Annotated in this window: 210 protein-coding genes, 3 tRNA genes and 5 pseudogenes (2 of these 218 cut by a window edge); 133 read left to right on the top strand and 85 right to left on the bottom strand. The window is 65.2% G+C overall.

Going from position 1 to position 227,435, the window contains the following annotated elements:
• A protein-coding gene (locus VH326_RS02910; protein WP_329630296.1) for a putative bifunctional diguanylate cyclase/phosphodiesterase crosses the window boundary here: on the bottom strand, positions 1–1,136 show its 5' portion. Its footprint begins 472 nt before the window's first position; 1,136 of the gene's 1,608 nt are visible here — the first part of the coding sequence; the start codon lies at positions 1,134–1,136; its stop codon lies beyond the left edge, outside the window.
• A gap of 312 nt (positions 1,137–1,448) precedes the next feature.
• On the opposite strand from VH326_RS02910, the gene ffh reads away from it, so the two are divergent.
• The 3 genes and pseudogenes from ffh to rimM all read left to right on the top strand — a co-directional run bounded on the left by ffh (position 1,449) and on the right by rimM (position 4,234).
• Positions 1,449–2,987, top strand: a complete 1,539-nt coding sequence (ffh, locus tag VH326_RS02915; protein ID WP_329630297.1) for a signal recognition particle protein — start codon at positions 1,449–1,451, stop codon at positions 2,985–2,987.
• Positions 2,988–3,017: 30 nt separating this feature from the next.
• Positions 3,018–3,485, top strand: a pseudogene (gene rpsP, locus VH326_RS02920) (30S ribosomal protein S16); the annotation flags it as partial.
• A gap of 269 nt (positions 3,486–3,754) precedes the next feature.
• Positions 3,755–4,234, top strand: a complete 480-nt coding sequence (rimM, locus tag VH326_RS02925; RefSeq protein WP_329630298.1) for a ribosome maturation factor RimM — start codon at positions 3,755–3,757, stop codon at positions 4,232–4,234.
• Here the strand turns inward: rimM and VH326_RS02930 are convergent.
• Entirely contained in the window at positions 4,224–5,129 is a 906-nt protein-coding gene (locus VH326_RS02930) for an NAD(P)/FAD-dependent oxidoreductase (RefSeq protein ID WP_329630299.1), read from the bottom strand. The genes rimM and VH326_RS02930 overlap by 11 nt on opposite strands.
• 88 nt (positions 5,130–5,217) lie before the next feature.
• Here VH326_RS02930 and VH326_RS02935 point away from each other — a divergent pair, with 88 nt between their 5' ends.
• From VH326_RS02935 to VH326_RS02970, 8 genes are all read left to right on the top strand, one after another.
• The gene (locus VH326_RS02935; protein WP_329630300.1) at positions 5,218–5,490 is read left to right on the top strand and encodes an AbrB/MazE/SpoVT family DNA-binding domain-containing protein; all 273 of its coding nucleotides are present in this window, start codon (positions 5,218–5,220) and stop codon (positions 5,488–5,490) included.
• Entirely contained in the window at positions 5,483–5,866 is a 384-nt protein-coding gene (locus VH326_RS02940) for a type II toxin-antitoxin system VapC family toxin (RefSeq protein WP_329630301.1), read from the top strand. Before VH326_RS02935 ends, VH326_RS02940 begins: the two co-directional genes overlap by 8 nt.
• On the top strand, positions 5,863–6,594 hold the full coding sequence (gene trmD / locus VH326_RS02945) for a tRNA (guanosine(37)-N1)-methyltransferase TrmD (RefSeq protein ID WP_329630302.1): 732 nt from the start codon (positions 5,863–5,865) through the stop codon (positions 6,592–6,594). Before VH326_RS02940 ends, trmD begins: the two co-directional genes overlap by 4 nt.
• A 1-nt stretch (position 6,595) precedes the next feature.
• Positions 6,596–6,988, top strand: coding sequence for a 50S ribosomal protein L19 (gene rplS / locus VH326_RS02950; protein WP_329630303.1), 393 nt, complete (start codon positions 6,596–6,598; stop codon positions 6,986–6,988).
• A 147-nt stretch (positions 6,989–7,135) separates the two neighbouring features.
• On the top strand, positions 7,136–7,849 hold the full coding sequence (locus VH326_RS02955; RefSeq protein WP_329630304.1) for a hypothetical protein: 714 nt from the start codon (positions 7,136–7,138) through the stop codon (positions 7,847–7,849).
• Positions 7,850–7,914: 65 nt separating this feature from the next.
• Entirely contained in the window at positions 7,915–8,442 is a 528-nt protein-coding gene (locus VH326_RS02960) for a YybH family protein (RefSeq protein ID WP_329630305.1), read from the top strand.
• A gap of 106 nt (positions 8,443–8,548) precedes the next feature.
• A complete protein-coding gene (locus VH326_RS02965; RefSeq protein ID WP_329630306.1) occupies positions 8,549–9,607 on the top strand; it encodes a WD40 repeat domain-containing protein in 1,059 nt (352 codons plus the stop codon).
• A gap of 83 nt (positions 9,608–9,690) precedes the next feature.
• Positions 9,691–11,919, top strand: coding sequence for a S9 family peptidase (locus VH326_RS02970; RefSeq protein ID WP_414714242.1), 2,229 nt, complete (start codon positions 9,691–9,693; stop codon positions 11,917–11,919).
• A 1-nt stretch (position 11,920) separates the two neighbouring features.
• Here the strand turns inward: VH326_RS02970 and VH326_RS02975 are convergent, their stop codons facing one another.
• Complete coding sequence (locus tag VH326_RS02975; protein ID WP_329630307.1) at positions 11,921–13,135, bottom strand: cysteine desulfurase-like protein; 1,215 nt, start codon at positions 13,133–13,135, stop codon at positions 11,921–11,923.
• 103 nt (positions 13,136–13,238) lie between these two features.
• Here VH326_RS02975 and VH326_RS02980 point away from each other — a divergent pair, with 103 nt between their 5' ends.
• Genes VH326_RS02980 through VH326_RS02990 form a run of 3 tightly spaced genes read left to right on the top strand, consistent with a single transcriptional unit; the run spans position 13,239 to position 15,350 of the window.
• On the top strand, positions 13,239–14,267 hold the full coding sequence (locus tag VH326_RS02980) for an aspartate-semialdehyde dehydrogenase (RefSeq protein WP_329630308.1): 1,029 nt from the start codon (positions 13,239–13,241) through the stop codon (positions 14,265–14,267).
• A gap of 1 nt (position 14,268) precedes the next feature.
• The gene (locus VH326_RS02985) at positions 14,269–14,919 is read left to right on the top strand and encodes a 2-hydroxychromene-2-carboxylate isomerase (RefSeq protein WP_329630309.1); all 651 of its coding nucleotides are present in this window, start codon (positions 14,269–14,271) and stop codon (positions 14,917–14,919) included.
• Complete coding sequence (locus tag VH326_RS02990) at positions 14,916–15,350, top strand: GFA family protein (protein WP_329630310.1); 435 nt, start codon at positions 14,916–14,918, stop codon at positions 15,348–15,350. The genes VH326_RS02985 and VH326_RS02990 overlap by 4 nt, the downstream gene beginning before the upstream one ends.
• 6 nt (positions 15,351–15,356) lie before the next feature.
• Here VH326_RS02990 and VH326_RS02995 read toward each other — a convergent pair whose 3' ends face one another.
• The 3 genes from VH326_RS02995 to VH326_RS03005 are packed head-to-tail and all read right to left on the bottom strand — an operon-like array spanning position 15,357 to position 18,451.
• Positions 15,357–16,925 carry a DHA2 family efflux MFS transporter permease subunit gene (locus tag VH326_RS02995; protein ID WP_329630311.1) on the bottom strand — a complete coding sequence of 523 codons (1,569 nt, stop codon included), beginning with the start codon at positions 16,923–16,925 and terminating at the stop codon, positions 15,357–15,359.
• Positions 16,918–18,006 (bottom strand): HlyD family secretion protein, encoded by a 1,089-nt coding sequence (locus VH326_RS03000; RefSeq protein ID WP_329630312.1) that lies wholly within the window; start codon positions 18,004–18,006, stop codon positions 16,918–16,920. Before VH326_RS03000 ends, VH326_RS02995 begins: the two co-directional genes overlap by 8 nt.
• Positions 17,999–18,451 carry a MarR family winged helix-turn-helix transcriptional regulator gene (locus VH326_RS03005; protein ID WP_329630313.1) on the bottom strand — a complete coding sequence of 151 codons (453 nt, stop codon included), beginning with the start codon at positions 18,449–18,451 and terminating at the stop codon, positions 17,999–18,001. Before VH326_RS03005 ends, VH326_RS03000 begins: the two co-directional genes overlap by 8 nt.
• Positions 18,452–18,531: 80 nt before the next feature.
• Here VH326_RS03005 and VH326_RS03010 point away from each other — a divergent pair, with 80 nt between their 5' ends.
• On the top strand, positions 18,532–19,311 hold the full coding sequence (locus tag VH326_RS03010) for an alpha/beta fold hydrolase (RefSeq protein ID WP_329630314.1): 780 nt from the start codon (positions 18,532–18,534) through the stop codon (positions 19,309–19,311).
• Positions 19,312–19,361: 50 nt separating this feature from the next.
• On the opposite strand, the gene VH326_RS03015 is transcribed toward VH326_RS03010, so the two are convergent.
• From VH326_RS03015 to VH326_RS03030, 4 genes are all read right to left on the bottom strand, one after another.
• Positions 19,362–19,817, bottom strand: coding sequence for a hypothetical protein (locus tag VH326_RS03015; protein WP_329630315.1), 456 nt, complete (start codon positions 19,815–19,817; stop codon positions 19,362–19,364).
• Between the two features lie 90 nt (positions 19,818–19,907).
• Complete coding sequence (locus tag VH326_RS03020; RefSeq protein WP_329630316.1) at positions 19,908–21,359, bottom strand: AMP nucleosidase; 1,452 nt, start codon at positions 21,357–21,359, stop codon at positions 19,908–19,910.
• A 45-nt stretch (positions 21,360–21,404) separates the two neighbouring features.
• Positions 21,405–21,818, bottom strand: coding sequence for a hypothetical protein (locus VH326_RS03025; protein ID WP_329630317.1), 414 nt, complete (start codon positions 21,816–21,818; stop codon positions 21,405–21,407).
• A gap of 81 nt (positions 21,819–21,899) precedes the next feature.
• Positions 21,900–22,382 carry a peroxiredoxin gene (locus tag VH326_RS03030; protein WP_329630318.1) on the bottom strand — a complete coding sequence of 161 codons (483 nt, stop codon included), beginning with the start codon at positions 22,380–22,382 and terminating at the stop codon, positions 21,900–21,902.
• A 98-nt stretch (positions 22,383–22,480) separates the two neighbouring features.
• Here VH326_RS03030 and VH326_RS03035 point away from each other — a divergent pair, with 98 nt between their 5' ends.
• Entirely contained in the window at positions 22,481–23,041 is a 561-nt protein-coding gene (locus tag VH326_RS03035) for a YqgE/AlgH family protein (RefSeq protein WP_329630319.1), read from the top strand.
• 19 nt (positions 23,042–23,060) lie between these two features.
• On the opposite strand, the gene VH326_RS03040 is transcribed toward VH326_RS03035, so the two are convergent.
• Positions 23,061–23,408 (bottom strand): hypothetical protein, encoded by a 348-nt coding sequence (locus tag VH326_RS03040; RefSeq protein WP_329630320.1) that lies wholly within the window; start codon positions 23,406–23,408, stop codon positions 23,061–23,063.
• A gap of 92 nt (positions 23,409–23,500) precedes the next feature.
• On the opposite strand from VH326_RS03040, the gene VH326_RS03045 reads away from it, so the two are divergent.
• The 4 genes from VH326_RS03045 to VH326_RS03060 all read left to right on the top strand — a co-directional run bounded on the left by VH326_RS03045 (position 23,501) and on the right by VH326_RS03060 (position 29,109).
• Positions 23,501–23,854: a hypothetical protein gene (locus tag VH326_RS03045; RefSeq protein ID WP_329630321.1), complete on the top strand. Its 354-nt coding sequence runs from the start codon at positions 23,501–23,503 to the stop codon at positions 23,852–23,854.
• Positions 23,833–24,183 carry a GNAT family N-acetyltransferase gene (locus tag VH326_RS03050; RefSeq protein WP_329630322.1) on the top strand — a complete coding sequence of 117 codons (351 nt, stop codon included), beginning with the start codon at positions 23,833–23,835 and terminating at the stop codon, positions 24,181–24,183. Before VH326_RS03045 ends, VH326_RS03050 begins: the two co-directional genes overlap by 22 nt.
• A gap of 83 nt (positions 24,184–24,266) precedes the next feature.
• A complete protein-coding gene (gene ahcY, locus VH326_RS03055; RefSeq protein ID WP_329630323.1) occupies positions 24,267–25,673 on the top strand; it encodes an adenosylhomocysteinase in 1,407 nt (468 codons plus the stop codon).
• A gap of 190 nt (positions 25,674–25,863) precedes the next feature.
• Entirely contained in the window at positions 25,864–29,109 is a 3,246-nt protein-coding gene (locus tag VH326_RS03060; RefSeq protein ID WP_329630324.1) for a TonB-dependent receptor domain-containing protein, read from the top strand.
• A gap of 81 nt (positions 29,110–29,190) precedes the next feature.
• On the opposite strand, the gene VH326_RS03065 is transcribed toward VH326_RS03060, so the two are convergent.
• Genes VH326_RS03065 through VH326_RS03075 form a run of 3 tightly spaced genes read right to left on the bottom strand, consistent with a single transcriptional unit; the run spans position 29,191 to position 32,389 of the window.
• The gene (locus tag VH326_RS03065; RefSeq protein WP_329630325.1) at positions 29,191–29,913 is read right to left on the bottom strand and encodes a hypothetical protein; all 723 of its coding nucleotides are present in this window, start codon (positions 29,911–29,913) and stop codon (positions 29,191–29,193) included.
• On the bottom strand, positions 29,913–30,497 hold the full coding sequence (locus VH326_RS03070) for a TadE/TadG family type IV pilus assembly protein (RefSeq protein ID WP_329630326.1): 585 nt from the start codon (positions 30,495–30,497) through the stop codon (positions 29,913–29,915). The genes VH326_RS03065 and VH326_RS03070 overlap by 1 nt, the downstream gene beginning before the upstream one ends.
• Positions 30,497–32,389: a TadE/TadG family type IV pilus assembly protein gene (locus tag VH326_RS03075; protein ID WP_329630327.1), complete on the bottom strand. Its 1,893-nt coding sequence runs from the start codon at positions 32,387–32,389 to the stop codon at positions 30,497–30,499. Before VH326_RS03075 ends, VH326_RS03070 begins: the two co-directional genes overlap by 1 nt.
• Positions 32,390–32,464: 75 nt before the next feature.
• On the opposite strand from VH326_RS03075, the gene VH326_RS03080 reads away from it, so the two are divergent.
• Both VH326_RS03080 and VH326_RS03085 read left to right on the top strand, forming a co-directional pair.
• Positions 32,465–33,124: a squalene/phytoene synthase family protein gene (locus tag VH326_RS03080; RefSeq protein WP_329630328.1), complete on the top strand. Its 660-nt coding sequence runs from the start codon at positions 32,465–32,467 to the stop codon at positions 33,122–33,124.
• A gap of 58 nt (positions 33,125–33,182) precedes the next feature.
• On the top strand, positions 33,183–33,665 hold the full coding sequence (locus VH326_RS03085) for an EF-hand domain-containing protein (protein WP_329630329.1): 483 nt from the start codon (positions 33,183–33,185) through the stop codon (positions 33,663–33,665).
• Here the strand turns inward: VH326_RS03085 and trmFO are convergent.
• A complete protein-coding gene (gene trmFO, locus VH326_RS03090) occupies positions 33,662–34,978 on the bottom strand; it encodes a methylenetetrahydrofolate--tRNA-(uracil(54)-C(5))-methyltransferase (FADH(2)-oxidizing) TrmFO (protein WP_329630330.1) in 1,317 nt (438 codons plus the stop codon). The genes VH326_RS03085 and trmFO overlap by 4 nt on opposite strands.
• Positions 34,979–35,058: 80 nt before the next feature.
• Here trmFO and VH326_RS03095 point away from each other — a divergent pair, with 80 nt between their 5' ends.
• Positions 35,059–35,745: a lysoplasmalogenase gene (locus tag VH326_RS03095; protein WP_329630331.1), complete on the top strand. Its 687-nt coding sequence runs from the start codon at positions 35,059–35,061 to the stop codon at positions 35,743–35,745.
• Complete coding sequence (locus VH326_RS03100; RefSeq protein ID WP_329630332.1) at positions 35,720–36,151, top strand: DUF488 domain-containing protein; 432 nt, start codon at positions 35,720–35,722, stop codon at positions 36,149–36,151. The genes VH326_RS03095 and VH326_RS03100 overlap by 26 nt, the downstream gene beginning before the upstream one ends.
• Before the next feature lie 12 nt (positions 36,152–36,163).
• On the opposite strand, the gene VH326_RS03105 is transcribed toward VH326_RS03100, so the two are convergent.
• Both VH326_RS03105 and gyrA read right to left on the bottom strand, forming a co-directional pair.
• Positions 36,164–36,526 (bottom strand): DUF952 domain-containing protein, encoded by a 363-nt coding sequence (locus VH326_RS03105; protein WP_329630333.1) that lies wholly within the window; start codon positions 36,524–36,526, stop codon positions 36,164–36,166.
• Complete coding sequence (gene gyrA, locus VH326_RS03110; RefSeq protein WP_329630334.1) at positions 36,523–39,279, bottom strand: DNA gyrase subunit A; 2,757 nt, start codon at positions 39,277–39,279, stop codon at positions 36,523–36,525. Before gyrA ends, VH326_RS03105 begins: the two co-directional genes overlap by 4 nt.
• A 233-nt stretch (positions 39,280–39,512) precedes the next feature.
• On the opposite strand from gyrA, the gene VH326_RS03115 reads away from it, so the two are divergent.
• On the top strand, positions 39,513–40,796 hold the full coding sequence (locus VH326_RS03115) for a hypothetical protein (protein ID WP_329630335.1): 1,284 nt from the start codon (positions 39,513–39,515) through the stop codon (positions 40,794–40,796).
• 103 nt (positions 40,797–40,899) lie between these two features.
• Here VH326_RS03115 and VH326_RS03120 read toward each other — a convergent pair whose 3' ends face one another.
• A complete protein-coding gene (locus VH326_RS03120; protein WP_329630336.1) occupies positions 40,900–41,367 on the bottom strand; it encodes an Lrp/AsnC family transcriptional regulator in 468 nt (155 codons plus the stop codon).
• Between the two features lie 178 nt (positions 41,368–41,545).
• On the opposite strand from VH326_RS03120, the gene VH326_RS03125 reads away from it, so the two are divergent.
• The 4 genes from VH326_RS03125 to VH326_RS03140 all read left to right on the top strand — a co-directional run bounded on the left by VH326_RS03125 (position 41,546) and on the right by VH326_RS03140 (position 44,585).
• Positions 41,546–43,159 carry a histidine kinase dimerization/phospho-acceptor domain-containing protein gene (locus VH326_RS03125; RefSeq protein WP_329630337.1) on the top strand — a complete coding sequence of 538 codons (1,614 nt, stop codon included), beginning with the start codon at positions 41,546–41,548 and terminating at the stop codon, positions 43,157–43,159.
• Positions 43,160–43,199: 40 nt separating this feature from the next.
• The gene (locus VH326_RS03130; protein ID WP_329630338.1) at positions 43,200–44,162 is read left to right on the top strand and encodes a WalW protein; all 963 of its coding nucleotides are present in this window, start codon (positions 43,200–43,202) and stop codon (positions 44,160–44,162) included.
• Positions 44,163–44,200: 38 nt separating this feature from the next.
• Positions 44,201–44,277 (top strand) — tRNA-Ile (locus VH326_RS03135).
• Between the two features lie 231 nt (positions 44,278–44,508).
• Positions 44,509–44,585, top strand: a tRNA-Pro gene (locus tag VH326_RS03140).
• A 50-nt stretch (positions 44,586–44,635) separates the two neighbouring features.
• Here the strand turns inward: VH326_RS03140 and VH326_RS03145 are convergent.
• Together VH326_RS03145 and VH326_RS03150 are read right to left on the bottom strand one after the other, a co-directional pair.
• A complete protein-coding gene (locus VH326_RS03145; RefSeq protein WP_329630339.1) occupies positions 44,636–44,890 on the bottom strand; it encodes a hypothetical protein in 255 nt (84 codons plus the stop codon).
• Positions 44,891–44,963: 73 nt separating this feature from the next.
• Positions 44,964–46,361, bottom strand: a complete 1,398-nt coding sequence (locus VH326_RS03150; protein ID WP_329630340.1) for a M20/M25/M40 family metallo-hydrolase — start codon at positions 46,359–46,361, stop codon at positions 44,964–44,966.
• Positions 46,362–46,553: 192 nt separating this feature from the next.
• Here VH326_RS03150 and ettA point away from each other — a divergent pair, with 192 nt between their 5' ends.
• From ettA to VH326_RS03165, 4 genes are all read left to right on the top strand, one after another.
• A complete protein-coding gene (gene ettA, locus VH326_RS03155) occupies positions 46,554–48,233 on the top strand; it encodes an energy-dependent translational throttle protein EttA (RefSeq protein ID WP_329630341.1) in 1,680 nt (559 codons plus the stop codon).
• A gap of 67 nt (positions 48,234–48,300) precedes the next feature.
• Positions 48,301–48,507, top strand: coding sequence for a DUF2188 domain-containing protein (locus VH326_RS16020; RefSeq protein WP_414714243.1), 207 nt, complete (start codon positions 48,301–48,303; stop codon positions 48,505–48,507).
• A 2-nt stretch (positions 48,508–48,509) separates the two neighbouring features.
• Entirely contained in the window at positions 48,510–49,139 is a 630-nt protein-coding gene (locus tag VH326_RS03160) for a hypothetical protein (protein ID WP_329630342.1), read from the top strand.
• Between the two features lie 262 nt (positions 49,140–49,401).
• Positions 49,402–50,148 (top strand): methyltransferase, encoded by a 747-nt coding sequence (locus tag VH326_RS03165; protein ID WP_329630343.1) that lies wholly within the window; start codon positions 49,402–49,404, stop codon positions 50,146–50,148.
• A gap of 6 nt (positions 50,149–50,154) precedes the next feature.
• Here the strand turns inward: VH326_RS03165 and VH326_RS03170 are convergent, their stop codons facing one another.
• The 3 genes from VH326_RS03170 to VH326_RS03180 form a co-directional block, all read right to left on the bottom strand.
• On the bottom strand, positions 50,155–50,721 hold the full coding sequence (locus VH326_RS03170; protein WP_329630344.1) for a Uma2 family endonuclease: 567 nt from the start codon (positions 50,719–50,721) through the stop codon (positions 50,155–50,157).
• A 134-nt stretch (positions 50,722–50,855) separates the two neighbouring features.
• On the bottom strand, positions 50,856–51,428 hold the full coding sequence (locus tag VH326_RS03175) for a Uma2 family endonuclease (protein ID WP_329630345.1): 573 nt from the start codon (positions 51,426–51,428) through the stop codon (positions 50,856–50,858).
• 45 nt (positions 51,429–51,473) lie between these two features.
• Positions 51,474–51,743 carry an acylphosphatase gene (locus tag VH326_RS03180; protein ID WP_329630346.1) on the bottom strand — a complete coding sequence of 90 codons (270 nt, stop codon included), beginning with the start codon at positions 51,741–51,743 and terminating at the stop codon, positions 51,474–51,476.
• A gap of 264 nt (positions 51,744–52,007) precedes the next feature.
• On the opposite strand from VH326_RS03180, the gene VH326_RS03185 reads away from it, so the two are divergent.
• Positions 52,008–52,967 carry a DUF2268 domain-containing putative Zn-dependent protease gene (locus VH326_RS03185; protein WP_329630347.1) on the top strand — a complete coding sequence of 320 codons (960 nt, stop codon included), beginning with the start codon at positions 52,008–52,010 and terminating at the stop codon, positions 52,965–52,967.
• On the opposite strand, the gene VH326_RS03190 is transcribed toward VH326_RS03185, so the two are convergent.
• From VH326_RS03190 to VH326_RS03210, 5 genes are all read right to left on the bottom strand, one after another.
• Positions 52,951–53,685 (bottom strand): NYN domain-containing protein, encoded by a 735-nt coding sequence (locus VH326_RS03190; RefSeq protein ID WP_329630348.1) that lies wholly within the window; start codon positions 53,683–53,685, stop codon positions 52,951–52,953. The two genes, VH326_RS03185 and VH326_RS03190, sit on opposite strands and share 17 nt — an antisense overlap.
• A complete protein-coding gene (locus VH326_RS03195) occupies positions 53,682–54,071 on the bottom strand; it encodes a DoxX family protein (protein WP_329630349.1) in 390 nt (129 codons plus the stop codon). The genes VH326_RS03190 and VH326_RS03195 overlap by 4 nt, the downstream gene beginning before the upstream one ends.
• A 93-nt stretch (positions 54,072–54,164) precedes the next feature.
• A complete protein-coding gene (locus VH326_RS03200; RefSeq protein ID WP_329630350.1) occupies positions 54,165–54,407 on the bottom strand; it encodes a hypothetical protein in 243 nt (80 codons plus the stop codon).
• Positions 54,408–54,455: 48 nt separating this feature from the next.
• Complete coding sequence (greB, locus tag VH326_RS03205; protein ID WP_329630782.1) at positions 54,456–54,941, bottom strand: transcription elongation factor GreB; 486 nt, start codon at positions 54,939–54,941, stop codon at positions 54,456–54,458.
• A gap of 4 nt (positions 54,942–54,945) precedes the next feature.
• Entirely contained in the window at positions 54,946–56,928 is a 1,983-nt protein-coding gene (locus tag VH326_RS03210; RefSeq protein WP_329630351.1) for a lytic transglycosylase domain-containing protein, read from the bottom strand.
• Positions 56,929–57,006: 78 nt separating this feature from the next.
• Here VH326_RS03210 and dapA point away from each other — a divergent pair, with 78 nt between their 5' ends.
• The 7 genes from dapA (at position 57,007) to VH326_RS03245 (ending at position 66,180) form a co-directional block, all read left to right on the top strand.
• Complete coding sequence (dapA, locus tag VH326_RS03215; RefSeq protein ID WP_329630352.1) at positions 57,007–57,894, top strand: 4-hydroxy-tetrahydrodipicolinate synthase; 888 nt, start codon at positions 57,007–57,009, stop codon at positions 57,892–57,894.
• A complete protein-coding gene (locus tag VH326_RS03220) occupies positions 57,891–58,511 on the top strand; it encodes a DUF805 domain-containing protein (protein ID WP_329630353.1) in 621 nt (206 codons plus the stop codon). The genes dapA and VH326_RS03220 overlap by 4 nt, the downstream gene beginning before the upstream one ends.
• A 42-nt stretch (positions 58,512–58,553) precedes the next feature.
• Positions 58,554–59,039 carry an SsrA-binding protein SmpB gene (smpB, locus tag VH326_RS03225; protein ID WP_329630354.1) on the top strand — a complete coding sequence of 162 codons (486 nt, stop codon included), beginning with the start codon at positions 58,554–58,556 and terminating at the stop codon, positions 59,037–59,039.
• 145 nt (positions 59,040–59,184) lie between these two features.
• On the top strand, positions 59,185–61,212 hold the full coding sequence (locus VH326_RS03230) for a M13 family metallopeptidase (RefSeq protein WP_329630355.1): 2,028 nt from the start codon (positions 59,185–59,187) through the stop codon (positions 61,210–61,212).
• A gap of 29 nt (positions 61,213–61,241) precedes the next feature.
• Complete coding sequence (locus VH326_RS03235) at positions 61,242–63,266, top strand: M13 family metallopeptidase (protein WP_329630356.1); 2,025 nt, start codon at positions 61,242–61,244, stop codon at positions 63,264–63,266.
• 153 nt (positions 63,267–63,419) lie between these two features.
• The gene (locus tag VH326_RS03240) at positions 63,420–65,819 is read left to right on the top strand and encodes a hybrid sensor histidine kinase/response regulator (protein WP_329630357.1); all 2,400 of its coding nucleotides are present in this window, start codon (positions 63,420–63,422) and stop codon (positions 65,817–65,819) included.
• A 13-nt stretch (positions 65,820–65,832) separates the two neighbouring features.
• Entirely contained in the window at positions 65,833–66,180 is a 348-nt protein-coding gene (locus VH326_RS03245; protein ID WP_329630358.1) for a response regulator, read from the top strand.
• Between the two features lie 31 nt (positions 66,181–66,211).
• Here VH326_RS03245 and VH326_RS03250 read toward each other — a convergent pair whose 3' ends face one another.
• Positions 66,212–66,727 (bottom strand): phosphoribosyltransferase, encoded by a 516-nt coding sequence (locus VH326_RS03250; RefSeq protein ID WP_329630359.1) that lies wholly within the window; start codon positions 66,725–66,727, stop codon positions 66,212–66,214.
• On the bottom strand, positions 66,727–67,743 hold the full coding sequence (locus tag VH326_RS03255) for an adenosine deaminase (protein WP_329630360.1): 1,017 nt from the start codon (positions 67,741–67,743) through the stop codon (positions 66,727–66,729). The genes VH326_RS03250 and VH326_RS03255 overlap by 1 nt, the downstream gene beginning before the upstream one ends.
• A 135-nt stretch (positions 67,744–67,878) precedes the next feature.
• Here VH326_RS03255 and recA point away from each other — a divergent pair, with 135 nt between their 5' ends.
• The 3 genes from recA (at position 67,879) to VH326_RS03270 (ending at position 70,646) form a co-directional block, all read left to right on the top strand.
• The gene (gene recA, locus VH326_RS03260) at positions 67,879–68,964 is read left to right on the top strand and encodes a recombinase RecA (protein WP_329630361.1); all 1,086 of its coding nucleotides are present in this window, start codon (positions 67,879–67,881) and stop codon (positions 68,962–68,964) included.
• Between the two features lie 228 nt (positions 68,965–69,192).
• Complete coding sequence (locus VH326_RS03265) at positions 69,193–70,023, top strand: class I SAM-dependent methyltransferase (protein WP_329630362.1); 831 nt, start codon at positions 69,193–69,195, stop codon at positions 70,021–70,023.
• Positions 70,020–70,646: a glutathione S-transferase gene (locus VH326_RS03270; protein ID WP_329630363.1), complete on the top strand. Its 627-nt coding sequence runs from the start codon at positions 70,020–70,022 to the stop codon at positions 70,644–70,646. Before VH326_RS03265 ends, VH326_RS03270 begins: the two co-directional genes overlap by 4 nt.
• Here VH326_RS03270 and VH326_RS03275 read toward each other — a convergent pair.
• Complete coding sequence (locus VH326_RS03275) at positions 70,637–71,974, bottom strand: dicarboxylate/amino acid:cation symporter (RefSeq protein WP_329630364.1); 1,338 nt, start codon at positions 71,972–71,974, stop codon at positions 70,637–70,639. The two genes, VH326_RS03270 and VH326_RS03275, sit on opposite strands and share 10 nt — an antisense overlap.
• A 75-nt stretch (positions 71,975–72,049) precedes the next feature.
• Here VH326_RS03275 and VH326_RS03280 point away from each other — a divergent pair, with 75 nt between their 5' ends.
• Positions 72,050–73,315: a Xaa-Pro peptidase family protein gene (locus tag VH326_RS03280; protein WP_329630365.1), complete on the top strand. Its 1,266-nt coding sequence runs from the start codon at positions 72,050–72,052 to the stop codon at positions 73,313–73,315.
• Here VH326_RS03280 and VH326_RS03285 read toward each other — a convergent pair whose 3' ends face one another.
• Complete coding sequence (locus VH326_RS03285; RefSeq protein ID WP_329630366.1) at positions 73,316–74,986, bottom strand: hypothetical protein; 1,671 nt, start codon at positions 74,984–74,986, stop codon at positions 73,316–73,318.
• A 105-nt stretch (positions 74,987–75,091) separates the two neighbouring features.
• On the opposite strand from VH326_RS03285, the gene alaS reads away from it, so the two are divergent.
• Positions 75,092–77,737, top strand: coding sequence for an alanine--tRNA ligase (gene alaS / locus VH326_RS03290; RefSeq protein WP_329630367.1), 2,646 nt, complete (start codon positions 75,092–75,094; stop codon positions 77,735–77,737).
• On the opposite strand, the gene VH326_RS03295 is transcribed toward alaS, so the two are convergent.
• Positions 77,734–79,485, bottom strand: a complete 1,752-nt coding sequence (locus VH326_RS03295; protein WP_329630368.1) for a cation:proton antiporter — start codon at positions 79,483–79,485, stop codon at positions 77,734–77,736. The two genes, alaS and VH326_RS03295, sit on opposite strands and share 4 nt — an antisense overlap.
• A 38-nt stretch (positions 79,486–79,523) precedes the next feature.
• On the opposite strand from VH326_RS03295, the gene VH326_RS03300 reads away from it, so the two are divergent.
• Positions 79,524–80,708, top strand: a complete 1,185-nt coding sequence (locus VH326_RS03300) for an FAD-dependent oxidoreductase (RefSeq protein ID WP_329630369.1) — start codon at positions 79,524–79,526, stop codon at positions 80,706–80,708.
• A 163-nt stretch (positions 80,709–80,871) separates the two neighbouring features.
• Here VH326_RS03300 and VH326_RS03305 read toward each other — a convergent pair whose 3' ends face one another.
• Positions 80,872–81,669: a Crp/Fnr family transcriptional regulator gene (locus VH326_RS03305; protein ID WP_329630370.1), complete on the bottom strand. Its 798-nt coding sequence runs from the start codon at positions 81,667–81,669 to the stop codon at positions 80,872–80,874.
• 132 nt (positions 81,670–81,801) lie between these two features.
• On the opposite strand from VH326_RS03305, the gene VH326_RS03310 reads away from it, so the two are divergent.
• The gene (locus tag VH326_RS03310; RefSeq protein WP_329630371.1) at positions 81,802–82,044 is read left to right on the top strand and encodes a DUF6582 domain-containing protein; all 243 of its coding nucleotides are present in this window, start codon (positions 81,802–81,804) and stop codon (positions 82,042–82,044) included.
• Positions 82,045–82,531: 487 nt separating this feature from the next.
• Here the strand turns inward: VH326_RS03310 and VH326_RS03315 are convergent, their stop codons facing one another.
• The 5 genes from VH326_RS03315 to VH326_RS03335 all read right to left on the bottom strand — a co-directional run bounded on the left by VH326_RS03315 (position 82,532) and on the right by VH326_RS03335 (position 90,069).
• Positions 82,532–84,847, bottom strand: a complete 2,316-nt coding sequence (locus VH326_RS03315) for a hypothetical protein (protein ID WP_329630372.1) — start codon at positions 84,845–84,847, stop codon at positions 82,532–82,534.
• A 13-nt stretch (positions 84,848–84,860) separates the two neighbouring features.
• A complete protein-coding gene (locus tag VH326_RS03320; protein WP_329630373.1) occupies positions 84,861–86,012 on the bottom strand; it encodes a hypothetical protein in 1,152 nt (383 codons plus the stop codon).
• Between the two features lie 322 nt (positions 86,013–86,334).
• Complete coding sequence (locus VH326_RS03325; protein ID WP_329630374.1) at positions 86,335–87,129, bottom strand: hypothetical protein; 795 nt, start codon at positions 87,127–87,129, stop codon at positions 86,335–86,337.
• Positions 87,130–87,268: 139 nt separating this feature from the next.
• Positions 87,269–89,131 carry a hypothetical protein gene (locus VH326_RS03330; protein WP_329630375.1) on the bottom strand — a complete coding sequence of 621 codons (1,863 nt, stop codon included), beginning with the start codon at positions 89,129–89,131 and terminating at the stop codon, positions 87,269–87,271.
• Positions 89,128–90,069: a phosphoribosyltransferase-like protein gene (locus VH326_RS03335; RefSeq protein ID WP_329630376.1), complete on the bottom strand. Its 942-nt coding sequence runs from the start codon at positions 90,067–90,069 to the stop codon at positions 89,128–89,130. The genes VH326_RS03330 and VH326_RS03335 overlap by 4 nt, the downstream gene beginning before the upstream one ends.
• A 153-nt stretch (positions 90,070–90,222) precedes the next feature.
• Here VH326_RS03335 and VH326_RS03340 point away from each other — a divergent pair, with 153 nt between their 5' ends.
• From VH326_RS03340 to VH326_RS03360, 5 genes are all read left to right on the top strand, one after another.
• Positions 90,223–91,398 carry an N-6 DNA methylase gene (locus tag VH326_RS03340; RefSeq protein WP_329630377.1) on the top strand — a complete coding sequence of 392 codons (1,176 nt, stop codon included), beginning with the start codon at positions 90,223–90,225 and terminating at the stop codon, positions 91,396–91,398.
• Positions 91,399–91,679: 281 nt separating this feature from the next.
• Positions 91,680–91,913, top strand: coding sequence for a hypothetical protein (locus tag VH326_RS03345; RefSeq protein WP_329630378.1), 234 nt, complete (start codon positions 91,680–91,682; stop codon positions 91,911–91,913).
• Between the two features lie 123 nt (positions 91,914–92,036).
• Positions 92,037–92,522 carry a hypothetical protein gene (locus tag VH326_RS03350; RefSeq protein WP_329630379.1) on the top strand — a complete coding sequence of 162 codons (486 nt, stop codon included), beginning with the start codon at positions 92,037–92,039 and terminating at the stop codon, positions 92,520–92,522.
• Positions 92,523–92,733: 211 nt separating this feature from the next.
• The gene (locus VH326_RS03355; protein ID WP_329630380.1) at positions 92,734–94,017 is read left to right on the top strand and encodes a hypothetical protein; all 1,284 of its coding nucleotides are present in this window, start codon (positions 92,734–92,736) and stop codon (positions 94,015–94,017) included.
• A gap of 290 nt (positions 94,018–94,307) precedes the next feature.
• Positions 94,308–94,817, top strand: a complete 510-nt coding sequence (locus tag VH326_RS03360; protein WP_329630381.1) for a hypothetical protein — start codon at positions 94,308–94,310, stop codon at positions 94,815–94,817.
• 13 nt (positions 94,818–94,830) lie between these two features.
• Here VH326_RS03360 and VH326_RS03365 read toward each other — a convergent pair whose 3' ends face one another.
• Positions 94,831–100,881, bottom strand: a complete 6,051-nt coding sequence (locus VH326_RS03365; RefSeq protein ID WP_329630382.1) for a hypothetical protein — start codon at positions 100,879–100,881, stop codon at positions 94,831–94,833.
• Between the two features lie 86 nt (positions 100,882–100,967).
• Between VH326_RS03365 and VH326_RS03370 the strand changes: the two genes are divergently transcribed.
• The 3 genes and pseudogenes from VH326_RS03370 to VH326_RS03390 all read left to right on the top strand — a co-directional run bounded on the left by VH326_RS03370 (position 100,968) and on the right by VH326_RS03390 (position 103,551).
• A complete protein-coding gene (locus VH326_RS03370) occupies positions 100,968–101,150 on the top strand; it encodes a hypothetical protein (protein WP_329630383.1) in 183 nt (60 codons plus the stop codon).
• 261 nt (positions 101,151–101,411) lie between these two features.
• Positions 101,412–102,144 (top strand): annotated as a pseudogene (locus VH326_RS16065) (IS6 family transposase); the annotation flags it as partial.
• A gap of 216 nt (positions 102,145–102,360) precedes the next feature.
• On the top strand, positions 102,361–103,551 hold the full coding sequence (locus VH326_RS03390) for a hypothetical protein (RefSeq protein ID WP_329630386.1): 1,191 nt from the start codon (positions 102,361–102,363) through the stop codon (positions 103,549–103,551).
• On the opposite strand, the gene VH326_RS03395 is transcribed toward VH326_RS03390, so the two are convergent.
• The gene (locus VH326_RS03395; protein WP_329630387.1) at positions 103,529–105,133 is read right to left on the bottom strand and encodes a pentapeptide repeat-containing protein; all 1,605 of its coding nucleotides are present in this window, start codon (positions 105,131–105,133) and stop codon (positions 103,529–103,531) included. The two genes, VH326_RS03390 and VH326_RS03395, sit on opposite strands and share 23 nt — an antisense overlap.
• Before the next feature lie 76 nt (positions 105,134–105,209).
• Positions 105,210–106,094: a tyrosine-type recombinase/integrase gene (locus VH326_RS03400; RefSeq protein ID WP_329630388.1), complete on the bottom strand. Its 885-nt coding sequence runs from the start codon at positions 106,092–106,094 to the stop codon at positions 105,210–105,212.
• A gap of 145 nt (positions 106,095–106,239) precedes the next feature.
• On the opposite strand from VH326_RS03400, the gene VH326_RS03405 reads away from it, so the two are divergent.
• Complete coding sequence (locus VH326_RS03405; RefSeq protein ID WP_329630389.1) at positions 106,240–107,292, top strand: hypothetical protein; 1,053 nt, start codon at positions 106,240–106,242, stop codon at positions 107,290–107,292.
• On the opposite strand, the gene VH326_RS03410 is transcribed toward VH326_RS03405, so the two are convergent.
• On the bottom strand, positions 107,279–108,934 hold the full coding sequence (locus VH326_RS03410; protein ID WP_329630390.1) for a hypothetical protein: 1,656 nt from the start codon (positions 108,932–108,934) through the stop codon (positions 107,279–107,281). The two genes, VH326_RS03405 and VH326_RS03410, sit on opposite strands and share 14 nt — an antisense overlap.
• Before the next feature lie 385 nt (positions 108,935–109,319).
• On the opposite strand from VH326_RS03410, the gene VH326_RS03415 reads away from it, so the two are divergent.
• The 4 genes from VH326_RS03415 to VH326_RS03430 all read left to right on the top strand — a co-directional run bounded on the left by VH326_RS03415 (position 109,320) and on the right by VH326_RS03430 (position 112,230).
• Positions 109,320–109,505 carry a hypothetical protein gene (locus VH326_RS03415; RefSeq protein ID WP_329630391.1) on the top strand — a complete coding sequence of 62 codons (186 nt, stop codon included), beginning with the start codon at positions 109,320–109,322 and terminating at the stop codon, positions 109,503–109,505.
• An 85-nt stretch (positions 109,506–109,590) separates the two neighbouring features.
• Positions 109,591–110,574: an iron-containing redox enzyme family protein gene (locus tag VH326_RS03420; RefSeq protein WP_329630392.1), complete on the top strand. Its 984-nt coding sequence runs from the start codon at positions 109,591–109,593 to the stop codon at positions 110,572–110,574.
• Entirely contained in the window at positions 110,574–111,305 is a 732-nt protein-coding gene (locus tag VH326_RS03425; protein ID WP_329630393.1) for a methyltransferase domain-containing protein, read from the top strand. Before VH326_RS03420 ends, VH326_RS03425 begins: the two co-directional genes overlap by 1 nt.
• Positions 111,306–111,315: 10 nt before the next feature.
• Positions 111,316–112,230 (top strand): class I SAM-dependent methyltransferase, encoded by a 915-nt coding sequence (locus VH326_RS03430; RefSeq protein WP_329630394.1) that lies wholly within the window; start codon positions 111,316–111,318, stop codon positions 112,228–112,230.
• Positions 112,231–112,260: 30 nt separating this feature from the next.
• Here the strand turns inward: VH326_RS03430 and VH326_RS03435 are convergent, their stop codons facing one another.
• Positions 112,261–112,593: a DHCW motif cupin fold protein gene (locus tag VH326_RS03435; RefSeq protein WP_329630395.1), complete on the bottom strand. Its 333-nt coding sequence runs from the start codon at positions 112,591–112,593 to the stop codon at positions 112,261–112,263.
• A gap of 643 nt (positions 112,594–113,236) precedes the next feature.
• On the opposite strand from VH326_RS03435, the gene VH326_RS03440 reads away from it, so the two are divergent.
• The 4 genes from VH326_RS03440 to VH326_RS03455 are packed head-to-tail and all read left to right on the top strand — an operon-like array spanning position 113,237 to position 118,369.
• Positions 113,237–114,163: a DUF692 domain-containing protein gene (locus VH326_RS03440; RefSeq protein ID WP_329630396.1), complete on the top strand. Its 927-nt coding sequence runs from the start codon at positions 113,237–113,239 to the stop codon at positions 114,161–114,163.
• Positions 114,160–115,056: a hypothetical protein gene (locus VH326_RS03445; protein ID WP_329630397.1), complete on the top strand. Its 897-nt coding sequence runs from the start codon at positions 114,160–114,162 to the stop codon at positions 115,054–115,056. Before VH326_RS03440 ends, VH326_RS03445 begins: the two co-directional genes overlap by 4 nt.
• Positions 115,053–116,849 carry a class I SAM-dependent methyltransferase gene (locus VH326_RS03450; RefSeq protein ID WP_329630398.1) on the top strand — a complete coding sequence of 599 codons (1,797 nt, stop codon included), beginning with the start codon at positions 115,053–115,055 and terminating at the stop codon, positions 116,847–116,849. Before VH326_RS03445 ends, VH326_RS03450 begins: the two co-directional genes overlap by 4 nt.
• Positions 116,846–118,369, top strand: coding sequence for a coproporphyrinogen-III oxidase family protein (locus VH326_RS03455; RefSeq protein ID WP_329630399.1), 1,524 nt, complete (start codon positions 116,846–116,848; stop codon positions 118,367–118,369). Before VH326_RS03450 ends, VH326_RS03455 begins: the two co-directional genes overlap by 4 nt.
• Positions 118,370–118,543: 174 nt before the next feature.
• Here the strand turns inward: VH326_RS03455 and VH326_RS16010 are convergent, their stop codons facing one another.
• Positions 118,544–118,858, bottom strand: coding sequence for a DUF3761 domain-containing protein (locus VH326_RS16010; protein ID WP_349256069.1), 315 nt, complete (start codon positions 118,856–118,858; stop codon positions 118,544–118,546).
• Between the two features lie 210 nt (positions 118,859–119,068).
• Here VH326_RS16010 and VH326_RS03460 point away from each other — a divergent pair.
• From VH326_RS03460 to VH326_RS03505, 10 genes and pseudogenes are all read left to right on the top strand, one after another.
• Positions 119,069–119,657: pseudogene (locus VH326_RS03460) on the top strand (transposase); the annotation flags it as partial.
• 192 nt (positions 119,658–119,849) lie between these two features.
• Positions 119,850–120,158, top strand: coding sequence for a DUF5818 domain-containing protein (locus VH326_RS03465; RefSeq protein WP_329630400.1), 309 nt, complete (start codon positions 119,850–119,852; stop codon positions 120,156–120,158).
• A gap of 296 nt (positions 120,159–120,454) precedes the next feature.
• Entirely contained in the window at positions 120,455–120,988 is a 534-nt protein-coding gene (locus tag VH326_RS03470) for a helix-turn-helix transcriptional regulator (RefSeq protein ID WP_329630401.1), read from the top strand.
• Between the two features lie 28 nt (positions 120,989–121,016).
• Positions 121,017–121,349 carry a hypothetical protein gene (locus VH326_RS03475; RefSeq protein WP_329630402.1) on the top strand — a complete coding sequence of 111 codons (333 nt, stop codon included), beginning with the start codon at positions 121,017–121,019 and terminating at the stop codon, positions 121,347–121,349.
• A 44-nt stretch (positions 121,350–121,393) separates the two neighbouring features.
• Positions 121,394–121,825 (top strand): hypothetical protein, encoded by a 432-nt coding sequence (locus VH326_RS03480; RefSeq protein WP_329630403.1) that lies wholly within the window; start codon positions 121,394–121,396, stop codon positions 121,823–121,825.
• A gap of 5 nt (positions 121,826–121,830) precedes the next feature.
• Positions 121,831–122,400: a JAB domain-containing protein gene (locus VH326_RS03485; protein WP_329630404.1), complete on the top strand. Its 570-nt coding sequence runs from the start codon at positions 121,831–121,833 to the stop codon at positions 122,398–122,400.
• A gap of 1,045 nt (positions 122,401–123,445) precedes the next feature.
• Positions 123,446–124,006: a sigma-70 family RNA polymerase sigma factor gene (locus tag VH326_RS03490; RefSeq protein WP_329630783.1), complete on the top strand. Its 561-nt coding sequence runs from the start codon at positions 123,446–123,448 to the stop codon at positions 124,004–124,006.
• Positions 124,006–125,007 carry a FecR family protein gene (locus VH326_RS03495; RefSeq protein WP_329630405.1) on the top strand — a complete coding sequence of 334 codons (1,002 nt, stop codon included), beginning with the start codon at positions 124,006–124,008 and terminating at the stop codon, positions 125,005–125,007. Before VH326_RS03490 ends, VH326_RS03495 begins: the two co-directional genes overlap by 1 nt.
• 81 nt (positions 125,008–125,088) lie before the next feature.
• Positions 125,089–127,647: a TonB-dependent receptor gene (locus VH326_RS03500; RefSeq protein WP_329630406.1), complete on the top strand. Its 2,559-nt coding sequence runs from the start codon at positions 125,089–125,091 to the stop codon at positions 127,645–127,647.
• Positions 127,648–127,649: 2 nt separating this feature from the next.
• The gene (locus tag VH326_RS03505; RefSeq protein WP_329630407.1) at positions 127,650–129,773 is read left to right on the top strand and encodes an Atxe2 family lasso peptide isopeptidase; all 2,124 of its coding nucleotides are present in this window, start codon (positions 127,650–127,652) and stop codon (positions 129,771–129,773) included.
• On the opposite strand, the gene VH326_RS03510 is transcribed toward VH326_RS03505, so the two are convergent.
• From VH326_RS03510 to VH326_RS03545, 8 genes are all read right to left on the bottom strand, one after another.
• Positions 129,770–131,512, bottom strand: coding sequence for an asparagine synthase-related protein (locus tag VH326_RS03510; protein ID WP_329630408.1), 1,743 nt, complete (start codon positions 131,510–131,512; stop codon positions 129,770–129,772). The genes VH326_RS03505 and VH326_RS03510 overlap by 4 nt on opposite strands.
• The gene (locus tag VH326_RS03515) at positions 131,512–132,162 is read right to left on the bottom strand and encodes a lasso peptide biosynthesis B2 protein (protein ID WP_329630409.1); all 651 of its coding nucleotides are present in this window, start codon (positions 132,160–132,162) and stop codon (positions 131,512–131,514) included. The genes VH326_RS03510 and VH326_RS03515 overlap by 1 nt, the downstream gene beginning before the upstream one ends.
• Positions 132,163–132,208: 46 nt before the next feature.
• Positions 132,209–132,325: a benenodin family lasso peptide gene (locus tag VH326_RS03520; protein WP_329630410.1), complete on the bottom strand. Its 117-nt coding sequence runs from the start codon at positions 132,323–132,325 to the stop codon at positions 132,209–132,211.
• A gap of 143 nt (positions 132,326–132,468) precedes the next feature.
• Entirely contained in the window at positions 132,469–132,585 is a 117-nt protein-coding gene (locus tag VH326_RS03525; protein WP_329630411.1) for a benenodin family lasso peptide, read from the bottom strand.
• A gap of 98 nt (positions 132,586–132,683) precedes the next feature.
• Positions 132,684–133,292 carry a GntR family transcriptional regulator gene (locus VH326_RS03530; RefSeq protein WP_329630412.1) on the bottom strand — a complete coding sequence of 203 codons (609 nt, stop codon included), beginning with the start codon at positions 133,290–133,292 and terminating at the stop codon, positions 132,684–132,686.
• Complete coding sequence (locus tag VH326_RS03535; RefSeq protein ID WP_329630413.1) at positions 133,289–134,155, bottom strand: phytanoyl-CoA dioxygenase family protein; 867 nt, start codon at positions 134,153–134,155, stop codon at positions 133,289–133,291. Before VH326_RS03535 ends, VH326_RS03530 begins: the two co-directional genes overlap by 4 nt.
• 15 nt (positions 134,156–134,170) lie before the next feature.
• Entirely contained in the window at positions 134,171–134,782 is a 612-nt protein-coding gene (locus VH326_RS03540; RefSeq protein WP_329630414.1) for an acyl-homoserine-lactone synthase, read from the bottom strand.
• Positions 134,783–134,857: 75 nt separating this feature from the next.
• Positions 134,858–135,601, bottom strand: a complete 744-nt coding sequence (locus VH326_RS03545) for a LuxR family transcriptional regulator (RefSeq protein ID WP_329630415.1) — start codon at positions 135,599–135,601, stop codon at positions 134,858–134,860.
• Between the two features lie 356 nt (positions 135,602–135,957).
• On the opposite strand from VH326_RS03545, the pseudogene VH326_RS16025 reads away from it, so the two are divergent.
• Positions 135,958–136,020, top strand: a pseudogene (locus tag VH326_RS16025) (hypothetical protein); the annotation flags it as partial.
• 33 nt (positions 136,021–136,053) lie between these two features.
• On the opposite strand, the gene VH326_RS03550 reads toward VH326_RS16025, so the two are convergent.
• Positions 136,054–136,308, bottom strand: coding sequence for a hypothetical protein (locus tag VH326_RS03550; RefSeq protein ID WP_329630416.1), 255 nt, complete (start codon positions 136,306–136,308; stop codon positions 136,054–136,056).
• Between VH326_RS03550 and VH326_RS03555 the strand changes: the two genes are divergently transcribed.
• From VH326_RS03555 to VH326_RS03575, 5 genes are all read left to right on the top strand, one after another.
• Positions 136,307–136,654, top strand: a complete 348-nt coding sequence (locus VH326_RS03555) for a DNA -binding domain-containing protein (protein WP_329630417.1) — start codon at positions 136,307–136,309, stop codon at positions 136,652–136,654. The genes VH326_RS03550 and VH326_RS03555 overlap by 2 nt on opposite strands.
• Before the next feature lie 665 nt (positions 136,655–137,319).
• Positions 137,320–138,465 (top strand): ArdC family protein, encoded by a 1,146-nt coding sequence (locus tag VH326_RS03560; protein ID WP_329630418.1) that lies wholly within the window; start codon positions 137,320–137,322, stop codon positions 138,463–138,465.
• Positions 138,462–138,734: a hypothetical protein gene (locus tag VH326_RS03565; RefSeq protein WP_329630419.1), complete on the top strand. Its 273-nt coding sequence runs from the start codon at positions 138,462–138,464 to the stop codon at positions 138,732–138,734. Before VH326_RS03560 ends, VH326_RS03565 begins: the two co-directional genes overlap by 4 nt.
• Positions 138,735–138,736: 2 nt before the next feature.
• A complete protein-coding gene (locus tag VH326_RS03570) occupies positions 138,737–139,201 on the top strand; it encodes a DUF2958 domain-containing protein (protein ID WP_329630420.1) in 465 nt (154 codons plus the stop codon).
• A 124-nt stretch (positions 139,202–139,325) separates the two neighbouring features.
• Positions 139,326–141,182, top strand: a complete 1,857-nt coding sequence (locus VH326_RS03575; protein ID WP_329630421.1) for a ParB/RepB/Spo0J family partition protein — start codon at positions 139,326–139,328, stop codon at positions 141,180–141,182.
• 331 nt (positions 141,183–141,513) lie between these two features.
• Here VH326_RS03575 and VH326_RS03580 read toward each other — a convergent pair whose 3' ends face one another.
• Complete coding sequence (locus tag VH326_RS03580; protein ID WP_329630422.1) at positions 141,514–141,726, bottom strand: hypothetical protein; 213 nt, start codon at positions 141,724–141,726, stop codon at positions 141,514–141,516.
• On the bottom strand, positions 141,723–142,175 hold the full coding sequence (locus VH326_RS03585) for a thermonuclease family protein (protein WP_329630423.1): 453 nt from the start codon (positions 142,173–142,175) through the stop codon (positions 141,723–141,725). Before VH326_RS03585 ends, VH326_RS03580 begins: the two co-directional genes overlap by 4 nt.
• Before the next feature lie 436 nt (positions 142,176–142,611).
• On the opposite strand from VH326_RS03585, the gene VH326_RS03590 reads away from it, so the two are divergent.
• The 4 genes from VH326_RS03590 to VH326_RS03605 all read left to right on the top strand — a co-directional run bounded on the left by VH326_RS03590 (position 142,612) and on the right by VH326_RS03605 (position 144,508).
• Positions 142,612–142,932, top strand: a complete 321-nt coding sequence (locus VH326_RS03590) for a DUF736 domain-containing protein (protein ID WP_329630424.1) — start codon at positions 142,612–142,614, stop codon at positions 142,930–142,932.
• 157 nt (positions 142,933–143,089) lie between these two features.
• Positions 143,090–143,314 (top strand): helix-turn-helix domain-containing protein, encoded by a 225-nt coding sequence (locus VH326_RS03595; RefSeq protein WP_329630425.1) that lies wholly within the window; start codon positions 143,090–143,092, stop codon positions 143,312–143,314.
• Positions 143,295–143,888 carry a S26 family signal peptidase gene (locus tag VH326_RS03600; RefSeq protein WP_329630426.1) on the top strand — a complete coding sequence of 198 codons (594 nt, stop codon included), beginning with the start codon at positions 143,295–143,297 and terminating at the stop codon, positions 143,886–143,888. Before VH326_RS03595 ends, VH326_RS03600 begins: the two co-directional genes overlap by 20 nt.
• Positions 143,876–144,508, top strand: coding sequence for a lytic transglycosylase domain-containing protein (locus tag VH326_RS03605; RefSeq protein ID WP_329630427.1), 633 nt, complete (start codon positions 143,876–143,878; stop codon positions 144,506–144,508). The genes VH326_RS03600 and VH326_RS03605 overlap by 13 nt, the downstream gene beginning before the upstream one ends.
• 38 nt (positions 144,509–144,546) lie before the next feature.
• Here VH326_RS03605 and VH326_RS03610 read toward each other — a convergent pair whose 3' ends face one another.
• On the bottom strand, positions 144,547–145,893 hold the full coding sequence (locus VH326_RS03610) for a patatin-like phospholipase family protein (protein WP_329630428.1): 1,347 nt from the start codon (positions 145,891–145,893) through the stop codon (positions 144,547–144,549).
• 93 nt (positions 145,894–145,986) lie between these two features.
• Positions 145,987–147,663 carry a hypothetical protein gene (locus VH326_RS03615; protein ID WP_329630429.1) on the bottom strand — a complete coding sequence of 559 codons (1,677 nt, stop codon included), beginning with the start codon at positions 147,661–147,663 and terminating at the stop codon, positions 145,987–145,989.
• Positions 147,664–148,115: 452 nt separating this feature from the next.
• On the opposite strand from VH326_RS03615, the gene VH326_RS03620 reads away from it, so the two are divergent.
• The 3 genes from VH326_RS03620 to rlxS all read left to right on the top strand — a co-directional run bounded on the left by VH326_RS03620 (position 148,116) and on the right by rlxS (position 152,270).
• On the top strand, positions 148,116–148,475 hold the full coding sequence (locus tag VH326_RS03620; protein WP_329630430.1) for a hypothetical protein: 360 nt from the start codon (positions 148,116–148,118) through the stop codon (positions 148,473–148,475).
• A gap of 212 nt (positions 148,476–148,687) precedes the next feature.
• Positions 148,688–149,776 carry an IS110 family transposase gene (locus VH326_RS03625; protein ID WP_329630431.1) on the top strand — a complete coding sequence of 363 codons (1,089 nt, stop codon included), beginning with the start codon at positions 148,688–148,690 and terminating at the stop codon, positions 149,774–149,776.
• 505 nt (positions 149,777–150,281) lie between these two features.
• Entirely contained in the window at positions 150,282–152,270 is a 1,989-nt protein-coding gene (gene rlxS / locus VH326_RS03630) for a relaxase/mobilization nuclease RlxS (RefSeq protein WP_329630432.1), read from the top strand.
• Between the two features lie 24 nt (positions 152,271–152,294).
• Here the strand turns inward: rlxS and VH326_RS03635 are convergent, their stop codons facing one another.
• Together VH326_RS03635 and VH326_RS03640 are read right to left on the bottom strand one after the other, a co-directional pair.
• Positions 152,295–153,227: a nucleotidyl transferase AbiEii/AbiGii toxin family protein gene (locus tag VH326_RS03635; protein ID WP_329630433.1), complete on the bottom strand. Its 933-nt coding sequence runs from the start codon at positions 153,225–153,227 to the stop codon at positions 152,295–152,297.
• 11 nt (positions 153,228–153,238) lie between these two features.
• A complete protein-coding gene (locus VH326_RS03640; protein WP_329630434.1) occupies positions 153,239–153,823 on the bottom strand; it encodes a hypothetical protein in 585 nt (194 codons plus the stop codon).
• A 213-nt stretch (positions 153,824–154,036) separates the two neighbouring features.
• On the opposite strand from VH326_RS03640, the gene VH326_RS03645 reads away from it, so the two are divergent.
• The 5 genes from VH326_RS03645 to VH326_RS03665 all read left to right on the top strand — a co-directional run bounded on the left by VH326_RS03645 (position 154,037) and on the right by VH326_RS03665 (position 161,005).
• Positions 154,037–154,768 (top strand): damage-inducible mutagenesis protein, encoded by a 732-nt coding sequence (locus VH326_RS03645; RefSeq protein WP_329630435.1) that lies wholly within the window; start codon positions 154,037–154,039, stop codon positions 154,766–154,768.
• Positions 154,689–156,245, top strand: a complete 1,557-nt coding sequence (locus VH326_RS03650; RefSeq protein WP_329630436.1) for a DUF6504 family protein — start codon at positions 154,689–154,691, stop codon at positions 156,243–156,245. The genes VH326_RS03645 and VH326_RS03650 overlap by 80 nt, the downstream gene beginning before the upstream one ends.
• Positions 156,242–159,577 (top strand): error-prone DNA polymerase, encoded by a 3,336-nt coding sequence (locus tag VH326_RS03655; protein ID WP_329630437.1) that lies wholly within the window; start codon positions 156,242–156,244, stop codon positions 159,575–159,577. Before VH326_RS03650 ends, VH326_RS03655 begins: the two co-directional genes overlap by 4 nt.
• A 73-nt stretch (positions 159,578–159,650) precedes the next feature.
• On the top strand, positions 159,651–160,310 hold the full coding sequence (locus tag VH326_RS03660) for an SOS response-associated peptidase family protein (protein WP_329630438.1): 660 nt from the start codon (positions 159,651–159,653) through the stop codon (positions 160,308–160,310).
• A gap of 38 nt (positions 160,311–160,348) precedes the next feature.
• Positions 160,349–161,005, top strand: a complete 657-nt coding sequence (locus VH326_RS03665) for an SOS response-associated peptidase (protein ID WP_329630439.1) — start codon at positions 160,349–160,351, stop codon at positions 161,003–161,005.
• 183 nt (positions 161,006–161,188) lie between these two features.
• Here VH326_RS03665 and VH326_RS03670 read toward each other — a convergent pair whose 3' ends face one another.
• Positions 161,189–161,380, bottom strand: a complete 192-nt coding sequence (locus tag VH326_RS03670; protein ID WP_329630440.1) for a DUF6961 family protein — start codon at positions 161,378–161,380, stop codon at positions 161,189–161,191.
• Between the two features lie 435 nt (positions 161,381–161,815).
• Between VH326_RS03670 and VH326_RS03675 the strand changes: the two genes are divergently transcribed.
• The 4 genes from VH326_RS03675 to VH326_RS03690 are packed head-to-tail and all read left to right on the top strand — an operon-like array spanning position 161,816 to position 165,549.
• A complete protein-coding gene (locus tag VH326_RS03675) occupies positions 161,816–162,385 on the top strand; it encodes a hypothetical protein (RefSeq protein ID WP_329630441.1) in 570 nt (189 codons plus the stop codon).
• A complete protein-coding gene (locus VH326_RS03680) occupies positions 162,382–163,773 on the top strand; it encodes a 7-cyano-7-deazaguanine synthase (RefSeq protein ID WP_329630442.1) in 1,392 nt (463 codons plus the stop codon). Before VH326_RS03675 ends, VH326_RS03680 begins: the two co-directional genes overlap by 4 nt.
• The gene (locus VH326_RS03685; RefSeq protein WP_329630443.1) at positions 163,761–164,942 is read left to right on the top strand and encodes an XRE family transcriptional regulator; all 1,182 of its coding nucleotides are present in this window, start codon (positions 163,761–163,763) and stop codon (positions 164,940–164,942) included. The genes VH326_RS03680 and VH326_RS03685 overlap by 13 nt, the downstream gene beginning before the upstream one ends.
• Positions 164,917–165,549 carry a hypothetical protein gene (locus tag VH326_RS03690; RefSeq protein ID WP_329630444.1) on the top strand — a complete coding sequence of 211 codons (633 nt, stop codon included), beginning with the start codon at positions 164,917–164,919 and terminating at the stop codon, positions 165,547–165,549. The genes VH326_RS03685 and VH326_RS03690 overlap by 26 nt, the downstream gene beginning before the upstream one ends.
• A gap of 103 nt (positions 165,550–165,652) precedes the next feature.
• On the opposite strand, the gene VH326_RS03695 is transcribed toward VH326_RS03690, so the two are convergent.
• The 6 genes from VH326_RS03695 to VH326_RS03720 form a co-directional block, all read right to left on the bottom strand.
• Positions 165,653–166,282, bottom strand: coding sequence for a hypothetical protein (locus VH326_RS03695; protein WP_329630445.1), 630 nt, complete (start codon positions 166,280–166,282; stop codon positions 165,653–165,655).
• Positions 166,283–166,388: 106 nt separating this feature from the next.
• Entirely contained in the window at positions 166,389–167,510 is a 1,122-nt protein-coding gene (locus tag VH326_RS03700) for a DUF3800 domain-containing protein (protein WP_329630446.1), read from the bottom strand.
• A complete protein-coding gene (locus tag VH326_RS03705; protein WP_329630447.1) occupies positions 167,507–170,320 on the bottom strand; it encodes an SEC-C metal-binding domain-containing protein in 2,814 nt (937 codons plus the stop codon). Before VH326_RS03705 ends, VH326_RS03700 begins: the two co-directional genes overlap by 4 nt.
• A gap of 556 nt (positions 170,321–170,876) precedes the next feature.
• Positions 170,877–172,115, bottom strand: a complete 1,239-nt coding sequence (locus VH326_RS03710; protein WP_329630448.1) for a DNA cytosine methyltransferase — start codon at positions 172,113–172,115, stop codon at positions 170,877–170,879.
• Entirely contained in the window at positions 172,115–173,320 is a 1,206-nt protein-coding gene (locus VH326_RS03715; RefSeq protein ID WP_329630449.1) for a hypothetical protein, read from the bottom strand. Before VH326_RS03715 ends, VH326_RS03710 begins: the two co-directional genes overlap by 1 nt.
• A 27-nt stretch (positions 173,321–173,347) precedes the next feature.
• A complete protein-coding gene (locus VH326_RS03720; protein ID WP_329630450.1) occupies positions 173,348–175,030 on the bottom strand; it encodes a DUF262 domain-containing protein in 1,683 nt (560 codons plus the stop codon).
• Positions 175,031–175,665: 635 nt separating this feature from the next.
• Here VH326_RS03720 and VH326_RS03725 point away from each other — a divergent pair.
• The 16 genes and pseudogenes from VH326_RS03725 to VH326_RS03795 all read left to right on the top strand — a co-directional run bounded on the left by VH326_RS03725 (position 175,666) and on the right by VH326_RS03795 (position 189,845).
• A complete protein-coding gene (locus VH326_RS03725; RefSeq protein WP_329630451.1) occupies positions 175,666–176,166 on the top strand; it encodes a nucleotidyltransferase domain-containing protein in 501 nt (166 codons plus the stop codon).
• A gap of 45 nt (positions 176,167–176,211) precedes the next feature.
• Positions 176,212–176,586 (top strand): HEPN domain-containing protein, encoded by a 375-nt coding sequence (locus VH326_RS03730; protein WP_329630452.1) that lies wholly within the window; start codon positions 176,212–176,214, stop codon positions 176,584–176,586.
• 116 nt (positions 176,587–176,702) lie between these two features.
• Complete coding sequence (locus VH326_RS03735) at positions 176,703–178,733, top strand: conjugal transfer protein TraG (protein ID WP_329630453.1); 2,031 nt, start codon at positions 176,703–176,705, stop codon at positions 178,731–178,733.
• A complete protein-coding gene (locus VH326_RS03740; RefSeq protein ID WP_329630454.1) occupies positions 178,730–179,134 on the top strand; it encodes a CopG family transcriptional regulator in 405 nt (134 codons plus the stop codon). Before VH326_RS03735 ends, VH326_RS03740 begins: the two co-directional genes overlap by 4 nt.
• A 44-nt stretch (positions 179,135–179,178) precedes the next feature.
• Positions 179,179–180,132 carry a P-type conjugative transfer ATPase TrbB gene (trbB, locus tag VH326_RS03745; RefSeq protein ID WP_329630784.1) on the top strand — a complete coding sequence of 318 codons (954 nt, stop codon included), beginning with the start codon at positions 179,179–179,181 and terminating at the stop codon, positions 180,130–180,132.
• A gap of 2 nt (positions 180,133–180,134) precedes the next feature.
• Positions 180,135–180,467, top strand: coding sequence for a TrbC/VirB2 family protein (locus VH326_RS03750; protein WP_329630455.1), 333 nt, complete (start codon positions 180,135–180,137; stop codon positions 180,465–180,467).
• Positions 180,467–180,745: a VirB3 family type IV secretion system protein gene (locus VH326_RS03755; RefSeq protein WP_329630456.1), complete on the top strand. Its 279-nt coding sequence runs from the start codon at positions 180,467–180,469 to the stop codon at positions 180,743–180,745. The genes VH326_RS03750 and VH326_RS03755 overlap by 1 nt, the downstream gene beginning before the upstream one ends.
• Positions 180,739–183,174, top strand: a complete 2,436-nt coding sequence (gene trbE / locus VH326_RS03760; RefSeq protein WP_329630457.1) for a conjugal transfer protein TrbE — start codon at positions 180,739–180,741, stop codon at positions 183,172–183,174. Before VH326_RS03755 ends, trbE begins: the two co-directional genes overlap by 7 nt.
• A 25-nt stretch (positions 183,175–183,199) precedes the next feature.
• Entirely contained in the window at positions 183,200–183,955 is a 756-nt protein-coding gene (trbJ, locus tag VH326_RS03765; protein WP_329630458.1) for a P-type conjugative transfer protein TrbJ, read from the top strand.
• A gap of 132 nt (positions 183,956–184,087) precedes the next feature.
• The gene (gene trbL, locus VH326_RS03770) at positions 184,088–185,398 is read left to right on the top strand and encodes a P-type conjugative transfer protein TrbL (RefSeq protein ID WP_329630459.1); all 1,311 of its coding nucleotides are present in this window, start codon (positions 184,088–184,090) and stop codon (positions 185,396–185,398) included.
• 4 nt (positions 185,399–185,402) lie between these two features.
• Entirely contained in the window at positions 185,403–186,215 is an 813-nt protein-coding gene (trbF, locus tag VH326_RS03775) for a conjugal transfer protein TrbF (RefSeq protein WP_329630460.1), read from the top strand.
• A complete protein-coding gene (trbG, locus tag VH326_RS03780) occupies positions 186,212–187,078 on the top strand; it encodes a P-type conjugative transfer protein TrbG (RefSeq protein WP_329630461.1) in 867 nt (288 codons plus the stop codon). Before trbF ends, trbG begins: the two co-directional genes overlap by 4 nt.
• Positions 187,075–188,298: a TrbI/VirB10 family protein gene (locus VH326_RS03785; protein ID WP_329630462.1), complete on the top strand. Its 1,224-nt coding sequence runs from the start codon at positions 187,075–187,077 to the stop codon at positions 188,296–188,298. Before trbG ends, VH326_RS03785 begins: the two co-directional genes overlap by 4 nt.
• Before the next feature lie 2 nt (positions 188,299–188,300).
• Positions 188,301–188,531: a DUF2274 domain-containing protein gene (locus tag VH326_RS03790; RefSeq protein ID WP_329630463.1), complete on the top strand. Its 231-nt coding sequence runs from the start codon at positions 188,301–188,303 to the stop codon at positions 188,529–188,531.
• A gap of 1 nt (position 188,532) precedes the next feature.
• A pseudogene (locus tag VH326_RS16030) lies at positions 188,533–188,667 on the top strand (helix-turn-helix domain-containing protein); the annotation flags it as partial.
• A 77-nt stretch (positions 188,668–188,744) separates the two neighbouring features.
• On the top strand, positions 188,745–189,845 hold the full coding sequence (locus VH326_RS03795) for a site-specific integrase (RefSeq protein WP_329630464.1): 1,101 nt from the start codon (positions 188,745–188,747) through the stop codon (positions 189,843–189,845).
• Positions 189,846–189,862: 17 nt separating this feature from the next.
• Here VH326_RS03795 and VH326_RS03800 read toward each other — a convergent pair.
• The 6 genes from VH326_RS03800 to VH326_RS03825 all read right to left on the bottom strand — a co-directional run bounded on the left by VH326_RS03800 (position 189,863) and on the right by VH326_RS03825 (position 195,697).
• A tRNA-Lys gene (locus tag VH326_RS03800) sits at positions 189,863–189,938 on the bottom strand.
• 84 nt (positions 189,939–190,022) lie between these two features.
• Positions 190,023–191,150, bottom strand: coding sequence for a rod shape-determining protein RodA (gene rodA / locus VH326_RS03805; protein ID WP_329630465.1), 1,128 nt, complete (start codon positions 191,148–191,150; stop codon positions 190,023–190,025).
• Positions 191,147–193,219 (bottom strand): penicillin-binding protein 2, encoded by a 2,073-nt coding sequence (gene mrdA / locus VH326_RS03810; protein ID WP_329630466.1) that lies wholly within the window; start codon positions 193,217–193,219, stop codon positions 191,147–191,149. Before mrdA ends, rodA begins: the two co-directional genes overlap by 4 nt.
• Entirely contained in the window at positions 193,216–193,725 is a 510-nt protein-coding gene (gene mreD / locus VH326_RS03815) for a rod shape-determining protein MreD (protein ID WP_329630467.1), read from the bottom strand. Before mreD ends, mrdA begins: the two co-directional genes overlap by 4 nt.
• Complete coding sequence (mreC, locus tag VH326_RS03820; protein ID WP_329630468.1) at positions 193,722–194,597, bottom strand: rod shape-determining protein MreC; 876 nt, start codon at positions 194,595–194,597, stop codon at positions 193,722–193,724. The genes mreD and mreC overlap by 4 nt, the downstream gene beginning before the upstream one ends.
• A 56-nt stretch (positions 194,598–194,653) precedes the next feature.
• On the bottom strand, positions 194,654–195,697 hold the full coding sequence (locus tag VH326_RS03825; protein WP_329630785.1) for a rod shape-determining protein: 1,044 nt from the start codon (positions 195,695–195,697) through the stop codon (positions 194,654–194,656).
• Between the two features lie 139 nt (positions 195,698–195,836).
• Here VH326_RS03825 and mutL point away from each other — a divergent pair, with 139 nt between their 5' ends.
• Complete coding sequence (gene mutL / locus VH326_RS03830; protein ID WP_329630469.1) at positions 195,837–197,624, top strand: DNA mismatch repair endonuclease MutL; 1,788 nt, start codon at positions 195,837–195,839, stop codon at positions 197,622–197,624.
• Positions 197,625–197,938: 314 nt separating this feature from the next.
• Here mutL and rplI read toward each other — a convergent pair whose 3' ends face one another.
• The 5 genes from rplI to VH326_RS03855 all read right to left on the bottom strand — a co-directional run bounded on the left by rplI (position 197,939) and on the right by VH326_RS03855 (position 200,360).
• Positions 197,939–198,556: a 50S ribosomal protein L9 gene (gene rplI / locus VH326_RS03835; protein WP_329630470.1), complete on the bottom strand. Its 618-nt coding sequence runs from the start codon at positions 198,554–198,556 to the stop codon at positions 197,939–197,941.
• A 12-nt stretch (positions 198,557–198,568) separates the two neighbouring features.
• Positions 198,569–198,793 carry a 30S ribosomal protein S18 gene (rpsR, locus tag VH326_RS03840; RefSeq protein ID WP_066583513.1) on the bottom strand — a complete coding sequence of 75 codons (225 nt, stop codon included), beginning with the start codon at positions 198,791–198,793 and terminating at the stop codon, positions 198,569–198,571.
• 12 nt (positions 198,794–198,805) lie between these two features.
• Positions 198,806–199,210, bottom strand: coding sequence for a 30S ribosomal protein S6 (gene rpsF / locus VH326_RS03845; protein ID WP_329630471.1), 405 nt, complete (start codon positions 199,208–199,210; stop codon positions 198,806–198,808).
• Positions 199,211–199,383: 173 nt separating this feature from the next.
• Positions 199,384–199,860 carry a DUF4142 domain-containing protein gene (locus tag VH326_RS03850; protein WP_329630472.1) on the bottom strand — a complete coding sequence of 159 codons (477 nt, stop codon included), beginning with the start codon at positions 199,858–199,860 and terminating at the stop codon, positions 199,384–199,386.
• A 131-nt stretch (positions 199,861–199,991) separates the two neighbouring features.
• The gene (locus tag VH326_RS03855) at positions 199,992–200,360 is read right to left on the bottom strand and encodes an RcnB family protein (protein WP_329630473.1); all 369 of its coding nucleotides are present in this window, start codon (positions 200,358–200,360) and stop codon (positions 199,992–199,994) included.
• Positions 200,361–200,584: 224 nt separating this feature from the next.
• Here VH326_RS03855 and fabD point away from each other — a divergent pair, with 224 nt between their 5' ends.
• From fabD to mltG, 8 genes are all read left to right on the top strand, one after another.
• Entirely contained in the window at positions 200,585–201,520 is a 936-nt protein-coding gene (gene fabD / locus VH326_RS03860) for an ACP S-malonyltransferase (protein ID WP_329630474.1), read from the top strand.
• Entirely contained in the window at positions 201,521–202,462 is a 942-nt protein-coding gene (locus VH326_RS03865; protein WP_329630475.1) for a hypothetical protein, read from the top strand.
• 14 nt (positions 202,463–202,476) lie between these two features.
• Positions 202,477–203,217 (top strand): 3-oxoacyl-[acyl-carrier-protein] reductase, encoded by a 741-nt coding sequence (fabG, locus tag VH326_RS03870; RefSeq protein ID WP_329630476.1) that lies wholly within the window; start codon positions 202,477–202,479, stop codon positions 203,215–203,217.
• 62 nt (positions 203,218–203,279) lie between these two features.
• Positions 203,280–203,885 (top strand): hypothetical protein, encoded by a 606-nt coding sequence (locus tag VH326_RS03875; RefSeq protein ID WP_329630477.1) that lies wholly within the window; start codon positions 203,280–203,282, stop codon positions 203,883–203,885.
• A 128-nt stretch (positions 203,886–204,013) separates the two neighbouring features.
• Positions 204,014–204,427 (top strand): hypothetical protein, encoded by a 414-nt coding sequence (locus VH326_RS03880; protein WP_329630478.1) that lies wholly within the window; start codon positions 204,014–204,016, stop codon positions 204,425–204,427.
• An 87-nt stretch (positions 204,428–204,514) separates the two neighbouring features.
• Positions 204,515–204,751 carry an acyl carrier protein gene (locus VH326_RS03885; protein WP_329630479.1) on the top strand — a complete coding sequence of 79 codons (237 nt, stop codon included), beginning with the start codon at positions 204,515–204,517 and terminating at the stop codon, positions 204,749–204,751.
• 108 nt (positions 204,752–204,859) lie between these two features.
• Positions 204,860–206,119: a beta-ketoacyl-ACP synthase II gene (gene fabF, locus VH326_RS03890; RefSeq protein ID WP_329630480.1), complete on the top strand. Its 1,260-nt coding sequence runs from the start codon at positions 204,860–204,862 to the stop codon at positions 206,117–206,119.
• Between the two features lie 6 nt (positions 206,120–206,125).
• Positions 206,126–207,094, top strand: a complete 969-nt coding sequence (gene mltG / locus VH326_RS03895; protein WP_329630481.1) for an endolytic transglycosylase MltG — start codon at positions 206,126–206,128, stop codon at positions 207,092–207,094.
• A 3-nt stretch (positions 207,095–207,097) separates the two neighbouring features.
• Here mltG and glk read toward each other — a convergent pair whose 3' ends face one another.
• The 6 genes from glk to VH326_RS03925 all read right to left on the bottom strand — a co-directional run bounded on the left by glk (position 207,098) and on the right by VH326_RS03925 (position 211,937).
• A complete protein-coding gene (gene glk / locus VH326_RS03900) occupies positions 207,098–208,072 on the bottom strand; it encodes a glucokinase (RefSeq protein WP_329630482.1) in 975 nt (324 codons plus the stop codon).
• Positions 208,073–208,077: 5 nt separating this feature from the next.
• Positions 208,078–208,785, bottom strand: coding sequence for a 6-phosphogluconolactonase (gene pgl / locus VH326_RS03905; protein ID WP_329630786.1), 708 nt, complete (start codon positions 208,783–208,785; stop codon positions 208,078–208,080).
• A 98-nt stretch (positions 208,786–208,883) separates the two neighbouring features.
• On the bottom strand, positions 208,884–210,350 hold the full coding sequence (gene zwf, locus VH326_RS03910) for a glucose-6-phosphate dehydrogenase (RefSeq protein ID WP_329630483.1): 1,467 nt from the start codon (positions 210,348–210,350) through the stop codon (positions 208,884–208,886).
• A gap of 30 nt (positions 210,351–210,380) precedes the next feature.
• Positions 210,381–211,310: an N-acetyl-gamma-glutamyl-phosphate reductase gene (gene argC / locus VH326_RS03915; protein WP_329630484.1), complete on the bottom strand. Its 930-nt coding sequence runs from the start codon at positions 211,308–211,310 to the stop codon at positions 210,381–210,383.
• Positions 211,307–211,681 carry an SH3 domain-containing protein gene (locus VH326_RS03920; RefSeq protein WP_329630485.1) on the bottom strand — a complete coding sequence of 125 codons (375 nt, stop codon included), beginning with the start codon at positions 211,679–211,681 and terminating at the stop codon, positions 211,307–211,309. The genes argC and VH326_RS03920 overlap by 4 nt, the downstream gene beginning before the upstream one ends.
• Entirely contained in the window at positions 211,617–211,937 is a 321-nt protein-coding gene (locus VH326_RS03925) for a MarR family transcriptional regulator (RefSeq protein WP_329630787.1), read from the bottom strand. The genes VH326_RS03920 and VH326_RS03925 overlap by 65 nt, the downstream gene beginning before the upstream one ends.
• Before the next feature lie 251 nt (positions 211,938–212,188).
• On the opposite strand from VH326_RS03925, the gene secG reads away from it, so the two are divergent.
• The 3 genes from secG to VH326_RS03940 all read left to right on the top strand — a co-directional run bounded on the left by secG (position 212,189) and on the right by VH326_RS03940 (position 214,871).
• Entirely contained in the window at positions 212,189–212,623 is a 435-nt protein-coding gene (gene secG / locus VH326_RS03930) for a preprotein translocase subunit SecG (RefSeq protein WP_329630788.1), read from the top strand.
• A gap of 97 nt (positions 212,624–212,720) precedes the next feature.
• Positions 212,721–214,355, top strand: coding sequence for a CTP synthase (locus VH326_RS03935; RefSeq protein ID WP_329630486.1), 1,635 nt, complete (start codon positions 212,721–212,723; stop codon positions 214,353–214,355).
• 6 nt (positions 214,356–214,361) lie between these two features.
• Positions 214,362–214,871 carry a hypothetical protein gene (locus tag VH326_RS03940; protein WP_329630487.1) on the top strand — a complete coding sequence of 170 codons (510 nt, stop codon included), beginning with the start codon at positions 214,362–214,364 and terminating at the stop codon, positions 214,869–214,871.
• Between the two features lie 78 nt (positions 214,872–214,949).
• On the opposite strand, the gene VH326_RS03945 is transcribed toward VH326_RS03940, so the two are convergent.
• Positions 214,950–215,426 carry an Hsp20 family protein gene (locus VH326_RS03945; protein WP_329630488.1) on the bottom strand — a complete coding sequence of 159 codons (477 nt, stop codon included), beginning with the start codon at positions 215,424–215,426 and terminating at the stop codon, positions 214,950–214,952.
• 229 nt (positions 215,427–215,655) lie between these two features.
• On the opposite strand from VH326_RS03945, the gene VH326_RS03950 reads away from it, so the two are divergent.
• The 8 genes from VH326_RS03950 to rutB form a co-directional block, all read left to right on the top strand.
• Positions 215,656–218,109, top strand: coding sequence for a TonB-dependent receptor (locus VH326_RS03950; RefSeq protein ID WP_329630489.1), 2,454 nt, complete (start codon positions 215,656–215,658; stop codon positions 218,107–218,109).
• A gap of 427 nt (positions 218,110–218,536) precedes the next feature.
• A complete protein-coding gene (locus VH326_RS03955) occupies positions 218,537–219,790 on the top strand; it encodes a lipoprotein-releasing ABC transporter permease subunit (RefSeq protein WP_329630789.1) in 1,254 nt (417 codons plus the stop codon).
• On the top strand, positions 219,783–220,457 hold the full coding sequence (locus VH326_RS03960; protein WP_329630490.1) for an ABC transporter ATP-binding protein: 675 nt from the start codon (positions 219,783–219,785) through the stop codon (positions 220,455–220,457). The genes VH326_RS03955 and VH326_RS03960 overlap by 8 nt, the downstream gene beginning before the upstream one ends.
• A gap of 13 nt (positions 220,458–220,470) precedes the next feature.
• Entirely contained in the window at positions 220,471–220,959 is a 489-nt protein-coding gene (locus tag VH326_RS03965) for a glutathione peroxidase (RefSeq protein WP_329630491.1), read from the top strand.
• Position 220,960: 1 nt separating this feature from the next.
• A complete protein-coding gene (locus tag VH326_RS03970) occupies positions 220,961–221,623 on the top strand; it encodes a TMEM175 family protein (protein WP_329630492.1) in 663 nt (220 codons plus the stop codon).
• A gap of 39 nt (positions 221,624–221,662) precedes the next feature.
• Positions 221,663–225,157: a DNA polymerase III subunit alpha gene (gene dnaE, locus VH326_RS03975; RefSeq protein WP_329630493.1), complete on the top strand. Its 3,495-nt coding sequence runs from the start codon at positions 221,663–221,665 to the stop codon at positions 225,155–225,157.
• 39 nt (positions 225,158–225,196) lie between these two features.
• Positions 225,197–226,795, top strand: coding sequence for a long-chain fatty acid--CoA ligase (locus tag VH326_RS03980; RefSeq protein ID WP_329630494.1), 1,599 nt, complete (start codon positions 225,197–225,199; stop codon positions 226,793–226,795).
• Between the two features lie 37 nt (positions 226,796–226,832).
• Positions 226,833–227,435, top strand: partial view of a pyrimidine utilization protein B gene (gene rutB, locus VH326_RS03985; RefSeq protein ID WP_329630495.1) — the 5' portion only. The gene runs 114 nt beyond the window's last position; 603 of the gene's 717 nt are visible here — the first part of the coding sequence; its start codon is at positions 226,833–226,835; its stop codon lies off the right edge, out of view.

Consider the following 227,435-nt stretch of genomic DNA (forward strand, 5'->3'; position numbering starts at 1 on the left):
GGGAAGCCCGTTTCGGTCAGCAGCTTGATGATCTTCTGCGCCAGCCAGGAGTCCTTGAACTGGCACGGGGACACGTTGACCGCGAGCGTCAACGCCGGATGCCAGTCGCGCGCCGCGACGAACGCCTGACGCATCACAGCCATCGACAGATCGGCGATCATGCCGGTCTCTTCGGCTATCGGCACGAAATGCTCGGCGTCGATCAGCCCGCGTTGCGGGTGCTCCCAGCGCGCCAGCACTTCGAAGCCCGTCAATCGGCCCGTCGTCAAGTCGATCTGCTGGTCGAAATAAGGAACGATCTCGCCGCGCGGGACCGCGACGCGGAGCGATCCTTCGAGCTCGTTGCGCGCCTGCATCTCGCGCTCCATCGAAACGTCGAACCATGCGTGGCGATTACGGCCGGCATTCTTGGCGGCGTAGAGCGCGATATCCGCCGCGCGCAGCAAGGCGTCGATCGTCGCGCAATCATCGTCGCTGCGCGCGATCCCGACCGAGGCGGTAATGTTGAGATGGAGCCCGTCGACGTGGAACGGCTGGCTCATCCGCGACACCAGCCGCTCGGCAACGCGTTCGACGCTATCGGGATTGCCGGGATCGAACAGCATCGCGCAGGCGAATTCGTCGCCGCCGAATCGCGCGGCCAGAGCCGATTCGGGCAGCACGACCGCCATTTCGTGCGCGACGGCGCGGAGCAAAGCGTCGCCGACCGAATGGCCGTGCATGTCGTTGACCGTCTTGAAATGGTCGAGATCGAGCATCATCAGCGCCATTGCCTTATGGCGGCGGTCGGCGCGGACGACCATCGCCGCGCCTTCCTCGGCGAGGCTGCGACGGTTGAGGAACCCGGTTAGCGGATCTTTGGAGGCGAGGATGTTGGCGCGCTCTTCGGCCGCCGCGCGCTCCGATACTTCGCGCGCGAGATCGCGGTGCCGCCGCCAACCGAACAGGATCAGTGCGACGTTGAGCAGCATCGCGATGATCAGCGTCTGGTCGTTGGCGCCGTTGCCCTTGCCCGTGACATAGTTCGACACGATCATCGACAGCGCTGCGCTGCCGGTGCCGACGAACATGACGATCGCCGAGACGGTGATGGCACCGCTCATCAGGTCGCGCCGGGCACCCGACGGTTCGCTCATGCCCAAATCCCTCTGCCCACGCGACCGCGCATACGGTCCGTTCGGCGGATGATCGCATTGGTCAGGTCAAGAATGGGTTAAGCCGGACCGAACTGTTGCGTTTTTCGTCGAACTCGCTTAGGAGCCCCGCCGACCGTTCCCTTTGCGAACGCGAGACACGCGCACCATGTGGTGACGCCGGCCGACGAGGTTTCGTCCGCCGGCGTGTTTTGCGTTTGATCCTTCTTGCGTCACCCCGGCGAGGCCGGGGTCGCCGGAAAGGGAATGGCAACGTAGCGATGCCGGCCTCCGCCGGCATGACGGAGTGATTTGATGTTCGACAGCCTGAGCGATCGTCTTGGCGGTGTGTTCGACCGGTTGCGTGGCCGTGGCGCGCTGACCGAGGCGGACGTGCGCGCGGCGATGCGCGAAGTGCGGATCGCGCTGCTCGAGGCCGACGTCGCGCTGCCCGTCGCGCGCGATTTCGTCGAGAAGATCACCGAGCAAGCGGTCGGGCAGCAAGTGCTGCGTTCGGTCACGCCGGGGCAGCAGGTTGTCAAGATTGTCAACGATGCGCTGGTCGAAATGCTCGGCGCGGACGAAAGCGAACTCAACCTGGGCGTTACGCCGCCCGCAGTGGTGATGATGGTCGGGCTGCAAGGCTCGGGCAAGACCACGACGACGGCGAAGATCGCCAAGCGGCTGAGCAGCGGGCAGGGCGGGCGCGACCGCAAGAAGGTGCTGATGGCGTCGCTCGACGTCAATCGACCCAACGCGCAGGAACAGCTCGCGGTGCTCGGCGAGCAGACCGAGGTCGCGACGCTGCCGGTGGTGGCGGGGCAGCAGCCGGTCGACATCGCGCGGCGCGCGCTCCAAGCAGCGAAGCTGCAGGGCTATGACGTCTTGATGCTCGACACCGCCGGTCGTCTTCATGTCGATCAAGGGCTGATGGATGAAATGAAGGCGGTCGCCGACATCGCGCGTCCACAGGAAATCCTGCTCGTCGTCGACAGCTTGACCGGGCAGGATGCGGTCAACGTCGCCAGCGCCTTTTCGGAGCAAGTGCCGCTGACTGGCGTCGTGCTGACCCGGATGGACGGCGATGCGCGCGGCGGCGCGGCGCTGTCGATGCGTGCGGTTACGGGCAAGCCGATCAAGTTCGCCGGCACCGGCGAAAAGCTCGATGCGCTCGAAGGCTTCCATCCGAGCCGGGTCGCCGGGCGGATCCTCGGCATGGGCGACGTCGTGTCGCTGGTCGAGCGCGCTGCGGAGTCGATCCAGCAGGAAGACGCCGAGCGCATGGCGCGGCGGATGGAGAAGGGGCAGTTCGACCTCAACGACCTGCGCGCCCAGCTCCAGCAAATGCGCAAGATGGGCGGCGTCGGTGCTCTTGCGGGCATGCTGCCCGGCATGAAGAAGGCGCAGGCCGCGGTCGATCAGGCCGGCGGCGACAAGATATTGTTCCGGATGGACGCCGTCATCACGTCGATGACGCCGAAGGAGCGGGCGAAGCCCGAACTGCTCAACGCAAAGCGCAAGATCCGTGTCGCGAAGGGGTCCGGGACTACCGTGCAGGACGTCAACAAGCTGCTCAAGATGCACCAGGAAATGGCCACCGCGATGAAGCGCCTCAAGAAGATGGGTGGCCTCAAGGGCATGATGGCGATGCTCGGCAAAGGCGGCGGTGGCATGGGGGGTATGGGCGGCATGGGTGGTCCCGGCGGTGCGGGCGGCGCTGGAGGCGCTGGCAGTCCCGGCGGTTTCGATCTCAGCGACGCGGTGAACCAGATGGGCGGACTGCCCGGCCTGCCCGGCACCGGCGCGAAGATGCCGCCGGGCTTTCAGAATTTCATGAACGTCAAAAAGAAATAACGTCAATTTCAACAAGGAAGTAGAGTTACAATGGCAATCAGCATTCGTCTTTCGCGTGGTGGCTCGAAGAAGCGCCCGTATTACCGCATCGTCGTCGCCGATGCGCGCAGCCCGCGCGATGGCAAGTTCATCGAGAAGATCGGTAACTACAATCCGCTTCTCGCCAAGGACAACGACCAGCGCATCCAGCTCGACGCCGCGCGCGCCAAGCATTGGCTGAGCGTCGGCGCGCAGCCGACCGACCGCGTCGCTCGCTTCCTCGACGCTGCCGGCGTTCGTGAGCGCGCCGCGAAGAATAACCCGACCAAGGGCGAGCCGGGCGAGAAGGCCAAGGAGCGCACCGAGGAGCGTGAGACGAAGGCCGCCGCAGCCGCCGCTGCTGCCGAAGAGGCGAAGAACGCGCCCGCGCCTGAGCCTGAGCCCGTCGCGGAGGAAGCAGCCGCTGAGGAAGTGACCGCGGAAGCGCCCGCCGAGGGTTCCAACGAGGAAGCCGAAGCGGTCGTCGCCGCCGAGGTCGAAGCCGCGACCGAAGAGCCCACGCCGGAAGCCGACGCGGTTGTCGAAGCAGTGGCCGAGCAGACGCCGCCGACCGAAGGTGCTGCCGAAGAAGCTGCCGCCGCCGAGGAAGCGCCGGCCGCCGAAGAGGCTCCTGCCGCCGAAGAGGCTCCTGCCGCCGAGGTCAACGAATCGACCCCCGACAGCGACGCTGGCGACGCCGCGGCGCCCGAGGGTGAATCCGCCCAGGCTCCGGCCGAGGGCTGAGCCCAATGCCGAACGACGCCCCCGTCACCCTCGCCGCCGTCGTTGGCGCGCACGGCGTGGCGGGGGAGGTTCGGTTGAAGGTGTTCGCCGATGATCTGTCGGCGTTCACCAGTTTCAACGGGGGTAAGCTGACCCTCAAGTCGCTGCGCCCGACCCCGCAAGGCGCGATCGCGCGCTTTGCCGAAATCCCCGATCGCAACGCCGCCGAGGCGCTGCGCGGCACCGCGCTCGCCGTACCGCGCAGCGAGCTGCCGCCGCTCGGCAAGGATGAATATTACCATGCCGATCTGATCGGGCTTGCTGCCGTATCCGAAACGGATGAGCAGCTCGGCACGGTCGTCGCGGTCGAGAATTTCGGCGCAGGCGACGTGATCGAGATCGAGCGCCCCGACGGCAAGACCTTCATGGTGCCGATGCGCCCCGAGGCCGTGCCCGAATGGAACGCGGAGCGGATCGTCGTGGCTGCCGCCTTCGCTAGCGCCTGATCGGCGTCTCTTCGTTCAACGCGTTGCGGATCGCCGTCGCCGCGACCCCGGCTTCGCCCATGGCGTGGCTGATCTGGTCGAGCCCCTTCACGACATCCCCCGCCGCGAATAGCCCGGGCACCGAGGTCCGCTGGTGCGCATCCACTTCGAGGCAGCCGTCGTCGCTCGCTCGCGCACCGGCTGCCACGGCAAGCTCCGAGCGAATCGTCGAGCCAAGCGCCGGATAGAGCGTGTCGAAGGCACGTACGCCGTCCGCCGTCGCGACCCGGATGGTGTCGCCGTCGATCGCGATCAGCGTGCAGGCACCGTCGATAGGCTCGATGCCCGCTTCGTTCAGCGCCCGGCGGCAGTCGGCATCGAGATCGTGCGCCGCGCCCGGCGCGACCAGGGTCACGTCCTTGGAATATCCCCGCAGGAACAATGCCTCGCGCATACCGTGTTCGCCGGTGCCGACCACGCCGATGCGCCGATCGGTGACTTCGTACCCGTCGCAGATCGGGCAATAGCGGATCAGCCCGCGCCTGACCGCGGCGTCGTGAAGGTCTTTCGGCATGTCGGGCTGGTTATTGACGATGCCCGTCGCCAGCAGAACGGTGCGCGCCCGCGCCGCGCGATCCCCGATCCGCAAGGTGAAGCCACGCTCGCCCGGCTCGATGGCATCAACATGGACCTCCTCCCGCACGGCGCCGAACCGCTCTGCCTGTCGCCGCATCAGCCGCAGCAGCTCGAGCCCTGGGATACCGTCCGGGTAACCGGCATGATTGTTGGTGCGCGGGATCGACGCGGCGCGGCTCGACCCGTTGTCGAACAGCCGGATCTTGAGGTGGAAGCGCGCGAGATAGATCGCCGCCGTCAGTCCAGCCGGTCCCGCCCCGATGATGATGCAGTCGTCCATCTGCGCGCCAACGATATCCGGATCGAATACGTTCCTTGCGCAGATGTACCGAAATGTATATACATCCCGTATATACCGGAGAGGAATCGTGAGCGAGGAATATCGCGCCAAGGTGTTCAAGTCGGGCAATTCGGTCGCGTTGCGGCTGCCCAAGGCGCTCGGCCTGAAGGACGGCGACGAGATGATCTTGCGCGAGGACAGAGGTAGATATGCGTTCGAGCCAGTGCCGGCAGAGGGCAAGAAAATAGATCTGACCGGAATTTATGGATCGTGTCCTGGCCTCAAACCCCTGACGCGGGAAGAGCGTATGATGGAACCGCGAGAGCTTGATTGGGAAGGAAAGCTCCTCAAGCGTGACTGAGCCTCGCTATCTGCTCGACAGCAATATCTGCATCTACCTGCTCGAAGGATTGTCCGAGGCCGCGCGCCGCCGCGTCGAGCAACACCAGCCGGGGGAACTCGTCACGTCGGCGATCGCTTATGCGGAAGTAGTCCGGGGCCTCGATCTTGCCAACGCCGCCGCGGCGAATCTGGTCGAGGCGTTGTTCAGGGTCGTACTCATCCAGCCTTTCGACCGGGCCGCCGCCAATGCTTATCGCACGATCCCATTCAAGCGAGGCCGGTTCGATCGGTTGATCGGTGCGCATGCGCTGGCACTCGATCTCACCATGGTAACCAACAATGAGGACGATTTTCGCGACATCCCCGGCCTTCGCCTAGAGAATTGGACGCGATGACCTTCGCTGTCACCGTACTGACGCTCTATCCCGAGATGTTTCCCGGTCCGCTCGGCGTATCGCTCGCCGGACGCGCGTCGAGCGAAGGTCGATGGTCGCTCGACGCGGTCAACATCCGCGATTTCGCGGCCGACAAGCATCGGACGGTCGACGACACGCCTGCCGGGGGCGGGGCGGGGATGGTGTTGCGCGCGGATGTGCTGGCGGCGGCGATCGACGGCGTCGCGGACGGCCGCCCGATCCTGGCGATGACGCCGCGTGGCGCGCCGCTTACCCAGGCCCGCATTCGCGATCTCGCAAGCGGCCCCGGCGCAATCGTCATGTGCGGGCGTTTTGAGGGGTTTGACGAGCGAATATTCGAGGCTCGCGCCATCGAGCAAGTGTCGATCGGCGACTATGTCCTGTCGGGCGGGGAGATGGGCGCGCTGGTGCTGCTCGACGCTTGCATTCGGCTGCTTCCCGGCGTAATGGGCGCGCCTTCCAGCGGCGTGGACGAGAGCTTCGAAACCGGGCTGCTCGAATACCCGCATTATACCCGACCCTCGACATGGGAAGGACGCACGATCCCCGAAGTGCTGCGATCGGGGGATCATGCGAAGATCGCGGCCTGGCGAAAGTCGATGGCCGAGGCAGATACACGGTCACGGAGGCCGGATCTTTGGGAGCGCCACGAGGGCGCTCGGGTCCAACCTCCCTCTGGCGCGCGGCGACGTAAGAAGGACGAATGAGATGAACCTCATCCAGACGATCGAGGCGGAGAACATCGCCAAGTTTAACGAGACCAAGAAGATTCCGGAATTCCGCCCCGGCGACACGCTTAAGGTCGGCGTGAAGGTGGTCGAAGGCGAGCGCACCCGCGTGCAGAATTACGAGGGCGTGTGCATCGCGCGCTCAAACAAGGGCATGGGGTCGAACTTCACCGTGCGCAAGATTTCCTTCGGTGAGGGCGTCGAGCGCGTCTTCCCGCTCTATTCGCCAAACATCGACAGCATCGAAGTCGTCCGCAAGGGCGCCGTACGTCGTGCCAAGCTCTATTACCTGCGCGGCCGCACCGGCAAGTCGGCGCGTATCGCCGAACGCCGCGACACGCGTCCGGCCAAGGGCGAAGCGGCCGCCGAGTAATCGCTCGAGGCCTTTCGCAAGAATTGAGGGCGTCGGCGCGATCCGGCGCCCTTTTTCATTCGCGCCGGCGCGCGCGACCACGCGAAAGCGCGGTTGCGTTCGGCCGCGCAGCATTGGATGATCGACGTCGCAATTGGGGGGCGATCGTTGGAGATTCATAAACCGAAACCGGTTCACGGCTGGGGCGGCTTTCTGGGCGAAGTCGGGATCATCGTGCTGGGTGTGCTGATCGCGCTCGGCGCCGAGCAGGTCGTGCGGTCGATCGAGTGGAGCCACAAGATCCATGCCGCCGAGGAAGCGATGCTAACCGAGCTCAGCACCGACGACGGGCCGCAAGCCTATGCTCGCCGCGGGATGGATGCCTGCGTGCACAAGGCGCTCGACGGCATCCAGCAAGCGGTGGAACGCGGTGCTCCGCGCGCCGAAGTGGTCGCGAACATCGAGCGGTATGCGGTCCCATTCTGGACGTGGGACGAATTCGCCTATCGCGCGATGATCGCGTCGGACCTGACCGCGCACATTCCACACGACCGGCTCAACCAATGGACGATGGCCTATGCGACCGTGCCTGCGCTCGACCGGCTCAACGGCAAGGAGTTCGACGACAGCGCCAATCTCACGGCGCTGCGGCGCAATGGCGGGCCATTGTCCGACGCGGAGCGCGACCGCTTGCTGCTCGCGGTCGAAGTGGCGCGCCACGACGAAGCCGCGATCATGGCCAGCTTGCGAGTCATGATTCCGGCGATGGAAAAGACCGGCGCGCGGCTGAATCCGGAAGGCGAGGCGATCGTGCGCAAGTACATCACGCTCAATCCCGGATGCTCCGCGACCCCGGCGAAGGCCGCCTCGGCATCCGGCTGAGACTGGGCGCGCTTGACGCGCGGGCGCAGCAGGCGCAGCCCTTTGCCGAAACCGGGGAGGGAAAAATGGACCGATCGACAATTGCTCGCGCGACGCTTGCCGGGCTCGCGATGATGACGGTGACCGGGTGTCACCATAAGTGGGGCGGCGAGCATCACGCCGATGCGGCGAAGACCGCCGACGAAGCCAAGGCGGTTATCGCCGCAGTCTCCGCCACCTACAACGCGCACGATGCGGCCAAGGCGGCGAGCTATGACGCGTCGGACTATGTCAGCATGTTCCACGGCCAGCCGAACGGGGTTGGCCCAGCCGCCGACGAAGCGGCGATGAAGCAGCAGTTCACCGACCCCGCCACGCGGTTCGACCTGAGCGTCCAGAACGTCGATGTCGCGCGGTCGGGCGAGATCGCGGTGGTGCGGACGACCTATCGCTACAGCTACACCGATCCCAAGACCAAGGCAGCCGCCAGCGAGACCGGCAATTGGGTGGCCGGGTTGAAGCGCCAGCCCGATGGTTCGATGAAGCTCGCCTGGTCGATCGGGGCGGGCACGCCGGCGGCACCGGCGGCACCCGCGCCCACCGCGACGCCCTGATTTAAGAGCGGAGGCCGTGGTCAAGGCGATCCCCGGTCAATAACCGCCAACGGCTTGCGCAGGACCGATCTTGGTGTATTATATTGATAATACACAAGAGGTGACGATGCGTAAATTGATATGGGCGTTCGGGGGGATCGCGTTGGTATTGGTCGCGGCACGGCTCGTCCTGGGGGCCGAGCCGATGCAGCCGGTGCCGGCAGCCAGTGGACCACGGATCGAAGCGCGCTTCGTCCGGATGATAGCCAAATCGCCCAAACCCGTTCGCGCGGTGTCGTTCGATGCGGCGGGCTCGACGCTCGCCGTCACCGGCGTCGATGGTCGTATTCGGCTGTTGTCGGTCCCGGGCGGGCAGGCGATCCGCGAATTCGCGCATCCCGGCGGCGCGACCGCGATCGATCGCTCGCCCGACGGACGGTCGATCGCGACGGTCGGCTACGACGGCACGCTTCGGCTATGGGACCTCGCGAGCGGCGCGGGGCGCGTGGTGAAGGTCTCGGCGCAACCGCTCTGGGCGCTGCGCTTCAGCCCCGACGGCAAATCGCTCGCCGTCGCCGGTGAGGACAAGCTGATCCATCTGATGACCGCCGACGGCACCCCGTTGCGCACGCTAACGGGCCACCAGCGCAACGTCTGGGATCTCGCGTTCAGCTCGGACGGGCAGACGCTGGCGAGCGGCAGCTTCGACCACACGCTCAAGATCTGGGACGTCGCCTCGGGTCGGCTGGTCCGCGCCGTGGGGCATCACGACCAAGCGATCGTCGGGGTGGACGTCCGGCGCGGCGACGGCATGATCGCGACCGGCGGGGACGACGCCACGCTTCGCCTATGGCGATCGAACGGCGATCCGGTGCGGACGCTTGCCGCGGGGCAGTTCGTCGATGCGGTCGCGTTCAGCGCCGATGGCCAATGGCTGGCGAGCGGCGGACGCGAGAGCCACGGGATCGATGCCGCGATCAAGGCGGTGATCGGACGCCACCCGTTCGGTGGATCGAACCCGACCGCGCGGATCTGGCGAGTCGCCGATGGCGCGCTGGTCGCGGCGCTCGACCGCCAGCCCGACGATGTTGTCGCGGTCGGGTTTAGTCCCGACGGTTGCTGGCTGGCCACGGGCAGCGAAGACGGCTCGGTCGCGCTGTGGAGGCTACAGCCGGTCGCGCGCTGATCCGCCCTTTACGCGCGCGCAACGCCTCGCGATAAGCCGCGCAACGCCCGCGTTTCGCCGGGCGATCAGCGGAGTCGCGAAGGATGCGGAAATGGATGATCGGGCTGGCTGTGGCGGTGGCGCCGATGGCGGTGTTGGGCGGCGCTGCAATGGCAGCTGACGATAGTTCGCAGCCGCTGACGCTCGAGCGGCTGTTCGCGAGCCCCGATCTGTCGGGGTCGCAGCCGCGCGCGGTGAAACTGTCGCCCGACGGCCGGCTGCTCACGCTGCTCAAGAACCGGCCCGACGAAAAGGACCGCTACGACCTCTGGGCGCTCGACACCGCGACCGGGCAGGAGCGGATGCTGGTCGATTCGAAGAAGGTCGGCAGCGGCGCCGACCTGACCGAAGCCGAGAAGATGCAGCGCGAGCGCGCGCGGATCGCCGGGCAGAAGGGCATCGTCGCCTACGACTGGGCGCCCGACGGCAAGTCGATCCTGGTGCCGATCGACGGCGATCTCTATCTCGCGACGCTCGACGGCAAGGTCACGCGGCTGACCAATACGCCCGGCGGCGAATTGAACCCGATCATCAGCCCGGCGGGCGGCTATGTCAGCTTCGTTCGCGACCAGAATTTGTTCGTCCAGCCGCTCGACGGCGGCGATGCGCGCGCGCTCACGACCGACGGCGCCGGTACGGTACATTGGGGTGAGGCCGAATTCGTCGCCCAAGAGGAAATGGACCGTCGCACCGGTTACTGGTGGTCGCCCAACGACCGGCTGGTTGCGGTCGAGCGGTTCGACGAGAGGCCGGTCGGGGTCGTCACGCGCGCCGCGATCGGCGCTGAAGGAACCAAGGTCTACGATCAGCGCTACCCGGCTGCCGGCACGCCCAACGTCCGCGTTGAATTGTGGGTGATCGACCCCGCCAGCGGCGCCAAGGTCAAGGTCGACCTGGGCAGCGATCCCGACATCTATCTCGCGCGCGTGAACTGGACGCCCGACGGCAAGACGCTGCTCGTTCAGCGCGAGAACCGTGCCCAGACCGAGCTCGACATGCTCGCGATCGATCCGACGACGGGCAAGGCCAGGACCTGGTTCGTCGAGAAATCGGGGCCGAAGAGCTGGGTCAACCTCAACGACGATTACCGCGTGCTCAAGGACGGCAGCCTGATCTGGAAGTCCGAACGCGACGGTTATGGCCATCTCTACCATTTCGCCAACGGCAAGTGGGTCCAGCTGACCAAGGGGCCATGGGTGGTGACCGACCTGGTCGGCGTCGACGAAGCGCGCGGGCGGCTCTACTTCCTCGGCAACAAGGACGATGTGCTCGAGCAGCAGCTCTACACCGTCGATATCGCGCATCCGGGGCAGATCAACCGGCTGACCGAGCGCGGCTGGTGGAATTCGGCGGCGATGGACAAGGCGGCGTCGCGGCTGATCATCACGCGATCGAACCCGAACCAGCCGCCGCAGACGTTCCTCGCCGACACGGTGGGTAAGCGCATCGCGTGGATCAACGAGAATGCGCTGGAGCCGGGGCATCCCTATTACCCCTATCTCGGCGAGCACAAGCAGCGCACCTTCGGGACGATCAAGGCCGCCGACGGTACGACGCTCTATTGGGAAATGATCACCCCCAAACTCGAGCCCGGCAAGCGCTATCCGGTGTTCTTCCAGCATTATGGCGGGCCGCACAGCCAGACCGTGACTCGCGGCTGGGAGAGCCCGATGGAGCAATATGTCGTCGACCGCGGGTACATCTTCTTCCAGATCGACAATCGCGGATCGGCCAATCGCGGCACCGCGTATGAAGACCAGATCTATCGCGCGATGGGCAGCGTAGAGGTCGCCGACCAGTTGGCGGGCGCGAAGTGGCTCAAGGCGCAGCCCTACGTCGATCCCGACCGGGTCGGCATCTATGGCTGGTCGTACGGCGGGTACATGACCCTGAAGATGCTCGAGGCCAGTCCGGGCGTCTATGCGGCCGGCGTCGCGGGCGCGCCGGTGACCAAGTGGGAATTGTACGACACCAGCTACACCGAGCGTTACATGGGTACCGAGCCGCAGGGCGCCGACACCCGGGCCTATGCGACCGCCGACGCCCTGGGCGATGCGATGCGCATTTCCGACCCGCTGATGCTGATCCATGGCATGTCTGACGACAATGTCGTGTTCGAGAACTCAACCTTGTTCGCGGCAAAGATGCAGGCGGCCAATCGCCCGTTCGAAATGATGTTCTATCCCGGTAAGACGCATGCGGCGGGACGCGACATCCACGTCTGGACGACGATCTTCGACTTCTTCGACCGGACGGTGAAGAACCGGCGCTAGCTTAGAGCGTACGCAACGCGCCGAGGAGGCGGTCAACTTCCTCGGCGGTGTTGTAGTGGCACAGTCCGACGCGGAGCAGGCCGCCTTTGTCGACAAGCGCGAGGCGGTCGAGCGCTTCGACCGCGTAGAAGTGCCCCGCCCAGGCGAAGATGTTGCGATCGGCGAGGTGCTTGGCGATGGAGTGCGGACCGTACCCGTCGATCGTGAAGGAAAAGGTCGGGACTCTGGCGTCCATCGTCGGCGGGCCCCACAGCCTGAGGCCGGGGATCGTCGCCAGCCCGGCGATCAAGCGGTCGCCGAGATCCCGCTCATACACCGTGGCGGCGGTCATCGCGGCGATCAGGCGCGCGCGGCGGCTGTTGGCGGTGGGATCGACCTGCTCGCCGAGCCATTCGAGGTAGCCGATCGTGCCGAGTACGCCGGCCTGGCCTTCAAACGATGGCGTGCCGGTTTCGAAGCGGTGCGCGGCTTCGTCGCCCGCCGGACGGACCTTATAGGCGCGCGGCGATAGGCCGCTGCGCATCCACAGCACGCCCTGGCGCGGGCCGAAGAATTTGTACGGCGAGCAAGCGAGGAAGTCGCAGCCGATCGCGGCGACGTCAGTGATGACGTGCGGGACCGACTGCACCGCGTCGACGTAAGTCAGGGCTTCGCTGTTGGCGCGGACCAGTGCGCACGCCTCCGCGATCGGGTTGAGCGTGCCGAGCGCATTGCTCGCGGCGCCAAGCGCCACGAGCTTCGTTTTCGATCCGAGCAGCGCCTCCAGGTCGTCGAGCGACCAACGCCCTGTGGCGGGATCGAAATCGAGCCAGCGGACGGTCATGCCGCGATCCTCCGCGACCTGCAGCCACGGCGCTACGTTGGCGTCGTGGTCGAGCCGCGTGACGGCCAACTCGTCCCCCGCGTCCCATTCCCGCGCAAGTGCGCGCGACACGGCGAAGGTCAGCGAGGTCATGTTGGGGCCGAACGCGATCTCTTCGGGCCGCGCGCCGAGCAGATCCGCCATCGCCGCATGCGCGTCGGCCGAAAGGCGATCTGTCTCGACCGAGGTCGCGAACGGACCGCCTGCATTGGCCGTGCCGCGCGTCAGGTGATCGGTCATCGCCGCGATCGCCGCGTCGCACGCCTGCGTCCCGCCCGGCGCGTCGAAGAACACAGCGTCGCGGGAGAGCGCCGGAAAGCGGGCGCGGACGGCGGCAATCGGAAAATCGGGCATCAGACGAACCTTAGAGAGCGCTCCATGAAAGCGCGCTTCCATTTTGCCGCCTGCGCCCTAAGTAGCAAGCGCTGCCGGATGGGCGGCGATCAAGGAAGATGCGATGGGTTATCGGGTGGTGGTGGCCGGCGCCACCGGCAGTGTCGGGCGCGAGATGCTCAACATCCTGGCGGAGCGCGAGTTTCCGGCGGACGAGATCGCCGTCGTCGCGTCCTCCCGCTCGACCGGCGACATGGTCGACTATGGCGAGACCGGCAAGCAGTTCAGGGTCCAGAACATCGAGCATTTCGATCCCGAAGGGTGGGACATCGCGCTGTTCGCGATCGGCTCCGAAGGCTCGAAGCTTCATGCGCCGCGCTTCGCCGCCGCCGGCTGCACGGTGATCGACAATTCTTCGCTGTATCGCATGGACCCCGACGTGCCGTTGATCGTGCCCGAGGTGAACCCCGAAGCGATCGCGGGCTATCGCGCGAAGAACATCATCGCCAACCCCAATTGCTCGACCGCGCAGATGGTCGTCGCGCTCAAGCCGCTCCACGACGCGGCGACGATCAAGCGCGTGGTCGTCGCGACCTATCAATCGGTGTCCGGCGCCGGCAAGGCGGGGATGGACGAGCTGTTCGAGCAGAGCCGCAACATCTTCGTCGGCGATCCCGCGACCCCGAGCAAGTTCACCAAGCAGATCGCGTTCAACGTGATCCCGCACATCGACAGCTTCCTCGACGACGGATCGACCAAGGAAGAGTGGAAGATGGTGGTCGAGACCAAGAAGATCCTCGGCGCCAGGATCAAGGTCCACGCGACGTGCGTGCGCGTGCCGGTGTTCGTCGGCCATTCCGAAGCGATCAACATCGAGTTCGGGGACGAAATCTCCGCCGCCGAGGCCAAGCGAATCCTGCGCGAGGCCCCCGGGGTAATGCTCGTCGACAAGCATGAGGACGGCGGATACGTGACGCCCGTCGAGTGCGTCGGCGAATATGCGACCTTCGTCAGCCGCGTCCGCGAGGACCCGACGGTCGACAACGGGCTGAGCCTATGGTGCGTGTCGGACAACCTCCGCAAGGGCGCGGCGCTCAACGCGGTGCAGATTGCCGAATTGTTCGGGCGGCGGCATTTGCAGAAGGCGGCTTGAAGTGACGCTGCGGGCCGATCTCTATTTCTCGTTCCGCAGCCCGTATTCGTACCTCGCTCTGCCCAAATGGCGGTTGATCGTGCGCGATTACGATCTGACGATCGATCTCAAGCCGGTCTATCCGCTCGCGATTCGCCAGCCGGATTTCTTCGAGCGCAACCATCCCAATTGGCTGGGCTACACGATCCGCGACGTGATGCGCGTGGCGCAGCATGACGGCATCGCGTTCGGCCCGCCCTGGCCCGATCCGATCGTTCAGAACATCGCGACGCGGGAGATCGCCGCCGAGCAGCCATATATCCGCCGTCTCGTCCGCACGGGCCAGGCAGCGGCGCGGCGGGGCAGGGGGTTCGCGTACGCCGACGAAGTCGCGCAATTGGTATGGGGCGGGGCGGTCGACTGGCATCTCGGGGATCATTTGGCGGGCGCTGCGGGTCGCGCGGGGCTCGACATGGCCGAGCTCGACGCCGAGGCCGAGCGCGATGCGGATGCGCTCGACGTCGATGTCGCCGCCAATCAGGCCGCGCTAGAGGCGGCCGGGCATTGGGGCGTTCCGACGCTCGTCTTCAACGGCGAGCCATTCTTCGGCCAGGATCGCATCGACCTGGCGCTGTGGCGGATGAAGCAGGCCGGACTGGAGCGCAGAGCGTGACGGTCACCGGGCAATGCCGCTGCGGCGCGTGCCGCTATGAAATCGCGGTCGACGCGCTGCCCCCGGTCTATGCCTGTCATTGCCATATTTGCCAACGTGTGTCGGGCAGCGCGTTTAGCGTCCAGGCGCTGGTGCCCGAGGGGGCAGTCACCGTCAGCGGGCCGATCGTCACCCGCGAAATCACCACCGACGACCGCACGTCGGTCCAGCGCTTCTGCGGCGAATGCCTAGCGCGCATCTACAACACCAACACCCGAGGCCCAGGCATCGCCGTGGTGCGTGCCGGTACGCTCGACCGATCGGAGGAACTGGTGTGCAAGGCGCATATCTTCACCGCGTACAAGCAAGCGTGGGTCGATCTGCCCGAGGGCGTTCCGCAATGGCCCGAAATGGCGCCGACGGAGCAATTCGTCGCCGCGCTGCGGGGCTGAACGCGCCTATTCGGCGTGCACCACTTCGATCTTGCCCTTGGGCTTCTTGAGCAGCAGCACCAGCGGCAGCACGATGATCGAAATCCACGCCATCAGGTAGAAATCGTCGATATACGCGATCATCGCCGCCTGTTGATTGACCATCCCGTCGATCATCCCGAACACGGCATCGGACGCGACGCCGAACTGGGACAGCTGGTTGATGGCCATGCCCGGAACCAGCTTATCGGTAATATGCTGGGCGAGGTCGGCATGGCTGACCTGAATGTTGCGCGCAAGGAACACGGTGACCATCGAAATGCCCGCGGACTGGCCGATTGAGCGCATCAGGTTGAGCAAGCTTGCGCCGTCGGTACGATATTGTTGATCGAGCGTCGCGAAGGCGAGGCTGTTGAGCGGCATGAACACCAGCCCCATGCCCAGGCCCTGGACGAAGCCCGAGACGATCACTGGCCACGCATCCATTTCGAGCGACCAGCCCGCCATCGTCCTCAACGACCAGGCGAACAGGACGAGCCCCACCGCGATCACGATGCGCGTATCGACTCGCCCGATCAGTTGTCCCGCGAGCCACATCGTGAACAACACGCCGACGCCGCGCGGCGCCATCATCATGCCGGTCTGCACCACCGAATAGCCGAACAATTGCTGGAGCATCGGCGGCAGAAGCGCCATCGGCGCCATTGTCGAAATGCCGATGACGATCATGAACAGCATCGACGTCACCAGGTTGCGGTTCCTGAACAGGTGACGATCGAACAGCGGCTTCTTCGCGGTGGCGAGATGGATCGTCGCGACCCACACCGCGGCCGCCGCGATCAACCCTTCGATGATGATCTCCCAGCTCGAGAACCAGTCCTGGTTCTGCCCGCGATCGAGCATCAACTGGAACGACGAAACCGCGATTCCGATGAACGCGAAGCCGGTAAAGTCGAAGCTGCGCTTGGCCTTGGGCCGCGATGGCAACAGGAACCACAGGATCGCGAAGGTGAGCGCGCCGACCGGCAGATTGACGTAGAACACCCAGCGCCAGTTGAAATTGTCGGTCAGATAGCCGCCGATCACCGGTCCAAGGATCGGCCCGACCATCACGCCCATTCCCCACACCGACATCGCCTGCGCCTGGCGCTCCTTGGGATTGATGTCGATCATCGCGGTTTGCGACAGCGGATTGATGAATGCGGCGAACATACCCTGGAGGATTCGGAATCCGACCATCTCGCTGAGGTTGACCGCGGTGCCGCACAGCATCGACGAGACGATGAAGCCGCCCACCGCGATCAGAAACAGATTGCGGCTGCCGAGCCGATCGCTCAGCCAGCCGGTCGCGGGCAGCGCGATCGCGGTCGCGATGATGTAGCTGGTCAGCACCCATGTGATCGTGTCGGCCGTCGCGCCGAGCGACGTGGTCATGTGCGGCAGCGCGACGTTGGCGATCGTGGTGTCGAGGATCTGCATCACCATCGCGCCCATCACGCCGACGGTGAGGAGCGCGCGGTTCGAGGTTTCGAGCAGCGGCTTGCTAAGCACGGGCGCCGCCGCTTGCGGGCGTCCGGCAGCGGCGGTGCTAGCCATTGGGTTTGGTATCGACGGTGACGTCGGTCGACAGGCCGGTGATCAGCGGACGGTCGGCCTTGCAGGTGATAGTGATGCGGACCGGTACGCGCTGAGTCACCTTGACCCAGTTGCCGTTGGCGTTCTGCGCCGGAAGGATCGATGCGGACGACCCGGTGCCGGCGCCGATGCTCTCGACCTTGCCGCACAATTTCATGCCGGGATAGGCGTCGAACTTGAGCTCGGCGGGCTGGCCGACCCGCATGTTGCCGAGCTGAGTTTCCTTGAAGTTCGCCGTCACCCAGGGCGAGGTCACCACCAGGCTGAGCGCGGGAACGCCCGAGGGCGTGATGTTGCCTACCTGGAGCCGGCTGGTTTGGGTGATGATGCCGTCATGCGGCGCGCGCACCACGGTGCGGCTGAGGTTCATCATCGCCTTGTCGCGATCGGCCATCGCGGCCTGGACCGCGGCGGGTACGCCCGATCCCGCGACTCCGCTGCCGAGCTGGACCTGCGCCTTTTGCGCGGCGGCACGCGCAGTCGCGAGACGCGCCTTTGCGGCGAGCACTTCGTGCTGGGCGGCGTCGAGCGCGGCCTTGGTCGTGAAGCCCTTCTTCCACAATGCGTTCTGCCGAGCATAGGTCGCCTGTGCCAGCGAGATATCGGCGTTGGCGCTTTCGATATCGGCGGCCGCGCTGCCGGTGTCGGTCGCCTTGGTCGAGACGTCGACGCGCGCACTCGCGATCGCTGCGTTCGCCTGCTCGAGCGCGATGCGGTAGGGCTCGGGGTCGATCTCGAACAGCACGTCGCCCGCCTTGACTCGCTGGTTCTCCTCGACGTTCACCTTGACGATGCGGCCCGACACGTCGGGGCTGATCGAGACGGTATCCTGTTCGACATAGGCGTTGTCGGTGGTCTGATAGCGCCCGCCGGTCAGGTAGAAATAGCCGGCAACCAGTACGATCAACAGCGGCACCGCGGCCATCAGCGCAATCCGGCCCCAGCGGCGCTGCTTCACGGCGGGCGCCTCGACGGCTTCGATGACGTTCGCGGCGGCCACCTGGGGCGTCTTGGTCTCGATCTTGGGGTCGGCGTCAGCCATGGGCGGTCTCGGATGTACGGGGGGAGGGGGAAGCGAGCAGGTTGGCGCGCATCAGCTCGAGCGATCGGCCGAGCAGAACGCGCTCATGCGCGTCGATCCCGGAGAGCACTTGCTCGATCAATTCGTCGCCCATGTCCTTGAGGTCGGCGAGCATCGGCTTTGACTTGCCGGTGAGGAACAATTGCCAAGCGCGGCGGTCGGCGGGGTCGCGGCGGCGCTCGACCAGCCCCGATTCCTCGAGGCGGTCGATCATCCGACACAGGGTGATGGGCTCGACTTCGAGCAGATCGGCCAACGCGCCCTGGTTGAGGCCTTCGTTGCGGCTGAGCGTGACGAGGGTGCGCCATTGTGCGCGCGTGGCGCCGACCTGACGCGCACGCTCGTCGAAACGGCGGCGCATCAGCCGCGAAACGTCGCTAAGCAGGAAACCGAGTGAGTCGCTCATGGGCTCGCATATAATAAGCGTGCTTATAAAATCCAGTTACCGCCGAAAATTATTTTTGCAGTGCAGCAATGAGGAACAGGATGATCCCGAACAGCTCCGCGATCGAACCGCAATTCTTCCCCAGTTTCGACGGCGCACGGCTGGCATGGCGCGAAGTCGGACCGGACGGGGGTAACGCTCGGGCGGTAGTCCTGATCCATGGCTATTTCTCCGATGCCGAGACCAACTGGATCAAATACGGCCACGCCGCGGCGATCGCCGCCAGGGGCTTCCGCGTGATCATGCCGGACCTGCGCGCGCACGGATCGAGCGACAAGCCGCACGACGCGAGTGCTTACCCGCCCGATGCTCTGGCGCGCGACGGGCATGCGTTGATCGAGCATCTGGGGCTGACCGATTACGATCTGGGCGGCTATTCGCTGGGTGCGCGCACGACGTGCCGAATGCTTGCGACCGGCGCCCACCCGCGCCGCGTGGTGTTTTCCGGGATGGGACTCGACGGGCTGACCGACACCAACCGCCGCGCGGGGCATTTCCGGCATGTCCTGACCAATCTCGGCAAGCACAAGCATGGCAGCCCCGAATGGTTCGCCGAAGCGTTCCTCAAGACCACCGGCGGCGATCCTGTCGCGTTGCTTGGCGTGCTCGACACGTTCGTCGACACGCCGCTGTCGGTGATCGAAGGATTTGAATGGCCGGCATTGTGCGTCAACGGCGTCGACGACGACGATAACGGCAGCGCCGCCGCGCTCGCCGATGCGCTACCCGATGCGAGTTATGTCGACGTGCCGGGGAACCACATGAGCGCCGTGATCAAAAGCGAGCTAGGGGAGGCGATCGCCGACTTCCTCGCCGCTTGACCTGACGCAAGCCACCTCGGGTTTCCCCAGAAGACCCGTGTGGGGGCGTCTTACCCACCAAACAACCTGGCGAAGAAACCGCGGCGCTGAGGCGGTTGTTGGGGCGCGGGAGCCGGGGTTGGAGCGGGCGTGCTCGCCGCGGCGGGCTGGGCCGCTTCGGGTTTTCCGGGCGGCTTGGCCTTCGGCGGCGCCTTTGGCTTCGCGGCGGTTTTCGGCTTGGCAGGGGCCTTGGGCTTTGCTGACGCTTTGGGCGTTGCCGGAGCTTTCTTGGCCGCCGGTTTGGTCTCGGCCGCGGGTTTAGTGGCCGATGATTTCGCCGCCGCAGGAGCGCGCTTGGCTCCAGGGGTGGTGGCGCCGGCAGCGCCTGCGGTTTTCGCGACGGGCTTGGTAGCCTTGGGCTTGGCCGGTGTCTTCGGCTTGGCGGCGGCCTTAGGTGCGGCCCCGGCGGACGCCGCCTTCGGCGCGGCCTTGGGCTTGGCGGTCGTCTTCTTCGGAGTCGTGGCCATCGCTAATTCCCCTGTTCTGCGGCTCGCTATGGCGAACGCATAACAGATCGTTTCGTTGCCGTGATAGCCCTAATGACCGCGCCGACCCGATCAGCGGAATGGCGGCTCGTTGAAAGCGCGCAGCTTGCGGCTGTGGAGCTTGACCCCCTCGAGCCGCAATTCCTCGCAGGTCTGGATGCCGATCCGCATATGCTCGGCGATCGCGCGTTCGTAGAAGCGGTTGGCCTGGCCGGGCAGCTTGAGTTCGCCGTGCAAAGGTTTGTCCGACACGCACAAGAGCGTCCCATAGGGCACGCGGAAGCGATAGCCTTGCGCGGCGATGGTGGCCGACTCCATGTCGATCCCGACCGCGCGGCTGAGCGAGAAACGCAGCGCCGACTGGGTATAGCGCAGCTCCCAGTTGCGGTCGTCGGTGGTGACAATCGTACCGGTGCGCAGGCGGCGCTTGAGCTCTTCGCCCGACTGGCCGCTGATGATCTCCGCCGCGCGTGCCATCGCGACCTGGATCTCGGCGATCGCAGGGACCGGGATTTCGGGCGGCAGAACGTCGTCGAGGATATGATCGTCGCGTAGATAAGCGTGCGCGAGGACGTAATCGCCGATCCGTTGGCTCGGCCGCAGACCGCCGCAATGCCCGATCATCAGCCACGCTTCGGGCCTCAGCACCGCGAGGTGATCGCAGATCGTCTTCGCGTTCGACGGTCCGACGCCGATATTGACGAGGGTGATCCCGGTGCGGTCGTCGGCCATCAAGTGATAGGCCGGCATCTGGTGCCGCCGCCACGCGCTGGTGTCGGCCAATGCCGCCTCGGCGTCATCGCCGGCGCGGATCATCACGCCGCCCGCGCCCGAGACGCCGGTGAAGCGGCTGGCCTTGCCGTCGGCGTCGGGGCCGAGTTGCCCGCACGCCCAGCGTACGAATTCGTCGACATAGCGGTGATAGTTGGTGAACAGCACGTAGCGCTGGACGTGCTCGGGCGGGGTGCCGGTGTAATGCCGCAGCCGTGCGAGGCTGAAGTCGGTGCGCAGCGCATCGAACAGCGCGAGCGGCCGCGCTTCGTTGGGCGTTGGCAAGCCGTCGGCGATCTCGTCGCCGATATGCGCGAGCTCGGTGGCTGGGAACCAGCGCGCCAGCTCGATCGCCGACACTTCGTCAAGGCTCAGCGCGTGGCCGGGGTCGAGCACGTAGGGAAAGGGGATTTCCTGCCGCCCCGGCACCGCCTCGACGGTAACGTCGTAATCCTCGATCAGCAGCGTCAATTGCTCGGTGAGGTAATCGGCGACCATCGCCGGCTTGGTCACGCTGATGCGGTAATCGCCCGGCTCGCTCAGCCGCCCGAACGAGCGGAGCGGGGTGGGGCGGTTGTTGTTTCCGCTAAAAGTAAGCCGGATCTCGGGATAGGCGAACGAGCCGTCGGTGCGGGAAACAGGATCGGGCGTGGTGCCGTCGGCGAGGTAGGCGGTGAGCGCTTGCTGGAGGCGGCGGACCGCGCTGGTGTAGAGCCGGTCGAGTTCGGCGACGATATCGGAAGCTTGCGTCATCCGGAGCAGCTAAAGCACCCGGATGACGCTGGCAAGTCGGGGACGTTACGACCCGCTCTTCTTGGGGGCGGCTTTGCGGGTCGTGGTCTTGCGCGCGGTGGACGAGTTCGAACCGCTCGCGGGCTTGGAGTTGGTGCCGCCCGATTTGCCGCCCGACCTTTTCTTGCTCGCAGCATAGGCGCCGCCCGCGATCGTCGCCGCGGCGCCGACCGCGATGCCCGCCGCGACCTTGGGGTTGTTCTTCGCCGCGGTCACCGCGCCGCCCAGCGCTTCTTGCGCCCTGGCGAACAAGGCGGAGATATCCTCCTGTGCCTTGGCCAGCAGCGACAGCGCTTCCTGCCGCGTGCTGTCGACCAGATTGGTGGTGTCGCCCGCGGATCCGGTTGCGGAGCCCGAACCCGTGCTGCCGCCAGTCCCGGCGTTTCCGCCACCGCTCGAATTGTTGTTCACGTCGGCCATTTCAATTCTCCCTGCGAAACGATGCTGGCACGACAACGCGATGGCCGCGCCAGCGTTCCGCATGATGTGCGTTAGGAGCGATTACAGCTGTTCGAGCAGGTGCTCGGCCGAGCTTACCTTGAACTCGCCGGGCACCTCGACGTTGAGCTCGGTGACGACGCCGTCGTCGACGATCATCGAATAACGCTGGCTGCGCTCGCCCAAGCCAAACTTGCTGCCGTCCATCGTCAGCCCGATCGCACGCGCGAACTCGCCATTGCCGTCGGCGAGCATCGTCACCTTGTCGCCCGCGTCGTTGGCCTTGCCCCAGGCGCCCATGACGAACGCGTCGTTGACCGAAGTGACGGCGATCTCGTCGACGCCCCTGGCCTTGATCTCGTCGGCCTTGTCGAGGAACCCGGGCAAGTGGCGCGCCGAACAGGTGGGGGTAAAGGCACCGGGCACCGCAACCAGCGCGACCTTGCGGCCGGCGAAGAATTCGTCCGAACTGACCGCCTCCGGACCGTTTTCGGTCGCCTTGACGATGGTGGTCGAGGGCAATTTGTCGCCGACGGAAACGGTCATGTCATAATCTCCCAGGGTGTCTGAGCTGCGCAATTGGCGCTCGCGGCGGCAAATTCAAGCGGTGACGCGGGAGGCAGGTCGGGGCTACAGTCCAAGTCATGGAGTCGCCACGCTTTCTGGTCGGACAATTTCTTCTCGCAATGCCGGGGATCGGCGATCCGCGCTTCGAGCAGGCGGTGATCGCGATGTGCGGGCATGACGATGACGGCGCGATCGGAATCGGGATCGGCGCCACGATCGACGGGCTGGGGCTGCACGACGTGCTCGATCAATTCGACATCGCGCACGGCGAGGCGCCCAACGCGCCGGTTCATTTCGGCGGCCCGGTGGAGCCGCGCCGCGGGTTCGTGATCCATTCGACCGGCTGGAGCGGGCAGGACACGATCGATGTCGCGGCACGCTGGGCGTTGTCGGGCACCATCGACGTGTTGCGCGCGATCGCGCAAGGCAAAGGGCCGACCCGCTGGATCGTCGCGCTCGGCTATGCCGGCTGGGGAGCCGGGCAACTCGACGGCGAGATGCTGCGTCACGGCTGGTTCAACGTCGCCGGCGACGAAGCGCTGATCTACGACACGCCCGCCGCGGAACGCTGGGCGGCAGGTTTCGCCAGCGCCGGGATCGATCCACGGCTGCTCGTGCCGGAGACCGGCACCGCGTAAACCGAGCCGTCGGCGATACTTAAGGGCACTTCGACATCGGCGCCTTGTCCCAGGTCGCCTCGCCACCGGCTGCTTCGGTCTTGGTCAGGCGCAGCGTCGTGCCCTCGCTTTCGTAGGTGTCGGTGACGGTACCGCGATCCTTGGTGTCGTACGCGACCTTGAGCTCGTTTCCGCTCAGCGTCGCCGACTTGATCGAATAGTCGGCATTGTCGGGGAAGACGTGGACGGTGCTGCCGTCGAACTTGACGAACGGCGATGAACAATCCGCGCCCCAGGTGCCCGCGAACTGATCGGGCACGCCCGCGCCCGATCCGCCGCACGCGCCGAGCGCCAGGGCAAGGCCGGCCGCAACCCATCGGATGTCCATCTATTTTCCCCTCTCGTTTCCCGACTGTGGAGACTGACAGACAAAGCGACGCTCGACTTGGAGAAAACCGCCAGTTCTCCTACCGGTGTGGGGTGCAGCATCTCCTCGACCGCCCCGTCTGGAACGCGCTTGGGACGGACTGGGCGCATCTTGCCGAAGGCGACGACCAGGCGCGCCGGCTCGACCGGGAGCATGGCGTGTTCGGCGCGGCAGCGGACCGATCCGCGGCGAAGCAGACAGCGCTTGCCGCCCTCGTTCCCGGTGGCGGCGAGCTGTGGCTGATCGAGCGCGAGGTATGGCCGACGCCGCCCGGCACGCGAAAAGCGCGCAGCGCGGAGATAGTCCAGATGGTGGCCGAAGCGCTCGCACCCGGTCATGGCCCTGATTTTGCTTTTGTCGAACTGAGCGACAACGACGCCCGGCGATGTACGATCTCGCGGTATTGACGCGGCCGGGGCCATACGTCTCTCGCACCAACCAGCTAGGCGACTTTATCGGCGTGAAACTCGATGGACGCCTCGTCGCAATGGCCGGCGAGCGGATGGCGATGCCAGGACTGCGTGAGGTCAGCGGCGTCTGCACGCATCCCGATTTTCGCGGGCGCGGTTATGCCGCAGGGCTGATGCGCATTGTCGCCGCGCGCATGCATGCGCGCGGAGAGGTGCCGTTCCTCCACGCTTACGCCAGCAACACCGGCGCGATCGGACTTTATGAAAGCCTCGGCTTTCGCCATCGCGCGACAATGATCGCCACGGTGCTGGTCAACGACATATAAAGAAATCTTTATATCGCGATTGCAATGACGCCGGGGAGCGCGTAGGGCGACGCGCATCAACCCGATTCTACGGAGAATTTGACGTGGCCACCGTGCTCGACCGCCCGACCGATTATGTCGTCAAGGATCTCTCGCTCGCCGATTTCGGCCGCGCCGAGATCAACATCGCCGAGACCGAAATGCCCGGCCTGATGGCGTTGCGCGAAGAATTCGGTAAGTCGCAGCCGCTCAAGGGTGCGCGCATCACCGGTTCGCTGCACATGACGATCCAGACCGCGGTGTTGATCGAGACGCTTACCACGCTCGGCGCGAATGTCCGTTGGGCGACCTGCAACATCTACTCGACCCAGGACCACGCCGCCGCCGCGATCGCCGCGACCGGCGTGCCGGTGTTCGCGATCAAGGGCGAGAGCCTCGCCGAATATTGGGACTATGTCGGCTCGATCTTCGATTGGGGCGACGAGACCTGCAACATGATCCTCGACGACGGCGGGGACGCCACCGCGTTCGCGCTGTGGGGCGCCAAGCTCGAGGCTGGTCATTCGTTCGCTGAGCCTGAGAACGAGGAAGAGATCGAGATGCAGCGCGCGGTGAAGGAATTCATCAAGCGCAAGCCCGGTTATCTCACCGAGACGGTCAAGAACATCAAGGGCGTGTCGGAAGAGACCACCACCGGCGTCCACCGCTTGTACGCGATCGCCAAGAAGGGCGAGCTGCCGTTCCCGGCGATCAACGTCAACGACAGCGTCACCAAGTCGAAGTTCGACAACCTTTATGGCTGCAAGGAATCGCTCGTCGACGCCATCCGTCGCGGCACCGACGTGATGCTCGCCGGTAAGGTCGCCTGCGTCGCCGGCTTCGGGGACGTCGGCAAGGGCTCGGCGGCGTCGCTACGCAATGGTGGTGCTCGCGTGCTGGTGACCGAGGTCGATCCGATCTGCGCACTGCAGGCGGCGATGGAAGGCTATGAAGTCGTGACGATGGAAGAAGCGGTGCAGCGCGCCGACATCTTCTGCACCGCGACCGGCAATGCCGACGTGATCACCGCCGAGCACATGAAGGGCATGAAGAACATGGCCATCGTCTGCAACATCGGTCACTTCGACAGCGAGATCCAGATCGCGGCCCTGTCGAACTACAAGTGGACCGAAGTGAAGCCGCAGGTCGATTTGGTCGAGTTCCCCGACGGCAAGCAGATCATCATCCTGTCCAAGGGCCGCCTGGTGAACCTCGGCAACGCGACCGGTCACCCGAGCTTCGTGATGTCGTCGAGCTTCACCAACCAGACGCTGGCGCAGATCGAGCTGTGGACCAAGTCGGAGCAGTACAAGAACGACGTCTATGTCCTGCCCAAGCATCTCGACGAGAAGGTCGCCGAACTGCACCTCGAGAAGCTGGGCGTGAAGCTGACCAAGCTCAGCCAGAAGCAGGCGGACTATATCGGCGTACCGGTCGAGGGGCCGTTCAAGCCGGATCACTACCGCTACTGAGCATCGCTCCGGCGAGCAAAATGCAAGCCGCGTCCGGTCACCGAGCGCGGCTTTTTTGTTGCCGCTTTGCAACACCTTGGGAATTTCAGTCTGCGGCGATTGAACTAGGGCAGCTTAGATGGCTTATTAATGACATCGCGGGGGCGACAACAAAGGGCCAGTGGGATGGTCCGCAACAAGGGGTTTTATCATGCACCTTCGTCGTGCGCGCAGCATCGTTCGACTTGCACTGTCGACCACTGCGATCATCGCCGCAATGACCTCGGCCGAGGCGTTCGCGCAGACCACGTCCACCGACGACCAGACCGCGACGCCTCCGGGCGTAACGCCGCCGCCGGGCAGCGCGACTCCGACTCCGACTCCTGCCAGTACGCAGGGCGGGGATGGCGATATCATCGTGACCGGATCACGCATCGCAACGAAGGGCTATGATTCGGCCCAGCCGACGATCGTTCTCGACAGCAAATCCATCGAGAGTCGTGGCTTTACCACGCTTGGCCAAGCGCTTAACGAGCTGCCGGCGTTCGGCGTGCCTGACTCGTCGCCGGTCGGTCTTCAGTCGAGCTTCGGTCCGGGTCAAAGCTTCGTCAACTTCTTCGGACTCGGTTCGCAGCGTACCTTGACGCTGGTCAACGGCCGTCGCTTCGTCGGGTCGAACACGGCGGCGATTTTCGGTCCAACCGGCCAAGGCGGCGACCAGGTCGATCTCAACATCATTCCGACCAAGCTGATCGATCGGGTCGAAACGATCGCGGTCGGCGGCGCGCCGATTTACGGCTCCGACGCCATCGCCGGCACGATCAACGTGATCCTGAAGAAAAAGTACGACGGCGTCGAGCTCGACGGCCAGTATCAGATTTCGGAATATGGTGACGCGCCGGATTACCGGATCCGGCTGCTTGCCGGGCATAACTTCTTGGGCGGCCGCGCCAATTTGACCTTCGCGGGCGAGTATAATGAGGGCAAGGGCCTTCTCTATACCGATCGCGGGCTGTCGGGGCAGGGGCGTTACTACGACACCGCGACGACGCCGGGATATGGCTTCACGCAAGAATTCTACCCCGATCGGCGCATCCCCGGGATCTCCGAGACGGGCATCCCCCTCGTCGGGCGTTACCTGTATGACGTGTTGGGCGTGAACTCGGTGCTTCCTCCGAAGTATCAGCAAGCCTTTTTCGGCGGTCCCTACTCGCCTGGCGTCAATGGCGGTGTTCCGGGCCAGCAACTCAAGTTCGACGCGAGCGGTAACCTGGTGCCGATCGATTTCGGGAAGACCACCAGCTTCACCAATGCGTCGGGCGGCAACGGCTTTTCCCTCACCGATCTGTCGAACCTGCTGACCAACACCAAGCGCTATAGCGGCATTGTGTTGGGGTCGTTCGACATCTCGTCGAACATCCGTCTGTTCGGCGAAGCCTGGTATTCGCATTCTGAAGGCACCAATCTGCGCGATCAGCCCGAATATAAATCGGGATTCTTCGATGCTCCCGGCGCGCCGGCGGGCGATGTCATCCTTAGCGTGAACAATCCGTTCCTGACGCCGGCCGCACGGGCGTCGATCATCCAGTCGATCAACGACAATGGCTGCTCGACCTTCTACACGCTCAGCGACCAGTGCCTCGGTTACACCGCGAACCAGAATTACTTCTATCTGGGCCGCGCTAACACCGATCTGGTGACGGGGCGCGTTCGCGGTCAGGTCAACATCGTCCGGTTCGTTGCGGGCGTGGATGGCTCTTTCAACGTGTTCGGCGACAAGACGTGGAACTGGGAAATCTATGGCAATTACGGCCGTTCGGTCACCGAGAGCCGGATCCCCACGATCGTCGAACAGAATTTCCTGAACGCGGCGGGCGCGATCACTGCGGCTAACCCGAATGGCATTCCGTGTTTGGCTGGCCTGACCAATTCGCCGGCGCCGACGGTAAGCTCGACCTGCGCGCCGCTCGATTTGTTCGGAACCAACGTCGCCAGCCAGGCGGCGAAGGACTACATTACCGGCATCGCCACGCCGCGCTCGGCAAACACGCAGAAGGATTTCCTCGCATCGTTGAGTGGACCGCTGTTCAAGCTGCCCGGTGGGGACTTCTCGTTCGCGCTCGGGTACGAGCATCGCGACGAGCATGAACGGTTCAACCCCGGGACCATCTTCCTCGGAGCGCCCGATAGCAATCCGTTGGTAGACACGAACGGGGACGGTGATCCGACTAACGATCGCACGTCGTACGGGCAGAACGTGCCGATCGCGCCGATCAACGCGGGCTACAACACCGACGAAGTATTCGGCGAGGTCAAGGCGCAGTTGATCGGACCGGATCAAAATATCCCGCTACTCAACATGCTGGAGTTCCAGGGTGCGGTTCGCTACGTCAATCACTCGGTCAATGGCGGGGCGGTCACCTTCACCGCCGGCGGCCGGTGGGCACCGGTGAAGGACCTCACGATCCGTGGGAACTTTACCCGGTCGATCCGTTCTCCTTCGATCACGGAGAGCCAGAACCCGGCCCAGTCGTACTTCGGGTTTGCGACCGATCCTTGCGATGTTGTCGGAAATCAAATCAACAACGGACCGGCACCAGCGACGCGCGCTGCCAACTGTAGGGCGGCACTGACGGCTGCCGGGCTGACGCCGGCGCAGATCGCGACTTACGATTCGTTTTCGGACGACCGCTCGTTCACGCAGGCCGTCGCCGGTGATACATCGCTGAAGAACGAAAAGGCCAATTCCTGGACGGTGGGCGCGATCTTCCAGCCGCGCTTCTTCCGCGGGTTCACGGTATCGGCTGACTATGTGAACATCCTGGTGAAGAACGTCATCTCGTCGCTTGGTGCCGATCAGGTTCTGAGCAATTGCTATGACGCGACGAACTATCCGAACAATCCGTTCTGCGCGCGTATCCGTCGCGACACGGCCGGTCAGCTGTCGTATATCGTGACCGGTTACGCCAATCAGGACCAGCTGCACTATCGCGGCATCGTCGCGTCGGGCGACTATCGTACGAGGACGCCGTTCCTCGGCGCCGACAGCGCGATCGGGCTGAACGTCAGTTACCAGCATCTGTTCGAGCTCTCGACCACGGCGCAGGGGACCAAGACCGAGACCGCTGGCGATGTCGGCTATTCGAAGGACAAGGGCGTCGCTACGCTTACGTACGAGAACAGCTGGTTCCAGTTCCTGACGCAGGTATCGTATATCGGGCCGGCGTATCAGGACATCAACAATGCCCCGACCTTCCGTCCCTTCAACCGCGAGCATGGCGTGGCGTTCGTCAACCTGGGCGTCTCGTTCGACGTCGCGAAGCGGTTCACGTTCCGTCTCAACGTCGACAACGTCTTCGGCCAGTTGCCCCCGTATCCGTCGAGCGGCACGAGCGACGTCTACTTCCGTGGGCTGCTTGGCCGGTTCTTCCGGGCTGGTGCGTCGGTCAAGTTCTGACCGATCGGATCATGACAACGAAGAAGGGCGGGATGGTCAGACCATCCCGCCCTTCTTCTGTTACCGAAAGGCTTCGTTAGATCACGCCGGATACAGGTTGCACGTCGCCCGCGCCGCGGTCGGCGACGGGTTGTAGATCTGCGCGAAGTCGCGGTTGTCGCGGACGATGAATGACGCGACATAGTGGATCCGCATGGTGCCGAACAGCCAGTTCCCGACCACCGGCTTGTAGAGGTAGTTGATCTCGACGAACATCACGCCGCCGTTGGTCGGAGCGCTGACGGAGCTGCCGGGATTCTCCGAATCGGCCATTCCCGTCGGCGCCGGCGTTCCAGCGTTCCCGCTGGTCGCATCGGTGCCCGCCGTGACGGTCGTCGTGTAGGTCGAATCGTATCCGGTGCCGGATTTCTGGCCGATGCAGCGCTGCCAGTGAATACGCTGGGTGCCCGACGAGTCCTTCTCGAGGCTCGACACGGTAATGCGGCCGTTGGTCGTCAATCCGATCCCCGCACCTTGATTACGCGCCGCCTGCAGCACGTCGTTCATGTCGACTTCGCGCAACTGCTCGATGTTCGAGTTGTTGAGCAGCCCGACGCGCGAGGCGTTGTCGGCGAGGTTGAGCGCGATCTGGCTGATCTTGAGGTTGATCAGCGCCTGGTTCGCGGTTTCGATCCCGTACATGCCGATCATCAGCACGATCGGCATCGCGAACGCGAATTCGAGCAGGGCGAGCCCGCTCGTGTCCTGCGCCAGCCGACCCGGCGTTTGGCGCAGCCGCGCCAGCGTCGAATGGAGCTTGGTCATCAGGTGCATACCGTCGCGGGCGTCACGGTCGTTTGCGACGCATAGGGCTGGTTCTTGAGCAACGTGCTGCCGGCAATCGTCTGCGTGCTCGGCCAACCGAACAGCCCCGCGACCGGGAACATCCGCGGGTATGTGACCGTCGCGGTGTACATCGTCACGTCGTTCGCGCCGCCCTGGCCGTTCAAGCCGGGATCGGCGTCCCAGGTGCCGTTGCCGTTGACGTCGGTATAGCACTCGCCGGTGTTGCGGACGCCGTTGCCGTTGGTGTCGACGAACGGTTCGGGTTTGATCACGCTGAACGTGTCGTAATTCTTGCGCGAGAAGACGATCGTGGCGTTGGCGGCGATGTTCTTGACCATCGCCGTTACCTTGGCGTCGATCGCCGCGGTGTTTTCCGCACCGCCCTGGATCGACGAATCGCGCGCTGCCTTTTGCAGCGCACCGTTGAGGATCGACTGCGCGTAGACCTGATATGCCAGGTCGCTGATCCCCATCAGCAGGATCATCATCACCGGCGCCACGATCGCGAATTCGACGATCGTCGCGCCGCGCGTATTGCGTGCAAGGGAGCGGAGCCGGCGCATCATTGCGAAATCCGGAGCAAGGCAACTTGCTTGGCAATATCCTGGAATGCAGCGTTGAGCGAAGCGTTGTCGCTGGCGTAATAGGACTTGCCGGGCGACGCGCAGGTCGTCAGCTCGCTGGTGAGGGTCTGCCCAAAGCCGATCACGAACACCTTGATGTTGCGCGCTTTCGCCGCCGCGCATTCGGCGAGGAAGCGCGCGTTGTGATCATCGGTATCGTTGCCGAGACCGGTCGTGCCCGTCACGCGCTTGTCGTAATATTCCATGCCGTACAGGCCATAGATGTTGTAGTTCGGCGCCATGTCGCCGTCGGTCATGAACACGATGTAGCGGTTGGGCGTATTGCGCCCCGGCCACGCCGCGGTGTCCGCCGCGAACACGCCGTTGGGCGAGATCATCCGCGTGCCCCAGATCATCCCGGTGTCATGGTACGTACCGCCCTGCGGCACGAAGTCGCTGGCGTTGACGTAGTTGCTGACATCGGAGCGGGTCATCACGGCGAGCCGCGACACCGGCTTGCCGCACGAGACATAGCCGCCGCTCAGATTGGTCGGCGACCCGGCCGAGGTCAGCGCCTGTACGTAGTTGCTACCAGTATAGGCATAGTCGCCGTAGACGTAGGGCGAGGGCGGCGTGGACGGTTTGCTGACGCTGCCGGAATAGTCATAGGTCGTGTTGTTGCCGCGATAATATTCGACGTCGGGCCACATCGGCGCCCATTTCTGGCTGTCGCTCGTCGGGTTGAGGTCGGGATTGAGGTCGTTCGGCAAATTGTTGATGTCGAAGCTCGACTGGCCGGCGCCCGACGAATCGATCGGCTCCTCGACGCAGCCCTGCCACTTGGTCGTCGATCCGTCGACCGCGCTGGGGTCGGTGACCGCGACGCCGGTCTTGAACTGGCTCGTGTTGAAATTAACCTGCTGATAGCGCCAGATCGGCTTGAGCGGCTGGGTGTACTCCACGCAGGTGCCGCCGCTGCCGGTGCTCCAGGTCGTCGTGATGTTTACTGCGGTGCCGTCCGTATTGTAGCCGGTGGCGGGCCAGCGCCCATTCATATTGCCGCACGGCGTTTGACCGACGCCGGTCTGCGTGACGTTGTATCCCGATCCGTTATTGGCGTCGCCGATGACTCGGCGCGACTGATAATTCCAGCTGTCGACGATATCGCCCTGCGGCAGCGAATAGCCGGCGTTGACCGTCGAGGTATAGGTCACGAACCCGTACCGAACGTGCGTGGTCGGATCGACGTTGGCTGCGATCGTGTCGTAGAAATTGAGCACCGCGGTGCGCAGCCCCGAAATCTTAGACCCCGAAACCTCGTGCGCGTGATAGCCGGTGGTGCCGTCGGGCCGCGTATAGCTGTCGACCGTGCCGCTGCACGACCCAGCCGCGGTGCACGCCATCGACCCCGTGGTGTCGAGCACGAACATGATGTCGGTATCGGCGATGTCGTAGCGGGCCTGACACGTCACGTTGAGCGTGACGTCGGGCATGTTGAACATCTTCATCAGCGACATCGGCACATTGGCGGACGCCACGCCCGAAACTTGCTGGTCGGTCGTCTTGGACGGGGTGAAACTGACCGAATTGGTCTTCATCCAGCCCGAATTGAAATTGTTGTTGAAGAAGGTGTTCGCTTCCGCAGTCGCAGTAGCGTCGAGGGTCGTCGAAGCCGACGACGTCATCGCCTTGCGCCCCGCAAGCACGCCGGCGTCGCAAGCCTGTTGCAGCCGCACCTTGACGACGTAGAGTCGCGCGGTGTCGATGCCCGAACCCACCAATGCGCAGATCGGGATGAGGGCGATCGCCATCATCGCGAGCGTGTTGCCGCTTACATCTCGGCGCAGACGCCCGAGAGTGCCTCGCCTTTGTCGGCTGTTCGATCCGATCATACTGCCCGTACCGCCCGATAAGGTCCCACGAGCCTGCGCTATGGAGGAGCAAGGGATAACCGGGGCTAAAGCGGAATGGTTAACGTTGCGGTGACGTCGATCGACGATCCGCAGCTTGCGCTGGTCCTAAGCTATGCGCCCGCGCCGCGCCGGGCGGGGCTCCGGGCGTTGCTCGCGCTCGATGCGGCGCTGGGACAAGTGTTGCGGACGACGCGCGAGCCGATGATCGGGCAAATGCGGCTGGCATGGTGGCGCGAGGCGCTGACGCGGCTCGATGCGGCACCGCCGCCGGGCGAGCCGGTGCTTCAGGCGCTGGCCGACGACGTCATGCCGCTTGGCGTGACCGGTGCAGCGCTCGCGACGATGATCGATGGCTGGGAGCCGTTGCTCGGGGAGCTCGGTGAGGCTGCGATTGCGGATCATGGACGCTGGCGCGGCCGCGTGCTGTTCGTACAAGCGGGGCGGCTGCTTGACGTCGGCGACGGCGATCCGGTCGAGATGGCGGGGGAGGGGTGGGCCCTCGCGGATCTCGCGACTCACTTCAGCGATCCCGCGCTCGCTGCCAAGGCCCGGGACGTCGCCATGCCGTTGCTGGCGAAGGCGGCCGGTCGACGCTGGAGCCGCAACGCCCGCGCGCTCGGTGCGCTGGCGCATATCGCGCGGCTCGATCTGGCGGGGCCGGCGACGCCATGGCGCGTCGCGCGGCTCGGTTGGCACCGGATCACCGGCCGCTAGCTTTTGCGCGACCGCAAAACGCGTTAGGCTCCCGCGAACAACAGCGGGAGAACGCGCGATGTGGCGATACCTGGCGGGGGCGGCGGCCGGTTTTCTGTTGGTGGTGGCGGGGATGATGCTCCAGGCGACTCGGCCCGGCGGCAAGGCGCCGCTCGCGGCGATGCCGGCGATCGCCACTCCCGCGGAGGCGCAGGATGCGGCCCCAGCCGTTCCCGAAGCGCTCCCCGCGACGCGCGAGCAAAAGCGCTTCGACCGTTACGACAAGGATCGCAACGGGTCGATCACGCGCGACGAATATCTCGCCGCACGGCACAAGGCGTTCGCCAAGCTCGATGTCGACGGCAACGGCACGCTGTCGTTCGACGAGTGGGCGGTCAAGGCCGAGACCAAGTTCGCGACCGCCGACAAGGACAGATCGGGCGCAATGAGCGCGGCCGAGTTCGCCACCACCGCAGTCAAGCGCAAGTCGCGCCCGCGCCCCAAATGCGTCGACAAGCCGGCGGCGGCACCGGCGGCGGACGAGCCCGCTGAGGACAGCTAGGGCGCGATCCACGCCGCCAGCGCGGCGCGCGCGCGGTCGGTGTACATCTTCTTGCGATCGGCCTTCTTGGTGCGCCCGGGGATCGGCGGCATCAGCCCGAAATTGACGTTCATCGGCTGGTAGGTCGCGGCCTCGGCGGCGCCCGTGATATGATGGAGCAGCGCACCGAGCGCCGTCTCGACCGGCGGGGGCGTCATGACGTCACCGCGCAACTCGGCGGCGGCGAACCGGCCTGCGAGCAACCCGATCGCCGCGCTTTCGACATAGCCTTCGCACCCGGTGATTTGCCCGGCGAAGCGGATATTGGGCCGCGACTTGAGCCGCAGCGTCGAGTCGAGCAGTTCGGGCGAGCGGATGAAGGTGTTGCGGTGCAGCCCGCCGAGCCGCGCGAACTCGGCATTCTCCAACCCCGGGATCGTTCGGAACAGCCGCACCTGCTCGGCGTGCTTGAGCTTGGTCTGGAACCCGACGATGTTCCACAACGTGGCCGAGGCATTGTCCTGGCGCAGCTGGACGACGGCGTAGGGCCAGCGGCCGGTCTTCGGATCGTCGAGCCCGACCCCCTTCATCGGGCCGAACCGCAGCGTTTCCGGCCCGCGCTCCGCCATCACTTCGATCGGCATGCAGCCTTCGAAGTACGGCGTGTCCTTTTCCCACTCGCGAAACTCGCCCTTTTCGCCGTCGATCAGCCCTTGGACGAAGGCGTGGTACTGATCCTTGTCCATCGGACAGTTGATGTAATCGTGCCCTTCACCTTTATTCCAGCGCGACTGGAACCAGGCAGTCTCCATGTCGATGCTGTCGCGATGGACGATCGGCGCGATCGCATCGAAGAAGGCGAGCGCGTCGCTGCCGGTCGCCGCGCCGATGCTCGCGGCAAGGCCGGGGGCGGTGAGCGGGCCGGTCGCGACGATCGCAAGCCCCTGGTCGGGCAGCGCATCGACGCGTTCGCGGACGATGGTGATGTTGGGGTGCACCGCCAGCCGCGCCGTCACCCCTTCCGAGAAACCGTCGCGATCGACCGCCAGCGCAGACCCCGCAGGCACCTTGTGGCGATCGCCCTCGCTCATGATGATCGACCGGAGGCCACGCATCTCGGCGTGGAGCAGCCCGACCGCATTGTTCTCGGCATCGTCCGAGCGGAAGCTGTTCGAACAGACTAGTTCGGCCAGCCCGTCGGTGTGATGCGCCGGCGTCATGTCGCCGGACCCGCGCATTTCCGACAATTTGACCCGCACGCCCGCCTCGGCGAGTTGCCACGCCGCTTCGGATCCGGCCAGCCCGCCGCCGATGATGTGAACCTGATGCGTCATGGCGAGGCGAGATGGCGGGGAGAGGCGAGCGCGTCAATCGCGGGCTTGCCCGCCCGGCGCGATGCCGTCATCTGTCGGGCATGACCATTCCGCTGCCCGTCACCGTCGCGCATCGCTGGTTGTTCGGCCTTGCCATCTTCGCGGGCGCGTCGTTCTGGCTGGCCATCCCGCCGGGCATTCCGCCGATCGCGCTGATCGCGTGGAAGGGGGCCGCGGTCGGGCTGCTGGCGGCGTGGGCGGCGCTCAATACGCACAACCGCGACGGCTGGCTGTTCGCTGCAGTGATGGCGTTCGGCGCGATCGGCGACGTGCTGCTCGAACTGAGCCAGATCGCCGGCGCGCTTGCGTTCCTTGCCGGGCATATCACTGCCACGATCCTCTACTGGCGTTATCGCCGCACGGCTCTGACGCCGAGCCAGCGCATATTGGCGCTGCTATTGCTGGTCGCGACACCGGCGATTGCATTCCTGCTGCCGAGCGACCGCACGGTGGCGATCGGCTTCGCGATCTATGCAATCGGCCTCGGCGCAATGGCGGCGAGCGCCTGGGCGAGCCGATTCCCGCGCTACAAGGTCGGGTTGGGCGCGGTGCTGTTCGTCGCATCCGACTTGCTGATTTTCGCGCGGATGGGTCCGCTCGCGAACTCGATGGCGCCGGGGCTGTTGATCTGGCCGCTCTACGTCGCGGGGCAGGTGCTGATCGCGCTCGGCGTGGTCACCACGCTCGTCAAATGGAAGAACGATGACGATCTACACCATCGGCTATGAAGCCACGACGATGGACGCGTTCCTCGCCGCGCTCAAGGCGGCGGGGGTCGAGCGGGTGATCGACGTTCGCGCGCTGCCGCTGTCGCGCCGGCCGGGCTTCTCGAAGAATTCGCTTGCGGCGACGCTCAAGGATGCCGGGATCGAATACATCCACCTCAAGGCGCTCGGCACGCCCAAGCCGGGCCGCGATGCGGCGAAGAAGGGCGACTGGCGGACGATGGAAGCGGTCTATGCCGGCCAGCTCCATCTGCCGGAAGCGCAGGCCGAAGCGGCGCGGATGCGCGATCTTGCGGCGGAAAAGCCATCGGCGCTGTTGTGTTTCGAGCGCGACCCGCAGCATTGCCACCGCACGATGCTGCTGCGCGAGGAAGGCGAGGGCGAAGAGGTCGTCGACCTGTTCGCCTAGCGCACCGCGAGGCTAACCGGCGACCGGCAGGCGGACATTGCCCTCATCGTCGCGCTCGAGCGGGCTGTAGGCAACGACCACCTCGAGCGGCATCGCGCCGTAGATGTGCGGGAACAGCGCGCCGCCGCGCGATTCCTCCCAGCGCACGGCGTCGCCGAGCGCTTCGAGATCGATCGCGGCTACCCATAGATCGCTCTGCCCGGCGAAATGCTTGTCGACCGTCTCCGTCAGCTGATCACGCGTCGACAGGTGGATATAGCCGTCGGCCAGGTCGACCGGTGCGCCCTGGAAGGCATCCGCCTCCAGGTCGCGCATCTGCTCCGCGGTCAGCACCTTGTACGCCGTCGTCGGGCGCGCGGACGCGACGGGGCTCATTCGCCATCCTCCGGACCCGCGGCGCTATCTTCCGCCGTGTCCGCACCGCTATCGGGCGCGATCTCGCGATCTTCGGGCAAGGTCAGGTCGGCTTCGGCGTCGCCTTCGCTTTCCTCGATCCGAGCCGCGGAGACGACGTGTTCGTCGTCGGCGACGTTGAACAGCCGCACGCCCGCCGAGTTGCGCCCGATCACGCGTAGATCGCCGAGCGACATGCGGATCAGCTTGGCCTGGTCGGTAACCAGCATCAGCTGATGCCCCTTGCTCGCCGGGAAGCTGGCGACGACCGGGCCGTTGCGCGCGATATTGTCGATGTTGGTGATGCCCTGGCCGCCGCGGCCGGTGCGGCGATATTCGTACGCCGACGACAGCTTGCCATAGCCGTTGGCGCACACCGTCAGGATGAATTGCTCTTTGGCCTTGAGCTCCTCGAACCGCGCCTGGTCGCGCATCTCGCCGTCCTTCTCCGGCTTCCAGGGCGCGAAGCGAAGATACTCCTCGCGCTCTTCCTGATCGCGAACTCCGACGCGGTGAAGGATCGACAGCGAGATCACTTGGTCGCCCCTGCCGAGCCGCATGCCGCGCACGCCCGTCGAGTTGCGGCTCTGAAACGCGCGCACGTCGTCGCCTGCGAAGCGGATCGCCTTGCCCTGGCGCGTCGCCAGCAGGACGTCGTCCTCGTCGTCGAGCAATGCGACGCCGATCAGCCGGTCATCCTCGTCCTCCCCCTCGAACTTCATCGCGATCTTGCCGTTCGACGGTACGTTGGTGAACGCGTCCATCGAGTTGCGGCGCACCGATCCCTTGGCCGTCGCGAACATGACGTGGAGCTTGCCCCACTCATTCTCGTCCTCGGGCAGCGGCAGCACGGTCGAGATCGCCTCGCCTTCGGCCAGCGGGAGGAGGTTGATCATCGGCCGCCCACGCGTGTTGGCGCCTCCTTCGGGCAGGCGCCACACCTTCATCCGGTACACGCGGCCGAGCGTCGAGAAGAACAGCACCGGCGTGTGCGTGCTCGTCACGAACATCTCGGTGACGACGTCTTCTTCCTTGGTCGCCATCCCGGCGCGGCCCTTGCCGCCGCGGTTCTGCGCGCGGAACGTGTCGAGCGTCGTGCGCTTGATATAGCCCTGCATGGTCACGGTGACGACCATCTCTTCGCGCTCGATCAGGTCCTCATCCTCGATTCCGTCGGCCGCGGCGGCGATTTCGGTACGGCGCGGGGTCGCGAACTGCTCACGGACGTCGACCAGTTCCTCGCGCATCACTTCGTACAGCCGCACGCGGTTGGCGAGAATCTCGAGCAGTTCGGCGATCGACGAAGCGAGCTGCTGCAACTCGCCTCCGATCTCGTCGCGGCCGAGCGCGGTGAGGCGGTGGAGCCGCAGATCGAGGATTGCGCGAACCTGGAGGTCCGACAAGCGATATGTGTCGCCGGTCACCTCGACGTCGGTCGCCTCGACCAGCCGGATGTACGACGCGATCTCGGCGATCGGCCATTCGCGCATCAGCAACGCGTTGCGCGCTTCGATCGGGCTCGCCGAGCCGCGAATGATGCGAACCATCTCGTCGAGGTTGGTGACCGCGATCACGAGGCCGAGCAACAGATGCGCCCGGTCGCGCGCCTTGGCGAGCTCGAACTTCGAGCGGCGGGTGATGACTTGCTCGCGGAACTGGATGAACGCCTGGATGAAATCGCGCAGGTTGAGCAGTTCGGGTCGCCCGCCGCGGATCGCGAGCATGTTGGCGGGGAAAGATCCTTGCGCTGGGGTGTGGCGCCACAATTGGTTGAGCACGACCTCGGTCGTCGCGTCGCGTTTCAGGTCGATGACGACTCGCACGCCCTCGCGGTTCGACTCGTCGCGGATGTCGCTGACACCCTCGATGCGCTTGTCCTTGGCGGCTTCGGCGATCTTTTCGACCAGCGCGTTCTTGCCCTGCTGATAGGGGATTTCGGTGAGCACGATCGAGCGGCGGTCGTTGCGGCCTTCCTCGATCTTGTAGCGCGAACGCAGCACGACCGAACCGCGCCCGGTTTCGTAGGCCGAGCGGCACCCGCTGCGCCCGAGGATGATCGCGCCCGTCGGGAAGTCCGGCCCCGGCACGATCTCCATCAGTTCCTCGGTGGTGATCGCTCCATTGTCCATATACGCCAGGCACGCGTTGATCACTTCGCCCAGATTGTGCGGGGGGATGTTGGTCGCCATGCCGACCGCGATGCCGCCGGCGCCGTTGACCAGCAGGTTGGGGAAGCGCGCGGGGAGGACCGAAGGCTCGCTTTCCGATCCGTCGTAATTGGGGACGAAATCGACCGTGTCCTTGTCGAGATCCTCCATCAGGAACCCGGCCGACTTGGCCAGCCGCGCTTCGGTGTAGCGCATGGCCGCGGCGGGATCGGGGTCCATTGATCCGAAATTGCCTTGGCCGTCGATCAGCGGCAGCCGCATCGCCCAATCCTGGGTCATCCGCGCCAGCGCCTCGTAGATCGAGCTGTCGCCGTGCGGGTGATACTTACCGATCACGTCGCCGACGATGCGGGCGGACTTGCGGTAGGGGCGGTTGTAATAGAACCCGCTTTCCTGCGCGGAGAACAGGATGCGGCGATGCACCGGCTTCAATCCGTCGCGCACGTCGGGCAGCGCACGGGCGACGATCACGCTCATCGCGTAATCGAGATAGCTCGTCTTCATCTCGTCGACGATGGAGATCGGGGTAATGTCCGAGGGGTCGGCGAGGACGGTCTCGTCGGTCAAATCACTGCTGCTTTCAGGTAATGTTGCGGTTGAGTGACGATATAGGCCTCCGCACAGCCGATGTCACGCGTGCGCGCGTACGCGCGCGAGGAATTCGCCCCAGAGGAGCCGGCGCGTTCATTCAATTCGCGTTCAGCCAGGATTGGCCAGTGCGACCCGCCACGCGCCTTGAACCGCCGTTGCTCCGTGGTTAGAGCGCTGGCGACAGGCCGCGCGCCGATGAGGAGAGTTTGATGAAGAGGATTTCGACCGCTGTGCTGAGCGCGGCACTCGTCGCTGGCATGGCCGGTGTTGCGTATACGCCGGCCGCCTTCGCGAAGAAAAAGGAGGATGCCAAGCCCACCGGTCCGCAAGTCAGTCCGGCCTTCGGTGCCGCCTTCAACAAGGCGAAAGCCGCGTTCACCGCAAAGGACGATGCGACCGCTGAAGCGGCGACGGTCGAAGCCGAGGGACTGGCAAAGAGCGATGACGAAAAATATTATGCCAGCACGCTGCGCCTCCAGCTGAATACCACGCGGGTCGCGGCTGCCGCGCAGAGCACCAACGGCGTCTTCGATTCGACCCCGATGATTGCGCCGCTCGACGCGCTGATCGCAAATCCGATTACGCCAGCGGACCTGCGCACCAAGTTCGAGTTCAGCCGCGCTACGATTGCGTTCGACCAGAAGCATTGGGCGCAGGCGATCGACTTGTTCACCAAAGCCAGGGCGGGGGGCTCGGCCGAGCCCAACCTCGATTACTATCTCGCCAGGGCGAAGGTCGAGAGCGGCGACGTCGCGGGCGGCATGGCGGATCTCGACAAGGTGTTTGCATCGGGCAAGCCGCAGACCGACGATTTCTACCGCTATGCGATCGCGCGGTCGAATCAGGGCGGGCTCCACGGCGAAACCTTCAAGTGGCTCCAGCGCTGGGTGAGCGCCTATCCGACGTCGAAGACGTGGCACACCGCGATCGGCTTTTATGGTTTCAGCCAGCAGCCGTTGGCCAAGCTCGACAAGCGCCAGCAAGTCGACCTGTTCCGCCTGATGCGCCAGGCCCATGCGCTCGCCGACCAAAGCGAATATGAGGAATATGCCCAGAAGGTGACCGATATCGGTCTGCCCGACGAAACCAAGGCGGTGATCGCCGAGGGCAAGGCGGCGGGGAAGATCCCGACGCCGTCGAGCTCGAACATTTCGGCGCTAGTCAGCTCTTCCACGGCGCAGATCGCGGCCGAAGGATCGTTCGACGCACTGGCGCGCAAGGCGGCGGCGTCGCCCAATGGTGCGCTGTCGGCGCAAACCGGCGACGCCTATCTCGGCCGCAGCGACTATGCCAACGCGATCACGCTCTATCGTCAGGCGCTCGCCAAGGGCGGGGTCAACGCCGACGAGGTCAACACGCATCTCGGCATCGCGCTGGCGCTGTCGGGCGACAAGGCGGGCGCGAAGACCGCGTTTGCCGCGGTGACCGGCGCGCCGCGCAGCGACATTGCGGCGTTCTGGACGACCTGGCTCGATCATCCGCCGACAAGCTGAGACTTGAGTTGGACGGCGCCAGCCGCTCCGGGCTGGTGCGGGACATGTTGCGGCGTTTGCCGCAACAGCGAAAGCGTCGCGGCCGGTGGACGGTCGCCCCTTTCTATTTCTTCCCGACCGGAATGCCGGGTTCGTGCTTCGACGTGCGGATCGTCAGCGACGTCTTCACGCTGGCGACGTTGGGCGCCGGCGTCAGGTGCGTCGTCAGGATGTCCTGAAAGCCGCGAAGGTCGCCGGCGACGATCTTCAGGATGAAGTCGATCTCGCCATTGAGCATGTGGCATTCGCGGATTTCCGGGATCGTCGCGACGTGTGCCTCGAACGCCGCAAGGTCACGCTCTGCCTGGCTCTTGAGGCTGACCATCGCGAACACCGTGATCGGGTAACCCAGCGTCGCCGGGTCCAGCTCGGCGTGATAACCGGTGATCGCGCCAGCTTCCTCGAGCGCGCGGACTCGGCGCAGGCACGGCGGCGCGGTCAACCCGACGCGGTCGGCGAGCTCGACATTGGTCATTCGTCCATCGGCCTGCAGCAACGACAAGATTTGCCGGTCGATCCGATCCAACGCCATTGTCTTCTCTCCGGATTTTTTAGGCGAGCCTTCTTGCGGCTAAGCATAATATAATTGCGGCGCGACGCAATCGTCCCACATTGCGACGCGCCAAAATGAAGCGTTGTCGGCAGCGCGCGGGCGGTTAAGAAATGATTGACGGCGCGGATCGGCGCGTCGCCAGGACGGACCCGGATCTTTGCGCTTCGACGACAGCCTCGACACGGTTCTGGCCGCCGACACGGCGACTCCGTTCGGCGCGCAAAGCGCTTGGCGCCAGCTGACGGATTTGATCGGGCGGGGCCGAGCGCCGGCGATGCCGGAGGCGATCAAGCGGCTGCGCTCGATTCGCGGGCAAGTGCCGCCGCCGGTGCGCTCGGCGAGCGCGCGGGGCCTCGCTTTCGCGCAGCCGCCCGCGGCCTTGGTCGGGCTGTTCGGCGAGGACGAGCCGGCGATCGCCGCGCCGGTGCTGTCGACTGCGCGGCTTAGCGCCGACGAATGGGTAGCGTTGATCCCAGCCTTGCCACCGGCGTCGCGCTCACTGCTTCGCCATCGGCGCGACTTGCCGGCGGCAGCGGTGCGTGCGCTCGACAGCTATGGCGCCGCCGACTTCGCGCTGCCGCAACCCGATGGCGCGGCGCCATCGGAGGCACCGGCAATTCCATTGCTCGCTGAGCCGTCTGACCCTATCGCACCGCCCGATCCGGCCGGGCCATTCGCGATTGCCGAACTCGTCGCGCGGCTCGACGCCTATCAACGCGATCATGGCGACCTCAATCGCCCGCCGCGCCCCCCGGTCGGCGCGGCCCCCGTCGATCATTTCTGTTTCGAGACAGACGCGACCGGCACGATTCGCTGGGTCGACGGCCCGCCGCGCGAGCCGTTGGTCGGCGTGCTGCTCGGCGCCGGCTCGGCGCAGGTCGATGGCGTCGCGTCGGGCGCGTTCCGTCGCCGTGCGCCATTTGCGGACGCCAGGCTGGTGATCGCGGGGAACTCCACCGCGGCGGGCGACTGGCAGCTCTCGGCGACGCCTGCGTTCGAGCCGATCAGCGGCCGCTTCACCGGCTATCGCGGCATCGCCCGCCGCCCGCGGTCCGACGAGCGGGCCGAACCGGTCATGCTCCGCCGCCCGGCCGCCGAAGCATTGCGCGCGCTGGTCCACGAATTGCGCACGCCGACCAACGCGATCTCCGGGTTCGCGGAGATGATCGAAGCGCAAGTGCTGGGCCCGGCGCCGGAACCCTATCGCGAACGCGCCGCCGTAATCCGCGGCAGCACGCGCGAACTGCTCGACGCGATCGACGATGTCGATACTGCCGCGCGGCTCGAGCAACGCGCGCTGGTATTGCGGCCGGGGAGGGTGGCGCTCGCTCCGTTGCTGTCGCGGATCGTCGGCGACCTCGAGCCGCTGATGCGGCTCCGCGGCGCCGTGGTCGATCTCCGCTCCACCTCCCAAGAACTGGACATCGCCGGGGACGATATCGCGGTCGCGCGGATCGTCGGCCGCTTGCTTGGACTCGCGGTCGGGGCATGCGCGCCGGACGAACGCCTGGCGGTCGCGACGGCGCGCGACGGCAACATGGTCGCGCTGACCATCGACCTGCCACGCGCTTTCGCCGGCCGTGCAGGCGACGATCTCTATCGGCTCGACGACCAGGGCGAGGGCGCGCCCTTGCTCGGTGCAGGTTTCGCACTGCGGCTGGCGCGCAACCTCGCGGTCGAGCTGCGCGGCGGCCTCACCATCGCCGACGATCGCTTGACATTGCGGCTGCCGGCGGCGTTGGATCGGGATGTGGGGCAGCTTTCCAACTGACGTGACTCGCGACGCCCCCCAAGCCGGGTTCCGGCCGGCCATGCCCGCGGCCGCCGACATGATCGCCTGGCCCGCCGAGTTCGGATCGCGCTTCGTCATATTCGTCGATGTCGAGGAAGAGTTCGACTGGAACCTCCCGCTGGCGCGCGAGCACCGGGCGGTGACCGCGATCGCGGCCTTGCCCGAGGCGCAGGCGCGCTTCGCCGCGGCCGGGGTGCCGCTCGCGCTGATGGTCGATCACCCGATCGCGACCGACGCTCGCGCAATCGACCTGATCGGACCGTTGCTGACCGGCGGCACGATGGTGGGCACGCAGCTACATCCATGGGTCAACCCGCCGTTCGATGAGGCGCCGAGCGAGCGCAACAGCTTCGCCGGCAATTTGCCGCGTGCGCTGGAGGCGGCAAAGCTCGCGGCGCTGACCGATACGATCGCCACGGCGTTCGGCACGCGTCCGACGGCGTACCGGGCTGGGCGGTACGGGCTGGGGCCGTCGAGCTTCGACCTGATGACCGCGGCCGGCTATCGGCTCGACAGTTCGGTGCGGCCCGGGTTCGACTATCGCGCGAAGGGCGGTCCCGATTTCGGCGTGCTCGGCAATCACGCGTTTCGGGTCGGCGGCCTGATCGAATTACCGTCCACCACCGTTTTCACGGGCGCGGCGCGCAGCGGAGGGGCGTCGCTATACCGCGCTGCGGGCCGAGTCCCAAAAGGCCGAGCCGTGCTGGCGCGCACGCGGCTGCTGCAGCGGATCCCACTGACACCGGAGGGCATACCCGTCGCCGAGGCGATCGAAGCGATCCGGGCGGCGGTCGGCGACGGCTTGCGCGTGCTGAGCTTCGCATTCCACTCGCCCTCGCTCGCGCCGGGACACACCCCGTACGTGCGCGACGCCGCCGATCTGCGCGCGTTCTGGGCATGGTGGGACACGGTGCTGGCCGAGCTCGATCGCCTCGGCTTGCGGCCGGTCGGGCTGGCAGAACTGATCGACGCGGCGGGTTGATCGCGGCGGCGTACCTCCGCTACGGCAGCAGGCAGGGTGGGCCTGTAGCTCAACTGGTTAGAGCTGGCCGCTCATAACGGCTAGGTTGCGGGTTCAAGTCCTGCCGGGCCCACCAACGCGCCGCCTGCATGTGCGCAGCGAAGCTGCAAGCGAGACAGGCAAGCGCGGCCGGCGGCGCCTCAGCGCCGTTCGACGACGCGGCTTCGCCGCGGCGCTGCTGCTAATCCTTCGCTTGCCTTCCCGGCTCCGTCGCGGCAAAGCCGCGCCGTCGGACGCGCCGTTGGCGCGCCGGCCGACCGTGCCGCATGTCGCGGCTAGCTTCGCTAGCCGTCGTCCGCGTCGGTGGCGGGGAGTGGCGCAGTCCGGTAGCGCGCCTGCTTTGGGAGCAGGATGTCGCAGGTTCGAATCCTGTCTCCCCGACCATTTCGCGCGATGGGGCGGGGCGTCCGAGAACCACCCCGCCGCCCATGCCATCAATGGCTGTTCTTCGCCGCCTCGGCTTCGGCCCGGACGCTGTCGACGCTGTTATTGTAGCTCGCGCCGGCTTCGTTCGTCGCATTCGCCGCAGCGGCGTTGGCGTCGGCATCGACCACATTGTCGAGCGCGGCGGCTTGATCGGCGAGGTTGGCGTCCATGGCGACCGCGGCGTTCTCCGTCGTCGGCTGCTTGTGGCACGCGCCGAGCAAGACGAGGCCGGCGGCGGCGAGGACGGTGGCGATCTTCTTCATGCGAAACTCCTGCTGATTCGGCGGCGCGAGACATAACCGCGCGGTCCACTCGGTCAATTGACGTGGAGCAATGTCAGTCCTTCGGCGTCGCCTTGCCCCAATCTTCCGGCGCGTTGGCGACGATCCACAGCACCGCGGTCCACGCCGCGACGTTCTGGCGCAATTGCTCGGGATCGATCTTGTCGAGCGTGTCCTCGGCGGTGTGGTGCCAGTCGAAATAGCGCGTGCCCGACTGGTTGAGGTCGACCGCCGACACTCCAAGCTTGAACAGCGGCCCGACATCGGTGCCGTCGCCCGCAACTTCGCGCCCGCGCGTGATGCCGAGCGGCGCGAGCGCGACGCCGATCCGGTCGCCGATCGCCTTCGCGCTGTCCGGAAAGTTGACGTTGAAGCGCCAGATGTTGTCCGCCCCGAAATCGGATTCGCCCGCCATCGCGAACGTCTCGCCGGCATGCGCTTTGGCATAGGCCGCGCCGCCGAACCCGCCCGGCTCCTCGGCGCCGAACCACACGACGCGGATCGTGCGGCGCGGACGCGGGCCGTCGAGCAGCCGCTTGGCCGCCGCGGTGGTGATCGCCACGCCCGCGCCATCGTCGATCGCGCCGGTCGCGAGATCCCAACTGTCGAGGTGCCCGCCGACGACGATCGTCCCGGCCTTGGGATCGGTCCCGGGAACTTTCGCGACGACAGTGCCCGACTCCGCATCGGGCAACGTGCGCGGCGTCAGCGTCAGGTGGAGCGAGACCTTGTCGGTGCGGGCGAAGATTCGCTCGAGCTGCTCGGCATCGGCGACCGACAAAGCGGCCGCGGGGATCGGAGTCACGCCCGGCGTCCAATTGGTCCCGCCGGTATGCGGCCAGCGGCCATGGTCGGTGCCTATCGAACGGATGATCACCGCGACCGCGCCCTTCTTCGCCGCGATGTTCGGCCCGACGAACCGCGCGGCGCCATATTCGCCGTAGCCGCTGCCGTCCTGTGTCGTCTTCATCTGGTTGGAGATGAATGCGATCTTGCCCGTAAGACTCCCGTCGGGTGCGGCGAGCAAGTCGTTGAAGGTCGGGAAATAAACCACCGGCGCGGTGATCCCCGCGGGCGGCGTCGCCCCCGAGCGGCCGAGTGCTGCGAGTGTCAGCTTTTGCGGATACGGCCCGACGATCTCGGCCTTCTCCTCGCCGCGCACCCACACCGGCATCGTGTAGGTTTCGATATGGACGTTCTTGAACCCCAGCGCCTTCAATTTGACCACCGCCCATGCCCGCGCCCGCGCTTCGGCCTCGGTCCCCGCCAGACGCTGGCCGACCTCGGTCGTCAGCCCCTCGACGATGTCATACGCGACATCGTCTTTGAGCGCGGCGTCGCGTGCCTTGGCGACCGCGGGATCGACCTTGACCGCGCCCGGCAAGGCGCGCTGCGCGATGGCGGGGACGGCGATGGCGGCGATGCCGGCAAGAGCGATGGGCGCGATCCGCATGGTCTGTTCCTCCGTTCGCCCTGAGCTCGTCGAAGGGCTGCTTTTTCGAATCGTGCATTAGGGTGAAGGGCGGTGCTTCGACAAGCTCAGCACGAACGGTATTTGTGTTGGCAGTCCGTTTGCGAATCTCGCGTGCAATCGCTATCTGCGCCTTCGAATTTCCCGCACATCAATACGGAGCAACGCGCCGCCATGGCCGCCCAATACGCTTTTGTCATGAAGGACATGACCAAGACCTTCCCCGGCGCGCCGAAGCCGGTGCTGTCCAACATCAACCTGCAATTCTACCAGGGCGCGAAGATCGGCATCGTCGGGCCCAACGGCGCCGGCAAGTCGACGCTGATGAAGATCATGGCGGGGGTCGACAAGGACTATACCGGCGAAGCGTGGCCGGGAGAGAACATCACCGTCGGTTACCTCGAGCAGGAGCCCGAGCTCGATCCGACCAAGAATGTGCTGGAGAACGTCAAGGACGGCGCGCGCGAAACCGCCGGGCTGGTGGAGCGCTTCAACGCGATCTCGGCGGAGATGGGCGATCCCAAGGACGACACCGATTTCGACGCGCTGATGGAGGAGATGGGCGAGCTCCAGACCAAGATCGACGCGGTCGACGGCTGGAGCCTCGACAGCCAGCTCGAACTGGCGATGGAAGCGCTGCGCTGTCCGCCGGGCGACAGCGCCGTCGCCAATCTGTCGGGCGGTGAGAAGCGCCGCGTCGCGCTCACCCGGCTGCTGATCCAGAAGCCGTCGATCCTGCTGCTCGACGAACCGACCAACCATCTCGATGCCGAAAGCGTCGAGTGGCTCGAAAACCACCTCAAGGAATATGCCGGCGCGGTGCTGATGATCACCCACGACCGCTATTTCCTCGACAATGTCGTCGGCTGGATCCTCGAAATCGATCGCGGCAAGTATTTCCCGTACGAAGGTAATTATTCGACCTATCTCGAGAAGAAGGCCAAGCGCCTCGAGCAGGAGGAGCGCGAGGAGAGCGGCCGCCAGACCGCGATCCGCAACGAGCTCGAATGGATCCGCCAGGGCGCCAAGGCGCGCCAGACCAAGTCCAAGGCGCGTATCGCCAAGTTCGACCAGCTCGTCGAGGCGCAGAAGAACCGCACCCCCGGCAAGGCGCAGATCGTCATCCAGGTGCCCGAACGGCTCGGCGGCAAGGTGATCGAGGTCGAGAATCTGTCCAAGGCGTATGGCGACAAATTGCTGTTCGAGGACCTGTCCTTCACGCTGCCGGCCGGCGGCATCGTCGGGGTGATCGGCCCCAACGGCGCGGGCAAGTCGACCCTGTTCAAGCTGATCATCGGCAGCGAGACCCCCGACAGCGGCACGATCGACAAGGGCACCACGGTGCGCCTCGGCTATGTCGACCAGAGCCGCGATCACCTCGATCCGTCGAAGAACGTGTGGGAGGAAATCTCCGACGGGCTCGATTCGATGAAGGTCAACGGCTTCGACCAGTCGACGCGCGCCTATGTCGGCGCGTTCAACTTCAAGGGCGCCGACCAGCAGAAGAACGTCGGCAAGCTGTCGGGCGGCGAACGCAACCGAGTCAACATCGCAAAGATGCTCAAGCGCGGCGGCAACGTCCTGCTGCTCGACGAGCCGACCAACGACCTCGACGTCGAAACGCTCGGCGCACTCGAGGAAGCGATCGAGAATTTCGCCGGTTGCGCGGTGGTGATTAGCCACGACCGCTTCTTCCTCGACCGCCTGTGCACGCACATCCTGGCGTTCGAGGGCAACAGCCACGTCGAATGGTTCGAGGGAAATTTCGAGAGCTACGAAGAGGATAAGCGGCGGAGACTGGGCGATGCGGCGGATCGGCCGACGGCGCTGGCGTATAAGAAGCTGACTAGATGAAGGGCGGGAAGGCTGCTATCATTCGTTGAACCACTTATGAACCTTCGTGTGTGAGTTGGAGTTGCGCATGGCAAAGAATACCAGGCATGTGGTTCCTAGTTCCTCGGGCGGATGGAGCGTGCGCAAAGCTGGTGCGTCCAAGGCTTCAAAAAATTTCGATACACAGGCTGATGCTGTTTCATATGGCAAAGAACATGCGAAGAAAGATAGGTCGGATGTATTCATTCACAGCAAGAGTGGGCGAATTCGTGACCACACTTCATATAAGCCTTAAGCATGGCCTTTGGGAGAAATGTCTTTATAAATTGCCCGTTTGATGGCGAATATTGGGATCTTTTACGTCCAATTCTGTTTTGCATAATTTATCTTGGATTTGAACCGCGAATTGCACTGGAAAGATCGGACTCCGGTGAAAATAGAATCGATAAGATTCTGGAGCTAATCAGAGAATCTCAGTACGGAATTCATGACCTTTCGCGCCTGCAGGCAAACGAGGCTGGCGAGTTTTTTCGGCTAAATATGCCGTTTGAGTTAGGCGTGGATTATGGGTGTAAGGCTTACGCAGGCGGCGCTTGGAGTGAAAAGAAAATATTGATTCTTGAAGCCGAAAGCCATCGTTTCAAAGCAGCTATTTCTGATCTGTCAGGATCGGACATAGGCGTCCATAAAAATGAACCAGTTGCGGCTAATGATGAAGTTCGCAATTGGTTAGCGCAAAGTCTCGACAACAGCACTCCGGGCCCAGCCGCCGTATGGGGCGCTTTCAACGAATTTATGGGCGATAATTATCTCTCGCTTAAGGAGCGAGGTTACTCAGATGAAAACATTGCAGCCCAACCAATGGGCGAACTGATTGGCTGTATGAGGACGTGGGTTACGAACCGAAACCCTAAACACCTTCAATAATCCAATTTCGGAGCCAATCCGTCCGCACGCTGCCAGTTCAGGTCGCGCCTGCTCCACGAAATGACCTCTCCACCAGTCGAAAATCTGTTTCGACGCCAAACGGCGCCCCCGCAAATCCATTTTCCTACACGGCGCGATTATGTCATCCTCGCAACCGCGATCGGCATCCGCTTCCTCGGTTCGATGCATCGGCCAACAAGCCCATGGCCAGTGCGAACATTGGGAACATTCGGCTGAACGAGTCGCAAGGGAGAGGATTCTAATGCGCCGCACGCTTATCGCCTTATTGGTCGCCGCCGCGCCGGTCGCGCTCTACGCCGCCGTGCCGGCTATGCCCGCCTATGTCACCGCCGCCGTCGCCGACACCTCGCGACCTGACCCTGACCGAGCGACCGACGTAAACCGCAAGCCTGCCGAGACGCTGGCCTTCGCTGGCGTCAAGCCCGGCATGACGGTCGGTGAATTCTATCCCGGCGGCGGCTATTTCACGCGGATGCTGAGCGATGTCGTCGGGCCGAAGGGCCATATCTACGGCATGGAGAATTTGCGGTGGGGCGATCCCAAGGCCGACAAGGCGGTGATCGACGCGGCGAAGGGCGGCAACGTCTCGATCGAAGCCGCGGCGTTCGGCACCGTCCGCTTCCCCAAGCCGCTCGACCTCGCTTGGGTCACGCAGAACTATCACGACCTCAAGATCGCCAAATACGGCGTGGTCGACACCGTCGCCTTCGATCGCGGCGTGTTCAATTCGCTCAAGCCCGGCGGCACGTTCTTCATCCTCGATCACGAAGCGCCGGCGGGCACCGACGTTGCCGGCATCACCAGGCTTCACCGCATCGAGCGATCGCAGGTCATTGCGGAAGTGATGTCGGTCGGGTTCAAGCTGGTCGACGAAGGCACGTTCCTGCGCCGCCCGAGCGACGACCACACGCTGTCGATCTTCGATCCGAAGGTGCGCGGCCAGACCGATCAATACGCGCTGAAGTTCGTCAAGCCGATCAGGCGCTGAAGATCGCTATAGCGCCTCGGTCGCGATGGTCAGGCCAGCGATAGTCGCGGCGATGAGCGGCTCGCCGAATGCGATTTCGCGCTTTTGGGCAAACGCTTCACCGGCCGGCGACCAGAGTTGGTGGACTATGCGGCGTTCGACATCGACCACCCAATATTCGGGCACGGCATAGCGCGCGTACAATCTTGCCTTGCGGCCGAGGTCAATATCGAGAGACGTATCCGCAATCTCGATTGCCAGCTTGACGGTCGGACCCTGCAATACCTTGTCCTCGCTCCGCGCGGCGATCGCGATGTCCGGCTCGGGGAGCGAGTCTTGCGATAGCTCGGTAGACGGCGCGATCAGTATGTCGAGCTTTGCGTCCAGCCCCCTTATCGCGGCACCCAATTCGGTCACGAGCGTGCCGTGCATCCGCGCATGGCGGGTATGAATCGCGTTCACCGCCCAGATTTCTCCCTCGATCAATTCTGTCCGCGCATAGCGTTCGAACGCGCCGGACTCCGCGAGAGTCAGGAAATCCTTCACGGTCAATTTGGCCAGATGCGGCGAGGTGACGATATCGTGCGCGGTCATGGTTCGAATGTATCACGAAATACGTGAATCGCCATCTATGCCGTGAACCGCTTGGTGAACCCCTTCACCGGCTGGTCCGCGACGTGCGCCTCGACATGGTCGACCGGCGCGAGCGGCGGGCTGGGACCGCCTGATCAGAGCCCCGAAGTCTCGACGGCGAGGCCGTCGATCGTCACGGAGTCGATCCGCGTCCCGAACCCGATCTTGCGTCGTTCGGCATAGCTCTCGCCGGACGCCGCCCACATCTGGTGAATCACTGCCTTGTTGACCTCCACCACCCAATATTCGGGCACCCCCTCGCGGGCATAGATACGCTGCTTGCGGCCGAGATCGTTGCGCAGCGTCGTATCCGCGACCTCGACGACCAAAACGAGCGAGGCGAGGGGGATCAGGCCTTCCCCCTCGGGCTCGTTGGTGATCGAAATATCCGGCTCCGGTACATTGTGCGGCGGCATCGACACCGAACCGTCGACCAGTGCCTCGAGCCTGGTGTCGAGCTTTTGCAGGGCGTTCGCCAGAAGGATAAGAAGCTGCGTTTTCATCCGCGCGTGCGGTCGATGCTGCGCGTTCATATAGACGACTTCCCCCTCGATGAGCTCGGTCTTGCCGTAGGCGTCGAACGCCCCGAGTCCGTCGAGCGCGAGATAGTCCTCGACCCGCAGCTTCACCGGCTTGGGGGTTCTCGTCAGAGGCACGACCTCGGTCATGCGTCGTCTATATACCGATGCTCGAAAATACCCAATGAGGGAACTTCACGCCGTAAACCGCTTGGTGAACCCCTTCACCGGCTGGCCCGCTTCGATATGCGCCTCGACATGGTCGACCCGCGCGAGCGGCGGGCCTTCTCGGCAGGCGTCGACCAAAGCCGCGACTGCCTCGTCCTCCCCGGACACCATGATCTCGACCGTGCCGTCGTTGCGGTTGCGCACCCAGCCGGTGACCCCCAACGCTTGTGCCTTGCGGATGGTGTAGTCGCGAAAGCCGACCTGGTGGACTCGGCCCGACACCACGACCCGCTGCATCACGCCCATAAACAACCCTTTGGACTCGATGGCGAATTGATCGTCGCCCATCGCCGGCGATGATATCACCGTTCGGTTGCGTCCGGACCGGGCGGGCTCGGCGGTTCGCCGCGCGCGCGGCGCGGTTCGGCGAGAGCGGAGCGGGAAGCGCGCCGAAGCGAAGGGGGCGCGCGAAACCACGGGCAACTCCAGCGCGATGGCGGCGAGGTGTGTTACGTCAGCCAGTCAGGGATAGGATGCGCAACCAAATCGGGAGGCGAGTCGATGAAGCGGATGCTGATGGCACTATCGGTGGCGCTGTTGCTTCCTGCAGCGAGCACTGCGCACGGGCCGGCCGCACGCTACACATCGCTGACCCGCCAGTTCGCCGAATTCCACGACGCCACCGCGGCGATGCCCGAGAAGGACCGCGTCGCGCTGTTCCGCCAGCGCTTCGATGCGCTGTTCCCCGGTTTCTACGAGCCCGCGGACGGCCAGAGCGAGGCGCAGTTCCAGACGAACGTGGCGAAGTCGCTGTCGGGCTTCGATGCGATCCGCGCCGATTACGAAAAGGTCGAACGCGATTTCCCGGTGGCCTATGCCGCGGGCATCCGCCACTTCCGCGCGCGATTTCCGGGGTTCAAGCCGGTCCTGCCGGTGTGGTTCGTCCATTCGCTCGGCCGGATGGACGGCGGCACGCGGACGTTGCGCGGCAAAACCTACATGATCTTCGGCGCCGACGTGATCGCACGGATCCACCGCGACGGCACGATCGGGCCATTCCTCGACCACGAACTGTTCCACGTCGAGAATGGACAATGGTTTGCCGATTGCAAGCCCGACACGACGATCTGGTGCTCGCTGTGGCAGGAGGGCGGGGCGACCTATGCCGCGTCGGTGATGAACCCCGGTGCCGACGACCACATGCTGATGCTCGATCTGCCGACGCCGATCCGCGGCGCGGTCGACGCGCAATGGCCGCTCGCTTTGTGCACGCTCAAGCGCGACCTCGATAAGAGCGACCAGCCGACCTATGCGAGCTATTTCTACGGCGGCGGACCCGACCAGACGTTTCCGAAGCGCTGGGGCTATTATCTCGGCTATCGGCTGATGCAGCGGATCGGCAAGCGCCACAGCCTCGCCGAGATCGACCACATGGGCCACGCCGCCGCGCGCGCCGAGATCGACCGCGAATTGGGGGCGATGATCGCCGAGGCCGGCGGCTGTCCTAGCGCATCCTCTTGACGAACACGCGGCCACCTTCGCGGCGCTCGATCTGGAAATTGGATACCGCCTCGATCAGATCGGACAGCCTTTTGTACCCATAGTTGCGCACGTCGAAGCTCGAGCGGTTGGCGGCGAGCTGCCCCATCGCCGACAGGCTGACGAAACCGCGTTCGTCCCGCTTCGACGCTTGGTAGGCGTCGAGCAAGAGCTTGCGGACCGCTTCGTCGACCGCGCCGGTGCCGGACTTCTCGGCGGCCACTACGGGCGATTCGAGCGGCTCGTCGCTCGACACGTCTCCCAGGGCATCGACGTCGATGAACCGCGTGCACGCCGCGCGAAACGCCTCCGGAGCCTTGGTGCCCCCGAACCCGTAGACGGGCAGACCGTCTTGCCGGATCCGCATCGCCAGCGGCATGAAGTCGCTGTCCGACGACATAATCCCGAACCCTTCGACGCGCCCGCGCGACAACAGGTCCATCGCGTCGATCGTCATCTTCATGTCGGTGGCGTTCTTGCCCTTGGTCAGGTCGAACTGCTGCTGCGGCTCGATGCCGTACTTGATCGTCATATCGCGCCAGCCGTTGAGCGCGGACTTGGACCAATTGCCATAGGCGCGGCGGATGTTGACGGTGCCGAGTTCGGCCAGCACCGTCAGCACCGGGTCGAGCTTGTGCCACGACGCATTGTCGGCATCGATCAGCAACGCGATGTTGCGGGTCGGAGTGTCGTCGATCACCGAGCGCGATCTACGCCGCGTGTCGCGTCCACGCTCCACGGCCCCGCGCCGGCTGCCGCCAGATAGAGGAACACGAAACAATAGAGCATCGCGCCTTCGCCGCCATTGGCGAGCGGGAAAATGCCCTTGGGCGCGTGCATCATGAAGTAGGCGACGGCCATTTCGCCGGAGAGGATGAACGCCACCGGCCGCGTGAACAGGCCGATCAGGATCAGCGCGCCGCCGGCGAGCTCGAGCACGCCCGCCGCGGTAAGTAGCGGCGTGAGCGGGGCCGGGAACGGCGGCACACCGAAGAATTTCGACACGCCGTGCGACAGGAACGCGAGCCCGACGACGATGCGGAGCAGCGAGAGCAAGCGCGGCGACCAGCTGGCGGGAATCGGCATCGGCAATCCTCCTGTTCGTTTCGTCTTCGTATCGCAGAACGAGCGGAGCGAACAGGGCGCGGGAAGAAACGATCGGTTGCCGTGGCTATGCGATCAACCGTCGCCGCGGCGGTCGCTGTCATAGGCCTGGTCGTTGGCGATATCGTCGACCTTTTCGGGGCGGACCTCGGCTTCGGGGTCGTCGACCGCGCGGATCAGGTCGGCCTTGCTGCCGATGTCACGCTGCAGGTTGCCGCCGGCGCTGCCGGATACCGCGTCTTCGTCGGGGATCATCGCGTCGATCAAGTCGCTATCGTCATGGTCGCGGGCGGCGGTGGTGCGGGGGTCCTCGGTCATCGTCGATCTCCTCGGGAATGAAAACGTCCCGGGTCGCGCCGGCGTTCCTCAATTCGCGGGATAGTCGATCGCGATCACCTCATATTCCTTCTCGCCCGCCGGCAACGTGACTCGGCGCAAGTCGCCGACCGCGGCGCCGCGTAGCGCTCGCGCGAGGGGAGAGCCCCAGCCGACCCGGCCTTGCCCCGCATCGGCTTCGTCGTCGCCGACCAGGGTCAGCATGCGCTGGTTGTCATCCTCGTCGGCGATCGTGACGCTCGCGCCGAAATAGACTCGGCTGCGATCGGGCGCGGCGGCTGGATCGACCACCTTCGCCGCCTTCATCCGCTTGGCCAGCCAGCCGAGCCGCCGGTCGATCTGGCGCAGCCGTTGGCGGCCATAAATGTAATCGCCATTCTCCGACCGGTCGCCATTGCCGGCGGCCCAGGAAATCACCTCGACCAGCTTGGGACGCTCGTCGCCGAACAGCTGGTCGTATTCCGCGCGCAACGCCGCGAAGCCGGCGGGGGTGATGTAATTGGGACGATCGCTAATGGGCTCAGCCCGGCCGCTTGTTGCCGAGATACCAGCTCAGCCGCGCGCTCCCCGTCGAGGTCGCGCGCTGCGGGTTGATCAAATCGTACACCACAGCGTTCTCGAGCACGTGCTGGACGTAGCGGCGAGTCTCCTCGAACGGAATCGCCTCGATCCAGTCGACCCAGTCGACGGCGCCGGTGCGCGGATCGCCGTTCGCCGCGAGCCATTTGTTCACGTTGCCGCCGCCGGCATTATACGCCGCGATCGCCAGCGGATAGCTGCCGTAGGTGTTGTAGAGCCGCTGGAAATAGGCGGTGCCGAGCTGGATGTTATAGTCGGTGCTCGACAGCAGCATCCCCGAATCCCAGGAGAGGCCCGATTTGCCGGCCTGTTCGCGCGCGCTGCCCGGCATCAGCTGCATCATCCCGCGCGCGCCCGCACGGCTGATCAGCGCGCGATCGAACTGGCTTTCCTGACGCATGATCGCGTGGGCAATGGTCCAGGACCCTGCCGCGGTGGCGGGGATGCTGACGGTCGGGAAGCCGGTCAGCGAATAATCGGGAAGGCCGTTCAACAGCGCGCTGCGTCCCACCATCACCGCGAGGTCGGGCCGGTCGAGCGTGCGCGCCAGCTCGGCGGCGAGCGCATGGTCGCTGTCGGTGGTCGCGTCGTTGGCGATCTGCCGGAGGAACGCGGTCTGGTCCTCATGCGCACCGATCGTGCCGAGGAATTGCGCGGCGCGGACGACTTCGCTCTTGTAGAAGGCCTGGCGTGCCGAAGGGTCGATCGAGCGCTGACCCGGATCGGTTGGCGCGAGCAGCGGCTGGCCGAGGCGTTCGGCGGCGAGCTGGCCGTAGAATTGGTCGCGATACGCGGCGGCACGCGCCAGGTACCCGCGAGCCTCCTCGGCGCGGCCGGCGGCTTCGGCGGCGCGGCCCGCCCAATAGAAGCCCTTCGACTTGAGCGCGGTCGAGCGCGAGCCGCCGGTGTAGCGGACGAACATGCCGATCGCCTCGGCGGGGCGGCCGAGCTGCTTCAGCGCAGTGCTGCCGGCGAGCCAGACGAGATCGGTATAGGGATCGCGCTCGCCGAGCGGGCGGAGCGAGACATCGGTGCCGGCGGGATAGGCGTCGTCGACCTGGCTGGCGATCGCATAGGCATTGCTATACTCGCCTGCCGCCAGCGCGGCGCGCGCATTCTTGAGAAGCAGATCGTACCAGCGATCGACATCGGTCGGAAGCGTCGTGAAGCTGTGCGGCCGCGCCAGCAGCGACCGTGCCGACGCGCCCGCGCCACCACTGGTCAGCCAGATCGCCTTGTCCGCAAGATAGCCGGGGTCGCCCGCGCCGAGCGCGTCGGCAGCGCCGGCACCCGGCGCGTTGGTGCGCAAGTCGAGCCGCGCCTGGAGCAAAGGCCGCCGCGCGGCGCTGGTCAGCAGGATTTCGCGCCCGGCGGCGGCGGTCTGCCCCTGCCACAACAACTGGTCCATCCGCGCATCGTGGTCGGCGGGGGTCAGTGCATCGGGGAAGGTCGTCAACACGAACGATTCGTCCGCCGGCGACAGCGCGCCCATCACCCATCCGCTGCGCGCCGCGCTCTTGGCTTCGTCGCGCGCGCCGGTGCCGTTCAGCGCCTGCGCGAAGCGGATCCAGGCGGTCGCAGTCTGCGGCGGATAGCGGCGGAAGAACGAAACGGCGGTCGACGCCGACCATGTCTCCTGACCGAGCGCCGACTCCGCCGCGCGGCGCATCTGCGCCTCGCCCGGCCAGCCGGGATGCGCGAGCAGGAAGCGCGCATAATTGTCGAACGGCGCGCCGTTGGCTTCCTTGAGCGAGCGCCATTCGGTGATCGACGCCGACAGCGCGCTCATCGCCATCGGATCGGCGGCCGACCCGGCGAGCCGCGACTTCGCCCAGTCGAGCTGGTCCTGGAATGCATAGCCCGTCGCTGCCATGCCCGACAAAGCGGCGGTCGCCACGCTCAACTTGATCCAAGACGCGATCATGTGGACAGGATAGGCGATCGGCCCGTATCTGTCAGGCCGAAAAACAGCATTTTCGGCGCGGATAAGGAGCTTTTAGGCATGTTTTCGGGGTCGATCCCGGCTTTGGTCACGCCGTTCGCGGCCGATGGTGGATTCGCCGAGGATGCCTTCCGCGCGCTGGTCGAATGGCAGATCGAGGAGGGATCGGCGGGGCTGGTGCCGTGCGGCACCACGGGGGAAGCGGCGACTCTCACCTATGACGAGCATTTCGGCGTCGTCCGCGTGTGCGTCGAGCAAGCGGCCGGGCGTGTGCCGATCCTGGCGGGTGCCGGCTCGAACGACACCCGCGTCGCCATCGCCAATCTTCACGCCGCCAAGGCCGCGGGCGCCGACGCCGCGTTGATGGTGCCGCCGTATTACAACCGCCCGAGCCAGGAAGGCATCTTCCGTCATTTCGAGGCGATCGCCGCGGAAACCCCGCTGCCGATCGTTCTGTACAACGTCCCCGGGCGCACCGTGACCGACATTCAGCCGGCGACGATGGCGCGGATCGTCAAGGCGTTTCCGGGCGTGTTCATCGGGGTCAAGGATGCGACCGGCAATCTCGGCCGCGTGACCGAACAGCGGCTCGGCTGCGGCGACGAGTTCGTCCAGCTTTCGGGCAACGACGAGACCGCGCTGGCGTTCAACGCGATGGGCGGGGTGGGGTGCATCTCGGTCACCGGCAACGTCGCGCCGCGGCTGTGCGCCGATTTCCAGGCGGCGTGGGCGACGGGCGACATCGCGCAGGCGCGGGCGCTGCACGACCGGCTCTACCCGCTGCACCTCGCGATGTTCACCGACGCTTCGCCCGGCCCGGTCAAGTACGCGCTCGGCAAGGTCAAACCCTACTGGCCGCTCCACCTCCGCCTGCCAATGACCGAGGCGGGAGAGATGGCGCGCGCGGCGGTCGATGCGGCGATGACTCAAGCGAGGATTGGATCATGAACCTCCTGACACGCCATCTCGCCGGCCTCGCCGATTTCAACGGGCGCGAGAACCGGCAGCCGTTCTGGCTGTGGATGCTCATCGTTTATGCCACTCAGATGGTGGTCGGCACGATCGTGATGATCCCGATGATTGTGTCGACGTTCCATCGCTTGGCGCCGATGATGCAGGGCGATCCGCACCGCTTCGACGAGCACCCGGAACTGGTCAGGCAGATCATGTCTCAGGTCATGGTGCCGATGATATCAAACATGATGACCTATCTGACGATCGCCGCGATCGTGATGATCGGGCTGGTCGCGGCGGCGGTGGTGCGGCGCCTGCACGATGGCGACCATTCGGGTTGGTGGGCGGCACCGATATTCGCCTATCAGCTGGCGATGCCGTTGATCTACGCCGCAGCCCTGCCGAAGTTCTTCGCGGCATTTCCGGCGATCCGACCCGGCATGTCGCCCGATCAGGTGAATGCGGCGATGGCGCCGGCGATTCAGTCGATAGCGTGGGTGTCGCTGCTGGGCACTATCGGATTTCTCATGCTGATCGTGCTGATCGTCGTGCTCGCACTCAAGGGCACCGAGGGTCCCAACCGCTACGGCGACGATCCGCTGCTGCACTGACGCTTCCCTTGCGCGCGGCGGCCCCCTACATGCCGCGCTCCCATGCCGCGTCCCAAACCCGCCACGTTCGACAAGAAGAAGATCGTCGCCGAGAACCGGCGCGCGCGGTTCGATTATGCGATCGATACGACCTATGAGGCCGGCATCGCGCTGACCGGCACCGAGGTGAAGTCGCTGCGCTTCGGCGAGGGATCGATCGCCGAAAGCTATGCCGAAGTGACGGCCGACGGCGGGGTGTGGCTAATCAATTCGAACATTCCCGAATTCAGCCACGGCAACCGCTTCAACCACGAGCCCAAAAGGCGGCGCAAGCTGCTGCTCCACGAACGCGAGATCAACAAGCTCCACGGCGCGGTCGCGCGCGAGGGCATGACGCTCGTTCCGCTGATGATCTATTTCAATTCGCAAGGCCGCGCCAAGCTGGAGCTCGCGCTCGCCAAGGGCCGCAAGGCGCACGACAAGCGCGAGCATATCAAGGAACGCGACTGGAAGAAGGAAGCCGGCCGCATCATGCGCGAGCGCGGCTAGGCCGTAGCGTCGGTCGGCGATCGGCCATGCGTCTCGGGCGATTGACTGGGCGTATCACTGGCGTAGAACACGCTGCGTCATAGAGGGGGCGGCGGCGAGTCTTCGCGCGATCGGCTTCCATCGTCAGCGAGAGGAATACATCCGCATGAAGCCGCTTACGCTCGCCTTGCTTGCCGCGACCGGATTGGGCAGCATCGCGGTTGCACAATCGGCCGCTCCCGCCGCGACTGCCGCCAAGCCGGCGTTCGGCACGTTCGGGTTCGACGAAGCCGGGATGGACAAGTCGATCGTCCCCGGCGACGATTTCTACGGCTTCGTCAACGGCACCTGGGCGCGCAACACGGCGATCCCCGCCGACAAGTCGAGCTTCGGCGCGTTCGAGCAACTCCAGGATCTGTCCGACCAGCGTACGCGCGGGCTGCTCGAGTCGGCGGCTGCCAATCCCAATTCCAAGATCGGTCGCGCCTATTCGACCTTTCTCGATACCGCGACGATCGAGGCCAAGGGCCTGGCGCCGATCAAGCCGTGGCTCGGCAGGATCGCGGCGCTGCAGTCGAAGGACGGCTATGCGGCTTTGCTCGTCGAAGCCTCGCGCGGCGGCGTCGGCACGCCGTTCGGCAGCGGCGTCACGCAAGATGCCAAGAACCCCGACGTGTATACCGTGTCGCTGCGCCAGTCGGGGCTCGGCATGCCCGACCGCGATTACTATCTTAGCGCCGATCCCAAGCTGGCCGAGGCGAAGGCGGCGTATGTCGCGCACATCGCCAAGATGCTGACGCTGGCGGGCGAGGCGAATGCCGATGCGCGCGCGCAGGCGATCGTCGATTTCGAGACCGCGATCGCAAAGGCGAGCTGGACCCGGATCCAGAGCCGCGACGCGGACAAGACCTATAACAAGATGACCGTCTCCGAGCTCCAGGCATCGGCACCCGGGTTCGACTTCGCGACCTATTTCAAGGCGAGCGGCGTGCCGGTCGACACCGTGATCGTCGGCCAGCCGTCCGCCATCACCGGGATCGCCGCGCTGATCGGCTCGACGCCGCTTGAAGTCCTCAAGGATCAGTTGCTCATTCGCAGCCTGGATGGCTACGCCGACGTGCTGCCCAAGGCATTCGACGAGGAGCAATTCCATTTCTACGGCACCGTCCTCAACGGCACGCCGCAGCAGCAAGTGCGGTGGAAGCGCGCGGTGCAGTTCACCAGCGGTGTGCTGACCGACGACGTATCGAAGGTCTATGTCGCCAAATATTTCCCGCCCGCGACCAAGGCCGCGGCGGACTTGCTGGTCAAGAACATCATCGCCGCGATGAACGTGCGGATCGACAAGCTCACCTGGATGTCCCCCGAGACCAAGGTCAAGGCGCACGCCAAGCTTGCCGCGTTCACTCCGCGGATCGGCTATCCGACGCAATGGCGCGATTATGCCGCGCTCGACATCGTCAAGGGCGACGCGTTCGGCAACGAATGGCGCGCCGCGCAATGGGCATACGATTACAACCGCGCCAAGTTCGGCAAGGCGATCTATCGCTGGGAATGGGGCATGACCCCGATGACGGTGAACGCGCAGGCCAACCCGACGTTGGTCGCGATCACCTTCCCGGCGGCGATCCTGCAGCCGCCGTTCTTCGATCCCAACGCCGACCCGGCGATCAATTATGGCGGGATCGGCGCCGTGATCGGCCACGAGATGAGCCATCACTTCGATGACCAGGGATCGAAGTTCGACCTCCACGGCAAGCTCACGCAATGGTGGACTGACGCCGATGTCGCCGCGTTCAAGAAACTGAGCGGCGACCTCGTCGCGGAATACGATAAGTACGAGCCGCTGCCCGGCTTCCACGTCAAGGGTGCGCTGACGCTCGGCGAGAACAGCGCCGACCTGGCGGGGTTGAATGCCGCGTACGACGCGTATCACCGCTCGCTTGGCGGCAAGCGGGCGCGCGTGATCGGGGGCTATACCGGCGACCAGCGATTCTATCTCGGCTGGGGGCAAGTGTGGCGGCGCAACTATCGCGAAGCCAATTTGCGTCAGCGCCTGCTGACCGACCCGCACAGCCCCAACGACGCGCGCGCCGACATCGTGCGCAACATGGATCCGTGGTACGCCGCGTTCAACGTCCAGCCGTCGCAAAAGCTCTTCCTGGCGCCCGACCAGCGCGTCCGAATCTGGTAATTTCTCTCCAAGCAAGGATCGCCAACGACATGAAACCTTTCGCCTTCGCACTGCTCGCCGCGACCGCCCTTGGCGGAGTCGCGGTGGCGCAGCAGACGCTCGCCGCCGCGCCCGCGGACAAGCCCGCCTTCGGCACCTTCGGATACGACGAGGCCGGAATGGATAAGGCGGTCGCGCCCGGCGACAATTTCTACCTGTTCGCCAACGGCACCTGGGCGAAGAACACGCCGATCCCGGCCGACAAGTCGAATTACGGCGCGTTCAACCTGCTGTCCGACCTGTCGGAGGAGCGGACCAAGGGCATCCTCGAAACCGCGGCTGGCGATCCCAACTCGAAGATCGGCACGGCCTATTCGACGTTCCTCGACCGCCCGGCGATCGACGCCAAGGGCATGGCGCCGATCCAGCCTTGGCTTGCCAAGATCAAGTCGGTCGACAAGGCCGGCTATGCCCGGCTGCTGGCCGAAGCGTCGGAGGGCGGTATCGGTGGTCCGTTCGGCGCCTATGTCGGCCAGGACGACAAGAACCCCGAAGTCTACGCGCTTGGCGTGAGCCAGTCGGGCCTCGGGCTCCCCGATCGCGATTACTACCTCTCGACCGACGCGAAGCTCGCCGAGGCCAAGGCTGCGTATCAGGCGCACATCGCCAAGGTGCTGACGATGGCGGGCGAGGCGAATGCCGATGCACGCGCCAAGGCGTTGGTCGATTTCGAAACGGGGATCGCGCAGGCCAGCTGGACTCGCGTCGACAGCCGCGACGCCGACAAGACCTATAACAAGATGACCGTTGCCGACCTCCAGAAGGCGGCGCCCGGGTTCGACTTCGCGACCTATTTCCGCGGGCTCGGCGGCAACGTCGATACCGTGATCGTCGCCCAGCCGACCGCGATCACCGGCATCGCCAGGCTCGTCGCCGACGCTCCGATCGGCGTGCTCCAGGACCAGCTGATGGTGCGCAGCCTCGATAGCTATGCCGACGTGCTGCCCAAGCAGTTCGACGACGAGCAGTTCGCATTCTATGGCAAGACGCTGTCGGGCACGCCCGAGCAGGAAGCGCGGTGGAAGCGCGCGGTGCAATTCACCACCGGGTCGCTCGACGACGAGGTCAGCAAGATCTACGTCCAGAAATACTTCCCGCCGGCGACCAAGGCGGCGGCCGACAAGCTGGTTCACAACATCATCGCGTCGATGGGCGATCGCATCGACAAGCTGACCTGGATGGCGCCCGAGACCAAGGTCAAGGCGCACGCCAAGCTCGCCGCTTTCACGCCCAAGATCGGCTATCCGTCGAAGTGGAAGGATTTCAGCGCGCTCACGATCACCAGGGGCGATGCGTTCGGCAACGAATGGCGCGCCAACCAGTGGCAGCACGATTACAATTTCGGCCATCTCGGCAAGCCGCTGCAGCGCTGGGAGTGGGGGATGACCCCGATGACGGTCAACGCTTATGCCAATTTCGGCATGGTCGAGATCGTCTTCCCGGCCGCGATCCTGCAGCCGCCGTTCTTCGACCCCAACGCCGACCCGGCAGTCAATTATGGCGGCATCGGCGCGGTCATCGGCCACGAACTGTCGCACCATTTCGACGACCAGGGCGCCAAGTACGACAAGACCGGCAAGCTCGGCCAGTGGTGGACCGATGCGGACGTCGCGGCGTTCAACAAGCTCGAGGCGAGGCTGTCGGCCGAATATGACGCGTACGAGCCGCTGCCGGGGATGCACGTAAAGGGCGCGCTGACGCTCGGCGAGAACTCGGCCGATCTGGCCGGCCTGTCGGTCGCCTACGACGCCTATCACAAGACGTTGGGCGGCAAGGCGGCGCCGGTGATCGACGGCTTTACCGGCGACCAGCGCTTCTACCTCGGCTGGGCGCAGGTGTGGCGGCGCAGCTATCGCGAGGCGACGCTCCGTCAGCGGCTGCTGACCGACCCGCACTCGCCCAGCGAGCAGCGCGCGAACATCGTGCGCAACATGGATCCCTGGTACGCGGCGTTCAATCCGCAGCCCGGGCAGAAGCTGTATCTGGCGCCGGACCAGCGCGTGCGGATCTGGTGAGCCGGAACGGCACGCAGATAGCACTATCTGCGAGACCGTGAACGGCCGGCCGGCGCGGCATCGCCGCGTCCGACGGGGCGGGATTCACTCCCGCCCCGGCCATCATCGTCATCGCGCTTGACCTGTGCCGCCACCCCGCCACAAGGGCCTGCAATGGCCTCGCGTCCCGCTCCCTTCCTTCAGCCGACCCCCGGCCAGCGCCAGGCGCTGATCGTCGCTGCGGCGTGTGGGGCCGGCGCGGCGGCGATCGCGTTATTGATCCTGCACAGTCCGCCCGTCGCCGCCGGGTTTGCCGCCGCGATGCTGTTGCTGATCGGCGGCGCCCTGGTGTGGTCGCGCTTCGCCTCGTCCACCGCTGAAACCACCCCCGATACCGACTGGAGCATCGCGAGAACGCTCGCCGCCGCCAGCGACGACGCGCTCGCGGTGACCGATCGCGCCGGCCGATTGGTCTGCGCCAACGAAAGATATCGCGCGCGCTTTGGCGGCTATCCGACGCCGCCCGGGCTGCCGCTCGACGGCAGCGGTGCCGCCGACCTCGCCAGCGCCGGCCGCACCGCGTGGCGCGATGGCGCGGCCGAGCTCGACCGCGTGCTCAGCCGCGGCGCGCCGCTCGGCGTGCGGATCGAGCGCGCGGGGGAGGCCGAGGACATGCTCGTCTGGCGCTTCCACGAAGCGCAGGGCTCCGACCTCGCGACCAACGTCCAGGCGATCGTCGCCGGACCGACCGGTGACCGGCTCGCCGCCGCCGGGATCATGGCGGCGTTGGTCGCGCCCGACGGCAAGCTGCTCGCCGCCAACCGCGCGCTTCGCGAACGGTCGATGGGACATGAGGAAAGCGTCGTCGTCGGACGTGACTTCGCTCGGTTCCTTACCGCCGACGCGCAGGGCCAGGTCCGGTTCGAGCGCGAGGGCGCCAAAGGCAATCCGTTGCGCATCCTCCAGATCCCGTTCCTCGAAGGCGACGACGCGCCGATCCTCGTCGCTTTGCTCGACGAGGAGGAAAGCGGCCAGCCTGCGATCGGGGCGTCCGCCGCCGCGCACGTCAAGAGCCTGATCTCGCTGCTCCCGGTCGGGCTCGCCTTGGTCGATCGCGACGGGCGCTTCGTCCAGATGAACGACCCGTTCGTTCGCGCCGCCCAAGTCGATCCCGCGCACCCGCCGCTCTATCCCGGCGACCTCGTCGTGCGCGAGGACAAGGCCGCGGTGGCCGACGCGATCCGCAAGTTCGCCAACGGCGCGACGCACTCGACCGACATGGCGATCCGCCTCAAGAACCATCCCGACGAGCCGGTGGCGCTGACCATCGCCGGCGCGCGCGGGCTGGGCGACGCCGCGGTGCTGCTCAGCCTCAAGGACAATGGCGAGGAAACGCGGCTCAAGCGCGAGGTGGCGCAAGCGACCAAGATGCAGGCGGTCGGCCAGCTCGCCGGCGGCGTCGCCCACGATTTCAACAACATCCTGACCGCGATCATCGGGCATTGCGACTTGATGTCGATGCGCCATTCGCCCGGCGACAGCGATTACGACGATATCCAGCAGATCAAGGCCAACTCCAACCGCGCCGCCAGCCTGACCCGGCAATTGCTCGCTTTCTCGCGCCAGCAGACATTGCGCCCGCAAGTGCTCCAGCTGCCCGACGTCATTTCCGAAGTGTCGCAATTGCTCAAGCGGCTGATGGGCGAAACAGTGAAGCTCGAGGTACGCCACGGCCGCAACCTCGGCCCGGTTCGCGCCGACCCCGGCCAGCTCGAGCAAGTCGTCGTCAATCTCGCGGTCAACGCGCGCGACGCGATGCTGGCGAAGGACCCGCACGGCGGCGGCACGCTCACCATCACCAGCCGCGCGATCACCGCCGCCGAGGTTCGCAAGCTCGGCAACGACATCCTGCCCGTCGCCGATTACTCGCTGCTCGAAATCGCCGACACCGGGGTCGGCATTCCGCCCGATATCCAGGCCAAGATCTTCGAGCCGTTCTTCACCACCAAGGAAGTGGGGAAGGGGACCGGGCTCGGCCTTTCGACCGTCTATGGCATCGTCAAGCAATCCGGCGGCTACATCTTCGCCGACTCGCGCCCGGGGCAGGGCGCGACTTTCACGATCTATTTCCCGGTCCACACCGCCACCGCGCCGCAAACCGCGCGCGCCGCGCCCAAGGATAAGCCCGCCGACCTGTGGGGCAGCGGCACGATCCTGCTGGTCGAGGACGAGGACATGGTCCGCGCGGTTGCGGAGCGCGCGCTGGTCCGCCAGGGCTATACCGTGCTCACCGCCGAACACGGCGAAGCGGCGCTCGAACTGCTCGCGGGCGGCGCGCAGCCCGATCTGCTCATTTCCGACGTGGTCATGCCGACGATGGATGGCCCGACGATGGTTCGCCACGCGCGCGAGCGGCACCCCGATTTGCCGATCCTGTTCATGTCCGGCTACGCCGAGGAGCAGCTTCGCAAGTCGATCGACCTCGACCATGTCGCGTTCCTGCCCAAGCCGTTTTCGGTGCAGCAACTCGCCGAAGCCGCGCGCGACGTGCTTGCCGCGACGCGCAACGACTGACAAAGGGCGTTTGATGAGTATCGAGCGTGTCCTGATCGTCGAGGACGAACCCCTGATCGCGATGATGCTCGAGGATTTCCTCGAAATGCTCGGCAAGCAACTGGCCGGCACGTGCGACACGGTCCAGTCGGCGCTCGCGACGATCGCCGACGAGCGTCCCGACGCTGCGATCCTCGACATCAACCTGTCGGGCGGCGAGAAGAGCTGGGCGGTCGCCGACGCACTGGCGGCGGCGGGGATTCCCTTCGTGCTGTCGAGCGGAGGCGATGAAGTGACCGACGGCCACGCCGATCGGCCAAGGTTGACCAAGCCGTACACGATGGACGGAGTCGAGAAGGCGTTGGCGGCGCTGGATACCTGATTCCCCTCCCTGGAAGGGAGGGGCGTTTAGGTTAAGCAATCCGCTCCGGCACCGCAGCCGCATCCGCATCCAGCGAGGTCTGCGGCGCGACCGCTTCCCAGGGGAACACGAACCAGTCCTTCCGCTCGCGCCGGTCGATGACCTCGGCACGATATTCTACTCGCTCGCTCGACTGGCTGTTGTCGAGCAACGTCGCGAACCGCACGCCATCGGCAACCGCGCCCGCGGCCGCCAGCGCCGCGCGCAGCTTGCCGATCGTGGCGCCGGTGTCGTTGATGTCGTCGACGAACAGCAAGCGTTCGCCATCGCGCGTCCGCGCCGCCAGCCGCACCAAAGGCGCGTCGGAGAAATCCTCGACCTTGGACGAGTGATCGACCGACAGCATCGGCAGGCCGGTCGCGTGGCTGAGATATACCGCCGGCGCGAGCCCGCCGCGACCGATCCCGATGATGAAGCTCGGCGTCCAGCCGTCCGTCGCGATCGCCGCGGCGAGCGCGTGGACCTGATCGACGAATTCCTCGTGCGCGATCGGGGTGAAGATCGGCATCAGGCGTGTCCTCCGGCATAGGCATCGAGCCGCGCGAGGTGCGCCGCCACTTCGTCGTCGGTCAGGAACGAGCCGAGGAACGAATTTCGCGCGAGCATCACCAAATCGTCCTTGTCGAGCCCGCGCGCTTCCGACGCCGCCCGGAAATTCTCGCCGATATAGCCGCCGAAATAGGCCGGATCGTCCGAATTGATCGTCGCGCGCAGCCCCAGCTCGAGCATGCGGTCGATCGGATGCTCGTCGATCGACGCGACGTTGCACAATTTGACATTCGACAATGGGCACACCGTCAGCGTCATTCCCGTCCGCGCCAGCCGCGCGGTCAGCACCGGATCTTCCAGCGAGCGATTGCCATGGTCGAGCCGATCGATGTCGAGCAAGTCGAGCGCCTGATAGACGTACTCCGGCGGCCCTTCCTCGCCGGCATGCGCGACCAGCCGCAGCCCCTTCGCCCGCGCCTCGGCGAACACGCGCGCGAATTTCTCCGGCGGGTGACCGACTTCGGATGAATCGAGTCCGACCCCCGCGATCCGGTCGAGCCACGGCTCGGCTTGTCGCAACGTCTCGAACGCCGCTTCCTCGCTCAGGTGACGCAGGAAGCAGAGGATGAGCTTCGACGTCAGCCCGTGCTTCGCCTCCGACGCTGCCATCCCCGCGAGCAGCCCCTCGACCACCGTCGCCATCGCGATGCCGCGGTCGGTGTGAGTTTGCGGATCGAAGAAAATCTCCGCGTGCACCACGCCGTCCGCTGCCGCGCGATCGAAATAGGCGATCGCCAGGTCGCGGAAATCGGCCTCGGTCTGGAGCACGTTCGCGCCGGCATAATAGATGTCGAGGAAGTCCTGCAGGTTGGAGAAATTATACGCGGCGCGGACCTCGTCGACCGACGCGAACGGAATCGCGACGCCGTTGCGCTCGGCCAGCGCGAACATCAGTTCGGGTTCGAGGCTACCCTCGATATGGAGGTGAAGCTCGGCCTTGGGCAGGCCGGCGATGAAGGGGGTGAGGTCGGTCATCTGCTACACATTGCCGGTCGCGCCGCTCAGGACAAATTATTTTCTGTTCCACACTTGTTCTCCTGGAACAAATCGGATACGAACACCTTCATGATTGACGCGGACGTGGTTCGCATTAGGCGATGGAGGCACCCAATGGCGGCATCTTTGAAGGTCATCGACAATCCTATGGCACTGAGCAGCGACAAGACTTCCGGCGAGCGCGCCAAGGCGCTCGAAGCTGCGCTGGCGCAGATCGACCGCGCGTTCGGCAAGGGCTCGGCGATGAAGCTGGGCTCGAAGGAGGCGATGCAGGTCGAGACGATCTCGACCGGTAGCCTCGGGCTCGACATCGCGCTCGGCGTCGGCGGGTTGCCGCGCGGGCGCGTGATCGAGGTTTATGGCCCGGAAAGCTCGGGCAAGACGACGCTCGCGCTCCACGTCATTGCCGAAGCGCAGAAGAATGGCGGCACCGCAGCGTTCGTCGATGCCGAACATGCGCTCGACCCCGTCTACGCCAAGAAGCTCGGGGTCGATATCGACGAGCTGATCGTGTCGCAGCCCGACACCGGCGAGCAAGCGCTCGAAATCGTCGATACGTTGGTGCGATCGAACGCGATCGACGTGCTCGTGATCGACTCGGTGGCCGCCTTGGTGCCGCGCGCGGAGATCGAGGGCGAGATGGGCGACAGCCATGTCGGCCTCCAGGCACGGTTGATGTCGCAGTCGTTGCGCAAGCTGACCGGCTCGATCAGCCGCTCGCGCTGCATGGTGATCTTCATCAACCAGCTGCGCATGAAGATCGGGGTGATGTACGGCAATCCCGAGACCACGACCGGGGGCAACGCGCTCAAATTCTATGCCAGCGTCCGCCTCGACATTCGCCGCACCGGGCAGATCAAGGATCGCGACGATATCGTTGGCAATGCGACGCGGGTGAAGGTCGTCAAGAACAAGGTCGCGCCGCCGTTCAAGCAGGTCGAGTTCGACATCATGTACGGCGAGGGCATTTCGAAGATCGGCGAGATTCTCGACCTTGGCGTCAAGGCCGGATTGGTCGAGAAATCGGGCGCCTGGTTCAGCTATGACAGCGTCCGCATCGGCCAGGGCCGTGAGAACGCCAAGCAGTTCCTCAAGGAAAATCCAGAAATGGCCGATCGACTCGAGCGCGCGATCCGCACGCGGACCGACGCCGTCGCCGAGGAGATGATGGCCGGACCGTCGGAAGACGACGATCTCTGAGCGCTTGTCGGACCGATTGGTTGCTGCATTGCAACCAATCGCACCGTGCAGCGTTAACCTTTTACCCCCGCGGCGATCTCCCCCTCCGCCGCAATCCCCGGAAAGGCCCGCCCGCGTTGGCGGGCCTTTCATATTTCGGGGTCTCCGGTTTCGGTTTATCAATTTCTCTACGCGGCGCCTTCTCATGTGCGCGAGGTTCGAGAAGTTTGACGGCGAGGAGAGCGGCCAATGACGAGCGCGTTCGAGTGGAACGGCCGAGTCGGCGACGTCTGGGCGGAGGAGTGGCGGCGCACCGACCGCAGCTTTACCGATCTGTCGCGACAGCTCGACGCCGCGATCCTCGAAGCCGCGCCGGAGAGCGGGGCGGCGATCGATATCGGTTGCGGGGCGGGCGGGACGTCGATCGCGCTCGCCACCGCGCGTCCGCGCCTTGCGGTGGTCGGCGTCGATCTGTCGCCGGCGCTGGTCGCGATCGCCGCCGAGCGCGCCCAAGGTATCGACAACCTGTCGTTTCGCGTGGGCGATGCTCGCGACCTGCCGCACGCTTCGGCCGACTTCCTGTTCTCGCGCCATGGTGTGATGTTCTTCGACGATCCGGTCGCCGGGTTCGCTGCCTTGCGCGCCGTGGCAAGGCCGGGCGCGAGATTGGTATTTTCGTGCTTCCGCGCGCGCGCCGACAATCAGTGGGCGCTCACGGCCGAGGCAGCCGTGGGAAACAGCGGCGCTCCGACGACCACCTACGCACCGGGGCCGTTCGCTCTCGCCGATCGCGATTTCACCGCCCGCGTGCTACGTGAAGCTGGTTGGCGCGACCCGGAGGCGAGGTCGGCCGACTTCGCTTACGTCGCCGGTGCGGGTGACGATCCGGTGGCCGACGCCATGAGCTTCTTCTCGCGCATCGGCCCCGCAGCGCGCGCGCTGGCCGCCGCGCCGCCCGATCGCCGCGCCGCGATGCGCGACAAGCTCGCCGCCGCGCTTGCCGACCATGTCACCAATGGCACCGTGACTTTTCGGGGCGCCGCGTGGATATGGAGCGCGATAGCAGGGGAGCGGCCATGACGCTGATCGTCCACCACCTCAACAACTCGCGCTCGCAACGCATCCTTTGGATGCTCGAGGAGCTTGGGTTGCCCTACGAGATCAAGCATTATCAGCGCGACGCCAAGACGATGCTCGCCCCGCCCGAGCTTCGCCGAGTCCATCCGCTCGGCAAGTCCCCCGTGCTCGAGGATGACGGGCAGACGATCGTCGAAACCGGCGCGATCTGCGAATATCTGGTCGAGAAAGCCGACGGCAAACTTGGCTCGCCCGCACATCGCGGCGACGTGCTGCGCTATCACCAGTTCCTCCATTACGCCGAAGGCTCGATGATGCCGCCGCTGCTGGTGATGCTGGTCGTCAACCGGATCCCGCTGTTGGGGAAGGCGGCGGCGAAGCGGATCCAGCCGATGATCGACGTCCACCTCGACTACGTCGAAAACGAGCTGGCGCAACGCCCGTGGTTCGCCGGCGACACGATGACCGCCGCCGACATCATGATGAGCTTCCCCCTCGAAGCCTCGATGAGCCGCGGCGGATTGGGCGCCTCGCGTCCCGCCACCGTCGCCTGGGTCGCGAAGATCCATGCCCGCCCAGCCTATCAAGCCGCGCTCGCGAAGGGCGGGCCATACGCCTATGCGTGACCGCTGATGCCGTGGCTCGGCGCGTGCGGCGGCTCGATCGCGACGGGCTCGGGGGCTTCGAACCCGCCCTCCCACTTCGCCACTACCGTCGCCGCGACGGCGTTGCCGACGACGTTGGTCGCCGACCGCCCCATGTCGAGGAACTGGTCGACCCCCAGAACGAGCAGCAAGCCGGCCTCTGGAATGCCGAAGTTCGAAAGATTGGCGGCAATCACCACCAGGCTGGCGCGCGGCACGCCGGCGATTCCCTTCGACGTCAGCATCAGCATCAGCAGCATGCCGATCTGCGTCCCCAGCGGGAGGTGGACGCCATAGGCCTGCGCGATGAACAGCGATGCGAAGGTCATGTACATCATCGACCCGTCCAGATTGAACGAATAGCCGAGCGGGAGGACGAAGCTCGAAATCCGCCGCGGTACGCCGAAGCGGTCGAGCGCCTCCAGCGTGCGCGGAAACGCCGCTTCGGACGACGCGGTCGAGAACGCCAGCAAGGCCGGTTCGCGGATGTAGCGGATCAGGTCGAACACGCGGCGCCCGACGAAGAGAGCGGCGAGCCCGATCAGCAGCAGCCACAGCAGACCGAGGCCGAGATAGACGCTGCCCATGAAGTAAGCGAGCCCCCCGATCACCTTCGGCCCGTGCTCGGTGAGCGTGGCGGCGACCGCCGCGAACACCGCGAAGGGCGCGAACCGCATGACGTAGTCGGTGATTTGCAACATCACCGCGACGCCGGCTTCGGCAGCGCGGACGAGCGGCCTGGCGCGCTCGCCGACCGCGGTGATCGCGACGCCGAAGAACACCGAGAACACTACGATCGGCAGAATCTCGTTGGTCGCCATCACGTCGAAGATCGATTGCGGGACGATGTGCTTGACCAGATCGGCGGCGTCGAAGCCGGTCTTGGCGATCCCGGCATCCGCGGTCGCCGGCGGGATCGGCAGGCCCAGGCTGACCCCCGGCTGCAGCAGATGGACCAGCGCAAGGCCGAGCGTCAGCGACATCAGGCTGGCGCAGATGAACCATCCGAGCGATTTCAAGCCGACCCGCCCAAGCGCGCCGGTGTCGCCCATGTGCGCGATGCCCACCACCAGCGTCGTGAACACCAACGGCGCGATGATCATCTTGATCAGCCGCAGGAAGATCGTCGTGACGATGCCGAAGTACCCGGCCAGTTCCTTGAGGAACGCCGCGGTGTCGGTTTGCGGTTTCGCCCAGCCGATCTGCTTGAAGAACCCCAGAACCGCATCGCCATTGGTGTTGAGGCCCCAACCGACGACGAGCCCGAGCACCAGCCCGATCAGGATGAAGGTCGTCAGTCGCTTCGCCACGTCACGCTCTCCCCAACAGCGGCAGGCAGCGAAGGGGATTGTCGCCGCCGGGTCAAGCGCCGTATCGTCGCGGCCATGCCCCAATCTCCCTTTTCGCCCGACCGCCGATCCTTGCTCGCCGCCGCTGCCGCCGCACCGTTGCTATTATCCGGCGCCGCGCGTGCCGCGACGCCCGACCTTTCCGCGCTGAAGGACATGACAACCGAAGCGGTGCCGATCGGCCCGGACGAGCGGCGGCGCCGGCTCGACCGCGCACAAGCGCTGATGCGGGCGAACGGCATCGGTGCGGTGCTGATCGAGTCCGGGTCGAGCCTGGTCTATTTTACGGGAATTCGCTGGGGACGCAGTGAGCGCGCGCTGCTCGCGGTACTGCCCGCCGAAGGCCAGCCCTGCATCGTCTCGCCCTATTTCGAAGAATCGCGGATGCGCGAGACGCTCGCCGTCCCCGCGGAGGTGCGCGTCTGGCAGGAGGACGAGGATCCGCTGAAGGTCGTGGCTGGCTTCCTGCGCGATCGCAAACTGGCCGCCCGTCCGGTCGGGATCGAGGAAACGGTCCGGTTCTTCGTTCCCGACATGCTCGCGCATGTGCTCCCTGGCGCGAAGATCGTCACCGCTAACCCGGTCGTGCGCGGGTGCCGGATGATCAAGACTCCCGCCGAGCTCGCGCTGATGCAGCTCGCGACCGACGTCACCATCGCCGCCTACCGCTGGGTCTATCCGCGAGTCGAGAAAGGCATGACCGGGCACGACATCGCCGCGCTGATGGACTCCGCGACTGAAAGGTTGGGCGGCAGCCCCGAATTCAGCCTGGTGCTGATCGGCGAAGCGGCGGCGTACCCGCACGGTACCAAGGCCGTACACCGAGTCGCCGATGGCGAGATCGTGCTGATGGACTGCGGCTGCACGGTGCAGGGCTACCAGTCCGACGTGTCGCGCACCTTCGTCTTCGGCAGCCCGAGCAAGGACCAGCGGATGGTGTGGGATCAAGTCCACCAGGGCCAGCAGACCGCGCTCGCCGCGGCGCGGATCGGCGCGCAGGCAGGCAGTGTCGATGTTGCGGTTCGCAAGCTCTACGAAAGTTTCGGCTACGGCCCAGGCTACAAACTGCCCGGCTGCTCGCACCGCACCGGGCACGGTATCGGGCTCGACGGCCACGAGCCGGTCTATCTGGTGCGCGGCGAAAAGACCCCGCTCGCGCCCGGCATGTGCTTCTCGAACGAGCCCGGCATCTACATCCCCGGCAAATTCGGCGTGCGGCTGGAGGATTGCTTCCACATGACCGAAGCGGGGCCGAAATGGTTCAGCAACCCGCCGCCGTCGATCGACCAGCCGTTAGACTGATCAAGCCAGGATCGGATCTAGCCCCGATTTGCCGCCGTGCCAATCGCGGCGGACGCGCGCGCGATCTCGCGCCGCTGCTGCATGGCGGCCTAGCATCGCCTCGGCTCGCACGCGCAGCGACAGCGTCACCGGATCGTTCGGACGGCGCGCCAGCACAAGCTTGATTTGATCGAGCACGGCGCCCGGTTTGCCCTGCATCAATAGCGCCGCGGCATAGCTGCGCCGCGCGGGATACCACCATATCGGCGGGTCGCTGAAATCCTTGAGCATCGGGTCTTCCTCGATCGTCGCCGCCCTCGAGAATGCCGCCGCCGCGCCGGCATAGTCGCGGTCGATCATCGCCGCGCGTCCTTGCAGCACCGCCTGTGCGACGAACACGAGCTGCCGCGCCTGCTTGCTCGCGTCGTTCTTCTTCGAATCGGTCGGCGCGATCATCGCGGCGGCTTCCGCCCGAACGGCCGCGGGGTTTCCGGCGCGCGCCTGCGCCTCACCGCGAGCGTAATGCCAGTACGCCCGCGCGAAACCATATTTTTCGCCCGGATCGGGCAATGCCATGACATCGCCGAGCAATCCGAACCGTCCCTGCGCGGCGTAAGCGGTGCCGGCTACCATCTGCATGTAGGGATTGTCGGAAGGGTGCTTGCCGAGCACGACCAACAACGGCCCGCTCAGCGCCAACGCGTCCGCCGCATCGCCCGACAGCAACGCGCCGCCGATCCCGAACTGGACGTTGTGGGCGTGATAGGGCTGCTGCCACTCCGATCCGGCCTTGGTCATGCCGACGATCCGCGCGTCGGACAGGCCGAGCGCCGCCGCCTGGACGTTGACGCTGGCCGCGTCCTGATAGCGGCCGACCCAGTAGAAGGTGTGCGACGGCATGTGGATAAGATGGCTCGACTGCGGCGCCAGCTTGGGCAGCAAATTGGCGTAGCGCTCGGCGCGCTTGGAAAAGCCGCTCATCTCGGTCGCGTGGATGTAGAAGTGGATGGCCGGCGTATAGGTCGGATTGCGGCGCAGCACGCGTTCGAGCAGCTCGACCGCTCGCGGCAGCTTCGACGTGACGTTGTTCAGCGCCGCGGGGATCATCCAGGCGTCGGCCGCGATCGTGGCGATCTCGTCATCCTCGGAATAGCGATCGGCGAGCACATCCATCGCGCGCGCGAACGCGATGTCGCCCGCGCCGAGGCCACCGCCATTGACGTAGCGCAGCTTGAGCGCGGCGATCAGGTCGCGTTCGCGTGCCGGCGTCCCAGTCGTGATCAGCCGTTCGGCGGTCGCGACCTTGGCGGCGGCGGCCTTTTGCGCGTCGGAGTCGGTCGGATAGTTGATCGTCGGGCCGAGGCTCCATGCTTCGCCCCATTGGCACATCGCGCAATCGAGATCGGCGCGGGCGGCCTCGGCGAAGGCAGCGGTCGCGGCCTTGTGCGCGAAGGCATGCGCGAGCTGCATGCCATTGTCGAAGAAGGCCTGCGCCCGTGGGCTCTTGGTCGTGATCGCAAAGCCGCCGCTGCCATAGCCTGCGAGCAACTCGGTCTTGACCGGTAGCGGGGCATCGTCGCCACCGCAGAGCGGAAGGACCAGTTCGTCGACCGCGGTGAACGCAGACCGCGCATCGCCAGCGGCGGCTGGAATCAACGCCACCAGCGGCAACAGCATGATCCAGGCGCGCACCGTGTGTCCCCCAATTTGGCCCGATGCGATCCTAATCCAAAGTCGCGCGTCGCGCCACCGCTCGCGACTTGAGTAGGACCAAGCGCTCGCCTAAGTCGCTTGGCCATGACCTCGACCAACGATCTTCGCCGTTCCTTCCTCGACTATTTCGTCGCCAACGGCCACACCGTCGTGCCGTCGGCGCCGCTGGTGCCACAAAACGATCCGACGCTGATGTTTGTCAACGCCGGGATGGTGCCGTTCAAGAACGTGTTCACCGGCCTCGAAAGCCGGCCCTATTCCACCGCGACGTCCAGCCAGAAGTGCGTGCGCGCCGGGGGCAAGCACAACGATCTCGACAATGTCGGCTACACCGCGCGGCACCACACGTTCTTCGAAATGCTCGGCAATTTCTCGTTCGGCGACTATTTCAAGGACCGTGCGATCACACTCGCATGGAATCTGCTGACCAAGGAATTGGGGATCGACCCCAACCGCCTGACGGCCACCGTCTATCACACCGATGTCGAAGCGTTCGACCTGTGGCGCAAGATTTCGGGGCTGCCCGAAGAGCGGATCATCCGCATTCCGACCAAAGACAATTTCTGGGCGATGGGCGACAATGGCCCGTGCGGGCCGTGTTCGGAGATTTTCTTCGATCACGGCGACCACATCCCGGGCGGGCCCCCGGGATCCCCCGACGAGGACGGCGACCGCTTCGTCGAGATCTGGAACCTGGTCTTCATGCAGTTCGAGCAGGAGGCCAACAAGATCGTCGGCAATCTGCCCAAGCCGTCGATCGACACAGGCATGGGCCTCGAACGCATTGCCGCGGTCATGCAGGGCGTCCCCGACAATTACGACACGGATACCTTCAAGGCCCTGATCGCGGCCTCCGAGGCGCTGACTCACACCAACGCGGCGGGCAAGCAGCAGGCGAGCCATCGCGTCATCGCCGACCATTTGCGTTCGGCGGGTTTCCTGGTGGCCGACGGCGTGCTGCCGGCGAACGAGGGACGCGGCTACGTGCTCCGCCGCATCATGCGGCGCGCTATGCGGCACGCGCATCTGCTCGGCGCGAAGGACCCGCTGATGGCGCGGCTGGTGCCTGCGCTGGTGGCGGAGATGGGCGCCGCCTATCCTGAACTGGTTCGCGCGCAGCCGTTGATCGAGGCGACGTTGCAGCAGGAAGAAACCCAGTTTCGCAAGACCCTCGACAAGGGTCTCAAGTTGCTCGACGAGGCGACCGCAGGGATGGCGCAGGGATCGACGCTGGCCGGCGAGACCGCGTTCAAGCTCTACGACACGTTCGGGTTCCCTTACGACCTGACCGAGGACGCGTTGCGCGCGCAAGGGTTGCAGGTCGATCGCGAGGGCTTCGACGCCGCGATGGCCGAGCAGAAGCGTGCCGCGCGCGCCGCGTGGAAGGGATCGGGCGAGAAAGCGTCGGACGAGCTGTGGTACGATCTGGTCGAGGAAAAGGGCGGGACCGAATTCACCGGCTATACGTCGGAGGAGGGTGAGGGCGAAGTCGTAGCGCTGATCAAGGACGGCGGCCGCATCGACAAGGCCGTGGCGGGCGACGAGGTCGATGTCGTGCTTAACCAGACGCCGTTCTACGCCGAAAGTGGGGGGCAAGTCGGCGACGCGGGGATCGCGAGCAACGATAAAGGGCTGAAGGGCCGCATCTTCGATACGCAAAAGCATCTCGGCAGACTCTGGGCGCACCGCATGAAGGTTGAAGCGGGCGAACTCGTGATCGGCGATGCCGTGCATTTGGTCGTCGACGGGGAACGCCGCAACGCGATCCGCGCCAATCACTCGGCGACGCATTTGCTCCATGCAGCGTTGCGCGAACGTCTCGGCACGCACGTCGCGCAGAAGGGCTCGCTAGTCGCTCCTGATCGCCTGCGCTTCGACTTCTCGCAGCCGGTGGCGGTCGATCCGGCCAAGCTCGCGGACGTCGAAGCCGACGTGAACGCGTACATCCGCCAGAACGATGCGGTCGCCACTCGGCTGATGACCCCCGACGAAGCAATCGCAGAAGGCGCGATGGCGCTGTTCGGCGAGAAATATGGCGACGAGGTCCGCGTCGTGTCGATGGGGCGCGGCGGCGACGGCATCTACAGCCTGGAGTTGTGCGGCGGCACGCATGTCGGCGCGACGGGCGAGATCGGGTTGTTCAAAGTGGTGAGCGAGGGCGCGGTATCGTCGGGCGTTCGGCGAGTCGAGGCGCTGACCGGCGAGGCGGCGCGCGCTTACCTTTCCAGCCGCGACGAGAAATTGCGCGAGGCTGCCGCAACGCTCAAATCCTCGCCCGACGAGGTGCCTGCGCGCGTCGCGCAACTGGTCGAGGAGCGCCGCCGGCTGGAGCGCGAACTCGCTGAGGCGAAGAAGGCGCTGGCGCTCGGCGGCGGCGCTGGTGGGGCGTCTGCGGGGCCGGAGGAGATCAACGGCATCGCGTTCGTGGGCCAAGTGGTCGACGGACTCGATCCCAAGGGCCTGCGTGGCGCAGTGGACGAGACGAAGCAGCGGATCGGGTCCGGCGTGGCGATGATCGTCGGGGTCAATGACGGCCGCGCTTCGGTCGCCGTTGGTGTGACCGACGACTTGACGGACCGCTTCAATGCGGTCGATCTGCTCAAGCAGGCCGTGGTTGCGCTTGGCGGGCAAGGTGGCGGGGGCCGGCCCGACATGGCGCAGGGCGGCGGGCCCGATGGCGCCAGGGGGGACGACGCGGTCGCGGCCGTGAAGGCGGCGCTCGCGGGCTAATCTTTGCGCCGCACGCGGCGGATGCGCGGCTCGCGGTCGAGTTGCGCTTCGTCCTTGATCGCCTTGCGCAACTGGTCGCGCTTCTCGTGGATCGAGGCGATCACCGGGCCCATCGCCACGCCGAGATCGACCAGCACGGCCTCGGACAGTTGCAGCGAGCTTTCGAGCGTTTCAGGCACCGCGTCGGTGACGCCGGCTTTGTAGAGTTCGGCCGCATGCGCAGCGTCGCGGGCGCGGGCGATGATGGTCAATCCTGGAATCCAGCCGCGCACGCGTTTGGTCAAATGCACCGTCAGCAGGGGGTCGTCCATCGTCAGCACCAATGCCTTGGCGCGGCCGAGGTTGAGGCGGTCGACCAGCTCGCTACGCGCGACATCGCCGAAGATGACCGGGTAACCGTCGCGCCGCGCAGCCTTGGCGGCATCGATATCGGCTTCGATCGCGACATACGGCTGGTGGTGCTCCGCGAGCATGTCCGCGACCATGCGTCCGACGCGCCCGAAGCCGATGACGACGGTGCCCGGCCCGTCGCTTAGCAGGAGATCGGTGTTCGTGCCTGCGCGCGCCTCGATCCGACGCGAGGCGAAGCGACCGATCTCGGCGAGCGCAGGCGTGATGGTCAGGCCGAGCGCCGTCACGGTCTGCCAGAAGGCAGCGTCGGCGGCTGCGATCAGGCCTGCTGCGGCTGCCGTGCCGAGCACGATCAGCGTCGTTTCCGATGGGCTCGCCATCAACAGGCCGATCTCCGCCGCAGTCCCGCTCCGCGCACCTGAGAGCCGGAGCAGCCCGGACGTGACGGTCGACTTCACCGCCACGACGCCGACCAGCGCCAGCGCGAAATCGCTCCAGTGCGCGAGCAACGTCTCGAGATCAAGGCTCATGCCCACGGTGATCAGGAACACGCCGAGCGCGAGACCCTTGAACGGTGCGGTGATGACCTCCACCTCGCTGTGATATTCGGTCTCGGCGATCAGCACACCGGCGAGCAGCGCGCCGACGATTGGCGACAGGCCCGCCGCCGCGGTGGCAAGGCTTGCGACGATGACAGCCAGCAGCGAGACAGCGAGGAACAACTCCGGGCTCTTGGTCCGTGCGGCTTGCGCGAACAGTCGCGGCAGCAGGAAACGGCCGACGAGGAAGATCGCGGCGATGCTGACCGCTCCCCATAGCAATGTTTGCACCACCCCCGATGTCGCACCGCCGCCGACTGCCGCCAGGACGAAGATAATCGGCACCAGCGCGAGATCCTCGAACAGCAGCATGGCAAAGGCGGTGCGGCCGACCGTGCTTTGCGTGCCGGCGATCGGCAGCACCAAAGCGGTCGAGGATAAAGCGAGCGCGAGGCCGAGGCCCAGGCCGGCGCTCCAGCCATTGCCGAACGCCAACAATGCTGCGCCGATCACGGCCGCGCAGCCGAGCAGTTCGGCGGCACCGATCCCGAACACCGCGCCGCGCATCGACCACAAGCGTCTGAGCGACAGTTCGAGCCCGATCGAGAACAGCAGCAGCGTGATGCCGAAATCGGCGAACGGCTCGATCGCGTGCGCGTCGGAGATGGTGACGTGGTAAAGCCAGGGATGCCTGCCCACCAGCGCGCCGAGACCGGCTGGGCCGACAAGGATGCCGACCAGGATGAAGCCGATCACCGGACTGATCTTGAAACGCGCGAACGCCGGGATCACGATGCCCGCCGCGCCGAGGATCACCAGCGCGTCGCTGAACCCTGCATTGTCGAGACCGATCGCCATGATTGTATCAAAGCAGGGTGGGGAGCATTTGTCAGGCCATGACTGACGCCGACATCTGCATCATCGGCGGCGGGCCTGCGGGAATGGTCGCCGGTTTCCTGTTCGCTCGTGCCGGTGTGCGAACCATCGTGCTCGAAAAGCATGGCGATTTCCTGCGCGATTTTCGCGGCGACACGGTGCACCCGTCCACACTCGATCTGTTCGACGAGCTCGGGCTGCTCGACCGCTTGCTCGAACAGCCGCATGACAGGGTCGACACAATCGGGGCGGTAATCGGCGGCAGAGCCTATACGATCGGCAACTTTCGCGGGTTGCCACGGCCGGGCAACTTCATCGCGCTGATGCCGCAGTGGCATTTTCTGAACTTCGTTGCGGGCGAGGCTGGCAAGCTGGATGCGTTCACGCTGCGGATGAATGCCGAGGTGAGCGGGCTGATCGAGCAGGGCGGTCGAGTCGGGGGCGTGAAGCTCGCCGATGGCGGGGAAATCACGGCGCGACTGACGATTGCCGCCGACGGCCGCTCATCGCTCGTCCGCCGTGAGGGTGGGCTGCCGCTCCACGACCTCGGCGTGCCGATCGATGTGTTCTGGTTCCGGGTGCCGAAGCCGCAGACGCCGGATAACAGGACGCAGGGGTTCATCGCCAACGGCGAGATGGTCGTGACGATCGACCGCGGCGACTATTTCCAGTGCGCGCGGGTTATCGAGAAAGGTCAGGCCGACGCGGTCCGTGCGCGGGGGTTCGACGCGTTTCGCGATCAGGTCGCGGCTGCGGCACCGGTGCTGCGCGATGGCATCGCGGCGGTCCAATCGTGGGACGACGTCAAGCTGCTCAGCGTGTCGCTCGACCGGCTGACGCAATGGTCGCGGCCGGGCTTGCTGGCGATTGGCGACGCCGCCCACGCGATGTCGCCGGTCGGCGGGGTCGGTATCAATCTTGCGATCCAGGACGCCGTCGCGGCTGCCAATCTCTTGGCTGCGCCGATGCTCAGCGGCGATGACGTCGATCCGCTGTTGCACAAGGTGCAGGAACGCCGGTTATTCTCCGTCAAGATCATCCAGGCGATCCAGCGAGTCGCGCATCGTTGCGTCCTCGGCCCCGCGCTCGCCGGACGCGCGACCAAGGCGCCGTGGATCCTCAAGCTGATCGATCGCAGCCCATTGCTTCAGCAGTTCCCGGCGCGACTGCTCGGCCTCGGCATCCGTCGCGAGCATATCCGCTAGCCGACTGCCCATTCAGCGCGCGAAGGATAAGGCGTCGACGCTCGACTCCGCGCGTGACGATCGAATGCTATGGGACCATCATACACGGTGGCGATTACGCTAGACCGAACGCGCTGTCGCAAAGCGCGTGAGGAGCGGAACTCGAGGTCCGCTCGCGCCCTGGCTAGCGGGCGAGTGCAGACACGTTCTCGGCGTAATCGGACTCGCGTGAGCGGCCATCCTCGGCCGGCGGACGATCAAACAGGTGGAGATAGGCCGGGGAGAAGTCCGCCGTTCGCTTCATGCGGGGCCAGTCCGCAATCCTGATACGGCGGGCGTCGCGCGTGATCGATCCCTCTTCGGTCAGTTCACGTAGCATGCGATTGACGTGCACGGGCGTGAGACCGGTAGCGTCCCCGATATCTTCCTGGGTCATCGGGAGGGTGAAGTCGGCGGGCGAGCCCAGGCCGGCCGCTTCCATGCGCGCCGCAAACTCGCAAAGCATATGCGCGATTCGCACCTTGGCATTGCGTCGTCCGACGTTGAGCACCCACTCCCGAAATATCGACGCCTCGACTAGGCAATCGCGCCAAAGCGCTCTGCCGACATCGGGGTGGTCGGCGATCAGATTGCGCAGCGCGGCCATCGGGAAGACGGCAAGTGCAGCCTCGGAAATGGTTTTTACGGAATGGTCGGCGCGATCGAAGAGCACGTGCTGAATGTCGAGAATGTCGCCTGCCATGTGGAACGATACGATCTGGCGCCCACCGGTCGCAGTAAATTTGTATCGGCAGGCGTACCCATCCACCAGGAGATAGCAGTCGGTTATATTCTGACCTTCGTCCACGACCTTCGTTCGAGAAGTCACCGTCTTGATCTTGACGGGTAGCTGTCGAATAGCTTCGATCGCACGCGTCGAAAGAACGTTGCCAGAGCTGAGCTTGCGGATAAGAGGGTCAAAAATACCCAATTCGATCGACACTGTAGTCTCCAAAGTCAGTACGTTTTTATAACGATTTTCCCCCGAAGCGGTTCACTCGGCGGGCGAAGTGGCCCCTGCGGATTCGTGAACGCCTCAGAGGTTCGTGCGTTGATCCGCATGGAGGAGATAGAGATGACTGAGCTTAGCACCGAAGATCGCGACGAGCTGGACAGAGACCAGTTCGCCTTCCCCAAAGAACGCAAGGAACCGCTCGAGAACGCCAGCCACGTGCGAAACGCCATTGCGCGCTTCAACCAGGTGAAGGGCGTGAGCGACGGTGAGCGGGACGCCGCGTGGAAGCGGATCAAAGCTGCCGCGAAAAAGTACGGCGTCGAGGTGAACGAGAAGAGCTGGCGCGAGGTCGGGAACGACTGACTCCCCTCGCGAATCCACGCCTGCTGACCCGCAAGCGATCCAAGCGGAGCCGCTTCTTACAAAGCCATTGAGAAGGTGGTGGACGCACTAGGGCTCGAACCTAGGACCCGCTGATTAAGAGAGCGTCCATCTACCAACAATATCAAGCACTTGGCTGCATTCGTGTCTAATAAATACAGACAATTGATCGCAATGAGCAACTTTTGGCAACATGGGGCACCGACACGGATTCAGTCACATCGCCGACGGCAGATTTGCGCCCCAAAAGCGGTCGTTCATTGCCCGACGCTTTGAATTCGAAAGCTGCCACACAATCGGGTATAACTGAGGTTGTCGAACCGCGCACCCGAGGATTTACCTCGTTAGCTTTGCTGTGGCGCAATATTGCGAACTGTCGCAGCGATCGTTGCGGAGCACCAATTTTCCCGAGTTCAGCGTGTCGGTCTCGTTCAAGCAAATGCTCTGACGACAGGCGGCCGGTAAATGGTCAAGCCAGAAGCGCGCGAACGTCAGCGAGGAAGGCGGCGACGGCCGGGTCGAGTTTTGGATCGTCCGCGGGCGTGTCGATCCGGCATTTATGGCCGGCATGCGCAAGAATCAGCTCGAGGGTGAGGTCGCTTTCGTCTGGCTTGGCCGAAATCAGCAGGTGTTCGACCATGGCCGTCCGCTCGTTCTCGGCTCGCTCGTTCGTATAGCGCAGCTCCTCGCCTCGGGCCGCGCGCAAGACCGCCGCGCGCAGGATTGAATCCTTGTAGACGTCTTGCAGATATTCGTGCGCAGTGAGCACTGTCGCGATCGGATAGCGCCGGGGACCGAGGCGCGGGCGCGTATCGACGGCGACTGTCCGCATTTGCTGGAGCGCGCTGGAGATCGCCGCGAACACTGTCGCTTGCGGGGCACTGGGCGGCAAGAAGATCGATCCGCGATAAAGGGTGAGAGGCTTAGCGCCCAAGGGAACAAGGAACAGATCATCGACCAGACCATTATCGCGATCGTTGAGCCGGTCGAGCCGGTCTTGGAACTGTGCAGGAAGCGCCCCCTTTTCCTTCAGCATGCGTCGATAGAATGCCGCTTCCGCACACCACGGACACCCGGTTTCCTGCCAGTTAGGCAGGCAGATTTCATGGATTGCCTCTACGCTGTTTCGGGCATGGACTTTTTTATCCGCAGGGTCGCGCCAGCCGAGCATGGTTCGGCATTGTGCCCAGCGCTGCATGTCGTCGGGCCGCGCGACAGCGACGCGGTAATTGAGGCGCGCGCGGACATTGAGCTGGCGCAGACGCATTTGATAGCCAGTAAGGCGGTCCCCGGTGATGAAACAATCGTCGAGGATGAGAAGCGAGTCTTGGACGCCGAGCGTCGCCAGCGTGTCCCGGATATGCGCTTCCGCTTCCAGCAGGGGTTCCTCGCCGCGCAGATGCAGCGTCGGATGCTGGAGATGGACCGCGTAATGGCTCTTCGCGGCGAGCACGGCCTGCGCGCGCTCACCGAGTATTCGCGCGACATCGTGTTGCGGCGTGAGGATCGCTTTGGGCGGCGGATCGAGCCCGGCAATATCGCTTTCGAAAGCAGCGATGAAAGCGGGCTGGTCAATTAGCGCCGCCATGTCGAGGTGAACCGCATGGTGGCGCGGCGAACCGTCCGAAACCTGATCGCGATGTGCTGACACGATGCGCGTACCGAACCGCTCGACAAAAACGCCGAAATTCTTGGCCAGTGGAATCCGCAGTTCGAATTCCACATCTTGGTAGACCAGGGGAAAGTAAACTTGCGGATCGATATGAATGGCCGATCCCTCCTCGATCATCGCCTCGGTCAACGGCGCGAACTCGGGCACTTCGGACAAATCGCACAAAGGCGGCAGAGCATCAGTCTTGCCGAGCTTAAACAAGGCGACGAACGACATGTCGATCGGCAGGCACGCCGTTTCGATCTCGTCGCGCAGCACACCGACCAGCGAGCCGGTCTGGGTGGCACTGACGATGCAGGTAACGGGAATTTGCTCGTTGCCGTTCGGGCAATCGCTCCACAGTCGATCGAGCGCTTCAAGCAAAGCGGCTTGCGCCTCCGAGCTGCGATCTTGGTATTGGGTGAGCATCTCGACCGGAATTGGCGTCCGCCCGTCATAAAGCGTCAGGATCCGGCTAAGATTGAACGCAAGCGAAGAGATCGACCAAGTGTCGATGAGAATGGCACGAGCAGCCGCGACATGCGGCAGTAGCCAGAAGGCAATCGCGTCCACGGCTTGCCGCGAATACTGGATGTTGCCGACTCTCAGAAACGAGCGGATCGGCTTGGCTGATGGCGGGTCATAGTAAGAGCCTTCGACCGGCATCAATATTGCCCGCGATCGCTCAACGATTTCGTTGAGTTCGCGGTCGCGGATCGCATCGAGCGCTCGGGGAGCGGCGAGATGCCCGAGCACCAGAGAGGGCGGCACCACTCCTGGATTTATATTGCCGCTCAGACGGTGTGCAAAATTGTCGGAATGGAGCACAAAGATCGGGACGCCGTCGAACCGTTCGAAAGCCTTGGGTCCGGTCGCGCAGGCCTCCGCCACAGCGTCGATAAAAGAGCCGGGTTTATGCTCTGCGCCCTTCTGCGCTGCGATCAGGTCGTCCGGCGTGAAATGCTCCGTGACGGCGGGACGCAACACGATCGCACTAGCCCGGCGCCGACTGTGCTCGGGCCCGTCATAGATCAGTTCGAGTAGCGCCGGTAGCGTTTGCTCGCTCGAGAATTGCGCGACCAGTACCTGAATCGGCGGGAGATCGGTATCCAGCGTGAGCGAGAATTGATGCATCGACTATCCCGGCTCAGGGCTGCGGCCAGAACATTTGCCAGTGTGTGCCAGCGACCGAAGGATGTGGCCGGTCACCGAGATGGACGAGGCGCGGATCGTCCCTGTCCGGCAGAAACGAGACGGCCATCCAGAATTCGGCGGTACGAAGCGACACGAAGGCGTTCATCCTGCGCGCGGCGTCGAGCGCATATTGAATGCCGAGGCCTGCCGACGGATCACTGCTTTTAGACGTCAGTCGGCCATAGATTAGCCGCTCGAGCAAGTCGCGTCGGTTGACATCCGGTCCCAGTCCGGCGGGCGACGCCTGATAGGCATCGACGATACCGCGGCCGAAATCCGAGATCGCCGCTTCCACCAGGGTCACCGGTCCGTCCCCACCGAAGGTTCGTTCGACATAGCGGCGCAGCTGCCGGAACGGGCCGCAGCGTTCGGCCAGTTCCGTAGCATCGGGCGCGGCGTGGGTGCGCAGGCGCATGAAGCGCGTGCCGACGAGCGTTTGTCTGCCATCACGCGATCCGTGCTCGAGCCCGTTTTCGTGTAGCTCCGACAAGAAGGTGCCGAGATCGCCCGCCGCGCCGCTTCCGACCGCCCCCCCCCCTCTTCGCAACGCTCCAAGGTCGAGCATTTGTCGGAAGCGCAAGACTTGCGACTGGAACAACCGGCGGCGTAGGGCCCCCGGTGCCGCAGCGCCGTTGTCGAGGTGGAATAGCGGCGAAATCGGAAAATCAGGATCGAACTCTACGAGGGTTTGCGCAACGTCGCTGTCGGGACTGACCAAGCCGTCCCGCCGGAGCATCAGATTTTGACGCAGTTCCGCGCCATCCAGCGTATTGCCAGCCTTGTCCCTGATCGACGCGGCGAGCGAAGCAGCAACCAGTCCTGTCAATGTATTGCTAAAGCGAGCGGAACCGTCGGTCGGTTCGCCATAAACGATCTCGGTAGTGGCGCGGCGGCATAACGTTCCGCACAGAATCGCGCCCCATAGGTCGGTTAGCAGGTCGGATGCTGCGAAAGACTCGACCTTGAGCCGCGCAGCGGCTTCTTCGCCGGTCGGCGGAATCCGCCCGAGCTGATCCTCTAGATCAGCCAGCGACGAGGAAGGGCCAATCTCGGTATTGGGCACCGGTCGGGTCTCCGTAATTGGAAGCGCGATGAGCGTTGCCATGATCTAGCGATCTTCCACACGGATCGCCAAGCCGTCCCCTCATTTTGCGTCCGGATCGGATCGTCTGCGCCAGCCTTCGGCCAACTGGCCAGCGCCACGGTTCTGTGCAGCCCATAAGTCGCTCCAACGCCGGGCGGCTAAGCGCCCAGAAGTGGTCGTGCAGCGGGAACGGCATTGATCCCAAAAGCCGCCGGCCGCCCGGCTAGTAGTCAAGCTCAGCTAGTGAGTAGTTTGCGGTCGTGACTTGAGTCGACAAATTCTTACGCTGGCTGGTCTGCAGAATATGCGCTCTGCTACATACTATCAAATTGCCACTCCAATCTCAGGCACCAGCCATTCTGTCTAGGAATTCGGAGACCGGATAGACTAGGCAAGTCGACTGGCCCGTTGATCGATCAGCCTTGCGAATGGTGTGATCATAAATCAATTCAACACGCTCTTCATGCTGGAGACAGTAGAGGACCGCACCTAGCGCATGCGGCTTTGTGCCGATCAAGCCGATTTTGAAGAACCAGTCGTCGGTATAGTCGGCGACGATATCTTGGAGACAGTAGTAAAGGCTGAAGGGACAATTAGCCTTTGCAAAGCGGATGTCCTGCCAAGCGCCCGAGTCTTTTAGCGGCATTTGGTTGCCCTGATAGGTGAAAAATGGATACTCGGCTCGGAATCCTGGCACGCCAACCACGGGATTGACGTTGCCACTCTCTGGCTGAATGTCCTCGAGTAGATGCTTGAAGCGAGCACCCTCGAAGCCGAGCAAGGGGATAAGCGACACCTCCTCTTCGTCGGGCTCGCGCAAATTGCTGAATTGAGGAATAGGAGAAATTCCACTGATGAGTTCGCTTAGGTCGAAAAACACGTTTTCACGCGGCGACGCGCTATAGGCATAGTCGCGGGGCTCAACGTACATCACTTGGATCTGAAACTGCGTGGCGCGCGCGACTTTCAGGATCGCGGGCCACACGTGATTGGAGAGACCGGTGATATCTAGGTATAGATGGCGGCCGACCGCCGCGCCGAGTAGCGCACTTAGCTCGCCGACATCTCGGAGCATCGCCCGACGCGACGGGTCGGTAACGAGCTGAATTGCGTCGGTACCATACTCGGCCAATTCCATGAACTCGAGATGGGTCGCACGGCTTCGCCATGACTCGAGGTGGCGGGTCCGGGCCTCGGCTCGCGTGCCATAGACGTATAACGCACCTGGCTCCGGCACAAACTCCGAAGCCTCCGGATACTCGGTCGTCGGGATCGGTCTATTGACTAGCGTCATCAAGATAGGCCTCGAACAAGCGCAACTGCTCAGGGAGGGGTTCCCGCACGTCTTCGGGCTCTCGTTCGAGAAGCTGTCGAACCCCGCGGCCTGGATCCTTGACGATGACCATCAAGTCGTCGGGATTGATAATGATCTTGCGCTTGCGTCGATGACTAATGCCGAAAAAGGCTGAGAAGATCGGGTGGAGGCTGTAGTCGTAAGAGCGGGCATCAGTTTGATTGAGTTTGTTCGCGATCGTACGCACGAGCGCCGAATGCATGACGGCGTTTGTTAGGAGGCTCTCTACCTGCGGGGATAGTGGCGCTACGGCAGAAAGAGCGAACTGATTTTGTTCAGGCGAGTGACCTTCGGGGCGACGCGCCATAATTTGGAACAATCGGCCAAGGCCTATGGTGAGCTTTACAAGGAGCGCGCCCTCGCGGAAGCCCTCTAACTCAAAGAGATTTTTGCGCCCTACTGCCTGCGCTGCCTTGGTCTGCGTCTGCCAGGAAAACTTTTCGCCGAGCGTACCATCGGCCTGTTGATGTTCGCGGAACGCGTAGTCGACCAATTCGAGGAGATAGCGAATATTGGCGGATGCCATAGTCGTGTAGGTGGTCCAACCGCAGTACAGTTTCGTGATACCGGAACCTGCCTCAGCGATTTGGAAGAGTGCAGCGTAGCGGTAATTGTCTACAAAGTTGTGCCACTCGTCCGAGTCCGTGCGTTGCTCTCGCAGGGCCTTCTCAAGTGTCATGCCCCGCAACCGGCCTCGAAGGTCGATAAGGATAACGTCAAGGTCACTCAAAGCGTCGGCACCGCGAGCGATCCGCGTGTCGGAAGAGAGCCGAATCCGCTCGCGGATCGGTTTCGCCACTCTCGAAGCACCTAGCGCTTCCGCCTCCGCATCCGCGGTGGCAGCAGGTAGCAGGTCAATGATGCTGGCGGCCGGCTGCAGCATATTCTTTAAACGGGCGTCGCATACGTCGCGGGCGAATTCCTTAAACTCGTCACCGGTTAAAATGACGGAGATGTCGATGCGGACATAGTCAGCTGGACTAGTCAGCTCCTCGGTGTCCGACAGTGTATAGCGCCTTCGCCAACCGAGCTCGCGCACTCCAATCTTGAAAGTGTAGTCAACCGTTGCATGCTTCAGCAGGCTATTGACGACCACTTGCTGATCGTCGAGCAGGTTTTCGTACTCATCCAGTAGGAAAAAGAAGCTCTTGCCTGCGAATTGGGGCATCTCGCGCAGACCGGCAAACAGCGCGTCCAGTGGCGCACCCTGAAGTGATAATCCAAGGTCCTGTTCGGCCTTAATGTTATTGAGCAGGCGTTCGAAATCAGAAAGGCCTTTCCGGACCGCGATGCGCAGACTTTTGAGGTCGGTGGCATCCTCGACGTTAAGAGCTCGACTGACCTCAAGGCACAAATCCTCGCCGAGTGCGGGCGCGTCGGGGCAATGTTGCGCGTACCACTCAAGAAACTTGGTTACGTTCTGCGAGAGCAGGAGGTTGATGTAGTGTCCGAACAGCTTTTGCCAGCGCTCGGGCGGGAGTTCAGGACCCTTAAACGCCGATACCCGATTGGTATTCACCCGGTAGTAGAAGCCGTAGTATTCCCAGTTCGGGATCTTCGCCGGGTCGCTGTCCAACGCAAAGCGACCTTCGTAGGACAGACAGCGGAGGACCGTCGTTTTGCCGGTGCCGCGCCCTCCGATGAGTACGCAGGGCCGTGGACGCTCTAAATCGGGAAAATAGGTTGGCGTTCTAAAGTATTCGAAGATGCGCTCGCCCAACCACTCGGCCTTGTAATTGCCGAACAGTTCGGAAGCTTCACTGGCGCGGGAAGCATGCCCGGTCATACGTCCTTCACCAGCGGTCTCCAGTGCTCAGCGCGATACCGGAAAAGCGGGATCGTCGCGTCGGGCGTCTTGTGGGCGAACCCGATCGCGAGGCCAAGCCCGTGATAGCCAAACAAGCCCCATTCGCTTTCGTCCTCCGGCAGCCCGAGTGCGACACTTAAACGCCGGACGAGCGCTTGACCGTCGGCCACCAGCTCTGCTGGCCAGACAAGCGAATCCGGATGGAAGACATTGTAGCGTTGGTCGAGAATGTTGCCCGCGCTGATTTCTACGCCGGGGCATCTGCGCTTGATATTATCCAGCCCGTACATCGTACACACAGCCGGCGCGTAGTAGACTTCGAGCGGCGTTCCGGCACGATCCGCATCGCTTGCGGCCTCACTAAAAGAGTAGGACTTTCCACCAATGTCGTAACGACGCTCCCAAGTTTCGGTAAACTGATCGCCGGAGCCAACGAAGTCGTCTACAAACACGACGGGTGATCGATCGCCGCGAATAGCGATCCGCTCCAACGCTTCTACGGGGTTCAGGATCTGCTCTTCCGAGACGCCGGCATGGTCGCGGGCCGCCCGAGCAAACAGATGCCCACTGTCCGCCGGATTTGGGATCTCGCCGGTTACGTAAGTCAAAGACGCTGATTGCAGAAATGTGGACCAATCATCGAATATGTTTCCCCTCCGGCGGGCTCTCCAAGGCTGCAGCACACCAATGCCCTGCAGCGCTGCAACGAAGAGCTGTCGGGTCAGGTCGTCGTTGAAGTACATGAACGCATTGAGCAGGTGTCTCGCCAGTGGAAGATCATCATCCTGGAAGTTTCCGAGCCACGCCCGCGCGTCCAGGCGGGTTCGCAGCGGCCAAATTTGAAATTTGGCAAAGTCAGAGCACTTCTCGCTGAGCAGCGCGACATTAAGTTCTTGCGACGGGCGATCGAGTGGCACGCGGGCTTTTCCTGCAAAACGAGAGCTGGTGCAACCGTCGCCTCGAGATTTGGGGCCGACGCCGCGGCTCGCGGCAACCTGGTACCTTTGCGGGGCCGTTGATCTGGTACCCGCGCCAGAATAGTCGTAAGCTGACGGCTACGAGGGGGCCAGGTGATCAACGAAAAGCTGTGTCGATTCTACAGTCCGGATTGGCTGAGCGAGTTGCTAGTTGACACGCTTGCTGGCCTGCTGCCCGAGCACATCGTCGATCTTGGAAGTGGGCCGGGATCGCTAAGCGACGCAGCCGGGGCGCGGTGGCCGACAGCGCGCATAACCACCGTCGATGTCGATCCCGAAGTAGCCGCGTTACGATCGAATTATCTTGAACGTTTTAGTCATGTTCTCCGCGACGTACTGGCCGACGGACTGGCGCCCGCGGTTGGCGTCGAACCCGGCTCGACCGATTTGGCAATATCGAATCCTCCCTACACTCGCACGCCGCGCAATCCGTCGATCGACCACATTATGGATCGCGCGGGTTTAAGAGATGCAGTCCCGGGGTGGACGTCGGTGCCAGTAGACCTCGCGTTTCTCGCGCAGGCCCTTCTCCTCGTTCGTCCCGGGGGGACGGTGGCGTTCGTAGTTCCCGATACGCTCATCTCGAGTGAGGCTATGGGGCCGGCCCGACGGCTTCTCATCGAAAATCATCGAATACAAACAGTGATCCAGCTACCCCGACGCACATTCGGGCGCACCGACGCACTCGCCTTTATCGTGGTGATCAAGAAGGGCGAGCGGGGCGAAACGATCAAGCTTCTAGCGGTTGACGATTCCGGTAAAGCCCAAACACGTATTGAGATCAGGGCGAGTGATGGTGTCCATCGGCTTGACTGTCTCTTTCACGCCAAAGGCGCGCCGGGGTTGGAGCGCAAGACCCTAGCTGACCTGGGTGTCGTAGTCATTCGCGGGCGCTCTGATTCGCGCAAGGTCGCGTCGGCCAACGGAGGCATCTTCCATACCGGTGATTTCCCTAGCTGTCCTGGCGGGCGCATTTCGCTGGGGGCAAGGGCAAACACCCCAAGTACCCCGGTCGGTGTAGTTGCCGAGGCGGGGGACATTCTAATCGCACGGGTCGATAGGCGCCTCGAGCACAAAGTCGCACTCGTCGAAGACGGCGCCGCCGAGATCTCCGACTGTGTCCTACGCCTTCGGGCTCCCTCTCCGGATCGAGAGCGCGTGTTAGCTGGTTTGGTCTCTGAAGAAGGCAGACGGCAGATCGTCGCAACATCGCGTGGTACAGGGCCGAAGCATATCTCCTACAAGGCGATCCTATCGATCCAAGTGTAATAGTGCCCAGGGGCGCACCGCGAGGACAGTCGCAAACCCCCTCGAACCTACGCTCATGACGTAGATGCAGTGAGGTCGGCTTCGGGAGCTGAACGCTCAAAACCCGAATGTCAGTTAGCGGCCCAGAAGCCGTCGGTCCGCTACGCGCCCCAATTCGGTCGTTCAACGACTAGTTGCTGATACCCGAAAACCGACATTCGTTCAGCCGCGTTGGAATGACCGCCTTAGGGCGGGAAAGCCCGCAATTGACAAGGGCGGGCAACCGTTTCAGCTTTCGATTCATGTCACTTGTCCGTCGACTCGGAGTAATCGCTGCGATCCTAGCCGGCATTGTTGTTGTCCTGTTATTGGTGTTTACGATCACCGGATGGACGTTCCTTCTACGCCAGAAGTCGATCAAAACCGGCGACCAACGGATGCTTGTTTGCGAATATTTCATGGCGCATCAACTGATCAACGTGACCAATCAGGCGTCGGATGCCAAATGTCCGGTCGTGACGAAAATCGAGCGATAGCGATCACGGGTGGGAAGTCGGGGGCCGAGCTTGAGACGATGATGCCGTCAGTTTAGGCGTTCGCTTCTCTGACCCGGCCAGGGGGAAATTGGCCGGACGATTAGCGGAAAAGGGAGACGATTGATGCTTCGCACTTTTCTCGCATTCCTGTTGGCGGCAACTGCATCTCCGGCCGATTGGGTTCAAGAAGAGGGCGCGCTGCCGCCCTTGAGCCCCGCGCCGCCCGGCGCATCGTCGCCGCAACAACCGTGGCGATCATTTCAGCCACACCGGTGGGAAGTCGTGCTCTCCAACGCCGATGACCAGGTTTATGTCGAATGCAACAAAGAGGTCCTGACGCCGGCTGCAAACTTCAGTCAGTCGGTCCGGATCGATCTGACGCCGTGTCTGCGACCCCATTTTCGAAACGACATCTATATCCGGCTCCGCAACGAGGGCGGTGCCGTTACGTGGGGCTGGCAGTTTCTCGATAATGGACAGCCCGCTCTTACGATGAGCGGCAAGCCAGCGAAAGGCGGATGCGGGGTTGTCGGCAAGACGGGGTGCAATAACAATTCGCCGTATCCGAAAGGGATCGTGCAATCCGCCCATTATTGGTTTGACTATTGAAAACGCTGAGCGAGCCTTCGTCTCCGTAGCGACGGTGCTCGGTCTAGAGCTACTTTCGGACATAGACCTCATTCTGGGTCGAGCAAAAGCGCAACATCCACTCTGGCTACAATTCGACGCGATTACGCCTTGCATCGCGTCGCACTGTTCGACACCATTTAACACCACAACTGAGCGGGTAGAAGACAACGACAAGACGGGGAGTGAGAGCATGCGGCAACGGTTTGTGTCTGCGGTGTCCTGCCTCGCCTTATTGTCAGTCCCGACCCCTAGCCTTGCCGACGATACAAAGACCGTCGGGATCGCCGCAGGGATCGGCGTCACCGCTGCATCAGGCAAGAATAGCGTGTCTGATGGCGGCGGCGCGGTCGAGGCGGGCGTACTCAACGTCCAGGGCGTACTCGTAGCCGGCGCCGAGATCCGTCGGCTGGCGCTGCAATTGGTTGGAACGCGACAGGTGCTGGTGGTCGGGCATAGCGACACCATAGATTTCGCCGCTGCGCGCTATTTCGCGTGGCGGCTGAAGGCGCTCGAGGCTTATACCGCCGAGCAATGCACCGATAAGCCGGGCAAGGTAGCGACCAAAGGCAAATCGACCCCGGCACCGTCGCCCGACCCCGGCGAGCGGACCTTTTCGCTCATACTCAACACACCAGAGGGCCGCGCCGTCCTGTCACCATCGGATGCCGTGGCAGCGATCGCCACTGACATCGACGTCAAAGGCATTCCGCTGAGCGTTGACGACCGAATGCTGGTCAATTCGATCTTGATGGGAACCGCGTCGGCACCGCGCTGGTACCAGCCCGGCGAGCTCAACATGAAGGAGATCGAGCGCAAGGCGGACAATGCGTCTGGCGGGTCTGATCAATTCATCGCGCCGGGCGATCTGGGGGACATCGCCACGGATGGCGTCCTCACCAACCGGTTCCTGGCGCGGTTCGACGCTCTGTCCGATTGGGCGGGAAAGAATACCGAATGCAAGTCGCTCAAGGACAAGGTTGCCGCGATCAAGGCCTTCGTCGCCGCAGGGCTCGCGGCCGACAAGGGACCCGCACCGATCATGGCCGCTGCCGAGTTGAACACGATCCTGACCGGCAATCCAGACGTCCTGCGCGTCGCGATCGAGCAGGACGGTGGATTGGCGGTTACCCGATCAAACATCTGGTATTCCCTTGGATATCCCGGCGCGGTGAAAGTTAGCGCCGGACTGATCGTCAGTTTCCGACTGACTGATCCGCGCCTCGCGGCACCGATCCTGACGGGTGTCATTCGTTGCGTCGTCAAGTCGACCAGCCTACGCGACGTGAAGCATCTCATCGAAACGACAACTCCCCTGCCCGACCAAAAGGTCGAGGCTGCAGCCGATACACAGGCATTGGTCGGTGCGCTCGCGGGCAAGGCAGACACGCCGGCACCGATGTCGCGACTGACCAAGGAACAACTTGCGCGTCAGCTGGTCAGTTGCAGCGTCGCGGCGACCTCACCGCCGACGTGAACGGCGAACACCATAACGCATGGCAATCTCGGAGATGGCTGATGAATGCGCAGCGTATAGCACGGCTCGCAACGTTCAGATAGTCGGTCGCGAGCAGCATTCGCTTCGGTCTGCGTGGAACGACTGCTTCTGAGTCGGAAGCTTCCGTGCGCGCGTGTCGCGTCCGTAACGCGCCTCAACTGTTGCCATTCGGGCCGCTCCGCCGCGAGCGCGTAAGCGGTCGTTCGTTTAGCTTGCCAGCTGAGCCTGATTGACGGCATCGTCGGACGCGATCGTGAGGGGCAAGCAATTTGAAGTATCTGCCAACTGCTTTCGGACAGCTTTCGTTTGCTTGGAAGCTCTACAATTACGGACTTGAGGGAAAGATTGATCCGGCCGAGCTCGACACTGATGTAACCTGGGAAGACGGCGAGATGCTCTTCGTTGCCCCGAGAGCGCTGGGAGGCCCGGAGGACCTTCTGATCGCGCTAGAGAATAACCTCACCATCGCGTTCGGCGCAGCCGCCATCACCCTGAACCGGGCTAGAGAGGAGAGCGGCGTCGTGTTGCCCGATCCGATCTTGAGCGAAGCAGAACAGTGCGTGGCGCTCATCTACCAGATTCGCAACGCCTTCGCGCACGACATCGCGGAGCCCGTATGGCAGATCAATCCACGATACCGCCGCCATTACGATTTTGGCGGGCAGCATTTCGACCTGACTGATCTGCACGGCGATCCTTTCAGATATGAGCACTTGGGCGGCCCAGATAGTTTCTATCGAATAAAGGACTTTTTCGAGCTTGCCGTCGTGCCCCGTTGATCTCCAACTATATCTAAACGCTCGACATCAACTCGCCGAGCGTATCGACGAATGCCTCGGTCTCCTGGCCAGACAACCCGCGCGCGAACTGCAGCGACGCGGCCTCGATCTGAGGCCGGAGCAGTGAGTTGCGGCTGAGCCGGATGAAGTGGCGGCCGAGCACGCGGGTGCGTTCGAGCTGGTCAGGCTCTAGCATCGAGCGCGCCATCGCCAGTTCGAGCAGCAGCGTTCGGCCGTCGTCGTCCTGCGCCAGCGTATCGACGTCTAGCGCGGCATACGCCTCCTCGATGGCAGCGAGGTGCTCGGTCCATCCGTTGCTCCCGGCAATGCGGGCGAAGGCGAGGAGCACGTGCGGGTCGCGGTGTGGGCCGTGCGTCGCCTCCGGTGCGAACGCGGTCGCCGCGACTTCCCGGGCGGCGCCCGCAAGGTCAGCGGGGAACGGGGCGTCGCCGCCGACCATGCGGAGGAACGGCCAGGCTGAGCCCTCCCGGTCCGCGATTTTCTCCAGCTCGAGCAAAGACGCGGCGAGGGCGGTGAGGCCCGCTCCGAAAAGCCCACCCAATCCCGTCCCGATCTCCTCCATCCGGGACGACCAGTCCGCCGCGAACAAGCTGCCCAGCGCGTCCGCGTGGCGCAGCCCTCCCTCGGCGACCTCGACGCGCAGCCGCGCGGGCTCGGACGACGCATCGTGCAACAGGTCGCGGATCGCCGCGGCCGCGTCCTCCCGCGTGGCGTCGTCGGCGGCGAGGGCGAGCAGCGCAGGCAGCGCGGCGTAAGCTTTCAGTCTCGCCGTGCCGACGTGCGCCGGATCGGCCCGGTCGTGCGCGAAGCGCGACTGCGGCTCCAGCAGCAGGCGCGGCGAGACGAAACGGTTCTGGCGGAGTAGCTCGATCAGCGGATCGAGGCGCACGTTGCCGGCGACGACGATCTCGGTTACCGCGTTGGCGTGCCCCCAGACCGTGAGCAGCTGCTCATCCACGGTAAGCGTCCGCCACTCCAGCATCCGGGGGCCCTCGCGCGCCACGAGCCGAGCGAGCGCCGTATAGAGCCGCCAGATCACGTCGGTTTCAGGCGACAGCGCCCGCCCGCGCCAAGCGGCGATGCGGTCGGCCAGGCCGCTACCCCGGTCGGGACGGGCGAGTATCAGGGCCGCCATCCAGAGCTGAGTCCACGGCGGGGCTGTGTCGATCTGTGCCTCGTCGACCAGCGCCGACAGCTGCGCGGCATCGAGGTCCGCGACCGCCGCGCTGATTGAAGGCGGTGGAGCGATCGGCAATCCGCCGAACCGCCGCAGCGCGACCACAAGGCCGCGCTGAGTGACCAGTCGATGGGCGGCCTGGTCAAGATCGCCCTCGAAGCGGAGTAGGCGCGAGACCCGGAGCATCCCGTCCGGCGCCAAGTCCGCCATCTGGAATGGGGTGCGCTTGCGGAGCTTCTCCTCGAGGTCGAGATACCACTTGGCCATTCCGGCGTGCTCGAGCCCGAGCACGTGGCCGCCGCGCTCCTCCGCTGGCAGCTCGGCGAGCCCCGCCGCGAGCCCGGCCGCGTCGTCCTCCGAGAGGTCGAGCGCATCCGCGCGCTCGACGACCGCAGCGCTGCGGATCGCTGCGTCCTCGCTCGCGATCTCCCACGGCCACGCGTCCAGCCTCAGCGTGGTGCCACCGATCGCGACGGTCAGCGCGCGCCCGCCCTCATCGTCGACGAGCAACACCTCGCCGGTCTCGCCGGTCATCGTCTCGACGGTCAGGCGGTCGGTCGTCGTGGCGCCCGCCATCGCGCGCCAGAACGACATCTCGTCGAAGTCGTAAGGCTCCACGCCCATCATGCCGTGCTCGGGGAGGTCGAACTTACGGCGGATGCGCACGCGCGACATCAGTGGAACGCGAATGTCGTCGGGCATAGCGTTGATCGCCTTGCCGGCCAGCGTCCGCCAGAGCTCGACGTTCCTGGTGTCGGCCTCATCCCCGTCGTCGACGAGGAAGCCCTCGATCATCTCGTCCATCGGCGCGCGGAACTCGGGCCTCACCTTCAGTGCGGGCCGGACGACCTCCTCGACCAGCCAGCGGAGGAACTGCCCCTGGCGCGGGTCGTCGACCCGACCGGGCCTGACCTGCAGGGCGACCAGTACCAGCCCGCCTAGGTGGGTGCCAATCAGGTGGTCGGACCGGGGGTCGCCCGCCGCGAGCACCGGAAGCGGGAACAGTCCGGTCTCCAGCCGATCGACGATCCAGCGCGACGCCGCCTGCGCGTCGGCGACCGTCCAGCCCGCGTCATTCCAGATCGCCGCCAGGGCCTGCGCGATCGCATGGCCGTGGTCGAGAAGGAACGGGACCTCGCCGCGGATCTCCTGCGTGGCCGCCGCCGGATCGGGCCACTGCAGGCGCCTCCGGCTCCTCAGGAATTCGCCCATCGAGCGCCGCAGCACCGCGAGGTCGGCGGTCTCGGTCAACTCCCCGTCGCGCACCGCGGGTCGGACGAGGGTTACGATCTCCTCGCCATCGAGGGGCATGAACATCCAACGCGCCGCGCGCAGCCGCTGGCGCAACGCTCGCTCCCGCTCCGGAGTAAGCCGCCCGTGGCGGACGAGCGCGGCCAGCACCTCGACAGTCGTTGCCACCCGGAAGTTGGCGCTGTGGACGGCGCTGGCGAAACGGTCGTCGATCCACAGGATCGACCTCCCGTCGCGCATCGCGTCTAGCAGCTGCATGAAGCTCCGCTGGACGGGATCGTGGCCGGGCGCCTCGACGACCGGAACGGACCGGTAGGTCCCATCGTCGAGCCCCGCGGCAAGCCGCCCTCTCAGCTGAAGCAGCGAGGCGGCCAGCCGCTCGCGCACGTCGGCGTCCGCGACTTCGCCCTGCAGCCGCGCCCGGTCGTCCGCGGAGGTCGCGACTCGGTAACGGCGGCGGACTGGCCCAAGCGCTCCGGCCTCGCCGAGCGTGACGAGCATCACCGAGTCGAGGTTGACGAGGCTACCGGCGGGCGGGACCGCACCCGCGGGCGCCGGATCGAGGGTGGTGCCGAGTGCCTCGCGGATCGCGTCGCGCTCCCCGGCAGGCGTGGTGGCCACCGCCTGCTCGATTAGCCTGGACAGGTTGAGCGTCGCCGCCGGCTCGCCGAAGCCCTCCCACATCACGGTGAAGCCGTGGAGCTGCGGTTCCTGCGCTATCGAGATGTCGCCGGAGTCCAGCAGCGCGAGGGCCGCGCGAGCCGCCGCCACGCGTGAGGGCTGGGCGAGCTCTACATCGGTCCGCATCGCGAGCAGCGCGTTCATCGTGTCGGGAGCGATCAGGATCGGCGCGAAGGCGCGCTCGGCGGCGTCCAACAGGTCGAGGCCGTGCGCGGTGAGCAGCGCGGTGACGTCGGCGAGCAGGGTGACGTCCTCCCGGGCCGCCGGCCACCCCGACTCGTCGTAGCGCCGGCCGTAGCGGGTCGACAGGATCGAGGACCGCACATCGGGCGACGGCGGCTCGATGAGCGGGAGCAGGTAAGCGAACGGTAGCGCCGCGTGCCGGACCCCGGCGAGCAGATGGACTGGAAGATGGCCGTTCGCGTATTTCTCGAAGACCTCCTCGATCTGGGCGTTGCGCTCGGCGACCCACTCGAGCACCTGGTCGATGGTCAGCGTGCGGACCCCGGCGGCGCCGTCGGCCCCGAGCCTGCTCATCCGGCTGACCAGCGCCCGCTGCTCGGCGTCCAGCCTAAGCCTGCTCGCCAGCGAAAAGGTGGCCGAGACCAGCTCGTCGGGCGCAGCCGCCGCGATCTGCCGCGTGATCCGGGCGGCCGCGTCGGGATTGGTTGAGGCGACCGCGTTGGCGAGGAGGACGTGGCTCGTGGTCGGAACGGCCAGCTTGTCGGCATGCTGCTCGTACATTGCCAGCGCGGCGGGTTCGGCGCCGGTCGCGAGGTGGAACTCGATCGACCGCCAAATGTCGCGGGGCTGTCCCGTCGTCTGTGCGAGCAGGAGGCTCGTGGAGCGCGCCGCGACGAGCTCGCCAGACCCCGCCTGGCACTCGGTGCGAAGGCGCTCCAGATCCGCGGGGAGGCGACCGCCCGGGAAAGCCTCAACGTTCCCGAGTGCCGCGAGGACCTCGCTCCACCGGCCGTTGCGGTAGAGCGCGTGCGCCGCGACCGCGATGGCCTCTCCGGTCGCGATCCGCTCGATCAGGAAGACCGCCGCTTTTACTGCCGTCCGATGCCAGCCGCCGTCGAGCAGCAGCTGGGCGCAGGCGAGGATCACGCGTGGGTCCCGGCTGCTGTCGAGTTCGCGCTCGAGCAGCGCGCCGATCGCCTTCAGGCGCTTCTTCTTGTTGCGGATGCCGAGGGCAAGGCGGAGCCGCAGCCACGGATGCTCAGGAGCCGCGCTGCTGTCTGCCCTCTTCCTAGCCTCCAGATCCAATACAGACGACCAGTATTCGTAGAGGCCGGCATGGCCCGCCGCGACAAGCGCTTCCCGCGCGCCGTCGATCAGCCGACGCGCGAGGACGTGCTCGCGCCGGTGGTTGGCCAGCGCGACGCGGATCAGCAGTGTCTCGAAGTCGTCCGGATCTTCGGCGATCCTGGCATCGCAGCGCCGCGCGGCCTCCGTCTCGTCGAACGGGAAGCCGCGCGCGACGCACCAACCGATCATGGGGAGCGGCAGGCCGCCGCCTGCCTCCAGCTCCGCGATGCGACCAACCAGCTCCTCGCGACGCCACGGCATACACGCGAGGGTCCCGAGCCGCCACATCAGCACCGACGCGTGCTCTTCGAGGGACGGGTTTTCGGCGAGCTCGCCGAAGAGGCATTCCGCGGCCTCGAGGTCGCGGCGGGCCTCGTCCGACACCTTCACCAGCGGCATGTCGACGGGCTGTGGCCACTCGCCGAGCGACACCTCCGCGGCGTCCGACAGGGCGGCGTGAAAACGGCTGACGGCTAGCGCCTGGCGGCAGGCGCGCGCGTCAGCATCGCGCATGACCGCACGCTCTGCCAGCGCGACCGCGCCTGCGCGATTGCCCGCCGCGAGCGTGGCGATGGCGGCGATGCGGAGCGTCTCCGCGCTGGCGTCCTCGGCTGCGGCGAACGGCGTGACTTCGTCTAACGCGTCGCCCGGCGCGCCGAGCCGCAGCTGCGCGATCGCCCGGATCTCGGCGAACTCGGCATTCCCTGTCGCATCGATCGCGGCCAGCGCCGCCTCAGGGCCGATCGTCTCCAGCAGCAGGATGTGCCGCTGCCGCTCGGAGGTTCCGTCCAACGCATCTGCCTCGTCGAGGAGCGCGCGGGCGCGATCGGCGTCGCGCCTGATCAGGAGTCCCGCGAGCATCCGCTTCTGCCCTGCCAGAACCTCTGGCGCCGTCGCGCCAGCCACAGGGCTGCAGAGCATCGCCTCGAGTTCGCCGATGACGGCTGCAGCCTCGCCCCGCCGCGAGCGGCGGCGAAGCTCGACCAGCTCGGCCGTCTCGGCCTGATTCAGCCGCCCGACGTAGCCGCCAACGGTCAGCGCGCCCTGATCGCCGCGCTGCAGGTCGCGCACGAGACCTGTAAGGGGGCCGACCGGCTCGCCGATCAGTTTTGAGTACCAGTCTTGGCCGAGGTACGCGCGGACCACGGCCGGTGCGGCGGGCAGATGGTCGTAGATCTTGTTCGCGTCCCAGACCTGAAGCTCCACCCCAAGCCTGGCGAACTCCGCCGTCAGCGCGATGATCTCGTCCGCCGCCGCGCGCGACTTGATCGCGCATCCAACGAAGAGGATGAACCGCCGGACGTCGCGCTCGCGCCAATGCGTGTCCCAGTTGTCGGTGAAGTCTTTGGCCGCCTCGCGGAGCTTGGCCGGGCCGAACGTCCGATATGCCTTGCTCTGACCGACCTCGAGCCATGGCGCCGGCTCGGCGCGGTGGAAGGCGATGTGGTCGGCGCCGAACTGCGGTTGCCCGTCCGGCCCGTAGAGCTGCGATCCGTAGATGTCGGGCTGCGCGTCGTGGAGGGCGCGGACGAGGTGTTCGAAAGGCCGCGAGCCCAGCGTGTGGAACTCGTGCTCGTCGCTGGCGCTTCGTGAAACCCTGGGGATGTTTGAACTAACGGACATTAACTTGAGAACTGCACCCGTTCGCTTGGAGCAGACGCACCACGCGCCACGCTCCGATATAGTAGTCCTTCCGCCCTAATGTCGAAATGGCCGAGCCGCTGAAAATTAGTGGGCAGGACGCCATGGTGCACGGCGTCGGTTCGCCGCCCGTCGCAGCTAATTTTTCTGGGCGCGTTCTTGGCCCCTATCCTTATCGCGACGGCCTTACCGATCCAAACATAGGGCCGCACCACACTTTGATTCTGTTTCAGCGATTTTCGCGCCGCTGAAAGACTGATTCGGGTCTTCTCGTTTTATCCGCAACGTTGAGCGAGGGACCGCTTTGCGGCCCACAAGAGCCAACAACCGCCAGTCAGCAACCGGCCCAGTTGCGGTCGTTCCAAACTGAATCGGCCACGCGGCAGTCATTGGGTCGCTTGCTGCTCGTCCGCTTGTGCGCGAATGAGGCTAACAGCGGACGTCTGTCCGGCTGATCTTCGGCAACTCCCCAGCGGGCATTGTCAGACGAATGTGGCAGGCAATCCGTAGCGCTGCTAGCGGGTGCCGATGCCCCGCAATCGAGAGCCAAGCCGTACAGCCCGTTTCGATGCTTTAACTCGTCGCCCGAGATTATCCGGCTGGTCGTGCTGATGTATGTGCGCTTCCCTCTATCGCTCAGAAACGTCGAGGACTTGCTGTTCGAGCGTGGCATCGACCTGAGCCACGAGACCATCCGCTTCTGGTGGAATCTGGGCCGATGTTTGCAAGCGAGGTGCGCCAACGCCGTGTAAGCTACATGCGCGGCTTCCGGCACTGGCGTTGGCACCTTGATGAGGTGTTCGTGAAGATCAACGGCGAGACCCACTATCTGTGGCGCGCTGTCGATCACGAGGGCGAGACCCTGGAAAGCTACGTCACCAGAACACGGGACAAGACCGCAGATCTAGTCTTTATGAAGAAGGCGCTGAAACGCCACGGCACGCCCGAGCGAGTCAACGACGGATGGCCTGAAGTCGTATCGGGCCGCCATGAAGCAGTTGGGCAATAGCGAGCGCCAGGATATCGGCAGGCACGCCAACAACAGGGTCGAAAACAGTCACCTGCCTTTTCGACGACGAGAGCGGGCGATGCTGCGCTTTCAGGCAGATGAAGACGCTGCAGAAGTTCGCCTCGGTCCACGCCAACGTCCACAACCACTTCAATCTCGAACGCCATCTCGTTGATCGCCAGACCTACAAGGAACGCCGCTCGGCCGCACTGGCCGAGTGGCAAATGGTCGCGAGCTCGGCGGCTGCGCTTAAAGCCCGAGCCGCACCGTGGAGAGACGAGTTCGCATTAGACTGACAGCACCCGCTGGATGCATCTCGGGCGCATCTTAAAAGCAGACGCTCGCTGGGCTTTGCGGCTGCCAGATTTGCCTTCTTAATTCGAATTGCTTGCTCGCTTTGCGAATGTTCTCCTGATGCGCTAGCGCCACGACTTGGAGGATAACTCAGAATTATGCGAAGGGACGACCGCTCGGCTCTGCCGCCAGCTCCCCCGATCGCCTCGCTGGAGTGGCTCGCGCTGCTCTCTGACATTCGTCAGCGCTTTGCCGATCGCTTCGGCTACAAGCCGGATAATCTATCCTATTGGAATCCAAAGCCACTGCTGGGCGCCGAAGTCGAGCGAAGGATCACACCCCCTCGAGTGCCAGGCTCTCTGACCGAATACACCTACACCTCGGACCTAGATCTGCACGCGGACATCCCGCGCATTCTGGGCGAGCCTCCGGGCCGTTCGTGCCTGTTCACGCCCTCGGGCACCACCTCGATCGCAAATGTCGTCGCGTATCTCAGGAATGCCGGTGTCGGTACGATCGCAGCGGTCCAGCCTCACTATTTCGCCTTCAGCGAGTTCGCCCGCTTCTGTGGCGTCGGCATCGCTTCGTTCGACGTCGAGCGCGGCGCCGATGGTTACCACCTGCCATCCGCGCCGCAAGTAATTGCGAGCGGCGCGGGTGCGGCTTGGATCAGCAACCCCGTCTATGGAACCAGCGTCTATTATGACGAAGACGAGCTGCGCGAGTGGCTGGCGGCGGTGACGGACAGCGGTATCATTGTCGTCGTCGACGAGAGCCTGGCATATGCGGACCGCGCAGTCACTGCCGTTGCCACCGACGCCAGTCTCCTGATCGGCATCTACGTGCCGCACAAAGCGCTGTCGCTGAACGGCTTCCGCTTCTCGGCCGTGACTTTCCCCGAACAACTGCATGCCTCGCTCGAACAATGGTCAGACCTGTTTTCGGGCGGCCTATCGGCGGGCAACCTCGATGCGATCCGGCACTTCTCCAACCCGACATTTGGGCGCGATATGGCGATAGCGCGCGCGATCCAGGGAGAGCTGGGCGGCCGGATGGAAATGGTCGTTAGCGAGTTTTCGTTCGTCGAACATGATCGCGCGGCCGATGGCCATTTTCGCCAGCTTTATTTTCCGGCACTCGATGCGAGTTGGCAGTACAATCGGGATTTTCTGGAACGGCTGATCTTCGCGACCGGCGCCAGCTTCATCCCTTCGGCGCGCTTCAGTCATCCGGCCTCAAGCAATTTCTGCTTCCGCATCAACCTCTTCCGCCTCGACGATGCTGGCGTTGGGGCGCTGCACCGGCTGATGCGAGAAACCGGCGCGATCATCCTTGAGCAGGGGAAATAGCAATCGACATAAGATTTGGCGCGCCATATTCGAGCAAGCGCCGGACGTTCTGATCCCCGAGGAGGGACAGCCGTTTCACTGCTATATCAAGCCTGAGCATCGCCTCGCGGTCCATATCGGTGATCACTCTCAGATCGGCGGTCGCGCGTTCGACCGCGGCGGCAACGGACGTGAGATCCAGAGCCGGGCTAGCCGGCAGGTCAGGTGCTGAAGGCAGGGCCAGCACACCGGGCGCAGGCAAGGCGGCCGAAGCCGCCGCGACAACAGCGTCCTTCTTGACCCAGCCCTTGATCGTCGTCCCGGCGGATTTCGTCCGCGTCCAGAGTTTCGTTGCCTGTTCCCAAGTCGAGTCGACTAGCGCGAGTCCGAGTTTGAGGGACACGAGAGCGCCGGCGCTGATCTGCCAAACTTCGACCCATGAGCCTTCGGATGCCCTTACCAGCCGCATCTCGGAGCGTGCCCCGCCCGCGTTCGAAAATAATTCAGCCGGGATCGCCTCCGGCAGCCCTATGGTCGGCCGCTCTGTCATTGTCAGCGTGAGCGTAGCGGTTTCGTCTGGCGAATAGGAAATGTCGGCGAGGACGTCGGCCAGGCGGTTTTGCGATAGGCGGCCCAGACGCCAAGCGATGTTCCCAGCCGATGGTACGAGACCGCCGAAGCCGTGGCGCGACTGCTCAACGGCCTGCATTGCCGCAGCGACGGCCGCATTAATCTCCCAGGCCGCGAGAAACGGCAGTTCATCTCGCGCGGCCAAGTCTTCGAGCACGAAGCACACGAAAAGCAGCTCGTCCCATTCAAGCCGCGGCTCCGCGGCGACATCGCGCGCGAGATGATGCGCGAATGTCCGAAGCGCCAGATAAGGTGCCGCAAGGTGAAAGTTCAGTTCAAGGAGACATACGCCAAGCGCCCATCGGCGCGCGCGATAGGTGTCGACGAGAACCGATAGAAGGTCGACATCCTCCGGGCGCTCCTGCTCCTCTCCCAGATAAATTAGGTCGAAGTCGCCAAGATCAGCGAGAGTGAGGCCAAAGGTGTAGCCGAGGGTCTCCGCGTTAATAGCGCAGTTTTGAAATCTGCATTCACGGAAGATCAGAAACAGGATCGTCGCATCGCCGAAGGTGACCCGGTTGAACTGGCTTTGGTCGTAGCGGTTAAGAGTGGTGCTCGACCCTGCAAACGAAATGTCGTCGAACTGGCACTTTCGAAACTGGCACTCGCGCACCGCTGTACGGCGCATATCGCAGCCTTCAAAGGTGCAGGTATCAAACTCGGTACCGACGCAGTTGATGCCCGAGAGGGCGCACCCTTCGAAGCAAACGCGCGTCATGAAGCACGACCTGAACTCGTCCGGCTCGAAATTACAGCGTATGAATTTGCAGTCGACGAATCGAGTGCCGGCGAAGTCTGATCGCGCGAAGCTGACGTTCGTGAACTTGCAATTTCGCAGCACGGCGCCGGTCCAGAGCGAATGCTCAAGAGCCACGTTCGCGATATCGGCGTCCTGGATCAGTTTGTAAGTGAAATCACCACGAAGCGTTCCCTCGCTCGGCAGACCCGTCAACCGTGCGACTGGCAGCTGCATCCGATCTTCCGGCTCGACCATAATTCTGAGTTATCATGGCGGTTCACGGTACGCTGTTGCGCGATGGCAGCTCCGCCTACGCGGCTTCCTTTAGGCGAGACAGCAGCTTAGCATTCTCAAGTGCGCGCTGAAGGCCAGCATCGCTAACGTGCGCGTAAATGGCGGTTGTCGAAATGCTCTCATGCCCAAGGAGGCGCTGAAGGAACCGCAGGTCCACGCCGTCTTCAAGCAATAACGTCGCGCAGGTGTGGCGCAGCATATGGGGCGTGATCTTGCAGACAATCCCGGCGTTGGTCGCGAACGCTCGGAGCGCGCGGCGCACCCAATCGGTGGACCATGGCAATTCTCCGTTGGCGAACAGCAAGAGGCCCGCGCGGCGCGCGGCTAGTCTAGCGACGAGGCTTCTCAGATCTTTATCGACCAAGAATACGAACCGCTCGCGCTGACCCTTGCCATGGACGCGGAGCGCGCCGTTATCTCCGTGGAAGTCGTCGCTACGGAGCGCCACCAGTTCCCCGACCCGCACGCCCGTGCAGATCAGCACCAGGATTGCGACAGCAAGGGGCGGAATGGCGAACGCGCTGCGATGACCGCGGCACACACGCCAAGCCGCCGACGCTAGTGCGCGCGTGTCCGTCCGCGAAATTGCCCGTGGCAAGGACCGGGCGCGGGGCAGCTGCAACTCAAGTTCCACAAAAGGCGACTTCTCGATAAGCTTTTCACGCGCCAGATCGCGATAGAAGCCTCGCAAGCATGCGACGCGACGTCGCACTGTCCGCGCCGCGGCCCCCGATCTGGTAAGGTGGCCAACATAGGCGAGAATGCCATCGCCATTCGCGCAATTAATGGCCTGTGTAGTCGCGAACGTGCGATAGTTTCGGAGATCAGACGAGTAGGCGAGAAGGGTGTGTTCCGAAGGGTTACGTGCGATGCGCAGTCGTTCGATATAGGCCTTCGTCATCTCGCCAGTCACAAGCATTTGCGTCGCCCCCAATTGGTCCAAAATGGATGTTTGCGCCGAAAGGCCTTTCGGATCCGTGCACCTTTTCAGCATCGGGATTATTGCGCTACACCACGTCGATAACTGGAACGGATAACTGGGGATTATGCGCGAGGGGGGGGCGACCCGGCTGGCCGAATTTGCTGAGCTGCTGCGGGGGCAGCGGATCGCGATCGTCTACAGCCACAGATTTGGGGCGCCACTGGACGAGGACTGGTATCATCGCTGGCAGACGAACGTCATCGCCATGTTCTCGCAGGCGGCCGAACATTGTGGAGCGATCCCGGTTTTTTTCGATTTGGACCAATGGCTCGATTATTGCTCAGCAAGTCCCAAGGGCGTGCAATTTGTCGTAAACCTCAACGCCGGAAACCGTTCCCTGGATCAGTGGTCCGTCGTGCCTGCCCTCGCCGGATGGCGAGGCTTGGTTACGTTTCCGTGCAGCGCCTTCACGGCACTTCTCGGTGAAGACAAAGCGATTGCGAAACGTCTCGCTCGCGATTGTGGTTGGCACATTCCGCGCGGCATCGAAGAGGGATTGAGCGCGCGGGATCAGGTTATTCGAAAGCCGCGAACCTACGGAAGCAGTGTCGGCCTCGAACGTCTGACGCTCGCTGAGGTCCACAATCCCGAGGATCCAGATTACATCGTCGAAGAGTTCGTACGGGGGTACGACGCAACGATCGTGACCTTTTACAGCACACTCACCGGGCGCCTCGAATGTCACGGCGCGCAAGCCATAACGCCGGAAACAGATGATCCGGCCAATTGGACGTACGATGCCTATGAGAAGCGGAATCCAGGGGTCCGGACGGTCGTCGCCTCTTCCTATTATCCGGTCGATCACGAGCTTGCTCAGCGAGCAGTAGAAATCACGCAGGTTTTTGGCGGGAAATTCGTCTCGAGGGTCGATATTCGCCTGAAGTGCGCGCCGTCAGCGACGGCTCCAATCCGCTTCGAGGATTGCACTTTTCTCGAAATCAATCCGATGCCAACCATTGGTCCTAGCAATTCGGTTACGGAGCTGGCCGCTCGCTATGTTGAGCAGCACGGCGATCATCCCGACCTCTCTTGGATCGCGACTCGTTCAAGCAACCCCATCGAACGAGCGGCCATTTATCTGCTCAGCGCTGGGTTGCTTGCACTCAGTTCCAGATGAACTGGGCAAGCGGGAGCAGCCCAAACTGCTCGACAAATTTGCCCCGCCGTCCCCGAAAGCGATGGCCATCGGCGATCATAGTGAATTGCGTGGCGAGAAACGGCAGCAGCTTGTCTTCTGCGACGGTCTCGTCATCGTATCCCAGATACGCTGCATCCTTCAAATGCGCCCGGATTTTAGTCTTCAGCCTCTTGGACCCAGTGAGTGCGAGCAGGTTCGCGAGCAAGTACACGTGATGATAGTTCAATTTGGGCGACATCCTGGCTATGATGATCGCGCGATAGATGCTTTCGACTCGATCGACGGTGAGATGGGCGCCGGCCAAACGGTGGGTGATTGCGAGGTTTACCTTGGCTGAAATGCGATGAAGGCTGCCGCCGTTAGCGTTCATCGCGTGGCGGAACAGCTCTTCCGCCCGGTTCAGATTACCAGCAATTAGCGCGGCAGCTCCCGCGGCATTGATGATCGAGCTTAATCGCTCGCAATAGGGCGCCCAGTCGAGCGCAAAGTCGACTACCGCGTCGGCTCGCCCAACGTCAATCGGAGCATCCAGCCGATGCAGATCCGTGATTGTCCGATTGGTCGAAGCATAAGCGGATTGCGCGAAGCGGCCGGCCTGTTGCAATCTCGAAGCTGCTTCCTCCAACTTCTCTGAAGCGAATGGCGAAACTCCCGCACTGATGTTCACATGCCGCAAGGCCCACGCTTGCAAGTCTTTGTCGTTCAGCTGCTGCGCAATGGCGAGCGCGTTTTCGATCGGTGCCGCACCCTCTTCCAAAACATAGCTTCGATCGAGAAGCGTAAAGACGAGAGCTTCCGCAAACCATGGCCGGTCGGTGTCGTCGAGCCCCTCTCTTAGTTCGTTGCGGAGATACTTCTCGAGGCGGTGGACATCAGCGGCTGCTTCAAAACGACGATCGCAACCCTTGTTCGCTTGAATACGGTGATACAGGAACACAGCGTAGCGGCGCCGCTCCATCGCCGAAGCTCCGGGCCGTGGCCGGGGAAGCTTGGTTTCGGCGCATGCTCCAAGCGCACCCGAAAGGATGGCCTCCGGAAATCGCTCGATCCCGATTATGCCTGTATCGAGTTCGCTGCTCTCTATCCCGTCCCGCCCAGGCATGAATGCTCGAATTCCGTCTCGCGACAGTTGAAGCAGACTCTGGCCTTGGCGAATTTCCCCCTCGGCATCGATGATGACTTTCGGGCGCCGGTGTGCTGGGATGGCTCGAAATCCTCTCAGAAACCTACAAAGCTGGTCATCCTGAATCTGATTTCGCCTGACGACGTAGATCGAAGGGAGCTGCGCTTCCGAGGCGCCTAACCAATCGAAAATTCCCCAACGAAACTGGCCGGGTATGCCATCGGGCGTCATGCTCGCGCTGAACGCTCCCGCCATGAATTCCGAAGCTACCCTTCGCGACTTCGAATACTTGAGTTTCTTTTCCAGCGAGGTGCAGTGTTCCTCGAGCGCGCAATGGTCCTCGATGACCGCGACTTGGTGCCGCTCAGTCTTCTGCGCCAGACTGACCTGAACGCCCTCGTCAACATAGGGTAGGATCAGGACATCGACGAGGTCGTCCCTGGTCGCTTGGGCAGTGAATGAGCCGATCGATCCGAAATCTCGATCCCGCCCCACCATAATCCCCAGTTATCAGCGCAAAGCGAGGCGACCATTATGCGCCCCAATAACCGCCGTTGGATCGGGTTCGCGGCGATCCGTCATGTAACACGGCCGATGCCATAGAAGATTTCGGCTAGTTGGTCCGAAATAGAGGTAATTTCGCATGATCATTGACAACGTGTCTTCAATGGGCGCACCCCATTTAGTTAAAGGCGCGACTCGCAGTGCCGGTAAAGCGCCTTAGCGCGTTAAGAGCCGTCACGCGCGCATCAGTAATATTATGGTATGTGCTAGATCTAGTTGACGTTGAGCGCTTCAGCTAAAGAGGTATATCTCACTATAGGCCATATTTGATCCTGACGTAGATCGACTGGATGATTTTTCCAGTGTTAAGGAGGATGCAATGCAAAAGTCCGATCTCGTTGCCGCTGTGGAGAAGCACGGCCTCGACCGTGGTCACGCGCAAAAAGCCGTCGACGCGGTATTCGACGCGTTGCGTGACGCGCCGACCGGCGTGCTTGTGTTTCGCCAGACCGAAGGCCGCTCGGTGCCGGCGGACCGCCGGCGCACGATCTTCATGTGCGGCTAAACTCGGCCAGGGCGGCGATCCGATTATCTGGCCGGGGGCGAGAATTTCCGGCGATTGTCTCGACCGAGGTAGTGCGATGAACCAAATGGCGACCTCGCCGGGCCTGGATTGCCCGCGTTTGCGTGAGAATATCTGGCAAGTGACGCTCGACGATCCGACGGCGTTCGTTGAGACGCCCGACGGGTGCTTCGAAGTCGCGACGCCGCAAGCGCTGGCTTTCCTACGTGTCCGGCCGCATTGCACGCCGCACAACAGCGTCGCCGAGATTGCGAGGCGAAGCGGCACGGCGACTGACGATGTCGCGGCAATGCTGGCAGCGTTGCGCGGGATCGGCGTGGTCGGAGAGGGGAGCGGAACGGTCGCCGACCGGCTTGCGCGCATCGTCGAGCTGTGGAGCGGCGAACTGGCACGCGATTTCATTGGCAACGCGCTCCTTGTCGAGGGTCTGCCGCGCGAAGTGCTGGTCGGGTGGCTGCTCGAAATGTATCATTATGTCCGCGATTTCCCGGCCGCGATCTCGGTGGCCGCCGATCATGCCCCCGTCGGTCCGCTTCAGGCCCTGCTGACCCGCTATGCCGCGGAGGAGCGGGGCCACGAGCATTTCGTCCTGGAGACCTTGGCCAATCTCGGCCTGTCCCGGGCCGAGGTGGTCAACAGCCGGCCGCTCGTCTCAACGCAGCTAATCGGGTTCCTGATGCGCGACCTGTTCGCAACCGCTCCCGGCGCGGCGCTGCTGATGGCGGCGATGGTCGAGGCGCAGGAAGTCGCCGATGAGCACATCGAGGAGTTCCAGACGGCGGTGGAGGCGCGCTACGGCCTCCCGCCGCGCGCCCTTGCCCCTTATTTCGCGCATCAGGCGATCGACTCGCAGCTCGGCCACCAGCGCTTGTTTGCAGACAATCCCGACTGTTTCGACGTGCGAGACGAAACCCTCCTCGACCGGATCGTCGACGGCCTCCACGACCTCAAACACGGCTTCGACCTGCAGGCGCTGGAGATCCGGCGGTATTACGGCGCCTCGCCCGGGGCCTATGTGCCGCGCCAATCGATGCCGATGGCGGCGATCTGATGGCCACGCTCGACAGCCAGGTTTGCGGCGACAACATCGCCATGGAACCGGCTCGGTGGAACTTCGGTGGCGACGTGCCAGGCAATTTCGTGGCTCATGCGCAACGCTCGATCCCTTATTATACCGACTGCCACGAACTGGTCGCCCGAATTAGCGACTATTTCGTGTCGGCGCATTCGACCTGTTACGATCTTGGAGCATCGACAGGCCGCCTGCTGCACCTGCTGGCGCCGCGGCATGCGTCGAGCGTCAAATGGGTGGGAATAGACTGCGAGGCTGCCATGGTGCGCGAAGCACAGGCCGCGCTGGCGACCTCAGGCGACGAAGGGAATATTACGATCGTTGAGGGCGACATTTGCGACTATGACTATGCTCCGGCCGACCTGATCATCGCCTATTACACGATCCAGTTCGTGCCGCCGCGGCGGCGACAGCAATTGATCGATCGCCTGTACCGCAGCCTCAACTGGGGAGGCGCGCTGCTTTTGTTCGAAAAGGTGCGCGCGCCCGATGCGCGGTTTCAGGACATGGCTGCTGCCCTCTACACCGAGATGAAGATCGAGCACGGTTATAGCGCTGAGGAGATTCTGGCGAAAAGCCGCAGCCTCAAGGGGGTCCTCGAGCCGTTTTCGACCGAAGGTAACCTCAGCCTTCTCCAGCGCGCCGGCTTCGTCGATGTCATGTCGGTGTTCAAGTATGTCTGTTTCGAGGGGTTCCTTGCGATACGCTGAGGAGCGCCAAGTGCTGGCGCTCCCCGATTATCTCGATCGGATCGGCCTCGGGCGCTTCGCTCCACCGGTCGATAGCCGCGTCTGCGAACTCTGCGGTGCGGGCGGCGCCGTGTCGATACGCGCCAGCGTCCGCGTCGACGCTGACCTGAACGCGGCCTTCGTCACGCGCTGCTGCGTCCGCTGCGGGTTGCTGTACCAGTCGCAGAAGTTCGCGCGCGGATTCTACCAAGCCTATTATGCCCAGGCTTACCGCCGGTCGCTGGGGGCCGGAGGGCCGAGCGAGGCCTATGTCGACGATCAGCATACACGCGGCGAGTCGCTGCACAGCGCCCTCGCGCCCTGGTTGCCGCGGCGCGGTCGACTTCTCGACGTCGGATGCGGCGCCGGCGGGATGATGCTCGCGTTCCGCGAGCAAGGCTGGCGCGTGCGCGGAAGCGAACCTGACTTAGTGGCGGCCAGTTATGCTGTCGAAAGACTTGGGCTGGACGTGGTCGCGGCAAGCGCCGAGCGGATGGCGCTCGAAGCGGGCATGTTCGACTTGGTCATCATCACCGGTTCGCTGGAACATGTCTACGATACCAGCGCGGTATTGCGGCGCTGTCACGCCGCCGCCGCGCCGGAATCGCTGCTTCTCCTTGAAGCGCATGGCCTCGGCCAAGCGGCCTATTGCGGGGCGATTGGCCACAACCATCGCCGACTGCTCACCGCCAATACGCTGGCGTTGCTGATGTTGCGGCACGGCTGGAGCCCCGTTTGGATCACCGATCAGCCGCTCAGCGGTCCGAGCCGGCCCGGCAGCGTGTTCGCGCTGGGCCGGCGGAGCATTCGACCGCTACGCGGCGCCGTGGCGGCGGCGATCGGCCGTGGCGTGCGGGACACTCCGGCAGCGATGGCGGAATTGCTCGATCGCTCCGGTATCGCCTGACGCGAACTACGGTCGGCCGATCGCTGCGGTTCAATCGACGATGAACAAAGTCGCGCCATCCTTCGAAGACGAGCGATGTGCGACATCGCCGTCGTCCGAAACGTGATAGCTCACGCCCGCGCTCAACCTTACTCGCCGCCCGTCGCGCAGCTCGGTGTCCATCTCGCCAGAGAGCACCAGCAGGATGTGCCCGCGTTCGCACCAGTGATCGGCAAGATAGTCGGCGCTGTACTCGACCAATCTCACGCGGATGTCGCCGATCATCAATACTCGCCAATCGGCGTAGCCGGTCTCGCCCACGTGTCGCTCGCGCGGCAGCTTGGTCCAATCGACCGACGTGAATGCCGTTGGTGGGATTTTCATCGATTGGCCAGTGAGTTTCGCGTTCATCCATCAGCAGCAATGCACGATTGCAACCAATTCTGTCCAGTTCGGAGTAATCGACTATATTGACGATATCATGGTGGGGTGCGCATAGTTGGGACAAGTAAATTAAACGACGCGAGTCGTTATACGAATATTAAGTTAGTACAATGACGTAGAGGGCGACGTGCTAAAGCGACGTCCTATCATGTGGCGGCTTGGCACCGTTTGTGTCGAGGCAAATAGCCGTCACCGCGTTCGCGTCAAGTTACGTTGCGCAACACAGATCGAATGTGGAGAGGAATCATGGCCGATACTTCCGACGTCAAACATCTTGCCGTGCATGTCAACGCCGCCGACAACGCGGCCAAGTGCGCGGCGAGCGCCGCTAAATGTGCCGCCAACGCGGCCAGGTGCGCGGCTGCCGCGGCGAAGTGCGCTGCCCGTGCGACCGAAGCCAAATGCGCTGCGGCGGCAGCGCGATGTGCGGCCGTTGCTGCCCGTTGTGCCGCAACCGCCGCCAAGTGCGCGGCTGCGCCGCGATGTGCTGCCGCGCCGCGTTGCGCCGGCAGCCCCAAATGCGCGCAATGAGGTCGGCGCGCTCGTCGCGCTGACTCGACTGGCAACCGTTGGGGGAGGGGCGATGTCGGTTGCGAAGCTGGGCGTCGGCTTGCAATATAACCCCGAGCTGATCGGCTGGTTTCCGTTTCGCGATCAGCCGCTCGACTTGCTCGAGATCCTGTTCGACAGCGTGATGGCGCCGCTCGACGGCCCCGGGCTGCTGTCGGCGCGTGGCGCCGCGCTGCTCGACTCGGTCTCACGGCTTTTTCCGCTAACGGGCCATTCGAACTATGGCGGCGACTTCGGCTTCGATGATCTCGCGAGTACGCCGGCGGTGCGGCGGCATGTGCCGCTGGCCCGCCGGCTCGGCGTGCCCTGGGTGTCCGATCATTGTTTCTATAGCGACTCGTCTTGGTCCGACGTGTGGAGCAGCCCGCTCCAATTCTCCGATATCGAGGCGGTGCGCGTCGCCGAGCGTGCGCGCGCGCTGCAAGAGTTCTATGGTGTGCCGCTTGGGCATGAGAATGCCGCTTATTACCGCGTCTGCCCTGGGAGCACGCTCTCCGAAGCGGAATTCCTCGCCCGGGTGGTCGAACTGTCGGGCACGTACCTCCATCTCGACCTGCACAATCTCTATGCCAACGAACTCAATCATAGCGGTGCTGGCTATTCGATCGCGCAATTCCTCGACACGGTGCCGCTCGACCGAGTGATCTCGATTCATGTCGCCGGCGGGCGCTGGATCGACGATCAATATCATGATCTTCACGACACCGAGGTGCCCCAACCGGTCTGGGATCTGCTCGACGAGGTGCTGTCGCGCAGTCGGCCGGGCGCGGTGATCCTCGAATATGAGACCCAGGCAATCCTTCACCGCGGCACGGAAACGCTCGATCATGCCGGCACCACCGAAGTGATTCTGGCGGATCTCGAGCGCGCGCGGCGCGCCTGGGACCGGGCGTATGGCGATCACAGCCGGCGCACCACGGCAATCCGGGTCGCGGCATGAGCGACGCCCGGCTGGTTTGGCAGGTCTGGCGGACGATCCTAACGAGCGACGCGCTGATCGACCGCATCGTCGATCCCGCTCGAGCCGGCCCCGGCGCCGAGCGAGGAATGTCGCGGGCGGCACGCACGATCGTGGCGGAATATGCTCGCACGCCGTTGGCCACCGCGACCAACATCGATATGTACCGGCAGGGGCTCGCGCGCAACGCGCTCGGCGCGCTCAGCCTAGTACCGCTCAGCCGCCACGTTCTCTTCATGAGCGACCTCGATATCGACGCCGTGGCGCAAGGATTTGCAGCCTCGGTCGGCTATGCCGATTACGGACCGCGCTTTTGGCAAGCGGCGGGCGCGTTCGTCGAGTATCTCGCGACCTTGCCGATCTTCGCGAGCCCCGCTTGCCACGATGTGGCAGCGCTCGATCTCGCCTCGGTCGCGCTGGCGCGGCGGCTCGGGGCAGCGACACCGCCGCATTGGCCAGCCGACGCGGCGACTGCCCCGGTCGCGCCCGGCGCGCTGGCGCCGGTGATGCTCAGTCCAGCCGCGGTATTGGTACGAACGCGGCACGATCTGTCGGCATGGATCCAGCATCCCGACGCATTCGATCCCGGCGAAGCGCCGCCGGCGGCGCCGAGTCAGTGGCTGGTTTATCTTCCCACTGCGGAGGCGGCCCGGGCTTACGTGCAGCTGTCGCCGTTCGCAGCCGACATTGCGGCCCGGCTCGCGACACCGGGCTCCGCGACGGAGCTTGCATCGTTGCTCGGCGAGCCCGTCGCGCGCGTCGTCACGGTGATCGCATCGCTTTCCGCTGCCGGTCTGGTGGTCGAGCCGCTCGCCAAGCCGGCGACGGCGAGCGGACGGCGCGCCGTCGCTGCTGCCATGGGCGCGGCAGCGTGACGCCATACCTAGCCCCCGGAACGGTGCTGGCACCGGATGGGCCCGAGCCCGGCCCGGCGTTGATCATGCTCGATCCGTCGGTCGAGATGCTCGGGGTCGAGGTCAACGGTTACCGCCTGCTCGTTCATGGTGAACTCGAAACCGCGCTCGCGGTGCCACCTGGCGACGGATTGCTCGAGCTTCTTGATACGCTGTTCGACGGCCCAACCGCGATCGAAACGCTGCGTCGGGACTATTCGGATCAACGCCTCGTAGATGCGATCGTCGCGGCGTTGGCGGCTGCCGGTTTCGCGCACCGTTTTGTCGGCGCCGCGCCCACCGGGGTCGCGCGCGCGGCGTTGCTAGTCGATGCGGCAGCGCGGCGCGCTCGGCGCAGCCGTCGGTCGGTCACGATCGACCTCGACGCGGCCGACTTCTCCGCGCGCCTCGCGGAGGTCGGCGCGGATCCGTCCGCCTGCTCGCTCGTGCTGCGCTGCGACCGGTTGGCGTCGCACGGCGCGACGATCGAGCGGTTGGCCGACGAACGCTATTGCGGCTCGTTCGCTCCTTTCGAGGTTGCGATCCGCACCCGCGATGCGAATTGCGATGCTGCGCTCGCGCGCACGATCCTGGCCCTCGGAGCTTCGGTGATCATCGAGCAGGTCGTTTGGCCGGCGCCGGATGCCGGGGTCGCGGGGCTTGTCGAACTGACCGACGAATGCGTTGCGGTCCATGTCGTCTTGCAGCCGGACGAGACCATCCTCGATGCGAATGTGCGCGACCGGGCGTTGTCCTGGGCGAAGTCCATGACCGTAACCGGGCTGCGGTTGCGCTTCGATCCCGCGATGCTTTCGTGCGGGCGCTCCGACGATTCGGCGTTCGTCGAGGTGTTCGATGCCGTGCGTGCGATGGAGGATGCGTTCGGTGACGTCTGCGTCGAGACGCTGCCCAGCGACGACGTCCTGATCGGAGTGGCGTCACCCGATGAGCGATCGGCCGCGGCGAGCGACATCGAGGGCCGGTTTCGCCGTGCCTATCTTCGCCATCGCGTCCCGTTCCTCAAGGCGAGCGAAGGCGACAATCTGTGGAGCCAGATCCCTGAGGTCGAGGATAAGCTGGTCCGTATCGAAGAGGATCTGTTGCCCAACCACCCGGCAATGCTCGGGATCGGGCCGGGAAGCCGCGTGGTCGATGTGTGCGGTGGCCTGGGGCGAGTGGCCAGGCGGCTTTCGCCACTGGTTGGACCGGACGGGCTTATTGTCTCGATCGAGATGCTGCGCCTGTTGAGTGGGCGCGCGCGGGCGTTCGCGTTCGATCGCGGCTTCGCCAATCTGAGCTTCCGCACGGGTCGCGCCGAGCGCCTCCCGCTCGTCGACCGATCGATGGACGCCGCCGTCAACGAGTGGACCGGCGCGATCTGGGAATTGGGTATCGGCCCGGCGATGCTGCGCGAGATGGCGAGGGTGGTACGCCCGGGCGGCCGGATCGCGGTCACGCACCGGCTGGTGCGACTACCGCTCGCGCGGCTCGCCGAGCCGTGGGTCCAGTATGACGACATCTACGAATGGATCCGCGCGGCGTTCGAGCAAGCGGGGCTGCCGATCGTTGCCGAGCGGATTTGGGGCCAGGTCTCCCCGACGCTCGTCGGCGAGAACGCCACACGCTGGCGCAAGCAGTACATTCCCAGCCTCATCGATCCGTTCGATTTCGTCTATCAGGAGGAAATCAGCGCCGGCACCAGCGCCGACGTCTTCGTCACCTTCGTCGCCGAGGTCAGCGCGGCCCAGCGGGTGGGGCAGGGGGTGGAGACATGAGCCAAGCAGATGCCGCGTTCGCCGAAGCGCGGGCAGCGCTCGCCAGCTTCGGGCTCCCCGCGATATTGCCCGCGCTGCACGACGCCGGCATCTCGATCAGTCGCTCGGTACTGGGCGGATCCCACTCGGTCGCGGTCTATCCGCCGATCGATTCGTTCGTGCCCACCGATGCGGCGACCATGGCGGCGTCCGATCTTGGTGACCGCACCAGCCTGTACATCCACATCCCGTTTTGTGAGACTCGCTGCACCTTTTGTCATTACGCCGTGCAGCACTACGGCGGCGGCGCGGGCGAGACCGCTGCTCCCGTGCACCGCTACAATGAAGCGCTTAAGCGCGAGATCGGCTTCTGGGGAGCGCGAGCGGCCGGATCGAGCGCAGTCTCGTCGATCTATATCGGCGGCGGCACACCGCTTGTGCTCGAACAGGGCGCGCTGATCGACATCCTTGCCACCGTGCGCGGCCATTTCGATGTCCTCGGCGACGCCGATATCTGCGTTGAGGGCAGTCCACTCACTATCACCGCCGCCGGTGGCGAGGAGAAACTTCTCGGGTTGCGGGCGGCGGGGGTCAACCGGCTGAGCTTCGGCGTGCAGTCGTTCGACGACGCGGTTCTTCGCTATGCCGCCCGTGGCTACAAGGGCGACGTCGCGATCCGCGCGTCGCAGATTGCCGCCGCCGTCTTCGACAATTGGAACGTCGACCTCATCCAGAGCCTCTACAAGGGCTCGCCCGACGAAATTCTGGGCAACCTCTGCGCGCTTGCTGCGTTGCTGCCGCCCCACCTGACCTGGTACCACGGCCGGTTTGCCGACCGGCCGCAAGGCGATTGGTACAAGTCCGGCAGCCGGCACGCGAGCTTTGAAACCGAAGCGGAGACGCTGCTCGGGCGAATGTTAATCTGGTGTGGGACGACCGAGCTTGGCTACACACGCAGCGACGGGAACCGGTTTGCGCGCGAGGACCGGCACGTCGATCCGTTCAAGGCCGTCCGGACCTCGCTGGCAAGTAACCTGCTCGGGATGGGCGCGTCGGCCTATTCGCATGTCGAAAGCCGCGATCGCGCGGGCGGGACGTTCGGCCATGCCTGGCGGAACGAGGCGAACATCGACGCCTATGTCGATCGAGTCGCGGCGGGCGGCGCGCCAATCGCCACCGGTCGCCGTATCGACGCCGAGGAAGTGATCGCGATGTCCTACGCTACCGGTCTGCGTCGCGGCCGTGTCGAAAATGATACTCTCGCGCTGGCCGCCTCGATCCGCCCTGGCCTTGCCACGGATTATGATCGGCGGATGCGACGCCTGCTCGATTTGGGCGTGCTCGAACGGTATGTCCGAGCCGACCAGCGAGCTGGGGTGCGGCTGTCCGATCTCGGACGCCTGTTCGAGGACGAGATCCTCGCCTCATTCTTCAGTCCGGCGGTGCGGTCGGCCCTCGATCGTGACCTCGTCGCGCCGGCGCCGGAGGCCCTTCGAACAAAGGGTCGGGCCAAACGGTTGGTCCTTACCAACGCCGGCTAGCCGACCTCTCGGGGGGTGACAATGCGTCGCCGTCTCATCGGCGCTGCGAAGGTGTCGGTTGCGCCCCTGCCTGCATTTACTTCGATGCGAACGGGAGGGTACACGTACAGCAGGTCAGCAAGTTGATCGGGACGCCGGGGTGTGGGCGGCGAACTTTGCGGGCCGTTTGCGCCTCTAAAGCCAGCGCCCGACGCCACCGTGCCACGAGCAAGTACCGCGCCGACTTTCACTAAAGCTCCATGAGCCGTCTCGGCATTGGGCGCTTGCCCCCGCCGGAGGGCGAGCCGCTCGAACGGGGCGCCTAACCCGGTCACCGCTCCGCGCGGTGTAGTATCCGGAAGTCGCAGGATAGCGATAATCGTGGCGATAATGTCGCGCATCCGAGATCGAGGGTGCCGTCACGGCAACCAACGCCAGCGCCGTGAAAATGGCTTTCACCAATCCGTCCCCCTTGCGACGCTCCCGGTAGTTGAGCGATGGGCACAACATCGCACTATCGCAACTATGCCATTTGCCAGCGAACGCGGCAATGCAGCATGTTTTTACCCTGGAAATCGAGCTGCGACCGTCGATGGGAAAGCTGTGATCGACAACGGTGAAATCTTCGTCTGTGCTAGCGTCGTCGGTGGCCTCTTGCCACTCGTTGACCTCTTGGGTCGGGACCCATTGATGTGAGCGTCGCGATCTGGTTCAGGCTCCATGAGGAGACCGCGTGTCAGCGACCTATACTGGCTAACGAACGAGCAGATGGAGCGTCTGCGATCGTATTTTCCCAAGAGCCTGGCAAACCACTGATTGTTAACCGTCAGATGCTGAGCGGCATCGTTTTGGTCAATCGCAACGGGTTGCGGTGGTGCGATGCGCCGAAGGTTTATGGTCCGCACAACCACTGGAAGCGCTGGGGGGACGAAGGGGCATTTTTCTCCAGATGTGGAGAGGCTGGCTGCCGCAAGCGCCGAGTCGAAGACCGTCATGATCGACGCGACCTGCCTCAAGGAACACCGCACGGCATCTATCCTGCGAGTTAAAAAGGGACCTTGGGCGGCTGATCGGCCGCATCAAAGGTGGCATGAACACGAGGCTCCATGCCGTCAGCGATGCCGACGGCCGCCCGCTCAACTTCTTCATGACCGCAGGCCGGGTCAGCGATTACACTGGCGCCGCAGCCGCATCGAGATGATGTTCGGGCGCCTGTAGGACTGGCGGCGGGTTGCTACTCGCTACGATCGCTGCCCGACCGTGTTTCCTCTCCGCCGTCGCTCTCGCTGCCACCGTCATCTTCTGGCTATGGCCAATGAGTCCTGACCCTAAGCATTGGCCGACGGGGCTGAACTGCCGCGTCGAACTATCTGGCGGGCGTGTCCGAAGCCGTCTGGGTTGCAGCGCTCGCGCTGCACAGGGGCTCCTACGAGTCTCAATTCAAGGACGGGAGGCTTGCTCCCCGACAACTGCTTGTTGCCACTAGACAATCGCCGACTTAATGTCGCCGGCAGGTTCCGGATCTCGAGGGGGTGCTGAGGTCGTGCCGATCGGAACGGAGCATGTTGTCACGGGCCTGCTGCTGGTCGACCGTGATCGACCGGTACTGAACGTCGATGGCGGTGGAACTTGGCGGCTAGAGCTTTGCTCCTTTGCCGGACAGCATTTTGGTGATCGGGTTACCATCAAAGGCAGGCGCGTTGGGTTCGATGTGCTGGAGGTAGATTGGATCCGGCGATCAGGAACCTCCCATCCAACTCCGCTCTCGTGGTGGCGATGGGCGCTTCGCGGCGACAGACCCCGCATATGATCGGCGTGACAAGGTCGAACCGGGCAACCCGCCGGATGAGGGACCTTGGTTCAACGGCGTGGTTCTCTGAGCCCGACGTGAAGGGTTGTGCTACTGCCGCCTCCTTATCGAGAGGCACGTTTATCGCGTCGCGATCACGTGCCAAGTCCATACCCGTGTTCGATCGCCAAGTGGCAATAGCTCCACGGATCGCGTGGCCGCTTCCTCGACCGAGCGGACGTCGAAACGCAATCGGACGCGGATCAGACCTTGCTGGTAGCTAAACGGCTTTCTCCTGCGACGGATTTTCCTGCGCAATGAACATCTCGCCGTGCGATTCGCTCACCGAGCGGGAGCGCACCTGTCTTCGGCTGGTCACCCCTGGATTTCAGGAGAAGCTCCTGGCCGATCAACTCGGCATCAGCCATCATACCGTCAAGGTCCATTTGCGATCGGCACGGTCAAAGCTGCATGTGTCGTCGAGCCTCACCGCTGCGGATTTGCTCGCTCGCCACGAGGGTCGCGAGCCGCCTAGCGGTAGTAATACCCCAAGTGGTATGGGTGCTTGGGCAGCGATCGACGTAGACAATGGCACGCCGTTCCCGTTGCCGGTGGGTGGTTCGGAATCGGTCGTACAGGAAGAACACAGTGCCGAGACCGTCACGCCTTATCGCGAACCGGAGTCGGCATTGCAGCAATCGAAGGGGCCGTACAATGCCGTCTCGACGCTCCAGCGCCTGACGCTCCTCGCATTTGCGATCCTGTTTCTGGCGCTTGCCATTGTCGCCGCACCAGCAATCTACGGTTCGTTCCAGCAGGTCGCTAACCGCATCTCACCAGCCGAACCATGACCGGGGGTCTCCCCGGGGAGGGGGACCTATGACCAAATCACTTCAAGCCAAGGCCAAGGCAATTCGTGACGCCATCCTTCCGGCCGAGGACCTCGCCGACCGCTCCGCCGAGGCGCAAGCGCGCCTAGTCGCGACCCTTATCGCGGCTCGTCGCGACGCCGGCTTGTCGATCGGGCATGGGGCTCGCGAAATCGACCGCGCGCTGAAAGCGCTCAACCAGTCGGTCGGCAGCGTTCGGTCGCTCGCCCACATGCATTACGGCCTGGGCCAAATGAGCAAGGAGATGGGGCTCGACGAGGATTACGGTCCTAGCGAGACCGTGCCGAACAAGCCTGGCGCCAGCCTGTCGCTTGTAGCCTAGTTCCGCCTTGACTGTGCCGGCAAGCGCCGTGATGCCTCGGATCCATGATCTGGTACATTGGCATATTCTGGATTTTGCTCATTGCCTTGTTCATCGCGGCGCAGCGCTGGGGAAGATGGCCGGAGAAGGCAGCGAGCGCATGCTACCTCGCGGCCGCAACGCTGAGCGTGGCGCTGCGGCCCGAGCTCGGCATCAAGTTCCACGCTTTGGACTGGTCGCTCGTCGCGATCGATACGGGGCTGCTTTGCGCCCTGCTCGTCATCGCGCTGCGGGCTGACCGGTGGTGGCCGATGCTGGCGACAGCGCTGCAGGCGGTCGCAACGCTCAGTCATTTCGCCAAGATCGTCGACCCGACCATCTACGGGCTGGGCTACCAGCTGATGGAAGAGAGCTCCGCGTATCCGACCCTGCTCGTTCTGGCTTGGGCAATCTTCCGGGCCCCCGACCGTCGAGAGGGGACGAGGCGCCCTGTCTAGCGGCGTTGCTGTCGATCGGCGGCGTCGAGCAAGCGGAAACGGTCGCCGCCGCGCTGATCAGCGAGTTCGGCACGCTACGGCGCGTTATGACGGCGCCCACGCGGCGACTGATGCCGATCGTTTCGGACTCCAAATCGAAGCGGCTACTCGAGCTGTACCGGCGCGCACTGGTCATCGCATTGCGTCCGGAGCCCGGGCGCACGTCAATCAAGGATTGGCGCGAACTTAATGCGTACTTCGCGATGACGCTCGGCGCCGAGCCTATCGAGCGGTTTCACATCCTCCATCTCGATGCGCACAACCGGCTCATCGTCGATGACGACTGGAGCCGTGGGACGATCGACGAGGCACCGGTGTATGTCCGCGAGGTGCTTCGCCGCGCGCTCGAGGTAGGAGCGGCCGCCCTTCTGCTCGTCCACAACCATCCGTCGGGCGACACTTCGCCGAGCCGGGCCGACATCGACCTTACGCGCTCGCTGCAAAAGGCTTGCAAAAGCGTCGGCATCGGCGTGCACGACCATGTCATCGTCACGGCGATGGGATCTGCCAGCATGCGTGCGTTGGATTTGATCTGAATCGGGCAGCGCGTGAGCGCGAAATCGCGAATAGCGGCGGGCAATTGCCTGCGTCCTTCAATTGACTGGTTGGTGGATTGTTAGGAATGCCACGAGAGTAGTTCGGACGCGCGTATTGCCAGAATTTTCCCCGGGGTCCGGCACCATATTGGGCACCTCGATCTGCTCTGTCTCGCTCATACAAAATCGCGTGGCTTCTTTCCTCTTCCGTCCGGCGCTAGCGTATGGTTGTGATGGGTCCCTCGCAGAACGGTGGCCGCTCAGCCGGTGGATCTCCCATGAGCAGTCGCGAGAGTGCGGGCCTTCGCCAGGTTCGATGCCGGCGGCGCGCTTTCTCCGACGTCTCGGCGCGACCGCTTGGTGCAGCGCGTAGAGGGTGGGTTGCACCGTATCGGCCCATCGATCAGGCCGGCTGGCCGGTGCCATGTCCAGGCGGCAACGCTAAGAGCATCGGCGCGCGCTCCAGCGCGTTCTCAACGCTCCGCTTCGGTGACCGACGCGACTTGGCTAACGCCGACAAACGGTTAGGCTGTTCCTGCATCGCTGGAAGAGTGGTGCCAGGCGTCAAGGAAATGCTGACGCTCATACTGCGATGTGTCGTCAGTCTGATTCTTCCATCTCGATGAACGCAGCGGAGATGCAAATTCCGAAGGCGAAAAGATGCTGCGCGGCCGGTGACGATGGTTATCCGAATGCCTTCGATCGCTGCCGCTGACTCAGCCCTTGCGCGGTCACGCGACTCGCTGGCGACAACGTCGATGCTTGCGCTGCGCCGCGACTAATTCTAGGCTTCGTGTGCGCCGCATGCAGCGGTGCCGAGGCGTGAGAACCTTGTCTTGAGCGACGTAGCAATCGCCGTAATCCGGCCGGGTGGCCGGCGTTCATGTCCAGGCCGTTCGCGGCTAAAGGCGCCGGCGCATGTCTCAAGCATGTTCTCAACACCCGGCTCACGCCGGTTCCGTCTCGCAACCCGGAGTGGCGAGATGGCGCGGACGAAGAACGAATTGATCGTCCGCCTCGGCCCCCGCTCGCCGGAGGCTTGACGATGCTGCGCGAAGCCCGTGCCGGCCTGCCTGAAGGCGACCCGCTCCCACCCGAGGACCGCGTTCCTTCGGACCCCGGCCGGCTGGACAGCCTCTATCGCGCACATCGACCAAGACTGCTTCGTTTTCTGTCGCGGCGTACCGGCAACGACAACGCGCAAGACGTCGCGCAACAGGCGTTCACGCGTCTGGCGGCGCTGGACGACAGCAAGGCTGCGGCGATCGACTGTCCAGTGGCCTATCTCCATCAAACGGCGAACAACTTGCTCAAGGATCAAGCCAAGCACGCCGCCCGCCATAGCGCGAGCCTGCATGTCAGCATCGACGATGTATCGTTGATCGCGCCCGATCAGCTCGCCGCGCTGGAGGCGCGTGACCTGCTGGCAAGGCTCGAAGCCGCCATTCATCGCCTCAAGCCACGAACCCGGGAAATTTTTCTGGCGCACCGCATCGACGGCTTGAGTTATGGTGAGATCGCACATTGTACGGGTTTGAGCGTGAAGGCGATCGAGAAACACATGAGCAAGGCGATCGTCTACCTCAACCGACACGTCGTTCGCTGATGAGCGACGCGAGCGAAGGGGCGGCGAGTCGCCAGCAGGCGCTCGACGAGGCCGGGCATTGGCTGGCGCGAATGCGCGGCGAGCCGAGCAAAGCAGATATCGACGCGCTGGCCGCGTGGCGTGCCGCCGATCCGCTCAACGACGAAGCTTACGGCGTCGCGCTGCGCAATTGGGAAAAGGACGGATTCGTCCTGGCGTCGTCCACGAACCTGCCGCGCAATCTTGGCTCTGCGCGGGCCTGGCATCGTACACCTGTCGCGCGTTATGCGGTCGCGGCCAGCCTGCTCCTTGTTCTGCTCGGCATCGGTACGATCTGGACCTTGCACAGGCCGCGTGCGGCTCACGCGATCGTCTACGTCAACGCCGAGGGCCGGGTTCGGACCTTCCAGTTGACCGATGGCAGCGTCGTCACGCTCGACAGCAGGACGCGCCTCGCGACCGATTTTTCGCCGACCGACCGCCATGTCGCGCTGGAGGCGGGCAGGGCGCGGTTCGACGTCGCGCGCGACCCGGCACGGCCGTTCGTCGTCAGCGCGGGCGGCGGACGCGTGACCGCAGACGGGTCGCTGTTCGATGTGCAGATCGGGCCGACGTTCGCCTCGGTAACGGCGCTTCGGGGTGCGATCGAGGTGCGAGGGGGCCAGCCGTTGGGCGGTTCGGGCAACTGGACGCAGGTCCTGGCGCCGGGGCGGCTGGTCTCGATACTGCAGGGGCAGGCCCGGCCGCAGGTGCGGGCCGCCAACGCGCAGGATGTGCAATGGGTGTCGGGCATGCTGTCGTTCGATGCGGTGCCACTTCGCACCGCCGTCGCGGCGTTCAACAGCCGCAATCCGGCCCAGCTGTCGCTCGGGTCGGAGCGCATCGCCGGGCTCGAAGTGAGCGGCGCGTTCCGCGCCGACGACCCCGCGGGCTTCGCCAAAGCCGTGGCGGCGATGTTCAAGCTCGACGAGCGACGCCTGCCCGACGGGAACCTCGTGCTGGAGGAGCCAAAAAAAAGGTAGGGTAGCGGGGCGCTGCGTCGTCCCCCGCATCGATCGGCACCGTTTTCAGCGTGCCGCGACGGGGGATTTGCGATGCGGCACATGACCAGTTTTCTTGCACTTTCGATTTGCGCCGCGCCGCTCGCGATCCTCGCCGCACCGGCAGCGGGCGCGCAGACCGCAGAGCGCCAGGCTTATGAGCTTCCCGCCCAGCCATTGGCGAATTCGCTTCGTGCCGTATCGATCGCATCGCGCCGCAGCATCGTCGCGCCGAGCTCGATCGTCGCCGACCTTCAGGCGCCCGCGCTCGCCGGCAGCTTCACGGTCGAGGAAGCGCTGACCGCATTGCTCGCGGGGTCGGGCCTGCGCGCGCGGGCTGCCGGGCAATCCTACGTGATCGATCGCGATACCGGAGCCGGCGACGGCGTGACGGCCGGCGGTTCCGACATCATCGTGACCGGGTCGCGCATTCGCGGCGGTCCCGTGGCCTCGCCGGTGATCACGGTCGCCCGCGCCGATTTCGCCGATCAGGGGAAGCACGATCTGGGTGAAGTCGTGCGCTCGATCCCGCAGAGTTTCGGGGGAGGTCAAAACCCCGGGCTCGGTATCAACGTCCCGTCGGCGTCAGGCATCGATATCGGCGGCGCGTCGTCGCTCAACCTGCGTGGGCTCGGCAGCGATGCCACGCTGACCTTGCTCGACGGCCGGCGACTCGCCTTCACTGCCTCGCGTCAAAGTATCGACGTGTCGGCAATCCCGATCGGTGCGGTCGAGCGGCTGGAAATCGTGCCCGACGGCGCATCGGCCATCTATGGCTCGGACGCGGTCGCCGGAGTCGCCAACATCATCCTGCGGCGCAAGGCCGACGGTGTCGAAGCAGGCGCGCGGATCGGCGCCGCCAGCGACGGCGGCGATTTTCAGCAGCAATATTTCGCGACGGCGGGCGCGAGCTGGTCGGGCGGGAGCGTGGTCGGGTCGTACGATTATGGCCGCAACACGGCGATCGTCGGCGCGCAGCGAAGCTTTGCCGCCGGCAAGCCCGGTCTCACGCTCTATCCGGCGCTCCATCATCACAGCGCGATGCTGGTCGGCTCGCAGAACCTGACCGCCAACTTGAAGTTCGAGGTCGATGCGCTGTTCAACATCCGGTGGAGCACGTCGACCTTCCCGACCGTGCCGAGCGGCGACATCAAGCTTGGTCGGGCGACCAATTCCTACCGCGATCGCTCGTGGGCGATCGCGCCCGCGCTCACGCTGGATCTGGCGGGCGACTGGCGGGTGGTCCTGTCGGGCGCGGTCGGACAGGAACGCGTCAACAGCCGCCAGGATACCTGCACCGCCACCGCCTGTACGCAATCGAGCAGCGGTTTCTATGCCAATCGCGAGCGCGCGATCGAGCTGGGCGGCGACGGCCGCTTGTTCGAGTTGCCGGGCGGCGCGGCGAAGATCGCCATCGGGGCGGGCTACCGCTCGATCGATTTCGCGCGCTACGCCACCAACGGGAGCGCGGTGAACACAAGCCACCGCCAGTCGAGCTATTATGGCTATGGCGAGCTGGAGCTACCGCTGGTCGGCGGCGCGTCGGCAATGCCGGGGCTCTATCGCCTGACGGCGACCGGCGCGGTGCGGTACGAGCGCTATCCCGGTCAGGGTGGCGTCGCCACGCCGAAGGTCGGGCTCGTCTATGCGCCGATGCCCGACCTCGACGTCAAGCTGAGCTGGGGCAAAGCGTTCAGGGTGCCGACCCAGTATCAGCAATACCAGCCGCGCGCGGCGGTCATCTATCCGCCGTCGATCGTCGGCGGCAGCGGGTTTCCGGCAGCCGCCGGTGTGCTCTACGTGCAGGGCGGCAATCCCGCGCTCAAGCCCGAACGCGCGACGACCTGGTCGGCGACGGTCGCGCTCCATCCCCGAGCGGTGCCCGGCGCTTCGCTCGAGGTGAGTTACTTCCGCGTCGATTACCGCGACCGGATCGTCTCGCCGATCGCGTTCGTCTCGCAGGCGCTGTCCAACCCGCTTTATGCCAGCCAGATCGTGCGCAACCCGAGCGCCGCCTTCCAGGCGCAGGTGATCGCGAGCGCGGCGACGTTGTTCAACATCACCGGCGTCGCTTACGACCAGGCCAACATCGTCGCGTTCATCGACAATGCCAGCGTCAATGCCGGGCGTCAGCGCGCGCAGGGAATCGATGTCCTGGCCCGCTACCGCACGACGTTCCCCGATGGCCAGCGTGTCGGGCTGACGGTCGATCTCAGCTATCTCGACAGCGACCAGCAGATCAGCAGCACCCAGCCGGTGATCCCGCTGGCGGGGCGCATCTTCAGCCCGCCGCGGTGGCGCAGCCAGTCGACGCTGAGCTACGGCGTCGGTCCGCTGTCGCTGGCGGCGACGCTCAACGTGAGCGGCGACTTGCTCGATGCGCGAACGGTTACGCCGCTGCCGATCGCCGGGATGACCACGGTCGACCTGACGAGCCGGTTTCGCTTGTCGAATGTGCCGGGGCCGCTGCGCGGGGTCGAGTTCAGCGTGTCGGTCAGCAACCTGTTCAACACCAAGCCGCCGCTGATCGTCTCACCCGGCGTGACCGACACGCCGTACGATTCAACCAATTATTCGCCCGTCGGCCGCTTCGTGAGCATCGGCCTGAGCAGGAAGTTCTGACGGTGCGCGCCATCAAGCTTCTGCTCGCTTTGGGTCTCGGGGCCGGTACCGCGATCGCCGGCCCCGCGCACGCGCGGTGCGCCGATATGGCGTCGCCGGCCGGACCGGCTGCCGCGCCTGGCCCAAAGCGACCGATCACGGCTCAAGACCTGATCGAGCTGCGCGATATCGGCGATCCGTTCCCGGTCATCTATGGGGCGCCGAGCCGGCTGGCCGTGTCGCCCGACGGCCTGCGCGTCGCGTTCTCGCTGGTTCGCGCCGACCTCGCGAGCAACGGCTATTGCCTGGCGATCTATGTCAGCGACTTGCGGGCGGGAGCCACGCCGCGGCTGGTCGATGCCGGCGGCGAGTACCGGTTCGAGATCGCCGACCTACGCGGGTATCGGTCGCGGGCCGGCGGGCTTTGGGCGACGGTGCCGGTCTGGTCGCCCGACGGCAGTCGGGTCGCCTTCGTGCGGCGCGACAATGGCGTGACCCAGGCATGGATCGCCAGTGCCGATGGCAGCGGTAGCCGCGCGGTGAGCCAGGAGGTCGGCGATGTCGCGACGGTCGCGTGGAGCAAGGACGGCGCGCGCCTGCTCTATTCGACGCAGCCCGGGATCGTCGCTGCCGAGCGCGCGACGACGCGCGAAGGCGATACGGGCTGGCTCTATGACGAGCGGATTTATGCGGGCTACGATATGCGGCCGCTCGTCGCGAGCGATCAGCCGCGACGGATCATGGCAGTCGATACTGGTGGCGGATCGGCGAGGCCGGCAAGCGCGGGCGACGCCGCGTCGTTTCCGGCGGACGCCGATCCCGGATTGCCGGTCGCGCCCGCCGCGACGGCACCCGATGGCCGCCGTGCCTGGGCCGCGCGGATCGGCGGCGGTGCCGCGACCCCGTTCAACCTGTTCACCAGCGACGCCGCGGGCAAGACGGTCAAATGTTCAGCCGCCTGGTGCACCGGCAGCATCGTTGCCTTGTGGTGGGACCCGTCGGGACGCGCGCTGTTCGTCGAGCGCCGCGAGGGGTGGAACCGCGAAAAGGTCGCCTTCTATCGCTGGGTGCCCGGCGCCACGACTGCCCAGTTGCTGCTGTCCTCCAGCGACACGATCCAGGATTGCGGCTGGGCGTCGGCGGGATTTGCCTGCACGCTCGAGAATGCGACGACGCCGCGCCGAATCGTGACGATCGACCGCCGCTCGGGGCACGTCACCCCCGTGTTCGATCCCAACCCGGGGTTTGCCGGTATCGCGCTGGGTTCGGTGCAGCGCTTGCGGGCGCGCAACTATCTCGGCCTAGAATCCTGGGCGGACCTCGTGCTGCCACCGGGCTATCGTCCCGGCACCAGGCTCCCGCTCGTCATCGTCCAGTATAACAGCCAGGGGTTCCTGCGCGGCGGGACGGGCAACGATTACCCGATCTATCTGCTCGCCGCGCGCGGGTTCGCGGTGCTGAGCATCGAGCGTCCGCCGCATTTCGCGACCGCTTTTCCCAACCTCAAGACCGCGTTCGAGCTCAACGCCGCCGCGCTCAAGGGCTGGACCGAGCGGCGCAACAATCTGTCGTCGGTTCTGGCCGAACTCGACCTTGCGATCGCCACCGGCAGCGTCGACGGCAAAAAGGTCGGGATCACCGGGCTCAGCGATGGGTCGTCCACCGTCCGCTTTGCGATGATCAACTCGAAACGGTTCGCCGCCGCGGCGATCAGTTCATGCTGCTTCGATCCCGTCACCGTGATCGCGACCAGCGGGCTCGCTTTCTCGGCCTATCTGCGCAAGATGGGTTTCCCGCCGCTGACCAGGCCCGATCGCGACTTCTGGAAGGATTATTCGCTCGCTTATAGCGGCGACAAGACCGATACGCCGTTGCTGATGCTGCTCGCCGATCACGAGGCGAGCGCGAGTTTCGAGACCTTCGAGGCGATGCGCGAGTTCGGCAAGCCGATCGAATCCTACATCTTCCCCGACGAATATCATGTGAAATGGCAGCCGGTGCACCGTCTCGCGGTCTACGAGCGGTCGATCGACTGGTTCGCGTTCTGGTTGCAGGGGCGCGAGGATCCTGACCCGGGCAAAGCGGCGCAATATGCCCGCTGGCGCGCGATGCGCGCGGCGCGGGACAGGCCGGCGCCCAAGCCCTAGGCCCAGTTGCGCGCCCAGGCCTCGGCGTCGATGACGGTCAGGAAGCGTGTGAACCCGAACCCGCGCTGCGGCGCCGGATCGTCGAGGAACGCGCGCACCGCCTCGGTGTCGAGCAGCCCATGCCCCGCCAGCACGCCGTCGAGCAGGAACGGCTTGAGGCTCTCCCGGCGCTGCTCGAGGAGCGACGCGGCGAACGGCGCCGGCGACCCCTTCGATCGGCGATCGATGATCCGCGCGGGCAGCGCATCGGCGAAGGCGCGGCGGGCCGCCGCGCGGTCATGGCCCGGCGCGAACCAGAAGTGACTTGGTATCTGCAGGCAGGCCTCGGCGACCGGTTGGGTGACGATCGGCGAGACGCGGTCGATCTCGCCCGCGACGCCGCCCGACTCGATCGACGCTTGCGCGGTCGCCAGCAGCGAGACGTGGACCGCGCGCCCGGGCAGCGCGCCGGGCGGCGCGACGAGCCAGGGATGGTCGGGCCGGGCGACGCCGATCGCTGCGGCGCGGGGCGAGAGGAAGCTGGTGTCGCGAACCAGGCGCAGTCCGGCGGGCCGGAACCAGGCGCGCTTGATTGCCCCTGCGACGACGCGCGGCAGCCCGGCATGCGTGAGGCTGCCGAGCGCGCGCGCGGTCGCGGCGAACGCCTGGCCGAACCCGTCGGTCAGCAAGCAGTCGGCGACCGCGGCGACCGAGCGGTGCGAACAGAACAGATTGTCGCCCCCGCCGCCGTCGAAGATCGCGGTGGCGCCGACGCTGCGCGCCTCTACCGTCGCGAGGCGATGCGACTCCTGGTTGAACGCGCGCGCCATCGGGCGGGGAAGACTGGCAGCCGCCGAGCGTTCGAAGCAGACGCCATCGGACTCGCGGAACCGCTCGGTCAGGTCGAGTCCGGTGCCCGCCGCCGCGATCCGCGCGAACTCGCGCTCGTCGCCGATGCGGTCGGTGGTGACGAAGGTCAACGCCGAGGCGCGCCCGCCATTGCTCTTCAGGCACGCCGCGACGATCGAAGAGTCGAGACCGCCCGACAGCAGCAGCAGGACGCGGTCGTGCAGCGATGCGTGCGCCGTGACCGCCAGGCGTGTCGCGTCGCGGATCCGGCGGCTGGCTTCGTCGCGGTCGGTGCACCGGGTCGCCCGCTCGGCGAAGGACCAGGGCGACCAGCATGTCCGCGAGTGCCGGGTGCCGCCCGCGCCGAGCACGACGCGATCGCCGCCGCGCAGGTCGTGCACGCCGCCGAGGCAGGTTTCCTCGTCGGCGAGCTCGGGATAGGCGAGATGGCGCGCGAGCGCATCCGGGTCGAACGGAGGCGCCCCGCCGGCGGCGGCGAGCAACGCGGCATCCGAGGCGAACCACCAGCGCCCCTGCGCCCACCGCGTATAGCAGCTCAGATGCCCGAATGGGCCGCGGCAAAGCGTCAGCTCTTCGCTTTCGCCCGGCGGCAGGACTGCGAGATACGATCCCCAGTGCCGCTCGACCAGCACGCCGCCGCGACTGGCGGCGATCGCGGTGCGATCGTCCAGGTCGAACGCGTCGAACGCGTTCGGCCGGCCATCACCGAACACGGCGCCGATCACGATCCCGCAATCGTCGATCGCGAGCAGCGGCAGGCTCGGGTCGGCGGCCAGCGCCAGATGCGGCGTATCGACTCGCACCGGCAAGCCGGGATCGGCGGCGGCGATTGCCGCGACGGCCGGTTTGGAATCGTCGGGGCTCCAGCACCCCAGATAGCGCGGGCGCATCACACCACCAGGATCGGGGTGAAGCGGCGCACCAGGTCGACGCGGTCGTTCACCACCGTCGCGCCCTGTTGCACCCAGCAGTGCGCGAAGAACGGGCCGAGCGACACGCCGAGCACCACGCGGACATCGTGCCCGGCGCTGAGTGCTGCACGGGCGACCGCGAGCGATTGCGGCAAACAGCGATCGTGCGATGACGTCCAGCCGCTGGCGCGATCGAACGCCGCGGCGATCTGGGCCAACGATCTTGCCTGGGGCGGGTCCGCCGCGCGGCGGCGCAGCGCGATGGCACGCAGATTATGGCGCAGCGACCGTCGCTTGACGCGAACGATGCTCGCCCACAGGTTCGCGGCGGCGCGGATCGCGGCACCTGTCTCGGCAATCGCACCGCCATCGAGCAGGCTGTCGGCCGGGTCCAGCGACAGGTCGCACGGCACAACGGGGTGGCCGCTGGCGACGAGGATGCCGCGCTCGATCAAGCGGGCGACGGCGTCGTCGGCCGGATCGGCGTCGGCGGCGTCATCGGCCATGCGCGCGATCGCGCGCTCGAGCGGTGTCGCCAGGCAGAAATAGCGGTCGCCCGGCACGTCGAGGAACACCAGCCGCTCGCCGACGCGGCAGAAGGACAGGCCGGAGCGCAGCTGGAGCGGCATGGCGGTACAGCCGGACGCGCGGCGCGACGCCGCGCGTCCGGGGGCGTCACTCGGCCGAAAGGCCGAACGGAATGTCGCCGAACTGTTCGTCCAGCGCCATGCCCTTGCCGCCCCTGGTCTCGGCGCTCGCCACGCCCAGATCGACGATGTCGTGATCGGTCATGTTGCATCTCCCGCATAGTCGCCGCCGGTGTGACGGCGCGGAGCAGGCTAAGGCGACCGGGCGGCTATCCGAACTTTATACCGATCCTATAGCGCGATTGTTGCCCGGTGGACCCGCAACCGCGGCTGCGGGTCCTGGGCCGGTCAGTCGTTCGACAGTCCGCCGACGACGATGCCATTGGCTTCGTCGAGGTTCGGGCCGGTCTGACCCTTGGTCTCGACGCTCGCCGCGCCGAGATCGATCATGTCACGATCGCTCATCATCATTCTCCTTGACGGCCGCCACCATGGCGGCCGCGTCGAAGGGTATGAAAGCGGCCCAGCTATGCGAACTTTATACCGATCCTATAGCGCGATTGTTACGCGGGCGCCGCCGGCCGGTACAAGGCGCGTACGATCGCCGGGACGGCGAGCAGGCGACGGCGATGATAGGCCCGTACCAGCCGCGCGACCTCGGCGCGGCCGGCTCGTGCGAGCGCAGCGTGGAGCGCGCCAAGTTCGCTGCCCACGCCATCGAGCGTCAGCGCCTCAGCGTGGCGCGTCGCTTCGAGCCGGTCGCTCGCCGCCGCTATCGCCACGGCGATTTCGGCGTTGCCGGTCAGGCGGCCGATCTGCCCGAACAGGTCGCGAGTCGCCGCGATCGGCTCCGTCGTCAGCGCGGCGAGCGTGCGCGGCGCGGTGTTCGGCCACCATCGCACGGCATCGAGCAGCAGTTGGGCGTTCCACGCATACAGGTCGCGCAAATCGGGTTCGTTCAGGCTCACGAGGTGGAACCCGGTCCCGCTATGCGTTTCGACCAGCCGCTCGCCGATCAGGCGATGCAGCGCGTCGCGCACCGGAGTGACGCTGCTGACCAGCTGCTCACCGAGTAACGCCGGTTCGAGACGGCAGCCTGGCGCCACATCGCCCGACAGCAAGTGCCGCTTCAAGGCGTCGTAGACCCGTTCCGCCGTGGCGCCGGCGTTCATGACGGCCGGCGTTGATCTTCGATATAGCTGTCCATCATCGCCTGTTGATCGGGCCGTAGCGCATCGGCCGCGGCAAGGTGGTCGGGCACGATGTCCTTGAGCAGGATCGACGGGCATTGGCCTTCGTAATTGCCGAGATTGGGGCGGTGCTGGCGATAGCCGACGAGCGCGGCCAGGTCGGGCGCGAAGCGCCGCGCGACCGGCGGCGGATACGCCAGCCATTGATTCTCGTACGGCTTGAGCCAGCCCAGCGCATAGCCCACGACGATGCCGCGGCGGACGTCGCGCGACCGGTTGGCGCCGGCGCCGTGCAGCGCCGAGCCGAGAAACACCAGCGCCGATCCCGGCGACATTGCGGCCGCGACCGGCTGCGCATCGGGTTCGGCGTGCAGCGCTTGTCGGCCGTGACTGCGCGGCCAGACCATCGTCGCGCCGTTCGCGGCGGTGAACTCGGTCAGCGGCCAGATGACGTTGACGAGGTATTCGAGCTCGCCTTTGGGTCCCGCCCACATGTCCTGGTCGCGATGCGGCAATTGCGCTGGCGCGCCGGGGTGGATCGCGATCGCCTGGGTGACGTTGAGCTGGATCGTGTCGCAATAGGGCGACAGCAGCGCGCCGACTATGTCGAGGATCGTGCGATGCTGGACCAGCGCCGCGGCATGGGACGAGCGCGCGAGCAAGCGCCCGAACCGCTTGGTGGTTTCGCCGTAGAACCCGCCCCGGCAGAACGGCGTGCAGTCGAACGTGACCGCGAGATCGTCGTCGAGGTCGGCGATCGCCGCCGCCGGCAGCGCATCGGGAATGATGCACCAGCCTTCGCGGCGCAATTGTTCGGTGTGCTGTTCGGCGTTGTGCGAGGTCATCATGCTCTCCCGGGGCTAGGCGGCGCGGCGCGATTCGGTATCGCTGGATGTGACGATCCCGGCGGCGGCGAGGCGCGCGGGCGTCTCGGGGGTAATCGCGATCTCAAACGCGGCGAGCGTCGCGCCATCGATCACGCGCGGCAGCCCGAGCGGCAGGCAGTCCCAGCCGAACGCGAGGATCTGCGAGAACCAGCCGAGCTCGGCGATCGCGGTGTAGCGCGCGATCCCGGTATCGAGCGCATGATCGACCAGGCCACGGACAAGCGCGTCGCGTGCGACGCGGCGCGCCGGCGCACGCAAGCGCCGGTCCAAACAGAATCGCGTGATCTCGAACACGTCGTTGGCGGCCGGCGGCGGTCCGTCGCACAAGTCGGGGTACAGGCTGTCCAGGATGTGCGGTCGGATGGTGGGCAGCAAGCGCGCCGAGGCGAGGTGCGACCGGTCCGGCGCGGTCAGGATCAGATAGTGCGCATGCTCGTCATCGAACTGATCGATCTCATACTTCCCGTCGAGCACCGGGACGTCCCATTTGAGGAGATCGACGAACACTTCCCGCCGCGCGGCGAACATGCCGCGAAGCACGCTGTCGGGCGCCTGGTCCTGATTGTTGTGAACGAACTGCAGCATCGAGCGACCCCTCCGGTTGATGGAGGGTTAGGTCGTCGCAACACCGCTGTGGCGGTATCCCCGAAAAGGGGGATATCAGCGGCGGAAGATGTCGGTGAAGGTGAGCGTTCCGTCGAACAATGTCCGGATCGCCAGCAATGTCCTCTTGTTCACGTCGTAGCGCTCGCAAGCCTGCTTGATATGGCAGGCAATCGTTTCCTGGCTGACGCCGAGGATGCGGCTGATCTCCCAGTCGCTCTTGCCGCGTGCCGCCCACAACACGCAGTCGCGCTGGCGGTCGGTCAGCACCCGGTTCGCATCGGCCGGCAGCGACCGCACCGACCACAAGCGGCGCGCGCCTTCGAACGCGAACGCCCCGACCAGTTGCGCCAGGGGCAAGACCGAGTCCGGCATCGGCCGCCCCGCTTCGTTGGCGAACGAGCACGAGCCGTGCGACTCCCCGGGCACGTTGGCGGGAACCGTGAAACCGTCGCCGATGCCCTGTTCGCTGCCGAGCGCAAGCACGCGCTGGTCGCGCGCGGTCAGCGGCACCAGGTCGGGAATGCGCGACCAGGCGAACCCGATGCTGGTCACGTGGCTGGCGCGGTGCACCGGATCGCTCACGCCGAGCGCGTTGGCATTGTAATAATCCGCCCAGCGGTCGGGATAGTTGTGCACGCGGATCGCCGTGCCGCCGGCGCGCACGATGTCGACATGGTGCGACACCGCGTAATATTGGAATCCCATCGCCGCGCTGACGAGCGCGAGCGAGTCCGCGAGTTCGTCGGCGTCCGAAGCCGCCGTGACTCGCGCGACGAAATCCCTGGCATTCCTGGCCATGCCCATCGGGCATCGTCCCGACCGCGGGTGGCGCCTCAAGCCGCCGATCGTCCCGCGATCGTCCCTTCCACACTCCTGCGGGGACCGCCGCCGATTTCTCACGCCGCCGGCGGACCCGTTGGCCAAAACTGCGCAATTATAGGCGCTTGCTTGCAGCGATATTGGCAGTCGAGCCCAGGGCGGTCCATTATATTGGATCTATATTCGGCCGGGATCGCAACCAAACTGGACTCCATTTCGGAGGTAATTGGCACAGGTATCGCGCCGTGATCCGGCGGCGATCGGGATCGCCCCCGCGCGACTGGCGCGACGCCCGGCTGTACGACCGGCTGCGCGGCATCGATCGCGCGGGGCTGATGTGGGAGTGGCTGCGCCGCGATCCCGATTATATCGCCTGGCAAATCCGTGCGAGCACCGCGACGCGCGGATCGACCGGTGCGCGCGCCGGGAGCCTAGTCCATTGGGGGCTGCATTTTCGCCGAGCGGCCGGAAACCGATCTGCCCGACGCGCGGCTGATCTGGCGTGCCGACCTCGATCCCGGCACGATCCGGGCGACCGCCAGCCCGGTCGCGGCCGGCGATCCCGACGCGTTCGATCCCGCGGCGCTGTCGCCGTGGCTGACCGTTGCGGTCGACGAATTGGGCGAACATGTCGTGCTGTCGGACGGCTGGCATCGTATCAGGATCGATGTTGCGGCGGGGAGCATGCTGGCGGGTGGCAGCGTCGTCCTGCACTATGAGCTCGCCGGGTTGGCGTCGGCTGCCCCGAAGATCCTGCCGCTGCGACGATTGATCGACTTGTGCCGGACCCGGCGGTTCGCGGTGTCGCTGTATCCGGCGGATCGTCGCATCGAGCGCTGGATCGTCGCGCTGCGGGTGCATGATGCGATCGCCGCGGGGGCCAGTCAGAGCGAGATCGCGCACGTGCTGTTCGGCGACGATTCCAGCGACGCGGGCCGGCGCTCCGACTCGCTGCGGTCGCGGGTGCGGCGGCTGGCGGCGGAGGCGAAGCGGATGGCGGCAGGGGGATATCGATCGCTGCTACGGCGGTAAACGTGTGCGTGTGCGTGTGCGTGTGTGGATCACTCCGAACTGCGTTTTGGCGCCTCGCCCGGCCAGTGCCGCGCGACCGCTCGCTCTATCCCGCCCGCGGCGCGGCGGGACCGAGCCCCGCACCGACGGGTCTCGGCCTGGCGGTGACGATCGGCTGGCGGGCCGGCGCGCGCCGGCCGATGTGGAGCGGGGCTGAGGACGCACGCTGCCGGGCGGCTGCGCTCGCCCGGACAGGGTGCGGCGCCCGATCGCGGCCCCGCGGGCGCTCGCGCGCCGGCGCCGGCCGGTGCGCCCGGTTTCGCGGCGGACCGACAGGTGCCGGCCGATGCCGCGAAGCCCGACCCTGCACCTTTTCTCCGGCGCCTTGCGCGCGGGTTCCCGTCCTTGTGCGGGTCGGCGGCGAGCCGCCGACCATGAGTCGGCGCCGCTGGCGCGGCGGCGCTGTCGTGGCCTCTCCCGGTGGCGCGGAAGTGGGCGGCGCTCCCTGCTAGGCCCGCCCGCGGTCCCGGCAAGCCGGTCGCTTCGCGTCCGGCTCCTCCACTGTCGTTCCGGCCTGTCCAGGTGCCGGTCCCGCTCGTGGCGGGACTCTCCGGTTCGCTTCTGCCGCCCACCCCCGCTTTCCGGGGGGGCCATGGTTTTTTTTGGGGCGGGGCAGGAGGCTTGCGATGCGTTCCGATACCCAACTCCCCGCATTCGGCGCGCGCGACGCGCGTGGCGCGGGCGGCGCAAGGGGTGCGGGGAAGCGCCCAACGGCGGCGGGATCGCCGACCGGGGCGACCGAGCGGAACGGCGGCGGCGCGAAGCGCGCGCGCCGGATCGCGACCGCGCGGCCCCGTGCCGGTGCCGGTGCCGGTGCGGGGGCGCAGGGCGCTGGCCACAGCGGGCGGCGGGACGACGAGGCACGCGAACCGCGCGCCAGCCTCTATGACGACGTGACTCGCCGGATCGTCGCCGAGCTCGAAGCCGGGCGGGTGCCGTGGGTGCAGCCGTGGGGCCGGATCGGCGGAGCCGCCGCCGGTCTCCCGCGCAACGCGGTGAGCGACCGGGCCTATTCGGGGATCAACGTACTGATCCTTTGGGGCGCGGTGATCGAGCGCGGCTATCGCTCGCAAGCGTGGCTGACCTTCCGTCAGGCGCTCGACGCGGGCGGCGCGGTCAGGAAAGGCGAGCGCGGCACGACAATCGTCTATGCCGACCGCTTCACGCCCGAAAGCGAGCGCACTCGCGCGCGCGACAGCGGCGATCGCGCCAGGACGATCGCGTTCCTCAAACGCTTCACCGTGTTCAACGTCGCCCAGATCGACGGTCTGCCCGATGGGTTCGCGCGCGACCCCGCGCCGCTGCCCGAGCGCGCGATCGTCCCCGTCGCCGAACGCGTCATCGCGGCGAGCGGGGTGGCGTTCCATGTCGGCGGCGACAAGGCGTTCTACGTGCCCGCGCTCGACATCGTGCAGGTGCCGCCGCAGCCCGCGTTCTTCGAGCAGATCAATTATTATCGCACGGCGTTGCACGAACTGACCCACGCGACAGGGCACCCGGCGCGGCTCGACCGCAAGCTGGTCAACGCGTTCGGGAGCAAGGATTACGCCCGCGAGGAACTCGTCGCCGAGATGGGATCGGCGTTCCTGTGCGCCGCGCTCGGGATCGCGCCGACCGTGCGCCACGCCGACTATCTCGGGTCCTGGCTGGCGGTGTTGCGCGAGGACAGTCGTGCGATCTTCCGCGCCGCGTCCGCCGCCAGCAAAGCCGCCGACTGGCTGCTCGCGCGACATGCCGCGCGCGACGCGGCGCAGCGCGAGGACGCGGCATGACCGCGCCCGCCGTCACGCCGCCCGCCGCCGCGCCGTCGGCTGGCGCGTTCGCGGGCGAGCCGACCGGTTGCGATTTCGCGGTCGAGCCGACCGCGATCGGCTTGCAGTCGCTGGTTCCCGGCGTCGTGCCGATCAGCAATGCGCAGCGGCTCGCGGCGCGCGCCGCAGCGCCGCTCGAGCCCAAAAAGCCGCAGCGCGCGTGCGATCTCGGCCTGTTCGATCTGAACGCCCGCAATCAGCTCGACCTCTTCGCCCCGAAGGATGTGTGACGATGGAATTGCTCACCCCCGACCTGCGTGCCGCGTTGCGCGCCAACGCCGAAGCCCGGCGCGCCGCCCAAGCGGCGGACGCGCACGAACCCGACCCCGCACCGCTGGTCAAGCTGTTCAATCCGGTGGGCGCGGCGACGTGGCTCGCGACCGAACTCGACAGCGACGGCGACACGCTGTTCGGGCTGGCCGATCTCGGGTTCGGCTGTCCCGAACTCGGCTCGTTCAGCCTCGCCGAACTCACCGCCGTGCGGCTGCCGTTCGGCCTCGGCATCGAACGCGACCTGTCGTTCGCGAGCCTCGTGCCGCTGTCGGTCTGGGCCGACATGGCGCGCGCCGCCGGATCGATCCTCGACGCGGCGGCGGCGCTGCGTCCGCTCGACGCCAAGTTTCGCGCGGCGCTCGCCTTGCTGGATCGCGACACCGATCCCGACCCGCTTCCGCCCCCGGACCCCGGGGGCGGCTGAGGGTTCCCGTCAACGTTGCTTGATGGGTTCCCTGACGCGCGGGCGCGTGTTCGCCCGCAAACCAAACCGGTCCCGCCGCACTGTCCAAGCATGACGGGACCGGCACTCACGAAGGAGCAAGACCATGAGACTCGAATTTATCGCGCTCGACAAGCTGGTCATCAGCACGAGCAACATGCGCTACGCCAGGAAAGCGCCCGACGTTGCCGACATCCTGCCCTCGGTCAGGCAGCGCGGCGTGCTTCAGCCGTGCCTCGTGCGCCCCAATTGCGCGCCCGACGGCTATGAGGTGGTCGCGGGCGCGCGGCGCTTCACGGCGGCGAAGATCGTCGCCGACGAGCGCCGCGCGGGCGGCGACGAGGCCGAGCCGCTGCCGTGCGCGGTGCTCGACGACGGCGACGACGCCGACGCGGTCGAAGCCTCGCTGATCGAGAATATCGCGCGGCGCGACGCCGACGAGGTGACGCAATGGGCGACCTTCACGCGGCTGGTCAAGGAAGGCCGCAGCGTCGACGATATCGGCGCGACGTTCGGGCTGGCCGATCTGTCGGTGCGCCGTATCCTCGCGCTCGGCAATCTGCTCCCGGCGATCCGCCGGATGTATGCCGCCGAGCAGATCGACCGCGTGACGGTCCGCCACCTGACGCTCGCGAGCAAGCGCCAGCAACAGGCATGGCTGGCGCTCGCCGCCGACGACAATGCCTATGTGCCGACCGGGCATCAGCTGAAGGCGTGGCTGTTCGGCGGGCAGTCGATCGCGGTCAAGCATGCGCTGTTCGACGTGGCGGCGAGCGGGCTGGCGACGGTTGCCGATCTGTTCGGCGAGGACGCCTATTTTGCCGATAGCGACGCGTTCTGGACCGCGCAGAATGCCGAAATCGACGCGCGCCGCGCGGCGTTCATCGACGCCGGATGGGCCGATGCGGTGGTCGTCCCGCCCAGCGAATATTTTTCGTCGTGGGAGTATGACAAAGCGGGCAAGCGCAAGGGCGGACGCGTCTATTTTGACGTGCGCGCGTCGGGCGAGGTGACGGTCCACGAAGGCTATGTCAGCCGCCGCGAAGCGGTGCGCGCCGCGCGCGGCGGCGCGACCGCCGCCGACAAGCCCAAGCGGCCCGAGATCACGGCGGCGGGACAGACCTATGTCGATCTCCACCGTCACGCCGCCGTGCGCGCGGCGCTGACCGGCCATCCCGGTGTCGCGTTGCGCCTGATGGTGGCGCATCTGGTTGCGGGGTCGCCGTTGTGGTCGGTGCGCCGCGAGCCGCAAGCCGCGCGCGACGAGGGAACCCGCGAGAGCGTCGAGACTTGTGTCGGCGAAACGCGGTTCGACGAGCGCCGCCGTGCAGCGCTCGGCGTTCTCGGGATGAACCCGGAAGCGCCCACGGTGACCGGCGGCAATGGCGACGATTACGTCTTGGTGCGGCTGTTCATGCGGTTGCTCGACTTGCCCGACGCGAGCGTGATGGATGTCGTCGCGGTTGCGATGGGCGAAACGCTGCAAGCCGGGAGCAGCGCGGTCGAGGTCGCCGGTGCGACGCTCGGCATCGACATGGCGGACTATTGGCGGGCCGACACCGCGTTCCTCGATCTGGTCCGCGACAAGGAGGTGCTGGTCGCGATGGTCGCCGAGGTGGCGGGCGAGACGGTCGCCAGCGCCAACGCCAAGGAGAAGGGCAAGACCTTGAAGCGCATCGTCACCGATCATCTCGACGGCGAGGGCGGGCGCGACAAGGTCGAGCATTGGGTGCCGCGCTGGATGGCGTTCCCGCCGAGCGCCTATACGCCGCGCGGCGGGGTCGGCACGGTCAAGGCGAGTGCCAGGGTTGCGGCCGCCACGGCGGACCCCGACGCCGGGATCGACCGCGATCCCGACCCCGCCGGTCCCGCCGCGTTCGCCGGCGGCGCCGGCGCCGACGATGTCGGCGGCGATGACGCCGGGGGTGAGGCGTTCGACCAAGACGAGCGGCTGGCCGCGTGACGGCATGAGGCGCGCGCGGGAGCCCTGCTCCCGCGCGTTGCCGTGCGCCGATGCTAGCGCCGGCTCGGACCCATTGAGACCGGGCCGCGCGCCCGCGCGCCTGACGGCGCCCGGGCGCGCGGCGGAGAAGACAAACGGCGTGGCGACCGTGCCCGGGTATCGATCACCATTGGCCGCGCGCTTGCCGCCCGCGACCGCGACTGCTGTGTCGAGGCAATCGCCGACGATGGACTGTCGCTCGACTGGGGCGGCGCCGCTGCGCGTTGTGACGGAGCGCGACGCCGCGCCCGGCCCCGAACGGGCCCGGGCGCGGTTTTCGGGCCGTCGCGCGTCAGCGCCGGCGCGTCACCAGTTTTTCGCCGAAGCATAACGAACAGATATCGCGACGGCGCTCGAAGCCGTCGCTCCCGGCAAGCTGGCGGATCGCCTCGTTGGCGCGCTCCGGCGCGGTCAGCCCGAGCCGTTCGGCGACGCAGCCGTCGCACACCGGATTGGGCGAAAGCCGCGCGACGAAGCCGCGTACCTGCTCGGCCAACGTCGTCATCCGCGCCGGCCTCGGCGCGGCGCGGGTGGCTGCCGATCGCGCGCGGTGCCGCACCAATCGGGCTTGGGCGCGCCGCGCGGCCACCACCGCGCCGCGCCGTCCGCCACCAGCATCGCGGCGAGATCGCGCCCGTCGAGCGTGACGCGCGCGACGGTGCGGTCGTAGCTGCGGCCGACCCGCTCGATGCCGACGCTGCGATCGTCGAGCAGCGCGCGCAGCCGGGTGGCGGCGGCGTCGCCGAGTGCAATTTCGGCGGCGCATCTGGCCTGCTCGGCGTGCGTTTCCGGGGCGTCGATGCCCGCGATGCGAATGCGTTCGCCGGTGGTCAGGCGGAACGTGTCGCCGTCGGTGACGTAGCGTATCTGCGCCTGTTCGGACGGCGCCGCGGCGATCAGCAGCAGCGCAGCGCTTACGATCCAGCGCGGGGTCAGCGACGGTGTCGGCCTCATCTCGTGACCCTCTTGGCGCGCGGCGACCGGCCGCGCCAGCCCTGATGACGGTCTGGCGATCGTGGCAGCTTGGTGGCGACAGGATCGATCGCGCGACGGCGATTGCGAGGGGGTCGAGCCGGCCCCGCATCGTTGCCGCGAGCCTTGTATCCTCAGCAGCAGTTCGTCCGGTTTCTGCATCGAACCGGTACCTTTTTCGGCTCCTCAAGCGCCTGACCTGGAACGGCCACGCCCCGCGCGAAACCATCGCGGCGGCACTGATTTCCCCGCCCGCCGATGGCGATCTCCTCGCGGGCGCTTGCGCGCACAAATCAGCCCCTGGCTCCGGTCCTCCGCTGCGCTGCGGCCTGGCGGTTCGCGCGGTGCGTCCGGCCATCCCTTTGGTCGCGCCATCGGCCGGAAAAGGGTCCGGTCGAGACTTTCAAGGAGACGAACAATGCCAGCCATCGGATATGTCAGCCGCGACGGAAACGGCTTCAAGGGTCAGCTCAAGACGCTGTCGATCCGCACCGAGATCGAGATCCTGCCCAACACCCGCAAGAGCGGCGACCGCCAGCCCGATTACCGGGTCGTGTCGGGCGGGGTCGAGGTCGGCGCCGGGTGGAACCGGGTCAGCGAGACTTCCGGCAACGACTATGTGTCGCTGAGTCTTGCCGCGCCCGAATTCGGGCCGCGCCGGCTCTACGCCAATCTCGGCCGCGCCGCCGGCCAGGACGACGACGATGCCTTCGCCATCATCTGGAACCCGGCCGACTGAGCCGCCCCGGACCCCGCGCGCCGCACGGCGCGCGGGGCATCCCGGCAACGGGTCGAAAACGCGCGGGTCGGTTTTCGACCCTGCCGGCAGCATCACGCTGCGGTCATTTGGGGACCGCTGCGGCGCAATCGGGTGACCGCGCGAACGGACCCCAACGATGGACGACACCGCCGCCCGCGCGCAGCATGCGCGCGAGACCTGCCCTTTTCTGACCGCCAAGCAGGCCGCGTTCCATCTCGGCCTCGCGCCGCGCTCGCTCAAGCGGATGCGGGTCGAGGGCAGGGGGCCGGCGTGCCGCTTGCACGGTCGCGCCTGGTATTATCATATCGACGATATCGAGGCCTGGTCGGACGCGACCAAGCGTGGCGGCGGCCGTGGTTGAGCCGCGCCAGCTCCCGCTGTTCGCCTGGGGCGAGGCGCTGCGCGCCGACCGCGCCGCGCGCGTCCGCCGCCGCCGGCTGGTGCTGCGCGGCGCCGTACTCGGCGCCGCCTGCGCCGCCTTGATCGCCACGATCGCGGCGCCGGTGGCGCCACGGCTGGTGTGGAACGCGAGCGCCAGCGCGCCGCTCGGCCTATATCGGGTCGCGCCGGGCGCGGCGATCACGCGCGGCGACATGGTGATCGCGCGAACCCCGATCGCCGCGCGCGCGCTCGCCGCTGCTCGGCATTATGTTCCGGCGAACGTGCCGCTGGTGAAACGCGTCGCCGCGATGACCGGCGACCGCATCTGCGCACTCGGCGCGACGATCACGGTCAACGGTTTCGATGCGGTAACGCGCCGACAGGCCGACCGCGCCGGGCGCCCGCTGCCGTGGTGGGAGGGCTGCGTGACGCTCGGGCCCGACAGGCTGTTGCTGCTGATGTCGGGCGCCCCGGACTCGTTCGACGGGCGCTATTTCGGGCCGACGCGGCGTAGCGACGTTATCGGCAAGGCGACCGCTTTATGGCTCCGCTAAGGCTCGGCGCGCTGGCGCTCGCGCTCGTTGTCGCGTCGCCGGCGCGCGCCCAAAGCGTTGCCGACTGGCGGTCGTTCGTCGCCGAGGCATCGGTGCGGTTCGGAGTGCCGGTCGCCTGGATCGAGCGCGTGATGCACGCCGAAAGCGCCGGCCGCACGATGCTGGACGGTCGCAAGATCGTCAGCCGCGCCGGCGCGATGGGGCTCATGCAACTCATGCCCACCACCTGGACGGCGATGCGCAGCGCTTACGGCCTGGGCAGCGATCCGTTCGATCCGCATGACAATATCCTCGCCGGCACCGCTTACTTGCGGCTGATGTACGACCGGTTCGGCTATCCCGGCCTGTTCGCCGCCTATAATGCCGGCCCCGGGCGCTACGGCGATTATCTCGCCGGCCGCTCGGCATTGCCGGTCGAGACCGTCAATTACGTTGCCAACGCCGCGCGAGCCGGAGTCCGCCCGCCCCGTGCAAGGTCGAGCATCGCAATTGTCGCGCCCGCCGTGCCACGCTCGATCTTCGCAATCAAAGACGAATCCTCCGCACCGACCGCTGCTGGGGATGACACCCTGCGGCCACGCGAAGCTGGCGTTTTGTTTGCGGTCGGCGGCGGCCGGTAGCCGCTAGTGGCGCGCGTTTCGGGGCGTAGCCACCCATCCTACGGGTGGTTGAGCGCGGACACCGGATTCCAGTCTTGCGCCTCACCGCGCGCTTGGCCGTAGTCGATCAAGCAGCGCATATAGGCCGGGTAGAATTCCTGCGGCTTGAGCGTGCGCCGCTCAGCAACCTGTCGCTCCGCACAGGTCGGACCCTTAGGATCGTAGCGCGGCCGGTATTCGTCGGGGTCGCCCTGGACGGTTTGCAATCCGTCGCCTGAAATGAACGCGACGCGCAGTCGGCCCTTCGTCAACGCCCAGCGACGCACATCGCTCACCGAAAAACGGTAGACTTCGGTTTCGAGCAGATCGACCGCCCGCAGCCCGTAATTGACGATCGACCATCGGGTGACGGGTGTACCGTCCTTGTTGAGCCATGGTCCCTGGAACAATTTGCCGTTGATGACGAGGTCGATGTCGATCGCCGGAAGCTTGTCGACCGCTGCGTCGATCTGCTGGAAGAACACGCCGAATTTGGCGCCGCCGTCCATGAAGGAGTGAGTCTGGCCGTTCACCGTCAGCGTGACCGGCGGAACGCCTGGCGGAACCGTCGCCGAGGCGATCAACGCCTCGGCATAGCATCGAGCATAGCCCCGCCGGATGGAGGGATCGGTTTCCTTCTTCGTCATGATTGCGAGCTTGGTCATGTCGATTGCGTAGCCAATGCCGTCGTCGAGATTGGAGACGCCGACCAGCAACGAGCGGTGATCGTTGATCGCCTCGTCGGCGACTTGGTCGAGCACCTCGGGCGTGATCAACTGCAGCAGCGACGCGCGGAGCGGCGCAAACGTCGCCAGCGAACCGCGCGCCGCCGCGCCGACATAGCTGAGACTGCCGACCTTCAGGAGGTCGCCTTCGCGTTGAATCTTATAGGCAAGCGCGTTGTCGGCGAGATAGCTCGAGCCTGGCTCTCCGAGGAGAGGATCGCCCCGAAAATAGGCCGGACTAGTCGAGCGCACCTGCGGCTGATTGGCAAGGAAGATGAAAGTGCTTTGCAGCGCGCCGGTGCTCACCGCGGTCACGACGCGATATTGGGGGATCGCCGGCAAACCGCGAAAGAACCCGGCGCCGAACGCACCGTGCATGCTCCCGCCGCTCATGACGAGGACGCGGTCGCGATCGGTCGATAGCAAACGAACACCCGGCGGACTGAGCAGACCCGGTAACACCCTGTCGAGGGTCGGTACGGTCCGGGTCAGCTGCAATAGCAGCTTGTTCTCGCCGCCCCCGACGCTGATCGGATAACCGGTCAAGGGGCAGGCGGCGGGCGGCGGCGGGGGCGGCGCAGGCATGGCATGGCTGCACGCGGACAGTCCCGCGAGCACGAGCAGCAAGGTCAGAAATCGCATCGTTGCGCACTCCCGGGCTTGGTGAATGGTCCGCACATTGTCCCCCAATCGCAGACGGACATCGACGGCGTGGCGGTAGCGAACGCCATCCGGTCAGACGCCCGGGGTCAGGAAGCGGCGAAGATTTTCGCGCAGCAGCGGGGCTTCGTGCGGGCGCCAGAAATCGACCGCGCGGATTGCGGCGACGGCGTTGGCCAAGTAGTTTTTGACCCCTGGTTCGCGCTCCAGCATGATCCAGTCGCTGCCGAACATTAGCCACTTGGCGGTCTTCTCGCATGGCGAATAGACTTGGGCGAGGTCGGCCAGGTAGCCCGGGCCATCGCCGTCAAGGAACTCCTGGGTGTAGCCGATGTCGAAGAAGATGTTGGCCTTGCCCGCGACGTTGAGCGCGAGGATTTTCGGCATCCATTCCCTGTATTCGGGCGTCATTGACCAATGCGCGATCGACGCCCGGAGCGGCCGTCCGGTCTGCGCCCAGACCCAGTTCGCCCGCTCGTGCCAGTATTGCGGACTGGCAAATTCACCGGTGCCTTTTGACGCTTCCTGGCTGTTACGGCCGTGCGCCACAACGGGAATATCGCGCCCTGCGCAAAACCGGAAGAAGTCGTCGAGGACATCCTCGATCCGATCGCCGAACTCGGGGATATGCCAACCATTGCGGTCCCAGCGCTGGCGAACGAGCCGTCCCGAGCGATCGCGTTCCGGCTCGTGGCCGCGGTTGCAGCTGACCCGAAACCCCATCGGCGGGTAGATTTTGAACCCAGACGCCAACGGTGCGCCGCCCCGCGACGGCGGATCGAGGCAGCTCTTGAGCTGGTCCCAATACAGTGACGCCGCCGGCGTCGCCAAGCGATCTTCAGCATGCCGCAGCGGATCGTAGCCGGCGAATGTCTTGATCGTGACTCGGTCCGCGACGCCGGCACCGTATCGGTCCCAGAAGCGCAATTGCTCGATCATCGACGAACCCGACGACGGCTGGTCGCCGAGCCACGCATCGTAATCCACCAGCAGGTTCACGATGAGGTCGGTCGCGTGCTCGCTATCGCTGATCGTCGCAAGATAATCGTGCAGATGCCGGCATCGCGGCAGCACCATTTCGTAGAACCATTTGATCGTGTCCCACAGCGCGCCGAGGTCGTCCGAACCCCGCACGCCAGCAAACGATACGCTCGGAATTGCCGACAATCCGGCCCGGACCCCGACATCCGGGCGTGCCGCCGCGCGTCCTTCGACGGCGACCCGCGCGAGAAATGCGCGGTCGACGGTCGCGCCCGTTGGCGATTTGGTGGTGGCATTCGCCGCCCCGCCCGTTGGGTCGGCGGCCTCGAGCAGCGCGCCGAGAACGGCATAACTGTGTGCGACGTCCTCCGCGGGACGGAGCGTCGCGGCCTGCCGGGCGGGGCGCGCCATGGTGTCGATGCGGTTGCCGAGCCGGTCTGCGAAAGCGCGCGGCGGCGCGTCGCGCGGGTTTTGGCGCAGCTCCGCGGCGGCGCTCGGTGCCATCGCCTTGAGCACCGACAAGGCGGCATCGATGAGCGCCAGCCCGACTTCCGGAATGTGCGGCAGGTATTCGGGCAGAATGACGAAGCGCACGAATCCCGCGACGGGGAGGTCGGCGGCGTTGAAGAGATGGACGTGCGAATCGCCCATCTTCGCTCGCGTCGGCGGCGCGGCGTCGAGGGGCGGACAAGTCGAGCAGGCGGTGACAAGTGTGGCCAACGCGGTTGCGATCAGCGCCCGGCGGTCGATGCTATTCTGTCCCCCAGTCATCATCGTCCGGTCCCCACCGTGACGTTGCAAGAAGCGAAACAGGATGTTGGCGATACGGTACCGACGTCATTCGCTACAGTACAAGAGTCAGCTTTGCCGTCCCCATCGTCAAGAGCTCAGTGTGAAAACCGAACCGATGTGGTGCCAATACCGCTACGCAGGCATGGCGATTTATTCTCTGCCCATATTAGGGGGGTAAGGGCTCGTCTCGGATCGTCCGAGCATGGCGGCCGACGGCGCGCCTGTGCAAGGCCGGCGGCCCCTCCAATTTTGCTGCGAACCGGAGCGTGCTGCGCACGCGAGTTTGTTTGTCTTCGACGCAACAAAATCGGTTCCTCCGCCGCCGCTTCGCGGTGCCTGCGCTGACGCTTCGGCAGCCCTGACAGACACGCCGGCAACCGCCGTCGAGGGGCCGTCTTCGATGAGGAAGGCATCAATCGATGGAGGTTCTCATGACCATGTTTCAACCGGTTTCGGTCGCGTCGGATCGCGTGATGGCAGCGTTGGTCGCGGGGCTCGAACTGGAGTTCGGGCGCGGCGCGGCAGAGGCGCTCGCGGCGCGTTTTCTGGCCGCGGAAGAAGCGGATTTCGTGTGGGATGCGCGGGATCAGGAACGCTGGCTCGGCGCGTATGAAGTGAAGGATGACGACGGTTTCGAACTGGATCGGGTGGCGATCACTGGACAATTCGAGGGCCGCTGGTTTGTCGCGGTGTGCATCGTCGATGGTGACGGAATGGCGCACGGGATGACGGGCAAGCGGTCGTTCGAAACGGCGAAAGCGGCGCAAAAGGCGTTCGAGGTACAGCGTTGAGCATCGGTTGAACGCGGCCGGGTGCGGTGCCGACAGGCATCGTGTCCCGGCTTTTTTTGTCCTCGGCGGGCGGGTTGGGCAGGACGAGAAAGTGAGGCGATTGGGTGAGAGAAGGGGAAGAAGCGGAAAGGTGGCGTAATGCCGCTGTAATTGGGCAAGCGAGGGCGCGGCGTGCGAGCGTTCCTGCGGGTGGAAACCGCAGGAGGCGAGCGATGGAGTATTTTGCCGGACTGGACGTGTCGATCGACGAAACCGCGATTTGCGTGGTCACCGACAGTGGTGAAACGGTGCTGGAAGTGTCGGTCGCGACCGATCCTGCAACCATCGCCGACGCACTCAAACCCTTCGCCGGGCGTCTGCGCAGGGCCGGTCACGAAGCCGGCGCGCTGTCGCCCTGGCTGCATCCCGAACTGCTCGCGGCCGGTGTACCAGCAGTGTGCCTCGAGACCCGTCACGTCCGCGCTGCGATGAGCGCGCAGCGCAACAAAACCGATGCGAAAGACGCCCTCGGCCTGGCTCACATCATGCGTACCGGGTGGTACCGCCAGGCCCATATCAAGACCGAAGCCTGCTACCGGATACGGCTGTTGCTGGTCCAGCGCCGCAACCTGAAGCGCAAGTTCCTCGACCTCGAAAACACGGTCCGCCACTCGCTCAAGGCGTTCGGTATCCGGCTCGGCAAAGTAGGTCGCGGCAGCTTCGATCAGGCCGTTCGCGACGCCGTGCAAGGCGATGCGATGACCGTCGGACTGGTCGAGTGCATGTTGCGCGCGCGGGCAGCTTTGTGGACAGAATATCTGGTCCTCAACAAGCTCGTCGTGCAGTTCGCGATGGCTGACGATCTGTGCCGCCGCTTCATGGCTATACCCGGCGTGGGGCCGGTCACCGCGCTCAGCTTCGTGACCGCGATCGACGATCCGGCGCGCTTCAAACGATCGCGCGATGTGGCCGCGTACTTCGGCCTGACCTCAAAAAGATGGCAGTCCGGCACCTCGATCGATGTGAAGGGCCGAATCAGCAAGGCCGGCGATCCGGACGTCCGGCGCGCGCTCTACGAAGCCGCGTCGGCGATGCTCACGCGCTTCAAGGGCATCGACACGATCAAGACCTGGGGCCTCGGTCTCACGAAGACCAAGTGCCACGCCAAGGCGCGCGTTGCGGTTGCGCGCAAGCTGGCGGTCGTGATGCACGCGATGTGGCGCGACGGCACGTTTTACGTCGGCGACCCGCAAGCAACTGAGGAGGAAACCGCCATCTGGATCGCGGCGAAAGCGAAGCGTTTAAGTTACGCCCGGACATAGGAGATCCGCGTCAGCGGATGAGGAATGGTACAGACGATGAAGACGGGAAGCACGTTATCTTGCCTGTGGCCGGCATCCCCGGACCACGCCGAAATGCCTGTGATGATGCCCCGTTACTCCGATAGCGACATGTGCCGCGACGGTAACGCAGCTGCCCGCGGGCTGCTGAAGCACGCCGTCGATGAGCACGGAAGAATGCACTGCGTACCAGACCTCGAATCCCGCCGCGCTGGGCCGACTCAGCAGACCATGATAGGAGGGCGACGATGGTAGAAAAGGCGACCAGAAAGAGCCCAATTAAGAAGGCAAGATAAAGCCGCGGCACCGTTGGTCCCGCAAAGCATTGTCTGCACATCGTTTTTTCGAGTCGCCGCTGGCACTGGTCTGGCGCGACCAGTGCCGTTTAACCCTGGACGCCAGCGTTTCCGCGGCTTCCATTGGCACCGGTTTTCAGTCGCCGCGAAGCGTATCAATATCAGGCTTTCAGGTATCTTGGGCGATCGCGATGCGCGACGAAGGCGAGTTCGAACCGCGGCTTGGCCGCATGCGCGCCAAGGGCGGCAAACGCGGGCGCAGCTATGTCAGCCGCGTGCTCGCCGCGACCAATTTGGCGCGCGGCGGCGGTGCATTTCCGGCCGGCAAAAAAGGCAGCTTCAGCGGCAACCGCATCGGTCGCGGCGCCGGCGTCGGGAATCTGCTCGCCGCGCGCGGCGGCTACAGCGCGCTTCGGCGGCGCCGAGTTATCATCAAGGCGAGCATCGTCAAGCTCGCGGGCAAAGGGGCGGCGGGCGCCGCGGCGCACCTTCGCTATCTGCAGCGTGACGGCACGACACGCGAGGGTGAATCCGGCGCATTGTATGGGCGCGACGAGGACATGATCGACGGCAAGGAATTTCGCGCGCGCGGCGCGGGCGACCGCCATCAGTTCCGCTTCATCGTGTCACCCGAAGATGGCACCGACTATGACGACCTCAAACCGCTGACTCGGCGCTTGATGGCGCGGGTCGAAGAGGATCTCGGCACGAGGCTCGACTGGGTGGCGGTCGATCATTTCAATACCGGCCACCCGCACACCCACATCGTCGTGCGTGGCAAGGATCATCTCGGCGCCGATCTAGTGATCGCGCGCGACTATCTGACGGTCGGCATGCGCGAGCGTGCCGCCGAGCTCATCGACCTCGATTTGGGTCCACGTTCAGCGCGCGAGATCGAGAGCGGATTGCGCGCCGAGGTGGAGCAGGAAAGGCTAACCTCGCTCGATCGCGCCATGCTGCGCGATCGGGACGGGCAGGGCGTCGTCGGGCCAGCGCGCGGCAGCGCGTTCGACCAGACGTTGCGCGCCGGACGGTTGGCTAAGCTCGCCAAGCTAGGGCTTGCCGAACCCCTCCGTGGCATGCGTTGGCAACTGGCGGCGGGGTATGACGAAACGCTCAAGCGCATGGGCGAGCGTGGCGACATCATCCGCACGATGCAGCGCGCGTTCGCGACACGCGGGATCGAGCGCGCGCGGGCCGATCAGCTCATCTACGATCCGGCCGCGGCAGACGCTCGGCCGTTGGTCGGTCGACTGGTCGGGCGCGGTCTCGCTGACGAGCACGCCGACCGCCATTACCTGATCGTCGATGGCGTCGATGGCCGAGGTCATTTTGTCGGGGTCGGAAAGGGCAGCGACCTGGATCTGGTCGCCGAAGGGTCGATCGTCCGGATCGATCCGCGCCAAGGCCAGATCCGCGAGGCCGATCGCACGGTGGCGGCGGTGGCCGCGGCGAACGCCGGACGCTACGACGTGGACGCGCATTTGCGCCACGATCCGAGCGCGACCGAGGCCTTCGCCGAAACGCACGTCCGGCGGCTCGATGCGATGCGACGACTGACCGGCCTAGTCGATCGTGAGCCGTCCGGTGTGTGGGTGATTGCCGAGGATCATCTCGAACGCGCCGCCAAGTATGAAGCGCGGCTGCTGGCCGACCGGCCGGCCACGGTGGCGATCCTGTCGCCGCTTCCGTTGGCGAAGCTGGTCGACGCGGACGCCGCGACCTGGCTCGATCGCGATCTGGTTTCTGCCGACAGACTGGCCGTCCGCAACAGTGGGTTCGGTGCGGACGTTCGGGACGCACAGGAGCGCCGCCGGCAATGGCTCGTGGCGCACGGCTTCGCCGAGGAAGCGGGCGGCGCGACGACATACCCCGCTGGCCTGATTGCGACGCTTCAGCGACGCGAACTGTTGCGCATCGCCGGGCAGCTGTCGGACGAGCTCGGGCTGCCGTTCGTCGAGGCATCGCCGCCCGGCGCGCGCATCGACGGTGTGCTGAAGCGCCCGGTCGATCTTATCAGCGGGCGGTTTGCGCTTATCGAAAAGTCGCGCGAGTTCACGCTGGTGCCGTGGCGCCCGGTCCTCGATCGGCAGTTGGGCAAGCCGGTGTCTGGGATCGTGCGCGGCGACGGGGTCAATTGGTCGGTCGGACGGGGCCGCGGCGGACCGACGATTTCCTGAGCCGGTAGACTGCGGCTGGAGGCATCACAGCCGCTCGAGATTGTCGGCGATGCGGCCAAGCAGCGCGTCGAAATCCGGTTGCCCGCGATAGTAGAGCGCGCGCGTTTCCCGATACGCCCGGGCGAAAGCGTTCCGAGTGGACTCGGCCTCGAGTTTGAAGGCCTGATTGATCATCAGATTCTTTTCGTCGGCGGCTGGAAAGCGCGCTTGTTTGTGGTCATGATAGGCCGAAGTCCCGATGAATGCCTGAACGCTGTCATCGCCGAGCAGACAATAGATGTCGTAATAATGCCGCATGAAGTTTTGCGGCAGCTCGCCCGTTTCCTGCTGCCGGCGAAACTTTGTCGAGATGGTCTGCAGCTTCTCGACGAAGGTGTAGCCCGGCTCGTAGCAATCCACCGCGTCGGCGCGGTTGTCGGTGAGGTTGAGCCCAGCCGCAGTTGCGCGCTCATAGGCCCAGGACGAGATCAAGCAGGGCCGGTTTGGTGCGACCTGGTCGAAACCGGCCTCGAGCAGAATGCCCGCCTTGATGCCTTCGGGGAGACGGTTGATCGAGGGGTAGTGGAGGCGAATACCGGCACTGCGCATCTTTTCGTCGTCGAAAATTTCGTCGCGGTCGGCGTTGTCGAAGCCGGGAATGGTGAGCCGCGGCGGCAATCCGTCATAGAATTGCCGACGCGCCTCGACATGGGCAGGCTTATTCTGATTTCGTCCCTGCGGAAGCGGTCCATCAGGATGGATCAGGATGTCGATGTCTTCCGAAAACCGGTGAATCAGCTGGAAGCCCTTGGACAGCGACGTTCCGCCCTTGAGTTCGAAGCGGAATCCCAGTTGCTGCAGGCCCCACAGGGCATGCATGATCCAATAGTCCTTCTCGACCAGGCCGGGATCGATCGAGAGCTCACGGGCCGTCACCGCGACCAAGTCCGGATAGTCGCGACTTTCGTGAAGCAGCATGGATCGACCGGTCAGGCCGCAGCGCTGTGGAGCACTGGTTCCAGCAGACGCTGGGCGCGCACGGAGCCGAACTCGCGCACGGCGCGCGCAAGTCGCTTTTTGTCCATCTTGCGTGCGCGGTTGAGCGCGCGCGGCAGCACGTCCCTGCTATCCTCGGGCAATCGGCCAAGATTGTGGAGGAGATCGACCAGCAGAACCTCCTGCGAAAGCTGCGCGGGCACAGCCGTCCGCATCCGGAAATCATAGGTCCGGCCATCGAGCTTGTAGCGGCCGTGGCGCTTGCGGTTGTACACGACCGGCTCGTTATGCAGCTGCGTCGTGCCAACGCCCAGGCTGTTGAATGCATTGGGCGACACCAGCAGGAAGCGATCGTCGCCGAGGAAGCTTTCCACCAATCTCTCTTCCGTTGCCGGGGCATTGCCGAACCGAGTCTTGCGCGGGGCGAGATACAGTCCGCCGGACACCTTCTCCAGCCTGCCGGTATCGACGAGCTGGCGAAGGTGACGATCGACCGATGTCGACCAGCGTGCGAGATCCTTGCGCCGGTACACCTGACCGGGCCGAAGCCGCTTCGTGAGATCTGTCAGAGCCGACATGTCATTATCCTCGTGAGACAGATAGGTCGTCCTCTATATTTGCACAAGTTCTTATTAAAAATTCATGCACAATTGCCTTCTGGATGATCTCCCGAAACTCCGTTCTCCAAGACCCAAATTTTATAATCAGGAACGACACTCACACTTGACAGCGGCAGGAATTGGAGAACAGAAAGGGAACGAATTGTCCGTTTCCCGAGTCTGTTCGATGCCATGCGCCACACCAATATCATTGCCGAATTGCGCGCCCGCATCGCAGAGGTCGAGGGCGTGGCCGCGCGCCATGCGGTACTGCCGTTCGGTGTTGACGCGCTGGATCGTCACTTGCCGGGCGGCGGGTTGGCGGCGGGCGCGCTGCACGAAATCCTGGGCAGCCCCGATCTGGCCGATGATGCCAGTGCCACGATATTCCTTGCTGGCATCCTGGCCCGTACCGAGGGGCCGGTCTTCTGGTGCTTGCGCTGGCGCGACCTCTTCGCGCCAGCGCTCCACCTTGCCGGACTCCATCCTGACCGCGTGATCCATGTCGAGGCCGGCAGCGACACCAACGTCCTCCTCGCTATGGAAGAATGCCTGCGACACCCCGGCGTCGCCGGCGTGGTGGGCGAAGTCACCAAATATTCGACCACCGCCTCGAAGCGCCTGCAACTCGCGGCGGAGGCTTCGGGGGTAACCGCGTTCGTTTTCCGCCGCGCCTCAAACCCCGACGCCATCGCCGACGGGACGGCGGCGGTCACGCGGTGGCGAATCGGCGCCGCGCCGAGCGAAGCGCTCGGCATTCCCAGCTTGGGGCGGCCGCGCTGGCAGGTGGCGCTGGAGCGCGTTCGCGGCGGCGAGTCACGCAATTGGATCGTGGAGGGGTGCGATGCGCAGGGTCGTATCGGTCTATCTGCCGCACTGGTCGACCGACCGGCTGCGGCGGAAGACCGGCAACGCGCCGCCTGACCGGGCGGCCGCGGATGCGCGGCCGGCCTTGGTCACGGCGATCCCCGACCACGGCCGGCGTGTGATCGCCGCGGTCGACGCGCGGGCGCGGGCGCTCGGTATCGCGGCAGGGATGACGGTGACCAAGGCGCGGGCGTTCGCCGACACCATCGAGGTCGTCGATGCCGATCCCGCAGCCGATCTCGACGGCCTGCGCCGCCTCGCGCTCTGGACGGGCCAGCGCTATTCGCCGATCGTCGCGCCCGATCCGCCCGATGGACTGTGGCTCGACATTACCGGCTGCGCCTCGCTGTTCGACAGCGAGCGAGCGCTCGTCAAGGATCTGCATCGACGCATCGCGGCGTTCGGGGTGGCGGTGCAGATCGCCGTCGCCGACACCGCCGGCTGCGCGCACGCCGTCGCCCGCTACGTTCCGGCCGGGCGGCCGGTTACGATCGAACCCGGCGAGCATCGTAAGGCGATCGCGTTGCTGCCGGCCGCCGCGCTGCGGCTCGAGCCCGGCGTGGTCGACGCGCTGCGCAAGCTAGGCTTCGATCGCATCGAGCAGCTGATCGGCGCGCCGCGCGCACCGCTCGCCAAGCGGTTCGGCCGCGCGCTGTATCGCCGGCTCGACCAGGCCCTTGGGTTAGTGCGCGAGCCGATCGAGCCGATCTTTCCCGACCAACTGCCCCGCGCGCACCGTGGTTTTGTCGAGCCGCTGCTGACCGCCGATGCGTTTGCGCACGTCATCGCCGATCTGACCCGCGATTTGGCCGGCCAGCTAACGAGGGAAGGGCAGGGCGCGCGCCGGCTGGACTGTCATTTTCACCGCGTCGATGGGCAAGTGCAGGCGATCCGGGTGGGCACGGCAACGCCATCGCGCGAACCCGCGCATCTTGCCAAGCTGCTGCGCGCAAAGATCGAGACGGTCGATCCGGGTCTCGGGGTCGAGGCGATGACGCTCGTCGCCCCGCTCGTCGATCTGCTCGACCCGGTGCAGCGCGAAGGCCTGGCCGATGCGGCGCGCCAGCGCCCCGATCTGGCGACATTGATCGATGCGCTCGCCAATCGCTTCGGGCAGCGCCAGCTCTATCGGACGGTGGGGCGCGCCAGCGCCATGCCCGAACGGTCGATCGGCGCCGTGCCCGCGCTGGCGACAACCGGCGGGCAAGCTTGGAATAGCGATCTGCCGCGGCCGAGCCGCATGCTTGCCGCGCCCGAGGCGATCGACGTCACGGCGATGCTGCCGGACCATCCGCCGGCGATGTTCATCTGGCGGCGCAAACGCTACCGCGTCGCCCAGGCCGACGGACCCGAGCGCTTGCACGGCGAATGGTGGCGCGAGCAGGGCATCGAAGCCGATCGCCCCTTCACCGTGCGCGACTATTTCCAGGTCGAGACCACCAGCGGCGGCCGATACTGGATCTTTCGGCTGGGTGACGGCGAGAACCCGGCGACGGGGTCGATGCGCTGGTTCCTGCACGGCGCGTTCGCGTGAGGCCTGCGGCAGCGATCGACGGCGGGCCGCCGGGCTATGTCGAGCTTCAGGTCACGACGCATTTCAGCTTGTTGCGTGGCGCGTCGTCGCCCGAAGAATTGTTCGCCGCGGCAGCCTTGCTCGGCTTGCCCGCGCTCGGCGTGGTCGATCGCAATTCGCTCGCTGGGCTGGTGCGGGCCTGGGATGCCGAGAAAGTGACCGGCGTGCGCGCGATCGTCGGCTGTCGGCTCGATCTGACCGACGGGACGGCGTTGCTCGTCTATCCAACGAGCCGCGTGGCCTATGGCCGGCTATGCCGGCTGCTCAGCATCGGCAAGAGCCGGGCGGGGAAGGGGGCGTGTCACCTTGACTGGGCGGATGTCGAGGAGTGGAACGAGGGGCTGATCGCGATGCTCAGTCCCGATCGCGCGGATGCCGGGGCGCAAGCCGCGCTGGCCCGAACCAAGCGCATTTTTGGCGACCGCGCCTATCTCGCGCTGTCGATCCGCCGCCATCCGCGCGACGCGATCCGGTTGCGCGACTTGGCCGCGATCGCGGCGGCGGCGCACGTGCCGACCGTCGCCACGGGCGACGTGCTCTATCATTCGCCCGACCGGCGGCTGCTGCAGGACGTCGTCACTTGCATCCGTGAAAAGTGCACGATCGACGACCTTGGCGACCGCCGCGAACAATTCGCCGACCGCCATCTCAAAACTACATCCGAAATGGAGAGATTATTCCGGCGCTACCTCAAGGACGTCGGCCCGGTCGCCCGCAGCGTCGAGCTGGCGGCGCGCTGCAGCTTCGGACTGGGGGAGCTCAAATATCAATATCCCGACGAAATCCGCGTGCCCGGTTGCACGCCGCAGCAGGAACTCGAGCGGCTGACGTGGGAGAAGGCGCCCGAGCGGTATCCCGAGGGCCTGGACGGCAAGGTCCGCGCGCAACTGACGCACGAACTGAAGCTGATCGCGAGCCTCGATTATGCGCCCTATTTCCTGACCGTTCATTCGATCGTAGCGTTCGCGCGGAGCAAGGACATCTTGTGCCAGGGCCGCGGCTCGGCTGCTAATTCGGCGGTGTGCTACGTGCTCGGCATCACTTCGATCGATCCGGTGCGCTCCGAATTGCTGTTCGAGCGGTTCGTCTCGGCCGAGCGCCGCGAACCGCCCGATATCGATGTCGATTTCGAGCACGAGCGGCGCGAGGAAGTGATCCAGTGGATCTACGAGACCTATGGCCGCAACCACAGCGCGCTGACCGCGGTCGTGACGCGGTTCCGCGCGCGCGGTGCGGTGCGCGAAGTCGGCAAGGCGCTCGGCCTGTCCGAAGACATGACCGCGGGGTTGGCGTCCTCGGTCTCGGGATGGAGCCGCGAGGGCGTCGAGGAGAAGCATGCCGAAGAACTCAACATGGATCTCGGCGATCGGCGGCTCGCACTCACGCTCGACCTCGCCAAACTGCTGATCAACACGCCGCGCCATCTGTCGCAGCACCCCGGCGGGTTCGTGCTGACCAGCGACCGGCTCGACGAACTCGTGCCGATTGAGCCCGCGGCGATGGAGGACCGCCAGGTCATCGAGTGGGACAAGGACGATATCGACGCGCTCGGGTTCATGAAGGTCGACGTGCTCGGGCTGGGCATGCTGTCGTGCATGCGCCGCGCGTTCGAATTTCTCGAGACCGACAAGGGGCTGAAGGTCGACCTCGCGACCATCCCGGCGGAAGATCCGGCAACCTATGCGATGATCCGCAAGGCCGACACGCTCGGCGTCTTCCAGATCGAGAGCCGCGCGCAGATGGCGTCGATCCCGCTGATGGCGCCGCGGACCTTCTACGACCTCGTCATCCAGGTCGCGATCGTCCGCCCCGGCCCAATCCAGGGCGACATGGTCCATCCCTACCGGCGGCGGCGCAACGGCCAGGAGGAAGTGACCTACCCGACCCCCGAGCTGCGCCGCGTGCTCGAAAAGACGCTGGGCGTGCCGTTGTTCCAGGAGCAGGCGATGCGCGTCGCGATCGAATGCGCCGGGTTCACGCCTTCGGAAGCCGATCTGCTGCGCCGCGCGATGGCGACGTTCAAGCTGACCGGCGGGGTTTCGCATTTCCGCGACAAATTGATCGATGGCATGGTCGCGCGCGGCTACGAGCATGCCTTCGCCGAGAAGACTTTCAAGCAGATCGAGGGGTTCGGATCGTACGGCTTCCCCGAGAGCCACGCCGCGAGCTTCGCGCTGATCGCCTATGCGTCGTCCTGGATGAAATGCCATCATCCCGACGCGTTCTGCGCCGCGCTGCTCAACGCTCAGCCGATGGGGTTCTATGCCCCGGCGCAGATCGTCCGCGACGCGCAGCGGCACGGGGTCGAGATAAGGCCGATCGACGTCAATGCCAGCCGCTGGGATTGTACGCTGGAGGAAACGGCTGGCCGATACAAAGCGGTACGCCTCGGTCTTCGCATGGCGCGCGATCTGTCCAACGCCGACGCTGCGGCGATCGTCGCGGCGCGCGGTGACCAGCCTTTTGCCAGCATCGAAGAAATCCAGCGCCGCGCTGGCGTCGGGCGCGGCGCGCTCGACCGGATCGGCGACGCCGACGGGTTCGGCTCGATCGGGGCGAGCCGACGTGCGGGGCTGTGGGAAGTGAAAGGGCTGGGGGACGCGGCGATGCCGTTGTTCGCCGCGGCCGACGAGCGCGATGGCAAGCTGCGGTTGGAGGCGATCGAGCCGACCGTCGTTCTTGCCGAGATGGGTGAGGGGGCCGAGGTGGTCGAGGATTATCGTGCGTCGGGCCTGTCGCTGCGCGCGCATCCGCTCGCGTTCCTGCGCGACGAATTGCGCGCCCGGCGCATCATCACGTGCCAGGAGCTCCAGACGGTGCGCGACGGGCGCTATGTCGAGTTGGCCGGTATCGTGCTGGTCCGCCAGAAGCCGGGCTCGGCCAAGGGGGTGATGTTCATCACGCTGGAGGACGAGACCGAGGTCGCCAACCTCGTCGTCTGGACCAAGGTGTTCGAAGCCAACCGGCGAACCGTGCTCGGCGCGTCGATGATGGGGGTGCGCGGGCAGGTCCAGCGCGAGGGCGAGGTGATCCACGTCATCGCGCATCGGCTCGACGATCTCTCGCCCTTGCTGGCGAGCGTCGGCAACCGCGCCGACGTGGCGGATGTCTACCGCGTCAGCCGTGCCGACGTGGTCAAGAACGGGCTCGGTCCCGACCCGCGCGACCCGGCCGAACGGCCGCTGGGGAAGGGGCCGCGCGACATCTACATTCCCGATCTGCGGCTGGGGTCGGGCATCATCCCGGGCCAACCGACCGAGGGGATCAAGATCAAGCCGCGCGATTTTCGCTAGCGCGAAATTGTGTTCGGTGTTTGTTCGGTGGTAGGCGGGGCCGGTCGAGTCGACTGAAGGAAGGCCGAGCCGTATGTCGAGGCTCTACACGGCGATGGCGGGATTGGTGGAAATCGCCGAGCATTTCGGCGCGGACATGCCCGCGCCGGTCGCCGTTCCGACCGAAGTGATCGAAGGCAATCCGGGACTAGTGGTGCTGCAGGGCAGGGACCGCCGGCTCCTGAAGAACATGAGTTGGGGTTTTCCCCGGCTAACGCGCGAGATGCGGCTCCACGGCGACCCGCCCGGTCGCATCGGTCTGGTCGCCGATCTCACCAATCCGATGTGGGAGCATATGGTGGTCGAGCCGCGCTACCGTTGCCTCATCCCGCTGACGCATTTCGCCAACCCCGACGGTGAGCCCGGCGAAAAGACCCGCACCTGGTTTTCGGTGAAGGATGAGCCGCTGGTCGCCTGGGCCGGGTTCTGCCGCAACACGCCCGAGTTCGGGCCGGTCTATGCGGGCATGACGATGACGGCGAACGGGATGGTCGAACCCTATAATGACCGCATGCCCGTACTGCTCGCCCGCGACGAATATGATCGCTGGCTGCACGGCTCGATCCAGGACGTGATCGCGTTCCAGTTCCGGCCGCCGATCGCCGATGATGGCATGGCAATCCTCAACACACAGGACCGCTGGAAGAGCGGCAAGTTGCCCGTCGGGATCCAGCCGCAGATGGCGTTGCTCTAGCCGCGTGCACGCTCGCAATTCCGTGTTAGGATGCGCCCATGTGCAATCTCTACACCGTCCGTAAAAGCGCGGCCGAGGTCGCGGCGCATTTTGGCGTGTCGGCACCGGTCCAGCAGTTCAACGCGCCCGAGGAGAGCTATCCGGGATCACCCGGACTGGTGGTCCGCGAGGAGGATGGTGCGCGTATACTGCAATCGATGACCTGGGGCTTTCCGCTGCGGCTCAAGGGTATGAAGCCGGAATCGAAACCGAAGCCGGTCAACAACATCGCCGACGTCAGCAAGAACATGTGGATCGGGCTGGCGCGAAAGCCTGAATGGCGCTGCCTGATCCCGCTCACCGGCTTTGCCGAGGCCGAGGGGCCGAAGGGCTCGAAGACGCGAACTTGGTTCAATGTGAAGGACCAGCCGATTTTCGCCTGGGGCGGGCTGTGGCGGCAAAGCGCCGAATGGGGCGATGTCTATTCGGGGGTCATGACCGACTGCAACGAGGCGATCCGCCCGGTCCACGATCGCATGCCGGTGTTGTTGCAGTCGGACGAATACGAGCTGTGGTTGCATGGCAGTTTCGACGACATTGTGGCTTTGCAGAACCGCTGCTTCCCAGATTCCCTCATCGAAATGTCACGCACCAGTGAGCTATGGTCGAAGCGAAGTACCACGGCTCATACGCTCCCAGCAGAATCGCTGATTTGAAGAGACCATCGCGCGCGCCACAAGCGCAACTCAACATACTTTCTCGATGATAAGGGAAAATAGGCTGCCTGCTCACGCTCAAGCCGGGGACTCGAACCTAGATGGCGCCCAAAAAGCTTAGGAAACCGAGCAGCGTCAACAAGGCGAGCAGGGTCATTTCGAACTCTTCCGAGGTTGGGCGTCTCATTGCCGGCTTGACCGCATCAACCCGTCGAGCGCTACCGCGATCTGCTGCCAGCGCTCTACACCAGCTTCGTCGCCTGAGATTGCTAGCCCACCCAAGCGTTCGGCAACCTGGATTGGCGCGTCGTCGCCATACCGCTTGTGCATCGCGAGAGCCTCGGCCAGTCTCCACTCGGCGTCCGTCAGTGCCATTTCGCGAACGCGTCCGGAAAGCCTCCTAATCACGCGCCAGCGATGATTGCGGTTGCCACCCACCAGCGGCGTTCGGGATGCGAGGATTTGATCGACATATCCCGATGATGCCGATCCCATTTAATCTAGGAAAGCGGAATGTTGAGTCGGTCATGGCTGCTTTGCGCCCAAAAAACGGTCGTGGAGCCAAGCTTACCTTGCGCCTAGAACCGGCCGTTGGTTCATGGCGCTCGAGGCGTCAGTCGAATCGTCGACGTCAAGCACGAAGGCGGCAGTTCACGGTTCGCCGCTTGATTTACGGCTTTCGGCGGTAGCACCTGTATAATCACCATGGATGCTATCGCCGACGGATGGGTGGGAATGTCAGGTGTCTAGGCAATCGATGTTGACAATGTCAGATCTTCGCATCATTTAAATTGCGGGGAGTACGAATCGATGAGCGATGGCCCGTACAAATCTCTTCCGATGAAGCCTCGTTGGCGGCATGCGGCAAAGTGCGCTTACAAAGAGGCGTTCTCGCAAGAGGAGATCGTCGAAAGTGTGACGCGCGCGTCGCACGCCGACTGGCGCGCCGAAGTCCGGCAGGCACTTGTTGCGTCGGTCAATTTCGTTGTTGCTCCTTTGGGCCAGCAGGCGCTCTTCGCGGACCAGGTTCTGGCAGACTTGGCTGCGCTCCGGCGCGGCTGCGCGTCGCCGCTGGAGGCGTCGTTCATCCGCAACGCGATCGATGCTGTCGCAACCGGACGCATTGGCGGCGATGCCGTCCAGTTCGCCGCCGAGGAAGCGCTCTCAGACCGCTTGCTCTGCAATTACCGTCAAGTCGAGGAGCATGTCCGCCGTGACGACAGCATCCGCAACGCGGAGTTCGTGCGGAACCGCTTCGAGTCGGCGCACCGCCAAATCGATTTGTCCAGCCTGGCGCGTGCCGCACTGCGGACGGGCGAGCCGCTGACGCGCCGCGCTCGCACCCAATTCACCGATCTCGACGCTGGAGTTCCGCTATGACCGGCCGCACCTATCATGCCTCACGCGAGACCGCGTTCGTGGTCGATGCGATCGAATTCGACGCGGACGTTCGCGTCGGCGCGACCGCCGCCAAGCTCGGGTCTGCCATCAATCTCTCAATCGCCGGGCTGGAGAGTTATTTCTATACCGGCTGGCGTCCAGAACTGGTCGACCTTCTCGTCGTTGCGGCCGCTGTCGAATATTGCGATCTTAGCGTCAAACGCGCGGCGTGGGGCTGGGCGCGCTCCTTCGACCTGCGTGTCGCCGTCCATTCGCTCGATCGCTGGGAGGATCCCGCAGTCCACAATGCGCTTGAGGATGCTCTAGCGTTCCTAACTGGCGATCATTGGATCGTCAGCTTTGTGCAACGCGCGCGCGATATCGAGCGCGTGGGACAGGGCTCCCTCGGCTTCGACGTGCGTGACCGCGTGATCGTGCCGTATAGCGACGGTGTGGATTCCCGCGCTGTTTCGGCGCTCGTCGACGATGCCGAAAAGGGCGGGCTCGTGCGCGTCCGCCTCGGCACTAAGGGCGCCGACACTCACTCCAAGGATCCTCGCGAACGCCGCTTCATGTCGGTGCCCTATCAGGTGCGGTTCGATGTCGGCCAAAGAGTGGAATCGTCGGCGCGGTCGCGGGGCTTCAAGTTCGCGGTGATCACAGGCATCGCTGCGGCGCTCGCCAATGTAGAGCGGATCGTGGTGACCGAGAGCGGTCAGGGCGCCCTTGGTCCGATCCTGGTTACCTTGGGGCAAAGCCACCCCGACTATCGGGTTCATCCCGCGTTTACGCGTCGGATCGAAGCGCTGTTCGAAGCCTTAACCGGGAAGACTCCGCACTATGAGTATCCCCGCATCTGGTCGACCAAGGGCGAGACCGTCACAGCGGCGCAGAATCTCGCGCAGCCGCCCAATTGGGCGAACACCCGCTCGTGCTGGCAGGGTGCTCGGCAGGTAAGCTTCGAGCACAAGCGCCGGCAATGCGGTATCTGCGCTGCCTGCATGTTGCGGCGCCTTAGCATGCATGCGGCCGGCGTTGACGAGCCTGCCGCCAACTACATCTGGGAGGACTTGTCCGCCCCCGAGATCGAGAACGGCGCAGTAGTGGGATTCAAGCTGATGACCCCGTCGCTCCGTGACCATGCCATCGCCGGTGTACTCCACCTCGACCATCTGGCCTCCCTTCCCGATTCTGCCCTCCACCGTCGCGCGGTTGCACGCGTGGCCCGCGAAACCGCCGACGCCCTCAGGATGCCGGCGGCAGAGGCTGAGGCAAACCTCTTGGCGTTGTTGGCGCGCCATCGCGCCGAATGGCTTGCGTTTCAGGAGAGCCTCGGGCCGCAATCGTTCGTCGCCAAGCTCGCGCAGGTCTCACCGTGGCAGCGGTGACAGGCAGCCTGACCCCGGAAGCGCTTGGAGAGCTGCTGCGCGACGCGAGGGAGAATGCGAAGTTTACCCAAGCTGCAGCGGCGCAGGCGCTAAATGTCGCGCGCACCACGCTGGTCGCCATCGAGCAAGGGCAGCGCCGCGCGCGTCTTGAGGAGCTTCAGAAGCTTGCCGCGCTGTATCACGTCTCCCTCAACGTGCTGCTGCGCCAGGGGGGCGCGAAGGTCGATTTGCGCCCGCGATTCCGCCGAGCCGGCGAAGCAGATGCCGAGGTCGAAGAGGCCGTCGCTCTGCTGAACAGCCTCGTCCAAGCGGAGTTGGAACTTGAAAACCTGCTCGGCATCAAACGCGCGCGCAACGACCCGCCGGAGCGCCCCCTGCTACCCGGCAACGTCTTGCTCCAGGCCGAGCAGGACGCGAGCGAGCTGCGCCAGTGGCTGGGGCTTGGCATGGCACCGGTCCACGACATGGTCAGCCTACTTGAAGTCCAACTGGGCGCGCGTGTCTTCGTTCGGCAGTTGCCGGCTCGGATTTCGGGGCTCTATGCGTTCGACGAAGTTGCCGGTGCCTGCATTCTATTAAACGCCTTGCATCCCCGCGATCGGCGCACGCAAACCGGGGCACATGAGACCGGCCACTTCATTTCGACCCGCCGCGCACCGGATGCGCTTTATGCGGATTCGCCTGAAGCTTCGCGGGAAGAACGCTACGCCAACGCTTTCGCGCGCTGCTTTCTAACGCCCGCCCGAGCGGTTGCCGCTCGCTTTCAGGATGTCACCGCCGGTGCCGCGCGGCTCACTCGCCGCCATATCATTATTCTTGCACACGCCTTCGGTGTGTCGCGCGAAGCAATGGTGCGAAGGCTCGAGGAACTCGGCCTTACAAAATCCGGCACCTGGGACTGGTTTAAGGAGCACGGCGGCATCACCGACGAGCAAGCGCGCGAAGTGCTCGGCGACGCGATACCGCCCGATCCAGCTAAAACCGATGCCGCACGGCAAGTGTCGATGCGCATGAGCCTCCTGGCGAGTGAAGCGTGGCGGCGCGGTCTTCTGAGCGAGGGGCAGTTGGCACGCCTTCTTCATATCGACCGCATCGAAGCACGCGAGATGATCGATGAATTTAAAGCGGAAGGAGCGGTCGACGATGAGTCACCAGTCCTCCTGGCTTGATGGGGCGGCATCGCTCGTCGGCGATGCCAGCGTCTGGATCAACCTCGTCGCGACAGGCTGTGCCGAGGCCATTCTCCGATCGTCGCCGGCGGCACTGGTGATCACGACGACCGCGCTCGGCGAGCTTGAGAACGGGCGCGCGAAAGGTCGGCAAACTGCCGCCGAGGTTGCGAGGCTGATCGAGGTTGGTTTGATCCGCGAGGTTTCACTCAGTTCTACCGACGAAGCTGTGTTTCTCGAACTCGTCGCTGGTCCTACAAGCCACACACTTGATGATGGCGAGGCGGCAACGATCGCATATGCGCTCGGTTCTGGAGCGAGCGCGCTGATCGATGAGCGTAAAGCCACCGACTTGTGCGCCGACCGCTATCCCGCGCTTATCGTCATGAGCACGACGGATCTGCTTCTCGCCGATCCGATCGTGTCGTCCTTTCAGCCCGATGGTCTCAGCGAATGTTTGTTCCTGGCGTTGACGGTCGCGCGTATGCGCGTCCCTGAGCGCCATCTTGCTGGCGTCTGTGAACTCCTAGGGCCGGATCGTTGTCGAGAGTGCCGCAGCCTGCCCGCAGCATGGCGGCAATCGGAGGCTTCGCGCCTGACCGGCTAAGTTCCAGGACTTGCGTCGGGGGGCGCAACCGCTCTTCATTTGGACTGCGATGATTATGCGCCAGAGGGTGAACAATTCGCATGGCAATAGCCAGTGCTGATGCTCAAATCTCGGGCATCCTACCCAGATGCGGCACCGAGCGAGTCCCCTTGCGATCGATGAGGCGGCTATATTCGACAATCAGAAGCTTCAGCGGCGCGTCGAAGGCCTCAAGCAGCTCCTCAACGCGGTGGCGCTCGGGCGCCGATTTCATCGGCGCCTGCTCGTTCATCAGCAGATACAGCTCCCCAGTCAGCATCTCCGCACCTTCCTTGAGCCGGTCGAACAGCCCGATCAGCTGGGCGGTGTTGGGCGGCGCGAGCATCAAGGTGCGGTCGAGCAGTTTCATGCCGGTCCGGATTGCTTCGGCATGATGCTCACGTCGGGTCACATCGTGGAAGAAGGGGCGCGACCGGTCCTCGAGCCGTAGCAGGGCATCGAGCACCGGCTTGGCGCGATCGGCGATGTCGGCCCGGCGCTTGCGCCCTTCGACCCATAGTGCACCCGCAATGGCGAGACCGGTGCCAAGAATGCCGCCGAAGAACTGGAGAACGTCGCCGGCAGACAGGCCGCCGCGCGCCTGGAAGCCTACCACCGCCAGCGCGCCGAGCGTTCCCGCCGCTCCTCCGATCATGGCAAACGCTAAAGCGCTGAGCCACCAGGACCATGACAGTTTCGGCAGCCTTATCCGCATCCCGTGCCTCCGCTCATACCTCAAGCAACTCTCACCCGCGCCGCCCCGCACCGCTGCCGGCTTGGCTCATCCCGATCGGTCATGCCGCTCAAGCGGGGGTCCGTCTTCAGATCGACAGCCCGACTTCCTCCAATACGAAAGCGGCGCGCCGGCGATCCTCGCTCGAGATGACGTGTTGGGCAAAGCCGGGACATTGATCGGTCGAGGCATCGACCAGCCGGGCCAGCAATCCGAGGCTGCGTCGCTGCTGGCCGGTAAGCGCGCCCATCTCGCCTTCCAGTTCTCCGGGCGGCGTCCGCCCGACATGACTGAACAGCTTGCCCATCAAACCCGCCAGCGGATCGGACAGCTGGATGCCTGGCTCGGCCAGCGAGTTGGCGAAGCGATAGTGCCGGAACGGCGCGCCGCCTTCGGAAAGGGGATGCGCTTCGAGCCAGGCCTCGACCTGCTTTTCGTCGTCGAGGATGTGCCGGGCATGCTTGAACAGGCACAGACGGTTGAGGAAGAACTGGCCGAACCCGGCGATCAGCAGGTTCGGAGTTTCCTCTTCCAGATACGGCAGGCTCTCCAGGCCCCGCGCGATCTGCAGCGTGCCCTTGAGCATCTGATAGGCAAAATGCTCGAGCCATGGTTCGCAGCCCTCGACGATGTCGAGAAGCTCGGCGATGAAGGCGCTGCGGCGTTCCGCGCCGACATTGGGATAGTCGTAGCTCGCCAGCAATCGCGCGGTGGCGTCCACATCCTCGCGCAGGATCGTATAAAGCGCGTCCTTGAGCAGGAAGATCGCCGGATAAAGCTGCGGCTGCTTGGCTTTGTCTAGGATCGAATCGATGATGTCGACGATCGACCAGTAGAGCAGGTCGATCGCCTGATAATGGACGAGCATGTCCTCGACTGTCAGCCATTCCAGGAAGGTCTCGACCTTGGGTGAAGCGAGCAGGTCGAGAAAGCCGCCCTGCCCGAGGTGCTTGAGCTTCAGCTCCTTTGCGTTCGCCTGCAATCGCAGCTCGGCGCGGAGCTTTTCGATGTTGATCGGCCGCGGGTCACCGCGATGCACGATCCCGCCCAGCACGAAAATCTCGGGCCGCCGGATGTTCATGCCATACGGCGTCAAATAGAGCTTCCGGACATTGTTTGTTTCGTCAAAGTAGAAGCAGTAGCGATCGTCGATTCCCGGCAACGGATGCGCCATAAGGATCGGCGTGCGCATGGCGTCGATGTCGATCACCGTCCGTGGCAATGCTTGTACTTACGCTCGGAGCCGCAGGGGCATTTCTCGTTGCGGCCGATCTTCACGCGCCTTGCGGGAAGCTGTCGCTGCCCCCGCCGCCGGTCAAACAGGACCTGGAGGTCGGCGGGGATCTCCACCTGCCGCTGGGGCGGCCCGCCGAAACGCCGAAGGTTAGCAATCATCCGGCGCTGGTTTTGAAATTCGGCTCGATGGTTCGGGTCCATCGCCTCCTGATACGGCAGCAGCCGCTCGACCTCGGCGTCGGCGGCGTCGTGAGCGCCGTCATAGGCAAGGACGACGGCATATTGCCCCCGTACCGGCAGCGTCCAGGACACCAGGCCCATGGCTTGTATCATCGGAAGGATGTTGGTCTCGAGCAGCTGCCGCGCGCCGGTAAAGTCGTGCATGCCGACAAATTCATCGACCAGATCCTGTCCCACCCGCACCATGGATTGCGGTGCCCGCGCCAGCTCGTAGAACTTCATCGCGTGGATGCGCTGCAGCGGCGTTCGCTGGCCAAGTGCGCCAAGTGCCTGCGCTTGCAGATCGAGCGTATCGGCAAGATGCTTGAGGGTATCGGTCAGCTCGCCCCGGGGCTTTGGAAGCAGCGCCTGCAGTTCCGGCGCATTGCGTCCCATCACATCGGCCGGCGTCAAGCCGAGTTCACCATAATATTCGCCGGTCAGCTGGACGGCTTCCTCTGCTGCGACCTGGAGTTGCCCGAGCTTGAACAGTGCAAGCGCTCGATTGTACCGGAAGACACGGCGATGCTCGGAGCTGTCGGGCAGCCGCGCCTCGACTTCATCGAGCATCTCGACCACGCCGGTGGGATCGTCGGTCGCTGACATGAGCAGCATGCCCTTCATGCCCCACGCCATCCAGGCATCATTGTCGAGCTCATGCTCCCCCAGCAGCGCGCGCATCGCGGCGATACGTGGCGCGGCTGCCTCGACGTCGCCTTCGCGCAGATCATTGAAAACGAGCCCGTCGAGCGCCCAGAGCCGCGTGTCCGCGTCGACCTCCTCATCCGCGGCAGCCGCGATGAGAAAGGGCTCGATCTCGGGCCAGACTCCCATTTCGTGGAATAGCTCGTCGGTTGCGAACTGCACCAGGATTTGCGCCTCACCGAGCTGGCCGAACAGGCGGATCAGCAAACTGAGCTTCGCCACGCTCCAGTCGCTGCGGATCGACTGCACCATCACGCCGCGCAGTGACCGGCGCGCGTCCCGCTCGAACTCGGCGCCCCGCGCCGCGACATCGCTGCGCCCGAGCAGACGGACCGCATCGTGAATCTTGACTCCGGCATTGCCGAACAGCTCGAGCGCGCCGCTGGCCGGAAGATCGCGCACGCGCTGCGCCGCCGCCCGCGCGTCGATGCCGAGCGCTCCCTGCAGAAACGCCGACGCCTCGTCGCGCGACAAGGCAACATCCGCGAGGCTGAGCAGGGCAACGGTCTCGCGCTGCGCAGGCGGCAGGCCTTCGAAGGCGCGCCTCAGAATGATCTCCTGGGCAACCTCGACGATATGCGTCTGGCCCTCGATATCGGCGCAGAAGGCCGCGATCGAGCCACTATACTCGCGCGCGGCGACCGTCGCGGCGTTGAGGACGTAGAACGGCAATCCGCCGGTAAGCCGCGAGAGACGTTCGCAGTCGGCATAGTCCGCCCGACATCCTGCGTCGCTTGCCGCTGCGGCGATCGTGTCCTCGTCCCAGCCGCTGAGCGTCTCGGCACCCACATCGAGGCTGGCTTCGAGTACCGGCGTTTCGGCACTAGGCTGGCAAATCAGCAGAAAGCTGAGATGGCGCGCGCGGTCGACGATAGAGCGCAAGTCTGCAGCGGGTACGCGGTGCGCATTGTCGATGACGACATGGGCTTGAAGCCCCTCCTCGCCCAGCTTGACGCTAAGTGCGCCCAAGGTGTCGAGCCCGCTTGCGCCGGTGAACAGTACTTCGCCAAGCCGACTGCCCCGGCGGCCGAACATTCGGGCAGCGACTTCGCGAGCTACTGCGGAGGCCAGCGCGGCACCGGGGGTTTCGACAACGTCGAGATAGGTCACCGGCGTGGCGGAATGAACCACCGCTTCGGCGACCCATGCCGTCTTTCCCGCACCTGACAGGCCAGCGAGGATTCGTACGCGATCCCCGGTGAGCAGCGGCGGCTCGTCCATCTGTGCCCGGTAGTGCAGCGGAGGTGCGGGCAGTTCTTGCATCTGCACGACCAGTTGCTCGAACAGATCGGGCAGCTCTTCGCGGGAAAAGCGATGATCCTGGCGTGGCGCGCCGCCAGCGCTCGCGAGCATGACTAGGCTGGCAAGCTTCCAGGTAAGCGTCTCCGGCCGCAGCAGGCCGAACTCCAGCGCTCCGGCCAGCCCGGTGCATAGCGCCGCAGCCTCGAATAGATCGCGCGGTGGTCGCGGGATAGCCGGATCAATCTGCGCAACGCCGTCCGGCCAAATCAATGCGACATCTGCGGGCCAGTCTTTGGCGGCGCGCATCGCCGCAAGCGATTCCGAGGGCCGCGCGTTGCTGACGATGGCGAACCGCGCCTCGCCGTCACGCTGGCCCGGCGCATGCTCGGCACGAATAGCTTCGAACCGCGTCAGCGCGTCAGCGACGTCGGCGGGTGCAAGCCGTTCCTTGCGATACTTGACCTGAAGGTAGAGGCGGCGCCCCGCGAGCACCAGCTCGATATCCTCGTCGGCCTCGACTACAACACCGAGCACTTGGGCCGGGCCAGCCATGAGCAGACAGGCCACGGCGAACAAATGCTGATAGAGAAAGCCGCGATGCACCGACTCGATACGCACCAGCTGGCGCGCATCGATTACAACTGGTGCACTGGCGGATCGGGACATCTCTAATTCCGGAGAGTCATCTCTTAGTGCTAACAGGTTCTATCACGATAGGGCCTCGCTTCAATGGTCGGATGAGAGCCGTAGAAGCAGTACCTAACGCAGTGAAGCTTCCCGTCGGTCTTGTCCGGACTGCAAAGCGTTACTGACCGGATTTCGTCAGCTTACGCACCTTACTGGATGAAAGCTGCCGGACTGCTAGCGGCCCAATTGCCGACATTCGCGCGATGGCTGTTATGCTCCCAATGTCGGTCGTCGAACTAGTAGGCCTAGTAGGCGGCTCACCCCAAAACCTGACGTTCGCTAAGATCGGTCTGCGACCGTCGCAATGCGCGGCTTGGGCGCCTGAAAGGCCTCTGTCGTTAACCGCCAAACGACGGGGCTGAGGGCAGCCAAACTTTCTATCGTCGCCCGTTTTATCGATAACCCTATCTCGCCACGCGAAAGGTTTGATGCGAGCCTTTCAGGTCGCGCGCGGTGTCGACCGCGGCGGGGCGGCACGCGGTCCCCGCTATTCTGCCGCGACCGTCATTTCCTCCCGGGCCGCCGCGCGAAATCCCAGTCCCGTGCCGGGATGCGCCGAATGTTTGCCCCTAAGCGCAAGATAGGCAGGCGGCACAGCCGTCGGGCGTTCGGCGGGTGGTGGGGTACCGGCTGCCATCCGCTGGAGGCTGGGCGCGGCGGTCGCCAACGGCAAGTGGAGCAGTTGCGCCTTGATCGCGCGCGCCAACGTCTCACCGAGGAGTGAGGGAACTGCATTGCCGAGTTGCTTTTGCGCGTCGCTCACCGAGCCGAGCACGACGAATTCGTCGGGAAAGGTCTGGATCCGCGCCATTTCGCGCATGCTCAGGCGGCGGTTCGTCCAATGAAACGGTCCGGTGGCGGGGCCGGGCTGCGCTTGCAACGTCCAAGCTGGCTGGTCCTTGGCGAGCTTAAGCAGGAACGACCAGAACCGTCGGCGCCAGCCAAACAGCGGTTCGCCATCGCCCCGGTCAGTGTGATACAGATAATTCTGCCCCTCTGGGATCGAGGGCAGCAAGCCCGCCCATTTGCCCTTGAGCGCAAGTGACGCCGCAGCCGGCGCCGGCAGATCGTACAGCGCGTCCCACGCCGTCAGCCAGCGCGGCCGCTCGTCGCCGGGAAGCCGGCGGCTCGGATCGACATGCGTAGCGGTCGGGAAGTGAAACGGTGCCCCATCGCGTGCCGCGACAACGAACAGCCGGCGCCGCACTTGCGGCACGCCATAGTCGGCGGCGTTAAGCACGGTCACCGCGGGCTGATAGTTGGTGCCGTGCCGGGCGTTGATGCCGGCCACCGCGTCGCGGATGCGCGCTAGGCCTTCGTCCTTGCCCCGAAACCCCAAGCCCTCGACATTTTCCAGCAAGAAAGCGCGGGGGCGCGCGTCCTCGAGGATCCGTAGATAATGGTCGATCGTGCTCGCCCGCGGATCGTCAAGCCGGCGGGCTTCACCGGTCGCCCAGAACCCCGACTTGGAGAAAGGCTGGCAGGGCGGCCCGCCGATCAGGATGTCGGCGTCGCCAAGAGCGAGCCCGGCCGTCGCGAGCAGTTCGTCGGTCGAAACCCGGCCGACGTCGCGCGCGATGATCGGCCAGTCGCGATTTGCGGCGAGCGTCTCGACGCAGCGGGCATCCATTTCGACCGCGACCGCGGTCGTAAAGCCGGCTGCCTCGAACCCAAGGTCGAGCCCCCCGGCGCCCGTGAACAGACTGATGGCGGTGAGAGGTCGCATCATGGCGACCGTAGCCGCGCTGCCGCCGCTTCGAAAGCCCGGCTGGCGTCGGCGGTCCAGCGATGATCAACGAGGACGCCGTTGTTAAGCTTGCCTGGGCAGCCGGCGCGAGGGTCGAGCAGCCAAGGATCGACGTAGCGAAACTCCCATTGCTCGGTGATCGCGTGAAGGCATCCCGCGACCACGTTGAAGTCGGTCGGGGCATAATAGCGCGAGCAGGGATCCGATTTTGCTGCGCGCGTGCGCTGGAAGTCGATCCGCGCGAGCCCGGCCGCGTTGGGTTGCCGCAGCACGTTCTTACACTCGATCAGCAACGACGGCCCGTTGCGCCATCGTATCTTGAGATCTGCACCGCCTTCTTGGTCGAGCCGCTCGCACGCAGTGATCCCTGGTGTGCGCTGGAGAACGTCGCGCAGCTTTTCCTCGGCTACCCAGCCGCGCACCGCCATCTTCAAGCGCCGCGCGCTAGCGATCAGCTCGAGGATCTGGTCGGGCTCGAGTTCAAACTCGGCGGCGAGCGGATGGATCGCCGCGCCGGTCTCACCCGTCGCCTGGGCTGCCGTGAGCGGCGTCGCGAATAGGTCGCGGCGGTCAGCGAGCAAATTGCGATCGCCCGGCGACAGTCCTTGCGCGGCGCGTTCGAACCGGACGAGGTCGAGAAATGCGTCCCTAGTGCCGCCGACCAATGTCTCATAGCCATAGGTGCGTTCGCCCGGGAGTAGGTCCTTGCGCCCTCGGCTCTCGCGTTCCCAAGCGTACCAGCTGTTGCGCTTTATCGCCTGGGCATGGCGCTCCTTGAACTCGAGGCGAATGAAGAAGCGCGTCGGATTGTGCACCTCGGGGTCGGCCGCGACAAAGAATCCTTCTTTGGTGTCGATGCCGAGGAAGAGGGTAGTGTAGAGCCCGAGCGGATCTTGAAACAGCCGGTGAAGCTGCTTGTCGTCGGGGCCGTATTTGATCTGGAAGCTGCGCTCGTCGGCTGGCCGGTTGACCTTGGTCGGCGATTCATTGGCGAGGAACGCATAGGCGACAACGCCCATCCGCTCGCCCTCCCGCGTCTCGAACGTGATGACGAACGGCGCCTTGCTCGGATCGGGCGCGTGCAGGATTGTGCAGCCCGCCGCGCGCAGGCTGTCGAGCATGAACTCAACGAGCGGCGCGCGCGCGGCACGCTGTACGGGGTAGCGGCGCAGTCCGAGGATCATCGCCGGTCGCCCCTCACCATCACGGCGTCATGCGGCATAGAGCGCGGCGGCAATGGCGGCGGTGCGCTGCTCGATCTGGGCATCGCCCCAGTCGTCTGCCGCAGCGAGCACGGGGTCCATCGGCAGCTTGGAGGCGATCATGATCTGCTTCTTCTCGGGAAACGGCTTATTCTTCAATTTGCCGTTGAGGTCGTCGGAGACGAGCACGAGGTTGCCGATGGTCGCAAAGCCGGTCAACGGTGCGGAGCCCGCCGGATTTTGCGGGCCGATGTGCTCGATCGTCATCTTGCCGTAGTCGATCGCCGCGTCGGCGCGCACCTGCCGGTCAAACCGCTCGAGTACGTAGCGAATCAGCCCCTTGTTGCGCGTCTCGGTGTTACTGTAGCCCAAGTCGTCGAACCCGGTGGCGAAGGCTTCCTCTTCGGGTTGACGCGCCTTCAGCTTGGCGATGAATTCGCGCAAGCCCTTGGCGCGCTTCTGGGCGTCGTCCTCGTTGGTTAGGTCGCGCGCCGCCGCGGCATACATAAACGATACCCCGCCTGACGACGATAGCCCGGCGACCGCGGTGTGCATGAAATGAAATCGCTCGATCGCATCGAGCGTCTCACGCGCCTGCTTGAGCGAAATGCGTTTGTCGCGATACGCGCGCAGCAGCGATAGTACCATCGGGGTCGGCTGGCGGACCTTGAACACGGTCAGCGCGCGCAACGACCGCTTGAGCGGTTCGGCCTCGTTGTCCCACGGAAAATTGTCGGGCTCGAATATCCTCCGATACTGCTCGACGTCCTCGACCATCGCATCGAGCATTGCCGACGCGTTGACCTTGGTCACGCGCTTCTTAATCTTGTCGAACAGCGTGCGCTCAGGGGTGTAATCATAGCGCGAGAGCCAAAAATGATGGAGATAAGTCGACGCGTCGATCTTCGCCGAGGACGCCGCGATCTGGTCCATCAGCGCTTTCCATTTGAGCTTGGCCGGATCGACATCCGCGTTCTTGGGCCGGATGAGCTTTGTCAGGAGGTTCTTGATCAGGTCTTTGGGCTCAAGGTCTTTGCCGCGCGTGTTGAGCGTCTCGAACACGATATAAGCATCGTCTTCATTGTCGAGCTGGACGATGATCACCTCGAGACCGAGCAGCCGGTCGCGCGCCGCTTCAAGATGCTTTCGGATCGCGGCCTTACGCTTCGCGCCTTCGAGGTCGGCCGCCGCTTCGGTCAGCATTGCCTTGTATTTCTCGCGCGCGAAGTCGTAGGCGCTCTGGATGCCTTTCTCTTCGTCGGTTGGCTCGATCGCAATCTCAGGGGCGCCGAGCTTCTGCACATATTCCTGAAGATAGGGGTAGGAGGTTTCAGTCAGCAGCACGTAGCGCTGCTTGTTGGCGATATCGTTCCGCTGGATGACGTTCTGAATACCGGCGGCGAGGTCGTTTTCGCCGGCCTCGAGCAAGGTGTCGCGCAGCGCCGACAGGAAGATCGTGATCGTGGTGAGCCGCTGCTGGCCATCGACGACATAGAGTTCCTGGTCGCCCTTGTCGCCAAACATCACCATCGAGCCGATGAAATAACCTTCCTTGCCGCCCGCGACGGCGTCGTTCCAAAACTCCTCGATATTGCCCTTGTCCCACGAATAGGGACGCTGGAACCGCGGAATCTTGTAGAAATTGGCCTGGAATAAGGTGCGGATGCGCTTGTCGGTGGGTGTGATGTTCATGACCGTCTGGTCTCACACCGGTCGATTCTCTCCAAGCAAAATGCGCAAAGCTAGTGGCTTCGGGCTGTGACTGCGTTCGCCATCGAGCGGCACGACTCCCGCCTCGCCAAGCGAGCCGAATCCGCCCCTGCGACCTCGGGCGCAAACTTGGCGTCGGCGGCCCCAAGGTGCCGCGCAAACTTATTTTTGACACGCGATGACCAACGCGACCTGCTGCCCGCGCTGACGCCCAACGGGCATGTTTGGTCATGCTTGCCTGGCAGATTGCCGCTGCCAGCGTTAGAAGTCTGCAGGTCCCCGGCCGCCCGGCTGTTGGCCGCAAACTTCCACTCCCGCCTTTCGATGCGGTGACGCGCAACGTCGAAGTCGTCGGTGTCGGACTGCACGCCTTTGACGTGGTGGACCGAGATCGCATCGGCGTTGGCACGCATGCACGCGGCATCGCTGTGGCAGGTTTCACCGATGCTGGTTCGGAAGCTGACAGGCCGCAACCGGCCCAACAACTGCCGTCTGTCGTTCGGGTGGTTGTGTCGATCGGCGACCTATGTGTCTTTTCGACATGCCGCGCCGATCAATGTCGGCATCGACCAGCTTATCCTTGCTAATCGTCGTCGGCTCGCCGAAGATTCCGATATATGCGGACAGACTTAGACCACTTGCCAGCGGTGCAGCAGGGTGAATTGGAGCGCGTCCAAGGCGTGCTGATGGAGGAATTTTCCGAGGCGATTTCCGGCGCCACCACGGCTAGCCGCAAGAACGGCAAGATTCTGAAAATCATCCTGTTCGGATCCTATGCGCGGGACGACTGGGTCGATGAGCCAGCAAATGGGTACCAGTCGGATTTCGATCTGCTCGTCATCGTCAACCATGACGACCTAACTGACATTGCGCACTACTGGTATGTCGCTGAGGATCGCATCCTGCGCGACGGCAATATTGCGCGGCCAGTCAACATCATTGTCCACTCGCTCGACGAGGTGAACCAGTCGCTCAAGCGGGGCGAATATTTCTGGGTCGATATCGCGCGCGACGGGATCATCCTGTACGAATTGCCCCGCCACCCACTCGCGACGCCGATGCCGCTCACAACCGTCGACGCGCTCAAAATGGCTGAGGGGTACTTGGCGGAGTGGTAGCCGAGTGTTGATCGTTCCCTGGCCACGTCCACTTCTCAAGTTGAAATGGGCAGGAGTGATCAGGGTTGGCGTAAGGACGCGGCGTTCACGCTCCACCAGGCAACAGAGCGCGCGTACATCTGTTGCCTGCTGGTGCGGACGCTGTATTTCCCACGCTCGCACAATATCAAATTCCTGCGCTCGCTCGCCGAAGACGGCGAGCCGCGGCTGATCGACGCATGGCCGCGCGACAGCCGTATCGATCGGAGACGCTTCCAATTGCTGAAGCGGGCCTATGTCGAGGCTCGCTATTCGACGGCCTACGAAATCAGCCCCGACGAACTGATCGCGATCCTGGCGTCAGTGCGCCAGCTGCGAGATATCGTCGAAGCCGTGAGCCTGGAGCGCATCGCGGCGTTGCGCGAGGCGGCAGGAGGCTAAAGTCTCTGCTGCTTCGGTCCGCAAAGGGCTGCTACGCCCCTCGCTGCACCCTGTAGATTCGAAGCGGATTCGCAGAGTCCAAGGCCGTCGGGAACTCGCCCGGCGGGAGCCTCTCCGTGACACCGACCAAGCTGCTGATCGGGCAAGTCCTGATTGTGTTCGCGATCGTGATCGCGGGCCTGTGGGCGGCCACGCAATGGGCGGCGTCGATGCTCGCGTATCAGCCCGAACTCGGCGCTCCCTGGCTGGTTTTCCGGCATCTGCCGATCTATCGCCCGTGGGCGCTGTTCTGGTGGTGGTATCACTACGACGCCTATGCACCGCACGTCTTCGACAAGGCCGGCATGCTCGCTGGCGCGTCGGGTTTCTTCGGGTGCGGCGCGGCGGTGGCGGGATCGTTGTGGCGCGCGCGCCAGCGCAGCAACGTCACCACCTACGGTTCGGCGCGCTGGGCTTCGCCCCGCGAGATCGACCAGGCTGGATTGCATGACGATGCCGGCGTGTTTCTCGGCCGCTTGGGTGGCCAATATCTGCGCCACGACGGTCCAGAGCATGTCATGGCGTTCGCGCCGACCCGCTCGGGCAAAGGCGTCGGGCTGGTCGTTCCCACCTTGCTGTCGTGGACCGGCTCGACCGTCGTCCATGACATCAAGGGCGAGAACTGGACCCTGACCGCCGGCTGGCGCTCGCGCTTTTCGCATTGTCTGCTGTTCAATCCGACTGACGCGCAATCGGCGCGCTACAATCCGCTGCTCGAAGTCCGCCGCGGCGCCAACGAAGTGCGCGACGTCCAGAACATCGCCGACATCCTGGTCGATCCCGAAGGCGCGCTCGAACGGCGCAACCATTGGGAAAAGACCAGCCATTCCCTTCTCGTAGGCGCGATCCTTCACGTCCTGTATGCGGAAGAGGACAAGACGCTCGCCCGCGTCGCGACCTTCCTGTCCGACCCGCAGCGCAGCTTCGTCGCGACGTTGCGGCGGATGTTGTCGACCAATCATCTCGGCAGCCAGGACGCGCCCTGCGTCCATCCGGTCGTCGCATCCGCCGCGCGCGAGCTGCTCAACAAGAGCGAGAACGAGCGATCGGGAGTGCTCTCGACCGCGATGTCGTTTCTCGGATTGTATCGCGACCCGACCGTTGCCGCGGTCACCTCGCGCTGCGACTGGCGCATCGCCGATCTTGTCGATGGCGAGCGACCGATCTCGCTCTATCTCGTCATCCCGCCGTCGGACATCAGCCGCACCAAGCCGCTCGTCCGCCTGATCCTCAACCAGATCGGCCGTCGATTGACCGAACGGCTCGACCAGCCGCTCGGCACCGCGCGCCGGCACCAACTGCTGATGATGCTCGACGAGTTTCCGGCGCTCGGGCGGCTCGATTTCTTCGAGACCAGCCTCGCGTTCATGGCCGGATACGGCATCCGCGCCTTCCTCATCGCCCAAAGCCTCAACCAGATCGAGAAGGCCTATGGCGAGTACAATTCGATCCTCGACAATTGCCATGTGCGCGTCGCGTTCGCGACCAACGACGAACGCACCGCAAAGCGCATTTCGGATGCACTCGGCACCGCGACCGAACAACGCGCGATGCGCAACTATGCGGGCCACCGCCTGGCGCCGTGGCTCGCCCACGTCATGGTCAGCCGGCAGGAAACCGCCCGCGCGTTGCTGACGCCCGGCGAAGTGATGCAGTTGCCGGCGACCGACGAGCTGGTGCTGATCGCAGGACTCGCGCCGATCCGCGCGACCAAGCTGCGCTATTTCGACGACCGCAACTTCTCCTCTCGCGTCGCCCCGGCGCCCGCACTGGCCGATGGCGCCTATGCCGATCGTCCGGTCGCACGCTCGAACGACTGGGGCCGGTTCGCGCGGCTGCCCGATACCCGGCTAGCGGAGCGGGCCGATGCGGCCGCTGCGGACGATGACGGCGGCATGCAGCAGCAGCGTCACCCGGGTCTGGCCGAGCATCGTTCGGTCCATGCCGACGCGGCTATCGAGCCTGTCCAGACCGGGTTGGACGATGACGACACCGCCGCGGCCGACCAGCGGGCGATGGATCAGGCGCGCGGTCTGTCGACCGCCGTCCGCGCTTACGGAATCGACGAGGGCGCCGAGCGCGACCTCATCCCGGGGCTGCTGTCATGAAGGTGCGGCAGAACCTCTATATCGACCGCGCGGTCAGCGACGCGCTGGAAACGCTTGCCCGTAGTCGCGGCGCCAAGAAGTCGCGGCTGGTCAACGATGCCGTCGCCGCCTGGCTCGCACGGCTCGGCACCAAGGAAATCGACGACCTGCTCAAGCTGCGGCTTGACCGACTGTCGCGCGACGTAGAGCTCGTCCGCCGCGATCTCGACATCGTCATCGAGAGCCTGTCGCTGTTCGTGCGCTTTCAGCTGCTGGTCACCGCGCCATTACCCGAAGCCGACAGTGCCGGCCGGGCGGTCGGGCTCGCTCGGTTCGAGAAATTCGTCAGCCAGGTCGGGCGCCAGCTCGCCACCGGCAAGCGAACGCTCGGCGCTTCCGAACCGGCGGGGACGGCATCGTGAGCGCGGGTGCGTCCGATACCGTGTCGGAAGGACGGCGCCGCGCGATGCTGCGCACCGCGATGGGCCCGACGATCGCCGCCGCACTGGCCGATCCGCTCGTGCTCGAAGTGATGATCAACCCCGACGGCGCGCTGCGGCTCGACCGGCTGGGCGAGGGGCGTACCGACACCGGCGTGCGTTACGACCCGGCGCAAGTCGAACGCATCATCCGGCTGGTCGCCAGCCACGCGCGAACCGAAGTGCATGCTTCCTCGCCGATCATCTCGGCCGAGCTGCCGCCGCACGGCGAAGGGGCAGGGGAGCGGTTCGAAGGCGTATTGCCGCCGGTCAGCCTCGCGCCGTGCTTCTCGATCCGCAAGCCCGCGACGCGGCTCTACACACTGATGGACTATGTCGGCGACGGCATCATGACGCCTGACGTCGCGCGGCTGTTGTCGCTGGCGGTCGTCGAGCGCCGCAACATCCTCGTCGCCGGCGGCACGAGCTCGGGCAAGACGACGCTCGCCAACGCCTTGCTCGTCGAGATGGCGCATCTCGACGAGCGCGTGATCCTGATCGAGGACACGCGGGAGCTGCAATCGCCCGCCACCGATACCGTCGCACTGCGCACGCGCACCGGCAGCGTGACCATGGCCGATCTTGTTCGCTCGACGCTGCGCCTGCGCCCCGACCGCATCATCGTCGGCGAAGTGCGCGGCGGCGAAGCGCTCGACATGCTCAAGGCGTGGAACACCGGTCACCCCGGCGGGATTGCCACCGTGCACGCCAATAGCGCGACCTCCGCGCTGCTCAGGATCGAGCAGCTGATCCAGGAAGCCGTCGTGACGGTGCCGCGCCGGCTGATCGCTGAGGCGATCGACATGGTCGTGTTCATCACCGGGCGCGGCAGCGATCGCCGCGTCGATACTGTCGCCCGCGTCGCCGGACTCGATCCCGACGGCGGCTACGCCGTCATCGACCTTTCCCCCGATCATTCCCGCGCAACCCCAGGAGATTGACCATGCGCCGACTATTGCCGACCCGACTCTCTCGCCCCGCGCTGACGGCGATCGCGCTCGGCTGCTACGTCGCCCTGACCCAGCCGGCCTTCGCCAGCGGCTCGGGCATGCCGTGGGAGCAGCCGCTCCAGCAAGTGCTCGAATCCGTCCAGGGGCCGGTCGCCAAGATCGTCGCGGTGATGGTGATCATCACCACCGGCCTGACGCTGGCGTTCGGCGAAACCGCCGGCGGTTTTCGCCGGCTCATCCAGATCGTGTTCGGTCTCTCGATCGCGTTCGCCGCCTCGTCCTTCTTCCTGAGCTTCTTCAGCTTTGGCGGCGGAGCGCTGGTCTGATGCTCGCCACGTCCGGCACCCACCATCTCGAGGGGTTCGAGGCACCGATCCACGCCAGCCTCGGCTCGCCGATCCTGCTCGGCGGTGCGCCGCGCGGGATCGCCATCGTCAACGGCACGATCGCCGCCGCGGTCGGGCTCGGTCTTCAGCAATGGCTGATCGGGCTCATCCTGTGGGCGGTCGGCCACAGCCTCGCGGTGTTCGCCGCGCGCCGCGATCCAGACTTCGCGCCGGTGCTGCTCCGTCATCTCCGTCAGAAGGCCTATTTCGCATGCTAGCCTTGCGCGAGTACCGCCATATCGCCGATCGCCTCGCTGACCATCTGCCCTGGGCGGCACTGGTCGCGCCGGGCATCGTCCTCAACAAGGACGGCAGCTTCCAGCGCACCTTGGCGTTCCGTGGTCCCGACCTCGAGAGCGCGACCGAGGCCGAGCTGGTCGGCGCGTGCGCGCGCGCCAACAATGTTCTCAAACGCTTCGGGTCGGGTTGGGCGTTGTTTTTCGAGGCCGATCGCCGCGAGGCGCTCGGCTATCCCGCCAGCACCTTTCCCGATCCGGCATCCTGGCTGGTCGACGAGGAACGCCGCGCGGCGTTCGAGGCCGAAGGCGCGCATTTCGAAAGCCGCTACCATCTGACCCTGACGTTCCTGCCGCCCGCCGATGCGAGCGATGCGGCCGGTCGCTCGCTGGTCGATCGCGACGGTGACGCGAGCGGGCGCGATTGGCGTACGGCGCTGGCCGGCTTCGTCGCCGAAACCGATCGCGTGCTCGATCTCTTCTCGGCCTTTCTGCCCGAGGTTCGCGCGCTGTCGTCGGCTGAGACGCTTACCTTCCTGCACGCCACCGTTTCGACCAGCCGCCAGCCGGTCGCGGTGCCCGACACGCCGATGTATCTCGACGCGTTGCTCACCGACACGCCGCTGGTGGGCGGTCTCGAACCGAAGCTCGGCGACCGGCATATCCGCACGCTGACCGTGCTCGGTTTCCCCAATCTCAGCCGGCCCGGAATCCTCGACGCGCTCAACGCGTCGGATTTCGGCTATCGCTGGGTCACGCGCTTCATCGCACTCGACAAGACCGAGGCGACCAAGGCGCTCACCAAGATCCGGCGCCAGTGGTTCAACAAGCGCAAGTCGATCACCGCGATGCTGCGCGAGGTGATGTATAACCAGCCGGCGCAGTTGCTCGACAGCGATGCCGACAACAAGGTGGTCGATGCCGACCAGGCGCTGCAGGCATTGGGCGCGGACTATGTCGCGTTCGGCTATCTGACGGCAACGATTACCATAGCCGACGACGACCGCGACCGCGCCGACGAGAAAGTCCGCTCGGTCGAGCGGATCGTCAACGGACTCGGCTTCACCTGCGTGCGCGAGGGCGTGAACGCCGTCGAGGCGTGGCTGTCCTCGCTTCCCGGTCATGTCTACGCCAACGTCCGCCAGCCGCTCGTCCACACGCTCAATCTCGCGCACCTGGTGCCCCTGTCGGCAATCTGGGCGGGCCCCGTTGCCAACCATCATCTCGGCGGGCCGCCGTTGCTGTGCGCGCGTACCGCGGGCGCCACGCCGTTCCGGCTGTCGACCCATGTCGGCGATGTCGGCCATATGCTTGTGGTCGGGCCGACCGGCGCGGGCAAATCGGTGCTTCTGGCGCTCATCGCGCTGCAGTTTCGCCGCTATCCCGGCGCCCAGCTCTACATCTTCGACAAGGGCTATTCGGCGCGCGCCGCGGTGCTGGCGATGGGCGGCGCGCATCACGCGCTGGGTCTTGGCGGTAGCGATGCGGGGGAGGGGCTTTCTTTCCAGCCGCTGCGCCACATCGATCGCGCCGACGAGCGCAGCTGGGCGGCGGAATGGATCGCCGCGCTGCTGGCCCAGGAAAAGGTCACCGTCACCCCCGAGATCAAGGAGTCGATCTGGTCAGCCCTCGGATCGCTGGCATCGGCGCCGGTCGAGGAGCGCACGCTGACCGGGCTCGCCTTGCTGCTCCAGTCCAACGCCTTGCGAGTCGCGCTGACCGCCTACACGCTCGAGGGACCGTATGGGCGGCTGCTCGACGCGGCCGAGCAAGCGCTCGCGTTTTCCGACATCCAGTGCTTCGAGACCGAGGCGCTGATGGCGCAGGCCGGCGTCGTAGCCCCGGTGCTGACCTATCTCTTCCACCGTCTCGAGGAGCGCTTCGACGGGCGGCCGACATTGCTGATCCTCGACGAAGCCTGGATCTTCCTCGATCACCCGCTGTTCGCGGCGCGCATTCGCGAGTGGCTCAAGACGCTGCGTAAGAAGAACGTCGCGGTGCTGTTTGCCACGCAAAGCCTCGCCGACATCGCCGACAGCAGCATCGCGCCCGCGATCATCGAGAGCTGCCCGCAGCGCGTCCTGCTGCCCAACGACCGCGCCATCGAACCGCAGTCGCGCGCCGCCTACGAGCGGTTCGGGCTCAACGAGCGCCAGATCGAACTGGTCGCCCGCGCGACGCCCAAGCGCCATTATTACCTCCAGTCGGCGCGCGGCAACCGGCTGTTCGAACTCGGCCTGGGGCCGATCGCACTCGCACTGTGCGGCGCCTCCGATCCCGCCAGTCAGCAGCAGATCGACGCGCTCCTGGCCGAGCACGGCGCGACCGACTTTGCCGCCGATTTCCTCCGTTCTCGCGATCTCGATTGGGCGGCCGCGCTGCTCGAAGACTTCGCATCCCCCGTTCGCTGACCCCTAACCCGAAAGGAGCTTTCCCATGTCCCAGCGAAAACTGCCCCATACGCTCTCGAAATTCCTCACCGCGTCCGCGCTGGCGCTCGGCTGCGCCGGGTCGCTCGGCATGGCGCTTTATACCGCGCCGGCCGCCGCGCAGTTCACCGTGTTCGATCCGACCAATTACTCGCAGAACCTGCTGACCGCCGCGCGTACGCTCAGCCAGATCAACAATCAGATCCAGTCGCTCCAGAACGAGGCGACCATGATCATGAACCAGGCCAAAAACCTGTCGCGGATCGACTTTCCCGAGATGCAGCAGCTCACCCAGACGTTGCAGCAGATCGACCAGCTGATGGGCCAGGCACGCGGCGTCAGCTTCCGCGTCGGCAATGTCGATTCAGAGTTCCAGCGGATGTTCCCGCAGAGCTTCAGCGATGCGCTCGGTAGCAATGCGAACGTGGTCGCGGCACGGGCGCGGCTCGACGCGTCGCTCGCGGCCTTCAATCAGACCATGCAGGTGCAGGCGCAGGTGGTCGGCAGCGTCAACGCCGATGCGTCGGCGCTGTCGTCGATCGTTCAGAAAAGCCAGGGTGCCGAGGGCGCGCTGCAGGTCGGCCAGGCGACGAACCAGTTGCTGGCGCTCGCCGCCAAGCAGCAGTTCCAGATCCAGAACATGATGGCGGCGCAATACCGCGCCGAAGCGCTGGAAGCGGCGCGCCGCGCGCAGGCCGAGAGCGATGCGCGTGCCGCCGCCAAGAAGTTTCTCGGCAGCGGCACCGCCTACCACCCCCGTTAGGCAAAACCGCGCCGAGAGTGGCGGCGAACGGCGCCCACCCCCTCGCCGACGTCCGCCGCCACGCCCGCGGGGCGCGATGCCGCTCCCCCAGTCGCGCCTCGCGGGCCATTATTCCTGACAGGACACGCCATCATGGACGATCTCAGCGTCATCGACCGTTTCATGCAGACCTTCATCCGCTACATCGACAGCGGGTTCGGGCTACTTGGCGGCGACGTCCATTTCCTGTCGGTGACGCTGATCGGCATCGATATCACGCTCGCCGGTCTGTTCTGGGCGATGGGCGGCGAGCAGGACGTGATGGGGCGCTTCATCAAGAAGATCCTCTACATCGGCGCGTTCGCCTTCATCATCGGCCAGTTCTCGACGCTCGCCGATATCATCTTCCGCTCGTTCGCTGCGGCCGGCGTCACCGCGGGCGGCGGCGGCATGTCGGCCGACGATCTGCTCAAACCCGGCAATCTAGCGTCAACCGGTTTTACAGCCGCGTGGCCGTTGCTCGCGCAGATTTCCGATCTCACAGGTCCGGTATCCTTCTTCACCAACTTCATGACGATCGCGGTGCTGCTGTTCGCGTGGGCTGTCATCGTGCTCGCGTTCTTCGTGCTCGCGCTGCAGATGTTCGTGACGATCATCGAGTTCAAGTTGACGACCCTCGCCGGATTCGTCCTCGTGCCGTTCGCGCTGTGGGGACGCACCAGCTTCCTCGCCGAACGCGTGCTCGGGAACGTCGTCAGCTCTGGCATCAAGGTCATGGTGCTGGCGGTCATCGTTGGGATCGGCGCCAATTTCTTCGGCGACTTCAGCCAAAGCCTGCAGGGATCGGAGCCCGACCTTGCCAAGGCGCTGAGCGTCATGCTTGCCGCGTTGACGCTGTTCGGTCTGGGGATCTTCGGGCCGAGCATCGCCTCGGGGCTTGTATCGGGCGCGCCGCAGCTTGGTGCTGGTGCCGCGGTCGGCACAGCGATCGGCGCGGCCGGTGTTGCGGCGCTCGGCGGCAGCGCCGTGGCCGGTGCGGCTGGCGCGATCGGCGGCGGCGCGATGTCGGCGATGCGTGCCGGTACGTCGATGGGATCGGCCGCCTCGACCGCTTACAAAATGGGTCAGGAAGGCGCCGGATCGAACAGCGTCGGCGCAGGACTTGGCGGTGTCGCCCGCGCGGCCGGCAATGCGGCGCGCACGCGAGCGAGCAATGCCCTTGGCCTCGGCGAAGCTGCGGCGTCCGGCCGGCAGGCGGCGTTCAGCGCACTCACCAATCATCATCCATCGTCGGCGTCCGGCTCGCAGGGCAGAGATGGCGACGCCCGGCAGCCTGCCTGGGCGCGCTCGCTCAAGCAATCTCAGGATGCGCGCCATCATCGTCAGATCGTCGCGCACACGCTGCGCGAGGGCGATCGCGGCGGAGGATCCGCCACCCCCGACATCAAAGAAAAGGAGGATTGACGTCATGTTCTTCAAACGCAGCGTCCAGCGCTACGGGCGAACCCCCGAACCCGAAACGCCGTATCAGCGCGCCGGACAGTTGTGGGATGAGCGAATCGGGTCGGCCCGCGTCCAGGCGCGAAACTGGCGGCTGATGGCGTTCGGCGGGCTCGCGCTGACCACCGCGATGTCGAGTGGGCTCATCTGGCAGTCCTTGCAGAGCCGGGTGACGCCTTACGTGGTCGAAGTCGATCGCCTCGGCGAGGCGCGCGCGGTCAGCGAGGCGGAAGCCGGTTACCACCCCACCGATCCGCAGATCGCCTGGCACCTTGGCAAGTTCATCGAGAACGTCAGGTCGATCTCGCTCGATCCGGTGCTGATGCGCCGCGACTGGCTGTCCGCCTATGAGTTCGCGACGCAGCGCGGGGGTGTGTTCCTCGGTGAATATGCCCGCGCTGCCGACCCGTTCGCGCATGTCGGCGAGAAGACCGTGTCGGTGCAGGTGACCAGCGTCGTGCGCGCATCGGATCAGTCGTTTCAGGTCACATGGACCGAGACGGCGTTCGACCGCGGCGCACAATCCGGGGTTTCGCACTGGACCGGTATTCTGACGATCAAGCTTAAACCGCCGACGTCTGCCGATGCGTTGCGCAAGAACCCGCTCGGGGTGTTCGTCGATGCGATCGACTGGAGCCGAGAACTCGATCCGCCACCGGCTTCGCCATCGCCAGCTGCACCGCCCCCGACACCGGCCGCTTCGACGGTGCCGCTCGGCTCGCCGCTCGATCCCAATCTGAGCACGTCCCCTTCTAATCCCAGCCTGGAGAACCAGCAATGAAACGCTCGCCTGTTTCATCCGCCATATTGCTGTTGCCGATCTTGATTGCAGCACCGCCCGCCGACGCCGCATCTCGGGAGCATCGAGTCCGCGCAGCGGCGTCGGCTGTTGCCGCCGCGAACCGTGCCGGCACGCGCGAGCCGACATCGCCATCGTTCATCAATGCCAGCGCGGTGATGCCGTTCGTCGACGGTACGATCTACCGGATCTATACCGCGCCGGAGCGGGTCACTGACATCGCCCTGCAAATGGGGGAGCAGCTTCGTGCCGTCGCCAGTGGTGACACCGCCCGTTGGGTGATCGGCGATACGACCAGTGGCACCGGTGCCGAGCTGCGCGCGCACATCCTCGTCAAACCCTATGCCGGCGGGCTCACGACCAACCTCGTCGTCACGACCGATCGCCGGACCTACCATTTGAGTCTGTCGAGCAGCGGTGGGGCCGCAATGTCCGCCATATCCTGGACCTATCCCCAAGATGCGTTGATCGCATTGAAGGCGTCGGAAGCTGCCGCAGCGTCGGCCGCGCCCGTTTCCAGCAGTCTCGATGTCGATGCGCTCCATTTTGACTATGCGATCTCAGGCGACCGGCCGGCATGGAGGCCGATACGTGCGTTTGACGATGGCCGTCAGACTTTCATCGAATTTCCCCCCAACCTGCCGGTCGGCGAGGCGCCGCCGCTGTTCCTAGTCGGTGCCAAAGGCGAGGCGCAGTTGGTCAATTATCGACTGCGTGGCCGATATTACGTCGTCGATCGTATTTTCGACGTCGCCGAACTCCGTCTTGGCACCAGGCATCAGGACATCGTGCGGGTCACGCGCACGGGCAGCTCCCGCGCTCGCGGAAGGCGGCACTCATCATGAGCGAAGACACACCAGTTCAGCCTTCCGAGACGGCCACGCCGCCGCTCCCGAAAGTCGATCCGGAGTCGCTCGTCTTGCGGGCACGACCGCAGCGCGCGGTTCGCTTCAAGCGCGGCGTCATCGTCTCGCTGGCAGCCGCCGCGGCCACCGGTGTCGTGGCGACGGCCTGGTTCGCGCTGGAGCCGCACGCGCTTCGGCTGGCGACGAACGACGACGATCGATCGCTCATCGCAAAGGCGCCGACGGACACGCTGAGCGCGCTGCCGACATCCTACGGTGCCGCCCCCAAACTGGGTCCGCCTTTGCCCGGCGATCTCGGCCGACCAATCCTCGACCGTCAGAGGCAACTCGGTGGACAGCCGATGCCGCCGGTTGCCGGACCAGGGCGGGCGGTGGACGACGCCCGGCAGAGAAAGGCCGACGATCTCAAGGCCGCGCGACAGTCGGGGCTGCTGGTGCAGACGAGCGATCGAGGACTCACCGCCGATGCCGGTCCGCCCATCGCGCCGTCGGCTAACGCACCGGCGAGCGACGTTGCGCCGAAGGTGACGCTCGATCCCGATCGCGATCCCAACGGACAACAGCGCAAGACCGAGTTCACGCAATCGACCGACAAAGCCGGCGACACCAACCCTTACCGGCTCGCAGCCAGCCCTTCGCCGTTCACGCTTGCGGCCGGCAGCGTCATTGCCGGCAGTCTGATCACCGGTTTGCGCTCCGATCTGCCGGGGCTAGTGACCGCGCAGGTTACCGAACGCGTCTACGACAGCGCGACTGGCCGTATCCTGCTCATCCCGCAGGGCGCGCGGTTGATCGGGTCGTACGACAGCGTCGTTGCGTTTGGGCAGCGGCGAGCGCTCGTCGTCTGGCAGCGTATCCTGATGCCCGATGGCAGCTCACTGCGTCTGGACAATGCCCCCGCGACCGACCCGTCGGGCTATGCCGGATTGGAAGACAAAGTCGATGCGCACACCTGGGCGCTGCTCAAAGGTGTGGTGCTCTCTACCCTCCTTGGCGTCGGCGCCGAGCTACAGTTCAGCGGACAAAGCGATCTTGTCCAAGCGCTGCGGCAGTCGACCCAGCAAAGCGTCTCTCGGGCAGGGGACCAGCTGACGTCGCGCAACCTGCAGGTCCAACCGACGATTACGATCCGGCCGGGCGCACCCGTCCGGCTGGTGCTGCATCGCGACCTTATCCTGAAACCCTGGCAGGAGCGTTAGGGATGGCCGACATCAAGTTAGCGCGACTGCCCGACCGCACGCCGATCAAACTGACGATCTCGGTCCTCCCGGAATTACATCAGCGGCTTGGCGATTATGCCGCGCTCTACGCCGCGACCTATGGTGCCAACGAACCGCTCGCCGAGCTGATTCCGGCGATGCTCAGCGCTTTTCTCGAAAGCGACCGCGAGTTCGCCAAAGCGAAGCGGGGAGCGGCGTCGAGCGCAGGCTGATATGAACGAGCGGCTGCTTTGCGTCGAGGAGGCGGCGGCCTTTCTCAAAGTCCACGCCAACACCGTTCGCGCCTGGGTTCGGTCCGGGCGGATTCCAGGCGCGAAGATTGGACGCGGCTGGCGGTTCGTGGAGGCGGACCTTGTGGCGGCGACTCGAGAGGGGTATTCTGCGGTCGCACGAATGCAGCCGAGTGCCTTTCAACAGGAGGCAATATGGCACTCTGGAACCGTGCAGGAACATACTACGTCAAGATCACAGCGCCTGACGGAACGCTCATTAGACGCACTACTGGGACGTCCGACAGGCTCAAGGCCGAAGAATATCACGACAAGTTGAAGGCCGAGCTGTGGGACCTTGCCAGGCTCAAAATAAAGCCGAAACGGACTTGGGACGAGGCGGCGCTGCGGTGGTTGCAGGAGAAGAAACACAAAAAGTCCTACAGGGACGACGTGTCTCGCATCCGGTGGTTCACCAAGCATCTGCGTGGCAAGACATTGGACCAGGTGAGCAGGGACATGATCGACGGGATCATTTCTCGACACCATGCTCGTTCGAGCAGTCGCACGAAGGATCTCTACGTGGCGCTGATCCGCGCCATTTTCCGGATGGCGCAGCGCGAGTGGGAATGGATCGAGCATATTCCGGCGTTCCGCACCTACACGAAGAATGGCAAGGTTCGCGTACGCTGGTTGACCCACGCACAGGCCGAGCGACTTCTAAGGGAGCTACCTACTCACCAGCAGGACCTTATGCTGTTCGCGCTCGCCACGGGCTTGCGGCAGGGAAATATCAAGAGACTGACCTGGGATCAGGTCGACCTTCCCCGCCGTATCGTCACGATCGAGCATGGAGATACCAAGAATAACGAAGCGCTGGGCGTCCCGCTCAACGATCTCGCGATCTCGGTCCTCCGGCGGCAGATGGGAAAGCAGTGTGAGCATGTGTTCAACTATGCCGGACGACCGATCGGGCAGGTGAACACGAAACATTGGCGAGCCGCGCTCAAGCGAGCCGGGATCACCGATTTTCGCTGGCACGACCTGCGGCATACCTGGGCGAGCTGGCTGCGGCAAAATGACGTGCCCACATGGGTGCTGCAGGAGCTGGGAGGCTGGAAATCGGAGGCGATGGTGCGCCGCTACGCGCACATGTCGGTGACGCATTTGCAGCCTTACGCAGACCAGCTGATTTTTGAGGGTGAATCAGGTCACACTGCGCCCGAGAGAGAAAAGCCCGGTCAAGGTCACAAAAATGGTCACAGTGGGAGCCCGTTCCGGCTCAGGCTAGTGGCCGGGACTGACCTAAATAACTGATAAACAGGAAGGAAAAATGGTGGACGCACTAGGGCTCGAACCTAGGACCCGCTGATTAAGAGTCAGCTGCTCTACCAACTGAGCTATGCGTCCATGCCGGAAAGGCTGTCCCCGTCGGGGAGCGAGGCCGTTAGCATTGCGGCTCCGCTTTGCAAACCCTTTTTGCCGCGTCTGCGGCTACCAGCGCGATTGCTGGCGGTTGTGGCGGTCGATCGACATCAGGATGCCGACGCACAGTAGCACGGTCATTTGCGACGATCCGCCATAGCTGATCAGCGGCAAAGGTACGCCGACCACCGGAGCCAGCCCCATCACCATCGCCATGTTGATCGCGACGTAGAAGAACAGGGTCGTCGCGAGCCCCGCCGCAGTCAGCCGTGCGAAGCGCCCCTGCGCGCGGATTGCGACGTTCATCGCCCACCACACCACGCCGAACCACGCCATGATGAGAAGCACGCCGCCGACCAAGCCCCATTCCTCCATCATCGTCGCCAGCGCGAAATCGGTATGCCCCTCGGGCAGATAGTCGAGGTGGCTCTGCGTTCCGTTGAGGAACCCCTTGCCCCAGATCCCGCCCGATCCGATCGCGATCTTCGACTGGCTGATATGGTAGCCGGTGCCGAGCGGGTCGCTTTCGGGATCGAGAAAGATCAGGATACGGTTGCGCTGGTAATCGTGGAGGATGAAGTTGAACGCGAGCGGCGCGGCGATCGCCGCGAACAGCCCGCCGCCGAGGAATAGCCGCAAGGGGATGCCGGCAAGGAACATCACGACGATGCCGCCGGCGGTGATCATCAGCGCAGTGCCGAGGTCGGGCTGGAGCATGACGAGGCCGGCGGGCACTCCGATCAGCACCAAAGCGGGCCAGATCGCGACGAACTTGCGAGTCTCGCTCAAAGGCAGCAGATCGTAGAAGCGCGCGACCGCGAGCACGATGAACGGCTTCATCAACTCCGACGGCTGGAGCCGAATGATCCCGAGGTCGAGCCAGCGCTGGCTGCCGCCCGCGACCTTGCCGAGCACTTCGACTCCGACAAGGGCCAAGCAGAGCAGCACATAGGCGGGGAGGCTGATCATCCCCCAGAAATCCTCGCGCACCCGCGACAAGGCCATCGCCGCGGCAAGGAACGCGAAGAAGCGGATGCCCTGCGGCAAAGCCCATTTGTGAAAATTGGCGCCCGCCGCCGAATAGAGGACGAGCAGGTCGAAGCAGCCGATCGCCAGGATCAGCAGGATGATCTTCCACGGCAGCTGCGCGAGCGGCTCGGGCACGAAACCAAGCGCCGCAGCGGAACCACGCCTCATTGATCGACCTCGTGCGACCCTTGTTCGGCGGGCAGCGCGGTGTTGGCGACCGCGGCTGCCGAGCTGTTGGCGGCATCGGTCGCCGCTTCGACTGCTGGCGCCTCGGTGGGGGCGGGGGCGTCTGCCTCGGTCTGGACCGCCTGCACCGCCGAGATCTGGCTCTTATAGGCAGCGGTCTCGGCCGTGGCGCGGATGACGATGTCGCCGCCCCAGGTCGGCTCGAGCTCGGCGAGCGATTTGAGCGCGCGGTCGCGGTCGAGCAGATAGGTCATGATGTCGCGCCCGATCCCGGGCGAATCGAGATTGCGCACGGTGTGGCCGCCATGTTCGAGCACGACAGCGGCGGCATAACGCGGGTTTTCGGCCGGCGCGAAGCAAACCAGCAATGCATGGTCGCGCAGTTTGAATGGCAAGGAGGCGTTGCTCAGTACCCCGCTCCCACGCTCGGCCATGGTGATCCGGCGGACCTGGGCGGTCCCCGTCTTGGCGGCGAGCGAGACGCCCGGAATGTTGAGCCGCGCCGCGCCGCCGGTGCCGCCTTGATTGACCACGCCGTACATCGCGTCGCGTATATAGGCGAGGTGGGCGGGATCGAGCGGCAGCGGATTGGCGGCGCGCGCGGGCTGGTCCATCAGCAACCGCGGCACCAGCGCGCGGCCCGAAGCGATGCGCGACGCCATGACCGCGAGCTGTAGCGGGTTGGCGAGCACGTACCCTTGGCCAATCGATGCGTTGAGCGAGTCGGCGACGGTCCAGTCGGCCTTGTACCTGCGCCGCTTCCACCCGCTGTCGGGGACGGTGCCATAGCGTTGCGTGGGGAAGGGGATGTCGAACTTTTGCCCCAGCCCGAGCGTGCGCGCGACGGGCGCCACGTTGTCGTAGCCCAGGCGGCGGACCATTTCGTAGAAATAAATGTCGCAGCTCGCCATGATGGCTTGCTTGAGATTGAGCGGGCCGTGGCCGCTCTTCTTGTGGCAGTGAAAGATGCCGTTACCGACCCTGAGCGCACCGCTGCAGCTGATCCGGTCTTCGGGGCTCACGCCGTTGTGGAGCAGCGCCAGCCCGTTCATCGGCTTGACCGTCGATCCCGGCGGGTACAGCCCCTGCAGGATTTTGTTCATCAGCGGCACGTGGTCGTTGTCCGACAGCATCTTCCACTCGAGGTGGCTGATCCCGTCCGAAAAGCTGTTGGGGTCGTAAGCCGGCATCGACACGAACGCGAGAACGTCGCCATTCGTCGTGTCGAGCACCACCACTGAGCCCGAATTGGTGCCGAGCCGCCGCGCCGCATATTCCTGCAGACCCGCGTCGATCGTCAGCCGCTGGACATGACCGGGCGTCGCGCTGCGCGTCGCCAGCTCGCGCACCAACTTGCCGTGGGCGGTGACTTCGACTCGCTTAGCGCCGCCTTCGCCGCGCAGTTTGGCTTCCAGTGTCTTTTCAAGTCCATCCTTGCCAATCTTGAATCCCGGCGTGATGAGCAACGGGTCCTTGATTTGCCGATATTGCTCGGCCGAAGCCGCGCCGACATACCCGGTCAAATGCGCGACAGCCTGTCCGGCGGGATAGTTGCGTGAGAACCCCATGCTCGGCGCGACGCCCGGTAGTTCCGGAATGCGCAACTGGACGGCCGCGAAGCGGTCCGGATCGAGACCCTCGACTACCTGGACCGGCTGGAACCCCGCAGCGCGCTTGAGGTCGGTCTCGATCCGCACGATCTGTTCGGGCGGCAGACCGAGCAGCTGCTGGAGCAGCGTGAAGACGCGCGGTCTTTCGGCCTCGGGCAGGCGATCAGGTATGATATCGACGCGGAAATCGGTGCGATTGTTGGCGATCGCATGGCCGTAGCGGTCGACGATCCAGCCGCGGCGCGGCGGGATCATCGTCAAATTGACTCGATTGCTTTCGGACAACAGCCGGTAATGCTCGTTCTCGGCCACCGACAGCCATCCCATCCGCGCCGCCAGCGCGAGCGCGACCGCGCCCTGCGCGCCGCCGACCATCAGCGCCCGGCGCGAGAAGCTGTAGCTCTGGGCGGCGTCGGTGGTGAGGCGCGGCGGCCGGCTCAAGCGCGGCCCCGCTTCCGGTCGAGCCAGGCGACCAATCGAGCGACGAAGGGATAGAGCAGCACCGCGGCGATCACCTGAAACAGCAGCAAGGTATCGACATGCGCCGCAAGCGGCGTCGCGATCAAGCGCCCGATGCTGAGGCAGAACGCGATCGCCCCCGACGCCAGCACCCAATCCTGCCAGAAATCGCGCGACATCAGCCGTTGATCGAGCAAGTCGATGATGACGATGCTGAGCGTCCACAGCAGGATCGCGCTTCCCAGCGGCTGTCCGCTGATCAGATCGTCGAAGAAGCCGAACGGAATCGGCGTCCACGCGCGCACCGTCTCGGGCCGCAGCAGTCGCCATGCGAGCAGGATCATGAGCCCGAGCGGCGGCAAGACCGGAAAAGTCGCAACCATGGGAACGATCGTCAGCATCGACCCGAGCACGATCGACGCGGCGGGGATTGCCCATGCGGCCGCAGGAACTGGATCGGGCGCGAACGCGCCACCGGCCTGCTTCACGGCCGCGAGTCTGCGGGAGGCGCCGGGGGCGGTGTCATGAAGGCGCTCAGTACGATCGCGTAATCGAGCGCGTCGGGCGACGCATAGGGTCTGGCCAGCGCGCCATCGCGTGTGCGGCTGGTGACTTGGCCGACCGGCAGGTTGGGCGGGAAGAGTCCGCCGGTGCCCGAGGTCACCAGCACGTCGCCGGGGCCGAATGCCGCATTGCCGAGCGCGATCGGCTTGACGTCGAGCACGCCGTCGCCGCGCCCGGTCGCGAAGCCGGGTGCGCCGTCCCTCGTGCGGCGAACGGGAATGACGCTTTCGGGATCGGTCAGCAGCAATATGCGCGCCGTATCCGGCCCTGCTTCCAGCACGCGACCGACCAATCCATCGGCAGCACGCACCGGCATGCCGGCATGCACCCCCTGAATCAGCCCGGCATAGAGCAACGCGAAGCGCCGCGTACTTCCCGCCGACGAGCTGACCACGCGCGCGGTGGTGACGGTTTCGGTGCCCGGCTCGCGCACTGCGAGCAGCTTCTTGAGGCGGATATTCTCATAAGCGATGGCGCGCGCGCGGATGAGTTGCTGGCGCTCGCCCGCGATTTGCTCCTTCAGCCGGGCATTCTCGCCATGCACGCCGAAAAAGCTGCCGATGGCCGACGGAATGCCGGTGATCCCGCGCCATATGGATCCGACTCCCCAGCTGATCGGCGCAGTAACCTCGGCCGCGCCCGAACGCAGCGCGGAAAAAGCGGGCGGGTCGAACGTCGCCAGCGCGAGCAGGACAGCCCCCACCAGCGCTCCCGCGATCGCGATCACGTAGCCGATGAACAGACCATATTGCGCCCGTCGCGAGAAACCCGGGCGCCGGTTGCGTGGCGGCGCCATCCATCCCCCTTACACTTGATGCGGCCCGGCGGCACCGTATCGGCGGAACCAATCGATCAAGCCGTGTGCAGCACGCCCTTGAACATCGGATCTTCGAGCGCGCGGCCGGTGCCCAGCGCGACGCAGGTCAGCGGGTCTTCGGCAATCGTCACCGGCAGGCCGGTCTCGTCGCGCAGTACTTCGTCGATGCCGTGGAGCAACGCGCCGCCGCCGGTCAAGACGATGCCCTGGTCGACGATGTCCGCTGCCAACTCGGGCGCGGTGTTCTCTAGCGCGATGCGCACGCCCTCGACGATCGTCCCGACCGGCTCGCTCAGTGCTTCGGCGATCTGGCCCTGGTTGATCTGGATTTCCTTGGGCACGCCATTGACCAAGTCGCGACCCTTGATGTGGATCGTCAGACCGATGCCATCGGCAGGCGGCTTGGCGGTGCCGACTTCCTGCTTGATCCGCTCGGCGGTCGCTTCGCCGATCAGCAGATTATGGTTGCGGCGCACGTACGACACGATCGCTTCGTCCATCTTGTCGCCGCCGACGCGAACCGAAGTGGTGTAAGCAAGCCCGCGCAGGCTGAGCACCGCGACTTCGGTGGTGCCGCCGCCGATATCGACCACCATGCTGCCGATCGGCTCGGTCACGGGCATCCCGGCGCCGATCGCCGCCGCCATCGGCTCCTCGATCAGCCACACCTGGCTGGCACCTGCATTCTGCGCGGCGTCGCGGATCGCGCGGCGCTCGACGCTGGTCGATCCGGAGGGGACGCAGATCACGATCTTGGGCCAGCGCATGAAGCGGCGCTGGCCGCCATGCACCTTGCGGATGAAGTGGCTGATCATCTGTTCCGCCACGTCGATATCGGCGATGACGCCATCGCGAAGCGGACGAATCGCCTGGATGCTGTCGGGGGTCTTGCCCATCATCAGCTTGGCGTCGTCGCCGACCGCCTTGACCTTCTTCTGACCGTTGATCGTCTCGACTGCGACCACCGACGGCTCGTTGAGCACCACGCCGCGCCCGCGTAGGTAGACGACGGTGTTCGCCGTCCCCAGATCGATCGCCATGTCGTGCGACATGAGCTTGAAGAAACGCCCGAAGACCATAGTGAAGATACCGCCCGAAAAGGCGCGCAAACCGACGCGCTCAAAGTTTTTGTTCCCCCGCCGCAAAGCCTAGTTCCGGGCTCCGGTTGGTCGGCATTAACGGTCGCGAGAGCCGGCCGCTTGGGCTAGAGTCACACCCATGTCAATACGGCGCCTCCCCGAACATCTGGTCAATCGTATCGCTGCCGGTGAGGTGGTGGAAAGACCCGCCAGCGCGTTGAAGGAACTGGTCGAAAACGCGATCGACGCTGGCGCGACGCGGATTGCGGTGCGGCTGGCGGCGGGCGGGATCGACCTGATCGAGGTGGTCGACGACGGGTGTGGGATGACTCCGTCCGACATGGCGCTGGCGCTCGAGCGGCACGCGACGTCGAAGCTGCCCGACGAAGCGATCGACCAAGTCACCACTTTGGGCTTTCGCGGCGAAGCGCTGCCGTCGATTGCCAGCGTCGCGCGGCTGACGCTCGAAAGCCGGGTCCGCAGGAGCGACGGCTGGCGGCGTGTGATCGACAATGGCGCGTTGGTGGAGGAGGGCCCCGCCGCCTTGCCGCCGGGCACGCGCGTTCGCGTCGAGGGCTTGTTCGACAAGGTGCCCGCGCGGCGCAAGTTCCTGCGCACGCCGCGCGCCGAATATGGTGCGAGCCTCGACATCGTCCGGCGCCTTGCGATGGCGCGCCCTGACATCGCCTTTTCGGTCGAGCATGACGGGCGGCGCAGCCTCGCCACCAGCGCGCCCGAGGATCGCCCGGCGCGCGTCGCCGCGCTGACCGATCGCGCGCTGGCCGACAACAGCGTCGGTGTCGATTGGGAGCGCGACGGCGTGCGGTTGGGCGGGGTAGCGGGGCTGCCGACGTTCAACCGCGGGGTTGCGGACCACCAATATCTATTCGTCAACGGCCGGCCGGTGAAGGACCGGCTGCTGCTCGGCGCGATCCGTGGTGCCTATGCCGAGATGCTGGCGCGTGATCGCCATCCGGTGGTGGCGCTGTTCCTCGATCTTCCCGCCGAGATGGTCGACGTCAACGTCCACCCGGCGAAGACCGAAGTGCGCTTCCGCGAGCCGCAGATGATCCGCGGACTGATCGTCGGCGGATTGCGGCGGGCGATCGAGGAGGCGGGGCACCGTTCGGTGCAGCGGCCGAGTGACGCGGCGCTTGCGGCGTGGCAAGCGGAGCCGCAGGCCCGTCATGCCGGCGAAGGCCAGGATTTCTGGCAGTATTCTGAGCAGCCAGAGATCCCGGCCTTCGCCGGGATGACGCCAGTCATGGAACGGCGCGCCACCTTTTTCTCGCCGCCGCCACAGGCTCGCGCAGAACCCGCTTACGCCCCGCCGCCCGACACCGTCGCCCACCCGCTCGGCGTCGCGCGCGGGCAAGTCGCGAAGACCTATATCGTCGCCGAGGCCGAGGATGGGCTGGTGCTGGTCGACCAGCACGCGGCGCACGAACGCCTGGTGCTCGAACGCATGCGCGCGGCCCTCGCGGGCGGCCGCGTCGCCAGCCAAGCATTGCTGCTGCCCGAAGTGGTCGAGCTCGAAGAGCCCGCTTGCGATCGGCTTGAGGCGCGTTTGCCCGAACTCGCCGAATTCGGCCTTGACCTCGAACGCTTCGGCCCGCGCGCGATGCTCGTCCGCGCGACCCCCGCAATACTAGGGCAGGGGGATTTGATGGGCCTCGTCACCGACCTCGCCGACGAACTCGCCGCGTTCGACGAGGCGCTGGGCCTCAAGGAACGCCTCGATCATGTCGCCGCGACGATGGCGTGTCACGGCTCCGTCCGCGCCGGCCGCGTGCTGTCGGTCGCCGAGATGAACGCGCTGCTCCGCGAAATGGAAGTCACGCCACGCTCGGGCCAGTGCAACCATGGCCGACCGACTTGGGTGAAGCTCGCGCACAGCGACATCGAAAAATTGTTCGGGAGGAAGTGAGCGGAGTCCCGAGCCTTTCGAAAGTTCCAGCCTATCGCGAAAATATAACCGTTCACCATTTGGAAACTTTGTCGGCGCCGCGCATTCTTAGCGGTCAAGGTCATCACGACCCGTTGGAAATTGCCGTGAACAAGGTCATGCCAGTCGTCTTCGCCCTGATCCCGCTCGCCGCCGTGCTCGGAGCTTGTGTTTCGACGTTCTGATCTCCCCAGTCAGGACGTCGCGGCCTCTTCCCCCCGAAGAGGGTCGCTACGGAAAAGGGCCGCCCGGATATCCGGACGGCCCTTTTCTTTGCCTGCAACGTGTAGAGCCGATCAGCCTCCAGCGGCTTCCCCGGCTTCGGGCGCATCCGCCACCACCCGGACCTCGGCGGTCGCGCCGGGCTCGGCATTGGGGTCGAAGTCCTCGGTAAAGCCGGCGACGTCGCGGCCTTCCTCGAACATCTGCGCCATGACGTCGACGCCCTGCGACTGCATCTCGGCCTCTTCGGGCGAGCGAGCGACGTTGACCTTGACGGTCACCGACACTTCGGGGTGCAGCTGCACGCGCACGTCGTACACGCCGATCGCCTTGATCGGCTTGTCGAGCACGATCTGGCTCTTGGCGACCTTGTGGCCGTCGGCCTCGAGCGCTTCGACCAGATCGCGAACCGCGACCGAGCCGTACAGCTGCCCGGTGTTCGACGCCTGACGGATCAGCGTCACCGAGACGTCGCTGTACGACTTGGCGTCCTTTTCGGCGTCCGAGCGGCGCGAGGCGTTGTCGGCCTCGATCTTCGCGCGGTTGGTTTCGAAGACCTTGCGGTTCGCTTCGTTGGCGCGGAGCGCCTTCTTGTTGGGCAGAAGGAAGTTGCGGGCGAACCCGTCCTTGACCTTCACGACATCGCCGATGGCGCCGAGCTTCTCGACGCGTTCCAGCAGAATGACATCCATCGTGTCTGCTCCTTACTTCACGAGGTAGGGCAGCAGGCCCAGATGACGCGCGCGCTTGATCGCCTGGGCGAGCTCGCGCTGCTTCTTCGCGCTCACCGACGTGATGCGCGAGGGGACGATCTTGCCACGTTCGGAGACGAAGCCCTGCAGCAGCCGGACATCCTTATAGTCGATCCGGGGCGCATCCTTGGCGGAAAACGGGCAGCTCTTGCGGCGGCGGAAAAAGGGTCGTGCCATGATTGTCTATCCTTATTCGCTATCGAAGCCGCCGCGGGGACCGCGGTCACGGTCGGGACGATCGCCCCGGTCACGGCCGCGCTCGCGGTCGCGCTCACCCTTGCGCATCATCACGGTCGGGCCGTTCTCATGCGCGTCGACCTTGACGGTCATGTAGCGGATCACGTCCTCGTTGATCTGGGTCTGGCGCTCCAGCTCGGCGACGACCGAACCCGGCGCGTCGATCTCAAGCATCACGTAATGCGCCTTGCGATTCTTCGCGATGCGATAGGCTAGGCTGCGCAGACCCCAGGTCTCGGTCTTGACGACCTTGCCCTGATTGTCCTCGACGATCTTGGTGGCGGCTTCCGCCAGCGCGTCCACTTGCGCCTGTGCCAGATCCTGGCGCGCAAGGAACACGTGCTCGTAAAGAGCCATGTGCATATTCTCTCTGTTGGCCGATCGCTGACGCCGCACCGTGCGACACCCCTCCGGCTATCGTTCTGGGTATCCGGACACAGCCGGAAGCGGGGCCTTTGGCGGAAGCGTGCAAAAAAGGCAAGCCCGTCGCGCACGACGGGCCACGCTCTTGGTGTGTGTTGGTAGAGGGACTAGCGGACTAGTGCCTCAGCCATCCGTAAATGCTTGCGCAGGTCGGGCAGGGTGGCGCGCGCCAAGGCCGCCGTCCCACGCGTACCGGTCCGCGCCTGGTCTTCGAACTCGGCGATGTCCTTACGATGATCGTCGACCATATAGCGCGCGAATTCGCGGTCGAACGCTGGCCCCGACATGCGTTGGAGTTTGCGGTACTCGGTCCGCGCTTCGGGCATCATGTCCGACGGGATCGCGACACGATCGCGGCGGGCGAGTGCTACCGCATCCATCTTCGCCTTGGCGTGATCGGCACGAAGCGTGCGGCCGAACGTACGGGTTCCAGCCGAATCGCCGCGCGTCGCCGCTAGCGCCCCTAGCGTCATCTCCGAATTGTCGCCCTGAATCGCGTCGTGCAGAAAGGACGATGGCGTCTTTGCATTGGCGGGGGTTGCCAGCAGCGCAACCGGCGCGACGAGGAACAGTAAGGCCTTCATGACTCGGCTCCTGAGGATTGGGACTCCGGAACACGCGGAACCGGTTTGCGGTTCCTCGACCAGGCTAGTCCCGCACAGAAAAAGGGCGGCGAGCCCAAGCTCGCCGCCCTCTCATCTTTCAGGCCGAAGCCTTAGTTGAACGCGCCCGACAGGACCGCGCCGATCAGGCCGCCGGTGATCGCGACGAGCACCGCATCGTTGCCCGACCGCACCCAATGATAGCCGCGGGGCGGCGCATAGAGGCGACGGCCGCGATATTGCTGCCAGTTGTTCACCACCTGGTAGTTCTGGGCGTAGCGCGCATCGAAGCGCTGGCCACGGTTCCACCGGCGATAGTTCTGCGCCGGCGCGCGAACCGTTCGCCCGGTGACGACAGTGCGGCCGTTGGGCCTGACTTTGACCTTGGTCACGTGGCGCTGCGGCGCAGCCGAGGCAGGAGCGATCGCGATAGGGCTCGCGAGCATCGCAGCGGCGACGGCACCGAGGACAAACTTCTTCATGACAACCTCCATTTCGAACGACGTCGTGTTTGGCGTCGAAGAGCAATTTGGGGACCAGGTGTCGCGGGTGTTTCGCACCGCTACGGCGAATTGGTCGCGAGCTGTCGCAAAAGATGCCCGCAACTGAACAGGAGTTCAGAAAAGGGCGGAATCCTGCGGATCTGCGCTATCGTCTTGCGTGCGCGCGCGGCGCTTTCTACTGCCGCGAACCAAGAGGAGAGATCATGCGCGCTTTCATTTTCCCGGGGCAGGGCAGCCAGGCGATCGGCATGGGCCACGCGCTGAACGCCGCAAGCCCGGCAGCGCGCGCCGTGTTCCAGGAGGTCGACGAGGCGCTCGGGCAGCATCTGTCGAAGCTGATGTTCGAGGGACCGGCGGACGAGCTGATTCTGACCGCCAACGCTCAGCCGGCAATCATGGCGAACGCGATTGCGACGCTGCGTGTGCTCGAAAAGGAGGGCGGCATCCGCCTGGCCGACAAGGCCGATTACGTCGCCGGCCATTCGCTCGGCGAATATACTGCGTTGTGCGCGGCAGGCGCGTTTGATCTTGCGACCACCGCGCGATTGCTGCGTCTTCGCGGCGAGGTGATGCAGGCGGCGGTGCCGGTTGGCGTAGGTGCGATGGCGGCATTGCTCGGCGCCGATCTCGCCACCGCGCGCGAGATCGCCGACGCGGCGGCGGAGGGCGAGGTCTGCACCGTCGCCAACGATAATGATCCGTCGCAAGTCGTGATTTCGGGTGCCAAGGCCGCGATCGACCGCGCCATCGCGATCGCTAAGGACTATGGCGCCAAGCGCGCGATCGCGTTGCCGGTCTCGGCCCCATTCCATTGCCCGATGATGCAACCCGCCGCCGACGCGATGGCAGAGGCGCTCCGCGAAGCACGGATCGATGCGCCTTTGGTGCCGGTCTTCGCCAACGTCACCGCGAGTCCGGTCAGCGACCCCGACACGATCCGCCAAAAACTGGTCGAGCAGGTCACCGGAATGGTGCGCTGGCGCGAATCGGTGCTGGCGATGAGCGAGGCCGGAGTCGATTGCTTCGTCGAGTTCGGCGGCAAGGTCCTCGCGCCGATGGTCAAGCGCACCGCGCCCGACGTCGATGCCATCAGCGTAATCTCGATGGAGGACATCGAAGCGCTGGCGAAGAGCCTTTAGGTGCGCACGCTTTTCCTCGCGCTGGCACTGTTGATGCCAACATCGGCCGGGGCGCGCGCGGAAATTCCGATCCACGAGGTCGATCTCCGGAGCGGCGCGAGGCGCTATGCCGTCACGCTGACGATCGACGGCAAGCCAGTCGAAGTCGGGCTGGACACGGGGTCGGTCGGGCTCCGCGTGCTGCCGCGCGCGTTGGGCGATGCCGCTCGCGCGGCGAAGGGCGGACGTATTTCGTATTCCTATGGCGCCGGAACCCAATTCGACGGCGCCGCGATTAAGGTCGCGATCAGCGCCGGTGGAATATCCGCCCCCATCACGATCATGCGGATTGATCGGATCGGCTGTAACAGACAGAAGCCGAATTGTGCCGCAGGGCGGTCCGATCCCACGACCTTCGGGATCCAGGGTGACGGCGTTGCCGGGCAGGGATTTGCGGCGATCCTTGGAATCCGGCTCCAGCACGACGCCATCGAAAACCCGTTCCGCCTGCTCGGTGTGAAGCGCTGGTTGGTCGAACTGCCGCGCCCCGGCGACGCGGCAGGGCGGCTGGTTCTCGACCCCGACGACAGCGAGATCGCGAATTACCAGCGCATCGCCCTGGACGATTATGGAAGAACGGCTGGATGCCTGGTCGGCCCACCGCCGCTCAAGGTTTGCGGGCCCGCATTCTTCGATAGCGGTGCACCAGGGCTTCGCATCTTCGGCGACGTTCAACCGCAACGCTGGCCGGATGGTACCCCGATCCAGATCGCCGTGGGCGACGGCAAGGCACTCGCCACGATGGATGTGATTGCCGGGCGCCGCGATCAAGCCAGCGGCATCTTCTACGAACCGACGCCGGCGGTGCCGCAAGTGCGCCTCTCGCTCGGCTTGGCCCCTTATTTTCACTGGTCGGTGCTGTACGATGCCGACCGCAAACAGATCGGGCTCAGGCCGCGTTGACTGGAGTAAGAGAGATGTTCGACCTGACTGGCATGACCGCTTTGGTGACCGGGGCATCGGGGGGCATCGGCTCTGCGATTGCCGAGGCTTTGGCAGGGCAGGGCGCGCGCCTTGCGGTGTCGGGATCCAACGTCGAAAAACTCGAGGCATATCGCGCGTCGCTCGGCGGCGATCACGTCGCGCTGCCATGCAACCTGTCCGATGGCGCCGCGGTCGACGCACTGGTTCCGTCGGCGGTGGAGGCGTTGGACGGCAGACTCGATATCCTCGTCAACAATGCTGGCGTTACGCGCGACAACCTGGCGATGCGGATGAAGGACGAAGAGTGGGATGAGGTGATCCGAGTCAATCTCGAGGCCGCATTCCGCCTGATCCGCGCCGCTGCGCGGCCGATGATGAAGGCGCGGTTCGGCCGCATCATCTCGATCACCAGCGTGGTCGGCGCGACTGGTAACCCGGGACAGGCGAACTATGCCGCATCGAAGGCGGGGCTGGTCGGCATGTCGAAGGCGCTGGCGCAGGAGCTCGCCAGCCGCAACATCACCGTCAATTGCGTCGCCCCCGGCTTCATCCGATCGGCGATGACCGATGTGCTGCCCGAAGCCCAGAGGACCGCACTGTTGTCGCGGATTCCGGCGGGCGATCTCGGCACCGGCGAGGACATCGGCGCGGCGGTCGTCTATCTCGCCAGTAAGGAGGCGGGATACGTCACCGGCCAGACCTTGCACGTCAACGGCGGAATGGCGATGCTGTGAGAATGAGATTCGTGGAGGGAAATATGGTAGGTCGGTGGTCAATCGTTGCGGCGGGCGTTGTGATGCTTGCCGCGAGCCCTGCGGCGGCGCAGCGGATGGGGCCCGATTACAGCCAGCGGGGCCTGCCGGGCGGTAGTGATACCGCATCCGGAGGCGGCGATTTGGCGGGCAAGGATATGCGCCCTGTCGGCTGCATCTATCAATTCTCGCACCGCATTCCCCGGCCCGACATCCTCGACCTGATCAAGAACGGCTATGCTGCGAAAACCAGCAAGCAGAAGGAGACGTTTCAGCTGATCGGCGAGACGATCGCGGCGTGCCGCGCCGGCAACGGCTGGAGTCCGAAACGGCAGGACATAGCGCTGCGGTTCTTCTCCGCCCGAATCCTCACCGACGACGCGCTCTACCAGGGGCGCGACCTCGGCCTGACCGGCGGTGTTGTCCGTGCGCTCTACGCCGGGCTCGATGCGGACTCGAAGGCGGCGTTCGCAACGGGTCGCGTCGACGATGCCCATCTTGCCGCCGCGATGGCGCAACTCAAGGCGGCTGGGCTGGATCCGGAGTCGCTGACCGCCGAGCAGCGCGAGAGGCTGGCGCCGCTGGTCGCGCAAGCGTTGTGGGGGATGCATCAGCAGACCGTCGACGCCGCACAATACAAAGCCGGTTGAACATGATGCCAAGGGCCGCCCTCGTGCTGTGTGTGGCGTCCGCGCTCGGCGCATCTGACTTCACCCCCGCACGGGCGGCCGATCTCTCGACGCTTGGCTGCATAGAGGCGAAACTGGGGCCGGTTGCAATGCAGCGGATCGGCGAAGGCGTCGTCATGGCTGCCGACAAGGGCATCGACCCATCACGTTCGCTCGACGCGGACCGCGAGGCGTTGCTCGCCGCGCGGCAGGCGTGCCGCGTTGCCGGCAATTGGTCGCCCGACGCGGTGCAAGTCGCAACGTCTTACACGCAGGGCCGCGCCACCAAATTGGGTGCCGAATCGGCGCTCCGCCGCGACGGTCTCGATCCCGTGAAGTTGTCGACCGTTTATGCCGCATTGCCGGTGCAGGATCGCAGCAGCTTGATCGCCAAGGCGTCACCGGGTGCAATCAAGGTTATCACCGCCGTGGCCAGGCAGGCCACCGCGCGGCGCCATGTCCTGCTCTATCTCGCGGCGCTCGCGGGACTCGAATTCTATCCTGCCGAGTTCGCCGCGGCTTGACGCCGACACTTGCGCGGGCACCAACCCCGTTCTAGGTGCGTTCAGGAAACATCGGGGCCTGCCCCAAGCAATAGAGGGAAGCGACGAATGAGCGATACTGCCGACCGGGTGAAGAAGATCGTGGTCGAGCACCTGGGCGTCGAAGCCAGCGCGGTGACGCCCGAGGCGAGCTTCATCGACGATCTCGGTGCCGACAGCCTCGACATCGTCGAGCTGGTGATGGCGTTCGAGGAGGAGTTCGGGGTCGAGATTCCGGACGACGCCGCGGAGAAGATCACCACCGTCAACGACGCGATCACCTATATCGACGCGAACCAGGGCTGAGCCCGTCCGTGGCGCGCGCCGCGGAAAACGAGTAACGAACGGCTCCCCGTCCCGGGTCATCCAGGGCGGGGGGCCGTTTCGCTTTGACGAACTTGATTGGAGAAGACGATGCGGCGCGTAGTCGTGACCGGCCTGGGCCTGGTGACCCCGCTCGGCGGGGATGTCGAGACGACCTGGAAGAACATCATCGCCGGCAAATCGGGCGCGGGCACGATCACGCGCTTCGACGCGACCGATTTCCAGAGCAACTATGCGTGCGAAGTGAAGCCGGCCGATCATGAATATGGCTTCGATCCCAACAAGCGCGTCGACCACAAGGTCCAGCGGCAGGTCGATCCGTTCATCGTCTATGGCATCGACGCCGCGGGTCAGGCGATCGAGGAGGCCGGCTTGCTCGACATGAGCGAGGAAGAGCGCTTTCGGGCGGGCTGTTCCATTGGGTCGGGAATCGGCGGACTGCCGGGAATTGAAAGCGAGTCGCTGGTGCTCGCGGAGAAGGGGCCGAAACGAGTCTCTCCGCATTTCGTCCATGGCCGGCTGATCAACCTCATCTCGGGGCAGGTCTCGATCAAATATGGCTTGATGGGTCCGAACCACGCGGTGGTCACCGCTTGCTCGACTGGCGCACATTCGATCGGCGACGCCGCCGCGATGATCGCGCGCGACGATGCCGATGTCATGCTCGCGGGCGGCTCGGAAGGGGCGATCTGCCCGATCGGGATCGCCGGCTTCGGCCAGGCACGCGCGCTGTCGACGGGGTTCCGCGACGAGCCGTGGCGTGCGAGCCGGCCCTGGGATCAGGATCGCGATGGTTTCGTGATGGGCGAGGGCGCGGGTGTCGTTGTGCTCGAGGAATATGAGCGTGCCAAGGCGCGCGGCGCGAAAATCTATGCCGAGGTGCTCGGATATGGCCTGTCCGGTGATGCCTATCACGTGACCGCGCCGCACCCCGAAGGATCGGGAGCGTTCCGGTCGATGGAGATGGCAGTCCGCAAGTCCGGGCTGAGTCTTGCCGATATCGATTACGTTAATGCGCACGGCACCTCGACCCCGCTCGGCGACGAGCTTGAACTCGGCGCGGTGCGGCGGCTGTTCGGCGACCATCTCGGCAGCATGTCGATGTCGTCGACCAAGTCGGCGATCGGGCATCTGCTTGGCGGCGCGGGCGCGGTCGAATCGATCTTCTGCATCCTCGCGATGCGCGACCAGATCGTGCCGCCGACACTCAACCTCGACAATCCGAGCGAGAATTGCGCGGGCGTCGACCTCGTCCCGCACACGGCGAAGAAGCGTGAGGTGCGCGCGGTGCTCAACAACTCTTTCGGCTTCGGCGGCACCAATGCCAGCCTGGTGATGAAGGCGATCTGACGCGCCATGCGCCGCTTCGGCTGTCTCGGGCTGGTCGCGGCGCTGGTGCTCATCGGCACCGCGTTCTGGGCGATCCACGATTGGCGCGGCGCAGGGCCGGCGGCGAAGGATATCACCATCGTCGTCGCGCCCGGCAGCAGCCTGGCCAAGGCGGCGGAGCGGTTGGAGGCGGCAGGCGCGATCCGCTCCGCAAGGCGCTTCACCTTATTCGCCAAGTTCTTAGGTAGCGGCGCCGGCATCAAGGCGGGCGAGTATCGCATCCTCGCGCATGTCAGCCAGGCGAGAATCCTGCAACTGCTCCAGACCGGCAAGACCATGCAGCGGCTGGTGACGATTCCCGAAGGCATGCCGTCGATCATGGCGCAGGAGCGGATTACGGCCGCGCCCGAGCTGACCGGGAGCATCGGGCGCCCGGAGGAAGGCTCGCTGCTGCCCGACAGCTACAGCTACGAAAGCGGCGCGACTCGGCGGTCGATCGTGGACCGCATGCAGCGCGCGATGACGGCCTACCTTGCCAAGGCCTGGGCTGCGCGCGATCCAGGATTGGCGGTCAAAACGCCCGAGGAAGCGCTGATCCTGGCCTCGATCGTCGAGAAGGAAACAGCGAAGGCAAGTGAGCGGACGACGGTCGCGGCGGTTTATTCGAACAGGTTGAAGCAGGGAATTCCTCTGGGTGCGGATCCAACTACGATCTATCCGATCACGCTCGGCAAGCCGCTCGGCCGTCGTATTCTGCGTTCGGAGCTTGAGGCGAAGAACGATTGGAACACCTATAAGATGACGGGCCTGCCGAAGACCCCCATTGCCAATCCCGGCCGCGCAAGCATCGACGCCGTGCTTCACCCGGCGCACAGCGCGGCACTCTATTTCGTTGCCGATGGAACGGGCGGCCACGTCTTCGCCAATACCTATGAGCAGCATCAGGCGAACGTCGCCAAATGGTACGCCATCCGCCGCGCGCGGGGGGAGATGTAAATTCTACGCTTGCCGCGAATATTGGCGCGCGAAGGCAGCGGCGGCGCCGTAGAGACCGGGCTGCGGATGCGTGATCAGCTTGACCGGAATGTCCGCCATCATCTGCCGGAACCGCCCCTTGGCGGTGAAGCGCTCCGCGAAGCCCGATCGCGCGAAATGGGCCTTGAGCTTGAGACCGAGCCCGCCCGCGAGGACGACCTCCTTCGCGCCCTGCATCAGCGCGAGGTCGCCGGCGAATGCACCCAGCGCGAGCACGAAACGGTCGAGCGCGGCGATCGCCAAGCTCTCCGATCCTTCGAATGCCAGTTGCCAGATCGCCTTGTCGTCAAGGTGGCGTACCGCCTTGCCCTCGATCTCGGCGAGCGTTTCGTAGATCGCGACAATCGCCGGCCCCGCGCAAACGCGCTCTGCCGAGACGCGCGTGAACGTCTTGCGCAGCCGCTTGAGCATCGCATCCTCGAACGAGTCCAGCGGAGCGAAATCGACGTGGCCGCCCTCGGTGGCAAGGACGTGGTAGGTTCCGCCCGCATGGAGCACCGCGGCGACGCCCAACCCGGTGCCGGGCCCGCAGATCGAGGTTACGCCATCGCGCGCGAGTGGCCGGTCGGGGCCGCAAATGTGGAGGAAGTCCGCGTCGGGCAATTGCGCGACCGCGTGCGCGATCGCACCGAAATCATTGACGATGACATAGGTGTCGGCGCCGAGCCGCTCGGGGATCAGCGCCGGGCGGACGATCCACGGATTGTTGGTCAGCTTGATGACCTCGCCTCCGACCGGCGAGGCGACCGCGATCGCCGCCGCCTTCGGCAACTGCCGCCCCAGCCGCCTGCCGAAATCCTGCCACGCAGTCTGCAGGCTGGCATGTTCGGCGGTATTCTGCGTGATCGCCTGGCCGAGCGACACCACCTTGCCGTCCGCCACCTCGGCGATCGCGAAGCGGGCGTGGGTGCCGCCGATGTCGACCGCGACGACTTCCATCCTCGCTATGGCGCCCAATGGATATCGACCGGCAGCTCGGTGTCCGCCAGCACGCGCCCAATCGGATAGGTCGATCCGGCGCCTTGTGCGATCGCATCCTCGATCACTTGGCGTTTGGCCGCACCCGTCACCGCGATAATCACCGCCGCCGACGACACGATCGCGGCTCGGCTCAACGTCACGCGCGGGACGGGGGCGTCGTTCGGCATCGGTTCGGGCATCACGCCGAGCGCGCGGCGTTCCTTGGGGCCGTTGAGCGCCTCGTCAAAGTCCGGACCGGGAAAGATCGAGGCGGTATGCCCATCGGCGCCGACGCCAAGCAAGCAAAGGTCGAGCGGCCAGTGCAGATCCTGCATCAAAGCGTCGGCCGATCGGCCAGCCGCTTTGTAATCGGGCGTCGCGGTGGGGACGATCGGCATTACCCGCGCACCCTTGGGCAGGAACGCCTTCGCCAGCGCAGTCACGTTCGACAGCGGATCGCCCAACGGGACAATACGCTCGTCGCCAGGGATGATCGTGACTCGCTTCCAGTCGAGCTTGGTCTCGCTCAATTTTGCGTAGATCGGAAGCGGCGTCTTGCCGCCCGCGAGCGCGATCACCGCGCCGCCGCGCGCGTCGATCGCGCTTTCGATGATGAACTGGACGTCGCCGGCGACGGCATCCGCCATCTCCTCTGCGTCGTCATACTCCCACCATTCGATCTCTTCGTTCATCGCCATTTCGTGTTCTCTCATTCGTCATGCCGAATGTGATCGGCAACCCGCTTCCCAACGCAGCAAGCGTGACCCCGGGTCAAGCCCGGGCACCGTGGTTAGTCGTCCTGCCAAGTCACGCCGTCGCGCTCGGTCAGCGCGATCGAGGTGGAGGGCCCCCAGCTGCCCGAAGCATAGCTCTTCGGCTTGGTGTCGTTCGCCGCCCAGCCCGCGCGAATTGCGTCGGTCCAGGTCCATTGCGCTTCAACCTCGTCGCGCCGCACGAACAAGGTCTGGTCGCCCTCGATCAGGTCGAGCAGCAGCCGCTCGTATGCAATGCGGCGGCGCGTGCCCGCGAATTCGGCGTCGAGGCTGAGGTTCAACGGCACCTCGCGCAGCTGTACGCCCTCGCGATCGAGTCCCGGCTCCTTCGCCATCACCAGCATTTGGATATATTCCTCGGGCTGGAGGCGGATCACCAAGGTGTTGGGCTGGAGCAGCCCGCCGCGGCCAGTGAACATCGAATGCGGCACCGGCTTGAACTGGATCGCGATCTCGCTGTGGCGCACCGCCATGCGCTTGCCGGTGCGCAGGTAGAACGGGACGCCCTGCCAGCGCCAATTCTCTATCTGTGCTTTGATTGCGACGAAGGTCTCGGTGTTCGATGGCTTGCCGAGCTCGTCGAGGTACGACTTGACGATCTTCCCGTCGACCGCACCCGGTCCATACTGGCCGGTCACGGTCAGATGCGGCACTTCCTCGGGGGTCATGATGTGCAAGCTGCGGAAGACTTTGGCCTTTTCGTCGCGGATCGCATCCTTGTCGTATCGCGCGGGCGGCTCCATTGCGATCAGCGCCAGGCATTGCAGGATGTGGTTGGTAACCATGTCGCGCAACGCGCCCGCGCCGTCATAATAACCCGCGCGATCCTCCAGCCCGACCGTTTCGGCGACGGTGATCTGGACGTTGTCGATGCCTTGGGCGTTCCACACCGGCTCGAAGAACGAATTGCCGAAGCGCAGCGCGAGGATGTTCTGGACGGTTTCCTTGCCGAGATAATGGTCGAACCGATAGATGCGGTCTTCCGGAAACACCGAGGCGACGGCGTCGTTGATCTCGCGACTCGAGGCGAGATCGTAGCCGAGCGGCTTTTCGAGACCGATGCGGACGTTGCCATGCGTGAACCCCGCTTTGTCGAGCCCCTTGATGGTCGGCTCGAACAGGCTCGGCGCGGTAGACAGGAAGATCGCCATGCCTTTCGACGTGTCGCCGAGCTCGTCGGCCAGCCGGGAGAAATGATCGGTCTTGGTCACGTCGAGCGTCTGGTAGTTGAGCCGCTTCAGGAACGCGGCGATCTTGTCCTTGTCCTTGCGATCGTCGGGCAGATATTGCTCAAGCGCGCCCTTGGCCAACTTGCGGAACGCGTCGTCGCTCATCGGCGTGCGCGCAGCCCCGGTGATCGTCATGTCCTCCGGCAGCAGCCCGTCCTCGTCGAGCCCATAGAGCGACGGCAGCAGCATGCGCTGCGCCAAGTCGCCGGTCGCGCCGAACAGCAACAATTTGTCGAGCGGCTGGCGCGTCTGCATGCGAAACTCCAAATCGTGAAAGCGTTAAGTCTAAAGGGTCAGCCCCGCGACCGGATCGAACCCGGCCATGATGTTGAGGTTCTGCACCGCTGCGCCCGCCGCGCCCTTGCCGAGATTGTCGAGCGTCGCGATCAGCCGCGCCTGACCAGTCTCGTCATTGCCGCAAACGCGCAACGTCAGGCGATCGGTTCCGGCGTCGTCCTCGATCCGCACGAATGGATCGTCGCCCGATGCCAGGTGGATCAGTGGCGAATCGCGATAGGCATCGCCTAGCGTCGTCTCGATCTGCGCGAGCGTCGGTTTGCGTGGGAGGGCGTGGAGCGGCAACGGCACCTCGACGATCATCCCGCGATAGGTGTCGACCACGCCCGGCTGAAAGATCGGAAAATGCTCGATCCGCGCGTGGCGGCGCATTTCCGCGACGTGCTTGTGCGCAAGCCCGAGCGCGTACAGCCGCCCGCGTGTCTTGGCCTCGCCGCTCTCGAACTCGGCGATCATGCTCTTGCCGCCGCCCGAATAGCCCGACAGCGCGTTGACGCTGAGCGGCCAGTCGACCGGGATATACCCCGCGCGGACGAGCGGGCGAACCAAGGCGAGGAAGCCGGTCGGGTAGCAGCCTGGGTTGCTGACTCGAACTGCGGAGGCGATTGCGGCCTGCTGCGCGGGCTCGAGCTCGGCGAATCCGTAGATCCATCCCTCGGCGACACGGTGCGCGGTCGATGCGTCGATCACGCGTGGCGTGTCGGAGCGGATCATCGCGACGGCTTCGCGCGCGGCTTCGTCGGGGAGACAGAGGATCACGAAATCGGCGTCGTTGAGTGCCTGTTCGCGCGCTGCCCGGTCCTTGCGGCGTGCTTCGTCCAGCACCACCAGCGAAACATCGGCGCGGCCGCTAAGCCGCTCGGCGATCTCCAGCCCCGTGGTGCCATGTCCCCCGTCGATGAAGACGCTGACGCTCACGCCAGCCGGTCCAGCGCGTCCCGAGCGACATAGCCAGCCAGTCGCCGATCGGGCGCCACGCCCCAGGCGACCTCACGCAGCACTTCAAGGCATTCGAAGGTTTCGCCTGCCTTCAACTCGGCCAGCGTTTCGGATTGGAGCGAGGACTGCGCGTGGAGCGAGACGCCGCGAGTCACGGTGCACGGCATCGGCGCGGCATAATGCGGGGCGAACACGTATTCGGCCAGGCGGACGTCGGCGAGATCGGGGCGAACGGCATTGTGGAGCGGATCGATCGCGATCGACTGTCCGGTCAGCGCGAAACTCTTACGCGGTGGCTCGACGGGCGCGGGACGACTCGCCTTCTCCCACAAATTGTCCGAATTCTTCAAGAAAACCTGCCCCTTCGGTCGTTCGCGCAACGAAGATATTGCGTTTATCGGTATCGTCGCGCTGGCGGCGCAGATAGCCGAGGCCGCCCAACCTGTTCAAGGCGCGCGTGACGACAGGCTTAGACACATTGAGCGCGCGCGCCAGCCCGCGGACGGTGTGCGGTCCCGGGCTGAGATAGACGACCATCAGCAGCGCCATCTGGCGGTTGGTCAAATCCGGCTCCCCCGACCGGACATAATCGACCAGCGTGTTCATCCATCGCGTGAGCGGCTGGGTGTTGAAGGTAGCGGCGACATTCATGGCCATGCTCGCATCGGCTTATTCAAAAAGGGCGGGATCGGTGCCGTAACAACGTGCGCGAGTGCTGCTTGGTTTCAGTCGTATGACGAAATGTCGCGTAAACCATGTTCACCGAGCGCTGGAATGCGGGGCCATCGCCGGTTGATCGGGCGCGCCCGCTCGCCTATGTGCCCGCTTTCGCCATTACAGGTCCGTTCCGTTCCATGCTGTTCAGCTTCCTGCTCGTCGTCCATTTCTTTATCGCGCTCGCGCTCGTCACGGTGATCCTGATGCAGCGGTCGGAGGGCGGTGGACTGACCGGCGGCGGCAGCCCGGCGGGGCTGATGTCGGCGCGTGGCGCTTCGGACTTCCTGACTCGATCGACCGCGATCCTGGCGACGGGCTTCGTATTGCTGTCGATCGCGCTGGCGGTGCTGGCGGCGACGCGGCACTCGACCTCGGTCGATACCTCGCTCAACCGCGCCGCTCCCGTCACCGCTCCCGCCGCGGGCCAGCCCGTTCCGAATACCGGTGGCGCGTTCGGTGGTGATGCCGCCAACGCGGCGGCGGGGATCGGCGGCAACCTGAACTTCCCTGGCACGCTGGCCCCGGGCGACAACGTCGCCGCGCCGCAGACCAACAAGGCCAAGCCGACCAAGTAATCTGAGCCGCTTGTCCGTCGCGTCGGCAGATTTTTGTCGGCGCGACGGATTCGCGCGCTTGCCGTTCGTGCCCAAATCAAGCTAGGCGTTTTCTCCCATGGCGCGGTTCATATTTATTACCGGCGGCGTGGTGTCCTCGCTTGGCAAGGGTTTGATGGCAGCCTCGCTGGCCGCCCTCCTGCAAGCACGCGGCTATCGCGTCCGCATCCGGAAGTTCGATCCGTATCTCAACGTCGATCCCGGCACGATGAGCCCGTATCAGCACGGTGAGGTCTACGTCACCGACGACGGCGCCGAGACCGACCTCGACCTCGGCCATTACGAGCGCTTCACTGGTGTCGTGGCGCGGCAATCCGATAACGTCACGAGCGGGCGGATCTACCAGCAGATCATCCAGCGCGAGCGGCGGGGTGACTATCTCGGCGCGACCGTTCAGGTCATCCCGCACGTCACCGACGCGATCAAGGCGTTCGCGCTGACCGAGACCGACGACCTCGACTTCGTGCTGTGCGAGATCGGGGGGACCGTCGGCGACATCGAATCGCTGCCGTTCATCGAAGCGATCCGCCAGATCCGCAACGATCTCGGCCGCGGAAATTCGGTCAGCGTACATGTAACGCTAGTGCCGTTCATCGCTGCCGCGGGCGAATTGAAGACCAAGCCGACCCAGCATTCGGTCCGCGAACTCGCGGCCCTCGGCGTCCAGCCCGACGTGTTGGTCTGCCGCTGCGAACAACCGCTCCCGGCGAGCGAGCGCGCCAAGATCGCGTTGTTCTGCAACGTCCCCAAGGAAGCGGTGATCCCCGCCCTCGACGCCAGGAGCATCTATGCGGTGCCCGAGCAGTACCACGGCGAGGGCCTCGACACCGCGGTGCTCACCGCATTCGGCATCGTGCCGGGGAGCGCGCCCGATCTGTCGCGTTGGACCGACATCACCGATCGCCTTACCAATCCCGAGGGCGAAGTGACGATCGGCGTGGTCGGCAAATATGTCGGGCTGCAGGACGCGTACAAGTCGCTCAACGAGGCGCTCGTGCACGGCGGTATCGCCAATCGCGTCAAGGTCAACGTCCGCTGGATCGACGCCGAACTGTTCGAGCACGCCGACAGCGACATCGCCGCCCAGCTGGAGCCGTGCCACGCGATCCTCGTCCCAGGCGCGTTCGGCGAGCGTGGCGCGGAGGGCAAGATCGCCAGCGTCAAGTTCGCGCGCGAGCGTCACGTGCCCTATTTCGGCATCTGCTTCGGGATGCAGATGGCGTGCATCGAGGGCGCACGGAACCTAGCGGGGATCGCCAAGGCGAGCTCGACGGAGTTCGGCCCGACCGACGAGCCGGTGGTCGGCATCATCACCGAATGGATGTCGGCCGAAGGCGTGCAGAAGCGCGAGGCGGGCGGAGATCTGGGCGGCACGATGCGGCTCGGCGCCTATCCGGCCAAGCTCGACGGCAACAGCGTCGTGTCTTCGATCTACAGCGCGACCGACATCAGCGAACGCCATCGCCACCGTTACGAGGTCAACACCGGCTATCGCGACGCTTTGGAGAACGGCGGACTGGTGTTCAGCGGCATGTCGCCCGACGGCATGCTCCCCGAGATCGTCGAGCGCCCCGACCATCCCTGGTTCGTCGGCGTTCAGTTCCACCCGGAACTCAAATCGAAGCCGTTCGACCCGCACCCCTTGTTCGCGAGCTTCATTGCGGCGGCGGTGCGGCAGAGCCGGCTGGTCTAGTTTTCCGTGGCGAAGCTGAAGGTGTTCCGCACGCCGATCGGCTTCCACGACGCCTATGTCGCCGCGCCGAGCCGTAAGGCGGCGCTGGAGGCGTGGGGCAGCGACAAGAATCTGTTCGCCCGCGGAATGGCCGAGGTTGTGACCGATCCCGCGCTGACCAAGGAGCCGCTCGCCGAACCTGGCAAGGTCATCAAGCGATCACGTGGCTCCGACGAGGAGCAACTCGCCGCGCTCGGACCGAGCAAAGGCGCCGGCGCCAAGAAAACCAAGCCTGCCAAACCTGCGGCGCCGCGGCCGAGCCGTGAACCGCTCGATGCGGCCGAGGCGGCTGCCGCCGAAGCGGAAAAGCGCCAACAGGCGGAACTCAGGAAACTGGACGCCGAAATCGCGGCGATCGAGAAGCGGCGCAGGGCCTTAGCCAAAGAGCATGAGGCGGAGACCGCCACGCTCGAAAAACAGCGTGCGACACGCGAGGCGAGCTACCGCCGTGCAATGGAGAAGTGGCGCGGCGAATGAGAAAGAAAAGGCGCCCGGGCCGTGGTGGCCCGGACGCCCTGTAGGCGCCTCCAAGGGAGCGGAAAAGCGCCGGACTCGTTACGCCGCCTGCGACTCCTCGGACGACGCGTTGTCGATCGCGGCGAGTGGGGCGCCGGTCTTAATCGCGATCGTCTGGGGCTTCAGCGCCTCGGGCACTTCGCGGACCAGGTCGATGGTCAACAGGCCATCGGTGAGCCGCGCGTCCTCGACGCGGATGAAGTCGGCGAGCTCGAAACGCCGCTCGAAGCTGCGCGTCGCGATGCCGAGGTGCAGGAACGCCGACTGGTCGCCGTCCTTGTCCTTCTTGCCCTTGACCGTCAGCAGGTTCTGCTGCGCGACGATCTCGATTTCGTCGCGGCGAAAACCCGCGACCGCGAGCGTGATGCGATACTGCTCCTCGCCGGTGCGCTCGAGGTTGAACGGCGGGTAATTGTCGCCGCCGCCATTCTGGCGAGCCGACGCTTCGAGCATGTCGAACAAGCGGTCGAAGCCGATCGTCGAGCGGCGATAGGGGGTAAGGTCGAACTGTCGCATGTGAATATCCTCCATTGAGCAATGTTCAGTCGACGCGACCCCGGATGGGCATCGCGCCACCGTATATCTGGGGCGGCTCGTCGCCCCTTCAAGGCCCCGATGCGGAGGAAATGTCGTGCGATTACAACGATGATAAAGTTTCGCTTTTAAGCGCGCGCAGCCGATCTTGCTTTTAATCCCAGCAATTGAATGGGGATTATGGCGTCCTTGCTGCACAGGGACCTAGACGATGTTCGCCACGATCCCATTCCTGCTTGCCACGGCTGCGCTCGGTCCCCTGGACCGCACCGATCCGCCGGCGCCGCCTGCCGCCGCCAACCCCGTGCCGCAAGCCGACCCTCAAGCGGCGCCACAGAGCGAGGGCGACATCATCGTCACCGCGCGGCGCCGCGACGAGCGCCTGCAGAACGTGCCGATCGCGGTGTCGGTGCTGTCCGGTGACACGATCTCGAACGCCGGCGCGTTCAACGTCAACCGGCTTCAGACCCTGCAGCCGTCGCTGCAATTCTATTCGAGCAACCCGCGCAACTCGGCGATCAATATTCGCGGGCTCGGCGCGCCGTTCGGGTTGACCAATGACGGGATCGAGCAGGGCGTCGGGCTCTATATCGACCAGGTCTATATCGGCCGCGTCGGCGCCTCGACCTTCGACTTCGTGGATGTCGAGCGAGTCGAGGTGCTGCGCGGGCCACAGGGCACGCTGTACGGCAAGAACACCACCGCCGGCGCGGTCAACATCACCACGCGAACGCCCAGCCTCTCTCCCGATGCCACCTTTGAGGCGAGCACCGGCAATTACGGGCTGCTCCAGCTCAAGGCCTCGGGCTCCGCACCGATCGCAGCGGACACGCTGGCGGTGCGCGTATCGACCTCGGTGACCAAGCGCGGCGGCACGATCTACGATATGGCGACCGGCAAAAACCTGCAGAAGCAGGACAATTTCAGCGTCCGCGGGCAATTGCTATGGCGCGCGGCGCCCAGCCTCGACCTGACGCTGTCGGCCGATTTCAGCCTGCAGAACCCCTATTGCTGCGTCCAATATTACGCGCGGGTCGGCACGACCCAGCGCCCGCTCAACCGTCAATACGCCGCGCTCGCGAACGCGTTCGGCTACGCGCCGCCGAGCACCGACCCGTTCGACCGCGTGACCGATCTCGACGCGACGATCAACTCCCGGCAGGAGGTCGGCGGCGTTTCGCTGGTCAGCAGCTGGGACGCGGGGTTCGCGACGATCACCTCGGTGACGGCGTGGCGCTATTGGGATTGGAAGCCCGCCAACGACCGTGATTTCGTCGGGCTGCCGATCACCACGGTCTCGCAGAATCCATCGCAACAGAAGCAATTCTCGCAGGAATTGCGGGTCGGGTCGAACGGCTCGGGCAAGCTCAACTACACACTGGGCGCATTCTTCTTCACCCAGAATATCGACACCCAGGGGTCGCAAGTGCAAGGGCCGGCGGCCAGCCGGTGGCTGCTCAACCCGACCAGCGCCAATGCCAACAATCCGCTGGTGCTCGACGGGCTCACCTCGACCAACAGCATCCATTTCAGCAACCAGAGCTTCGCCTTGTTCGGCAAGCTCAACTGGGCGGTGACGCCGCGCTTCCATGTCCAGCCCGGCCTCCGCGTCAATTACGATCGCAAGTCCGGGTTCTACGAGTCCGTCGTCAGCATCCGGAACGCGCGATACAATTTCGTCGCGACTGCCGACAATGTCGCAGCGTTGCTCGCCAGCGGCGCAGCCGTCGCCGACCAGCTCAACACGCTCGCCCCGCAACGCTACAGCCCCAGGTTCAGCGCGTGGAACCTGTCGGGCGACCTGACGCTGTCATACGATTTCAATCCCGACGTGCATCTTTTCGCGACCTATGCGCGCAGCTTCAAATCGGGCGGGATCAACCTGTCGGGACTGCCGCTCAATTCGACCAACACTGCCGTCGATCTGACCAAGGCGACGGTCGCGCCCGAAAAGGTCAATCATTTCGAGTTTGGATCGAAGACGCAATTCTTCAACCGGCGCGTGACGTTCAACCTTGCCGCGTTCTGGGATGACGTCCACGATTACCAGGCGACGGTGAACAACGGCCAGACCACGGTGATCCGCGGCTATCTCGCCAATGCCGGGCTGGTGCGCGTGCGAGGGATCGAGTTCGACTCCTCCTTCCGGCCGAACCAGCGGTTGAGCGTCTATTTCAACGGCGCCTTTACCGACGCCAGGTATGTCCGTTTCCGCAACGCGCCGTGTCCGCCCGAGCTGTCGGGCGGCAACCCCGCGCTCGATGGCGCGACGCCGGCGGCGGGAACGCCAGGCCTGAGCCCGCTCGTGTGCGATATCTCTGGCCAGATCCTGCCCGGCATCTCGAAATGGGCGTTCTCGTTCGGCGGCGAGTTCAACCAGCCGGTGGCAGGCGGTCAGGCCTATATCGGCTATGACGGCAGCTATCGCTCCAAATTCTCCTCCAACCCGTCGCGCTCGCTCTACACCGATATCGCGGGATACTCGTTATCGAACCTCCGCGCCGGGTTCCGCAAGGACAATTGGAACATCTACGGCTGGGTCCGCAACGTGTTCGACAAGGATTATTTCGAGCTGTTGAGCACGCAATCGGGCAGCACTGGGCTGATCGTCGGGCAGCCGGGGGATCCTCGGACATACGGGGTGACGTTGCGGGTTGGATTCTGATCGACGCGGATGTGGGCGACGGTCGGCAAAGCCGCCGTCGTTCGGGCGCATTGCACCCCGGCGGCCGGCTGGGGCGATGCTTCGCACCGTGGATTAGCCTTGGCTAATCCACTTCGCCCAACGCAAACGACCGGATCGTTTCCGACCCGGCCGCCTGCGTGACGATTGCTCGTCAGCCCCCTTGAAGCTCCCGCCCGCACGCCCCTATTGAGGCGGAGCTGGAAGCAATCCCCGAACCACGGCCATTGACCTGCGTTTCGATGGACCGGTGCTAGGCGGCGACTCCGGGTTTGTCATCGCCAAACCGGCCGCGCGCCGCCGATTGCGGCGACGCTGTGTCGATTCCGCCACAGCGTTGCCTTGGTTGCCAGCCACTTGGCGTCCCCCTAGAGCAAGGCATCCGGGGCGGACGAGTGAGGGCTGCTTGATACTCCTGTCGCGCTATGAACGCATGATCGCCGGACGCTACCTGCTGCCCGGCAAGGGCGAGCGATTCATCGCGCTGGTCGCGGCGTTCAGCCTGTTCGCGGTGATGCTTGGGGTTGCGGCCCTGGTCATCGTGATGAGCGTGATGAACGGCTTTCGCGCCGAACTGTTCGACAAGATCGTCGGGCTCAACGGCCACGCGGTGGTGCAAGGTTACAACGGTCAGCTGCGCGATTGGCGCTCGGTGCTTGCCGAGACCAAGGCAACCCCCGGAGTCACCAGCGCGACCCCGCTGATCCAGCAGCCGCTGATGGCGACCTTCAACGGACGGGTCGAATTCATGCTGCTGGACGGCATGAGGGTTCAGGATATGCGCGCCAATCCGGCGATCGCGAACAACATCGTCGTCGGCAATCTCGCCAGCATCACGCCGGGCAGCAACCGGGTGGCGATCGGGTCCCGGCTCGCCGAATCGCTCGGCGCCCAAGTCGGCGACCAGATCACGATCTGGAATCCGACGGGCCAGGCGACTCCGTTCGGCACCGTGCCGCGGATGTTGTCCTATACCATCGGCGCGATCTTCACCGTCGGCGTCTACGATTACGACAAGGCCTATGTGCTGATGCCGATCGAGGATGCGCAGACGCTGCTGCTGCTCCCCAGCGACACGGTCGGGATGATCGAGGTCAAGACCAGCGAGCCCGACAAGGTCGGCGACATTCTCCGCCCGCTTGCGGCGAAGGTCGCGGGACGCGCCGTGATCAGCGATTGGCGCCAGATGAATTCGGAGCTGTTCCAGGCGCTCGCGGTCGAGCAGGTCGCGATGTTCGTCATCCTGTGCATCATCATCCTGGTCGCGGCGTTCAACATCGCTTCGTCGCTGATCATGCTGGTTCGCGCCAAGACTCGCGACATCGCGATCCTGCGCACGATGGGCGCGACTCGCGGGGCAATGGTGCGGATCTTCATGACCGTCGGCACCACGATCGGCGCACTTGGGACGGTCGCCGGGCTGATCCTCGGCTTCGTCGCGCTCTATTTCCGCCAGGGCGTGGTCGATCTGGTGCAAAGGGTTTCGGGGCAGAATTTGTGGGATCCTTCGATCCGTTTCCTGACCGAGCTGCCGTCCAAGCCCAACCCCCTCGAAATCGTCGCGGTCGTGGCGATCGCGCTGCTGCTGACCTTCCTCGCCACGCTCTACCCGGCGTTCAAGGCGGCGGGGACCGATCCGGTGCAGGTGCTGCGATATGAATGAGGCAGTTCTCGCCACCACCGGCCTCACGCGCTCGTTCCGCCAGGGCGGCGAAACGATCGAGGTGCTGCGCGGCGTCGATCTCTCGATCGCGCCGGGCGAGATCGTCGCGCTGCTCGGTCCGTCCGGCTCGGGCAAGTCGACTCTGCTCCAGGCGGTCGGGCTGCTCGAAGGCGGGTTCGGGGGGTCGATCCGGATCGCCGGCGTCGAAGTGGCGCAGCAGGATGCGGGCGCGCGGACGACGACACGACGTGATCGGCTCGGCTTCGTCTATCAATTCCATCACTTGCTGCCCGACTTCAATGCGATCGAGAATGTCGTACTGCCGCAATTGGTCCGTGGCGCGGAGCGAAGCGATGCGAACACGCGCGCCGAGGAGCTGCTGACCACGCTCGGCCTCGGCCACCGCCTCACGCACAAGCCCAGCCAGCTGTCTGGCGGCGAGCAACAACGCGTCGCCGTCGCCCGCGCGCTTGCCAATCGCCCGGCGCTGATCCTTGCCGACGAGCCCACCGGCAATCTCGACGAAGCGACCGCGGACATCGTGCTCGCCGAGCTGCTGCGGCTGGTCCGCCAGGAGGGCTCCGCCGCGCTGATCGCCACGCACAACGAGCGCATCGCCGCCAAGATGGACCGCGTGATGCGGCTCCATGAGGGGCGTCTAGGATAAGGGGATGGGGCACATGACCGCGATCACCGATTTTCACGTAAGCGCAGCCAATGGCGAGGATGTCGATCTGAGCGAGTTTGCGGGCAAGGTGCTGCTGGTGGTCAACGTCGCGTCGAAATGCGGGTTTACGCCGCAGTATGAGGGGCTGGAGGCGCTTCACCGCAAATATGCCGACCGCGGATTCGAGGTGCTTGGCTTCCCGTGCAACCAGTTCGGGGCTCAGGAGCCCGGCAACGCCGAGGAGATCGCGACGTTCTGCTCGCTGACCTATGACGTCACCTTTCCGGTGTTCGCCAAGGTGGAGGTCAACGGATCAGGCGCGGACCCGCTCTATGCCGAACTCAAGAAGCAGGCACCCGGTATGCTGGGGTTCGTCGGAATGGACGGCATCAAGTGGAACTTTACGAAGTTCCTCGTCGGACGCGACGGCCAGGTGGTCGAACGCTACGCCCCGACGACCAAGCCTGGGGAGATTGCCGCGGACATCGAGAAGCTGTTGTAGCATGGCCGAGATCGAATCGCTGGCGAGCGAGGAACCGCTCGCAAAGCATGTCCAGCGGCATCGCACCGATCGCCTGATCATGTTGTCCGACGGTATCTTCGCGATCGCGACGACGCTGGCGGCGCTCGAGATCCGCTTGCCCGAGCACCCTGCTTCGTTACAGGCGATGCTCGCCGACAGCGGCCAGAGCCTGGTCGCCTATGCGCTGAGCTTTCTCGTCACAGCCATCTTCTGGATCGCGAACCGCGAACTGTTCGCGCGAGTCCACCGCACCGATAACATCCTGACCGGCCTGTCGCTCGGCTTGCTGTGCGGCATTGCGATCCTGCCGGCGGCGGTGCACGTTTTCTACCAGCCGGGCGGGCTGGCGGTGGGGTTCAAATTCTATTGCCTGGTGATGGTCGTCTGCGGGCTGATGAACTCCGCCATGTGGATCTACGCGTCGGCACGCCCAGGCGTGATGCGCGACGAGGTTACCCGTGCCGAGCGTTGGCGGAGGGCACTGCCGACGCTGATTATGCCGGCGATGTTCTTCATCTGCCTGATCGTGGACAAGACCCATGTCGTCTGGGTGATCGCCCCGGTAGCGCTGTCCGTGTTCGTCCTTCGGCGCATCGTCGCGCCAAGGTTGAGCGCATCGAAAACTGTGGATAGCGCGGCGTAGCGGTTTGCCTCGCGGGGGTGCTGCGTCCATAGCAGGGCCATGCCCCATTCCGGCTACGTGCCCCTTCGGATTTTCTCGTGCTACACGATGCTCGACGGCGCGATCGAGCCCAAAGCGATCGCCAAGGCCGCGCGATCGCTCGGCTTTCCCGCCGCCGCGCTGACCGACCGCAACGGGCTCTATGCCGCGATGCAATTCTCGGACGCGGCGATCGATGCGGGGGTGCAGCCGATCATCGGCACCATGCTGGGGATCGCGCGGCCCGATATCCCCGAGGGCGCGGCGGTCGCGATCGACTGGCTGGCGCTCTACGCGCAGGACGAAGCGGGGTATCTCAACCTCTGCAAGTTGGTCAGCGAGGCGCATCTCGGCCGCCCTCTCGAACAGGCGCCGCATGTTGATCTCGATACGCTGGAAGCGCATGCTGATGGCGTGATCGCGCTGACCGCGGGCGGGGAAGGCGCGCTCGCGCGGCTGTTTGCCGAGGACCAGCCCGACCGGGCTCGCGCTTATTCCGACCGGCTACAGGCAATCTTCGGCGACCGGCTCTACGTCGAGATTTCGCGCCGGTTCGATCCCGTCGAGGGCAAGGCCGAGGCGGAGTTGCTCGAATTGGCCTACGCCCGCGACTTACCGATCGTCGCGACGAATCCGTGCTGCTTCGCCGAGGAGGAGTTTCTGGAAGCGCACGACGCGATGCTGTGCATCGCCTCGTCGAGCTACGTGGCCAGCGACGATCGCCCCAAAAGCTCGCCCGATGCATGGATGAAGCCGGCCAAGGACATGCGCGCGCTGTTCGCCGACCTGCCCGAGGCGATCGCCAACACCCTGGTGATCGCGCAACGCTGTGCGGTCGCGGCGCCCAAGCGCAAGCCGATCCTGCCCAGCTTGGCCGGGGACCGCGAGGCCGAGGCCGAAGCGTTGCGTGCCGACAGCCGCGCGGGGCTCGAAAAGCGCCTCCAGCGGATCGCCGAATTGGGCGGGGCCGGGGAAGAGGGCTGGGACAAGACCTATCGCGACCGGCTCGAGTTCGAGCTCGACGTCATCGTCTCGATGGGGTTTTCGGGCTATTTCCTGATCGTCGCCGACTTCATTCAATGGGCGAAGGCCAACGACATTCCCGTCGGTCCCGGCCGCGGGTCGGGCGCGGGCTCGGTGGTCGCCTGGTCGTTGACGATCACCGATCTCGACCCAATCAAGCTCGGGCTGCTGTTCGAACGTTTCCTCAATCCGGAACGCGTGTCGATGCCCGACTTCGACATCGATTTCTGCGAAACGCGGCGCGGCGAGGTGATCCGCTACGTTCAGGAAAAATATGGCCGGGACACGGTCGCACAGATCATAACGTTCGGAACGATGAAGGCGCGCGCGGTGCTCAAGGACACCGGCCGCGTGCTCCAGATGAGCTACGGCCAGATCGATCGCCTCGCCAAGCTGATCCCTAACCACCCGACCGATCCTTGGACGCTCGACCGCGCGTTGAACGGCGTTAGCGAACTGGCCGCCGAATATCGCGGCGACAAGGACGTGCGGCATTTGCTCGACCTCGCGATGAAGCTGGAGGGGTTGCCGCGTCACAGCTCGACACACGCGGCGGGCGTGGTGATCGGGGACCGCCCGCTCGCCCAGCTGGTGCCGCTCTACCGCGATCCGCGCTCGGACATGCCCGTCACGCAATTCGACATGAAATATGTCGAATATGCCGGCCTCGTGAAATTCGACTTTCTCGGGCTGAAGACGCTGTCGGTGCTCAAGAAGGCGACCCAGTTGCTCGCCAAGCGCGGCATCGCGCTCGACCTCGACGCGCTGACTTGGGACGACGAGCAGGTCTACAAATTGCTCCAGAAGGGCGACACGGTCGGCGTGTTCCAGCTCGAATCGGAAGGGATGCGACGCACGCTGTCGGCGGTTCGCCCGTCCAATTTCGGCGACATCATCGCGCTCGTCTCGCTTTATCGTCCCGGCCCGATGGACAACATTCCGGCGTTCGGCCGCCGCAAGAACGGACAGGAGCCGATCACCTATCCGCACCCGTTACTCGAGCCGATCCTCGCCGAGACCTACGGTATCTTCGTATATCAGGAACAGGTGATGCAGGCGGCGCAGGTGCTGGCCGGCTACAGCCTCGGCGGCGCCGACCTGCTGCGGCGAGCGATGGGCAAGAAGATCAAGGCGGAGATGGACGCGCAGCGTGACCATTTCGTCGCCGGCTGTCTCGAAACCAACCAGATCGACAAGGCGAAGGCCAACGAGTTGTTCAACTTGATCGACAAGTTCGCCGGCTACGGGTTCAACAAGTCGCACGCTGCGGCGTACGCGTTGCTCGCCTATCAGACCGCGTGGCTGAAGGCGCACCATCCGCACGAGTTCTACGCGGCGTCGATGTGCTACGATCTGCATTTGACCGACAAACTCGCGATTTTCGTCGACGACATGCGCCGGCTCGACGTCGCGTTGTTGCCGCCCGACGTGAACCGGAGCCTGGCGGAGTTCGACGTGCAGGAAACCGAGAGCGGACTCGCGGTCCGCTACGCGCTAGCGGCGCTCAAGTCGGTGGGCGAAGGCGCGATGGAGCGGCTGGTCGAGGATCGCGACGTCAACGGAGCGTATGATAGCCTCGACGCTTTCGCGCACCGGGTTGACCCGCGCCTGCTCAACAAGCGCCAGCTCGAAACGCTCGCCGCGGCGGGGGCGTTCGATGGCATCGATCCCAATCGCGCCGGCATCTTCGCTTGCGCTGAAACCATCCTCGCGACAGCGGCGCGAGTCCACGACCAGAAGACCAGCGGGCAGGGCGGGCTGTTCGGCGAGAGCGAAGCGTCGGGCACGCACATCAAGCTGCCGCTGTCGGCGCGCTGGACGCTGGCCGAGCGGATGGAGCAGGAGAAGGAGGCGTTCGGCTTCTATTTCTCGGCACACCCGGTCGATCGTTTTGCCCAACTCGCCAAATTGCATGGGGCGCGTCGTTTCGCCGGTCTCGGCGACATCCAGATCCCCGAGGGCGGCCGTGCCGGCGCGGTGATGGCGGCATTGGTCGAGGAGGCGCGCTGGCGCACATCGGCCAAGGGGCGGCGCTACATGATGGCGACGATGTCCGATCCGTCGGGGCAGTTCGTCGTGACCTGCTTCGACGATTCCGTCGCCGCCGAGTTGGAGGCGGCCGCGCGCAACGGCGGGTGCGGCCTTCTGACGGTCGAACTCGACCGGCGCGCCGGCGAAGAGACGCCGCGAGTCACGGTCAAGCGCATCCAGCCGTTCGAGGGCCTCGCGAACTCGACGCGGATGATGCTTGAGATCGCGATCGACGATATCGCCGCGATCCCCGCGCTCAACGGACTGTTGTCCGAAGCGCGTGGCGCGCGGGGTGAGGTGCGGGTGGTCATCGCCCTGCCGCATGGCGGGACTGCGACCATCTTGCTCGGCCGCGACTTCCTGCTCGACGCCGAACTGACCGACCGCATCGCCACGCTTTCGGGGGTGGTGAGCGCGGACATCGCGATCGCGCCGCCGCAACGGCTTGCGCTGGTCGGCTAGGCGCGGAATACTGCCCGCCACGACAAGCGGGAGAGTAAGATGAGCCTGGGCGCCATGCAGGATTTCGAGTTGCGCGTGATGCGCTTGCTCGATCACGCGGCGCGCGAGCATGGCGGTCGGGAGCTGGTCGGCTATTGGGCCGACGGGCGCGAGACGCGGACCAATTGGGCCGGCATCCACCGCGACGCGAGGAAGCTCGCGCAAAGACTTGAGAAGTGGGGGATCAGGCCGGGCGATCGAGTCGCGACACTGGCGATGAATCATTATCACCATTTGACCGCCTGGTATGGCGCGATCGGGATGGGCGGCGTGATCCACACGATCAATCCGCGGCTGTTCGACGAGCAACTGATCTACATCGCCAATCATGCCGAGGATCGAGTTCTGTTCTACGACAGGCAGTTCCAGCCGCTGGTCGATCGGCTCAAGCCGCAATGGACCTCGATCGAACACTACGTCGCGTTCGACGATCTCGGCTCCGACGGTTTCCAGGCGCTGCTCGACGCCGAGGATGGCGACTATGTCTGGCACGAGGGTTCCGAACGCGACCCGTGCATGATCTGCTATACCAGCGGCACGACGGGCAATCCCAAGGGGGTGCAGTACGAACATCGCTCGACGATGATCCACGCCATGGCCGAAGTCGCCCCCTGGGTGTTCAACCTCAGCCCGCGCGCGGTGGTGCTGCCGGTGGTCCCGCTGTTCCACGCCGCCGCCTGGGGCCTGCCGTTCGCTTGTGCGCTGGCAGGGGCGAAGCTCGTCTATTCGGCGACCAACGAAGCTAACGTGATCTGCCGGTTGATGAACCAGGAGAAGGTCACCCATTCTGCTGGTGTTCCAACAGTTTGGCTGGCGATGTTCCAGCATATTGACGCCACCGGCGAGGCGCCGCAGCACCTTGAGCAAGTGACGATCGGCGGATCGGCTGCGCCGCGCGCAATGATCGAGCGGATCATGGCGATGGGCGTCACCGTCAAGCATCTATGGGGGATGACCGAGACCTCGCCGATCGGCACCGCCGGCACCCCGCCGCCGCACTGGGACGATATGACCCTCGACGAGCAACTCGATCTGGTCAGCAAGCAGGGCCAGATCCCGTTTGGTATCGAATTGCGCGTCCTCGACGATGACGATCGCGTGCAGCCGCGCGACGGGATCAGCTCGGGGCGGCTCCAGGTCCGCGGGCCGTGGGTGGTGAAGCGGTATTTCAAGGCCGAGGCCGACGCGGTCGATGCCGATCAATGGTTCGACACCGGCGATGTCGCGGTGCTCCATCCGGACGGGACGATGCAGATCACCGACCGCGCCAAGGACGTGATCAAGTCGGGCGGCGAGTGGATCAGCTCGGTCGACCTCGAAAATGCAGCCGTCGGCTGCGCGGGCGTGGGTGAAGCGGCGGCGATCGGCGTGTATCACCCGAAATGGGACGAGCGGCCGATCCTGCTCGTCGTGCGCAAACCGGGCAGCGACGTGACCCCGCACGAGATCAACACTCATCTAGCGAAGCACGTCGCCAAATGGTGGCTGCCCGACGAGGTTCTGTTTGTCGACGAATTGCCGCACACCGCGACGGGCAAAATTCTCAAGACCGAGCTTCGCGCGCGATACAAGGATTACAAGCTGGCGAGCGCCGCCTGACTTGCCTTTCGCGCCGCACCGCGTCAGGCTCGTCTAAATGGACATGGTGACGACCGGCAACGCCGGCGAAAATGGCGTGACGTTGGCGGCGCGGCCCGAAGCGCTGCGGCTCGCGCCCCATGAGACTGCTGTGGTCGTGATCGACATGCAGAACGCCTATGCCAGCGAGGGCGGATACGTCGATCTCGCGGGTTTCGACATCGCCGGGGCCGCCGGGACGATCGGCAAGATCGCGACGGTGCTGGAGACGGCGCGATCGGCGGGGGTGCAGGTGGTCTATCTGCAGAACGGCTGGGATGCCGATTACAAGGAAGCGGGCGGGCCGGGGTCGCCCAATTGGCACAAGTCCAACGCGCTCAAGACGATGCGAGGGCGGCCCGAGCTTGCGGGGCAATTGCTCGCGCGCGGCGGCTGGGATTACGAGCTGGTCGACGCGCTCAAGCCGCAGCCCGGCGACATCACGCTCCACAAGACGCGCTACTCCGCCTTCTTTAATTCGCAGCTCGACTCGACGCTGCGCGCGCGCGGCATCCGCAACATCGTGTTCGTAGGCATCGCCACCAACGTCTGCGTCGAAAGCACGCTGCGCGACGGCTTCCACCTCGAATATTTCGGGGTGATGCTGGAGGACGCGACGCAC

Source organism: Sphingomonas sp., from assembly GCF_036269755.1.
In the GTDB taxonomy this organism is placed as follows: Bacteria; Pseudomonadota; Alphaproteobacteria; order Sphingomonadales; family Sphingomonadaceae; genus Sphingomonas.

Excerpts from the sequence above, each read along its gene's own strand:
- VH326_RS03605 (WP_329630427.1), top strand. The coding sequence starts at position 143,876 with ATGGCTCCGCTAAGGCTCGGCGCGCTGGCGCTCGCGCTCGTTGTCGCG.
- VH326_RS03545 (WP_329630415.1), bottom strand. The coding sequence starts at position 135,601 with ATGGCCAGGAATGCCAGGGATTTCGTCGCGCGAGTCACGGCGGCTTCG.
- smpB (WP_329630354.1), top strand. The coding sequence starts at position 58,554 with ATGCCGCGTCCCAAACCCGCCACGTTCGACAAGAAGAAGATCGTCGCC.
- VH326_RS03500 (WP_329630406.1), top strand. The coding sequence starts at position 125,089 with ATGACCAGTTTTCTTGCACTTTCGATTTGCGCCGCGCCGCTCGCGATC.
- VH326_RS03440 (WP_329630396.1), top strand. The coding sequence starts at position 113,237 with ATGTCGGTTGCGAAGCTGGGCGTCGGCTTGCAATATAACCCCGAGCTG.
- VH326_RS03075 (WP_329630327.1), bottom strand. The coding sequence starts at position 32,389 with ATGATCGGATCGAACAGCCGACAAAGGCGAGGCACTCTCGGGCGTCTG.
- VH326_RS03395 (WP_329630387.1), bottom strand. The coding sequence starts at position 105,133 with ATGCAGCTGCCAGTCGCACGGTTGACGGGTCTGCCGAGCGAGGGAACG.
- pgl (WP_329630786.1), bottom strand. The coding sequence starts at position 208,785 with ATGAACGAAGAGATCGAATGGTGGGAGTATGACGACGCAGAGGAGATG.
- VH326_RS03585 (WP_329630423.1), bottom strand. The coding sequence starts at position 142,175 with ATGAGGCCGACACCGTCGCTGACCCCGCGCTGGATCGTAAGCGCTGCG.
- VH326_RS03555 (WP_329630417.1), top strand. The coding sequence starts at position 136,307 with ATGCTGGCGGGTGGCAGCGTCGTCCTGCACTATGAGCTCGCCGGGTTG.
- VH326_RS03510 (WP_329630408.1), bottom strand. The coding sequence starts at position 131,512 with ATGCGCCCGCGCTATCTGGGGTGCTGGAGCCCCGACGATTCCAAACCG.
- VH326_RS03635 (WP_329630433.1), bottom strand. The coding sequence starts at position 153,227 with ATGCTGCTTCACGAAAGTCGCGACTATCCGGACTTGGTCGCGGTGACG.
- VH326_RS03035 (WP_329630319.1), top strand. The coding sequence starts at position 22,481 with ATGGAGTCGCCACGCTTTCTGGTCGGACAATTTCTTCTCGCAATGCCG.
- VH326_RS03970 (WP_329630492.1), top strand. The coding sequence starts at position 220,961 with ATGGCCGAGATCGAATCGCTGGCGAGCGAGGAACCGCTCGCAAAGCAT.
- VH326_RS03145 (WP_329630339.1), bottom strand. The coding sequence starts at position 44,890 with ATGAAGAAGATCGCCACCGTCCTCGCCGCCGCCGGCCTCGTCTTGCTC.
- VH326_RS02980 (WP_329630308.1), top strand. The coding sequence starts at position 13,239 with ATGGGTTATCGGGTGGTGGTGGCCGGCGCCACCGGCAGTGTCGGGCGC.
- VH326_RS03530 (WP_329630412.1), bottom strand. The coding sequence starts at position 133,292 with ATGAACGCCGGCGCCACGGCGGAACGGGTCTACGACGCCTTGAAGCGG.
- VH326_RS03880 (WP_329630478.1), top strand. The coding sequence starts at position 204,014 with ATGCAGCGGATCGGCGAAGGCGTCGTCATGGCTGCCGACAAGGGCATC.
- VH326_RS03060 (WP_329630324.1), top strand. The coding sequence starts at position 25,864 with ATGCACCTTCGTCGTGCGCGCAGCATCGTTCGACTTGCACTGTCGACC.
- rplI (WP_329630470.1), bottom strand. The coding sequence starts at position 198,556 with ATGGATGTCATTCTGCTGGAACGCGTCGAGAAGCTCGGCGCCATCGGC.
- VH326_RS03300 (WP_329630369.1), top strand. The coding sequence starts at position 79,524 with ATGACTGACGCCGACATCTGCATCATCGGCGGCGGGCCTGCGGGAATG.
- VH326_RS03390 (WP_329630386.1), top strand. The coding sequence starts at position 102,361 with ATGCGAAGGGACGACCGCTCGGCTCTGCCGCCAGCTCCCCCGATCGCC.
- recA (WP_329630361.1), top strand. The coding sequence starts at position 67,879 with ATGGCGGCATCTTTGAAGGTCATCGACAATCCTATGGCACTGAGCAGC.
- mltG (WP_329630481.1), top strand. The coding sequence starts at position 206,126 with ATGCGCCGCTTCGGCTGTCTCGGGCTGGTCGCGGCGCTGGTGCTCATC.
- trbB (WP_329630784.1), top strand. The coding sequence starts at position 179,179 with ATGCTGCGCACCGCGATGGGCCCGACGATCGCCGCCGCACTGGCCGAT.
- VH326_RS03005 (WP_329630313.1), bottom strand. The coding sequence starts at position 18,451 with ATGAGCGACTCACTCGGTTTCCTGCTTAGCGACGTTTCGCGGCTGATG.
- VH326_RS03185 (WP_329630347.1), top strand. The coding sequence starts at position 52,008 with ATGAAGCGGATGCTGATGGCACTATCGGTGGCGCTGTTGCTTCCTGCA.
- VH326_RS03690 (WP_329630444.1), top strand. The coding sequence starts at position 164,917 with ATGAGTCACCAGTCCTCCTGGCTTGATGGGGCGGCATCGCTCGTCGGC.
- trmD (WP_329630302.1), top strand. The coding sequence starts at position 5,863 with ATGACCTTCGCTGTCACCGTACTGACGCTCTATCCCGAGATGTTTCCC.
- ffh (WP_329630297.1), top strand. The coding sequence starts at position 1,449 with ATGTTCGACAGCCTGAGCGATCGTCTTGGCGGTGTGTTCGACCGGTTG.
- ettA (WP_329630341.1), top strand. The coding sequence starts at position 46,554 with ATGGCCGCCCAATACGCTTTTGTCATGAAGGACATGACCAAGACCTTC.
- VH326_RS03750 (WP_329630455.1), top strand. The coding sequence starts at position 180,135 with ATGCGCCGACTATTGCCGACCCGACTCTCTCGCCCCGCGCTGACGGCG.
- VH326_RS03850 (WP_329630472.1), bottom strand. The coding sequence starts at position 199,860 with ATGAAGGCCTTACTGTTCCTCGTCGCGCCGGTTGCGCTGCTGGCAACC.
- VH326_RS03115 (WP_329630335.1), top strand. The coding sequence starts at position 39,513 with ATGAAGAGGATTTCGACCGCTGTGCTGAGCGCGGCACTCGTCGCTGGC.
- VH326_RS03085 (WP_329630329.1), top strand. The coding sequence starts at position 33,183 with ATGTGGCGATACCTGGCGGGGGCGGCGGCCGGTTTTCTGTTGGTGGTG.
- VH326_RS03325 (WP_329630374.1), bottom strand. The coding sequence starts at position 87,129 with ATGGAATTGGCCGAGTATGGTACCGACGCAATTCAGCTCGTTACCGAC.
- VH326_RS03710 (WP_329630448.1), bottom strand. The coding sequence starts at position 172,115 with ATGCGACCTCTCACCGCCATCAGTCTGTTCACGGGCGCCGGGGGGCTC.
- rimM (WP_329630298.1), top strand. The coding sequence starts at position 3,755 with ATGCCGAACGACGCCCCCGTCACCCTCGCCGCCGTCGTTGGCGCGCAC.
- VH326_RS03365 (WP_329630382.1), bottom strand. The coding sequence starts at position 100,881 with ATGTCCGTTAGTTCAAACATCCCCAGGGTTTCACGAAGCGCCAGCGAC.
- rodA (WP_329630465.1), bottom strand. The coding sequence starts at position 191,150 with ATGAGGCGTGGTTCCGCTGCGGCGCTTGGTTTCGTGCCCGAGCCGCTC.
- VH326_RS03130 (WP_329630338.1), top strand. The coding sequence starts at position 43,200 with ATGCCCGCGGCCGCCGACATGATCGCCTGGCCCGCCGAGTTCGGATCG.
- VH326_RS03050 (WP_329630322.1), top strand. The coding sequence starts at position 23,833 with ATGTACGATCTCGCGGTATTGACGCGGCCGGGGCCATACGTCTCTCGC.
- VH326_RS03875 (WP_329630477.1), top strand. The coding sequence starts at position 203,280 with ATGCTTGCCGCGAGCCCTGCGGCGGCGCAGCGGATGGGGCCCGATTAC.
- VH326_RS03080 (WP_329630328.1), top strand. The coding sequence starts at position 32,465 with ATGGTTAACGTTGCGGTGACGTCGATCGACGATCCGCAGCTTGCGCTG.
- VH326_RS03595 (WP_329630425.1), top strand. The coding sequence starts at position 143,090 with ATGGACGACACCGCCGCCCGCGCGCAGCATGCGCGCGAGACCTGCCCT.
- trbF (WP_329630460.1), top strand. The coding sequence starts at position 185,403 with ATGTTCTTCAAACGCAGCGTCCAGCGCTACGGGCGAACCCCCGAACCC.
- VH326_RS03980 (WP_329630494.1), top strand. The coding sequence starts at position 225,197 with ATGAGCCTGGGCGCCATGCAGGATTTCGAGTTGCGCGTGATGCGCTTG.
- trbE (WP_329630457.1), top strand. The coding sequence starts at position 180,739 with ATGCTAGCCTTGCGCGAGTACCGCCATATCGCCGATCGCCTCGCTGAC.
- VH326_RS03620 (WP_329630430.1), top strand. The coding sequence starts at position 148,116 with ATGACCATGTTTCAACCGGTTTCGGTCGCGTCGGATCGCGTGATGGCA.
- VH326_RS02970 (WP_414714242.1), top strand. The coding sequence starts at position 9,691 with ATGCGGAAATGGATGATCGGGCTGGCTGTGGCGGTGGCGCCGATGGCG.
- VH326_RS03120 (WP_329630336.1), bottom strand. The coding sequence starts at position 41,367 with ATGGCGTTGGATCGGATCGACCGGCAAATCTTGTCGTTGCTGCAGGCC.
- VH326_RS03590 (WP_329630424.1), top strand. The coding sequence starts at position 142,612 with ATGCCAGCCATCGGATATGTCAGCCGCGACGGAAACGGCTTCAAGGGT.
- VH326_RS03720 (WP_329630450.1), bottom strand. The coding sequence starts at position 175,030 with ATGAACATCACACCCACCGACAAGCGCATCCGCACCTTATTCCAGGCC.
- VH326_RS03165 (WP_329630343.1), top strand. The coding sequence starts at position 49,402 with ATGCGCCGCACGCTTATCGCCTTATTGGTCGCCGCCGCGCCGGTCGCG.
- VH326_RS03350 (WP_329630379.1), top strand. The coding sequence starts at position 92,037 with ATGCTTCGCACTTTTCTCGCATTCCTGTTGGCGGCAACTGCATCTCCG.
- VH326_RS03610 (WP_329630428.1), bottom strand. The coding sequence starts at position 145,893 with ATGCGATTTCTGACCTTGCTGCTCGTGCTCGCGGGACTGTCCGCGTGC.
- VH326_RS03565 (WP_329630419.1), top strand. The coding sequence starts at position 138,462 with ATGACCGCGCCCGCCGTCACGCCGCCCGCCGCCGCGCCGTCGGCTGGC.
- VH326_RS03455 (WP_329630399.1), top strand. The coding sequence starts at position 116,846 with ATGAGCCAAGCAGATGCCGCGTTCGCCGAAGCGCGGGCAGCGCTCGCC.
- VH326_RS03210 (WP_329630351.1), bottom strand. The coding sequence starts at position 56,928 with ATGATCGCGTCTTGGATCAAGTTGAGCGTGGCGACCGCCGCTTTGTCG.
- VH326_RS16020 (WP_414714243.1), top strand. The coding sequence starts at position 48,301 with ATGGCAAAGAATACCAGGCATGTGGTTCCTAGTTCCTCGGGCGGATGG.
- VH326_RS03245 (WP_329630358.1), top strand. The coding sequence starts at position 65,833 with ATGAGTATCGAGCGTGTCCTGATCGTCGAGGACGAACCCCTGATCGCG.
- VH326_RS03445 (WP_329630397.1), top strand. The coding sequence starts at position 114,160 with ATGAGCGACGCCCGGCTGGTTTGGCAGGTCTGGCGGACGATCCTAACG.
- VH326_RS03885 (WP_329630479.1), top strand. The coding sequence starts at position 204,515 with ATGAGCGATACTGCCGACCGGGTGAAGAAGATCGTGGTCGAGCACCTG.
- VH326_RS03435 (WP_329630395.1), bottom strand. The coding sequence starts at position 112,593 with ATGAAAATCCCACCAACGGCATTCACGTCGGTCGATTGGACCAAGCTG.
- VH326_RS03650 (WP_329630436.1), top strand. The coding sequence starts at position 154,689 with ATGCGCAGGGTCGTATCGGTCTATCTGCCGCACTGGTCGACCGACCGG.
- VH326_RS03825 (WP_329630785.1), bottom strand. The coding sequence starts at position 195,697 with ATGGTCTTCGGGCGTTTCTTCAAGCTCATGTCGCACGACATGGCGATC.
- VH326_RS03680 (WP_329630442.1), top strand. The coding sequence starts at position 162,382 with ATGACCGGCCGCACCTATCATGCCTCACGCGAGACCGCGTTCGTGGTC.
- VH326_RS03660 (WP_329630438.1), top strand. The coding sequence starts at position 159,651 with ATGTCGAGGCTCTACACGGCGATGGCGGGATTGGTGGAAATCGCCGAG.
- VH326_RS03855 (WP_329630473.1), bottom strand. The coding sequence starts at position 200,360 with ATGAAGAAGTTTGTCCTCGGTGCCGTCGCCGCTGCGATGCTCGCGAGC.
- VH326_RS03230 (WP_329630355.1), top strand. The coding sequence starts at position 59,185 with ATGAAGCCGCTTACGCTCGCCTTGCTTGCCGCGACCGGATTGGGCAGC.
- VH326_RS03515 (WP_329630409.1), bottom strand. The coding sequence starts at position 132,162 with ATGCCGCTCCAGCTGCGCTCCGGCCTGTCCTTCTGCCGCGTCGGCGAG.
- trmFO (WP_329630330.1), bottom strand. The coding sequence starts at position 34,978 with ATGACGCATCAGGTTCACATCATCGGCGGCGGGCTGGCCGGATCCGAA.
- mutL (WP_329630469.1), top strand. The coding sequence starts at position 195,837 with ATGTCAATACGGCGCCTCCCCGAACATCTGGTCAATCGTATCGCTGCC.
- VH326_RS03310 (WP_329630371.1), top strand. The coding sequence starts at position 81,802 with ATGACTGAGCTTAGCACCGAAGATCGCGACGAGCTGGACAGAGACCAG.
- VH326_RS03295 (WP_329630368.1), bottom strand. The coding sequence starts at position 79,485 with ATGGCGATCGGTCTCGACAATGCAGGGTTCAGCGACGCGCTGGTGATC.
- VH326_RS03640 (WP_329630434.1), bottom strand. The coding sequence starts at position 153,823 with ATGTCGGCTCTGACAGATCTCACGAAGCGGCTTCGGCCCGGTCAGGTG.
- VH326_RS03935 (WP_329630486.1), top strand. The coding sequence starts at position 212,721 with ATGGCGCGGTTCATATTTATTACCGGCGGCGTGGTGTCCTCGCTTGGC.
- VH326_RS03150 (WP_329630340.1), bottom strand. The coding sequence starts at position 46,361 with ATGCGGATCGCGCCCATCGCTCTTGCCGGCATCGCCGCCATCGCCGTC.
- VH326_RS03320 (WP_329630373.1), bottom strand. The coding sequence starts at position 86,012 with ATGGCAACGCTCATCGCGCTTCCAATTACGGAGACCCGACCGGTGCCC.
- VH326_RS03495 (WP_329630405.1), top strand. The coding sequence starts at position 124,006 with ATGAGCGACGCGAGCGAAGGGGCGGCGAGTCGCCAGCAGGCGCTCGAC.
- VH326_RS03925 (WP_329630787.1), bottom strand. The coding sequence starts at position 211,937 with ATGAACACGCTGGTCGATTATGTCCGGTCGGGGGAGCCGGATTTGACC.
- VH326_RS03670 (WP_329630440.1), bottom strand. The coding sequence starts at position 161,380 with ATGGCACTGACGGACGCCGAGTGGAGACTGGCCGAGGCTCTCGCGATG.
- VH326_RS03675 (WP_329630441.1), top strand. The coding sequence starts at position 161,816 with ATGAGCGATGGCCCGTACAAATCTCTTCCGATGAAGCCTCGTTGGCGG.
- VH326_RS03175 (WP_329630345.1), bottom strand. The coding sequence starts at position 51,428 with ATGACCGAGGTCGTGCCTCTGACGAGAACCCCCAAGCCGGTGAAGCTG.
- VH326_RS03965 (WP_329630491.1), top strand. The coding sequence starts at position 220,471 with ATGACCGCGATCACCGATTTTCACGTAAGCGCAGCCAATGGCGAGGAT.
- VH326_RS03180 (WP_329630346.1), bottom strand. The coding sequence starts at position 51,743 with ATGCAGCGGGTCGTGGTGTCGGGCCGAGTCCACCAGGTCGGCTTTCGC.
- VH326_RS03580 (WP_329630422.1), bottom strand. The coding sequence starts at position 141,726 with ATGACGACGTTGGCCGAGCAGGTACGCGGCTTCGTCGCGCGGCTTTCG.
- VH326_RS03095 (WP_329630331.1), top strand. The coding sequence starts at position 35,059 with ATGACCATTCCGCTGCCCGTCACCGTCGCGCATCGCTGGTTGTTCGGC.
- VH326_RS03255 (WP_329630360.1), bottom strand. The coding sequence starts at position 67,743 with ATGACCGACCTCACCCCCTTCATCGCCGGCCTGCCCAAGGCCGAGCTT.
- VH326_RS03070 (WP_329630326.1), bottom strand. The coding sequence starts at position 30,497 with ATGCGCCGGCTCCGCTCCCTTGCACGCAATACGCGCGGCGCGACGATC.
- VH326_RS03065 (WP_329630325.1), bottom strand. The coding sequence starts at position 29,913 with ATGACCAAGCTCCATTCGACGCTGGCGCGGCTGCGCCAAACGCCGGGT.
- VH326_RS03280 (WP_329630365.1), top strand. The coding sequence starts at position 72,050 with ATGCCCCAATCTCCCTTTTCGCCCGACCGCCGATCCTTGCTCGCCGCC.
- VH326_RS03030 (WP_329630318.1), bottom strand. The coding sequence starts at position 22,382 with ATGACCGTTTCCGTCGGCGACAAATTGCCCTCGACCACCATCGTCAAG.
- VH326_RS03010 (WP_329630314.1), top strand. The coding sequence starts at position 18,532 with ATGATCCCGAACAGCTCCGCGATCGAACCGCAATTCTTCCCCAGTTTC.
- VH326_RS03330 (WP_329630375.1), bottom strand. The coding sequence starts at position 89,131 with ATGACCGGGCATGCTTCCCGCGCCAGTGAAGCTTCCGAACTGTTCGGC.
- VH326_RS03945 (WP_329630488.1), bottom strand. The coding sequence starts at position 215,426 with ATGCGACAGTTCGACCTTACCCCCTATCGCCGCTCGACGATCGGCTTC.
- VH326_RS03250 (WP_329630359.1), bottom strand. The coding sequence starts at position 66,727 with ATGCCGATCTTCACCCCGATCGCGCACGAGGAATTCGTCGATCAGGTC.
- VH326_RS02930 (WP_329630299.1), bottom strand. The coding sequence starts at position 5,129 with ATGGACGACTGCATCATCATCGGGGCGGGACCGGCTGGACTGACGGCG.
- dnaE (WP_329630493.1), top strand. The coding sequence starts at position 221,663 with ATGCCCCATTCCGGCTACGTGCCCCTTCGGATTTTCTCGTGCTACACG.
- VH326_RS03755 (WP_329630456.1), top strand. The coding sequence starts at position 180,467 with ATGCTCGCCACGTCCGGCACCCACCATCTCGAGGGGTTCGAGGCACCG.
- VH326_RS03425 (WP_329630393.1), top strand. The coding sequence starts at position 110,574 with ATGGCCACGCTCGACAGCCAGGTTTGCGGCGACAACATCGCCATGGAA.
- VH326_RS03785 (WP_329630462.1), top strand. The coding sequence starts at position 187,075 with ATGAGCGAAGACACACCAGTTCAGCCTTCCGAGACGGCCACGCCGCCG.
- VH326_RS03715 (WP_329630449.1), bottom strand. The coding sequence starts at position 173,320 with ATGATCCTCGGACTGCGCCGCTACCCCGTACAGCGTGCCGCGCGCGCG.
- trbJ (WP_329630458.1), top strand. The coding sequence starts at position 183,200 with ATGTCCCAGCGAAAACTGCCCCATACGCTCTCGAAATTCCTCACCGCG.
- VH326_RS03665 (WP_329630439.1), top strand. The coding sequence starts at position 160,349 with ATGTGCAATCTCTACACCGTCCGTAAAAGCGCGGCCGAGGTCGCGGCG.
- VH326_RS03625 (WP_329630431.1), top strand. The coding sequence starts at position 148,688 with ATGGAGTATTTTGCCGGACTGGACGTGTCGATCGACGAAACCGCGATT.
- VH326_RS03220 (WP_329630353.1), top strand. The coding sequence starts at position 57,891 with ATGAACCTCCTGACACGCCATCTCGCCGGCCTCGCCGATTTCAACGGG.
- VH326_RS03535 (WP_329630413.1), bottom strand. The coding sequence starts at position 134,155 with ATGACCTCGCACAACGCCGAACAGCACACCGAACAATTGCGCCGCGAA.
- VH326_RS03410 (WP_329630390.1), bottom strand. The coding sequence starts at position 108,934 with ATGGTGGGGCGGGATCGAGATTTCGGATCGATCGGCTCATTCACTGCC.
- dapA (WP_329630352.1), top strand. The coding sequence starts at position 57,007 with ATGTTTTCGGGGTCGATCCCGGCTTTGGTCACGCCGTTCGCGGCCGAT.
- VH326_RS03105 (WP_329630333.1), bottom strand. The coding sequence starts at position 36,526 with ATGAGCCCCGTCGCGTCCGCGCGCCCGACGACGGCGTACAAGGTGCTG.
- trbL (WP_329630459.1), top strand. The coding sequence starts at position 184,088 with ATGGACGATCTCAGCGTCATCGACCGTTTCATGCAGACCTTCATCCGC.
- VH326_RS03405 (WP_329630389.1), top strand. The coding sequence starts at position 106,240 with ATGCGCGAGGGGGGGGCGACCCGGCTGGCCGAATTTGCTGAGCTGCTG.
- VH326_RS03265 (WP_329630362.1), top strand. The coding sequence starts at position 69,193 with ATGACGAGCGCGTTCGAGTGGAACGGCCGAGTCGGCGACGTCTGGGCG.
- fabG (WP_329630476.1), top strand. The coding sequence starts at position 202,477 with ATGTTCGACCTGACTGGCATGACCGCTTTGGTGACCGGGGCATCGGGG.
- VH326_RS03795 (WP_329630464.1), top strand. The coding sequence starts at position 188,745 with ATGGCACTCTGGAACCGTGCAGGAACATACTACGTCAAGATCACAGCG.
- VH326_RS03355 (WP_329630380.1), top strand. The coding sequence starts at position 92,734 with ATGCGGCAACGGTTTGTGTCTGCGGTGTCCTGCCTCGCCTTATTGTCA.
- rplS (WP_329630303.1), top strand. The coding sequence starts at position 6,596 with ATGAACCTCATCCAGACGATCGAGGCGGAGAACATCGCCAAGTTTAAC.
- VH326_RS03695 (WP_329630445.1), bottom strand. The coding sequence starts at position 166,282 with ATGCGGATAAGGCTGCCGAAACTGTCATGGTCCTGGTGGCTCAGCGCT.
- VH326_RS03160 (WP_329630342.1), top strand. The coding sequence starts at position 48,510 with ATGGCCTTTGGGAGAAATGTCTTTATAAATTGCCCGTTTGATGGCGAA.
- VH326_RS03490 (WP_329630783.1), top strand. The coding sequence starts at position 123,446 with ATGCTGCGCGAAGCCCGTGCCGGCCTGCCTGAAGGCGACCCGCTCCCA.
- zwf (WP_329630483.1), bottom strand. The coding sequence starts at position 210,350 with ATGCAGACGCGCCAGCCGCTCGACAAATTGTTGCTGTTCGGCGCGACC.
- VH326_RS03560 (WP_329630418.1), top strand. The coding sequence starts at position 137,320 with ATGCGTTCCGATACCCAACTCCCCGCATTCGGCGCGCGCGACGCGCGT.
- VH326_RS03015 (WP_329630315.1), bottom strand. The coding sequence starts at position 19,817 with ATGGCCACGACTCCGAAGAAGACGACCGCCAAGCCCAAGGCCGCGCCG.
- rpsR (WP_066583513.1), bottom strand. The coding sequence starts at position 198,793 with ATGGCACGACCCTTTTTCCGCCGCCGCAAGAGCTGCCCGTTTTCCGCC.
- VH326_RS03240 (WP_329630357.1), top strand. The coding sequence starts at position 63,420 with ATGGCCTCGCGTCCCGCTCCCTTCCTTCAGCCGACCCCCGGCCAGCGC.
- VH326_RS03025 (WP_329630317.1), bottom strand. The coding sequence starts at position 21,818 with ATGGCCGACGTGAACAACAATTCGAGCGGTGGCGGAAACGCCGGGACT.
- fabD (WP_329630474.1), top strand. The coding sequence starts at position 200,585 with ATGCGCGCTTTCATTTTCCCGGGGCAGGGCAGCCAGGCGATCGGCATG.
- VH326_RS03000 (WP_329630312.1), bottom strand. The coding sequence starts at position 18,006 with ATGGCTGACGCCGACCCCAAGATCGAGACCAAGACGCCCCAGGTGGCC.
- VH326_RS03400 (WP_329630388.1), bottom strand. The coding sequence starts at position 106,094 with ATGACGAAGGCCTATATCGAACGACTGCGCATCGCACGTAACCCTTCG.
- VH326_RS03270 (WP_329630363.1), top strand. The coding sequence starts at position 70,020 with ATGACGCTGATCGTCCACCACCTCAACAACTCGCGCTCGCAACGCATC.
- VH326_RS03235 (WP_329630356.1), top strand. The coding sequence starts at position 61,242 with ATGAAACCTTTCGCCTTCGCACTGCTCGCCGCGACCGCCCTTGGCGGA.
- VH326_RS03470 (WP_329630401.1), top strand. The coding sequence starts at position 120,455 with ATGAACATCTCGCCGTGCGATTCGCTCACCGAGCGGGAGCGCACCTGT.
- fabF (WP_329630480.1), top strand. The coding sequence starts at position 204,860 with ATGCGGCGCGTAGTCGTGACCGGCCTGGGCCTGGTGACCCCGCTCGGC.
- VH326_RS02995 (WP_329630311.1), bottom strand. The coding sequence starts at position 16,925 with ATGGCTAGCACCGCCGCTGCCGGACGCCCGCAAGCGGCGGCGCCCGTG.
- trbG (WP_329630461.1), top strand. The coding sequence starts at position 186,212 with ATGAAACGCTCGCCTGTTTCATCCGCCATATTGCTGTTGCCGATCTTG.
- glk (WP_329630482.1), bottom strand. The coding sequence starts at position 208,072 with ATGGAAGTCGTCGCGGTCGACATCGGCGGCACCCACGCCCGCTTCGCG.
- VH326_RS03790 (WP_329630463.1), top strand. The coding sequence starts at position 188,301 with ATGGCCGACATCAAGTTAGCGCGACTGCCCGACCGCACGCCGATCAAA.
- VH326_RS02965 (WP_329630306.1), top strand. The coding sequence starts at position 8,549 with ATGCGTAAATTGATATGGGCGTTCGGGGGGATCGCGTTGGTATTGGTC.
- VH326_RS03100 (WP_329630332.1), top strand. The coding sequence starts at position 35,720 with ATGACGATCTACACCATCGGCTATGAAGCCACGACGATGGACGCGTTC.
- VH326_RS03370 (WP_329630383.1), top strand. The coding sequence starts at position 100,968 with ATGGCCGAGCCGCTGAAAATTAGTGGGCAGGACGCCATGGTGCACGGC.
- rlxS (WP_329630432.1), top strand. The coding sequence starts at position 150,282 with ATGCGCGACGAAGGCGAGTTCGAACCGCGGCTTGGCCGCATGCGCGCC.
- VH326_RS16010 (WP_349256069.1), bottom strand. The coding sequence starts at position 118,858 with ATGTTGTGCCCATCGCTCAACTACCGGGAGCGTCGCAAGGGGGACGGA.
- VH326_RS03415 (WP_329630391.1), top strand. The coding sequence starts at position 109,320 with ATGCAAAAGTCCGATCTCGTTGCCGCTGTGGAGAAGCACGGCCTCGAC.
- mreC (WP_329630468.1), bottom strand. The coding sequence starts at position 194,597 with ATGGCGCCGCCACGCAACCGGCGCCCGGGTTTCTCGCGACGGGCGCAA.
- VH326_RS03550 (WP_329630416.1), bottom strand. The coding sequence starts at position 136,308 with ATGCTCCCCGCCGCAACATCGATCCTGATACGATGCCAGCCGTCCGAC.
- VH326_RS02960 (WP_329630305.1), top strand. The coding sequence starts at position 7,915 with ATGGACCGATCGACAATTGCTCGCGCGACGCTTGCCGGGCTCGCGATG.
- VH326_RS03725 (WP_329630451.1), top strand. The coding sequence starts at position 175,666 with ATGCGGACAGACTTAGACCACTTGCCAGCGGTGCAGCAGGGTGAATTG.
- VH326_RS03645 (WP_329630435.1), top strand. The coding sequence starts at position 154,037 with ATGCGCCACACCAATATCATTGCCGAATTGCGCGCCCGCATCGCAGAG.
- VH326_RS03950 (WP_329630489.1), top strand. The coding sequence starts at position 215,656 with ATGTTCGCCACGATCCCATTCCTGCTTGCCACGGCTGCGCTCGGTCCC.
- VH326_RS03570 (WP_329630420.1), top strand. The coding sequence starts at position 138,737 with ATGGAATTGCTCACCCCCGACCTGCGTGCCGCGTTGCGCGCCAACGCC.
- VH326_RS03020 (WP_329630316.1), bottom strand. The coding sequence starts at position 21,359 with ATGACGCAAGCTTCCGATATCGTCGCCGAACTCGACCGGCTCTACACC.
- VH326_RS03480 (WP_329630403.1), top strand. The coding sequence starts at position 121,394 with ATGATCTGGTACATTGGCATATTCTGGATTTTGCTCATTGCCTTGTTC.
- VH326_RS03420 (WP_329630392.1), top strand. The coding sequence starts at position 109,591 with ATGGCGACCTCGCCGGGCCTGGATTGCCCGCGTTTGCGTGAGAATATC.
- VH326_RS03525 (WP_329630411.1), bottom strand. The coding sequence starts at position 132,585 with ATGAGCGATCGTGACATGATCGATCTCGGCGCGGCGAGCGTCGAGACC.
- VH326_RS03345 (WP_329630378.1), top strand. The coding sequence starts at position 91,680 with ATGTCACTTGTCCGTCGACTCGGAGTAATCGCTGCGATCCTAGCCGGC.
- VH326_RS03465 (WP_329630400.1), top strand. The coding sequence starts at position 119,850 with ATGTCGCCGGCAGGTTCCGGATCTCGAGGGGGTGCTGAGGTCGTGCCG.
- VH326_RS03315 (WP_329630372.1), bottom strand. The coding sequence starts at position 84,847 with ATGCATCAATTCTCGCTCACGCTGGATACCGATCTCCCGCCGATTCAG.
- VH326_RS03575 (WP_329630421.1), top strand. The coding sequence starts at position 139,326 with ATGAGACTCGAATTTATCGCGCTCGACAAGCTGGTCATCAGCACGAGC.
- alaS (WP_329630367.1), top strand. The coding sequence starts at position 75,092 with ATGACCTCGACCAACGATCTTCGCCGTTCCTTCCTCGACTATTTCGTC.
- rpsF (WP_329630471.1), bottom strand. The coding sequence starts at position 199,210 with ATGGCTCTTTACGAGCACGTGTTCCTTGCGCGCCAGGATCTGGCACAG.
- VH326_RS03475 (WP_329630402.1), top strand. The coding sequence starts at position 121,017 with ATGACCAAATCACTTCAAGCCAAGGCCAAGGCAATTCGTGACGCCATC.
- VH326_RS03195 (WP_329630349.1), bottom strand. The coding sequence starts at position 54,071 with ATGCCGATTCCCGCCAGCTGGTCGCCGCGCTTGCTCTCGCTGCTCCGC.
- VH326_RS03615 (WP_329630429.1), bottom strand. The coding sequence starts at position 147,663 with ATGACTGGGGGACAGAATAGCATCGACCGCCGGGCGCTGATCGCAACC.
- VH326_RS02975 (WP_329630307.1), bottom strand. The coding sequence starts at position 13,135 with ATGCCCGATTTTCCGATTGCCGCCGTCCGCGCCCGCTTTCCGGCGCTC.
- VH326_RS03520 (WP_329630410.1), bottom strand. The coding sequence starts at position 132,325 with ATGACCGATCACGACATCGTCGATCTGGGCGTGGCGAGCGCCGAGACC.
- VH326_RS03960 (WP_329630490.1), top strand. The coding sequence starts at position 219,783 with ATGAATGAGGCAGTTCTCGCCACCACCGGCCTCACGCGCTCGTTCCGC.
- VH326_RS03540 (WP_329630414.1), bottom strand. The coding sequence starts at position 134,782 with ATGCTGCAGTTCGTTCACAACAATCAGGACCAGGCGCCCGACAGCGTG.
- VH326_RS03200 (WP_329630350.1), bottom strand. The coding sequence starts at position 54,407 with ATGACCGAGGACCCCCGCACCACCGCCGCCCGCGACCATGACGATAGC.
- VH326_RS03730 (WP_329630452.1), top strand. The coding sequence starts at position 176,212 with ATGGGCAGGAGTGATCAGGGTTGGCGTAAGGACGCGGCGTTCACGCTC.
- VH326_RS03040 (WP_329630320.1), bottom strand. The coding sequence starts at position 23,408 with ATGGACATCCGATGGGTTGCGGCCGGCCTTGCCCTGGCGCTCGGCGCG.
- VH326_RS03170 (WP_329630344.1), bottom strand. The coding sequence starts at position 50,721 with ATGACCGCGCACGATATCGTCACCTCGCCGCATCTGGCCAAATTGACC.
- VH326_RS03740 (WP_329630454.1), top strand. The coding sequence starts at position 178,730 with ATGAAGGTGCGGCAGAACCTCTATATCGACCGCGCGGTCAGCGACGCG.